The organism is Rhodococcus sp. WB9, assembly GCF_007558985.1.
Classification (GTDB): domain Bacteria; phylum Actinomycetota; class Actinomycetes; order Mycobacteriales; family Mycobacteriaceae; genus Rhodococcus_F; species Rhodococcus_F opacus.
On record NZ_CP041769.1, the window covers coordinates 1,575,146 to 1,805,831 of the forward strand.

Genomic DNA, 230,686 nt, shown 5'->3' on the forward strand with positions numbered 1-230,686 from the left:
GCTGTACGGGTCGGCGGAGGCCGTTCCGCCGCCGACGAGGACGAACGCCAGCGGCAGGATCACCACGGCAACCATGAGCCGGACGACGCCTCGTAACCAACCATGTGACGGCTTCGTTGCTGTGCAAATCACGGTTCTGCCTCCTGGTAGTCGTCCCCGGCCAGGTACATACCAGCATCACGGTATTGCGCGCCCCGGAATTCCTGGGCGTTTGCGCAGAATCGTTATCTGACCCGTGAGTACTTGTTAACCGCCCGTGGTTGACAAGTACTCACGGGTCAGACGATGCGGGCGACGGACGTGATGCGGTGGAGGGTGAATCGCCGGACCGCGCCGCTCGCCGGATCGAACGCGTCGAGCTGACCGCCGCCGACACTCACGGGATCGACGATGCGTTGCGTCGCCACGCCCTGCGCGTCGACGTAACCGATCGTTACGCTCGTGCGTTCCCGCGCCGCGGCGTTGAGCAGGGCGATGGTCGCGGCGCTGCTGGCCCGCGACCCGTCGGACCGGACGCCGCCGGAACCCTTGGCCGACGCCGCCAGGTCACCGGCGCGGAGGGTCCGGACGACCGCGTCGAGCTGGGCGTCCGTGGCGACAGCCGGGGTGCGGCCCGCGGGAGCCTTGCGCCGGGTCAGGACCCGGGCGCCGCGGGGGCGCAGGTCGACCAGGGCGCCGGACGAGTCCTCGCCTGCGGGCGCGAAACCGGCCGCCCGCAGTTCGCCCAGCACTTCCCGCAGCGGTGCCTGCGACACCGCCACCGTCGGTGCCAACGCGCGCAGGGCCAGAGATGAAGCCACCGGCGACGCCAGGACCTCCGCGAGCAGCGTGGGATCCTCGCAGCGGACGAACGACGCCGCGACGCCCGCCCGGAGCCGGCCGTGCCGTCTCGCGACGTCGTCGATCAGATACGACAGCGACTGCGGGACGGGTGTGCGTGACCGGGTCGCGAAGAGGCTGTGCAGTTCGGCTGCCGTCATCCCGACGTCGAGGGCGCGGCGGACGCTGTCTTCGCTGATCCGGTACATCGACGCCGCCCCGGCGGACTCGATGTCCGCGACCAGGGTGATCTGCTCCAGAAGATCGGGGGTCAGCGGGCCGGGGGCGACGACCGTCAGGTCGGCCTGGACGAGGACGTGGTCGACGGGTTCGGGCAGCGACGCGTGCATCTCGGCCTCGGCATCGCCGCCGTGGAGCAGTGCGCGTCCGGGGGAACTGAGCGCTCCGCGGGCGACGAGTCCGAGCGTCGCGGCCTCGTCGAGGGTGCGTTCCACCGCGTGGACCCGCAGCCGGGCACCCCAGCGGGGGCGACGCCACGCCAGCAGCCGGCTGACCTCCGCGGGATCTGCCGAGTGGCCGCTGCCCAACTCCGCCAGCAGCCCGAGGATCGCCTGCCGGTCGCGCGGCGCGGACGGCGCGCGCACTTCCTCGGACAGGGCGGCGACCGGTTTGTCGTTGGCATCGCGCATGCCGATGAACCACGCCATGCGCGGCAGTTCCAGCCACGCCGCGGCCAGGACGTGCCACCGCCGGGCGACCGGCGCAGTGAGCCAGTTGTCGACCGCGGTGGTCGGAGCCCAGTAGTTCTCCCCGCTGTCGGACGTCGGGGCCGGGTCCGGGGTGCCGCTCGCGATCAGTCCCGCGGCCGAGAGCAGCTCGACGAGCAGGCTCAGCCGGTTCTCGTCGATGCCGGACGTCTTGGCGATCCGCCGCAGTTCGCGGACACCGAGACCACCGGCCCGCAGCGCAGGCGCCGGGACCTCGCCGAGAGCCTTGACGACGTCCTCGCAGTGACGAACCAGTTCGAGCGCCTCGCCTGCCGCGGCGGCGTTGATGTCGGCCGGCTTGTGCTTGCGGCCCGTCATGGTGGGAGCGGCCAGCGACGTGGGGTCGAAGACGGCCTCCCCGCGCAGGACCTGCCGCACCTGGTAGGGCAGTTCGACGGTTTCCTCGTCGATCCACCGCAGCAGTCCGGCGGCGAGGAGCCGCTGCACGGGACGGTCGGGGGGTGTTCCGGGCGCTGCGTCCCGCGTGCGTCCGATCGAACTCGACTTCGACAGGGTCTCGAGGATGTCCCGCTCGACGCTCTGCAGTCCGGCCAGCGCGGCCGTGATCCCCGGCTCGTCGAGCGTCTCGAAGGGTTCGGCGCTGCGCCCGACCCGCCACGGGATGGTGGCCACGACGGCGGGAACGATGCGCAGCGACGTCTTGTCACCCCAGACGATCCCGACGGACCGCAGGCCGTCCAGCGTGGCGTCGACGGTCTTCTTCGTCGCCCGCGAGCCCACCGCGTCCTGCAGCGTGGCCCGCGGCACGGCGATCTCGTCGGCCCGTTCCAGCGCCAGGAGTTCGAGGATGCCGAAGTCCAGCGACGTCAGGTTGTCGGCCGCGCGGGCCACCGATGCCCGCTGTTCGGCGCGACCGGCGAGGACGACGATCGTGGCGGGCGGAGGAACCGCCAGGTCGGGGCGCTTGCGGAGCAGATCCGTCAGTTCGGCGTCGCTGCGCGCGGCCAGCCAGTCCGCGAGGGTCGCGGCGCCGCGGGACGAGGCTGCGGTGCCGTTGGTGCTCGCGATGGTGTCGTCGGTGTCGGTCATCGACTATCAGATTAGAGACCTGGGCTGTACGTCGCCGAATGCTCCTGTCAAAATGGCACCGTGGCTAACAATTCGAAGAAGCAGTACGTGGATCCAGGGTGGCCCGAAACCGCCGATGGAGATCACGCCGTGACCGAACTGTCGTCGACCCGTGCGGGCGGATTGTCCCCGTTCGGCGAGGACACCGAGTTCCCGCTGCCGGCGGAGTCGTTGCCGTACGCGCACCCGCACACGGTGATCAACCGCTGACCATGCGACAGAAGAGGGGCCCTGCACCGGATCGGTGCAGGGCCCCTCTTCTGTGAATCGCGGGGGATTACTGCGGGAGCAGTCCCTTGTTCGCGTCGATGAGCTGCAGGATCTGCGGATCGATCGCGATGCCCTGAGCCTTGACGGCCTCGATCGCGCTGTCGACGACACCGGCGTACTGCGAGGTGCCGTTGGTGCTGGGGACGCCGCCCGTGAGGTCGGGGAGTGCCGGCGCCGCGGGGGCCTCGGGCACGGTTGCGGGGGCGGTGCGCTGGGTGGGTGCGCTGCTCAGGCCGAGGCTCGAGGAGCAGGACGGCCATGCGCCCCAGCCCTGGGAGTCGAGGACCTTCTCGGCGACGACGATCTGCTCTTCACGCGAGGCCTGGTTGGCGGTGGCTGCGTACTGGGTTCCACCGTGTGCGTTCCAGGTGCTCGGGGAGAACTGGAGTCCGCCCTGGAAGCCGTTTCCGGTGTTGATTCCCCAGTTTCCGCCGGACTCGCACTGCGCGAGGCGGTCCCAGTCGGAGTCGGGTGCCGCGTTCGCGGTGCCCGAGAAGGCTGCTCCGGCGACGCCCATGATGGCGCCGGTGACGGCGACCTTGGCGACGGTGCGGCCGGTGGTGGTGGGCTTGCGATGGCGTCCGCTCATAGTGGTCGAGATCCTCTCCACACGCGCCTGCGAGGTCAGCTGTCGGGTTCGGGCTGAGAGGTCGCCCGGCCTCGCCTCTCCTGGCTGGAGAGGGTCTGGCTTCACCCCAAGATCCGAGTGTGCGAGGCACATTCGGACCGGTGTCCGTCTGAGAACTTGCGTTCCCTGGAGGACTTTGGGTCCCCCGTCCTCGTCCCTGGAATGCTTCGTCGGGACTCCGGTACCCGCGGGACGAGGCTTGGCGCGGCGGGCCGGATGTGGCCGATGTTTCCTCGGCCGGTGACGACGGTAACGGGCCGAGGCCGCAGTGTCACCATTTGATAACGCGGAGTGTCTTCGCCTGTTGCGGGGCCTCATTGGGCGCCCGGGAACTCTTCCCAGCTAGTGGCGACAAGACGCGTGTATCGCCGAGCCGTTGCCCTTCCGTTACCGGGCCGTTATGTGAGGAAGCTCACATCACTGGGGCGCGTCGACGATGTCCTTGCCGAGAGGCATGAGCGAGATGGGAATCATCTTGAGATTCGCGACCGCGAGCGGGATACCGATGATCGTGATCGCCATGGCGATTGCCGTGACGACGTGCCCGATCGCGAGCCACAGACCAGCGATGACGAACCAGATGACGTTGCCGATCAGCGAGGCCACACCGGCCGTCGGCTTGTCGACCACCGTCTTGCCGAACGGCCACAGTGCGTAGACGCCGACCCGGAACGACGCGATGCCGAACGGGATCGTGATGATCAGGATGCAGCAGAGGATTCCGGCGACGAAGTACCCCAGCGCCAGCCACAGACCGCCGAAGATCAGCCAGATGATGTTGAGCAGAATTCTCATGATCGTCCCATCGGTCGGTGGTCGGATGTGTCAGCGCGAGCGTCGGCCCTGCCTCAGTGCCGCGACGATTCCGAGAAGGAAGCCGATCGGGCACGCCAGGGCGATGAGATAGAGAACGAGACCCGGTTCGGAATCGGAGAGCACCGGGGTCAGGAAGATCGCCACGATCGCGACGAAGCCGATCGCGAAGAGGGCGAGTGCGACGCGCAGGAGTCCGTCGCCCCTCCGGGGTGTCTGAGGAGTGCTCGAAGGAGTCGGTTCGTGGGCCACACCAGCAACGATAGTGCCTGGAAACCCGGATGCCGGAGGGGGTCTGTGCAAGGTAGACTGTGGGCACTGCGCGTCCCGCACCAGAGGTGGGGCGCGCTGTTTTGCATACCAAGTGCAACCAACTGCACTCCAAGTGATGAGCGGGTGAACGCGGTGCCGACCGGCAAGGTGAAGTGGTACGACGTCGAAAAGGGCTTCGGCTTTCTGTCGCAGGAAGAAGGGGAGGACGTCTATGTGCGTTCGTCCGCGCTTCCCGAGGGCGTCGAGGGCCTCAAGGCCGGCCAGCGTGTCGAGTTCGGCATGGCCGCCGGTCGACGCGGCCCCCAGGCTCTGAGCCTGAAGGTGCTCGACCCGGCGCCGTCGCTGCGTCAGAATGCCGCGCGTAAGGAGCCGTCCGCCAAGAAGCACACGCCGGACGAACTCCACGGCATGGTCGAGGACATGATCACGCTGCTCGAGGCGAAGGTCCAGCCCGACCTGCGCAAGGGCAAGTACCCGGACCGCAAGACCGCCCAGCGCATCTCCGAGGTGGTCCGCGCCGTCGCGCGCGAGCTCGACAGCTGATTCGAAGAACGACGAGAAGGCCCCTGCGCTTCGGCGCGGGGGCCTTCGTCGTGAGCAGGTCGTTCTAGGCGGTCTTGATCGACCAGGCGGCCCGGGCCTGCGTGAGCCCCTGCTCGTCGATGACGGCGGACGGGAGCTGGATCTCGACGCCGGCCAGCTGCAGGTCCTCCGAGGAGGGCACGGTCACGGCGCGGGTCTCGCCGGCGCGGTGGGCCTGTTCCTGGACGACGACCTGTCCCGACGCGTCCTGGTAGACGACGAGCATGCGCCACGGTGCATCGACGATCTCCTGCGGCAGCGACAGCTGCAGCGACGAACCGGGTGGCACGTCGAGTTCGGCGAGGTCGCCGGTTGTGCAGTCCTCGAGATACAGGTTGCAGTACGCCAGCGGGGGGATCTGCTCGGCCCGGTTGTGCGCGAAGGCGGTGATCTCGGGCAGGCGGGGCGAGGAATTGCGGATGAGCGCGTACAGGACTCCGACGAAGGCCACCAGGACCACCATCAGGCCCACCGCAATCAGTGCCAGGATCTTCTTGGTTCGCGCCTGCATTCTCACTTACGTCACATTTCCTGTCGATCGGTCGGCCCGGTGGGTCGAGTGGGGCTCGGTCAATTCTTGTTCGGCCAGGTCGGGACGTTTTCCGCCGAGCCCGGGCAGGAGGGTGCTCCCGCGGTAAGTGAGGACGGTCTGGACGAGCCCGATGGTCATGACGGCCGAGACGACGGAGAACCCGATCCAGTATTCGGTGGGCAGCAGGACGCCCAGCGCGCCACCCACGACCCAGCTCAGCTGTAGAACCGTCTCCGATCTACCGAATCCGGACGCGATCGATTCCTCGGGCAGGTCGTGCTGCAACGACGCGTCCAGCGACACCTTTGCCAGGGCGCTGGCCGCCGACGCGACGAGGGTGGCCAGGGCGGCGGTCAGCAGGTTGTCGGTGATCGCGGCGAGGACGGCGATGATCCACACGGCACCTGTGCAGCGCAGCACGATGAGGGCGGGACGGCCGAGCTTGATCCGGGCGCCCGCGGCGTTGCCGGCGAAGTTGCCGATGCCGGCGGCGGCGCCGACCAGGCCGAGCATCGCGGCCTGCACCAGCGGCTCGTGGTCGGTCCTCGACTTCGCGACGAACGCGATGTACAGCGTGAGGAACCCGGTGAGCACGCGGATGGTGCTGTTGCCCCACAACCCGGTGATGACCGCGCGGCCCAGCGGTTGCCTGCGTTTACCGGATTTCGCCGTGGCAGAGGCCTCGGGTTGCAGCACGCGGGTGCGTCCCAGCACCTCGGTCGGGTGCTCGTCGCCGTGGTACGTGAGGGTGGCGGGGACCTCGCCCTCGGTGACCTCCACCCACGACGGGATCCGCATGCTGAGGTACGCGCCGAGGGCGGTGATGACCGCCGCCAGCCACAGCGCGCCGACGGATCCGGTGGCCATGGCGAGACCACCCGCAAGGGCGCCGGCACCGATGGTTCCGCCGAGCAGTCCGAACACGGTGAGCCGGGAGTTGACTCGCACCAGGTCGATCTCCGGTGGCAGCACACGTGGTGTGACCGCGCTCTTGAGCACCGAGAAGGACTTGCTGAGCACCATCATTCCGAGCGCGGCCGGATACAGCACCCAGCTGTCGAAGTTGAAGACGAGGACGATCGCCAGGATCGTCCGGAGACCGAACGACGTGGCCAGTGCGACGCGACGGCCGTGCTGAAGCCGGTCGAGCATCGGACCGATCAGCGGAGCGATGACGGCGAACGGGGCGATGGTGATCAGAAGGTACAGCGCGACCTTCGTCTTGTCCTCGCCCGTCGCGGCGGAGAAGAACAGTGTGTTCGCCAGGGCGACGGCAATCGCCGCGTCGGTCGCGTTGTTGGCCATCACCGCGTAGGTGAGCGCGGTGAGCCCCGACTTGTCCGCACCGTCCGCCTTGGCCGCGCGATGGAACGTCGCGATGCCCTTGTTGGTGAGTTCCCGGCTGCGCATCGCCGCGACCCGGGTGACGGTGAGTTTGCGCGGCATCGGCGGCGCCTTGGGGGCGTCGGCCCGCTCCTCGTCGGAACGGGGACGCTGCCCGCCGCCGACCGGATGGAGGGGTGGGAGCGGTGTGCGTCGACCTCCCGAGCGTGCGGCCGGCGGGTATTTGTCGTAGCCGGGATGAACGGGGGGCCCGGAATTCTCGTGAGGAGCCCGACCGCCGTCAGGCTCGTAGGGTTCGCGCGGTCCGGTCACTCCCTAATTCTGTCCTAGTCGGGAGACATGCGACCACAGCAACCCCGGCCAATGCTGGTCAGATCGGCCTGTCAGGGAACGAACCGCACCTCGAACATGCGCGGCCAGTACTTTCCGGTGACGAGGAAACGGTCCGTTCCCGGGATCTGGGCGATGCCGTTGAGGACGTCGACGTCCCGCGGGCCGGGCGGAAGGGCGTCGCGGACGGCGGCGGCGTCGATCTCCGCGGTGACCCGCCCGTCCGAGGGATCGATGCGGACGAGGGTGTCGGTGGTCCAGACGTTCGCGTAGATCGCACCGTCGTCCGCGCATTCGAGTTCGTTGAGGCCGGCCAGCGGGCGTCCGTCCTGCACCGCCTGCACGGTGCGCCGGGGTTCGAACGTGACCGGGTCGCGGAACGTGAGGGTGGGTGAGCCGTCACTGGTGACGAGCGCGTCGGGCACTGCGCAGATGCCCCACCCTTCGCCGTCGAACGGGACCCGCCGCTGTTCGGCGAGCGTCGCGCGATCCCGGGCGACGGCCACCCCGTCACGCCACGTCAGCTGCCAGATCGTGTCGCCGCTCACCGTGATGCCCTCGCCGAACAGGGGAGACGGCAATTCGGCACGCATCCGGACGGTGCCGCTGTCGAGGTCGGTGGCCTGCACCCAGGACTCGCCGGGGCGGCCGGTGCCCTCGAGCAACTCGGTGCCGTCGATCTCGAGTCCCTGGGTGAACGCATTCGGGTCGTGGTCGAGGGTGCGGACGATCTCCACGCGAAGATCCGCGTCGGACGCGCCCGCCGCCACGGGACTCTCCGGGGAGCACGCGGTGACCATCCACGCCACCGCGAGCAGGGCTGGGACGAGGTGCCTCCGGCCGGTCATCGGACCAGCATGACAGCCCAGGTGGGCACGCACTTGCGGTGGTGCGGCAAACTGGTGGTGTGAGTGTTGCTTCTTCCGACGAGCGCGCAGTGGCGCGTTCCGTACTGACCGACGCCGTCGAGCTCGCCCGAACCGCCTTGGTCGAACTGCAGGAAGGGGGAGTCGGCGACTACCTGGGCGTCACGTCCGAGGACGCGTGCGCCGCGACTCACCGTTTCGTTGCGGACCTTCCGGGCTACCGGGGCTGGCAGTGGGCGGTGGTGGTGGCTGCCGATCCCGAAGCGGACCATGCCACCGTCAGCGAACTCGCCCTCCTCCCCGGACCCGATGCGCTGGTTGCACCCGAATGGATCCCGTGGGACCAGCGCATCCGCCCCGGCGACCTGTCCGCGGGCGATCTGCTGGCACCGCCGGCCGGTGACCCCCGCCTGGTCCCGGGCTATATGGCGACGGGTGACCCCGAGATCGACGAGACCGCCCTCGAACTCGGCCTGGGCCGCAAGCAGGTGATGAGCCTCGAAGGTCGCGTCGAAGCTGCCGAACGCTGGCACGACGGCGACTACGGCCCCGATTCCGAGATGGCCAAGGCCGCGCCGTCGACGTGCGGGTTGTGCGGCTTCTACCTCCCGCTCGCCGGTTCGCTGCACGCGTCGTTCGGGGTGTGCGGCAACGAGATGGCCGCCGACGGGCACGTGGTCGACGCGACCTACGGTTGCGGTGCCCACTCCGACACCCTGCTGCCTTCGGGTGCCGGTTCGCCGCAATTCGACGCTTACGACGACGGCGCCGTCGAGGTCGTCGAGCGGGCCGTCGCCGAGACGGACACCGAGGCCGAATCCGAGTCGGGGCCCGAGCCCGAAGCCGTTGCCGAGGTCACCGAGGCCGAGGAATCCGCATCGACCAGTTAGCCGATCCTTTCGGCACCGCCGCCCTGAGGGATTCGACGCTTCTGGCGTGGCGAACGTCCCCGACCCGTCTGCGGGAGGACGCGGCGGCCGAATCCGATCTGGCGCGCGCCGGCTACCGCGACCGGCTCCTCACCGAGCTCGCGCAGAACGCCGCCGACGCCGCCGCCCGCGCCGAAGTACCCGGTGAGCTGTCCGTGCAACTCGACGGCCGCGTCCTGAGCGTGTCCAACACGGGCACCCCGCTGGACGAGCCCGGAGTCCAGGCGCTCGTCGCGTTGCGCGCGTCGAACAAGTCCGGGACGACCGTCGGCCGCTACGGCGTCGGCTTCACGGCGGTGCTGTCGGTGAGCGACGAGGTCGAACTGCGGTCGACGTCCGGTTCGGTGCTGTTCTCCGGGGAACGGACGAGGTCGGAACTCCGGGAACTCGACGGTGCGGACCCGGGAGCGGACGTGCCCGCCCTGCGGCTGGCGTGGCCGACGGAGAACCGCCCGGCCGCAGGCGCGGCGTCGGAAGTCGTATTGACGTTGCGCGAGGACGTGGACGGTGAGTCGCTGCTCGCCTACATGGCCCGCGAGGCACCCGACCTCCTGCTCGAACTCCCGGCGCTCGTCTCGATCACCGTGGGCGACAGGCAGTTCCGTAGACGCGAACGACCACTCGATTCCGGGTTGACCGAGGTCGCGATCGGCGACGACCGCTGGTGGCAGTACGAGTCCGGGCGGGCACGCTGGCTCGTCCCGGTGCGCGACGGCGTCGTCTCACCCGTGACGGAGGACGTCCTGCGCGCCCCCACACGGTCGGACGAGGAACTGTCGATACCCGCGATCCTCGTCGCGGACATCGCCATGCAACCCGACCGCAGGCGCATCCTGCCCGGCGCGTCGACCGCCGAGCTGGCGTCCGGATACGCCGAGTTCGTGGCCGCGGTGCCGCCCGAGCAGCGACTGTCGCTGGTTCCCGTTCCCGCGTTCGCACGCAGCGAGGTGGACTCGGCGTTGCGGGACCATCTCGTCACCGAACTGCGGGAGCAGCCCTGGCTGCCGACTGTCGGCGGTACGAACAAGGCCCCGGTTCGGGCGTCGGTGGTCCCCGGGCTCACCGAGGAACTCGCCGAACTCCTCACCGAGATCGTCGACGGGCTCGTCGTCCCGGATCTGTCCGGGCCCCGCTGGGCGCCCGCGCTGGCCGCCGTCGACGCCCACCGCCTCGGCCTGGCGCGCCTCACCGAACTTCTCAGTGGCATCGAGCGGACACCATCCTGGTGGCAGCGCCTGTACGCGGCGCTCGAACCGCTGGCCGTCGACGCCCTCGCGGCGGAGGAACTGGCGTCGATCCCGGTTCCGCTGTCCGACGGCCGCACGGTGACCGGTCCGCGAACGGTGTTGCTGGGGCACGACATCGACGGAGTCCTGGGGGTCGACTGGACGCGGCTCGTCCACCCGGATGCAGCGCACCCGCTGCTGTCGCGGCTCGGCGCTAAGACCGCCACGGCCGTCGACCTGCTCTCGGATCCGGCGTTGCGGGCCGAGATCGAGGACCTCGACCCCAACGAGGCGGCGGCGGCAGAAGAACTGTCGGCCGCGGTGCTCGCGCTCGCCGGGCGCGTCGACCCCGGCACCCTGCCGTCGTGGCTCGGCCAGCTGCCCCTCCCGGATGTCGACGGGGAGTTGCGCGGTGCGGACGAATTGCTGTTGCCCGGTGCGCCTCTCGCCGACGTCCTGGTGGACGACTCACCGTTCACGTGCGTCGACGCCGCGTTCGCCGAGCGGGTTGGGGAGGACGCCCTCCGCGCCGTGGGTGTCGGCTGGGGTTTCACCGTGCTGCGCACCGAACTCCCCACCGGTCCCGATCACGACCTCGACGACGAGGACCGCTGGTGGGACACGCTCGACGACGACCCCGACGAGATCGGGGCGGTGCGCGACCTGGACCTGGTGGACGAGGACCGCTGGCCGCAGGCGCTGACGATGCTCGCCCGGGACCCGTCGACGCGTCCGCTGCTCGCCGACCGCGCCGGGTACACGGCCTGGTGGCTGCGTCACAACGCCGAGTTGGACGGTCAGGTGCTCGGTCTGCTCCGCGATCCCACCGACGAGACGTTCGCCGGACTGCTCGACCCCGTCGAGCACCCGGAATCCGCTGTGTTCGCCGCGGCCCTGGCGCCGTCGACGGTCGACTCTCCCGAACTCGCGCAGCTCCTCCTGGATCGACTGGCCGATCCGGACCGCGAACCGAGCCCGGCGGTGATCGCGCGGGCGCACAGTCTGCTCGCGGCCGCCGCGGCCGCCCATCTTCTCGACCTCGAGGAACTTCACCTGCCCGAACACGTGCGCGGCCTGACGGGCGCACTCGTCGACCCCGGCGACGCCCTGGTGCTGGACGCACCGTGGCTGGCCGCCGCGGTGCCGCGCGAGCGCCTGGTGGTGGGAAGCCTGGACACCGCCGAGGCTCTCGCCGATCTGCTGGACCTCCCCCTCGCGTCCGCGGCGATCCGCGGCACCGTCACCGGTTCCGGCCGTGAATCCTCATGGGACCGCGAACCCGCCGCCGTGCTCGCCTTCGCCGCACTCGGCCGCGACCTGCCGCACGGTCCCGTCGTCGTCCATCCCCGGCTCACGGTGAAGCTCACAGGCGCGGTCGACACCGAGATCGCGGTCCCGTGGTGGGTGGACGAGCAGGGAACCACCCATTGCTCCGAGTCGTGGGCCGAAGGCACGTGGGGCGCCGCCGGTGTTGTTTGACCAGAGCGTGCTCGACAGTGCGGTCGAAGACCGCGCACCGTGGTTGATCGACGTCGTCACCGTCGTCACGCACAGCGGCGGAACGGTCGCGGCCTGGATCGTGTCCACCGTCCTGACGATCGCCCTCCTGCTCCGGGACCGTCGGCGCGAAGCCGTCCTCGTGGCCGGCGCGATGCTGTCGGGCCTGGCCGTGATGACCACGCTCAAGAACCTGTTCGAGCGGCACCGCCCGCCACTGCCGGATCGGCTGGTGGAGATCTCGACGTTCTCGTTCCCGTCCGGGCACGCGATGATGACCGCGATCCTCGCGAGCGTTCTCGTCGCCGTGACCCTCCGGGTCGTGCTGGTGGGGTACGTCCGAATCGCGCTGGTCGTGCTGCTGGTGCTGTACACGCTGGCGGTGGGGCTGTCGCGCGTCTACCTCGCCGCGCACTGGATGACCGACGTCCTCGCCGGGTGGGCGTTCGGCGCGTTGTGGGCGGCCTTCTGGATCCTGCTGACCCGCACCCGGCCCCGCCCAACCCTGACCTCGAGCGAGATCTAGAGCAGTCCCTGCTGTGTCACTAGAGCAGTCCCTGCTGTGACACTAGAGCAGTCCCTGCTGTGACACTAGAGCAGTCCCTGCTGTGACACTAGAGCAGTCCCTGCTGTGACACTAGAGCAGTCCCTGCTGTGCCCCGCGGCTGCCGCGCCGGGCCGCCCGCCGCTGCAACGCGAACAATCCGTAGCCGAGGAAGCCGACGACGACCCCCGCTATACACGTCGGAAGCGCATCCGACCACCGGTCGCCCGTGACGATCACCACGACGGCCGCGACCGCCCACGCCAGCGTTCCCAGTATCAGCGCAGGTCGTGGGTCGGCGAGGCGCTGAGTGAGGGGTGGGCGATCTGCGGATTCGTTCACCGAATGAACGCTACCCTCGCCGTGGTGCCCTAATCTCCAAGGGCGACGCGCGACTTCTGGCGATGGGGACTGAACAATGGGTGCTGCTCCGAAACTGCTCGACAACTACTTCAAGATCACCGAGCGTGGTTCGACGGTAGGCGCGGAGGTCCGCGGCGGAGTGGTGACGTTCGTCGCGATGGCATACATCGTGGTGCTGAACCCGCTCATCCTCGGTAGTTTCTCGGCCGACGACGCCGTCGCCAAGACCGACGTCCTCGGCAACATCCTCCCCGTCAACCAGGTGGCCGCGGTCACGGCCCTGGTGGCGGGACTGATGAGCATCGTGTTCGGGGTCGTCGCGAACTATCCCTTCGCGATCGCGGCGGGCCTCGGCATCAACAGTCTTCTCGCCGTCACCATCGCACCGCAGGTCACCTGGCCCGAGGCGATGGGCCTCGTGGTGATCGACGGTGTCATCATCGTCGTGTTGGCGCTCACCGGGTTCCGGACGGCCGTCTTCAATGCCATTCCGGCCGAGCTCAAATCCGCCATCGCCGCCGGTATCGGCATGTTCATCGCGTTCATCGGTCTCGTCGACGCCGGGTTCGTGCGGCGCATCCCGGACGCCGCCGGCACCACAGTCCCCGTCGGCCTGGGCATCAACGGATCGATCTCCTCCTGGCCGACCGTGACGTTCGTGTTCGGTGTGCTGCTGATGGGTGTCCTGGTGGTGCGCAAGGTGCGCGGCGGTCTGCTGATCGGCATCGTCGTCACCACCGTGCTGGCCGCGATCATCGAGGCCGTCGCCGGTGTCGGACCGTCGCTGGGCGTGAACCCTTACGGCTGGAACCTCAGTGTCCCGGCCGCACCCGATGTGCTGGCGGAACTTCCGGATCTCAGCCTCGTCGGCGACGTCAGCATCTTCGGCGCGTTCACCCGCATCGGCGTACTCGCGGCCAGCCTTCTGGTGTTCACGCTCGTGCTCGCCAACTTCTTCGACGCCATGGGCACGATGACCGGGCTCGGCAAGGAGGCGGGCCTCACCGACGAGGACGGCAACCTGCCCAACATCGGACGGGCCCTGGTCGTCGAGGGCACCGGTGCCATCGTCGGTGGCGGCGCGTCGGCGTCGTCCAACACCGTGTTCGTGGAATCCGCCTCGGGTATCGCCGAGGGCGCCCGCACCGGACTCGCGAATGTGGTGACGGGACTGCTGTTCCTGGCCGCGATGTTCCTGACCCCGCTGTATTCGGTGGTGCCGATCGAGGCCGCCGCGCCGGCACTGGTCGTGGTGGGCGCGATGATGATCGGTCAGGTCCGCGACATCGATTTCACCCAGTTCTCGATCGCGTTGCCCGCGTTCCTCACCATCGCCGTCATGCCGTTCACGTACTCGATCGCCAACGGCATCGGCGTCGGATTCGTGTCGTGGGTCGTGCTCAATGCTGCGAGCGGTGGTATCAAGAAGATTCACCCGTTGATGTGGGTGGTGGCGCTTCTCTTCGTGGCCTACTTCGCGGTCGGTCCGATCACCGACGCAGTAACGTAAACGGCGGCCGATCGGTCCCGTATTGTCATTCCCGTGACCACGGATACGCGAGCACTCGCCAGCGACCTCTCCCTGGCTGTCGTGCGCCTCACGCGTCACCTGCGTGGGCGCCGCGTGGACGCCCAGGTATCGCTGACCCAGCTGTCGGCTCTGGCCACCCTTGCCCGCGACGGCGCCATGACGCCGGGCAATCTCGCGGCTCGTGAGAAGGTGCAGCCGCCGTCGATGACCCGGGTCATCGCGTCGCTGGTCGAACTGGGGCTGGTCGAGCGGGCACCGCATCCCACCGACGGACGGCAGATCATCGTCACGCTGTCGGATGCCGGTCACGCGCTGATCGCCGACGAGACCCACGCCCGCGAGGCATGGATGAACGAGCGGCTGTCCGGGCTCGACGAGGCTCAGCTGAAGACCCTCCGCGACGCCGTCGGCATCATCACGTCCATCGTCGCCGACTCGGAGTAGTCCGAACGGCCGCCTGCAGTCCCCACCCCTGCAACGGCATTCGCCTGCCCGAACCCCTGCGGCGCGGGGAAACCCCTTGCCGGAGAACGTTGCCGGCATCCGGAGTGATCCGGCCGCCGATGTCCCCCAGGGCCGGTCGATGGCGCGCGGGGCCCGGGAGCAAGATGGATGTGTGCCGCCCGAATCCGAGTCCACTGCCTCAGCCCAGCCGAAGACCGGCATGTTCGTCGCTCTCCGCACCCGGAACTACCGGCTGTGGGCGTCGGGGCAGATCGTCTCCCTCGTCGGAACCTGGATGCAGCGGGTGGCGCAGGACTGGCTCGTCCTGACGTTGTCGAACGGCAATGCACTCGCGGTCGGCATCGTGATGGCACTGCAGTTCGGTCCGACCCTGTTCCTGTCCGTCTGGGGTGGCGTGCTCGCCGACCGGTACGACAAGCGGCGCATCCTGATCGCGACGCAGTTGTCGATGGCGTTGTGCGCACTGGTGCTCGGGTTGCTGGACGTCGGCGGGCTGGTGGCCCTGTGGCACGTCTACCTCATCGCGTTTCTGCTGGGTTGCGCGTCGGCGATCGACGCGCCGGCGCGGCAGTCGTTCACCATCGAGATGGTCGGCAAGGAGTCGCTGCCCAATGCCATCGCCCTGAACTCGATGACGTTCAACACCGCTCGCATCATCGGCCCGGCGATCTCCGGTGTGCTGATCACCCTCATCGGCACGGGGTGGGTGTTCCTGCTCAACGTGGGCACGTTCACCGGTGTGCTGATCGCCCTGTTGATGATGAACGCCCGCGAACTGTTCACGGCACCCCAGGCGGAACGCGGAAAAGGGCAGGTCCGCGAGGGTTTCCGTTACGTGTGGAGTCGCACCGACCTGCGGGTGCTGATGGTGGCGGTGTTCATGGTGTCGACGTTCGGGCTGAACTTCCCGATCAGTCTCGCCGTGCTCGCCCGCAACACGTTCGAGCGCGGCGCGGACGCCTACGGACTGCTGTCGACCACCCTCGCCGTGGGCACGCTGGCCGGCGCCACGATCGCCGCGAAACGCAAGACCCCGCCGCGGCTGCGCACGTTCCTCGGCGCCGCGGCCGCATTCGGGGCGTTCGAGATCCTGGTGGGACTCATGCCCACCTACGTGCTGGTCGCGATCATGCTCGTCCCGACCGGCGCGCTGACGCTGACGTTCACGACGGCGGCGATGAACATCCTGCAGATGTCCGTGCCGTCCGAGATGCGCGGCCGGGTGATGGGCATCTACATGCTGTGTTTCCTCGGCGGCACCCCGCTGGGCAGTCCGGTTCTGGGCTGGCTGGCCGACGTCCTCGACCCCCGCGCCCCGCTCGTGATCGGAGGTGCCATCTCCCTGGTGAGCGGCATCGGCGCAGCGCTCTACCTGATGCGGCACCAACGAGTGCGACTGAAAGTACGCAGACCGGATGCGGGCCGCTACCTTCCGGTGTTCGAACTGCACAACGTTCTCGAGCCACACCCCGTGGTGGTCTGCGACGCCACCGAGCAGGCCGTGGAAGCGAGCCGCGACCCGCGGTCCTGACGGCTGCCGCAACCGTTCAGACGCCGACCGCCGTCGCCACCGCCCTCCGGGTCAGCACTCTCGCGAGGTGGCTGCGGTACTCGGCGTCGGCGTTGCCGTCGGTGATCGGGTCGGTGCCCTCGGCGGCGTGTTCGGCCGCCGCCCGGATCAGTTCCGGATCGGCGGCATTGCCGACGAGCGCGTCCTCGACACCGCGAGCCCGCACCGGCACGGCCCCCATGTTGGTCAGCGCCACCCGGGCCTGCCGGATCGTGCCGCCGTCGACCTGGATCGTCGCGGCCACCGCCACGATCGACCAGGCCTCCGCGACCGTGTTGAACTTCTCGTACCGCGCCTCCCAACCGGTGTGCTTGGGAACCCGCACGTCCACGAGGATCTCGTCCGGTCGCAGCGTGGTGGTGTAGTAGCCCTCGAAGAAGTCCGCGACCGGGATGCTCCGCCTGCCCGCGGTACCCACGGCGGTCAGGGTGGCGTCGAGTGCCAGTGCGGGGGCGCAGAGGTCGCCCGCCGGATCGGCATGCGCCAGAGCGCCACCCAGCGTGCCGCGATGCCGGATCTGCGGATCGGCGACGGTGCGGGTGGCCTCGACGAGCAGCAGTGCGTGCTCGTGAACGAGCGGGTCGCGGATCAGGTCGTAGTACGTGGTCATCGCACCGATCACGAGGCTGTCTCCGTCGTCGCGGACGCCGCGCAACTCACCGATCCGGCCCAGGTCGACGAGGGTGCTCGGCGAAGACAACCGCAGCCGCAGCACCGGAAGCAGGCTCTGGCCGCCCGCGAGGATCTTGGCGTCCTCCCCGGCCTCGGCGAGCGCGGCCACCGCCTGTTCGACGGAGGTCGGGGACACGTAGTCGAAGCTTGACGGAATCATCGGGCACCTCCCTGAGCGGTGTGGATGGCGTTCCAGACCCGCATCGGCGTACACGGCATCTCGACGTCGCGCACCCCGAACTGGCGGACGGCGTCGAGGACGGCATTGACGACGGCCGGGGTGGACGCGATCGTCCCCGCTTCACCGACCCCCTTGACGCCGAGCGGATTACCGGTGGCGGGTGTCTCGGTGCGGCCCGTGGTGAACGTCGGCAGATCCGCCGCCGACGGCACGTGATATTCGGCGAACGAACCCGACAGGAGGGTGCCGGACTCGTCGTACACCGCCTCCTCGTACAGAGCCTGCGCGATGCCCTGGGCGAGTCCGCCGTGCACCTGACCCTCCACGATCAGCGGGTTGACCACGTGCCCGATGTCGTCGACGCACACGTAGGAGCGGATGCCGACCTTCCCGGTCTCGGTGTCCACCTCCACCGCGCACAGGTGCGTGCCGTGCGGGAACGAGAAGTTCTCCGGGTCGTACGCGGCCTCGGAATCCAGATTCGGTTCCACACCCTCGGGCAGGTCGTGCGCGGCGAACACGGCGAGCGCGACATCGGCGATGCCGACAGCTTTCTCGGTGCCCTTCACCCGGAACCGGCCCTCGGTGAACTCGAGATCGTCCTCGGCGCACTCCATCAGGTGCGCCGCGATGGGCCTGGCCTTCGCGATCACCTTCTCGGCGGCCTTCACGACGGCGATCGCGCCGACCGCCAAAGACCGGGAACCGTACGTGTCCATGCCACGCGGCGAGGTCTGGGTGTCGCCGTGCAGCACCTCGACGTCCTCGAACGGAACCCCCAGCTGATCCGCGACCACCTGGCTCCACGCGGTCTCGTGACCCTGGCCGTGCGCCGACGAACCGGTGACCACCTCGACCTTGCCGGTGGGCAGCATCCGGATCGCCGCGTGCTCCCACCCACCGGCCCCGTAGGCCAGCGCGCCGAGGGTCCGCGACGGTGCCAGCCCGCACATTTCGGTGAACGTGGACACCCCGATGCCGAGTTGCACCGGATCCTTCCGCTCGCGGCGCTCAGCCTGTTCGCGCCGGAGCCCGTCGTAGTCGAACAACTCCCGCGCGTGCGCGGTCGCGGCCTCGTAGTTGCCGGAGTCGTACGTCAGGCCCGCGACGGTGTCGAACGGGAACTCCTCGTGGGTGATCCAGTTCTTCGCCCGCAATTCCAGCGGATCCATCGACAACTCGGTCGCGAGTTCGTCCATCATCCGCTCGATCGCGAACGTCGCCTCCGGGCGGCCCGCCCCGCGGTACGCGTCGGTGGGCACCTTGTTGGTGAAGACGTTGGTGCACGTGAAGTGATACGCCGGGAACTTGTAGATGCCGTTGAACATGAACGCGCCCAGGATCGGCACCCCCGAGGTGACCAGGCGCAGGTACGCGCCCATGTCGGCGAGCAGTTCCACCTTCATTCCGGTGACGGTGCCGTCGCGGCGGGCGGCCAGTGTCAGTTTCTGGATCTGGTCGCGCCCGTGATGCGCCGCGACCATCGATTCGCTACGCGACTCGGTGTATTTGACGGGCTTGCCGAGTCGCCGCGCGACGAGCAGCGCGATGACTTCCTCCGGCGTCACCTGAAGCTTGCCGCCGAAACCGCCGCCGACGTCCGGGGCGACCACGCGCAGTTTGTGCTCCGGTATGTCGAGCGTCATGGACAGCATCAGCCGCAGGATGTGGGGGATCTGCGTGGCCGACCACATGGTGATCTGGGCGCCGGTCGGGTCGACCACCACCGAGCGGGGTTCCATGAACGCCGGGATCAGCCGCTGCTGCCGGAACGTGCGCTCGACGAGTACCTCCGCGTCGCGGATGGCCTGCTCGACGTCGCCGCCCGTGCCGGCCTCCGCGGAGTCGAAGGTCCAGGTGGCGCTGACGTTCGTCCCGAGATCCGGGTGCACGAGGTCGGCGCCGTCGGCGGCCGCGCCCGCGAGATCGAGCACGACCGACAGTTCGTCGTACTCGACGTCGATCACCTCGAGTGCGTCGTGCGCCTCGTACGCGCTGCGCGCCACCACGACCGCGACGGCCTCGCCGGCGAAGTTGACGCCGTGGACCGCGAGGGACGGGGCGGGCGGCGACTTCATGTCCGGTGTGATCGGCCAGGCACACGGCAGGCTGCCCTGCTCGTCGGCGAGATCGGCGCCGGTGAGGACCGCGACGACCCCGGGCATTTCGCGGGCGGCGGAGGCGTCGACACCGGTGATGCGGGCGTGCGCGAACGGGCTGCGCAGGATCGCCAGGTGCTGCATGCCCGGCAGGACGAGGTTGTCGGTCCAGCGGGTGCGGCCCGTGACCAGATGTTCGTCTTCCTTGCGTGTGCGGGCCTTCCCGATCTCCGGTTCCGCGGTGGCGGTCATCGCACAACTCCCTGCGCGGTGTCGGTCTTCGGTGCATCCGCCGTCGGTGCGTCGGGGGTGCCGCCGCCGCGCAACCGCTGCGCCGCATCCTGCACCGCGCTGACGATGTTCTGATACCCGGTGCAGCGGCACAGGTTGCCTTCCAACCCCAGCCGCACCGTCCGCTCGTCCGGGTCGGGTTCCTCGGCGAGCAGGTCGAGGGTCTGCATGATCATGCCGGGGGTGCAGTAGCCGCACTGCAGGGCATGATTGTCGCGGAACGCCTGCTGCACGGGGTGCAACGTCCCGTTCGGGGACAGGCCTTCGACGGTGAGGACGTCGCCGCCGTCGGCCTGCACGGTGAGCACCGAGCAGGACTTGACGCTGTGACCGTTCAGATGAACGGTGCACGCCCCGCAGTTTCCGGTGTCGCAGCCGATGACGGTGCCGACTTTGCCGAGCCGATCCCGTAGATAGTGGACGAGGAGTAGTCGCGGTTCCACCTCGTCCGTGTATGTAGTTCCGTCGACGGTGACAGTGATGCGCATCGCGCCTCCAAAGCCGGGAGCCTCAGGTGATACGTCCTACTCTGCGCCGACGGAGCGCGACCAACACCCGAAATCGTGGAACCGGTTCCGGATCGGTCACGTTCGGCGCGCGACCTCGAGCAGTTCCTGCAATGTCGCGAGACTGTGGCCGGCGAGCAGACGATCGACGTACGGCAGCGCCGCCGCGATCCCGGACTGCACCGGCTCGTACCCGTCCGCGCCTGCGTGCGGATTCACCCACAGCACGGTGCGGGCGAGCCGGCGCAGCTGAGCCATCTGCTCCGCGAGCAGGGTCGGGTCACCGCGCTCCCAGCCGTCGGAGAAGATCACCACGACGGCGCCGCGCGCCACGCCCCGCCTGCCCCAGCGGTCCAGGAACGCGCGCAGCGTCTCGCCGAGACGGGTGCCGCCCGCCCAGTCGGGCACGGCCCGGCCCGCGGCGGCGAGCGCCACTTCCGGGTCGCGGACCCGCAGCGCCCGCGAGAGCCGCGTCAGCCGAGTGCCCAGCGAGAACACCTCGGTTCCTGCGGGGTTGCCGCGGGCGACGACGTGCGCGAAGCGCAGCAGCGCATCGGCGTACGGGCTCATCGATCCGGACACGTCGATCAGCAGCACCATCCGGCGTGGCCGGGTTGCCTTGCGGTGGTGGCTCGGCCGCACAGGTTCGCCGCCCGCCGCGAGCATGCCCCGCACGGTGCGCCGCGGGTCCACGGTGCCCCGGCGGGCCGGGCGCATCCGGATGGCCGGGCGGGTCGGGGGCCGCGGGCGCAGGGCGGCGATCAGCTCGGCGAGGTGCGCGCGCTCGGCGGCGGTGAGGTCGGCGATGTCGCGGTGGCGCAACACCTCGGTGTCGTCCGCGGCGACCCGCAGATGCGGCGCGTCGCCACCGGTGTCGCCGCCCTCCGTCGTGGTCAGAGCCGCGGTATTGGCGAGGCGAGGCTGCTCCCCGGACCGCGGCGTGCGAGCCGGGACGGTACCGCCGAACCAGGCCGAGAACGCCGAGTCGTACCGCGGGATGTCGTCGGGACCGCGGCACAGCGTCGCGCGACCCGCCCAGTACACCTGGCTCGGATCGCCCACATCCACCTGGCGGAGGGCTCGCGTGAACGCGGCGACGGCGTCCGACGCGACCGACAGTCCCGCCGCCGCGAGGGCGTGCGCGAACCCGGCGATGCCCACCAGCGGGTCGCCGCTGTCCGGGGTCGTGGACACGCCTCTCACCCCGCCAGGAGCCGGTCCAGTCCAACCCGGGCCACCCGTTCGAGGTCCTCGCGGTACTTGAGGACCGCGCCGAGCGTCGCGGCGGCGGTCTCCGCGTCCAGCACGTCCCGATCGAGTTCCCGCAGTGCGCGCGCCCAGTCCAGCGACTCGGCCACCCCCGGCGGCTTGAGCAGTTCCATCTCGCGCAGGGAGTGGACGGCCCGGGCGACCTGGCCGGCGAGTTCGGCCCCGATGCCGGGGATGCGGCGGCGCAGGATCGCGACCTCCCGCGCCAGATCGGGGTGTTCGAGCCAGTGGTAGAGGCAGCGGCGTTTGAGGGCGTCGTGCACCTCGCGGGTGCGGTTGGAGGTGAGCACCACCAGCGGTGGTGTCGCCGCCCGCACCTCGCCCAGTTCGGGGATGGTGACGGCATTCTCGTCGAGCACCTGCAGCAGGAATGCCTCGAACTCGTCGTCGGCGCGGTCGATCTCGTCGACGAGCAGCACGCACGGCGCTTCGGTGAGGGCCCGCAGCAAGGGGCGCGCCAGCAGGAACCGCTCGGTGTACAGCGAGCGTTCGACCGTGTCGGCCTCGAGCGTGCCGTCGCTCGCCGCCTCCAGCGTCCGCAGGTGCAGCAACTGCCGCGGGAAGTCCCAGTCGTAGAGCGCCTGCGCGGCGTCGATGCCCTCATGGCATTGCAGGCGGATCAGCGGCAGACCGAACGCCTCCGACAACGCGGCCGCGAGCGACGTCTTGCCGGTGCCGGGTTCGCCCTCGCAAAAGAGCGGACGCCCCATACGGATGGCGAGGAACGCGGCCATCGCGACGCCGTCGTCGGCGAGGTAGCCGGTGGCGTCGAGCGCCCGCGCCAGTTCCTCTGGCGAACCGATCGTCGGCGTGGAATCACTCACGCCCGCGAGCCTAGGTGAGTGCCGGCCCCCGGATACGCGACTCGGACAACCCCGTCGGCGGTCAACCGTCCGGCTCCACCCTGCCGCGGTCCTCGCTCAACCGCCGGAACATCGCGGTGGCGCCGAACCTCGCGGCCGCCCGTTCGACCAGTCCCGGCGCGATCTGTGACAGGGCGAGCAGCGGGCGGATCGGCGCTCCGCTCTCGACGATCTCGGGCCGGTCACGCCGAATCGCCCGGATCACGGCGGCGGCGACCTTGTCGGTGCTGGTCTCGCCCGTGATCCGGCCGGCCCTGATTCCGCGTTCCGTCATCCGCTGGTACATGCCGTCGCCGGCGATGAAGCCGGGGCACACGACGGAGAAACCGACGGGCGAGCCTGCGTACTCCGCGCGCAGCGACTGGGTGAGACCGATCAATCCGGCCTTCGTCGCGGCGTACGGCGCGCAGTACGCCGGACCGATCTTCGCGGCCAGCGACGAGATGAACACCACGTGACCGCGACCGCGGCCCAGCATCCCGGGCACCACTCGGCGCGTGAGAAGTAGTGGCGCGGTGAGATTCACGTCGACCATGGCGGTGAGCTCGCCGGGGTCGAGTCGGGTGAAGGCCGAGACGTTCTCCACGCCGGCGTTGTTCACCAGCAGGTCGACGGGGCCGACCGCCGCCTCGGCGCGGTCGATCAGCGAATCGAGCTGACCGAGCCGGTCCAGGTTCGCGGGCACGGCCTCGGCACGCACACCCAGCGCACGCAGATCTCCGACGATGTCCGCGAGTCGGTCCGCACGGCGGCCGGATACCGCGACGGCGACGCCCTCCCTCGCGAGGGCCCGGGCGACGACGCGGCCGAGACCGCCGGAGGCGCCGGTCACCAGAGCCGTGCGTCCCTGCAGTTGCTTCATTCCTCCGAGCTTTCGCGCTCGGTGGAGGGGAGTCAACGCTGTGACGCCCCGCATACGGCACGATGGACCGGTGGTTCACGTCATCGACATAACAGATCCGGCCGACACCAGGCTGGACGACTTCCGCGATCTCAACTCCTCGGACCGCCGTCCCGACCTCCCCGAGGGCAAGGGTCTGGTGATCGCGGAAGGCGTGCTGGTGGCGCAGCGCCTGCTCACGTCCCGGTTCGACCCGATCGCGCTGCTCGGCGTCGATCGGCGGCTGGAGGAACTCACGGACGACCTCGCGGGCGTGGACGTGCCGTTCTATCGGACGACGACGGATGTCATGGCTGAGGTCGTCGGGTTCCACCTCAACCGGGGTGTGCTCGCGGCGGCGCGCCGCCCCGCGCCGCTCGAACTGCCGGACGTGCTCGAGCACGCCCGGACGGTCGCGGTGCTCGAGGGCGTCAACGATCACGAGAACCTGGGCTCGATGTTCCGTAACGCGGCAGGGCTCGGCGTCGACGCCGTGGTGTTCGGCAAGGGCTGCGCCGACCCGCTGTACCGCCGGTCGGTCCGGGTGTCGATGGGGCACGTTCTCCGGGTTCCGTTCGCGCACGTGACGAAGTGGCCGCACGACCTGGACGCGTTGCGGGAGCGGGGTTTCCAGCTGATCTCGTTGACCCCGAACCCCGAGGCGGTAACGTTGGCCGAGGCGATGACGGGGGAGAAGGTGGCGTTGCTGCTCGGAGCGGAAGGTCCCGGCCTCACCGAACACGCCATGCGGGCCACGGACATTCGTGCCCGCATTCCGATGGCCCCCGGCACGGACTCGCTCAATGTCGCGACGGCGGCGGCGATGGCGTTCTACGAGCGCGTCCGCACGGGCCGGTGACAATGCTGCACCCTCATTCCCCGTGTCCGCCGCCGACGGGAACACCGTGGTGCACCGGTCTCCTCGTGGCGGGCTTCGCCGCGGTCGTGGTGGCGGTCGCGGTCATGGCCTTCGGCTCGCAGCTCGCGCGGATCAACCCCGCCCTGGCGGTGTTCCTCGAACTCGTCGTGGTGGCCGGGGTCGCACCTTCGGTGTGGCGACTACGCCGGGCGCCGGTCTGGCGGTGGCTGGTGTACGGGGCCGCGGCCGGGGTTGTCGCCGGTTGGACGGCGCTGCTCGTCGGCGCCGCCTGACTCCGGCCGGAGTCGTCAGAAACCGAAGTATCGGCGGAGGAGTCCGCCCTTGCGAGCCGGCGGCGGAGCGGGTGCCGGCACCGGGCCGGGGGCGGGAGCGGGTTGTTTCGCCTCGGCGGCAGGCTCGACCTCGGGACTCTGGCCGGGCGGGTGCACGGTGAAACCGAGCACGGTGAGCGTCTTCGGGTCGATCTCGGTGCCCTCGGGGGCGCCCGTGTACCGGAAGCCCAGCCATTCCCGGTTGGCGCCCTCGGCGAACTGCTGCGGGTGGAACGGCAGCGACTGCGGGTCGGGCAGGACGCCCGCCGGGTGTTTCAGCGGAAAGTCGCCCGCCCAGAACGGCCTCTCCCACACCAGGGGGATGCCGAGGTCCTCGTGGATGTGGACCGGTGTCGCGCTGAACGACCGCGTCAGGTGCCCGTCCTCCCACATCGCGAACGAGCCCCACGCGATGTCGGGCTTGGACGCCACGTAGTACGTCTTCGCGAATTCTGTGGGCCGGATGCGTGTTTCGGGCAGAGTCGACGGTCGGGGGACGGCCAGGTCGGGCCCGCACACGACGGTGACACCGGGGTAGGAACCGATGTGCACGGTCCCGGCGGCATCGAGCCGCGCGGCCTCCACCAGCGGAACCGGACCGGTGGGGGTGGCCACCAGATCGGGATAGAGGCGGGAGGCGAGCTGCTGCGCCGCGCCCGGATCAGGATCCGGGCGGCCGCGCAGCACAGCCGCAGGGTCGGGGACGTCGACGTACCAGATCGTTGATACCTTGGCCCCCACGGTCATCCCTCTCTTTCGGTGTCTTCCTGAAAGAGTACGACCCCGACCGTGTTTCCGGCCTGCTCACCGCGCAGACGGTCAGCGTCCGCTGCTGCGGACACCGAGCAGGACGTCGTCCCAGGACGGGAGGGCGGGTTTGCCACGCTTGTCCTTGTTGTTCGTCTGGTGCGGGGCGATCTTGGGTGCGGCGGGTTCCTCGGACGGGGCGGGCTCGTCCGAGGGCTCCTCGGTGACGTCGGCCTCGATGATCACCTCGGGCTCGATCGTCGGCACCTCCACCTCGGTGGGGAACTCGGCGAGTTCGAGCTGCTCCGGCTCGTCGGACGCCACCGGCGCCAATCCGCGGAGCGGACGGCCGAAGTCGGGATCGATCAGGTCGAACGCGGTGTCGTCGAGCGCGACGATGGTGCCACCGTGCGCGTCCGGCTGGTACCGCCAGTGCGCCGCGTTGGTGGTCCGACCGGCCTGCCACTGCAGCTGGGCGACCCAGTGATTGTCCTCGTCGCGCCACGCGTCCCACGTGGCGTCGTCGATGTTGTGTCCCCGAGCGCGGAACGCCTGCGTGACGATCTCGGCGAGAGTGGGAACGGCGGGGCCGTTGTCGCGGACCGGGTGTCCGCCCTGCGCCATCTCGGCCGCACGGGAACGTTCGAGCAGGACCGGATAGGCGAACCGCTCCACCTTCGCCAGGGGGATACCGGCCTCGTCGGCCACCTGTTCGACGGAGGCGCCGGCACGGATGCGGGCCTGGATTTCGCGGGGCCTGAGCTGACTGTCCATTTCGATCTCAATCTGGCCGAGTCGAGCGATGTCCCCGCGGGATGCGGCGCGGAGTTTGTCATCGGCGGGAAGCCGGAATTTTTCGCCGGTACTGGCATCTGCGCACACGACGTGCGATCCATCTGGCTCGAGACCGATCACTCGAAGCTCTCGCACGTTGACCTCCTTATCGCGCCGGCTCGCGACTTTGCACCTGGGCAACTGTAATTCATTCGTGACAGCCCGCGCGGCAGGACACGCGCGGGTAAATCCCGTCCCGGCGTGGCGTGCGCGCTAGGCTTCGTCGTTTCGTGATCGGTCCTTCCTTCGGGGTGTGCGCTGCCTCGTGCGGGTGGCCTCGACCGGGTCGATCGCCGGCACAGACCAGTGTTCGGCCAGCTCGAGGCTGGGTTCGCGGCCCGAGGCGACGTGCCGGTACGCGATGTCCGCGGCGCGGTCGGCGTCGCCCGCCGCGATCGCGTCGTACAACTCGGCGTGCTCGTCACACTGCTGTCCGGGATCGCGTTCCTTGGTGAGGTGGAACAACCACTGCACGCGCGTCGCGAGGGGTTGCAGCATCGACTGCAGCAGGGGACTGCCGGACATCTCCACGATGACGGCGTGGAATGCGGCGTTCGCGGCGGCGATCGCGGGCTTGTCGTCGCGGACGGTGGCCGTACGTGCCGCGGTGAGTTGGTCGCGCAGTGCCGTGAGGTGGGAGTCGTCCGCTCGCTGGGCGGCGAGCCGGGCCGCGAGCACCTCGAGGCTTTCGCGGACGTCGAAGAGGTCACGGACCTCGTCGACGCCGAACGGGGCGACGATCGCTCCGCGTCGCGGGACGATCACGACGAGTCCGTCGGTCTGGAGCTGTTGCAGGGCCTCGCGCAGCGGGATCCGGGACACCTGCAGTTCCGCGGCGAGGTCGCGTTCGATCAGGCGCTGGCCCGGCGCGAGCTGCAGGTTGACGATGCGCCTACGCAGTTCTTCGTACGCGGTCTCGCGCAGCGACTTCGGCGCCGACGCGTCGGTTGCACCGTTCACCCGGTCTCCTGTCGTCGTGGTGGCCACGTCAGCCACCGTAGAACGCACTCCCGCGCCGCCCTCGGGTGGATGCGGGTCCTTACGTCTGCGTAACACGGCGGAAATGCCGCGCCCCCAAGATTCAAATAACGGTATACCGCTAACTGTGGCGGTTCCTGAGTCAAGGAGTCCAGCGCGTGAACACGACCCTCTCCGCCCGAGCCCGAATCCTCGTCCCCGCGCTGTGCGCGGCCGCGACTCTCGCGGCGACCCTGACGGCCTGCGGGTCGTCGGACGCAGGCACCGGCTCCGGCGACACCCTCCGCGTCGGGGTGTTCTTCCCCGGCTCCGTCTCCGACACCGGATTCATGGAATCGGGGTATCTCGGCTACCAGCGTCTCGAGGAAACCCTCGGTGACCGGGTGGAGCTGAGTTACGTCGAGCAGGTCGCCGCCGCCGACTACCAGCAGGCCCTGGTACGGTTCGCGACCGCGAACGACCTCGTCGTCTCGCTCGGCGGCCAGACGGACGCCGACGTCCGCAAGGTCGCACCCCAGTTCCCCGACGTGAAGTTCGTCGAGATCGGCGGACCCGCCGACGCGTCCCCGCTGCCGAATGTCGCCTATTACGACCCGCAGCAGGCGGAGGCCGAGTTCCTCAGTGGAGCGGTCGCGGCGACGGCGTCCGAGACCCCGTCCGTGTCGTTCGTCGGCGGTGTCGAACTGCCCGCCATCGTGAACGCCGCGAAGGCCTTCGGCAACGGCGCCGAGTTCGCGCGGCCCGGCACCCAGGTGCTCACCCCGCAGTACCTGGGCGACTTCAACGACCCGGCCAAGGCGAAGCAGGCCGCGCTCGCCAACTACGGCGCCGGCGCGGGCGCGGTGGGGCAGATCGTGAACCTCGGCAAGTCCGGTCTGGAACAGGCCGCCACACAGTCGGGCGCCCTGATGGTGGGCGGCCCGATTCCCGGCGACTGCTCGAACCCCGCCTACATCGGGTACGTGCACACCGACATCGGTAAGGAAGTGGAGTACGCCGTCCGGTCCACCCTGGACGGGACGTGGAAGGCCGAGAACGTGGCCTTCGGCCTCACGTCACCGAACGGCGGCACCGACTTCCTGCTCTGCGGCGCCGACCCCGCCGTCGCCGACGCACTCGACAAGGCGAAGACCGCCCTGGCCACCGGCGCCGTCGAGCCCTACCGAGCAGGCTGACATGAGCACACCAGCACTCCAACTCACGGGAATCGGGAAGAGCTTCGGCGACGTCCGGGCCCTCCACGGTGTCGACCTGTCGGTGCAACCCGGAACGGTGCACTGCATCCTCGGGGAGAACGGGGCCGGGAAGTCGACGCTCTGCAACGTCGTCTACGGCGGTCTGCGACCGGACACCGGAACGATGACCCTCTCCGGTCGCAGGTACGCGCCCGCTTCGCCCGCGGCTGCGATGGCGGACGGCGTGGCGATGGTGCATCAGCACTTCAGCCTCATCGGCACGATGACCGTGGCCGAGAACCTGCTGCTCACCGGACGGGGGCTGCGACTGCGCCGCGCGGAACTGCGGACCCGCCTCGATCGGCTCGCCGACGACTATCACCTGCGGATCGATTCGGACGCGCTGGTCTCGGCCATGCCGATCGGTGCGCGGCAGAAGGTCGAGATCGTGAAGGCCCTCCTCACCGACCCCTCGTTGATCCTGCTGGACGAGCCGACCGGGGTGCTCGACCCCGGCGAGATCGACGCCCTGATCGAGACGTGCCAGGCCGTCGCGGCGGCGGGCAAGGCGGTAGTCCTCGTCACCCACAAACTCGGCGAGGTGGCCCGCGTCGCGGACGCCGCGACCGTATTGCGGGGAGGCGAGGTGGCAGGCGGGGGCCGCATGTCGGAGTTGACGATCCCCCAGCTGACGACGGCGATGGTCGGAAGACCGGTGTCGGAACTCAGTCCGGTGCTCGCGGCGGGAGTCGGCGCGGAGAGCGATGTCGGCGCGACGCCCGAACGGTGGGCGACCGGCCCCGTCGTCCTCGGGATCCGCGGCGTCCGCGCCACCCGGGCGGACGGCAGCGTCGCCCTGTCCGGCGTGGGGCTCGAAGTGCGGGCCGGTGAGATCGTCGGGATCGCGGGCGTCGAGGGGAACGGGCAGAGCGAACTGGTGGCCGTGCTGTCCGGGGCGAGCCGACCCGAGTCCGGCACGGTCACGCTCGGCGACGCCGACATCACGTCGGCGTCCCCGGCCCAACGCACCCGGCTCGGTCTCGGGGTGGTGCCGGAGGACCGCCACCGAGAGGCGATGGTGGCGGAACTGTCCCTGTCGGAGAACCTCTTCCTCGGCCGCCTGCACCGCTTCCGCAGGATGGGTCTGCTCGACCGCCGCCGGATGGACGCCGCGGCCGGGGACCTGATCGAGCAGTTCTCTGTGCGGACACCCGGGCCGGGAACATCCATGGGTTCGCTGTCGGGCGGCAATCAGCAGAAGGTCGTCCTGGCCCGCGAACTGTCGACGGAGAACCTGCAGTGTCTGGTCGCGGCGCAGCCCACCCGCGGACTCGACGTCGGGGCGGTCGAATTCGTTCTGAACCAACTCCGCGGCTGCGCGTCCGCGGGAAACGGAGTCCTGGTCGTGTCCAGCGAGATCCCCGAACTGCTCGCGCTCTGCGACCGCATCTTCGTCAGCTACCGCGGGGCCCTGCTCGGGCCCGTCGACACGTCGGCGGCCACTGCGGGGCAGCGCATCGGTGAACTGATGACGGGAACGGCGGCATGACTCGACTTCGAATCCGGGTGCACCACCCACTTCCCGTGGCGGTCGCCGCGATCGCGGTCGCGGGACTCGTCGGACTGCTCCTCGCCGCGGCCGCGGGTGCCACCGTGCCCGAGACCGTCGAGGCTCTGTCCGAGGGAATGTTCGGCAGCAGCTACGCGATCGGAGTCTCGCTCAACACAGCCGCGGTGCTGGCTCTCGTCGCGGCCGGGTTCACCGTCGCACACCGGGCCGGACTGGTGAACGTCGGTGGCGAGGGCCAGCTGTGTGCCGGCGGCATCGCCGCGACCGCGGTCGGCACCGCTCTCGGGGAGGACACCCCCGCCCCGATCGCCGTCACCGCGGTACTCCTCGCCGCGGCCGGTGCCGGGTGGTCGTGGGCCGCGATCGCCGCGTACCTGCGGGTCCGCCGGGGCACGAGCGAGATCATCACGACGCTGCTGCTGAACTTCGTCGGCCTCGCGCTGGTGCTGCTGATGGTGCACGAGCCCAGCCTCCTCCGCCAGCCCGTCACGTCGTCGGAGACGCTGCCGCAGTCCGCGCCGCTGATCGAGACCGCGCACCTACCGCTGCTGGGGATCGAACGCTCGCCGGGGACGATCGCGCTGTGGATCGCGCTGGTCGCGGCGCTGATCGTCGGCGTTGTCCTGCGCCGGACGGCGGTCGGCGTCCGGCTGCGCTCCGTCGGCCTGAACCCGGATGCGTCGGCGCGGCTGGGACTGCCGGTCGGAGAGCTGCGATTTCTCAGCCTGTCCTGCGCCGGCGCGTTTTCCGGGCTCGCGGGCGGGATCCTCGTCGCGACGGCACCGTTCGTGCTTGTCGAAGGATTCTCCTCCGGCTATGGGTTCTCCGGGCTGGTCGTCGGACTCCTGGCGCGCGGTTCCATGCTCGCCGTCGGCGCCGTGTCGCTGCTGCTCGGCTTCCTCGTGTCCGGCGGAATCAATCTTCAACTCGCAGCCGGTGTTCCGGCATCGACCGTGTCGATCGTGGAATCGGTCATGATCATCCTGATCGCGGGAGCGGTGCTGTGGACCGCGACCGGCCGGAGATCGAGATCCGCGGCCGCGACGACGGCGAAGACCCACGACGTCCCCGACCTGGCTGGAGCGAAGCAATGATGAACACGGTGTCGGACATCGCCGTCAGCGGCGTGGGATTCGCACTCCCGATCCTGGTGGCCGCGAGCGGGGAACTGGTGAGCGAGCGGGCGGGCGTACTGAACCTCAGCCTCGAGGGCATGATGCTGACCGGGGCATTCGCCAGCGTGCTCGGCGCCGTCACCACCGGATCCGCGGTGGGCGGCCTCACGGCCGGATTGGTGGCCGGGGTGCTGTTCGGACTGCTGCAGGCACTGCTGAGCGTCACGCTGCGCGCCGACCAGATCGTGGTGGGCATCGCGAGCAACGCCCTCGCCCTCGGCGCCACCACCTACGGCGCCCGGCTGCTCCTCGCGGACGGCAAGGGGCAGAATGCCCCGGGTTTCGCGGTCGTCGAGATCCCGCTGCTGCACCGGATCCCGATCCTCGGACCGGCACTCTTCTCGCAGACGGCCCTCGGCTACTTCTGCTTCGCGGTGGTCGGGCTGCTGGCCGTCACCCTGTCCCGCCGGACCCGGGCAGGTCTCGTCGTCGACGCGGTCGGGGAGGACGCGAAGGCGGCAGACTGGAGCGGACTGCCGGTGCGGAAGATCCGTTACCTGTGCGTGCTCGTCGCGGGACTGACGGCGGGACTGGCCGGCGCGCAGCTCGCGCTGTCCGAGGTGCGCTCGTTCAGCGACAACATGACCGCCGGAATCGGGTATCTCGCCGTCGTGGCGGTGATCGCGGGCAGGTGGCGCGCGCTCGGCGTGATCTGGGCGTCCGTGTTCTTCGGGATCGCGCAGGCGCTCCAGTTCGCGTTGCCCGCGCTCGGTGTCAGCGTCCCGTTCGCCCTGCTCGTCATGCTGCCCTACGTGATCGCGATCGTCGCGGTCAGTGGATTCATCCGCAACAGCCGCTCACCCGCAAACCTGACCGTCGCGTTCGCGCGCGCGTCCTGATCGATCTCAGCGAGGAAACTCTTGTGACACTGATCCTTTCCCATTCCGACGTGGCCGGCCTCATCGACCGCGCCGAGGTGTTCGCCGCGGTGGAACGGGCGCACGCCGACCTGGCCGCCGGGACGGCATCCGCACCCGCCCCACCCGCCATGACCCTGCAGTCCGCGGCCTTCGTCCCGATGGTCGCGGCGGCTCAGTCGGCCGGCGCGGCCGCGGTGAAGATGCTGGTCGATCTTCCCGGCAACGCCTCCCGCGGTCTGCCCGTCCAACGCTCGGCCGTACTGGTCGCGTCCGCGGACACCGGTGAGTGCGAGGCCCTGCTCGACGGCCGCCTGATCACTGCCGTGCGCACCGCCGCCGCCAGCGCCGTGGCCACGAAACACCTCGCCCACCGAGGCAGCCGGGTGCTGGGGCTGGTGGGCGCCGGGACCCTCGCCGTCGAACACGCCCGGGCGATCACCCGGGTGTCGGACGTCGAGACGGTGCTGGTGTGGTCGCGCTCGGACGCGACGGTCGAGGAATTCCGCAGCCGAACAGAGGATCTCGGCATCTCGGTCAAGCCGATGGACTCGCCCGAGGCGGTCACCCGGTCTTCCGACGTCCTCTGCACGCTCACGCCGTCGAGGGACCCGATCGTGCGGGGCGCCTGGTTCGGCGAAGGCTTGCACGTCAACGCCGTCGGTGCGCCCCCGCGCGCGGACCACCGGGAGATCGACGGCGAGGGAATGCGACGGGCCCGGGTGGTCGTCGACTCGGTGGCCACCACCATGACCAAATCGGGAGAGACGCTGCTGGCGCTCGCCGAGGGAGCGATCAGCGAGGGCGACGTCGCCGTGGAGTTGGGCGACGTGATCGTGGGCCGCACCGTCGCCCGCACCTCCGATCGGGACATCACGCTGTACAACTCCGTCGGGATCGGCCTCCAGGACCTCGCCGCGGCGCGCATACTGATCGACAGAGCCCGGGAACGGGGCGTCGGAACAGAAGTGGATCTGAGTCGATGAGCCAGAGCGATGTCGACGACGTGGACCTTGCGCACCTGCGGCGAGCCATCGAACTCGCCGACGAGACGGGCGACGCGGGCAACAGACCGTTCGGTGCGGTGGCGGTGGGGGCGGACGGTCATGTGATCAGCGAGGGCGCCAACTCCGTCGCGACGTCCGCCGATGTCACCGAGCACGCGGAACTCGACGCGATCACCACCGCCTGCGGTGAGGGACGCACCGCCGACCTCGTCGGCGCCACCATGTATGCCAGCGGTGAGCCGTGCCCGATGTGCAGTGCGGCGATGGTGTGGGCCGGCATCACGCGGGTTGTCTACGCGGCGTCGTCCGCGGACTTCTCCCGGATTCTCCCGGACGGCCCCCGGTTCACGCTGGGCTGCTCCGACGTACTCGAGTCCGCGAGCGTCGAGATCGAGGTCAGCGGACCGCATCTCGGCGACGAGGCGCTCGCACCATTCCACCGTTTCCTCGACACGGACTGACCCCCGAACGCCGTCAGCCCCCGGCACCGAGGTGCCGAGGGCTGACGGACGTGGGTGCCGGGACTCAGCCGAGCTGCGAGACGACCCAGTCGATGCTCTTCGTGAGCTGCGAGACGTCCTCGGGATCGATCGCCGGGAACATGCCGACACGCAGCTGGTTGCGGCCCAGCTTGCGGTACGGCTCCGTGTCGACGACGCCGTTGGCGCGCAGGATCTTCGCCACCTGAGCCGCGTCGATCTTGTCGTCGAAGTCGATGGTGCCGACCACCTGCGAGCGGTGAGCGGGATCGGTGACGAACGGGGTGGCGTATTCACTGGCCTCGGCCCACTGGTACAGGCGCGAGGACGAATCGGCGGTACGCGAGGTGGCCCAGTCGAGGCCACCCTTGCCGTTCAGCCAGTCGATCTGGTTGGCGAGGAGCAGCAGCGTCGCGACCGCCGGGGTGTTGTACGTCTGGTCCTTGGAGCTGTTGTCCACGGCGATGGGCAGCGACAGGAAGTCGGGGGTCCAGCGACCCGACTCCTTGATCTCCGCGACGCGCTCGAGCGCCTTCGGGCTCATCAGCGCGATCCACAGTCCGCCGTCGGCGGCGAAGCACTTCTGCGGGGCGAAGTAGTACACGTCGGCGTCGGCGACGTTCACCGGCAGGCCGCCGGCGCCGGACGTGGCGTCGATGGCGATGAGCGCATTCTCCGAGCCCGCGGGACGCGAGACGGGAATCGCGACACCGGTGGACGTCTCGTTGTGCGCCCAGCCGATGAGGTCTACGGACGGATCCGAGACCGGCTCGGGAGCACTGCCCGGGTCGGCGGAGACGACGATCGGGTCGCCGATGAACGGATTGTTTTTGGCGACCGACGCGAACTTGGAGCTGAACTCACCGTTCGTGAGGTGCAGCGACTTCTCCCGGATCAGGCCGAACGCGGCCGCATCCCAGAACGCGGTGGTGCCACCGTTGCCGAGCACCACCTCGTAGCCCTCGGGCAGGGAGAACAGATCGGCGAGGCCGGACCGCACGCTGGCGACGACGTCCTTGACAGGCTTCTGGCGGTGGCTGGTGCCGAACACCGAGGAGCCCACCTCGACCAGCGACTGCAGCTGTTCGGGGCGAACCTTGGAGGGTCCGCAGCCGAAACGTCCATCGGCGGGCAGGAGGTCTGCGGGGATGATCGGTGTGGAGGTCATCGCTACTTTCTGTTCCTTACTGGTTCTGACGGGGGAGAGGGTCAGCTGGTGTGGGCGATCTGGTCCCAGCCCTCGACGGATTCGGGGGTGCGGGGTGCGGGTCCGGTGTAGATGGCGGCCGGGCGGACGAGTTTGCCGAGCCGTTTCTGTTCGAGGATGTGGGCGCACCAGCCGGCGGTGCGGCCGCAGGTGAACATCGCGGGCATCATGTGCGCGGGGACCTCGGCGAAGTCGAGGATGACCGCGGCCCAGAATTCGACGTTGGTTTCGATGGCCCGGTCGGGGCGGCGTTCACGCAGTTCGGCGAGGGCGGCCTGCTCGAGGGCGGCGGCCGCCTCGTAGCGGGGGGCGTTCAGGCGTTTCGCGGTGGCGCGCAGCACCCGGGCGCGGGGGTCCTCGGCGCGGTAGACGCGGTGCCCGAAGCCCATCAACTTTTCCTTGCGGTCGAGGATGCCCTTGACCAGGGCGCGGGCGTCGCCGGACTTCTCGGTGTCTTCGATCATCGGCAGGACGCGGGCGGGGGCGCCGCCGTGCAGGGGGCCGGACATCGCGCCGATCGCCCCGGACAGCGAGGCGGCGACGTCGGCGCCGGTGGAGGCGATGACGCGGGCGGTGAAGGTGGAGGCGTTCATGCCGTGTTCGGCGGCGGAGACCCAGTAGGCGTCGATGGCGGCGACGTGGGCGGGGTCGGGGTCGCCCTTCCAGCGGACCATGAACCGTTCGGTGACGGTTGCGGCTTCGTCGATGCGTCTCTGCGGGACGGCGGGCTGGTAGATGCCGCGGGCGGACTGGGCGACGTAGGACAGGGCCATGACGGAGGCGCGGGCGAGTTGTTCGCGGGCGGTGTCGTCGTCGATGTCGAGGAGGGGCTGGTATCCCCAGATGGGGGCGAGCATGGCGAGGCCGGCCTGGACGTCGACGCGGACGTCGCCGGTGTGCACGGGCAGGGGGAACGGTTCGGCCGGGGGTAGTCCGGGGCCGAAGCGGCCGTCGACGAGCAGGGCCCACACGTTGCCGAACGTGACGTGCTTGGAGACGAGTTCTTCGATGTCGACGCCGCGGTAGCGCAGGGCGCCGCCGTCTTTGTCGGGTTCGGCGATGTCGCTGGTGAACGCGACCACGCCTTCCAGTCCGCTGACGAAATCGTCCGGTATTGCCGCGCTAGCTGACATAGCTCGTGGACTCTCCTCGTTCGAGTGCCCCCGGTCAGAGCGGCACTGTCTCGGCGTTCGACAATTGCGCTGGGCGTGCATGCGGGATGGGCAGGCACCCTCGTCCGCGCAATCGACTTCCCTTCCCCGGGCATCGCACGATCGCGGCTGCAATCCGAGGGGACGGGTTCGGTCCCCAAAACTTTAGCCGGTGTCACCGGAGAGTTGATCAGTGCATACCCGGGAGTAGCGTTCTCGGCTGTGTCTCCAGATGCAGAACAGCCGAAACCGGTGAACAAGGACCTCGCGGCCATGCGCGTCGGTTACGCGCACCAGGGCGCTGACGGACGGTACGTCGACTCCGATCTGGACGCCGACCAGCTGAGCGACGGCTGGCTTCCCTTGATGCGCCTGTGGCTCGAGGACGCCGTGGAGGCCGGGGTTCCCGAACCCAACGCGATGACACTCGGAACCGTCGACGAGCACGGACATCCGTGCACCCGCACCGTCCTCTGCAAGGGATTGAGTGCCGACGGTGTGCTGTTCTTCACCAACTACGACTCGGACAAGGGCCGCCAGCTGGAGGCGGTGCCCTACGCGTCGGTGACGTTCACCTGGGTGCCCGTCGCCCGGCAGATCACCGTCCGCGGTCCCGTCGAGCGCGTGAGCGCCGAGGTCACGGATGAGTACTGGCACAGCAGGCCCCGCGGATCCCGGCTGGGGGCGTGGGCGTCCGAACAGTCGAAGCCGATCGGTTCGCGGGCCGAACTGGACGCCGCGCTGCTGCACGCGGCGGAGCGCTTTCCCGTCGACGTCGACATCCCGGTCCGGCCGGACTGGGGCGGAATCCTGATCCGCCCCGCGGTCGTGGAGTTCTGGCAGGGCCGCGCCAACCGGATGCACAACCGCATCCGGACGTCGCTGGTCGACGGCTCGTGGACGGTGGAGCGACTACAGCCGTGACGGCCGGGGAATAGTGAGCATGGGAAACGAGCTAAGGGAAGAATGACCGAGACCGTCACCGAGAGGAAGAAGCGGCGGCTGCTCGCCGACACGGCGCCGCTGCAGAACCGGGACTACCGCCGCCTGTGGGCGGCCGGGATCGTGACGGTGATCGGCGGGCAGCTCAGTGTCGTCGCCGTGCCGCAGCAGGTGTACGAGATCACCCGCAGCTCGGCGTACGTGGGTCTGACCGGCGTGTTCGCGCTGGTACCGCTGATCGTGTTCGGGTTGTGGGGCGGCGCGCTGGCCGACGTCATGGACCGGCGGAAACTGCTGACGATCACCACCGTCGGACTCGGTGTGACGTCGGTGCTGTTCTGGGTGCAGGCGGCGCTGGGACTGGACAACGTGTGGCTGGTACTCGGACTGCTGGGGTTGCAGCAGGCGTTCTTCGCGGTCAATCAGCCCACCCGCAGCGCGATCATCCCGCGGCTCATCCCCGCGGAACAGCTGGCCGCCGCCAACTCGCTCAACATGACGGTCATGCAGTTCGGCGCCATCGCCGGACCGCTGCTTGCCGGTGTGATGATTCCGACGGTCGGGCTGTCGACGCTGTATCTCGTCGATTCGATCGCCCTCCTGGCCACGCTGTGGGCGGTGCTCCGGCTGCCCGCCATCCCGCCGACGGGGGAGTCGCGCCGGGCCGGGCTGCGCGAGGTGTTCGACGGGTTCGCCTACCTCGCGACACAGAAGGTGCTGCTCGCGTCGTTCGTCGTCGACATCATCGCCATGGTGTTCGGCATGCCGCGGGCGTTGTTCCCGCAGATCGCGCACGACACGTTCGGCGACCCGGCGTCGGGCGGTGTGGCGCTCGGACTGCTGTTCGCGGCGATGTCCTTCGGCGCGGTGGCCGGTGGGGTGTTCTCCGGTTGGCTGCCGAGGGTCCGGCGCCAGGGCCTCGCCGTGATCGTGTGCATCGTGCTGTGGGGTCTCGCGATGGTCGGCTTCGGCGTGGTGGTGGGGATCGCGTCACCCGGCGACAGTCCGGTCCTGTTGTGGATTGCTCTCGCGTTCCTCGCATTCGGCGGCGCCGTCGACATGGTCTCTGCCGCGTTCCGCAGCACCATGCTCCAGCAGGTCGCCACGGACGAGATGCGCGGACGACTCCAGGGCGTCTTCATCGTCGTCGTGGCCGGGGGCCCGCGGATCGGTGACGTCGTGCACGGCGCGGCCGCCGCGGCGGTCGGGACGAGCGTGGCGGCCGCGGGCGGTGGCGTCCTCGTCGTCGTCGGTGTGGTGATCGCCGCGCTCGTGTTCCCGGCACTGGTGCGTTACAAGGTCACCCGCTAGGTTCCTGTGCGCCATCACATATCTCGCGCCCATCTCGGGCACACTGAAGTGCATGGGTGAACCGCAGTCTTCGAAGACGGACAGGCCTGCCACGGCCGGATTCGAGATCCGGGGAGGCGGCTACCGGGCCGGCATCGCGGCTACCGGCGCCGGACTACGGCTACTCGAATGGGACGGTCCGGACGGGCCGATGGCGCTCACCGAGACGTGGGACATCGGAACCCGGCCACCATTGTCGGCGGGGTTGATCCTCGCGCCGTGGCCGAACCGGATCCGCGACGGCCAGTTCGTCTTCGACGGCATCGACCATCAACTCGAGATCACGGAGCCGACATTCGGCAATGCCAGTCACGGATTCGTCCGCCGCCGGGACTGGCGTGTCGTGAATCACGCCGACGACCGCATCGAGTTGTCGATCGACGTCGGCCTCCACAAGGGGTGGCCGTACCCGTTGCGGCTCACCGTCGCCTACGTCGTGGACGACGACGGCCTGACCGTGACGCACACCGCCACCAACACGGGAGCCATCCCGGCACCGTTCGGGATGGGCTTCCACTCCTACGTCCGCGCCGGCGACTTCCCGCTCGACGAGTGCACGCTGCGACTGTCCGCCGGCACCCGGCTGCCTCTCGACGAGCGCATGCTGCCGAGTGGGGGTTCGCGGCCCGTGGCAGGCACCGAATACGACTTCACCAGCCCGCGCATGCTGGCGGGCGTCGCGCTCGACACCCCGTTCAGCGCACTGGACGTCGACGCGGACGGCAGGTCGCGGCACGAATTGCGGGCGCCGGACGGCACCGGAACGATCCTGTGGGCGGCTCGTGAGTTCGGCTGGCTGCAGGCGTTCGTCGCGGATCCCGACGCCGGGAAGTCGTATCCGGGACGCGGGCGGGCGCTGGCGCTCGAACCGATGACGTGCCCGCCGGACGCGTTCAACTCCGGGATCGATCAGTTGGTGCTCGCTCCGGGGCAGCGGTGGACGGGTGTGTGGGGCATGTCCGCGGTGGCGTAGCGGTTCAACTTTCGAGCATCGAGTGCCCACTTGGTGAGACGGTGTAACACCGGTCGCGGTCCGGCCGATACGTCGGGCGGGGGTTCGTCTGTCGCGGCTGCGGCGCTTTGTGTCACGCTTTGTCCTTCCCTCACCGCGTCGGGCGTCGCGGTGTGCGTTCTCCGCCGTCTTCGGCATCTGTGCAGGTAACGCGGCCAGTCCAGTCTCGGGTAACTGGCCCTCACCGATTCCACTCCCGTGCCGTGCGGGCAAATCGGACACTCGCCGATCCCGTTCGACGACCCTTCTCAGTGGTCGCCGCGCATCCCGCGGCGGACCCGGATCACGGGCTCTGAGCGGACCCGCCTTCGGCACGCAGGCCAGAGTGGGACTAGTTTCTACCTGAATGAAGTTGTTACTCATTGGTTTGAGCTTGAGAGGGATGCTTCGTGCCTGACAATGACACAAAGCCCACGCTTACCTACCCTGGTGGTGAGCACACGATGTCCATTGCCAGGGCAACCGAGGGCAATGACGGTATCGAACTGGGCAAGCTGCTCGCCAGCACCGGGTACACCACCCTGGACCCGGGTTTCGTCAATACCGCCTCCACCAGCTCCGCGATCACCTACATCGACGGTGAGCACGGGATTCTCCGCTACCGCGGGTACCCGATCGAACAGCTGGCCGAGAAGTCGACTTTCATCGAGGTCAGCTATCTGCTGATCTACGGTGAGCTGCCCACCACGGCGCAGCTCGAGTCGTTCACCGACCGGATCCGGCGCCACACCCTGCTGCACGAGGACCTCAAGAGGTTCTTCGACGGATTCCCGCGGAACGCACACCCGATGCCGGTCCTGTCCAGCGCCGTCAACGCGCTGTCCGCGTACTACCAGGACTCCCTGGACCCGGCCGACCCGGAACAGGTCGAGCTCTCGACCATCCGCCTTCTCGCGAAGCTGCCGACCATCGCGGCCTACGCGTACAAGAAGTCCGTCGGGCAGCCGTTCCTGTACCCGGACAACTCCCTGAACCTGGTCGAGAACTTCCTCCGGATGACGTTCGGCTTCCCCGCGGAGCCCTACGAGATCGATCCCGAGATCGCCAAGGCTCTCGACATGCTGCTGATCCTGCACGCCGACCACGAGCAGAACTGCTCGACGTCGACGGTGCGGCTGGTCGGCTCGTCCGACGCCAACCTGTTCACCTCGATCTCCGGTGGCATCAACGCACTCTGGGGCCCGCTGCACGGCGGCGCCAACCAGGCCGTGCTGGAGATGCTCGACGAGATCAAGGCCAGCGGCAGCAACGCGGACGACTTCGTCCGCAAGGTCAAGAACAAGGAAGACGGTGTGAAGCTCATGGGCTTCGGGCACCGCGTCTACCGCAACTACGACCCGCGCGCGGCGATCGTCAAGAAGACGGCGCACACCATCCTCGAGAAGCTCGGCGGCGACGACGAGCTGCTCGACATCGCGATGGCGCTCGAAGAGGCGGCGCTCACCGACGACTACTTCGTCGAGCGCAAGCTGTACCCGAACGTCGACTTCTACACGGGTCTGATCTACCGCGCGATGGGCTTCCCCACGCGCATGTTCACCGTTCTGTTCGCCATGGGCCGCTTGCCCGGGTGGATTGCACACTGGCGCGAGATGCACGAAGATCCCGCTACGAAGATCGGCCGTCCGCGCCAGATCTACACCGGTTACACCGAGCGTGACTACAAGGACGTCACAGGTCGCTGATCGCGAATACCTGTGCCGAACCATAGAGCCCTCACCGAGGAGGACATATGACCAAGCCCGAGATCGAGTTCCAAGACGGACCCGCCCCGACCGACCTGGTCATCAAGGACGTGGTGGTCGGAGACGGCGCAGAGGCCGTCCCCGGGGGCACCGTCGAGGTGCACTACGTCGGCGTCGAGTTCGAGTCCGGCGAGGAGTTCGACTCCTCCTGGAGCCGCGGCGAGTCCATCCAGTTCCCGCTGCGCGGTCTCATCAAGGGCTGGCAGGACGGCATCCCCGGCATGAAGGTGGGCGGACGTCGTCAGCTCACGATCCCGCCGGAGCTGGCCTACGGTCCCGCCGGCGCCGGACACCAGCTGTCCGGCAAGACGCTGGTCTTCATGATCGACCTGCTGGACGTGAAGGAATAGTCTCCGCGGCACGAAAAGCCCCGCATCACCTCAAGGTGAGGCGGGGCTTTCTGCTCTCCGTGTCTCCGGTCTCGGTGGCTCGTGTGTCGTGTCCGTGTGGAGTTCGACGACGAGCCGTGCGCCGCCGAGCGGACTGACCTCGAAACGTGCGCTGCCGTTGTGCAGTGCCGCCTGCTGCGCGACGAGCGCGAGGCCGAGGCCCGACCCGCTCTTCGTCGCGTTGGACCCGCGGTGGAACCGTTCGAAGACCACGGCCCGTTCGGCCTCGGGCACCCCCGAGCCGTTGTCGTCGACGACGACGGTGGTGATGCCGTCGGCCGCTCTCAGCGTGATCGTCACCGCGGTCGCGCCGCCGTGCCGGACCGCGTTCTTGATGGCGTTGTCCAAAGTGAGGCGCAGTCCACCGGGCATGCCCCGGACCGTCACCGGGGTTGCGTCGACGGTCACCTGCAGCCCCGGATTGTGGCGCATCGCCTCCTCGGCGGCGAGGTCGCTGATGTCGACGAGGTCGCAGTCCACGAAGTCCTTGTCGGTGGACAGTTCGCCGCGGGCGAGGCGCTCGAGGTCGGACAGCGTCGATTCCACCCGGTCCTGTGAGCGGGCGACGTCGCGGAGGATCTCGTGCTGCTGTTCCGGCGTCAGGTCGAGTGTGGTGAGGACCTCGAGGTCGGTGCGCATCGCGGTGAGCGGGGTCCGGAGTTCGTGTGCCGAGACGGCGGCGAAGTCGCGTGCGGTGGCGAGCGCGGCGGTGGTCGCGTCCTGCGCCTCCGCGACGTCGCGCAGCATCGACTCCGCGGCGGAGGCCAGTTCGTCCGCCTCCCGGACACCGGATGTCGTGGGCGTCAGCTTCGGTTCGCGGCGCACGATGCGGCCGGTCAAGTCGACCAGCGGGCGCACGGCACGACCGCCGAACAACCAGCCGAGACCGCTGGCCGCGGCGATGGCGAGCACTCCGACGAGGGCCACCTGACGTTGCTGCTCCGACGTCACGTCCTGGGCTTCGGCGTACGGCACGGCCAGGGAGATCCGGGTGCCGAGGAGCGGCACGGTCGCGGTGTACGCCCGGTACTTCGTGTCACCCACCTCGACGGTCTGCTGGCCTGGGTCGAGTTCGGGCAGCTGGGTGGGGGTACTGACGAGCACGGTGTCGCCGTCGGCCGAACGGATCGTGATGGCGAACGCACCCTTGTCGCCGAGTGCCCCGAGGAACAGTCCGGCGGTCGCGGCGTTGGGAACCAGCACATCCGACGCCGTCTCCAGCCGCCGGTCGAGTTGCGACAGGTTGTTCCGGTTGATCGCCAGCGACACCAGGATGCCGAGCGCCACGACGATGATCGTCGCCCCCAGCGCGGTCGCAGCGGCCACGCGGGTTCGGAGGGAGAACGACCGTTTCACGACGGTTCCCGGAGCACGAATCCGACTCCGCGCACCGTGTGCAGGAGGCGCGGCTGACCACCGACTTCGAACTTGCGACGCAGGTAGCCGACGAACACGTCCACCACGTTGGTGTCGGCGACGAAGTCGTACCCCCACACCAGTTCGAGGAGCCGCTCACGGCTCAGGACGATGCCGACGTTGCGGGCGAGCACCTCGAGGAGTTCGAATTCCCGTTTGGTCAGCGTGATCTCCTCGCCCGCCATGAAGACCCTGCGTGCGGACGTCCGGATCTCCAGCGCACCGACGCGGATCGGTGGGGTCGCGGGTGAGTCGGCGGGCGCGGCGGCCGTCGTTCCGTGCCGCCGCAGCATCGCCCGGATCCGGGCGATCAGTTCGGCGAGGACGAACGGCTTGACCAGGTAGTCGTCGGCGCCCGACTCGAGGCCGGAGATGCGGTCATCGACGGTGTCGCGTGCGCTGAGCACGCAGATCGGGATGTCGTTGTTCATCGCGCGGAGCGCGGTCACGACGCCGGTGCCGTCGATGACCGGCATGTTCATGTCGAGCACCATCGCGTCCGGACGTCGTTCGCTGACCACCCGGAGCGCGTCGGCTCCGTCGACGGCCGTGAGGACGGTGAATCCGGACAGGCGCAGGCCGCGTTCGAGGGACGTCCGCACGTCCTCGTCGTCGTCGACCACGAGGACACTGGCTGAGTCGGTGACGGTCACTCCTGCATTGTGCCGTGGGCGCGACCACTGAGCGTGCGGATGGCAGTTGTGGGAGCGTGTCTCGTCCGTACACTCGTTGGAGATGTTTTCTTCGCTGCAGGCATTCGAACTGACCGAAACCAACCGTGACTGGCTGATTCACCGCCCGGCCGAGATCGCGACCTACGTCGTCCTGGCGCTCGTGCTGCGTTTCGCGTTGCACCGCATGATCGACCGGATGACGCGGCCCCGGGAGCCTTCCGACAAACCGGCCATGCTCCGTCCCCTCCGGGAACGCGCCCCGCGGGGCGTCAAGGAGGCGATGGTCAACGAGCGTCGCGCGCAACGCGCCCGGACGATCGGGTCGGTGCTCAAATCGACGGTGTCGATCGTGGTGCTCATCTGGGTGGTGCTCCAGGTTCTCGCGGTCCTCGGCGTCAATGTGGCGCCGTTCATCGCGTCCGCGGGTGTGATCGGTGTCGCACTCGGTTTCGGTGCGCAGAACCTCGTCCGGGACTTCCTGTCGGGCATCTTCATGCTGCTCGAGGATCAGTACGGTGTCGGGGACGTCGTGGACCTCGGCGAGGCCGTGGGAACGGTCGAGACGGTGGGTCTGCGGGTCACCACGATCCGCGACGTCAACGGCACCCTCTGGTACTGCCGCAACGGTGAGATCGTCCGTGTCGGCAACATGAGCCAGGGTTACGCGGTCGCGGTGGTCGATCTGCCGATCGCGCACGCCGCCAACGTGCAACGGGCGTGCGAGGTGGCACTCGAGGCAGTCACCGAGGCGGCCAAGAGCGACGCGATCGCGGTCGACGTACTCGAACCCCCGGAACTGCTGGGCGTCAACTCGGTGACCGCGGAATCGGTCACGCTGCGGATCACCGCGCGGACCAAGCCGGGCAGGCAGTGGGCGGTGCAGCGGACGTTCGCCCGCGCGGCGCTGTCGGCGTTCGAGCACTACGACATCGACGCGCCGTACCTGTCGGTGCTGTCCTCTGCTCGCTCCACGAACTGACTCGCTCCACCAACTGATCGGCCCGCGCTTCGTTACCGTGGCAGGTATGGACACCGCACTCGTCTGGTTCCGGCGCGACCTCCGGCTCGGTGATCTGCCGACGCTCCACACGGTGGCGGAGTCGGGGGCGCGTGCACTGGGGCTGTTCGTCCTCGACGATCGGCTGCTGAAAACATCGGGCGGTGCTCGCCGGGACTTCCTGTTCCGCAGTCTCGCCGCACTGGACGACCAACTCGACGGCCGGTTGCTGGTGGTGAAGGGCGATCCCGTCGACGTGGTTCCGACGGTCGCGAAGAAGGTATCGGCCGAAGAAGTCCACGTGAGCGCCGATTACGGGCCGTACGGTCGCGAGCGTGATGCCGCCGTCGCCGAGCATGTCGATCTGGTGGCCACCGGTTCGCCGTACGCTGTGGCGCCCGGCCGGGTGACGAAGACGGACGGGGAGCCGTACCGGGTGTTCACCCCGTATTTCCGGCAGTGGCTCGAACACGGGTGGCGCGCGCCGATCGATACCGGGCGTGCGACGGTGGAGTGGCTGGACCCGGACGACGTGAAGGCGCGGCGGGTGCAGATCCCCGAACCGGAATCCGACGGGTGCCCCGCCGGCGAGGCGGCGGCGCTGCAGCGGTGGGCGGAGTTCTGCGAGGACGACCTCGCCGGGTACGAGGACGCGCGGGATCGTCCCGGTCTCGACGCGACCAGCCGGATGTCGGTGTACCTGAAATACGGCAACATTCATCCGCGGACGATGCTCCGCGATCTCGCGCGCCGTCGCAGCAAGAGCGCCGAACAGTACCGGCGGCAGCTCGCGTGGCGGGACTTCTACGCCGACATCCTCTTCCAGCGTCCCGACAGCGCGCGGGAAAACTACGACCGTCGCTTCGACCGCATCCGCTACGACAGCGGGCCTGACGCCGAGGAGGCGTACTCGGCGTGGTGCGAGGGCCGGACGGGGTTCCCGATCGTCGACGCCGGGATGCGTCAGCTGAAAGCCGAAGCCTGGATGCACAATCGGGTGCGGATGATCGTCGCGTCGTTCTTCGTCAAGGATCTGCACCTGCCGTGGTGGTGGGGTGCCCGCTACTTCATGAACCAGCTCGTCGACGGGGATCTGGCGAACAATCAGCACGGCTGGCAGTGGACGGCGGGATCGGGGACGGACGCGTCGCCGTACTTCCGGGTGTTCAACCCGACGACGCAGGGGGAGAAGTTCGACCCCGACGGCGAGTACGTGCGGCGGTGGGTGCCTGAACTGCGTGGCATCTCCGGCAAGGCCGTTCACGCTCTGAAAGACGGTCGCCCCGAGGACTATCCGCCGCCGATCGTCGACCATGCCCACGAGCGGCAGGAGGCACTCGCCCGCTACGGCGAGATCAAGGCCCCGTGAGTACTTATTAGCCGCGGGCGGTTAAGAAGTACTCACGGGCGCTTTGCGCATGAGGAGCCCGAGGAACGCCGCCGCGGCGAGGACGATGACGAGTCCGCCGTAGACGCGGGTGGTGTCGACGAGCCCGACCTTTCCGACGAGGTATCCGGCGATCAGCGCGGGAACGCTGTTGGCGAGGTAGGCGATCACGTAGATGCTCGACAGCAGTCCCGCGCGCTCGTGCGGTTCGGCGAGCGGCATGACGGTGCGGATGGTGCCCTGGAAGCCGGCGCCGAACCCGATGCCGGCCACCGCGGTTCCTGCGAGAATCCACAGCGCCGACGACGTTTCGGCGCCGACCAGGGTGATGGCGACTCCGACGACGAGGGCGGACGCTCCGACGTACAGGATGCGCCGTGCCGCCACGTTGCGCAGCAGGAACACCGCGAATGCGCCGGTCCCGGTGAGCGTCGCGACCATGATGGCGCCGATCAGCGACGTGTGGACGTCGAGCGCGTTACGGGCGAGCGAAGGTCCGAGGGACAGGTAGAAGCCGCCCAGCGCCCACACTGCCACCAGGCAGGGTCCGGTGAGGACGAGCATTCCCAGTGCGGTGGACGGGACCGCCAGCGTCGGACGCATCGATGCCAGAGCCCCCTTCTGCCGGACCGCTGTCTCGGGTGCGGCCCAGATGCCGAGGATCTCGACGACGAACAGCGCGCAGAACACCAGGAACACGGTGCTGGTGGGCCGGGGAAGGTGCTCGCTGATCAGGCTCGATCCGATGGCGCCGAGTGCGAGGCCGACGGTGGGCGCGATGCTGTTGACGGTGGCGCCGCGTCCGGGTGTGCGTTCGAGGTCGAGGAGGGTGGAACCGAGCGCGCTGATCGCGGCGCCGGTGGCGAAACCCTGCACGACTCGGGCGATCAGCAGGAGGCCGATGCCCTCGGCTGTCGCGAACATGATCATCGAGGCGGCTTCGAACACGAGTGCCGTGATCAGCACGGGCCGGCGGCCGACGTAGTCCGAGAGCGAACCGACGGTGAGCAGCGCCAGCAGCAGGCTCACGGCGTAGATGCCGAAGATCAGCGTCGATTGCAGCGACGAGAAGCCCCAGTTCGACTGGTACACCTCGTACAGCGGAGTGGGTGCGGCAGACGCGCCGAGCAGGGTGGCGATCACGACCGCGACGAGCGTGAAGGCGGCTCCTCGGCGCAGTGCGGGTCGAGACGTCGGTGGTGCTTCGGGCGCGGCAAGCGTCGTCATGGCGTACTCCCCGGAGAACATTAATGCAAAGGGTTTGCGTTAATGGACGCTACGCCGCCACCGTTCTTAATGCAACGTCTTTGCGTTAGCATGGGGGCATGAGTCCGGCTCCAGGCCCGCGCCCCGGTGGTCGCAGCGCCCGCATCCAGCAGGCGGTGCATGCGTCCACGCGCAAACTTCTCGACGAGCGCGACCGAGCGGACATCACCGTCCCCATGATCGCCGCCGACGCCGGGGTCACCCCGTCGACCATCTACCGGCGCTGGGGGGACATCACCGAATTGTTCGCGGACGTCGCGCTCGAGCGTCTGCATCCCGACGCGCCCCCGCGTGAAACCGGCAGTGTGCGAGGCGACCTCGTTGCCTGGGCGCAGGACTACCTCGAGGAGATGTCCTCACCGGTGGGGCGGGCGGCACTGCGCGACGTCGTGATGAGTGCCGACACCGTCAGGTCGGAGGACGGCACCAATCAGTTCAGGTGCGCGACGTTCTGCCGCACCCAGATCGAAACGATCCTCGGACGGGGCGAACCCGTGCAGGGCGTGGTCGAGCACGTGATCGACCACGTCGTGGCGCCGATCATCTACCGCATCCTGTTCGACCTCGACCCTCTCGAAGCGGACCGCGTCGGGGAACTGGTGGATCACGCACTCGACGCGGCCGTCCGGGTCTGAGAGGTCAGCCGCCCAGCTGATTCTTCAGCGCGTCGAGGACGGCGACGTCCTCGATGGTGGAGGGCACCGTGTACTCCTCGTGGTCGGCGATCTGCCGCATCGTCTTACGCAGGATCTTGCCCGAGCGGGTCTTGGGCAGCGCCTGCACGACCGTCACGTCACGGAACGTGGCGACGGCGCCGATCTGCTCGCGCACCATCGCGACCAGTTCGTTGCGGAGGGTGTCCGGGTCGATCTCGACCCCGGCCTTGAGCACGACATAGCCGCTGGGCTTCTGGCCCTTGAGTTCGTCGCGGATGCCGACCACCGCGCACTCGGCCACCGCGGGGTGTCCCGCGACCACCGCCTCCATGCTGCCCGTCGAAAGCCGATGTCCGGCAACGTTGATGACGTCGTCGCTGCGGCCGAGGACGTACACGTACCCGTCCTCGTCGATGTAACCGGAGTCGCCGGTCAGGTAGTAGCCCTCGAACGTGGCGAGGTACGACCGCACGTACCGCTCCGGGTCGCGCCACAACCCGGCCAGGGTGCCCGGAGGCAGCGGCAACCCGATCACGATGTTGCCCTCGGCCCCGGCGGGAACCGTGTTCCCTTCGGCGTCGACCACCTCGACCCGGTACCCGGGCACCGGAACAGTGGGGGAGCCCGCCTTCAGCGGCATCGGTTCGAGCCCGCGCAGGTTGGCGCAGATCGCCCAGCCGGTCTCGGTCTGCCACCAGTGGTCGACGACGGGACGGCCGAGGACGCGGGTCGCCCACGCGTACGTGTCGGGGTCGAGGCGCTCGCCCGCCGCGAACAGCGTCTTCAGGGAGGAGATGTCGTACTTCTCGATCTCCTTCGCGTCGGGATCGGCCTTGCGGACGGCGCGGATCGCGGTCGGGGCGGTGAACAGTGCCGACACACCGTGATCGGAGATCACCCGCCAGAATGCGCCCGCATCCGGGGTCCCGACGGGCTTGCCCTCGTAGAGGACGGACGTGGCACCGGCCAGGAGCGGCCCGTAGACGATGTACGAGTGCCCGACCACCCAGCCCACGTCGGACGCAGTCCACCACACGTCGCCCGGGCCGATGTCGTAGATGTTGCGCATCGACCACGTGAGCGCGACGGCGTGCCCACCGTTGTCGCGGATCACGCCCTTCGGCTTCCCGGTGGTGCCGGACGTGTAGAGGATGTACAGCGGGTCCGTCGCGACCACCGGAACCGGCTCCGCGGGTGCCGCATCCGCCATCAGCGCATCCCAGTCGAACCACGCCGCCCCGGCGCCCTGGTACTCGGCGGCCGAACCGGGGATCTGCTCCCGGTCCTTGACGATCACCGTGTGCGGCGGGGTTCCGGACAGCTCCAGCGCCTTCGCCACCATCGGAAGGTAGTCGACGGTGCGTCCCGGCTCGAGGCCCCCCGACGCCGTCACCAGCACCACCGGTCCGGCGTCGTCGATGCGGGTCGCGAGTTCCTTCGCGGCGAAGCCGCCGAACACCACCGAGTGCACGGCACCGATGCGGGCGCAGGCCAGCATCGCGATCGCCGCTTCGGGGATCATCGGCATGTAGACGATCACCCGGTCACCGGCCACCACACCCTGGTCCTTCAGGACGCCGGCGAACCGGGACACCTCGTCGAGAAGTTCTGCGTAGGTGTAGGTGCGGGATGCAGCGGGGGCCATCGCCGAGTCGTAGATCAACGCCGCCCGATCCCCGTTGCCGTCCCGCACGTGCCGGTCGAGAGCGTTGAAGCAGGTGTTCAGCGACGCATCCGGGAACCACCGGTACATCGGGGCGGCGGAATCGTCCAGCGCCTGCGTCGGCGGCGTCACCCACTCCACGGCCTCGGCGGCGGCGAGCCAGAAGTCCTCGGGACTGTCGGTGCTCCGTAAGTACACCTCGGCGTAGCTCTGGCCATGGTTGTCGCTCGGAGGCGGAGTCCCCGGGGAGCTCATCGATGCACGTCCTCTCGTCGTCGTGTGACCCGCAATACCCTATGCGACGTCGGCGCGTGATGAGGCGGTCAGAGGCCGAGGGAACCGGCGATCATCGGCCAGGAGTTGTGCAGGTCGTCCTGCCAGTAACCCCACGAGTGGGTGCCGGCGGGCCGGAAGTCGTACGTGGCCGGGATCCCCAGGGCGTTCAGCCGGTCGGCCAGCCGATGGGTGCACTCGTTGGTTCCCGCCTCGATGATGCCGCCGACGATCACCTGGTTGGCCAGCGTGCCCACATCTCCGTTGATATCCGGGCCGTTGAGGTTCTCGTGGACGCCGGGCAGCCCGGTGGCATTGCTGATGTACAAGTCGATGCCACGGAGCTTCTCGGCGTTGACGACGGGGTCGTTGGCCACCCACGCGGGGTCGTCGGGCGGTCCCCACATGTTCTCGACGTCGCCGCCTCGGAAGCTGACGACGAAGGTGACGTAGTCCCGGCCCGGTTTGGTGCTCGTCTCGGCGCATCCGCTGAACGCGCCGACGGCGCGATACAGCGACGGGGCCGCCTCGGCCAGGCTGAGGACGGATGTGCCCGACATCGACAGACCCGCGATGGCATTCGCACCGTCTGTTCCGAGTGTGGCGTCGACGATCGGGGGAAGTTCCTCGGTGAGGAAGGTGGTCCACTTGTTCACGCCGAGGACGGGATCGGGCTTTTCCCAGTCGGTGTAGTAGCTGTACGCGCCGCCGACGGGAGTGACGACGTTGACGTTCTTGTCGGCGAAGAAGTCGACGACGTCGGTCCTCGCCTGCCAGGTTGCCGAATCCTCGCCGCCACCCGCGCCGTTGAGCAGGTACAGGGTCGGCCGCGGCACGCTCGTGTCGGCGGGGCGGATCACTTCGAGGAGAATCACCTTCTCCATCGCCGCCGAGTAGACGTACATGTTCAGTTGGCGGGCGTCGATCTCCTCGATGTGGTCGAGGACGGATCCGTCTGCCGATGCCGGCTTGTCGGCGGGAAGGGCTCGCCACTCGTCCGCCGACGCCGCTGCCACCTGACCGAACATGGCCGACGACGCAACGACGGCGACCGCCAGGAGTGCCCGACAGTGTCCGATCGCGCTCATAGCCGCTCCTCGTGCTTTGACTGCGGTGCCCGACAACCGTCTGGTGAATACTCAGAACATTGCCCCTTCACGGTAACCGGCAAACATTCCCCGGGGCGGCTGAACGGACACCGGACTTCGCCGCGACGTCGCCCTATCGTGGAAGTATGACGCTGCTCGCCGAAGATCTGCTGTTGCTGCTGCTCGACGACACATCGGGGAAGCCCGTCGTCGACGGGACCCGGATGCCGCGCGTCCTCGCCGGCGCCGTTCTTCTGGAACTGGCCCTGGGTGACGTCGTCACCCCGGCCGAACCCGGCGAAGACGTGAAGAAGGGGCGTCTGGTCGTCCGGGACGGAGCGCGACCGCAGGATCCGCTGCTCGCGCGGGCCGTCGACCTCATCGGTACGTCCAAGCCGATGAAACCGGAAGCGGCCATCGAGAAGCTCGCCAAGAACCTGCGCGACGAACTCGCGAAACGCATCGTCGGTGCGGGCTGGGTCCGCGAGGAGAAGGGCAAGGTGCTGGGCATCTTCCCGACCACGCGGTGGCCGGAGGTCGACGGCAGCCACGAACGCGCGCTACGGTCCGAGCTGAGCGCCGCGCTCCTCGACGGGGTCACCCCCACTCCGCGCACCGCCGCGCTCGTCTCGCTCCTGTCCGCGGTCGACGCGGCGCCGAAGCTGTTCCCGGACGCGGATCGTCGCGCCGTGAAGAAACGGGCGAAGGAGATCTCCGAAGGCGACTGGGCGGGCAAGGCCGTGCGCACATCCGTCGAGGCCGTCAACGCCGCGATCGTCGTCGCCGCCACCGTGCCCACCATCGTGGCAGGGAGTGGCTAGGCGGCGAGCGGTTCTGCGCGGCGTAGCGGGTTGTGGGGTCTTTTGGAGCGCAACAGCTTTCGCTACTGTGGAACGCATTTTCGATACGGGGGTATTCGATCGGGGCGTTCGGGAGACCATCTGCTGTCTCGTCGATGGGGAATCCGATGTGGGTCTGGTCGAGTTGATGACCGACCTCCATCGCAGTGAGTCGGTGGTGGCCGAACGGAAGCTGGCGGTGATCGCCGAGCTCTTCGTGCGCCGCACTGCCGAGGTCGAGTCCGGCGGGGCGTGGACGTCGACCGCGCACGAAGTGGTCGAGGCCGAGATCGGTGCCGCGCTCACCATGGGGCGAGCGGCGGCGGGTCGGCTGATCGGTCTGGGCATGTCGCTGCGTACCCGGTTGCACGCCACGCGCGAGGCCATGGCACGTGGTGATCTCGACATGTACCGGGTTCGGCTGATCGAGGACGCGACGGCAAACGTGAGCGACGACTGGATCGGCGAGGTCGAACATCAACTCCTCGAACAGGTTCTGGCCCCGCCGCGCTCCGGTGGAACCGGGTTGACCGGCCGCAGGCTCACGAACGCCGCCAACCGCATCATCGCGAGGCTCGACCCGGCAGGGGTGCGCGCCAAGCGGGAGAAGGCTCAGGCGGACAGGTTCGTCGGAGTCTGTGCTGCAGAGGACGGCATGTGCCGAATCCTCGGTTCCGTTCCCGCGGCGCAGGGCCGTGCATTCGACGCGCGATTGCGCGAACTGGCAAACACCGTGTGTGCGAAAGACCTTCGAACATACGAACAGAGGCGGGCCGACGGAGTGTCCGCGCTCATCGACGGGGCCGGGTTCGTGCAGTGTGAATGCGGGCGGGTCGATTGCGGCCGGCGCTCCCGCATCGCGACGACCGCGCGCAAGCCTCTCGTGCACCTCATCATGCTCGACGCCACACTCGCGGGCGGCGACGAACCGGCCTACCTCGACGGCTACGGAATCGTCGACGCGGCGCACGCACGCGAGATCGCCGCCGACGCGGATGTCGAACCGGTGCGGGCACCGAGTTCTGTCGTCCCGACCACGTACCGTCCCGGCACCGTGCTCGACACCTGGATGCGGGTGCTGGTCGGCGGGTGCGAGTGGTTGCACTGCGATGTGGCGGCCTGGAACACGGACCTCGATCATCATCGGCCGTTCGACCATTCCGATCCCGCGGCCGGAGGTCCGACGGTGGCCGGGAACATGACCGCCTACTGTCGAAATCACCACCGGCTCAAACATTCCGGTCACTGGAGGGCGACCGCTGACGGTGGAATCGAGTTGATCGCGCCCACCGGTCACCGATACCGACCGCGGTCGTCGGGGCTCCTGGGTGCCGGACGGAGCGATGCTGGCGGAGGTGGCCACGATGCCGGAAGCGACCACGCCGCGGCCCGTCGCCGCACCCGTGTGCAGAACACCGCTGCGCGGATCCGGGCGGAGCGCCGCCGACGGCGGGCGCACCTGGATGCGGTGCGGCACCGGTCGCCCGGCGCGCGCGAATCCGAAGCCTACGCAGCCGACGAACCCTCGCCATTCTGACAGGCGGCTTTCCCTGGCCCACCGCCTGCGCGCCGAAAAGGGTTACCGTGGAATATAGGTGGTTAGCAAGAGTAAAGAACTGTCAATGTGATTGCGACGGTTCGGACTCGGTTTGCCGCCTCGCAACTGACCACGCGCTGAAGGAAGAGCGCCAGCGACAGCGGGAGGAACACATGTGCGGAATCGCCGGATGGATCTCGTTCGAACGCGATCTGCGCGTCGAGCAGTCCACCGTGGATGCCATGGCCGAGACGATGAACTGCCGGGGGCCGGACGATCGCGGTACGTGGGTCGTCGAACACGCCGCGCTCGGGCATCGTAGGCTCGCGATCATCGATCTGCCGGGTGGGCACCAGCCGATGAGCGTGGACACCCCCGGCGGGGCCGTTGCGATGGTCTACTCCGGCGAGGTGTACAACTTCGGTGAACTGCGCGAGGAGCTGTACGGGCGCGGTCACCGGTTCGCCACGGACTCCGACACCGAGGTGGTGCTCCACGGATATCTGGAGTGGGGAGAGGCCGTCGCGGAGCGGCTCAACGGAATGTACGCGTTCGCCATCTGGGATTCGCGGATCGACGCACTCGTGATGATCCGCGACCGGATGGGCATCAAGCCGTTCTACTACCACGAGACCCGGGACGGCGTCCTGTTCGGTTCGGAACCTAAAGCGATCCTCGCCAATCCGATCGCCGAGTCGACTGTCGCGATGGACGGAATCCGGGAGCTGTTCGCGTTCGTCAAGACACCGGGACACGCGGTGTGGGACGGCATGCGTGAGGTGGAGCCGGGCACAGTGGTCACCGTCTCGCGCACCGGACTGCGGAGGCACCGGTACTGGACCCTACAGACCCGTCCGCACACCGACGACCGGGACACCTCCGTCGCCCATGTCCGCGAACTCCTCGACGACATCGTGCGCAGGCAACTGGTCGCCGACGTGCCGCGCTGCACCCTGCTGTCCGGTGGTCTCGACTCGTCCGCGATGACCGGCATCGCCGCCGAGCAGCTCGCCGAGGTGGGGGAGACGGTCCGCACGTTCGCCGTCGACTTCGTTGGTCAGACCGAACATTTCGTCGCGGACGAATTGCGGGGCACCCCGGATGCTCCGTACGTGCACGACGTGGCCCGGCGATCCGGGACCGCGCACCAGGACATCGTCCTCGACTCCGACGCACTGGCCGACCCCGCCGTGCGCGCGAAGGTCATCCGGGCACGGGACATTCCCATGGGCCTCGGCGACATGGACGCGTCGCTGTATCTGCTGTTCAAGGCGATCCGTCAGCACTCCACGGTGGCGCTGTCCGGTGAGTCGGCCGACGAGGTGTTCGGCGGGTACAAGCAGTTCTTCGACCCGAAGGCGCAGCAGGCGAACACCTTCCCGTGGCTCGTGCAGTTCGCCGAGCACTTCGGCGACGAGAGCAACATCTTCACCCCGGAGGTGACGGCGGGGCTGAACATGGACGACTACGTGCAGGACTCCTACGACGCAGCGGTGTCCGGGATCGATCGGCTGGACGGCGAATCCGACTTCGAATGGCGGATGCGGAAGATCTGCTACCTGCATCTGACGCGTTTCGTCCGCGTCCTGCTCGACCGCAAGGACCGCGCGAGCATGGCCGTCGGACTCGAGGTCCGGGTGCCGTTCTGCGATCACCGACTGGTCGAGTACGTCTACAACACGCCGTGGTCGCTGAAGACGTTCGACGGCAAGGAGAAATCGTTGCTGCGGGCGGCGACCAGGGATGTGCTGCCGCAGTCGGTGATCGACCGGGTCAAGTCGCCGTACCCGTCCACCCAGGACCCGAAGTACGCGGTGGCGTTGCAGGAGCACGGCAAGGACCTGCTCGGCGACCCTTCGCACCCGGTGTTCGGCCTGGTCAGCGCGGACTGGTTGTCCCGGGCGGTGTCCGTCGACACCCCGCAGATCAGTCAGCTGTCGCGTCGCGGACTCGAGCGCACGCTCGACCTCGCGCTGTGGATGGACATGTACAACCCGACGATCAAACTGTCTTAGTCCAGGCCGAGGTTCCGGTAGCGGGCGAGCCGGGCCGCGAAGCGCTCGCTCTCGGGAACCCCGGTCAGGGCACGGAGTTCCCGGGAGATGGCCTCGCCGACCCGCTTGGAGAAATCGACGGCCTCGTCGGCGGCGTCCGGATGCTCGGGGATGATGGCGTCGATGACGCCGTCACGCAGCAGGTCGAGCGAACGGATGCCCTGCGCGGCCGCCATCTCGGGGGCGTGCGAGGTGTCGCGGTGGACGATGGCGCTGGCGCCCTCGGGGGGAAGCGGGGCGAGCCACCCGTTCTGCGCGGCGAGCACGCGGTCGGCGGGGAGGAAGGCGAGCGCCCCGCCGCCCGTGCCCTGACCGAGCAGTACGGACACGGTCGGCGTCTTCAACGTCACGAGGTCGGAGATGCAGCGTGCGATCTCGGGGGCCAGGCCGCGTTCCTCCGCCTCCTGAGACAGTGCTGCACCGAGGGTGTCGATCACCAGGACCAGGGGGATCTGCAACTCCTCGGCCAACCGCATGCCGCGGCGTGCCTCGCGGAGGGCGGCGGGACCCATCGTGTTCAGCGCCGACTGTCCGGCGCGGTCCTGGCCCAGCAACACGCACGGTGCGCCGCGGAAACGTGCCAGCGACAGCAGCACCGTCCCCTCGGTTTCACCCTGGCCGGTGCCGCTGAGGGGCACCTGCTCGGTTGCTGCGTGCCGCAGGAGGTGGCGGATTCCGGGCCGGTCGGCGCGCCGCGACAACATCACCGACTGCCACGCGGGCACGTCGGGGATGTCGACGGCCGGCGGTTCCGGTTCGGTGAGGGCGGTCGACGTCGGCGGATCGATCAGCACCCGCAACGCCCGATGGACGAGCCGGCGGAGGCGCGTGGCAGGGACGACGCCGTCGATGACACCGTTGCGGTACAGGTTCTCGGATGTCTGCACGCCCTCGGGGAATTTCTCGCCGTACAGCGCCTCGTAGACGCGGGGCCCGAGGAACCCGACGAGTGCACCGGGTTCGGCCACCGTGATGTGCCCGAGCGAACCCCAGGACGCGAACACGCCGCCGGTGGTCGGGTTCCGCAGATAAACCAGGTAGGGAAGATGGGCGGCCTTGTGGGTGGCGACGGCCGCCGCGATCTTCACCATCTGCACGAAGGCGACGGTGCCCTCCTGCATGCGTGTGCCCCCCGACGTGGGCGAGGCGAGCAGGGGGAGACCCTCACGGGTGGCGCGTTCGATGGCGGAGACGATCCGCTCGGCCGCGGCAACACCGATCGAACCGGCCAGGAACGCGAACTCGCACGCGATCACCGCGACCGGGCGCCCGCGGACGGTGCCGACGCCGGTGATCACCGATTCGTCGACACCCGACTTCTCGGCGGCCTTCCGCAGGTCGGCGCGGTACTTCTCGTTCGGCCGCACATCGACGGGCGCGGTGTCCCAGGAGACGAAGCTGCCTGCGTCCAGTACGAGTTCGAGCACGTCGTGGGCGGAGATCTTGGCGGCCATGGCCCTGAGAGTAGCGGTCGGTCCGGGGCGGCGAATGTCTGCTACGGCGGGTGACGGGCGCCCACACGGTCGCCCGCGCGGCCGGAACACGGCAAACAGCGCCCGGGTGGAACCCGGCAATTGACACCGAGACCGCCGTCGCGGTGTCTAAAGTCAGATGGGTTGACGCAGGCCGGGTACGAGAACGACGACACATTTCCCGAGTGGAGCAGTCATATGGACCTCACCACCATCACCGATGTCGTTCGGCGTCCACCCGACCGGCCGGGTGCGGCGTGGCGGGAAGGCGACGCGTGGCTGGCCGGCGGAACGTGGCTGTTCTCCGAGCAGCAGCCCGACCTGCGCCGTCTCGTCGATCTCACGACGCTCGGCTGGGATACCCTCGTGCCGAGCGACGCGGGCCTCGAGATCGGAGCGACGTGCACGATCCGAGAGCTGTATGCGCTTGCGCCACCGGATGACTGGAGAGCCGCCTCGCTGTTCGGGACGAGTTGCGAGGCCTTTCTGGCATCGTTCAAGGTCTGGAATTCGGCGACGGTGGGCGGCAATATCTGCATGTCGCTTCCCGCGGGTCCGATGATCACGATGGCGGTCGCGCTCGAGGCGACGTACACGCTGTGGTCCACCGATGGGTCCGAGCGCGCCGTCGACGCCGCCGACTTCGTGACGGGCAACCGCGAGAACGTGCTCACACCGGGTGAGATCCTGCGCCGCATCGACATCCCGGTCCGTGCCCTCCGCAAGCGTCACACGCATCGCCGCTTCACCCTCACACGCCTCGGCCGTTCGACGGTGTTCATGATCGGCACCCAGGCGCCCGGCGGCGACGACCTGTTGCTCACGATCACGGCGGGCACCACCCGTCCGATCCGTCTGGCCTTCGACGCCGTACCTGACGCCGACTCGCTCCGGCAGAGCATCGACGCGATACCCGACGACGTCTGGTTCGACGATCCCAACGGCACCCCTGACCACCGTCGCCACCTGACGAAGCACTTCGCCGAGGAGATCCGGACCGAGTTCACCGCAGGAGACCGGCAATGACGTACACCGTGAACGGCAGGACGTTCGACGAGGAACCGAATCCCGGGCAGTGTCTGCGCACGTTCGTGCGGTCGCTCGGTCATCACGGCGTCAAGAAGGGTTGCGACGCAGGCGATTGCGGAGCCTGCACGGTGTGGCTCGACGGCGATCCCGTGCACAGTTGCATCACACCGGCGTTCCGTGCGGAGGGGCGGGAGGTGACCACGATCGAGGGCCTCGGTTCGCCGGACGACCTGCATCCGCTGCAGCGGCAGTTCCGTGACGCCCCCGGGTTCCAGTGCGGATTCTGCACCGCGGGCATGATCATGACGTCGGCGACGTTCACAGACGCCCAGAAGGATGACCTGCCACGCGCGCTGAAAGGTAATCTCTGCCGCTGCACCGGCTATCGAGCGATCGAGGACGCCGTCAACGGTGTCGCCGCGGTGGAGGTCGCCGAGCCGGGTCGCGCGGTCGGCACCAGCGTCGGGGCACCCGCGGCCACCGATGTGGTCACCGGCCGCGCCGAGTTCACCATGGACACCGAGATCGAGGGCATGCTGCACCTCGTGGTGCTGCATTCCCCGCACGCCCACGCCCGCATCGTCTCGATCGACACGACGGCGGCGCTCGCCGTCCCCGGTGTGCACCGCGTGTACACATGGAAGGACGTGCCCCGGAAGCTGTTCACGACCGCGATCCACACCGATCATCTCGTCGACCCCGACGACACGTACATCCTCGACGACACGGTCCGCTTCGCCGGTCAGCGGGTGGTCGCGGTGCTGGCCGACACGGTCGGCGCCGCAGAGGAGGGTTGTCGCAGGGTGGTCGTCGAATACGACGTGCTGCCCGCGGTGTTCGACCCGGAGGAGGCGATGGCCGACGGTGCACCGCAGTTGCACGGATCGGACGACCCGTTCGTGCGGGATCCTGTGCACAACATCCTGCTCGAGCTTCACGGGGAGGTGGGCGACGTCGAGGCGGGGTTCGCCGAGGCCGACGTGATCCACGAGGGCACCTACTTCACCCCGCGCGTGCAGCACGCGCATCTCGAGACGCACGGGTCGATCGCCTGGATGGAGGACGGCCGGCTACACGTGCGCACGAGTTCGCAGTCGCCGTCGATCGCGAAGGTCAAGCTGGCTCACCTGTTCGACCTGCGCCCCGACCAGTTGCGCGTGTTCTGTATGCGCGTCGGGGGCGGTTTCGGCGGCAAACAGGAGGTGATCTCGGAGGATCTGGTCGCGCTCGCCACCCTCGACACGGGCCGGCCCGTCTGCTTCGAGTTCACCCGGGAGGAAGAGTTCACGACGGCGTCGCCGCGGCACCCGATGAAGCTGACGATCAAGCTCGGCGCCCGGGCCGACGGCACACTCACGGCGTTCCAGGTGCGCAACGTGTCGAACACGGGCGCGTACGGCAACCACGGCGGCGAGACGTTGTTCGCCGCCGGTGCCGCCATCTCGGCGTACCGGTGTCCCAACAAGAAATTCGATGGGTACTCCGTCTACACGAACAGCGTGCCCAGCGGAGCGCTGCGCGGGTACGGCATGACCCAGCCCGCCTTTGCGGTGGAGTCCGCCATGCACGAGCTGGCGGTCGCGCTCGACATCGACCCGCTCGAGTTGCGGCGCCGCAACATCGTCCGCCCCGGTGACTCGCTCGTCGCGATCGACGACGGTCCCGACGACGTCGTGTTCGCGGAGGACGGGCTCGGGCAGTGCATCGACCTCGTTGACGCCGCACTGAGGCGGACCGCGAACGGGCAGGTGCTGGGCCACGACTGGCTCGTCGGCGAGGGCACCGCGAGCTCGCTGCACGAGACGGCGCCCCCGACCGAACACATCTCCGAGGCGTGGGCGACGCTCGGCGACGACGGCGTGTACGAACTCGCCGTCGGCACCGTCGAATTCGGTGAGGGAACGTCGACCGCGCACGTGCAGATCGCGGCCACCCACCTCGGCACCACCCCGTCGCGGGTGCGTCTCGTGCAATCCGACACCGACCGGACGGGATTCGACACGGGGGCGTTCGCCAGCGCCGGCCTCTTCGTCGCGGGCAACGCCGTGTCGCGGGCGTCGGAGGCCCTGCGCGACCGCATCCTGGCGTTCGCCGCCGCGCACACCGGGGTCGACGTCGCGTCCTGCTCGATGGACGACGACGGGGTGCTCTGCGACGGCACGCGCGTGCCGCTGACCGAACTCCTCGACGCCGCCCGTCGGCGCGGCATCCGGTTCACCGAGGCGCGCAAGGCGTACGGGTCGCCGCGCAGCGTCGTCTCCAACACCCACGGTTTCCGCATCGCCGTCCACCGCGTGACGGGCGAGATCCGCATCCTCTACAGCGTCCACGCCACGGACGCCGGGGTAATCATCAACCCGGTGCAGGTCCGCGGCCAGATCGAGGGCGGCGTCGCCCAGGGCATCGGATTCGCGCTGACCGAGAACTTTCACGTCGACGACAACGGTGTGATGATCAACCCCAACCTGCGCAACTACCGCATCCCCACCTACGCCGACATTCCCCGTACCGAAGTGCTGCTGGTCGATTCGACGGATTCCGTCGGACCGATGCGTGCGAAGGGAATGGCGGAGTGCTGCATCAACCCGGTGGCACCTGCGCTGGCCAACGCGCTGGAGAACGCGACGGGTGTGCGTTTTCGTGAGTTGCCGTTCACCCCCGAGCGGATCTACCACCGAATCGGCGAGAACCGATCGGTTCCGACGACCTGAGCCGTGAGGAGAGGGCGATGGACACCGAGAAGCCCACCGAGAAGTCCACCGGCAACGCCGCGACGGTCATCATCGGCCAGAAGGTACGTGCCGGATCCGAGGAGGCCTTCGAAGCCTGGCAGCAGGACATGAACACCGCCGCGTCCCACTATCCGGGGTTTCTGGGCGCCGAGATCTCGGCACCCACCGCCGTGCAATCCGACTGGGTCGTGGTCTACCGCTTCGATTCCGTGGCCCACGTGCAGGCCTGGATCAACAGCGCCACCCGGCAGCACCGGCTGGACGAGGGGCAGCAGTACTTCGACGGCCCCGCCACCCAGCAGGTCATCAGCGGGGGTACACGCGAGTCGGATCCGCTCGTGACGGTCGTCGTGACGCACCGTGTCGGCCCGGAGCACGTCGACGATTTCCTCGCCTGGCAGGATCGACTGCGATTGGAAGAGAGCAAGTTCGACGGCTTCCGCGGGAGCGAACTCTTCCGGCCCATCGAGGGAGTTCAGGACGAGTGGACCGCGCTGTACCGCTACGACAACGCCGCCGACCTCGACAGGTGGCTCACCTCGGCGAAGCGTCAGGAGCTTCTCGCGGAGGGGGAGAAGTTCCACGACTTCGAATTGCGCACCATCGACAACTCCTTCGGGAGTTGGTTCGCGTTCGACGAGAACGGCAACGAGGCGCCGCCGCCGTCCGAAACCAAGACGTCGATCGCGGTGTGGGTCGGTCTGTATCCCACCGTCGTGATTCTCACCCTCGCGCTGTCGCCGCTGAAGATGCCGCTGTGGCTCGGACTGCTCGTTGGAAACCTGCTGTCCAGCTTCATCATGAGCTTCGTGACGATGCCGTACTACGTGAACCGGGTGCTGGGGCGCTGGCTGCGGCCGCCCCCCGACGTTCCGGAAGCGACAACGAACCGTCGAGGGATTGCGATCGTCGTGGGGGTTATGGTGTTCTGGGTCATCGTCTTCTACCTGCTGACCCGCCAGTTCTGGACCCTGCCCTGAGAAGAAAGAAATGGGTGCCGCATGTCCGCCTCGGAAATCCGCGTGAGCCGAACGATCGATGCGCCCGTCGGCGCGGTCTGGGCGGTCGTCACCGATCTGGACAACGCGGAATCGGTGCTGAGCGGTGTGGAGAAGCTCGAGAGGCTGGACTCGACGAAATACGAAGTCGGCACGCGGTGGCGCGAGACCCGGGTGCTGTTCGGCAAGTCGTCGACCGAGGAAATGTGGGTCACGGAGATCGACCCGGAGAAGCGCACCGTCGTGAAGGCGTCGTCCCACGGCGCGGACTACACGACGGTGTTCACCCTGGAGCCTGCCGGTGACGGCACCACCCTGACCTTCCACTTCTCAGCGGAAGCAACTGGGCTCGGCGCAGTATCGAAGTTCATGATGAAGGTGTTCGGCTCCTTCGCCCTGAAGGCCACCACCAAGGCGATCCGGCGCGATCTCGACGACATCGCCGACGCCGCCGAGAAGCGGGCCGGCTGACCCCCTGCACCTACCGCCCGCCGAGAGGCACGGACCCTTGCGCCGCGGGGAGCGCGGGGAGGGCGCCCAACGGCAGCGGCACCAGCGTGGTGGATTGGGGTTCGGCGCGGCTGAGCCCGAACTTGAGATCTCCGTCTGGCCCGGCTTCAGTTTCAGCTCCGGCTGGAACTGCCCGTTGACCGTGTACTGCACGTCGCGTTCGTTGTCCGGCAGCGACGGGTCGGCGGGAATGTTCGTCGAATCATTGCTGACACTCTGGAGATTGCCCGGCACGAACTGGTTCTGCCCGCGATGGTTCGCCGGCGACAGCGGCCCGGAGTACCAGTTGGTGGCGTACTGGGAGCCCTCCGTGGTTTCCGAGAAGTTCACGGGCGCCAGGCTCGGCTCGTTACGTTCCGTCGGCGAGCTGCGTCCCCTCCGGCGGCGTCAGGGTGCTCACGAACTGTGGCCAGTTCGGGTCGTTCAGCTGGTGGCCGTTGCCTTTACGGTCGAAGACGAAGTTGTACTGCAGCGCCATGTCGCGGATGGGTACGTCGTTCTGCGTCACCAGGGGAAGGTTGCCGTCGGGCCTGCCGATCTCCAGCAGTCCCGCGAGCCCCGTGTACGTCTGCTGCGCGGTCGTCGTGTGACGGTGGCTGTGGTACCAGTACAGGCCGTTCGGCATGTCCTTCGGTACCGCGTAGTCGTAGACGTTGCCCATCCCGGCGGGAATGTCGAGCAGCACGTTGTCGGCGTTGCCGTCCGGGCTCACGTGCACACCGTGGGTGTGCAGGTTCAGCGGCGCCGATTCGAGGGCCGGGGGATAGATCGGGACCTCCCCGCTCGCCCGCGGGCGTGAACGCGGGGTCGTAGAAGTCCTCGATCGTCAGGTTCCGGAGATCGTTGTCGTAGTGGATGATCAGGCGCTCACCCGGATCGACGCGCAACGTCGGTGCCGGTAGACGTGGTCGCCCGTGGTCGAGCCGTCCGAACTCGTGCCCTGCAGAACCTCGTAACCGAAGACCAGGAAGCCCGACACCGGTTCCGAGACGGTGTCGAGGTCGACCGTGCCTTGATGGGCCGACAGTCGAACCTCGAGCACCCCGTTCTCGCTCGACAGCGTGAGCGGCTCCTGGTAGGCGACCGGGGTGCCCTCGGGGCCCGGCATTGCCACCGCCCGCAGTGGTCGACTCGTCGGACGTGCATGCCGTCAGCATCAACGTCATCGACGCGACCACTGCGATGGCGAGGGCGACGATCGGCTTCCCTCGACGGACGACCATGGGTGTTCCCCGTTCCACGACGGCAGCTGAGCAGCATCGAAGACTACACAGGGAACTTGGCCGTGCGCTGGGAATTCGCTACCTGCCGAGCGCCTCCTTCCACGACACGACCTTGCCGATCCGCAGGATCGAGCGCTGGTAGATCTTCGCGGCCAGCATGCTGAGTGCGGCGGTCACCGCGAGCATCAGAGCGACCGTGACGACCACCTGGACCGGGGACGCCACGCCGGCGGCGATGCGCAGCGGCATCAGGATCGCCGAGAACGGCGGAATCCAGCTGAGGACGTTGCTGAGGGTGCCGTCCGGGTTGCTCACCGAGGAGAAGGCGCTGAAGAACATGATGACGATCAGCACCATCAGCGGTGACGCGGTGGCGTTGACGTCCTCCTGCCGCGACACCATCGACCCGGCCGCGGCGTAGAGGACCGCGAAGAACGCGAATCCGAGCACGAACCAGCCGAGCGTTCCGGCCAGCACCCCGATCGCCGTCCCCGTCACGGTGAGCACGCCCGTCGCGAGTCCGGCGGCGACACCCACCACACCGTAGGCGGTCAACTGGACGAGACCGACCGCGCCGATGCCGATCACCTTGCCCCAGAGCAGCTGCAGCGGACGAAGGGTCGACAGGAGCAGTTCCACGACGCGGCTCGACTTCTCCTCGACCACACCCATCGCCACGTACATGCCGAACATCATGATCTGCATGTACAGCAGGACGACCACGGCGATGGAGAGGGCCACGCGCTGGCCCTTCTCCGGGTCGGGCGGATCGAGTGCGTCGACGGTGACGACTGCCCGGCCGGTCGCTTCGGCAAGTTGCGCGGGGTCCACGCCCTGTGCGGCGAGCGCGCCGGCCTGAGCCTGCTGCACCACGGCGGCGTCGATCACGGTGCGAAGCCCGGAGCCGATCTCGGATTCGGTGACGGCCGTCACGGATCCGTCGGTGCCGGGAATCAGGGCGACGTCGAGGTCGCCGTTCCCCACCTCGTCGCGCGCGGCCTGTTCGTCCGTGGCCGGGACGACGTCGACCGGCGTCCCGACCGCGTCACCGGTAGCGACGAGAGCCGGCGCGAGCGACCGGTCGCCGACGAGTCCGATGGTGGCGCGTTCGTCGTCACCGCCCGAGAACAGTGAGTACGCGACGATGCCGCCCACGATGGCCAGCAGGATGATCACGTTGCTGATGACGAAGCTCTTCTTCGCCACCTGTGTCAGGAATTCGCGGCGGGCCACGAGGCCGATCGCGCGGGCGGGGCTCAGTGGGGCGCTCATGCCGTGACCACCTCTCGGAACAGATCGGTCAGGGTGGGCCGGTGCAGCGAGAATTCGTGCACCGGCCCGGTCTTCAGGGCGGTGTGCAGGATGAGCTGGTCGTCCACCCCGGTGTCGAGCGACAGCAGGGTCCGGCCGTCGAGGTGACTGATCGTGGTGACGCCCTCGAGATGGTGCGCCCAGCCGACCGGCGCTTCCGGCGCGTGGACTTCGAGTTGGGCGTTGCCGCGGCCGCGCAGTTCGTCGACGGTGCCGACGGCACGCATCCGGCCGTGGCTGATGATGCCGACGCGGTGGCACAGGAGCTGGACGAGTTCGAGCTGATGGCTCGAGAAGATCACCGGCACTCCGGTGTTCGCCTTCTCCACCAGCACGGCGCTCATGACGTCCACCGCGACGGGGTCGAGCCCGGAGAAGGGTTCGTCGAGAACCAGCACCGCCGGATCGTGGACGAGCGCAGCGGCCAGCTGGACGCGTTGCTGATTGCCGAGCGAGAGTGCGTCGACGGTGTCGCCGACACGGTCCGCGATGCCGAGGCGTTCGGTCCAGCGGGCGACCGCCTCCCGCGCCGCCGAGCGGGAAATGCCGTGCAGCTCGGCGAGGTATTCGAGTTGCTTGCCCACCTTCATCTTCGGGTACAGCCCGCGTTCCTCCGGCATGTACCCGATGGTGCGCCGCACATCCAGGTCCACCGGATTGCCGCCGAGCCGGACCTCGCCGGAATCGGCGGACAGGACGCCCAGAGCGATGCGCATGGTGGTGGTCTTGCCGGCGCCGTTGCTGCCGACGAAACCGAAGATCTCACCGGGGCGGACCTCGAAGGACAGGTCGTCGAGTGCGACGACCTCGCCGTACCGTTTGGAGATGCCGTCGATCGTGAGGGTGTGAGACATGGGTCCTTCCCGTTCTGGAGTGCGGGTTCCTACGAAGCGAGGTCGTCGGCGTCGGCATCGGGTTGCGTCCAGCCGAGGATCATGGCGGGCGTGCACCCCCCGACCATCAGTGCGGTGACGACGAGCAGTCCCGCGGCGTACGGCACGTTGCCGTGATCGCCGTCCAGCGCGCCGACGAAGATCAGGTACAGCGCGGGAACGAGCGTCAGTAGCTGGGTGACCGTGAGTCCGATCGACCGGGCACTGTTGCGTTGCTGGATCTCCCACTCGTCGAGCGCGTCGCGCGGAGCGTCCCCCTGCCGCCCGGACACGATCTGGAGCATCGTCCACAGCGGGAAGAACAACAGGCACGCGGGCAGCCACAGCAGCGGCCCGACGACCATGTCGAAATGGCACACGATGCCGACGGCGGTCATGAACACGAACGTGACCGCGAGGGCGACCACCAGGATTCGTCTGCGGCTGCGTGTCCGCCACGCCGGTAGCCACGTCCGGTAACGGCGTTCGTTCTGGAGGAATCTGCGCGTCCGGAACCCCTGGTACCGCTCGATCAGATTGGTCTCAGGCATGGGAACTCTCCCCGTTTCCTGTCGTGGACGGCGGTCGGTCGGTGCGGTACAGCTCGGTGGACAGGGGTCCGAACTCGGTGCGGGAGAAGATGGCTTCCACCGGCAGTTCGAACACCCACGAGATACGGAACGCCAGGTCGAGGCTGGGGTAGTGGTCGCCCCGTTCGAGCGCGCCGACGGTCTGGGGATTGACGTCGATGAGCCCCGCCAGCTGAGCCCGGCTCATCCCACGCTCGGCGCGAAGAACGCCGATGCGGTTGTAGATGGGGAGGGCGTCCCCACGCCGTACTGGGCTCATACAACAAAGTATTGTGAAAACCCAACAGTTTGTCAATGGTGCACAACGGCGACGGGCGTCGAAATGACAGGTTGACCCAGGGAAATTGCGTGGCAGAGTGGAGGCGATTCGCGCGGGACGGCAGGAAAGGACAGGATTACTGACGTGACCTACACCATCGCTGAGCCCTGTGTCGACGTTCTGGACAAGGCATGCATCGAAGAATGTCCCGTCGACTGCATTTACGAGGGCGGTCGGATGCTCTACATCCACCCCGACGAATGCGTCGACTGCGGCGCCTGTGAGCCGGTCTGCCCCGTCGAGGCGATCTTCTACGAGGACGACGTCCCGGACCAATGGGTGGAGTACACCAAGGCGAACGCCGACTTCTTCGACGACCTCGGTTCCCCCGGCGGCGCGGCGAAGCTGGGCAAGGTCGACTACGACCCGCCGTTCGTGAAGGCGTTGCCGCCCATGGCCGAGGGCGACTGACTACTCCTCGGACAGCCGGCCGCCGTCCATTCGCCACCGGCGGGTGCTGCGCGTCGAATCCAGCATCCGCCGGTCGTGGGTGACCAGCAGCAGCGTGCCGTCGAAGTTCTCCATGGCCTGCTCGAGCTGTTCGATCGCGGGGAGGTCCAGGTGGTTGGTGGGCTCGTCGAGCACCAGCAGGTTGACCCCCCGCGCCTGCAGCAGGGCGAGGGCGGCGCGGGTGCGTTCGCCGGGTGACAGCGACGCCGCCGGCCGCAGTACGTGGTGTCCCTTGAGCCCGAACTTCGCGAGCAGTGTCCGCACGTCGGCGTCCGGCCAGTCCGGGATCTGCGCCGCGAACGCGTCTGCCACCTTCTCGCCGCCCTCGAACAGGCCGCGGGCCTGATCGATCTCGCCGACCGCCACACCCGAACCGAGTGACGCGGTGCCCGCGTCCAGGGCGATCTTGCCCAGCAGTACCTTCAGCAGGGTCGTCTTGCCGGAACCGTTGGCGCCGGTGATGAGGATCCGGTCACCCCAGTCCACCTGAGTGGTGACCGGACCGAACGTGAACTCGCGGCCCCCGTCCCACGCGACGGTGGCGCCGTTCGCCGTCGCCACGACCGATCCGCTGCGGGGGGCGGCGGCGATCTCCATCCGCAGTTCCCACTCCTTGCGCGGTTCCTCGACCACCTCGAGCCGCTCGATCCGGCGTTGCGTCTGCCGGGCCTTCGCGGCCTGCTTCTCGGTGGACTCGGTGCGCAGACCCTTGCCGATCTTGTCGTTGTCCTTCGCCTTGCGACGCGCGTTCCGGACACCGTGCTCCATCCAGTTCCGCTGCATCTGTGCGCGGTCCTCGAGGTCCGAACGGGTCCCGGCGTACTCCTCGTACGCCTCCCGGGCGTGCCTGCGCGCGATCTCCCGTTCGGCGAGATACGAGTCGTAGCTGCCGTCGTAGACCGCGATCTGCTGCTGTACGAGGTCGAGTTCCACGATGCCGGTCACGGTGCGCGCCAAAAATTCTCGATCGTGGCTCACCACCACCACGGCCGCCCGGCTCTCGGCGACGAAACGTTCGAGCTGCTCGAGCCCCACGAGGTCGAGGTCGTTGGTCGGCTCGTCGAGCAGCAGTACGTCGAACCGGGACAGCAGAAGCGACGCCAATCCGGCGCGCGCGGCCTGTCCGCCGGAAAGCGACGTCATGTGCGCGTCGAGCGACACTCCCAGCCCGAGTTCGCTCACGACCTTCTCCGCGCGCTCGGCGAGGTCGGCGCCGCCCAGCGCCAGCCACCGTTCGAGGGCGGGGGAGTAGAGATCCTCCTCCGACTCGCCGAGCGTTTCGGCGGCCGCGTTCATGGTGTGCTCGGCCTCGGTGACGCCGGTCCTGCGGCCGAGGAAGTCGAGCACCGTCTCGCCGACGATGCGGTCGGGTTCCTGGGCGAGGTAGCCGACGGCGGCGTCGGGTGGGCTCAGCACGATACTGCCCTCGACGTCCGCCGAGCCGACCCCGGCCAGGGCCGTCAGCAGCGTCGACTTGCCGGCACCGTTCGCCCCCACGAGGCCGGTCACGTCGCCCGGGGCGACGGTCAGGTCGAGGCCGGAGAAGAGGCTGCGCTCACCGCGCGAAGCCGACAGTCCGCTGATGCGCAGTGTTGCAGTCACCCGGCGATTATCCACTCAGCGCTTGACGAGGCGGAACCAGCGGGGGTCGGCCTTCTTGAGCGGCCCCGGCATACCGGTCGTGTCCGCGTCGACGTCCGACACGAGTTTCCACTTCTCGAACGTCCGCTCCACGTCGGAGCGGGAGACCCCACGCGGCAGCGGGCCGCGATGCCCCGGCCCGAACGCGAACATCAGCAGGGTGGCGTGCGGTTCGCTCACGGTCGTGACGTTCTCGGCGTACGCGACCCGGGCGTGGTCGCTGAGCCCGTGGTAGCACCCCACATCCAGGATCAGGTGATACCCCCGGCCGACGGCGTGCTCGAGGTCGGTGGCGTCCGCGTGCATGAAACGCACGTCGACGCCCGCCTTCCGCGCCTTCGACCGCGCTTTGTCGAGGGCCAGCTGGACGGTGTCGATCCCCGTCACCTGCCACCCCCGCCGGGCCATCTCGATGGCATGGTCACCGGTGCCGCATCCGATGTCGAGGACCTCTCCCGGTGGTGCGTCGAAGGGATCGAGCAACGTCTCGATCTGGCTTCCGAAGACCCGGCCCGCTTTCACCCAGGGCGTGATCTTGAACCGATAGGCCAATGTGTATCCGAGGCCCATGTCCGCCCCTTCCACCGGGCGCGTCACCACCTGACGCCGATGCCGTCGGATTACCCGGTCGTACCGAAACGACACGCGAAAGTCCACATTCTGAGACGGCGGGAACATCTGGTCCGGGTGCCCGGTTGGACAGTCCCATGGGTTTCAACAATGCACAGAGTCCTGTACCTACGGTCACGCTCAACGACGGGAACAGCATTCCTGCCCTCGGCTTCGGCGTGTGGCAGGTGCCGGACGACGAGAGCCACGCCGCGGTCACCGAAGCGCTGAAGGCCGGGTACCGCAGCATCGACACCGCCAAGATCTACGAGAACGAAACCGGAGTGGGCCGCGCGCTCGCGGACTCCGGAATTGCCCGTGACGAACTGTTCGTCACCACCAAGCTGTGGAACGACGACCAGGGGTACGACTCCACGCTCCGCGCGTTCGACGACAGCCTGAACCGCCTCGGGCTCGACTACGTCGACCTCTACCTCATCCACTGGCCGGTCCCGTCCGCGGACCGCTACGTGGACACGTTCAAGGCCTTCCAGAAGATCAAGGCCGACGGGCGTGCGCGGTCGATCGGTGTCTCCAACTTCACCCCGGAGACCCTCGACCGTCTGATCGCCGAGACGGGCGAGGTGCCCGCGATCAACCAGGTCGAGCTGCACCCGCGGTTCAACCAGGCCGACCTGCGCGCCTTCCACACCGGCAAGGGCATCGCGACCGAGGCATGGAGCCCGCTCGGGCAGGGCACCGTCCTCGAGGACGAGTCCATCGCGAAGATCGCTGCAGCGCACGGTAAGACGACCGCGCAGGTGATCATCCGCTGGCACCTGCAGATCGGCAACGTGGTCATCCCCAAGTCGGTGACGCCGGAGCGCATCGCCGCCAACTTCGACGTCTTCGACTTCGAGCTGACCCCCGACGAGATCAACACCGTCGGTTCGCTGACCCGGGCCGACGGGCGCATCGGCCCCGACCCGGCAACGCTGGGCGCGTAGGCGGCTCCGCCGCCCGTGCGCCTTTCTGGTTGCTGCAGCTACCAGAAAGGCGCACGGGCCCGGAGGGCCTAGAGCCGGAAGTCCGCGAAGTCGAAGCCCGGGGTGACGACGCAACTGACGAGAGTCGGTTCGTCGCCCTCGGGCTTCGCTCGCTGCCAATGTCGCGGCGGGACCAGCAGCTGTGGTTGCTGGCCCGCCGCGACGTCTGCGCCGAGGATCTGCGCGTCCGGAGCCGCGGGTTCGCTCCCGTCCCCGCCGAGTTCGAGCCGCAGGGGGCTGCCCCGGTGGTACAGCCAGATCTCGGCGCTGCGCACGCTGTGCCATTCCGACTGCTGTCCGGGCATGAGGAGGAACAGGATTGCGGTACCGGCTGCCCTGGGCCCGGGGTAGTCGCCGGGCAGGCTTTCCTCCGGGATCGTGACGTCGCTGCGCCACGTCTCGCGGTACCAGCCCCCTTCGGGGTGCGGGGCGAGGTCGAGCGTTCGGGCCCATTCCGGTAATTCCGTCATGGCCGCCATTCTGCCGCCCGGCACCGCGCCCTGGGGTGTGCTCTCACCACCCCTGGGGTGTCTTATCTCGGTGGGCCGGAGCCGCGAGAGTCGTAGGTGTTCAGAAAGCGGGGGCACGAAATCCCGCACACCAGCGACGAACAGGAGACACCATGCTCGGAATCATGCTCGGACTCGGCGGAGCCGCAATCGGACTCGGAATCGGCGTCATGGCCCTCGGGGTCGGACTCCTTCTCAGTGACGCGACGATCAAGCACGATGTCGGCGAACTCCCCGACTGACTCCATGTGGGTCGACACCCGTCGGGGGCGGGTCCGGGCGCGAACAGCGGCCCGTACCCGCCACCCGCTGGCGTGGTTTCACTCGATCCTGACCCGCAAACGCGGTGTTGCCGTCCAGACGCCGCCCGCCAGTGCCGGTGAGGTGCTCGAACGTCTCGTCGACATGCCGCTCAGCGTCTGGACCTACGGTTTCGATCACGAATCGGTGCGGCACCTGGGCCCGATGGCACAGGATTTCGCCACCGCATTCGGTCTCGGTTCCAACGACCGCCGCATCGCGATGGTCGACGCGAACGGGGTGTGCATGGCGAGCGTCCAGGCCCTGTACCGGCGGGTCATCGCGCTCGAAGCGGAAGTGGAACGCCTGCGGAGGTAGCGTCCGAGCCCGGTTTTGCGTCCCGGCGTCCGCCCGGCCGCCACCAGTTGGCGTTGCCCAGCAGGTACATCGTGGCAGGCACCAGCACCATCCGCACGATCGTCGCGTCGATGAGGACCGCGGTCGCGAGGCCGACGCCCATCATCTTCACGGTCACGTCCCCGTCGAGCGCGAACCCGGCGAACACCGCCACCATGATTGCCGCGGCGCTCGTGATCACCCGGCCCGTCGACGCCAGTCCCTCGACGACGCTCCGATGCGAGTCGCCCGTGTCGAGCCAGCGCTCACGTATCCGGGAGAGCAGGAACACCTCGTAGTCCATCGACAGTCCGAACAGGATGGTGAACATCAGGATCGGCACCCAACTCGACACGGGAAGCGCATGCGGAAGTCCGAGTAGCTGCGCGCCCCAACCCCATTGGAACACCATCACCATCACGCCGTAGGCGGCGGCCACCGACAGCAGGTTCATCACGGCCGCCTTCACCGCGACCACCGGCGCGCGGAACACGAACGTGAGCAGCACCACCGACAGTGCGACGACGAACGCGATCACCAGCCACAGCCGTTCGGCGAGGCGGGCGGAGATGTCGGCGAACGTCGCGGTGAGTCCGGTGACGTGGACGCCGTCGACCGCGTCGGACCGGATCCGCTCCAGCAGTTCGGTGCTGCGGGGGTCGCTGGGGCCGGTGGTCGGCTGCACCGAGATGAGCGCGGCCGTCGAGTCGGCGTTCATCAGTACGGGCATCACCGAGGCCACCCCGGGTTCGGCTGCCAGTTCACGCGAGAGGGCCGGAAGCTCTGCTGCCGGAACCTTGTTCAGGTCGACCGCCACCATCAGGGGTCCGTTGGCGCCGGGCCCGAACTCGGAGTCGATCAGGTCGTACGCCTGACGGACCGTGTTGGCGGCCGGCGCGCTGCCCGCGTCCTGCGGCCACGTCCGCATGCCCAGAACCGGCGCGGCCAGGAGGATCAGCACCCCGAGCGCCGTCAGGGCCCACAGCCACGGGCGGCGGCTCACCCGGATCGCCCACCGTTCCGTCAGCGGCGACGTCGTGCGACGTTCGGCCCGGGCACGGGACCGCTTGCCCAGCACCCGCGTGCCCGCCAGCCCGCACAGTGCGGGAACCAGCGTGACCGAGGTGAGCATCACGACGCCGACCATCGCGAACGTGGCGTAGCCGAACGACGCGTACATCGGCAGCCCGGACAGTCGCAGCCCGAACAGGGAGACGAGGACGGTGGTGCCGGCGAAGATCACCGACGTCCCGGCCGTGGAATTGGCCGCGGCGACGGCGTCCCGCACCGACATGCCGGCCCGCAGTCCCTCCGTGTACCGGGTGACGAGCAGCAGCGCGTAGTCGATCCCGACGCCGATGCCGACCATCGTGGCGATGGTCGGGGCGATGGTGCTGATGCTGGTGAATCCGGCCATGATCGTGATGAGCCCCGACCCGATGCCGACGCCGACGAGTGCGACGGCCAGGGGCAGTCCGGCTGCCACCACGGAACCGAACGCGAACACCAGGATGATCAGCGCCAGGATTATGCCGACCGCCTCGGCGGTGCCCGACGGCGTGGAGATGTTCTCCGGCACCTGCCCACCCAGTTCCACCTGCAGCCCCTGCGCCTGAGTGTCGGCCACCGCGGCGTCGAGGGCGTCGACTCCCTCGCTGCCGTGGAAGTCGGTGACCGGGATGCGGTAGTTGAGGCTGATCACGGCCGTGTCGGAATCCTGGGACAGGCGGGGCGGCGACACGGAGCTCACACCGTTCACGTCGGCCAGCCTGGTGCCGAGATCGGTGAGGACCGCGGGGTCGAGTGGACCGCTGTCGGAGTGCACGACCACCCGGGCGTCTGCTCCCGACATCTCCGGGAATCGTTCACTCAGCAGATTCGTCCCCTGCTGCGACGGCAGACCGGGCACGTTGTAGTCGTCGTGGTTGGTGCCACCGAACGCGGACGCGGCGGCGAACACCAGGACGAGCAGCGTCAGCCACGTGGCGATCACCCGCCAGGGGTGGGCAGCGGCGGCCGAGCCGAGGCGCGCGAGCAGGGAACTCATGGGGGAGCCTCCAGGAAAGCCGGTTGGTTCTGTCTCCTCCGACTGTGCGCCCGGCGGCTAGTGGCCCACTTGGAACTCGCTTGGGTGGGTGGTCACCCGGGTGCGCGCGGCCTCCACCCAGGCCGGGCAGCCGCAACGTTCGGCCAGTTCGCGCGCCGCCGCGTAGTGGGCGCGGGCGTCCTCGGGCCGGTCGAGGAGCACCTCGAGGTCGCCGAGGATCGTGTCGACGGGGCCGACCGCGAACGCCGCCGTGTCGCCGCCGCCGATCTGGCCGCTGTACGGGCTCAGCTCCGCGTGCACGGCGGCCGCCTCGTCCCGGTCACCCAGCTGCGCGACGACGATGCCCCGCAGCGACATCATCAGGGAGTGGAAGAAGTCGCGGCGGACCGGGCGCAGATGACGCCGGACCTCACGCGCCCGGTCCGGTTTGCCGTTGCCGAGTAGCGCGAGGGCGTGCAGATCGGCGATCACGTCCGGCGCGGCACTGTCGACGGTCTCGATCACCGCCTCCAGTTCCCCGGCGCGTCCCTCGGTGAGCCGGAGCGTGAACTGTGCGAGGGCGAAGACGCTGTCGGCGTCGAGACCCGCCCGGGTCATCAACTCGTGGCCGCGCCCGTAGTGTCGTTCCGCTGCGGCCAGATCGCCGGTGAGGTGAGCGACCATCGCGCGGCTCATCTCCCGGGTCGCCTGCGCCTGCTGGAACTGATACCGGTCCGCCAGCTCCGACTGGATGCCCATGTGGTGTTCGATCGCCGGGATGTCACCGTTGCCGGAGGCGATCTCGGCCAACAGGTGGTGGCCCAGCATGGTGAACACGGGAAGCTGCGTCCGGTCGCCGATCCGGAGCAGCTCGTCGCCGATGACGTGGTCGCCGAGCGTGCTCGTCGGGGAGCCGGTGCCGGCGTGGACGGCGCAGAGCACCAGCCCGAGCAGCACCGGGTCGTCCAGGTCGCGGGCGAGAGTCTCGGCCTCCCGGACCGCGGAACCGGTGCGCTCGTGATCCTCCGCCCCGATCTCGTGGGCGAGTGTCACCAGCAGCCGGCACCGCACCGCCGGTTCCAGTTGCTCGTGCCGCAGCAACGCCTCGATCTGATCGACGACGGCCGTGTCCACTTCGCCGTATCGCCGATTGATCCACGGCGTCGGGGTGTCGACGAACGCGAGCACCCGGATCGCCAGGTCGGTGCGGCCCGCGTCCCGGGCGTGCGCGAGAGCCCTTCTCCGCGAACGGGATCCCGCCAGTCCGCTGCCGGCGGCGAGTTGCGTGCGGCTCAGTTCGGTGAGGAGTTCGATGCGCTCGTCCACGGACGCCGCTGCGTCCGGCGGCAACCGGTCGGCCGCTCGAAGGGCGTTGTCGAGGAAGCCGATCTCCGCGTCGTGGGCGTAGCGATCGGCGGCCTGCGCCGCGGCCGCGACATTGTGGTCGAGGGCCTGCCGCGCGGTGGCCGCAGACAGCGCCTCCGTGAAATGGTGGGCGAGAGCCGCGACGTCGTGCGGCCGTAGCTCCTCGAGTGCCGTCCCGACCCGCGCGTGCCAGCGGCTTCTGCGCAGCCGGGTGAGGTCGGAGTAGAGCGTGTCGCGGACGAGGGCGTGCGTGAACCGGACGGTCCCGGCGCGCGGCTCGCCGAGAAGTCCGGCGATCACGCCCGATTCGAGTGCGTCGAACACGGCGTCCTCGTCGATTTCGGCGGCACGGGTGAGGACGTCGATGTCGGATTCGCGGCCCACGACCGCGGCCAGCCGGAGAACGGACACGGTGAGTTCGGGGAGACGGGCGATCCGCCGGCGCAGGACGTCCCGCACCCCCTCAGGCACCTCCGACGTGGCCACCAGTTCACCCTCACTGGCCAGGAGCCGGGCGCTCTCCTGCAAGTAGAACGGGTTTCCGCCGGTGCGGTCGGCGAGTGCGCGGAGGGTGTCGGGATCGGGGTCGCGACCCGCCACGTGCCGGATCAGCTCGGCCGAATCCTCGGGTCCGAGTCCGCCCAGGCGGATGCGTGTCGGCTGCAGTGACGCGAGATCGGCGAAGCAGTTCTCCAGGTTCGGGTCCACCTCGTCCGGGCGGAACGCGAGGATCAGCAGGATCGGCGACCGCTGCTGCGCGAGCCGCACGAGGATCGCCAGGGTGTCCTCGTCGGCGCGGTGGACGTCGTCGAGGACGACGGCGAGAGGACCGTGCTCGCGGACGGTCCGGATGTAGTCGGCGACGGCACGGTGCAGCAGGAACCGTCCGCTCGGAGCGTCCGGCCGCGCCGCGTGCGAACGGTCGTCGGAGAGCAGGGGTGCCAGCGCGGCCGTCTCGGTGCCGGGGTCGACCTTCTCGGCCAGTGCGCGCAGGATCTCCACCCACGCCCACGCGGGCGGGGCGCCGTCCACTTCGGGGCAGCGACCCACCGCCACCTGCCACCCGGCGGAGTGCAACGTTCGACGGAACCGGCGCAGCAGCGACGACTTCCCGGATCCGGCGTCGCCGCCCAGGAGGACCACGGGGGTGCCGGGGTCGGCCATCAGATCGGTCAGGGTCGCCAATTCCTCGCTGCGGCCGAGGAACCAGGGGGCCGGGGTGGTGTCGACGGGCCCGGCGGCGAGGGCGGGTGCGGGTGCGGCCGGGACGGTGCCGGTGAGGATCTGGCGTTCGAGTTCCGTCAGGGCGGGACCGGGGTCGAGGCCGAGTTCGTTCGCCAGCCGGCCGCGGGCCTCGCGTAACGCGGCGAGGGCGTCCGCCTGTCTCCCGCTGCGGTGCAGGGCCAGAGCGAGCAACCGCCATCCCTCCTCCCGGAGCGGGTGTTCCCGGGTGAGGGTCTGCGCGTCGAGCACGGCGCCGGCCGCATCGCCGCTCGCGAGGGCGGCCGCCACCAGACGTTCGCGCGCGACCACCCGCAGTTCCTCGAGCCGGGCGATCTCGGTGAGAGCCCAGTGCTCACCGGCCACCTCGGCGAACGCAGGCCCCCGCCACAGGCTCAGTGCGCGCTCGAGATCGGCTCGCCCGGTGTCGGCGGTAGACCGGACCAGGTTCTCGAACTCCCACGCGTCGACACCGGACGGGGGCAGGGTGAGCGCGTAACCCGGGGCCCGGCTCACCAGGACGGTGGAGTCCGCTCGGGGCGCGCGGTGCGGCTCCAGCGCCCGGCGCAGATTCGAAATGTAGGCCTGAAGCGCGCCGACAGCCCGCGGTGGGGGAGCGCCGTGCCAGAGATCGTCGATCAGCCGATCCACCGGCACCACCTCGCCGCGCGCGACGAGCAGCAACGCGAGCACGGCGCGCTGGCGGGGGCCGCCGAGGTCCACCGCCCCCGATTCGTCCTCCGCCTCGAGCGTCCCGAGTACTCGAATACGCAGCATCGTTCAGCAAGCGTAAGCACTAGTGGCCTCCAAGTGCTCTCCAAGGCGCCGAGCCGACCCTGATCCCATGACTACGTCAACTGCCCACACCGTCCGCCCCGACACCCGCGAGATGGTGGTGGTCCACGACTGCTTCCGTCGCCAGTTCGCCGCGCTGCCCGCACTCGTCCGGGGTGTTCCCGCCGGAGACACCGCCCGGGCCGGGGAGGTGGTGACGTTCTTCGCGGAACTCGCCACCGCCCTGCACCACCATCACACGAGTGAGGACGACCTGCTGTGGCCGAAGCTGCTCGACCGCGCGCCCACCGACGCGGCGCTGGTGCTGCGGATGGAGGAACAGCACGAACGCATCTCCGAACTGCTGTCGCGGGCGCAGTCGCAGGGTGCCGCGTTCACGGCGGACGCGATTGACGGCGAGCCGCTGGCGAAGACGCTGACCGCGCTGTCCGCCGCGCTCGACGAGCACCTCGGCGAGGAGGAGCAGCGGATCCTCCCGATGGCGGAGCAGTTCATGACGCTCGCCGAATGGCAGGAGATGGGCGATCGTGGCCGCGCGTCGATCCCCAAGGACCGGCTGCTGGTGTTCCTCGGCTTCATCCTTCATGGGGCGACCCCCGAGGAGCGTCGAATGTTCCTGTCGGAGATGCCCTTCGCAGCCAGGATGGCGTGGTCGATCCTGGGGCGGCGGGCATTCCGCAAGGACTACCGGCGGATCTACGGCACCGAACCGGCCGCCTTCTGACGCCGGATCACCCTGCGCCGCAGCCGGCCCCGGCTGGTGCGCTCCCAGAGGCTGGGTGGTGTGCGCTCGGGATCCATCAGTTCGTTCTCGGCCAGCGGACTGTCTTCGTCCTCGACCGTCTCCGGCTCGAACTTCTCGAGGGTCCGGCCGCCGCCGCGCAGTGCCTCCACGGTGCCCAGGAACGACGTCTCGGTCAGCGTGTCCTCGAACAGCCCGGCCGGGACACCGAGGTGCTCGCAGACGAGCTGACGGCGAATTCCGAGAATGGTCTGCCGCAGCTCCTCACCGTTCGCCGTGTCCGCGGTGACCTCGACCGCCAGATCACACTCGGTGTCGAAGCCCATCGACCGGTTGTTGAGGTTCGACGAACCCACGCGCAGGAGCCGGTCGTCCATCACCAGCACCTTGGCGTGGACGTAGATCGGCTCACCGCCCGCCGTGACGGGGTAGTAGACACCCAGCCGGTTCCCGGTATCGGCCTGCCAGAGCAGGTGCAGCAACCGGCGGCGGGCGCCGTCCATGGCCTTCTGCTCGAGCCAGCCGTCGGCATTGCGCGGCAGCACCAGCACGATCTCCGGTCCGTCCGGTTCCTGTAGTCGCGCGGCGATCGCCTCGGCGAGGGTGCGGGAAGCCAGGTACTGACTCTCGATGTACAGCGTCCGCTCGGCGCCCGCGATCGCAGCCAGATACAGGGCCTCGATCTCCCGGACCTCGTCCCGAGCGGCGAGCTCCGGCAACGTGCGCGCGATGCCCACGTCGACGGAGCGCATCGCCGGCTTCAGCCCCTCCGGCCACGGCGTCCTCCCCGCGATCTCGTCGACGGGCGCCAGATCCTGCCCCGTTGCCGCCTTCCACCGGGTGCGGGCGAGCTCGCCGATGGCCTTCGCCGCGTCCCCGTCGACGGCGGTCGTCGCGTCGTGCCACGGCCCGTACCGCTTGCCGTTCGGCTGCGTCCGGTAATGGTTGCGGTCCCGATGTTCCGGGGTGTCCCACCGGTCCACGGTCATGTCGATGCCGCCGCAGAACGCGAGCGCGTCGTCGATGACGACGATCTTCTGGTGGTGCGCCGAGCCGACGGGGTGGGCGGCGTCGAGTTCGAAGTGCAGGCGGCGGTCGGTCACCCAGTTGACCACGAAGATCGGCGTCATGCCGCGCCCGATCGCGGTAAAGGCTCCGATGTTCCATTTGAGCAGGTAGATGTCGAGATCGGGGCGTTCCCGCGTCAGCCAGGCCAGGAACCGGCCGAGCTGGTTGGGGCCGTCGAGCGTCTTCTCGTCCGGCTCGAACTTGATCCTCGTGTCGAAGTCCCAGCCGATGAGGATGATGCGCCTGCGAGCCTGCAGCATCGCGGACTTGGCATGGCGGAAGTAGTCCGCCGCATCGATGATGCACGCGAGACGATCGGCGTGGGCAACCTGCCAGCACGTGTCACCGGGAGTCAGGATCGTGCCGTCGTCGCTCATGTGTTTTCCGCTCTCCCGATCTCGTTCGTCCGCCCGTCCCCTGCGGGTGGACGATTCACAGTACTGCGCCACCCCCGCGCAGCTACCGTTGAGAGGTGCGGAGGTGGTGGCGCATCGTGGCGTTGCTCGCACTGGTCAGCGTGCTGTGGGCACCAACTGTCGGTGCGGTTCCGTTGCGGGCCGGTTTGAGCCCCGGCACGGTCGTCGCCTCGTCCGAATTGCCGGCGGAACTCTGGCTCCGCGGAACCGGCAGTGCCTACCGAATGACATACCTGACCACCGACCGGCACGGCATCACCCCGTGCACCGGGATGGTATTCGTGCCGCCCGGTTCACCGCCCGCCGGGGGCTGGCCCGTCATCGCGTGGGCGCACGGAACGGTCGGGGACTCCGACGCCGACGCACCGTCCGTGACCGGGGTCGACAGGGAATCCTCCGACTACGTGAGCAGCTGGCTGCAACTCGGTTACGCCGTGGCCGCCACCGACTACGTGGGCCTGGGCACCCCCGGGGTGCCGCCCTACCTCGACGGGAAGGTCGCCGGGCGCAGCGTCGTGGACTCCGTGCGCGCCGCCAGGGCGATCGATGCCGATCTCTCCGCCAGATGGATGGCGGTCGGACTGTCCCAGGGCGGGCAGGCCGCGGTGTTCGCCGCACACGCTGCCACGACGTACGCGCCGGAACTGGACTACCGCGGGGCAGTCGCGAACGGGGTGCCGTCGAACATCGAGACGGTGGCGAACTGGAGTGGTCCGTTGTTTCCGCCGCAGGGCCTCGCCGGTCTCACCGTGTACATCTCGTACCTGATCGCCGGGGTCCGTGACGCGTATCCCGAACTGGACATCGACAGCTACCTGACCCCGGTCGGGAAGCAGTTCGTGGACGCCGCTCCCGAAGTGCCGTTCCGGCAGTTCGCGGCCATGACCCGCAACGTGTCGGTGGCGCAGATGCTGTCGCGGGCACTCGACGTCCCGGCGCTGCAGGACGCGTTGCGCGAGTATCTCGAGGTCCCGGTCGCGGGTTACGACCGCCCGCTGCTGCTCGTCCAGGGGGTCACCGACGCGTCGGTGCCGATCCCGCTGACGGAGAAGCTTGTCGCCGAGATGCACAGTGCAGGAACCGATCTCGACTACCGGGTGTATTCGGGCGGTCACTTCGGCAGCATGTACCAGGCCGGCCCCGACCAGGCGGCGTTCGTCGCCTCGCTGATCAGGTAGGGCGTTCGGATCCGGCCGGCACGCCGAGGTGCCGGGTGAGTTCGCGGGCCGCGGCCTGCCCGGCCCGGTTCGCGCCGATCGTCGACGACGACGGGCCGTAGCCCACGAGGTGAATCCGCGGATCCGACGCCACTTGGGTGGCCAGGCGTCCTGTCATCGTGATCCCGCCGCCCGGCCCGCGCAACCGCAGCGGGGCAAGGTGATCGAGGGAACTGCGAAAACCGGTGCACCACAGGATCACATCGACCTTCAGCTCGCGGCCGTCGGACCACCGGACGCCGTCCGCGGTGATCTCGCTGAACATCGGTTGCCGCGCCAGCACCCCGCGTTCGCGGGCGGCGCGGATCGCAGGCGTCACGGGCAGTCCCGTCACCGACACCACCGAACCCGGCGGCAGCCCGCGCCGGACCCGGTCCTCGACGAGAGCGACGGCGGCACGGCCGATCTCGGGCGTGAACGGCTCGTCCCGGAACTCCGGTGGGCGGCGCGTCACCCACGTGGTGGTCGTGACGCGGGAGATCTCGTCCAGCAACTGCACCGCCGAGATGCCACCGCCCACGACGAGCACGTGCTGTCCCGCGAAGTCCTGCGCCGAGGCGTAGTCCTTGGTGTGCACCTGGCGGCCGGTGAACGACTCGGCGCCGGGGTAGCGGGGTATGAACGGGCGTTCCCACGTACCCGTCGCGTTGATCAGACCGCGGGCCGACACGACGCCGCGGTCGGTCTCGATCCGCAGACGCTCGCCGCGCGCACACACCACCCGCGTGTGCACGGGACGGTGCACCGGCAGTTCGAACTGTTTCTCGTATGTCGCGAAGTACTGGGGGACCGCGGACGCCGCATGCACCAGCGCGGCCTCCGGGTCGTTCGGGTCCACGCCGATCGTGTCGGCGAAGCCGAGCCCGGGAAGGTCGTGGACACCGTTGACGGTGCTCAGTGTCAATGACGGCCACCGGAACTGCCACGCGCCGCCGGGCCCCGGGGCGTGATCGAGCACCACGAAACCGGACTCCGGTTCCACCCCGAACCTGCGCAGATAGTAGGCGGCAGACAGCCCCGCCTGCCCCGCGCCGATCACGGCCACGTCCACATCGCTGTTCATGTCGGTCCTCACCTCCACCCTCACAACTACCGGAGAGCCTCGTGTGTTCCGGCCGATTCGGCTGTGGTTGGCTACAGACGTCCAGTCGGGTGGGCAGCGGAGAATCGTCAATGGACAGCAATCACGAAGAAAGCGAGTGGACATGATCGGGACGAGTCGTGACGGCGACGTCTTCACCCTCGAACTGCAACGCCCCGACCGTCGCAATGCGTTGAACACCGAGATCTGCGAACACCTGCGGGAGGAGACGGAGAAGTCCGTCACCGACGGCGCACGGGTGATCGTCCTCACAGGGCAGGGCAGCGCGTTCTGTGCCGGCGCCGACCTGTCGGGCGACGTGTACGCCGACGGATTCACGGACACGCTGCTCGAGATGCTGCACACCATCGACTCGGTGCCCGTCCCCGTCATCGCCGCAATCAACGGCCCCGCGATCGGCGCGGGCAGCCAGCTGGCGCTCGCCGCGGACCTGCGTGTGGTCGCTCCCGAGGCGCGCTTCGCCATCCCGGCCGCCAAACTCGGGATCTCCGTGGACCGGTGGACGGTGCACCGTCTGGCGGCCCTGATCGGCGGCGGACCGGCACGAACGATCCTGCTCGGTGCGGAGGAGGTCGGTGCGGACGAGGCACTCGCGCACGGCCTCGCCAACAAGCGCGGCGACCTCGCCGTCGCACAGCAGTGGGCGCACTCGATCGCGCGCCTGGCGCCGCTGTCGCTGCAGCACCTCAAGATGGTGCTCAACGACGACGGCACCCAGAGCCCGCCGCCGCCCGAGCAGCTCGCGGCGTTGCATGCGGCGTGGAAGAGCTACGACGCGCAGGAAGCGCGCGCGGCACGCGCCGAGAAGCGTCCGCCGGTCTTCCGGGGTCAGTAGCCGCTCGCCGCACCTTTCCCGCACGCGTGGTTACAGTTGTCGGGGTGAAAGCGAAGAACGCTGTGACGACTGTTCTGGCCACCGCCGCCCTCGGGTGGCTGACGCGGGCCGCGTGGGGGCTTCCCTCTCAGATCGGTGCGTCGCGTGCCAAGGTGCGCCCATACGCCGCGACGTCGCCGCGGTACCGCGACCGGCAGTTCCACAACACCGATCCGAGCAGCATGATGCTGCCCGGATCGGAGACCGGGATCGTCAAGGCACTGATCACGCGGGGCAGCGCGGGACGCCCGCGCAGGCCGATCCCGCTCGCGACACCCCTCGCGCCCGTCGAGGCCGCCGACGCAGCGGTCACCTGGTACGGCCATTCGAGCGTGCTCGTCGAGGTCGACGGGTTCCGGGTGCTGGCCGACCCGGTGTGGAGTCATCGGGTGTCGCCGTCCGCGATTCTCGGTCCGTCCCGCATGCACCCGACCCCGGTCCCGCTCGCCGACCTGCCCGTTCTGGACGCGATCGTCGTCTCGCACGATCACTACGACCACCTCGACATGGCCACCGTGCAGCAACTCGCCGCCACGCAGAAGGCGCCGTTCGTCGTTCCGGTCGGGCTCGGTGCGCACCTGCGGCAGTGGCGGGTGCCGGAGGAGCGGATCGTGGAACTCGACTGGGACGAGTCGACCACGTTCGGCGCACTCACGCTCACGTGCACCGAGGCCCGGCACTTCTCCGGGCGCGGGCTGGTACGCAACACCACCCAGTGGGCGTCGTGGGTGCTCGCCGGACCGAACCGGAAGGTGTTCTTCGGCGGCGACAGCGGGTACACGCCGCGGTTCGCCGACCTGGGCCGCCGGTACGGGCCGTTCGATCTCACGCTGCTGCCCGTCGGCGCCTACGACACGCGGTGGGCCGACATCCACATGAACCCGGAGGAGGCGGTGCAGACCCACGCCGACCTCAACGGCGACGACGGCACCCGCGGTCTGCTGGTGCCGGTGCACTGGGCCACGTTCAACCTCGCGTTCCACTCGTGGTCCGAGCCGATCGTCCGGCTGCTCGCGGCCGCGCAGGAGAAGGGCACCCCGGTGGCCGTACCGATGCCCGGACAGCGCATCGACGCGTTGAAGCCGGCGGCCCAGACACCGTGGTGGTCCGCGCTCGGCTGAGTCCGGCGCGCATCCCCTCCGAGCGAAGCGTGTGTGCGTAGCCTTTGACCATGGCATACGACGAAACGGGCACCGACAGCGTTGCAGTCGTCGCAGTGGAGGGGTTGACGGCCGCCCAGGTGGCGGAGCGGGTGGCGGCAGGCAAGACCAACGACGTGCCCGATCGGGCCGGCCGATCGGTCCGCGACATCGTCCGCGCCAACGTGTTCACCCGGATCAACGCGATCCTCGGTGTCCTCCTGATCATCGTGCTGGCCTCCGGTTCGATCATCGACGGCATGTTCGGCCTGCTGATCATCGCCAACAGCGGGATCGGCATCATCCAGGAAGTGCGGGCCAAGCGGACCCTCGACAAACTCGCGATCGTCAGCCAGACCAAACCGGTGGTGCGCCGCGACGGTGCCGCCGTCGCGATGGCACCCCGGGAGGTCGTGCTCGACGACATCATCGAGCTCGGCGCCGGCGACCAGATCGTCGTCGACGGTGTCGTGGTGGAGGCGATGTCCCTCGACATCGACGAATCCCTCCTCACCGGTGAGGCCGACCCCGTGCACAAGGACGCCGGCCAGCAGGTGCTGTCGGGAAGCTTCGTCGCGTCCGGCAGCGGCTGTTACCGCGCCACGAAGGTCGGAAGCGACGCGTACGCCGCCAAACTCGCGGACGAGGCCAGCAAGTTCACGCTCGTGCACTCGGAGTTGCGCAGCGGCATCGACAAGATCCTGAAATTCATCACGTATCTGATGGTTCCGGCCGGTCTGCTGATCATCTACAACCAGTTGTTCTCCAGCGGCGAGTCGATCCGGCCGGCGCTGAGCGGGATGGTGGCCGCGCTGGTCCCGATGGTGCCGGAGGGACTGGTGCTGATGACGTCGATCGCGTTCGCGGTCGGGGTGGTCCGGCTCGGTCAGCGGCAGTGCCTCGTGCAGGAGTTGCCCGCCATCGAAGGTCTCGCACGCGTAGACGTGGTGTGCGCCGACAAGACCGGAACGCTCACCGAGAACGGCATGCGGCTGTCCGAACTGCGATGCGCCGACACCGCCGACACCGAACCGTCCCGTGCGGCACTCGCCGCGATGGCGGCGTCCGACCCGCGGCCGAACGCCAGCATCCTCGCGATCAAGGAGGCGTTCCCCGACGACCCCGGATGGGGTGACGCCACGGCGGAGGCGCCGTTCTCCTCGGCCGAGAAGTGGAGCGGACAGTCGTACGGCACCCACGGCAACTGGGTCCTCGGTGCGCCGGACGTGCTCCTCGACCCCGGCAGCGACATGGCCAGGCAGGCCGAGGACGTGGGGTCCTCGGGACTGCGGGTGCTCCTGCTCGGCAGTTGCGACGTTCCGGTCGACCACCCCGCGGCGCCGGGCGCGATCACACCCCGGGCACTGGTGATCCTGGAGCAGCGGGTGCGTCCCGACGCCCGCGGCACCCTCGAGTACTTCGCGAGCCAGAACGTCACGGTGAAGGTCATCTCGGGTGACAACGCCGTGTCGGTCGGCGCGGTGGCCGGATCGCTCGGACTGCCCGGCGGCGACCGTCCCGTCGACGCCCGCGAACTGCCCGACGACCGCGACGCTCTCGCCGAGACCCTGGAAACGTCCACCACGTTCGGCCGCGTGCGCCCCGATCAGAAGCGGGAGATGGTGGGGGCTTTACAGTCTCGCGGTCACACCGTCGCGATGACCGGCGACGGCGTCAACGACGTGCTGGCCCTCAAGGACGCCGACATCGGGGTGTCGATGGGCTCGGGCAGCCCCGCCACCCGCGCGGTGGCGCAGATCGTGTTGCTGGACAACAAGTTCGCCACCCTGCCCTACGTGGTGGGTGAGGGCCGCCGGGTGATCGGCAACATCGAACGCGTCTCGAACCTGTTCCTCACCAAGACCGTGTACTCGGTGCTTCTGGCGTTCCTCATCGGCATTACCGGTGTGCTGTCGCAGATCTTCCATTTCGAGCCCGTGCCGTATCCGTTCCTGCCGCGGCACGTGACGATCGCTGCCTGGTTCACCATCGGCATTCCTGCGTTCATCCTGTCGCTGGCTCCCAACAACGAGCGGGCGCGCTCCGGCTTCGTGCCGCGCGTGATGCGTCTCGCCGTGCCGTCGGGGGTGATCATCGGTGTCACGACGTTCATTTCGTATCTCCTCGTCTACGCCGGCCCGGATCAGACGGAGACGCAGAAGATCCAGGCGGGCACGTCGGCACTGATCACCCTCATCATGATCGCGCTGTGGGTGCTGGCCGTGGTCGCGCGGCCGTACGTGTGGTGGAAACTGGTGCTGATCTTCGGATCCGTAGCGGGATATCTCATCCTGTTCGCGTTGCCGTTCACGCGGGAGTTCTTCAAACTCGATCCGACCGACGTCGGCGCCACGACCTCCGCTCTCGTGTGCGGGCTCGTGGGAGTGGTTCTCGTCGAAATCGGATGGTGGGTGACGGGCCGCCTGCACGGTGAGCATCGCAGCCTCTTCGCGGTGCCGGAAGACCTGCCGGGCGTGCACTGACGCGACTACCGCTCGCGACGATTCGAACGGTTGGCGTCGCCGAGCCAATGCTGTGAGACTGGGTGCACGGCGAGTGATCGAACTCGGTCGGAATGCGTGCGCATGCACCGGAGGAGGAAGAACGATGAGTTTCGTCGACACACTGAAGGGCCTGCTGGGCAAGGGGAGGGAAGCCGCTTCGCAGAACGCGGACAAGGTTCACGGCGCCATCGACAAGGCCGCCGACGTCGCGGACAGCAAGACCGGCGGCAAGTACAGCGACAAGATCGACAAGGCCGCCGACGCGGCGAAGAAGGCGGTTCCTCCGAAGGAGTGAACACTTCTCACACAGACGCGCGTGGGCCCCGGTTCTCGGACCGGGGCCCACGCGCGTCTTCGGAGATGACCCGCGCACGGCGGGCAGGCGCGGCAGAATCGGTGTCGTGAACGGCGTCCTCGTGCTCCTCGTCATCATCGCGGCCATCGCCGTGACGAGTTTCGCGAAGCGCCGGGACCTGCAGGCGCCGCTGGTGCTCGTGACGATCGGGTCGGCGGCGTCGTTCATCCCCGGGATGCCACGCCTCGAACTGGACCCGGAGGCCATCCTCGGTGTGGTGCTGCCGCCGCTGCTGTACTCCGCGGCGCTCAAGTTCTCGGTGGCCACGTTCCGGCGCCACCTCGCACCGATTCTCCGGCTGGGGATCTTCACCGTCCTGGCGACCGCCGTCGGGGTGGCCTTCTTCTCCAACTGGCTGGTCCCCGAATTCACGCTCGGCGCGGCCCTGGTCCTCGGCGCCGTGGTGGCGCCGACGGACGCGGTCAGTGCCGTCGCGGTCGGCCGCAGGCTCGGCCTGCCGAACCGGGTGATCGCGATCCTCACCGGTGAGGGACTCGTCAACGACGCCACCGCGCTGACCCTGTTCACCGTCGCCGTCTCCGCCGTCGTCGGAGCGAAGATCCCGGTCCATCCCATGGTGTTCTTCGGCTACGAGGTGGTCGGCGGGGTCCTGATCGGACTGGTGCTCGCCAAGATCGTCGAGTGGGTGCGTCACCGCATGTACGACTCCCCGCTGGAAACGGTGCTGGGGCTGATGCTCCCGTTTGCCGCGTACCTCGCCGCCGAGGAGGTGCACGCCTCTGGTGTGCTGTCGGTGGTCGCCGCGGGGTTCCTGATGGGGCACAAGGCCACCGACGCTTCCGTGGCCACCCGCATCCAGGAGCGGTCGCTGTGGGAGAGCGTCGACCTCCTGCTCGAGATGTTCGTGTTCGCCTACATGGGACTGCAACTGAAGTTCGTCATCGACGACGTCCGAGACCAGGGCCTACCGGTGCACCACGTCTTCTTCTACGGCTTCGCGGTCCTCTTCGTGGTCATGGCGATACGGCCGGCGTGGATCCTGCTGCACTGGCTCCGCCGCCGGGTCGGGCTGGCGATCGAGGCGCCGGGCGGCTCGGTGGAACTCGGATGGCGGGAGAGCCTCGTCGTGTCCTGGGCGGGAATGCGCGGGGTCGTCACGCTCGCCGCCGCGTCCGGTGTGCCCGTGGTCATCGCGAGCGGGCAGCCGTTCCCGGGGCGCGAGGTGATCCAGGCGATCGCGTTCGTCGTGGCCGTCGGCACGCTGCTGATCCAGGGCGCCACCATGCCGCTGCTGATCCGAAGACTCGATCTGGCGGATCCCGGCGAACGCGAGCGCGAGGAGGAACAGGTGAAGCTGGCCCGCGCGATCTCCCGCGACGCAGGCGAACGGGCCCTCGTCGAGTTCGCCACACACCCGCCGGAGGGAATCGACCGAGCCGACCTGACCGACATCCTCGACCGGGTGCGTCGGTCGATGCGGGCGCGACTCCAGGCCGAGGAAGCGGAAGACGCCGCGGAGAAGCAGCGGGCCGGCGCACTGTTCGACCACTACCGTCGCGCGGCCCTGCGCGCGCAACGCGAGGCGATCATCGCCGCCCGCGACGCGGGCACGCTCGACGACGAGGTGATGCGTAGCGTGTTGGAAGGCCTCGATGTGGAGGAGGCAGCAGCCGAGGAGCGGGTGCGGAGACGGCGCGAATGAGGTGCGAGGTGGGTGTGCGTCCGGTGCGAACCGCCGTGGTCGCCCTTGCCGGTGTCGTGGCGCTGACCGCCTGCGCCACGGACGAGGCGTCCCCGGGCCCGTCTCCCACCACCTCGCTGGCCGCGCCCTCCGCCCCTTCCGGTCCGCAGGCGCCGACAGGGGATCAGCGTGGCGCTCTGATGAGCCAGGAGCCGGTGCCCGACATCGATCCGGCGATCACCGCACTCGGCGCTACGGCCACCCGGGTCGTCTACCGGTCGACGTCCGGTGTCGACGGCGGCGGCTCGGAGGTCGTGGGCACGGTCTTCACTCCCGCAGGCCCCGCACCGGACGGCGGCCGGCCTGTCGTCACGGTCGGGCACGGCACCACCGGCGTCACCGACGAGTGCGCCCCCTCGTCGTCGCCGACCCTGCTGGGCACGACGAACCTCGTCCGCCCGCTGCTGCAGCGAGGGTACGTCGTGACCGTCACCGACTACCAAGGACTCGGCACCGACGGCCCGCATCCCTATCTCGAACCCGACACCGCCGCCTACGACCTGATCGACGCGGTCCGGGCGGCGCGCAACGTGGTGCCGGACGCGTCGACGCGCTGGGCGGCGATCGGGGTCTCGCAGGGCGGTCAGGCGTCGTGGTCCGCGGCCGAGCACGCCGACGACTACGGCGACGGGCTCGAGTTCGTCGGCTCGGCGAACCTGTCACCCGCGGCCGATCTGTCGGGGATCGTCGCCGACGGGACCGTCGAACCTCTGTCGTGGCCGCAGAAGATGTTCCTTCCCTACCTCCTCGAGGGACTGAAGGTGGTGCACCCCGAGCTGAATCCGGACGACTACATGCGCGGCGCGCTCGCCGCCACTCCCGATGTCACGCTGTCGTGCGTCGCCGCGAAACTCCCCGAGAAGTGGACGGTGGCAACCCAACTCACCCCGGCCGACACGGGTCCGCGGACGGAGGCCGACGCCGAGCGCATGCGAGGGTGGCTCGAGGACATCGCCCTGCCGAAGAACGGGGCGGGCGGGCCGATGCTCGTCGTCGTGGGGGAGCGGGACAACCTCATTCTGCCGCAATGGACTTCGCAGGCCGTCGACCACGCGTGCGCACTCGGCGACGTCGTCGAGTTCGACTCCCGGCCCGGCGAAGGGCACGCCGACGGGCGCTCCGTCCCCGGCGCGGTGCAGTGGATCGCCGACCGCTTCGCCGGCGTGCCCGCACCCGACACGTGTCCCGAGGGAGGAACACCGTGAAAAACGGCGATCTCGAACGGCTGCGGACGCTGTGCCTCGCCCTGCCCGAGGCGACGGAACGGGTCAGTCACGGCGAACCGGCGTGGTTCGTCCGCAAGGGGCCGCAGTTCGCGTCACTCGCCGACCGTCACCACGACGACCGGGTGTCGTTCTGGGCGGCGGCTCCGCCGGGGGCGCAGCAGGATTGGGTGCAGCGTGATCCCGGCAGGTTCTTCGTCCCGCCGTACGTCGGGGGACGCGGGTGGATCGGCGTCTTTCTCGACGTCCCGCAGGATTGGGACGACGTCGCCGACATCGTCGAGGACGCCTACCGCACCGTCGCCCCGAAGACCCTGATCGCCCGACTGGACGCCGGCGAATGACGGGAACCGTCGTCGCCGTCGTCGCGTTGCTCGTCCTCATTCCCGTCGTCGCGTTCACCGCGGTGTGGCTGCGCGCCCGGCGCGAGCTGACCACCCCCACCGAACGGGCCGTTCACACCACCCTGCACACGGCGTCGCTGGCGGCGCGGCCGTTGCGGCGGGGACTCGACGAGACGTCGGCGGAGGAGGCCGCGCCGCACCTGCGCCAGCTGACCGGCGCGCAGGCGCTGGGCGTCTTCGACGCCGCCGGTGACCTGCTCGCATGGAGCGGACCGCACGAGGCCATGACCGAACAACTGCACGATGCGGCCGCCCGCGCCGTCGACGGGGAGCGCCGGGTGCTCGTCGCCTACGGGGGCCTCGTCCGGGGCGCGGGCGACAACGCGGTGCGGGCGTTGATCGCCCAGCCCCTGCTCATCGAGGCCACCGGCGTGGTCGGGGTGCTCGGCATCGTCACCACGGAAGACCCCGGCCCGGGCATGCTCGGCGCCGTCACAGAGGTCGCCCGGTATGCGTGCAGCCAGATCGAACTCGCCGACCTCGACGCGTCCCGCGCCCGACTCGACCGCGCCGAGGTCCGGGCGCTGCGCGCGCAGATCAGCCCCCATTTCATCTACAACGCGCTGAACACGGTGGCGTCGTTCGTCCGCACCGATCCCGATCGCGCCCGGGAACTGATTCTCGAGTTCGCCGACTTCACGCGGTACTCGTTCCGTACGGCGGGGGAGTTCACCGTGCTGGCCGACGAACTGCGCAACATCGACCGTTACCTCACCCTCGAGCGCGCCCGGTTCGGCGACGCACTCGCGGTGAAATTGCAGGTGGCGCCGGAGGTGCTGAACGTGGTGCTGCCGTTCCTTGCATTGCAACCGCTGGTCGAGAACGCGGTGCGGCACGGAATCGCCGCCAAACCGGACGGTGGCACCGTCAGCATCGTCGCCGCCGACGAGGGCACCGACTGCGTGATCAGCGTCGAGGACGACGGGGTCGGCATGGATCCCGACCTGCTGCGGTCGGGGTCGCTGGACTCGGTGGCCGAGACGTCGGGGGTGAAGGAGGCGGCGCACGTCGGGCTCGCCAATGTCGACGACCGCCTGCGCGCCGCGTTCGGCAACGACTACGGACTCGTGGTGGAGACCGCGCCCGGTGCGGGCACCAAGGTGAGCATGCGCGTCCCGAAGTTCCGGCGGGGGATCTCGACGTGAACGGGAAGAGTCCGTGCGACGATTGCTGTCGTTGTGAACCACACTGACGACAAGTCTCCGGACGCACCCCTGACCGTGCTGGCCGTCGACGACGAGAAACCCGCCCTCGACGAGCTGGCGTTCCTGCTGCGCGCCCAGGACGCGGTCGGGGACATCCGGACCGCGGGAGATGCCACCACGGCGCTGCGCATACTCCGCGACGGCGAGATCGACGCCGTCTTTCTCGACATCAACATGCCCGGACTCGACGGTCTCGAGCTGGCCGGGATCCTCGCGAACTTCGCGTCCCCACCGCAGGTGGTGTTCGTGACCGCCCACGACGACCGGGCCGTCGCCGCATTCGACCTCGGAGCCGTCGACTATCTCCTCAAACCCCTGCGCGAGGAGCGGCTGGCGGAGTCCGTGCGCCGCATCGTCGAGGGGCGCCGCAGGCGGGTCGACGCGGGACCGGCCGCCCCCACCGACGAGGTGATCCCGGTCGAACTCGGCGGCATCACCACGCTCGTGCACCGGTCCTCCGTCGAGTGGGTCGAAGCGGAAGGCGACTACGCCCGACTGCACACCGCGGACGGCTCCCACCTCGTCCGCATCCCCATCTCGGCACTGGAGACACGCTGGGCGGACGCCGGGTTCCTGCGAGTCCACCGCTCGTATCTCGTCGCGTTGCCGCGGGTCACCGGAATCCGGACGGTCGGCAACGGTCTCGTCGTGTGCCTCCGCGCGCACGGCGACCACCCGCCCGTCGAACTGCCGGTCAGCCGCAGGCACACCCGGATGCTCAAGGACCGGCTGGTCCGGGCGCCGAAACAAACGTGGACCGCGCGATGAGTTCGCCCGAGCGGGTTCGGGTCGTGCTCGCCCAGCGCCGCGGTGCGCGGATCGTCCGCACCCGGGTCGAGGTGCAGGAACAGACCGCGGTCGGGGACGCGATGATCCGGGGGCTGGTGCGCACCCAGCTCGTGCTGGCCATCCGGCTCGCGCTCCTCGCGGCGTGCCTGCTGTGCGCGGTGCCGCTCGTGATGTTCCTGTTCCCGGCGTTGTCCGACGTGGCCGTGCTGGGGATCCGGTTGCCGTGGGTGGTGCTCGGGGCGCTCGTGTACCCGGTGCTCCTGACCACCGGCTGGATCTATGTGCGGCAGGCCGAGCGCAACGAACAGGAATTCGCCGACCTGGTGGACGACTGAGCATCCCGTGACCACCGACCAACCCATTCCCTGGCTGACCCTGGCCGGTCTCGCCGCGGCCGCGGTCGCGACGGTGGCCATCGGCATCTACGGAGTGCGGTTGGCGCGCACCACCTCCGACTTCCTCGTCGCGTCCCGCAGCGTCGGGCCGCGGTGGAACGCCGCCGCCATCTCCGGCGAGTACCTTTCGGCCGCATCCTTTCTCGGTGTCGCCGGCCTGATCGCGAAATACGGTGCCGACGCCCTCTGGTACCCGATCGGGTTCACGGCCGGCTACCTCGGGCTGCTGCTGTTCGTCGCCGCACCGCTGCGACGCTCCGGCGCGTACACGGTGCCCGACTTCGCCGAGTTCCGGCTCGGCTCCCGCCGGCTCCGCACCCTCGCGATGCTCGTCGTCGCCGCCGTCTGCGCGCTGTACCTCGTCCCGCAACTCCAGGGCGCAGGGCTGACTCTGAATATTTTGCTCGGGGTGCCGACCTGGGTCGGGGCCGTCGTCGTCGGGCTCATCGTCATCGCCAACGTGGTGGGCGGCGGCATGCGGTCCATCACATTCGTCCAGGCCTTCCAATACTGGCTGAAACTCACCGCGGTCGCGATCCCGGCGTTGGTGCTGTCGGTGTACTTCTTCGGCGACCACCACGAGCTGGGCGCCGCCGCACCACCCTCCGTGAGCGAGCAGACCACGGTCGACATCACCACCGACGTCGTCGTGCAGGTGTCCGAACCGGTGACCGTCGGCGGGTCGGGGACGATCGACGGGGCCCCGGCGAGCGGTGACGTTCTCCTCGAGCCGGGCGAGCACCACCTCGGCGAGGGCACGTCGATGACCCTCGAGGCGGGCGCCCCGGTGCCCGTGGTCGCGGGCGCTCCCGCCGACAACTCCGACTGGATCGCCCCCGGCTGGGGATTCGGCGGCGACCACCCGATGTACCAGGTGTACTCGCTGATCCTCGCCACGTTCCTCGGCACGCTCGGGCTGCCACACGTGCTCGTCCGGTTCTACACCAACCCCGACGGGCGGGCCGCGCGGCTGACGTCGCTGGCCGTGGTCGGGCTGCTCGGAGTTTTCTACCTGTTCCCGACGCTGCTCGGGGTGTTCGCGCGGCTGTACGTGCCGCAACTGCTCATCACGGGCACGTCCGACGCCGCGGTCCTGCTGCTGCCCGGCTCCGTGATCTCCGGGTGGGCCGGGCAACTCCTCGCCGCGCTGGTCGCGTCCGGGGCGATCGCGGCGTTCCTGTCCACGTCGTCCGGTCTGCTGGTCAGCATCGCCGGGGTGCTCAGCACCGACGTCCTGCGCGGGCGGATCCGGGACTTCCGGATCGCCGCCGTCCTCGCCGGGGCGGTGCCGCTGGTGCTGTCGCTGGCGGTGACGTCGCTGGACCTGTCGCGCACGGTCGGGCTGGTATTCGCGGTCGCGGCGTCGACCCTCTGCCCGCTGCTCGTGCTCGGCATCTGGTGGCGTGGACTGACCGCCGCCGGGGCGGGTGCCGGGATGGTCGCGGGCGGGCTCGTCGCCGGCTGCGCGGCCGGGGTCTCGGTGCTCGGCGGCTTCATCACCGTCGACGTCTGGAACGGCTGGCCCGCGGCGATGGTCGCCTACCCCGCGGCGGTCAGCGTCCCCCTGGCCTTCGTCACGATGGTGCTGGTCAGCAAGGCGACGAAGCGTCAGATTCCCGCCGACCTCAGTCGGATCTTCACCCGCATGCACGCCCCCGAGCGGCTCGGGGTGGGCTCCGACCGCGAGAGGGAGCTCCGCTCCCCGTGAGCCTTTTTGGTAGCTCCCGCAACCAGAAAGGCGCACGGGCGGCGGAGCCGCTCGTCGCGATCGGGTGACCGTTCGACGCACAGTCCGGCAGCTCACCGTGTGACAGCCGCCACAACCTATTTCTGTGACTCAACTCTCACTAACGTCGGTAGCCAGTTCACTTCACACGACCAAGGAGTCTGCAGTGACCACAGCCGATCTCAGTGAGGGCGCACCGCAGAAGCGGCGCGCCCCTGATGCGCAAGCCTTCGTAGACATGCAGGCGAGCCCGGAGTTCCAGGAGTTGCGACACCGCCTGCGTAGTTTCGTCTTCCCGATGACGGCGTTCTTCCTCGCCTGGTACGCGGCGTACGTCCTACTGGCCACGTATGCGCCCGAGTTCATGGCCACCAAGGTGATCGGCAACATCAACCTGGGCATCATCCTCGGTCTCGGCCAGTTCGTGACCACGTTCGTGATCACCGCGCTGTACGTGAAGTTCGCCAACCGGGAACTCGACCCGCGCTCCGCCGCGATCCGCGACGAGCTGGAAGGACCGCTCAAGTGATCACCACGCTCGCCGCAGGCACCGACGTCGGCAACCCGATCCTCAACATCGCCATCTTCGTGGCGTTCGTCGTGATCACGATGACCATCGTGATCCGCGCGAGCCGCACCACCAAGAAGGCCTCGGACTTCTACACCGGCGGCGGCCAGTTCTCCGGACCGCAGAACGGCTTCGCCATCGCCGGCGACTACCTGTCGGCCGCGTCGTTCCTCGGTATCGCCGGCGCCATCGCGGTGTACGGCTACGACGGCTTCCTGTACTCGGTCGGCTTCCTCGTCGCCTGGCTGGTGGCCCTGCTGCTGGTCGCGGAACTGCTACGCAACACCGGCCGGTTCACGATGGCGGACGTGCTGAGCTTCCGGCTCAAGCAGCGTCCCGTGCGGATGGCCGCGGCGCTGTCCACGCTGGTGGTCTCGCTGTTCTATCTGCTCGCGCAGATGGCGGGCGCCGGCGGACTCGTCGCGCTGCTGCTGAACATCGACGGCAAGGTCGGTCAGGGCGTCGTCGTCGCGGTCGTCGGTGTGCTGATGATCGTGTACGTGCTCGTCGGCGGCATGAAGGGCACCACCTACGTCCAGATGGTCAAGGCGGTGCTGCTGGTCGCCGGTGCGGGCATCATGTTCTTCCTCGTGCTGTTCGCGGTGCGCGGCAACTTCTCCCAACTGCTCGCCGACGCCCAGGCGACGGTCGCCGGTTCGACGAACGAGGCGATCGCGGGCCGCGACATCCTCGCTCCCGGCGCCAAGTACGGCATCAGCTCGATGAGCAAGCTCGACTTCATCTCGCTCGGCATCGCCCTGGTCCTCGGTACCGCGGGCCTGCCGCACGTGCTGATGCGGTTCTACACCGTCCCCACCGCCAAGGAAGCCCGCCGCTCGGTCACCTGGGCGATCGGACTGATCGGCGCGTTCTACCTGTTCACGCTCGTCCTCGGCTACGGTGCCGCCAAGATGGTCGGCCCCGACGTCATCCTCGCAGCGCCCGGCAAGGAGAACGCGGCGGCGCCGCTGCTCGCGTTCGAACTGGGCGGCACCATCTTCCTGGCGATCATCTCCGCGGTCGCGTTCGCAACGATCCTCGCGGTCGTGGCGGGGCTGGCGATCACGGCGTCCGCGTCGTTCGCCCACGACATCTACGCCAGCGTCATCAAGCGCGGACACGCGTCGGAAGAGTCGCAGGTGCGGGTTTCCCGGATCACGGTCGTCGTGATCGGTCTCGTGTCGATCGTCCTGGGCATCATGGCCATGGGCCAGAACATCGCGTTCCTGGTGGCGCTCGCCTTCGCGGTGGCCGCCTCGGCCAACCTGCCGACGCTGCTGTACTCGCTGTTCTGGAAGAAGTTCAACACGACCGGTGCCCTGTTCAGCATCTACGGCGGCCTGGTCAGCTGCCTCCTGCTGATCGCGTTCTCCCCGGCCGTGTCCGGTAAGCCGTCGTCGATGTTCCCCAACGCCGACTTCGACTACTTCCCGCTCGCCAACCCGGGCATCGTCTCCATCCCGCTGGCGTTCGTGCTCGGCGTCGTCGGCACCTACATCGGCCGCGGCAAGGCGGAAGATCCCGCCAAGCAGGCCGAGATGGAGGTCCGCTCCCTCACCGGTGTCGGTGTGGAGAAGGCCGTCTCCCACTAATGCCTTCGCCCTGTGAGTACTTATTAACCGCCCGCGGTTAATAAGTACTCACAGGCCGTTAGGCTGCACCAATGGCGAAACTCACGGTCAAGACCGATGTTCCCCTCAGCCCCCAGGACACCTGGGAGAAGGCCTCGAATCTGCAGGACTTCGACAGGTGGTTCGTCGTCCACGACGGCTGGCGCGGCGAACTTCCCGAGACCCTCACGGCCGGAACCGAGATCAGTTCCGTCGTGACCGTCAAGGGACTCCGCAATCGCGTGAAGTGGACGATCAAGGAGTACGACGCACCGAACCGCATCGTCCTCAAGGGTGACGGCAAGGGTGGCGTGAAGCTCGGAATGGTGCTCGACGTCCAGGCGAAGGGCGACGCGTCCGAGGTGGCGTTCACCATCGAACTCGGTGGCGCACCGCTGTTCGGACCCATCGGCTCGGGTGTCGCGAAGGCACTGAAGGGCGACATCGAGAAGTCCCTGACGACGTTTGTCGAGCTGTACCGCTGATCAATCGAGGACGTGCGCGCCGCCGGTGTCGGTGATCCACTCGGCGGCAAGGGCGTCCAGCGTCCCGTCGGCGTAGAGCGAATCGACGGCCGCCGAGACGCACGCGGTGAGCGGACTGTTCTTCTCCAGCACGAGGCCGAAGAATTCGGTGACGGCGTTCGGGCGCGGGAACTGCCCGACGAGGACGCTGTCCTTCACCTCGTTGGCGGTGATCTGAAATCCGGTCGGGATGTCGACCACCAGCGCGTCGATGTCGCCCGCGGCCAGGGCGGCCTTGGCGTCGTCGGTAGTGGTGAAACTGACCGGTGCCTGGCGGGGCTGCACGGTCTGGGTGATGGCGTCGAAACTGGTGGACCCCACCTGCGCCCCGAGGCGGAACGGCGCGAGGTCGGCGAGCGATTTGGCTCTCGCCGCTGGCGAGTTCTTCAGCGCCAGCACCGACTGCGTGACGGCGTAGTAGGGCGAACTGAAATCGACCGTCTCGCGCCGGGTGTCGACGATCGTGAACTGGTCGATGGCGAAATCGAAGTTCTTCTCGCCGGGTGCCAGCGCGTCGTTGAATGCGACGGTCTCGAATTGCACCTGGTCCGGACCGTATCCCAGCTTCCCGACTACTTCCCGGGCGACGGCGCCCTCGTAGCCCTTGCCGTTGGACGGGTCACCGTCGACGAACCACGGCTGGTACGACGGACTGTCGGTGGCGATGGTGACCACGCCGTCCTGCGCGGTGACGCCGCTGCCGGGGGCGCAGTCGCCGACCGCGCGGGTGGACGGAAGTTTGGTGAACGCTTCGGGAATCGTCGAGGCTTCGGCCTGGGTGTCGACCTCCGACGCTGTGTCGGTGGAGCAGGATCCGGCGAGGAATGTCAGTGCAGCGGATATGGCGGCGACGGCTGTCTTGGGTCCTCGGTGCACCCCGCCATCTTGCCTGGCGGGTAGCGATCCGGCCAGCGAAGCGGCCGCGCGGCGCACAATATGTATGTATTGGCGGAGGGAGGTGCGCGTGGCCACGGCGGGAACTCGGCAACTGACGGTCGACGGACATCGCCTGTCCCTGACCAATCTCGGCAAGGTCCTCTACCCGGAATCGGAAACGACGAAGGGCGAGGTCATCGACTACTACACGCGGATCGCACCCGCCATGCTCCCGCACGTCGTCGACCGTCCCGCCACCCGCAAACGCTGGCCCAACGGGGTGGACAGCGAGCCGTTCTTCGAGAAGAACCTCGCGGCCTCCGCACCGGCGTGGTTGGAGCGTCGTTCACTCGAGCACTCGGATCGGTCGGTGCACTATCCGCTCCTGAACTCGGTCGCGGCGCTTGCGTGGGCGGGACAGCAGGCCGCACTCGAACTGCACGTGCCGCAGTGGCGGTTCGACGGCCCGCATCGGGGGCCCGCCACCCGGATCGTCTTCGACCTCGATCCCGGTCCCGGTGTGGGCCTGACCGAATGCGCGGAGGTGGCACGGGCCGTGCGCGACCTGGTCGCGAACCTCGGCTGGACCGCGTACCCGGTCACCAGCGGCAGCAAGGGTATTCACCTGTACGTGCCGCTCGACCGGAAGCTGGACGGTTCGGGCGCGTCGACCGTCGCGAAACAGGTGGCGACGGGTCTCGAGAAGCTGCGGCCCGAACTCGTCACCGCCACCATGGCCAAGGCGATGCGCGCGGGAAAGGTGTTCGTCGACTGGAGCCAGAACAACCCGTCCAAGACCACCATCGCACCGTATTCGTTGCGGGGACGCTCCGAGCCGTATGTCGCGGCGCCGCGGAGCTGGGACGAACTCGACGACCCCGACCTACGGCAGCTGCGGTTCGAGGAAGTGCTCGAACGGTGGGAGTCGGATGGCGACCTGCTCGCCGGACTCGACCCACCGATCGAGGACGACGCCGCCCTCGCCGAGTACCGCCGAAAGCGTGATCCCGGACGGACACCCGAGCCGATGCCGGACACTGTGCGGCCGGGGGAGGGGAACAGCTTCGTCATCCAGGAACACCACGCCCGGCGCCTCCACTACGACCTGCGACTCGAACGCGACGGGGTGCTCGTGTCGTGGGCGGTGCCGAAGAACGTGCCGACGACGACGGGGGAGAACCGGCTTGCCGTGCACACCGAGGATCACCCGCTCGAATACCTCACGTTCTCCGGGACCATCCCGAGGGGCGAATACGGCGGCGGCGAGATGACCATCTGGGACACGGGAACCTACGACACCGAGAAGTGGCGCGACGACGAGGTGATCGTCCAGTTGCACGGCGGGCAGGTGGACGGCCGGTTCGCGCTGATCCGCACGAAGGGCGACCAGTGGCTGATGCATCTGATGAAGGATCAGTCGCCGGGTGGGTCGCACACGTCCGAACTGCCGCGGGGACTGTCCCCGATGCTCGCGAGCCCCGGCACCCTCGACGGACTGGACGCCGACGAGTGGGCGTTCGAAGGGAAGTGGGACGGGATCAGGGTGATTGCCGAGATCAGTGGCGGCGAGCTGAAGCTGACGAGCCGGGCGGGCAACGACAAGACCCGCGACTACGCCCGATTGGGTTGGCTGGCAGAGTCTCTCGGCGACCATGAGGTGGTCCTCGACGGTGAAGTCGTCGCGTTCGACGAGCGTGGTGTCGCGAACTTCGGCCTGCTGCAGCAGGGCAACGAGCCGCACTTCCTCGCGTTCGATGTGCTGTATCTCGACGGAGTGTCGTTGTTACGCAAGAAGTACACCGACCGGCGCCGCGTCCTCGAGGCGCTGGCGGCCAAGGTGGACGACCTGGTCGTTCCGCCGCAACTGCACGGGTCCGCGCAGGACGCTCTGGACGAGAGCCGCGGCAAGGGCTGGGAAGGTGTCGTGGCCAAACGCCGCGAGTCCGTGTACTTGCCGGGCAAGCGGGGGTCGAGCTGGATCAAGGTGAAGAACTGGCGCACCCAGGAAGCGGTGATCGGCGGGTGGCGCCGGGGTAAGGGCGGGCGGTCCACGGGCATCGGGTCGGTCCTGCTCGGCGTCCCCGAGGACGGTGGGCTGCGCTACATCGGGCGCGTCGGAACCGGCTTCACCGAACGGGATCTGCAGGAACTCGCGTCCACCCTGGGACCGCTCGAAACCGACACCAGCCCGTTCGTCGAAGACCTGCCCACCGCCGACCGCAAGGGCGCCGTGTGGGTGACCCCCACGCTGGTCGCGGAGGTGCGATTCATGGATTGGACCGGCTCGAAGAGACTGCGGCACCCCAGCTGGCGTGGGCTCAGGGACGACAAGACACCCGAGGACGTCGATGTGGAGGTCTCGTGATGACCGGTATCCGATTCCAATCGACCCCGGAGAACGAGATCCCCGTCTCCGTGCCGGTCGACACCGTGCTGGCCCGCACCGAGTCGCTCGTGCTGTGGCTGACCGACGTTCACGTGTACAGCTGTGGTGTCGAATTCACGATCCAGGCACGCAGACCCGAGTCCACGGTGCTGCTCGACATGTTCGGCTTCGGCAAACCCGCGTCGTCGAACAGCAGCGGGCCGTTTCTGTTCGGCGTCGAGTACGCGGACGGCAGTGTGTTCACCAACCTTCCCGGCGCCCGCATGACCGACGGCCTGCACGGCGGAGCGGGGCGCGGCGGGCCCCTCACCGGTGACAAGACGTACTTTCTGCAGCCCCTCCCGCCGCCGAAACGCTGGTCGATGATCACGGCGTGGCCGTACTTCGGTGTCGGGGAGTCTCGCACCGACCTCGATTCCGCCGTGTTCGCCGAAGCCGCGGAGCGGGTGGAGACGTTGTGGCCGGAACCGGTTCACGCACTCGTCGAGGCATCGGACGGTCGACAGCAGCCGCCGGCGCTCGAATTACCCCCAGGGGGCTGGTTCGAATGGGCCGGCCGACGCCGTGTCGAATGATCCGGGCGGTTCCTGTGTCGGGGTGCGCAGCGCCGGGGGTGTGAAGACCGGCAGGGGTGCGGACGTCGGGTCCTCGTCCGGGTGCTGCTCGGAGACACTCACGTCTGCGTTCGGTGATGACGCCGTGCCGCTGGCGACGGCGATCCCGGCGGCGCCGACGACCGAGAGGACGAAGGCCGCGCCCCCGCCGATCGCGATGCGGGTCTTGGTGTGGGACATGGTGTGGATTTCCTCTGGTGATCAGGGACCGACGACGGTTCCGCCGTCGACGGGGCCGACTCCGCCGGGCGACTGCGGGGCTGCGGGCGGGGCAGGCTTCGGGCCGCCGCCGACGGGGAAGGGATTGGTTTCGGGTTCGAGAACGCCCGGCTCGACCTGGCCCGGTCCTTCGAACGGACCCTTCGGGGGGCGAACGGGGTCGACGACGACGGGCGGATCGACGACGACGGGCGGGTCCGCCACGACGGGCGGCTGGGCGATGGGCGGTTGCGCAACCGGCGGCTGGGCGATGGGCTCCTGGACAATCGGCGGCTGGGCGATCGGTGCTCGGACGATGGGCGGTGCTGCCACGATGGGCGGAACGACACCCGGTCCCGGCGCCACCGTTTCGGTGTCGGCCGAATAGCCTGGCGTCGAATACTCGGGATTCACCGAGTAGCCGGGGTCTGCGACGACGATTCGACTCGGGGCCGGCGCGATCGCCGGAGCGGGCTGCTGCTGCGACACGGCCCCCTCCGAGCTCGGGGTCGGAGCCCCCTCGGTATGTCCACCGGCAAGAACGATCACTGCGGCTCCTGCGAGGGAGAACGTGAGGGCGGCGGTTGCGCCGATCGCGATGCGGGTTGCGGTGTGGACGATGGGGTGCCTCCGGTGGATTGGGTGGTCTAGCTGGGCTGTCAGACCAAGCTTGCGCCGGACGCGAGCCTTTCGACAGGCACCCCGGGGTGCGCATCCCCTACCCCTCGGCGGAACCGCGGGCAGCGGCTCTCGCGCTGTTTGCCGACGGATGTGCCGGAATCACAGGCAATTGCGTAGGAATCCGGCCAATGTCCCTGCGGCTGTGGCGCGCCGAGCGCTACCCACTCACGACAGGTCGCGGAACGTCATGACGAAGCCGGCCATGGCGGCGAGCACGGCCAGGACGTAGACCGGCACCTGCACCCAGACGGGTGCGGTGCGGTTGACGATCATCGCCGCCGCCAGTGCGACGACGATGAGCACCACACCGTAGAACGGGGTGCGCTGAGGGTGGTCGCCTCGTGCCATAACCACCAGTGTGCACCGCGTCGGCGGCTATCCGACCGCCTCGGGCACCCGCGTCTGCGCGACCCACCGGCCGCGTTGCCGGGTGATCTCGATCGGGTGGTCGAAGCATTCGCTGATGTTGTCCGTGGTGAGGACGTCCACGACGGGGCCCTGCGCGATCACCCGGCCGTCGCGGATGAGGACGGCGTGGGTGGTGGTGGTCGGGATTTCCTCGAGGTGGTGGGTGACGAGGATGCTGGCGAGGCTCGGGTACGTGTCGCGCAGTTCGTCCAGTGCGGTGAGAAGTTGTTCTCGCGCAGCCAGATCCAGGCCGGTGGCGGGCTCGTCCAGCAGGAGGAGTTGCGGCTCGGCCATGAGGGCTCGCGCGATCAGGGCCCGTCCGCGTTCGCCCTGGGACAGGTTGGGCCACAGGGCATCCGCGTGCTTCTGCATGCCGAGGGAGGCGATGAGTTCGTCGGCTCGGGCGACCTGGCCGGCGGTCGGTGACCACCTCGGCACGAACTCGGGTGTGTTGGTGAGACCGGTGAGCACGACGTCGCGCACCGTCAGTGGCGCGTCGATCCGGTGTCGCGGGTTCACGTGCCCGATGTGGGCGCGCAATTCCCGCATGTCGACCCGGCCGAGTTGATGGCCGAGGACGTGGACGGTGCCGTGGGTGGGGTGCGCGAAGGCGCCGAGCATGCTCAGCAGCGTGCTCTTGCCCGCACCGTTCGCGCCGAGCAGCACCCAGTGCTGTCCACGTTCGATGTGGAGGGTGATGTCGCTGAGCAGATACCGCCCGCTCCGCACGAGGTCGACGTGGTCGGTGCTGACGACCGAATTCGGGGTGGTCACTGATGTTCGCCTTTCCGCAGAATCGACATGGTCGGATCGAGGTTGGCGGCGGTGGCGGCGACGGCCGCCTCGGCATCGCCTGCTTCCAGCGCACGAACCAGGTCGTCGTGTGCGCAGCTCGTGTCGGGTCGGCCCGGTTCGTGGTCGACGAGTTCGGCGAGCGCGTCGACGAGGAGCGGCCGGATCGAATCGAACAGGGCGGACAGGATCGAGTTCCCTGCGATCTCCAGGATCGCGGCGTGGAAGTCGAGGTCGGCCGCGACGAAGACGGCGGTCGGCTCGGTGGTGCTGTCGTGCCGGGCCGACAGCTGCTCTAGCAGTCGCCGAAGATCCTCGGGGCGTGCGCGTTCCGCGGCGAGCCGGGCGGCCTCGATCTCGAGGGCGCGCCGCACCTCGTACACCTCGAGCAGGCGGGCGCGGCGCAGCAGCTTCTCGAGTCCCGCACCGCCCGTGGGTGGTTTCGCGACGAACGTGCCGACCCCGTGCCGCACGTCGAGCAGGCCGTCGCGGGCGAGCAGCCGGACTGCCTCGCGGACGGAGGAACGGCCGACGCCGAGTTCGGTGGCCAGTTCGGCCTCGCTGGGGATGCGACTGCCGAGTGTCCACTTGCCGTCGCGGATCCACGCGGTGAGGAGTTCCTCGAGCTGGGGAACCAGTGGTCCGCTGCGGAGGGTGTGACGTCCGGCCATTGGGCGACGCTAACATAGTCCTCAGACGTCTGAGGACTGTGGTGGAGCCTATGGTGAACCGAAGAGAACCACCGCAGCAGAGGAGAGGTGCACCATGGCCATCGCCACCGCAGACCGTGTCACACGGGAAGAGTTGCTCGACTTCGTCCGTCCGCGCCATCGCAGCGTGCTGATCACCCGGAAGCGCTCCGGCGGCCTGCAGATCTCCCCGGTCACGTCGGGACTCGACTCGGAAGGCCGGATCGTCGTCGCCACGTACCCGCAGCGCGCCAAGGCCGCGAATGTGCGACACGACCCCGCCGTGAGCGTGTGCGTGCTCTCCGACGAGTTCAACGGAGCCTACGTGCAGATCGACGGCACGGCCGAGGTACTGGACCTGCCCGACGCACTCGAGCCGCTGGTGGAGTACTTCCGCGGCATCTCCGGCGAACATCCCGACTGGGACGAGTACCGGGACGCCATGCGGAAGCAGAACAAGAGCCTGATCCGGATCACCATCGACGAGTGGGGACCCATCGCGACCGGTGGCTTCCCGCCGGACACCGATCGCGGATAGGTCCCCGTCACCTACTCGACGGCACCCGCCGAGCGCAGCTGCTCGATGCCCGCCGCGTCGTACCCGGCCTGCGCGAGGATCGCATCGGTGTCCTGCCCGGGCCGCGGGGCCGGCCGGGGAACGGGCGCCGGGGTGCGGCCGAAGCGCGGTGCCGGAGCGGGCTGGCGGATGCCACCCACCTCGACGAACGTTTCCCGTTCCTTGTTGTGGGGGTGCTCGTACGCCTCCCACGGCGACAGGACGGGCGACACGCACGCGTCGGAATCGGCGAACAGTGCCGCCCATTCGTCCCGCGGTCGGGTCGCGAACACCTCGGCGAGGCGCTTCTTCAGTTCCGGCGCCGCATCGAGGTCGTACTGCGACGGCAGATCCTCGCCCGACAGCCCGAGCACGTCGAGGAGTTCACCGTAGAAATGCCGTTCGACGCACCCGACCGCCACGTGCAGACCGTCGGCGCACTCGTAGGTGTCGTAGAACGCGGCGGCCCCGTCGAGGACGTTCCGCCCCCGACCCTCCTGCCACAGGCCGGCGGCGTTCATGCCGTGGACGAACGCCGTCAGCAGCGCCGCGCCGTCGACCATCGACGCGTCCACCACCTGCCCGCGGCCCGACCGGGAGCGCTCGTGCAGCGCGGCCAGGATTCCCATCGTCAACATCAGGCCGCCACCGCCGAAGTCGCCCAACAGGTTCAGCGGCGGCACCGGCCGCTCGCCGGCGCGCCCGATGGGCTCGAGCGCGCCTGCGAGCGCGATGTAGTTGATGTCGTGCCCGGCCCGACGTGCGAGGGGACCGTCCTGGCCCCAGCCGGTCATGCGCCCGTAGATCAGACCGGGATTGCGGGACAGGCAGTCGTCGGGGCCGATGCCCAGGCGTTCCGCGACGCCGGGACGGAAACCCTCGACGAGGATGTCGGCTGTTTCGACGAGCGTCCGAACGGCCTCCAGCCCCTCCGGAGTCCGCAGGTTCACGGCGATCGACCGTCGTCCGCGGTCGAGCACACCCGACGGCGCCATCAGCCCGCTGCCGCCGTCACCTGCCCGCTCGACGCGGATCACGTCCGCGCCGAGGTCGGCGAGGATCATGCAGCCGAACGGGGCGGGCGCGAGGCTCGCGAGCTCGACGACGGTCAGCCCGCTGAGCGGCCCGCCGGTCACGACACCCCCTGCGCGTCGCGGGGCAGCCCGAGCATGCGTTCCCCGATCACGTTGAGCTGCACCTCGGTGGTGCCGCCGTAGATGGTGGTGGCGCGGCCGGCGATCAACTGCTCCATCGCCTTGTCGCTCGGCTCCCCGGGAATGCTCACGGCGCCCGCCGCCCCCAGTTCGGCGACGACGAATTCGGCGATCGACTGTCCGAGCCCCATGCCCAGCAGCTTCCCGACGCTGGACGTGATGCTCACGTCCGCACCCGACAGCTGCTTCAGCACGATCCGTGAACCGATCAGATCGATTGCCTGGCTCTCGGCCACCAGTTCGCCGACGCGGAAGCGTGCCAGCGGGCCGAGATCGCGGCCGCGGGCGAACTGCAGCAGATCCTTGTCGGTGGCGTAGGCCTCCATCTTCTGGCTCAGGGCCACCCGCTCGCCCGCGAGGGTCGTGCGGGCCACGTTCCAGCCGTCGTTCACGTTCCCGACCACGTTCTCGTCCGGGATGAACGCGTCGTCGAGGAAGACCTCGTTGAACAGGGCAGACCCGGTCATCTCGCGCAGCGGCCGGACGGTGACGCCCGGCGTCGACATGTCCAGCACGAAGTACGTGATGCCCTCGTGTTTCGGTTTGGCCGGGTCGGTGCGGGCGATCAGCATCGCCCAGTCGGAGAACTGTGCCACCGTGGTCCAGATCTTCTGCCCGGTCACCGTCCAGCCGCCGTCGACCTTCTCGGCCTTGGTGGTCAGCGAGGCCAGGTCGGAACCGGCCCCCGGTTCGCTGAACAGCTGGCACCACACCAGATCCCCGCGCAGGGTGGGGACGGCGAGATCCCGCTTCTGCGCGTCCGTGCCGTGGGCGACGACGGCCTGCACCGCCCAGCCGCCCATGAGCAGCTGCGGCATCGGGATTCCGGCTGCCGTGATCTCCTGGGCGATGACGATCTGTTCGAGCGGGGACGCGCTGCGTCCGTACGGTTTCGGCAGGTGCGGCTGCACCCAGCCGCCGTCGCCGAGCGCGATCAACTGGTCGTCCTCGTCGAGGCCCACCAGTTGGTCGAGTTCCGCCCGCACCTCGGTGCGGATCGTGTCGGCTTCGCCCGGCAGTTCCAGTTCGGACGTGCGGGCGGTGCCTGCGAGGGACTGGTCGGCCACCCGACTGGCCCGCTCCTCGCGGGTGCCGAGGAGCCCCCGGATGGCCAGCGCCCGGCGGTAGTACAGGTGCGCGTCGTGCTCCCAGGTGAATCCGATGCCGCCGTGGACCTGGATGCAGTCCTGTGCGCACTGCACCGCGGCGTCGGGAACGACGACGGCGGCGATGTCCGCGGCGAAATCGGCGGTGTCGTCACCGTTGTCGAGGGCCGAGGCGGCATCCCACAGCACCGCGCGCGCCTTCTCCAGCGCGATGCCCATGTGGGCGCACTTGTGCTTGACGCCCTGGAACTGGCCGATCGGACGCCCGAACTGCACCCGCGTCTTCGCGTACTCGGATGCGGTGGACACGCACCAGGACATCACGCCGATCGCCTCCGCACCGAGGACGACGGTGGCGACGGACCGGACGCGCTGCTCGCTGAGCCCGTCGAGGATCCGGTCGGCGCCCACCCGAACGGCGTCGGCGGTGATCCGTGCGGAACCGCGGACCACGTCGATGCTGTCCTGCACTGTGACGGTGACGTCCGCGGAATCGACGACGGCCCAGTGGACGTCGTCGCCGACGGTGATCGGGAGAAGCACGGTGTCGGCGTGTTCGCCGCCGAGGACGGCGTCCGCGACCCCGGTGACGCGGTATCCGCCCTCGTGCGCAGAGGCATCGAGTGGGCGGCCCAACGCGACCGCGGCGGTGTGTGATCCGTCGAGGAGTCCCGGCATCAGCTCGATGCCGACCTTGGAATCGGCGGCCGCCACGAGGGCGGCGGACAGCGCGGTCGGGACGAACGGGCCCGGAGCGGCGGTCCGCCCCAGCGCTTCGAGAGCCACCGCCAACGTGAGGAGCCCGGCACCGTGGCCGCCCTTGTCCTCGGGGATGTGCAGTCCCAGCAGGTCCTGACCGACGAGAGCATCCCAGAACGGTGGGAACTTGTCCTCTCTCGTGGACTCGACCGCGGACCGGACACGATCGGAGGTGATGGTGCGTTCGGCGAATGCGCGCACCGAGTCGGCGAGGGCCCGGTGTTCCTCGGTGAGTCCGAGCCCGAGCTCGTACGTGTTCTTGGCCATGTCGGGGCCCTTCAGCCGAGCCGGTCGGCGAGGTCGGCGACGGTCCACGGGCCGTCGCTCTCGATGGTCGTGACGTCGTGCCAGCCGGCGAGCTCGGAGATGGCCCCGCCCTGCACGGCGAACACCTTGCCGGTGATCTTGCAGTTCGTGTCGGCGAGACGCGCGACGAGCGGAGAGATGTTGGCGGGGCTGAACGCATCGAACTCGCCCTCCGGCACCTCCTCGGCGAACAGCGCTCCCATACCCGGGGTGGCCAGCGTGAGCCGGGTGCGGGCGATCGGCGCGATCGCGTTGACCCGGACGCCGTAGCGCTCGAGCTCGTCCGCTGCGACCAGGGTGAGTGCGGCGATGCCCGCCTTCGCGGCGCCGTAGTTGGCCTGGCCCGCGTTGGGCATGAACGTGCCCGACGCCGACGCGGTGTTGATCACGGACGCGTTCACGGTTTCGCCCGCCTTGGTCTGCGCCTTCCAGTACGCCGCCGCGTGGTGCAGGGTGGCGGCGTGGCCCTTGAGATGCACGGCGACGACGGCGTCCCACTGGCTTTCGGTCATGCCCGCGATGAAGGCGTCCCGCAGGATGCCCGCGTTGTTGACGAGGACGTCGAGTCGGCCGAACTCCCTCACCGCTAGATTGACGAGTCCTTCGGCGCCGTCCCAGGACGCGACGTTGTCGGTGTTCGCGACTGCCCTGCCGCCCGCGGCGACGATCTCGTCGACGACCTGCTGCGCCGGGCCCGCGTCCTCGCCGGTGCCGTCGTTCGCACCGCCGAGGTCGTTGACGACCACGGCAGCGCCCTCACGGGCGAAGAGCAGTGCGTGCTCCCGGCCGATTCCGCGTCCGGCGCCGGTGACGATGGCCACCCGTCCGTCGAGTGTTCCCATGTGCGTACTCCTAGGTTTCTGTGTCCGCGATGACGGCGAGGCCGTCCTTGATGACGAGTTCGTCGCCGACGGTCGTCTCGTAGGCGTACGACGTGGTCCCGCCCGGGGACTCGGCGACCTGCCGGAACTGCGTGGCGATGTCCTGGCCGGGCAGGACGGGTTTCGCGAACCGCACCGCGAGCCTGCGGAGGCGTTCGACCCGGCCGTCGGCGAGTTCGGTGAGCGCCGCCCACGACGTGAATGCCATGGTGCACAGGCCGTGGTTGATGATTCCGGGAAGTCCGGACATCCGGGCGATCTCGTCGTCCAGGTGGATCGGCATCGGATCACCGGAGGCGGGCGAGTACCGAAACGTCTGGTCCTCGTCGATGTGCTGGGTGATCGACGAGACCGGGGCCTGTCCGCGCAGGGACTCGTCGAACCGGTGCGCGGGTGCCTGCTCGCCGAGTCCGGCTCCCGCATCTACCTTCCGGAAGAACGCGGTCATCCACTGCTCGTTGACCAGTTCACCGTCGTCCGTGGTGGTTTCGACGTAGACGACGACGGTGGAGCCGTTCTCCCGACCCTCGAATCCGATCGGTTTCGCACGGACCACGAGGTTGTCGCCGGGACGGATCGGACGGTGGAAGTGGAAATCCTGCTCCCCGTGCACGAGTTTCATGAGCAGTTCGACCGGGGCGACGGACAGTGCCGCCGGTGCCATCGACGTGAACGCGGGGACCACGGCGAACACCGGTGGCGCGACGTCGCCGGCGAGATGGCGTTCGATGGGATCGTTGGTGGCCGCGGCGTATTCGGCGATGCGCTCGGCGGTGACCTCGAACCGTTGCGGATCGGTCCACTCGCCGAGGCCGCTCGTGTCGAATTCGACTGTGGGGGTGGTCATGCGGATCAGCCCACCATGTCGGCGAACCCGGCCAGGGACGCCTCCAGATCCGCCTTGGCGTTCTTGGCGACGGCCTTGCCGATGGGTCCGACGATCATCGTGCCGGTGAAGCTCGCGTCGATGATCGCCGTGGATCCGGCGCCGTCCGGCTCGACCTTCAACGTGAATTCGACGGTCACCCCCGCCATGCCGGTGCCGGAGATCTTCACCATCTCGGGCACCTGCACCTCGGTGACGGTCCACTCGATCTTGTTGGCCATGCCCATCACGGAGACGACCTCGGTGAACTTCGATCCGAGTGCCACCTCGGCGGGGATCTCGCTCTTCCACGACTGGTGGATGGTGAGCCACTCCTCCCAGCGGGACAGGTTGGAGAGCGCGTCCCACGCCTTGTCGGGGGAGGCGGGCAAGGACGCTGCGACGGAAACGGAAGCCATGGTGTACTCCTGGTGTTCGAGGTGAAAGGAATTGTGAGAGAGACGGATCAGAGTGCGCGGTAGGCGGTGACGACGACGGCACCGCCGAGGCCGATGTTGTGCTGGAGGGCGACCGCGGCGCCGTCGACCTGGCGCTTGTCGGCCGTGCCGCGGAGTTGCCAGGTGAGTTCGCTGCACTGGGCGAGGCCGGTGGCGCCGAGGGGATGCCCCTTGGAGATGAGACCGCCGGACGGGTTGACCACCCAGCGCCCGCCGTACGTGGTGTCGTCATTGTCGACGAGTTTGCCGCCCTCGCCCTCGCCGCACAGGCCGAGCGCCTCGTAGGTCAGCAGTTCGTTGGTGGAGAAGCAGTCGTGGAGTTCGATGACGTCGATGTCGTCCGGTCCGATGCCTGCCTGTTCGTACACGCGGGCCGCGGCCGTGCGGGTCATGTCCGCGCCGACCAGACTGATCGCACTCCGGTCCTCGAACGTGCTCGGGAGGTCGGTGACCATGGACTGGCCGACGATCTCCACGGCCTGCCCGGCGAGGTCGTGCTTGTCGACGAACTCCTCGCTCACGACGACGACGGCACCGGAGCCGTCCGAGGTGGGGGAGCACTGCAGTTTGGTGAGGGGCCCGTAGATCGGCTTCGAGCCGAGGATCTCGTCGAGCGTGTACTCGACCTGGAACTGGGCGTACGGGTTGTTCTGTGAGTGGCGGTGGTTCTTCACGCCGATCTCGGCGAACTGTTCCGCCGTGGTCCCGAACCGTTCCATGTGTTCCTTGCCGGCGGCGCCGAACATGTAGGGGGCCGGCGGCATCGCGAACTCCTGAAGTTCGGCGAGCGCGAGGAGGTGGCGCATCATCGGCTGTTCCCGGTCGTCGTACGTGGACCCGAGCGAACCGGCCTGCATCTTCTCGAAGCCCAGCGCGAGTGCGCAGTCCACCTGCCCGCTCAGGACCGCCTGCGTGGCGAGGAAGAGCGCGGTCGACCCCGTCGAACAGTTGTTGTTGACGTTCACGATGGGAATGCCGGTGAGGCCGAGTTCGTAGACCGCCCGCTGTCCCGACGTCGACTCGCCGTACACGTATCCGACGTACGCCTGCTCCACGAGCCGGTACTCGATCCCGGCGTCCTCGAGTGCCCTGCCACCGGCCTCACGCGCCATGTCGGGGTAGTCCCACTCGCGTGCACCCGGCTTCTCGAACTTCGTCATCCCGACGCCGACGACGAACACTCTGTTACCCATTGCGGCTCCCTGAGTCCGGAGAAATGTGTGTGTGACACCCTGTCTCACCAAAGTATGTGAGACAAGGTGTCCAGTCAACAGTCGGGTGGGTAACGTATGCGTGATGCCGGACAAAGTGGAAACCGCCGCGTCGCCCCAGGGGGACGGCCGTGCCACGCGCTGGGAGGACCACAAGGCGGAACGCCGCAGCCGGATTCTCGAAGCCGCGATGGACGCCATCAACGAGGACGGTCCCGACGTGGGCGTCCAGCAGATCGCGAACCGCGCCGACGTCCCGCGATCGGTGGTCTACCGGATCTTCACCGATCGCGGTGACCTCGACGAGCAGCTACGCGCGCGCATCATCGAACGACTGATGGCGGACCTCGCGCCCACGTTGACACCGGAGGGGACCGTGGGCGAGGCAATCGCCCGCGCCGTCGAGACGTACCTTCGGTGGATCGTGGAATATCCACGGCTCCACCAATTCCTCGGCACCGGATCGCCGAGCAGGCGAACGACCGGCTCACGTGTGGTCACCGGAACGAAGACCGCGATCGCGCTCCAGCTGTCGGGTCTGCTCGCGACGGTCCTCGACACGGTGGCCGGCAACTCTGACCTGGCCGAGTCGCTGGCCTTCGGGTTGGTGGGACTCGTGGATGCCAGCGTCAATCGATGGCTGAGCAACCCGCAGTCGGCGCTCGGCAGCGACGAGCTGGCGGAGTTCCTCGAGGTGTCGATCTGGCAAGTGCTGCACGGCAATCTGGCGCGGATCGGCGTCACCATCGACCCGTCGACCCCGGTGTCGGAACTGCAGTAGTCGGCCGGGTATGGCCAGCTACCATGGCTTTCATGCCCTCCCGGCGAGGTTCACCGGCCGCTTCCGAGCAGGCCTGGGTGTCGGACACGGCGGTCGGTGACGCCGTCGCGCGCTTCGCCAGTGCCTGGGAATCCTCGTCGTCCGCGCCCGATCTGGTTGCCTACCTGCCCGCGTCTCCCGCGCTCCGCCGGGTCACGCTCATCGAACTCGTCAAGGTCGACCTGGAGAACCGCTGGCTGCGCGGCGACCACCCGAAACGGCTCGGCCAATACTGTGAGGAGCTGCCGGAACTGCGGCGGTGGCCGTTGCCGCCGGATCTGCTGTACGAGGAGTTTCACATCCGGCGGCGCAGCGGGGAGTCGGTCGAGGCGAGCGAGTACACGCAGAATTTTCCGGGTCAGGCCGGTGAGCTCGACGAACTGTTCGGCACCGGGGAGTACCACAGCACGGCGCTCCATCGCGGGGAGACGACGCTGTCGGTGTCTCCGGGGAGCGGCGGAACGCTCGACGATCTGGAGGTGGGCCAGCGGATCGACGATTTCGATCTCGTGACCGGTCTCGGCAGGGGCGCGTTCGCGCGGGTGTTCCTGGCCCGGCAGCGGTCGCTGCAACGGATGGTCGCCGTCAAGATTTCCCTGGACCACGGCACCGAGCCGCAGACTCTGGCCCAGTTCGACCACGACTACATCGTCCGGGTCTTCGATCAACGCCTCCTCGCGGGCCGTGACCTGAGGCTGCTGTACATGCAGTACGTCCCGGGCGGCACCCTGCTCGACGTGGTCGCCCGGGTTCGTGAGACGCCACCGGATTCGCGCAGCGGCGCCGTGCTGCTGGACGCGATCGACCGGGCCCTGGTCGGTCGAGGCGAGATCCGGCCCAGCGAATCCGGGGCGCGCCGGGAGGTCGCGACGCTGACCTGGCCCGAGACGGTCGCCTGGCTCGGCCGGCGGCTGGCGGAGGCGCTCGACTACGCCGGACGCCACGGCGTCCTGCACCGCGACGTCAAACCGGCGAACGTGCTGCTGACGGCTGAGGGCGTCCCCAAGCTCGCCGACTTCAACATCAGTTTCAGCCGCAACGTCGCCGGGTCGAGTCCGGTCGCGTACTTCGGCGGTTCGCTGGCCTACATGTCACCCGAACAGCTCGAGGCGATCCACCCGGACCGGCCGGGCGCACCCGGCGATCTCGACACCCGCAGCGACCTGTATTCGCTCGCGGTCGTCCTGTGGGAGTTGCTGACCGGCAGAAGGCCTTTCGACGACAGCGACGCCGAACTGCGCTCCCACCCGCCCGGCGACCGCACCACTCTCGACGCGATGCTCGCGCGGCGGCGCGGACCGGACGAACCGGCCGCCGACGCGCTGCCCGCCGACTGTCCGAACGCGCTGCGGCGCGTGTTGCTGAAATCGCTGGCGCCGGCACCGAAGGATCGGTTCTCCTCCGGTGCCGAACTCGCCCAGCAGCTCGACGTCTGCCTCGACGCGCACGCCCGAGATCTGGTCGATCCGCCGCCGGGAAGCTGGCGGCTGCGGATGCGGCGGTGGACGCACCCGATCATGTTCCTGGCCATTGCAGTTCCCAATCTGCTGGCGATCCTCTACAGCTACCAGCACAACAGCACCCTGATCATCAGCAAGCTGCCGCCCGCCGCGCAGGAGAATTTCGAGCGGATCACCCGGATCGACTACACGGTCGCGTTCCTCATCGGAGCCGTGGGCACGGTGTCGATGGTGATCTACCTGACGATGGTGGCCGGCGGGCTGCGCCGGGGGCGGGTCTACACCGGCGCCCAGCTCGCCAGGGCGCGCCGGGACACCCTGCTGCTCGGCCAGCGGTGTGCACTGCTCTGCCTCGGTCTGTGGATCGTCAGCGGCCTCGTCGTGCCGATCACGTTGGAGGTGAGCGGCAGTCAGGTTCCGTGGAACACGATCGTCCACTTCACTGCATCTCAGCTCGTGTGCGGAGCGATCGCGGTGGTCTACCCATTCTTCTTCGTGAACTTCTACGCCGTCCGCTGCCTCTACCCGGTGTTTCTGCGGCACGGCGAGATCAGTGCGTCCGACGCCCGGATGTTGAAGCGGTTGGGGCGCCGCAGCACGTTCTTCCTCGCCGCGGCCGCCGCCGTGCCGCTGCTCGGGATCGCGGGAGCCACGTTCATTCCCCCGGAGGACCTGCCCCGGGTGATCGTCGCGCTCCGCGTCCTGTGCGTCGGCAGCGTCATCGCTTTCGTGGCGGCCTACTGGATGTTCCGGATGCTGTCCGAGGACCTGCACGCGCTGGAGCGCGTCGTGTCCGGTGCGCCGCGGCACGAGTGATCAGGCCGAACCCACGAACGTCAGCCACAGCAGCGAGACATTGAGCACGACGATCAACGACGCCGCCACCCAGGCGGCGACCGTGGTGGCCGTCGCGTTGCGGTGGACGCCCATCAGGTCGCGGCTCGACGTCATCCGCACGAGTGGAATCACCGCGAACGGGATGCACAGGCTGAGAACCACCTGACTGAGGACGAGCGCGAACGTGGGATCGACGCCGATCGCCAGCACGACCAGTGCCGGAATCAAGGTGACCACCCGGCGCAGCAACAGCGGGATGCGCATCGACAGCAGGCCGTACATGATCTCGGAGCCGGCGGCGCAGCCGATCGACGTGGACGCCAGGCCGGACGCCAGCAGTCCGACGGCGAAGACGACGGCGACGGTGGGGCCGAGCGAACTCTGGATGGCGGCGTGCGCGCCGTCGATCGAATCGGTGCCCGGAATGCCGCGCAGGGCCGAGGCGGCGAGCAGCAGCATTCCGATGTTCACCGCGCCCGCCACGATCAGCGCACCGACCACGTCCCACTTCGTCACCCGCAGCAGTCGCGCGAGGCGGGGGCCTTCCAGGTCGTTCCCGTGCCGGTCGCGGGCGAGGGCGGAATGGAGGTAGATCGCGTGCGGCATCACGGTGGCGCCGAGCATGCTCGCGGCGAGCAGGACCGTCTCGGTGCCCTCGAAACGCGGCACGAGTCCGGCAAGCGCGTCCGTACCCGACACGTCGGTGAACGCGAGTCCGGTGAGGAACCCGACGGTGATGATTGTCAGGAGTCCCATCACGACGAACTCGAACGTCCGCTGTCCGCGGCGGCTCTGGATCGACAGGATGCCCATCGACACGACGCCGGTGATCAGGCCACCGACGAAGAGGGGAACGCCGAACAGGAGATGGAGTGCGATCGCGCCGCCGATCACCTCGGCGAGGTCGGTGGCGATCGCCATCGCCTCCGCCTGCAGCCAGAACGCGCGGCGGTTCCCGGTCCGCAGGCGGGTCCCCAGCATCTCGGGCAGTGATTTGCCGGTGACCAGCCCGAGTTTCGCGGACAGGTACTGCACCAGCACCGCCATGGCATTGGCGAGCACGAGCACCCAGACGAGCAGGTACCCGTACTTCGCGCCCGCGGTGAGGTTGGCGGCCACGTTTCCGGGGTCGACGTACGCGATGGCAGCCACGAACGCGGGCCCGAGGAGCGCGACAGTTCGGATACTGCCCTTGCGGGGCGAGCGGCGCGGGAGGAGAGGGCGGGGTGCCTCGATGCTCACGGTGCTCCTGGTCGTGGTCTGCGGATCTACCTGCTGATTCGTCTCTCCGCACTATAGATTTAGGGATTGCGAACTTACAAGCGCGGGGGCCGGATCGGCTCGGAACTGCCACCTCGGCGCTATATTGACTAGAACGTGTTCTATTCGCGGTGGAAGGGAGTCCCTATGGGACAGGTTCTCGACAGAATCGACGGCATCGCCGAGGAGATTCGCGGGCAGGCCGTCCAGTCGGAGGCGGATTGCCGGCTCACCGACACCGCCGCAGCCCTCCTGCGCGACTCCGGCGCGATCCGGTTGCTGCAGCCCAAGCTCTACGGCGGCTACGAGGTCCACCCCCGCGAGTTCGCCGAGACCGTCATGGGAGTCGCCGCACTCGACGGTGCCAGCGGATGGGTCACCGGGATCGTCGGCGTGCACCCGTGGGAACTGGCTTTCGCCGACCCGCAGGTGCAGGAGGAGATCTGGGGCGAGGACAACGACACGTGGATGGCGTCCCCGTATGCGCCGATGGGGGTCGCGACACCGGTCGACGGCGGATACGTCCTGAAGGGACGGTGGTCGTTCTCGTCCGGCACCGACCACTGTCAGTGGGCCTTTCTCGGGGCAATGGTCGGCGACGGCGAAGGTGGCATCGCGATCCCGCCCTCGTCGCTGCATGTGATTCTGCCGCGCACCGACTATCAGATCGTCGAGGACACGTGGGACGTCATCGGATTGCGCGGAACGGGAAGCAAGGACCTGATCGTCGACGGTGCCTTCGTCCCGGCCTACCGGACGTTGAACGCGTCGAAGGTGATGGACGGACGTGCGCAGAAGGAGGCGGGCAGGCCGGAGCCTGTGTACAACATGCCGTACTCGTGCATGTTCCCGCTCGGCATCACGGCCGCCGTCATCGGCATCACCGAGGGCGCGCTGGCCTGTCACATCGCGGTGCAGAAGGACCGCGTCGCCATCACGGGCCAGAAGATCAAGGAGGATCCCTACGTGCTCAGTGCGATAGGAGAGTCCGCCGCCGAAATCAATGCGTCGCGGGTCTCCCTCATCGAGACCGCGGACCGGTTCTACGACAAGGTCGACGCGGGTAAGGAGATCACATTCGAGGAGCGTGCGATCGGCCGCCGCACCCAGATCGCCGCGGCCTGGCGTGCAGTGCGTGCCGTGGACGAGATCTTCGCGCGCGCCGGCGGTGGCGCGTTGCACTACAAGACGCCGATGCAACGGTTCTGGCGCGACGCGCACGCCGGCCTGGCGCACGCGGTCCACGTGCCCGGACCCACCAACCACGCGAGCGCGCTCACCCAGCTCGGCGGCGAACCGCAGGGGATGATGCGCGCCATGATCTGAAAGCGCCGGGAGGCCGAGGCGCGCGCCCCGGCCTCCCGGCATCGGATCAGACTGCGGCTGCGGTGAATCCGGTCTCGATGTCGGCGAGGATGTCGTCGATACCCTCGATGCCGACGGCGAGCCGGACCAGTCCGGGAGTCACACCGGCGGCGAGCTGCTCCTCCGGGGTCAGCTGCGAGTGCGTGGTGGACGCCGGGTGGATCACCAGCGAGCGCACGTCGCCGATGTTCGCGACGTGGCTGTGCAGGGTGAGCGCGTTGACGAACTTCTTGCCCGCGTCGATGCCGCCGGCCAGTTCGAACGTCACGATCGCGCCCGGACCCTTCGGGGTGAGCTGCCGTGCGCGCTCGTGCCACTGCGAGGACGGCAGACCCGCGTACGCCACGGACGTGACCTCCGGGCGGGCCTCGAGGAACTCCGCCACCTTCTGGGCGTTGGCGACGTGCCGCTCCACGCGCAGGCTGAGGGTCTCGATGCCCTGCGCGATGAGGAACGCGTTGAACGGGGCGACCGCCGAACCGAGGTCGCGGAGCAGCTGCACGCGCGCCTTCAGCGCGTAGGCCGGGGCGCCGAGGTCCGCGAAGACGACACCGTGGTAGCTCGGGTCCGGGGTGGTGAAGTTGCCGTGGCGGCCCCGGGTCCAGTCGAACGTGCCGCCGTCGACGATGACACCGGCGATCGCCGTGCCGTGACCGCCGAGGTACTTGGTGGCCGAATGCACCACGATGTCCGCGCCGTGCTTCAACGGTTGCAGCAGGTACGGCGTGGCTACCGTGTTGTCGACGATCAGCGGGATCCCGTTGTCGTGGCCGACCTTCGAGATTCCCGGGATATCCAGGATGTGGTTCTTCGGATTGGCGATCGTCTCGCCGTAGAACGCCTTGGTGTTCGGGCGGACGGCGCCGCGCCACTGCTCGAGGTCGTCCGGGTCCTCGACGAACGACACCTCGATGCCGAGCTTGGGCAGCGTGTAGTGGAAGAGGTTGTAGGTGCCGCCGTACAGGTACGGGCTGGAGACGATGTGGTCGCCTGCCTCCGCGAGGTTCAGCACCGCAAAGGTTTCCGCGGCCTGTCCGGAGGACAGCAGCAGGGCGGCGACGCCGCCCTCGAGCGCAGCGATGCGCTGCTCGACCGCGTCCTGCGTGGGGTTCATGATGCGGGTGTAGATGTTGCCCGGCTCGGCCAGACCGAACAGCGCGGCAGCGTGATCGGTGCTGTCGAACGTGTACGAGGTGGTCTGGTAGATCGGCAGCGCCCGCGCCTTGGTGGTCGTGTCGGACGTCTGCCCGGCGTGGATTTGCTTGGTCTCGAACGACCAGTTGACGGTGGGATCGATGCTCTCGGTCACGAGTGGGGTACTCCAGATTCGGTGAGGTGGATGTGGTGAATCAGTTGTCGTTGCTGTGTGTTTCGACCACGGTGCTGACCGGGGTCTGATTGCGGGTCAGGTCGAGGACGGGGCAGTGCGCATCCACCGCCTCCTGCAGTTCGAGGTAGCGCTCCCGCGATTCCGGCCCGGTCAGCGTCACGACGACGCGCACTTCGCCGAACCCGGCACGGACGGCGTCGTCGAAGCCGAAGAACCCGCGCACGTCGAGGTCACCCTCCGCGCGCGCCGAGATGTCGTCGACGCGGACACCGAGCTTCTCGGCCCAGAAGCGGTACGTCACCACCTGGCAGGAGAGCAGTGAAGCGAGGTAGTACTCCACGGGATTTGCGGCCGAATTGTCGCCGCCGAGCGCCGGCGGCTCGTCCACCTCGACGCTGTACTTGCCGAGCGTGACGGTGCTCGCGACGGCGTCGCGCGCCTGCGCGGAGGCGCGGAAGACGACGTGAGCGTTCGCGGAATCCTGGGAAACGGCGTCGCGGGTGGCGTCGATGACGGACGTGAGGTGCGAAACGGATGCAGTGGTCATGACAGTGCGAATCCTTCGAAAACGAGGGTGTGCAGGAAGAACCCGGCGTGGAGAAACGTCACGCCGGGGCGGGTCCGATCAGGAGATCGGACACCCCGAGGTACACACCAGTGCGAAATCGACGTGGCGACGCCGCGTCAGCAGCTCACCTGAGTCGATCACGCCGGATTCGGTCACGGATCAGACTGTAACCGCACGACACGCATTCCGACCAGTCCCGTAGGAAATTCTGCTCACGGAGTGGGCAGCGCGCGGCACAGGGCGTCGAGCGTGGCCGGGAAACGCGCGGACGACGGCGTGCTGTAGCCGACGACGAGTCCGTCGGGCCGGTCAGCGGGACCGTCCGGATGACGGAACGTGCGCAGACCCGCCACCGCGAGGCCGAGGGTCGCGGCCCGGTCGACGGTGGCCGCCTCGGTTCCGTCGGGAAGTTCGAGGACGGCGTGCAAACCGGCCGCGATGCCGGTGACGTGCACGTGTGGTGCGCGGGCGGCGAGGGTGTCGGCGAGGGTGTCGCGCCGGCGGCGGTAGAGGGTGCGCATCCTGCGGACGTGCCGGTCGAATGCGCCCCTCTCGATGAAGTCGGCCAGGGTGAGCTGGTCCGTCGCGCTGACCCATCTCTCGTATCCGCCCTTGACTGCCAGGACGTCGTCGATCAGGCGTTCCGGCAGCACCATCCATCCCACGCGGATCGCGGGGGAGAGGGTCTTGCTCACGGTGCCCAGGTAGGCCACCTCGTCCGGGGCCAGACCCTGCAGGGCGCCGACGGGCTGGCGGTCGTACCGGAACTCCCCGTCGTAATCGTCCTCGATCACGATCGCCCCCGTCGCACGTGCCCATTCCACGAAAGCTGTTCTCCTGCCAGGATGGAGCGGCCCACCGGTGGGGAATTGATGAGCCGGGGTGAGCAACGCCGCCGACAGTTGCCGGCCCCTCGTATCCGGGGGCTGTGCTCCGCGGGTATCGAGCTGCAGGGGAATGGTGGAGACGCCGGCGTCGCCGAGAAGTTCGCGATGCAGATGCAGCCCGTACCCCTCGACGGCGATCGGTCCCTTCACGGCGCGGGCGAGCAACCACAGTCCGTGCCCCGAGCTCGCACTGACCACGATGCGCTCGGGATCGGTGCGCACTCCTCGTGCGCGAGAAAGATATTCGGCGAGGGCGTGACGAAGTTCGGGGCGTCCGCGCGGATCACCCGGTCCGAACGCGTCGTTGGGCGCCGCGGTGAGCGCCCGACGGGCCGACGCCGTCCAGGCGGCACGCGGAAACTCCCCGACGTCGGGTGAACCGGGCATCAGGCTCAACGCCGGTCGGGGCGCGGCCGTGGAGCGGGTGTGCGGACGCCGGGCCGGCTCGCCTGCCCGATCGGCAACCCGGGTCCCCGACCCCTGCCGGGCGGTGAGCCAGCCCTCGGCCACGAGTTCGGAGTACGCCTCGGCGACGGTGTTGCGGGCGATGCCGAGGTCGAGGGCCAGGGTGCGGGACGGCGGGAGGGTGGTGCCGGCGACGAGCCGTCCCGATCGAATCGACTCGCGCAGAGCGGAAACCAGGTTCGCGCGCACCCCCGGCGCCCGTCCGCCGCCGGACGCGGTGAGGTCGAGATGGAGGTCGCGGCCCAGACCTGAATTGGCCCAAGATTCCATGCAGGAAGTGAACCATACAGATGGGCTATTTCGCGCTTACTGTTCTCGTATGACCACAACAGAGCGCAAGACCCGCGTCGACCTCGCACGCAAGGCCCCCGCCGTCTACAAGGCGATGATCGCCCTCGACGCCGCGGCACGGCAGGGCCTCGACCCGGAGCTGGTCGAGCTGGTGCTCACCCGTTGCTCCCAGATCAATCACTGTGCGTGGTGCATCGACATGCACACCGCCGATGCCCGCAAGATCGGTATCAGCGAACAGAAGCTGTACCTGCTGGGCGCGTGGGAGGAGGCGCACGGGCTGTACACCGACAAGGAGCGTGCCGCGTTCGCGCTCGCCGAGGCGATCACCGTGCTGACCGACGGCTTCGTCCCCGACTCGGTGTACGAGGAGGCGGAGGAGTACTTCGAGGAGACGGAACTGGCGCAGCTCATCTCGCTGGTGCTCACGATCAACGCGTGGAATCGCATCGCCGTGAGCACGCGGAAGACCCCGCGGGTGCGCTGACCCCGGGTAACGGACCCGCCACCTCTCGCCCGCTGCACTGCCGCCCGCTCAGAAGTTTCCGCGGGCGGCTTGTTCGCGTTCGATGGCTTCGAAGAGGGCTTTGAAGTTGCCGATGCCGAAGCCGAGGGAGCCGTGGCGTTCGATGAGTTCGAAGAACACGGTGGGGCGGTCGACGAGGGGTTTGGTGAAGATCTGCAGCAGGTAGCCGTCTTCGTCGCGGTCGACGAGGATGCCGCGTTTCTGCAGTTCGGCGATGGGGGCGCGGACGTTGCCGATCCGGGCCCGCAGTTCGGGGTCCTCGTAGTAGGAGTCGGGGGTGGCCAGGAATTCGACGCCCTCGGCGGTGAGCTGGTCGACGGCGGTGAGGATGTCATTGGTGGCCAGCGCCAGGTGCTGGGCGCCGGGTCCGCGGTAGAAGTCGAGGTATTCGTCGATCTGCGACCGTTTCTTGGCGATGGCGGGTTCGTTGAGCGGGAACTTGACCCGGTGGTTGCCGTTGGAGACGACTTTGCTCATCAGCGCGGAGTAGTCGGTGGCGATGTCCTCGCCGACGAATTCGGCCATGTTGGTAAACCCCATGACCCGGTTGTAGAAGTCGACCCAGTGGTCCATCTTGCCGAGTTCGACGTTGCCGACGACGTGGTCGAGGGCCTGGAACAGGCGTTTGGGGCGCCGTCGCGTTTGGTGTGCGACGACGTGCGGGCGATGTAGCCGGGCAGGTAGGGGCCGGTGTAGTTGCTGCGGTCGACGAGGGTGTGGCGGGTGTCGCCGTAGGTGGCGATCGCGGCGAGGCGGACGGTGCCGTGCTCGTCGGTCACCTCGTGGGGTTCGTCGAGGACGGTGGCGCCCTGGGCGCGGGCGTGGACGATGCATTTGTCGACGTCGGGGACGGCGAGGGCGATGTCGACGACGCCGTCGCCGTGGGTGCGGTGCTGCTCGATCAGGGGGCTGTCCGGGTTCACGGCGCCTTTGATGACGAAGCGGACGGCCCCGGATTCGAGGACGAAACTGTGGTGGTCGCGGTTGCCGGTGGTGGGTCCGGAGTAGGCGACGAGGGTCATCCCGAACGCGGACTGGAAGTAGTGGGCGGTCTGGGTGGCGTTGCCGACCACCCAGACGACGGCGTCCCAGCCGCTGACCGGGAACGGGTCGCGGGTGCCGTCGTACTCGACGAGCCCGACCAGCTGCTCGAGCTGGCCGAGGTCGAGACCTGCCAGGCGTTCCTTGTCGGTGAGAGTCTGCTCGATCGTCATGATGGTGCCTTTCCTTGCAAGGGTTTTCGGATACCCGGGATGTGCGTGCGACTGCGCACCGGGGGAGTGGCGAATGCCTGGCACAGAGGTAACCGGCCCCCGATCCCGCCGTCAACCGGCACCCGGGTAACTAGCCGCATCGACGGGATGCGGACGGTCGCGCGCCGCTTTCCTATACAATCTGAATACTTCAATGGGGCAATAGAAATGGACTGCGATGGTTGCGCGGAGTGAGATCGGCGTCGGAGTGCTCGCCCGCGCGGTGGCGATCCTCGACGTCGTCGAGTCGAGCCCGATGGGCGCGAGCGACCTCGCCCGTGAACTCGACCTGTCCCTGTCGACCACGTACCGGCTGGCGACCGACATGGTCAAGCACGGCCTCCTGCGCAAGGATCAGGAAGGCCGCTTCTACCTGGGTCAGCGATTCGTCACCACGGCGTTGAGCGACCTGGCGATTCCGGCGCTGCGGGAATTGAGCGAGGCGACAGGGGAATCCGCGCAGTTGTGGGTTCGCCGGGGCGAATCGCGTCTCTGCGCCGCGAGCGTCGATTCCCAGCACGAACTGCGGGTGGCGTTGCCCGTCGGAACGTTGGTACCGCTACCGCAGGGGTCGAGCGGCCACGTGCTGTCCGGAGACTGGGAGGCAGACCCCGAAGCCGTGAAATCGGGTTGGTGGGTGTCGGTTTCGGAACGCACACCGGGATCCGCGTCCATCAGTGCGCCGGTCCGCAGGCACGGCGAGATCGTGGCTGCCGTGTGCGTGTCGGGTCCCGAGGGGCGGATGGGGGAGAACCTGGGTGCGTCGATGGGCCGCGCAGTCGTCGCTGCCGCGCGGCAGATCGAGAAATCCGTTCCGGGCGACTGACTCGCTCAGGCGATGTCGAACGTGGTGACGTCCGCCGACCGATGTTGCTGCGCCAGTTGACGGTAGACCGCGGCGTTGGCGGCGTTGTGGGCTACCTCGTCGGCGGTCAGTTCGCGACGCACCTTGGCGGGCACGCCGGCGACGAGTGAGCGCGGCGGAATTCGAGTGCCCTCGAGTACCAGCGCGCCGGCGGCGACCAGCGACTGCTCGCCGATCACCGCTCCGTTGAGGACGGTGGCTCCCATGCCCACGAGGGCGCCGTCCCCCACGGTGCAGCCGTGCAGGACGGCGTTGTGCCCCACACTGACGTCCCGGCCGACGACGACGGGGAAACCCGGATCGACGTGAACGGCCACTCCGTCCTGAATGTTGCTGCCCTCGCCGAGGGTGATGGAATCGCAATCGGCACGCAGCACAGCGCCGTACCAGACGCTGGTCTCCGCGCCGAGTGTTGCGGCGCCGATCACCGCGGCGGTCGGCGCGACCCACGTGGTCTTCTCCGCGCGCGGCGAACGTCCATCGATCGCAACGACGTGTGGTTCTCTCACCGTGTTCTCCTCCTGTCGAGCAGCGGATTCCTGCTGCATTCCGCAACGTCCCGTCGTCCATTGTCGTGTGGCGCGGACTTCGGGCATTGCCAATTGTGACTGCTACCACTACCGTCATTCTTATCAGACGGGAATCTAACTGCCAAATAATGAGAATTAGCAGGTAGGAGCCCAGTCGTCATCCAGTACAGATCGACGAGGGAGAACTCTCACATGCAGGTCCCAGAGAACGGCCCACTGCACGGCATCCGTGTGCTGGAGCTCGGCAACTTCATCGCAGCCCCCATGGCGAGCCGCATATTCGCCGACTTCGGCGCCGAGGTCGTCAAGATCGAGCGCCCGGGCGTCGGCGACGAACTGCGGGGCTGGCGACGCCGCCGCGGCGCGACGTCGATGATGTTCCGCACCATCGCGCGCAACAAGCGGTCGGTCACTCTCGACCTCCGGACCGACGTGGGTCGCGCGATCATTCTCGACCTCGCCCGGAAGTCGGATGTCGTCATCGAGAACTTCCGTCCCGGAACGCTCGAGCGGTGGGGGATCGGGCCCGACCAGCTGACGGCCGCCAACCCTGACATCGTGCTCGTCCGGATCTCCGGCTACGGGCAGACCGGCCCGTACCGGGAGCGCACCGGATTCGGGGGCGTCGCCGAGGCCTTCGGCGGATTGCGGCACGTCACCGGCTATCCGGACCGTCAATCGGTCCGGGCCGCCGCCCCCATCGCCGACACGCTCGCCGGACTGCACGGCGCGATCGGCGCCCTGATGATGTTGCTGGCCAAGGCGAGGCAGGGCGATCACTCGACCCCGCGCGTCGCGGACGTGGCCCTGTACGAATCGGTGTTCATGGCGATGGAATCCCTCGTTCCCGACTACGACGCGTACGGCATGGTCCGAGAACGGACCGCGGGCAATCTGCCCGGCGTGGTGCCCAGTGGCGTCTATCCGTGTGACGGTGGCTCCGTCATGATCGCCGGAAACTCGAGTGGCGTGTTCGGCCGGTTGATGCAGGCCGTGGGTCGCGGCGATCTCGCTGACGACCCGGAACTGGCCGACGGGGATCAGCGATTCCGTCGTGAAGCCGAACTCGACGAGGCCATCTCGTCGTGGACGTCGGTGCGTCACCCCCGCGACGTCGTCGCCGAACTCGGCGCCGCCGGTGTGCCCGTCGGCGAGGTCTACGACGCCGTGCAGATCGCCGACGACGAGCACTACAACGCTCGCGGCATGCTGCAGAGCCTGAAAGTGTCCGTAGACGGGGAACCCGAAGAGGTGCGCTTCCCGGGAGTGGTCCCGCAGCTCGACGGCGAACCCACGCAGATCCGCTGGGCCGGCCCCGAACTGGGTGAGCACACCGACGAGATCCTCGGCGGATTGCTGAATCTGTCGGGTGATCAGCTCGACGACTACCGCTCTCGCAACGTCATCTGAATCGGAGGAGATTGAAATGTCAGTCACTATAACGGATGTCGTGCTGCGAGACGGACTGCAGGACGAGGATGTCGTCGTCTCCATCGACCACAAGATCGCGGTCGCGGACGCCCTCGTCGCCGCCGGTGTGAAGCACATCGAAGCGGCATCGTTCGTCTCGCCCACGCGTGTCCCGCAGATGGCGGACGCCGACGACGTCATCGCCCGTCTGCCCCGCACCGACCCGTCCGTCACGTACAGCGCTCTGGCACTCAACCCGCGCGGAGTACACCGTGCGATCGCGACCGCCATCGACGAGATCCAGGTCGTGACGTCCGCCAGTGCCGGGCACAGCACGGCGAACACGGGCCGGAACCCGGACGAGGCGCTGCACGGACTCGCCGAGGCATTGCAGAAGTACCCGGACCGGAGTTTCCTCGGAGGTGTGTCGACCGCGTTCGTCTGTCCGTTCGAGGGCATCATCGCCCCCGCCACGCTGGTGCGGGTGGCGAGCGCGATGGCCGCGATGGGTGTGCGCCGGCTCGGGCTGGCCGACACGCTCGGAACGGCCACCACCGAGCAGGTGCTCGCATCGGCCGGGGCGGTACGCGACGCCCTCCCCGACATCGAACTGAGCCTGCACCTCCACAATGCGCACGGTCAGGCCCTGGGCACCGTGATCGCCGCGCACCGGCAGCTCGGCATCAGGCACTTCGACAGCGCCATCGGCGGGTACGGAGGCTGCCCGTTCGCGCCCGGCGCCCACGGCAACCTCGCCACCGAGGAACTGGTCGCGCACCTGCACGCGCACGACATCGACACGGGGATCGATCAGCAGGCCCTCGGCCTCGCCGTCGACACCGTCAAACACGCTCTGGCACAAGCTCGGCCCCTCACCGCAGTGTGATCTGCGAACTCACCCCGAAAGGCCGACCATGGTCTACACAATCTCCATCGTCGCTCTGATCGCGATCTTCACAGTGGCGACACTCACCCCGATCAACATGGGCATCCTCGCGTTCGCCGGAGCGTTCGTCATCGGCGGCTGGGTGTCCGGGATCCCGGTCGAGGACATCATCGACGCCTTCCCCGGCAGCACGTTCATCATTGTCGGCGGCATCACGCTGCTGTTCGCCATAGCCAAGACGAACGGGACCATCGACCTCGTCATCGAAGCCTCGCTCCGACTCGTGCGCGGCAGGCGGTGGGCGATCCTGTGGATGATGTTCCTGCTGTCGGGACTGCTGATGGCCCTCGGGTCCGTCCTCGCGGTCGGGATGCTCGCCCCCATCGCGATGCCCCTCGCGGCCAAGAACAAGATCAACCCGTTCCTGATGGGTATGGTCATCAGCCACGGCGCCCTGGCCTGCGCGTTCTCGCCCATCAATCTCTACGGCGCGTTCATCAACGGGCTGATGGACTCGAGCGGCGTCGGAGCGAATCCGCTGGTCCTGTTCGCTCTGCCGTTCGTTCTCAACCTGGCCATCGCGATAGTGCTGTTCCTGATCTACGGCCTCGACCTGATCGGTCGCCGTACTCCCCGCCCCGTCGAGGAGACACCCGACGGCGGAGGATTCGGCGGTTCCTCGCGCCGGCCGTCCGGGGGAGTGGCGTCGGGCAACGGCCCGGGCGGGAACACCGCGACTCTCACCGATCGCGAGGTCATCGAGGAAGCGCTGATCCACGAAGGCGTGAAGCCGGTGACGATGAACCGGTGCCGGTTCGCGACGCTCGCCGGCATCGGGTTCCTCGTCGTCGGGTCGGTCGCGTTCGGAATCGACGTCGGTGTCAGCTCGATCTGCATCAGCGCGGTGCTGCTGCTGATGGCGCCCAAGTCGCACCCCAAGGTCATCGACAACGTGGCGTGGCCTGCCGTGGTACTCGTGTGCGGGATGCTCACCTACATGGCGGTCATGACGCAGAACGGCACGCTCGACTTCCTCGGCGATGCGGCGTCGGCGCTCGGATCGCCGTTGCTGACCGCGCTGATCCTCTGCTACGCGGTCGCGATCATCTCCGCGTTCGGATCGTCGATCGGTACACTCGGCATCGCGTTGCCCCTCGCCGCGCCGATGCTCGCGATGGGTGAGGTGGGGGCCGTGGGATTCGTCGCGGCCCTGGCATTCTCCGCGACGGTGGTCGACGTCAGCCCGTTCTCGACGAACGGCGTGATGGTGCTCGCCAACGCACAGGTCGAGGACAAGGGCCGCTTCCAGCGCAAGATGCTCGCCTACTGCGGTCTGATCGTGTTGTCGGCCCCCATGTTCGTCTGGGCACTGGTCGTCGTGCCCACGTCCGTCTAGGTCCGACCGGCCGTGCCGGTCACCGTTTTCCTCGGTGACCGGCACGTCTCACGGTGCGAGGATGGATGTGGTGAACTTTGTGTACTTTAAGTTTCATGTAATGGACTGTTGTCCACTAGGTTTCGATTCACCTGGGCGAAAAGTGCTGCCGCAGTGACACATGCCACAAGATCACGTCCGTTTCGGGCGTTTCGTCGTTCTCCGCCCGTAAGGTGACGACATGTCGATCCTCGAGAACGAGAAAGCACCCCCATCCGGTGCACCCGCCCCCGGACCGACCCTCGGCGAAAGGTTGCGAGATAACGCGCGATACGACCTGCCCGCGTCGCTCGTCGTCTTCCTCGTCGCACTGCCACTGTCGCTCGGTATCGCGATCGCGTCCGACGCCCCGATCATGGCGGGGCTCATCGCGGCGATCGTCGGCGGTGTGGTGGCGGGTTCCATCGGTGGCTCACCACTCCAGGTCAGCGGTCCTGCCGCCGGATTGACCGTGGTGGTAGCAGAATTGGTCGCCACATTCGGCTGGAAGGCCACATGCGCGATCACCGTCGCAGCCGGATTCCTTCAAATCATCTTCGGGCTCAGTAGAATTGCCCGTGCGGCCCTGGCCATCGCGCCGGTCGTGGTCCACGCCATGCTGGCCGGCATCGGAATCACGATCGCCCTCCAGCAGATTCACGTCCTACTCGGTGGCAGCTCGCACAGCTCGACCGTCGAGAACATCACTCAGCTCCCCGGCCAGCTGACGTCCGCCCGCTACGGCGACGTGCTCGTGGGATCGGTGGTCATCGCCGTCCTGCTGTTCTGGAAGAAGATCCCCGGCAAGCTGCAGGTGCTCCCCGGCCCGCTGGTCGCCGTCGTCGCCGCCACCGTTCTGTCCCTTGTCCTCCCACTCGACATCGATCGAATCACGTTGGACGGCTCCCTGTTCGACGCCGTGGCACTGCCTTCGATGCCGGACGGCCCGTGGCTCGCAGTGGCCACCGGCGTACTCACGGTCGCGCTGATCGCGAGCGTCGAGAGCCTGTTGTCCGCGGTCTCCGTCGACAAGATGCACGGCGGCACGCGTTCGGAGTTCAACCGTGAACTCGTCGGTCAGGGCTCGGCCAACATGCTCTCGGGTCTCATCGGCGGTCTGCCGGTCACCGGTGTGATCGTGCGCAGTTCCACCAACGTGGCCGCCGGGGCGCGCACCCGGGCGTCCGCCGTGCTGCACGGCGTGTGGATCCTCGTCTTCGCCGCGCTGCTCACCGGACTCGTCGAGCAGATCCCGATGGCAGCACTGGCCGGCCTCCTCATCGTGATCGGCATCCAGCTCGTCAAAATGGCTCATCTGCGGACGGCCCGGCGCACCGGCGACCTGTGGGTGTACGGCGTGACCGTGGCCGGCGTGGTCTTCCTGAACCTGCTCGAGGGTGTGATCATCGGCCTTGCACTCGCGGTGGTCCTGCTGTTGTGGCGGGTCATCCACCCCAAGATGCGGGCCGAACCTGTCGGCTCCGAGGATTCCGGGCGGTGGCGCGTGACCGTCGAGGGGTCGTGCAGCTTCCTGTCCATGCCGGCGTTGACGGGGATCCTCGCGAAGGTGCCCGAGGGCGCGCACGTCACCGTGGAACTGGCGGTCGACTTCCTCGACCACGCCATGTTCGAGGCGATCGACGACTGGAAGCGTCACCACGAGCGGAACGGTGGAACGGTCGTGATCGACGCGCTCGGTCCCGTCGACATGGACGCCGTCGGCGCGTCGCCGCCCAGGCGCGGCATCGGCGTGGTGAGCTCCCGCGGGTTCGCCCCGTGGAAGAGTTGGCAGCCGCGGCACACCGACGCCGAGAACTCCACCACCACACCGGCGGCACTTCGACCGGTCCTCGCGGGAGTGTCGGAGTATCACCGGCGGAACGCGGCTCAGCTGCTCCCGCACCTCGACGAACTGCGGGACGGGCAGCGCCCCGACTCGTTGTTCCTCACCTGCTCCGATTCACGCATCGTGCCGAACGTGATCACCAGCAGCGGTCCGGGGGACCTGTTCACGGTGCGCAACGTGGGCAATCTCGTCCCCACCGGAAAGCAGGACGTGTCGGTCGAGGCGGGACTGGCCTTCGCCCTCGACGAACTCGAGGTCAGCTCGGTGATCGTGTGCGGCCACTCCGGCTGCGGCGCGATGAAGGCCGTGCTCGCGAGTGCACCGACCGACACCGACGGGTCCGATCGCGACGCCGTCGAACAGTGGCTGACGTTCGCGCAGCCGAGCCGGAACGCGTTCCTCAGCGGTCATCCGGTGGCACGGGCAGCGGCCGAACTCGGATTCGACGAGGTCGACCAGCTGGGCATGGTGAATGTGGCGGTCCAGGTGCAAACCCTCGGGCGCCATCCCCTCGTCGGCGCTGCGGCGGCCGAGGGTCGAGTACGCGTCGCGGGAATGTTCTTCGACATTCCGTCCGCCCGCGTACTCGAGATCACCTCGACCGGTGTGTCCTACCTGGACCACGTCCCCACATGATTCAGAGGAGGTGGACCCTCTTGTAGAGGCGCTTGGACGGGCCGCCGACGAGGCCGACGCCATCGAGGAACTGCATCAACTTGGAACCGGACGTGCGAACGGTGTCCTTGTAGTGCTGGTTGTTCTTGGCCTCGGCGGCGGCCCGCTCCGGGTCGAGTCCGGCATTCGCATACACGTCCTTGCGGATCATGCTCTTCATCACGAAGTACACGACCACCGCGGTGTTGAGCCGCTCGAACTGCAGCCGAGCCCAGCTGGCGCCCTCGATGCGGCGGCCGACCTCTTCGCGGGCGAAGCGGATGTGGCGGGCCTCTTCGAGGACGTGGATCTTGCTGACCGTGCGGGTGACGGGCTGCACGCGCTCGTCCTTCATGAAGTCGCGCTGCATCATGTCGAGGATCTCCTCGGCGGCCATCACGCTGGCGTACGCGTTCGCGCCCCGGAAGAAGCCACCCCAGATGCGTCCGAGCTTGTGGATCGCGGGGTGCGGTCCGTAGCTCGGCATGTTGAGGCGTTCACCGGCGCGGGCGAACATCACCGAGTGGCGGCATTCGTCGGCCACCTCGGTGAGCGCGAACTGGACGTGGCGCGAGTGCTTGTCGCGGCCGTACACGTCGCGCAGGAGCATCTGCATGAGCAGGATCTCGAACCACAGTCCGACGCTGGACACGCTGGCGGCCTCGTGCTTGGTGAGCTCGATCTTCTGTTCTTCGGTCATTTCGTCCCAGAGGGCGGTGCCGTAGAGCGTGCTCCACTCGGGGGTGAGACCGAACTTGTCGTCGGGGATCGGTGCTTCCCAGTCGACCTCGACCATCGGGTCGTAGGACTTGCGTGCCGACGACGCCAGCAAGCGCTGGGCGGTCTCTTCGCGGTCGGAGACGACGATCGATGCGGTCATCACTACCCCTTGTTCTGTGACTAGGCGGTCAACTAACTGTGACATTCAGTAACTGATACTGAACGATACAATGACGGCGGTCACAAGGGCAACGTCCGCTCAGTCGACGTCGGCCAGTTCCTCGTCCTTCCGCGGCGCCGGAGACGACCCTTTCCGGCCCGGCGCCCACACCGCGAGCACGACCGCGGACGCAAAGCACACGCAGGCCAGGGCGATGGACGCCTCGTCCATTCCCTCGAGGAACGCTTTCCGGGCGAAGCTCGCCAGCTGCTCGCCCTGCGGGCCCGCCGACTGGGCGACGTGCAGCGCGGCGGCCAGGGAACTCGACACGGGCTCCTTCGCGAGGTCGGGGACGGCATCGACGGCCGGCTGGACGTGCCTGCCGTACCCCGCGGCCAGGATGCTGCCTGCCAGTGCGACGCCGATCGCCGCCCCGATCTCGCGTGCCGTGTCGTTGACCGCGGACGCCACTCCCTGTTTCTCATCGGGAGTGTTCTGCACGATTGCGGTGGTGGCGGGTGCCGTGCACAGGCCGATGCCGAACGCGGCCACGACCAGCGGCAGAGCCACCTGGGGGTAACTCGAGTACTCGTCGAGCCGGACCATCAGAAGGATTCCGACACCGAGAATCGCGGCGCCGACGGACAGCAACGGGCGGAGGCCGACATAGGGGAGGACGAACGGCATCCCCGCGGACAGCATCATCACGGGTACCGCGATGGGGGCGAGCGCGAGCGCCGACTCCAGCGGCGAGTAGCTCAGGACCAGTTGCAGGTACTGCACCGCGAAGAAGAAGAGCCCGAGGATGGCGAGGAACTGCATCAGCAACGACATCGACCCCGACCCGAAGGCGCGGTTGGCGAAGAGTCGGACGTCGAGGAGCGGATGCTCGCGGCGCAACTCGACGAGCGCGAACGCCACCGCGGCGGCGACGCCACCCGCCATGAGTCCGACGACGGCAGGGTCCAGCCAGCCGCGGTGCGGCGCCTCGATCGTGCCGAGCACGAACAGGCCCACCGCCGCCGCGATCGTCACGGTGCCGGGAAGGTCGAGCGGCGCCTGGTCGGTCTGGCGTGAGGAGGTGATGGTGAATCCGGTGAGGAAGAGGAGGCCGGACACCACGGCGAGGCTCACGAAGATCGCCTTCCACGACCACTGTTCGAGCAGCAGTCCCGAGACCAGCAGTCCGGCGATCGCGCCCGACCCGGCGACACCCGACCAGATGCCGACGGCCCGGCCGCGCTGGGACAGTGGAAAACCGGCGGTGAGCAGCGACAGCGTCGCCGGCATCACGAAGGCCGCGCCGATGCCGGCGACCGCGCGGGACCCGATGATCCACTCCGGGCTGTCGTTCAGGATCGGAATGGCGGCACCCAGGCCGAAGATCAGCAGTCCGAACATGAGGAGACCGCGGCGGCCGTAGCGGTCGCCGAGTGCGCCGGCGGGAAGCAGGAGTGCGGCGAGGGTGAGGGTGTAGCCGTCGACGATCCAGGTGAGCTGGCTCTGGCTGGCGCCGGTGTCGCGGGCGAGGTCGGGCAGGGCGGTGTTCAGTGCGGCCATCGCCGCAACGACGAGTGCGACCGCGCAGCACGCGACGGTCAGCATCCAGATCTGCCGAAGGGTCCAGCCGGTGGTGTTGCTCTGTTCGGTGTCCTGCGGTGGTGCGGAGTCCCGAGAGCGCACGATGTAATCCCTCCGTGGAAGTAACGAGACTGTCAGTATCGTTGGTAGACTGGTAGTTCACAAGAGGTGCGGCAGTGGCAGGAACGGGCGGTGCAGATGACCGAGCAGGATCCCCGCAGGCAGCGCTCTCGCGCGAGACTTCTCGACGCCGCGACAACTCTTCTCGCAAAGGGTGGCACCGACGCCGTGACGATCGACGCCGTCACCAAGCTGGCGAACGTGGCTCGGGCCACGCTCTACCGGCATTTCGGCAATGGCACCGAACTGGTCGCCGCGGCGTTCGGGCGGTTGCTCCCACCCGCGCCGACCGTGTCCGCCGACGGCGACCTCCGCGACCGGCTGGTCGAGCTGATGGTCAGTCAGGCGAAACTCATCGAGAGTGCGCCCATGAACGTGACGGCCATGTGCTGGCTCGGTATGGGCCCCGCGTTGGACGACTACTCGAGCGCGGCCGCTGTCGAGTCGGACAAACCGGAACTGCGGACGCTGAGGCAGACCATCGTCGAGCAGTACCGGGCGGCGTTCGACCAGGTCTTCGGCACACCCGAGGCGGCCGAACGCCTCGGCGAATTCGACTACGACCTCGCTCTCGCCCAACTCATCGGACCACTCGTCTTCACCCGGCTCGCGACCCTGACCCCGCTGGGACGGACCGCGTGTGAGCAGATCGTCGACGACTTCCTCGCCGCACGCGCCGCCCAGGTCGGCGCCGGTCCCGCGAAGCCGACGCTCCTCGAGATACCGCCTGCTCAGGCATTGTGACGTCGACAGCTCCGCGCGTCGTCTTTATCGTGGCACGTGCGCGCGGCACCGGATGCCGCGCGTATCGAATGAATGGTGTGGGAAGGTTTCTCGATGATCACTGATGCACTCAACTGGCTCCTCGGTGCTTGGGGCGGCGTCGCCGCCGGCAGCAGCGGATACTCCATCCCGCCCGGAACCCTTCCCTTCGGAAGCTGACGGTCGCTAGGCGTCCCGGTCTCGACGCAGCACGAACTGTTCGAGTCGTCGAATCCCTCGAACACGTCGTGGACGTAGCTGCTTGAGGTAGTAACCGGGAGCGTCGGCGAGTTCGTGGGCGAGCGCCTCGTCGATCAGCACCGTGCCGGGACGCGCCGAACCGGTGAGTCGCGCCGCGGTGTTGACGACGGAGCCGTAGAGGTCGCCGAACCGGACGAGCACCGGACCCATCGCGAGTCCTACCCGCAGTTCGGGGTCCGCCTCGTCCGGCAGAACCTGCTCCTGCAGCTGCAGGGCGATCTCAGCCGCATCGGACGGCGACTCGACGGCGAACATCACCTCGTCGCCGACCGTCTTCACCACCCACCCCCGATGGCGGCCGATGACCGACGTCGACGCCGACTCGAAACGTTCCAGAAGGTCGCTCAGTTCCCGCGCGCCGAGCTGACGGGTCAACGACGTGTACCCGACGATGTCCGCAAAGCCGACCACCAGTTTCCGGCTCGCGACCTCCTCGCCGGGATTCCCGACGTTGCGACCGGTGGTCGAGGCGATGTGCCTGCGCCACACGTACGCCTGCAACGACTCGACCGCCGGAAGGATCTCGGCGGTGAGTTCGCGCACCTGCTCCCGGATTGCCTGCTCGTCGCTGCCCGCGGACCCGGCGAGTTGATCGACGATGTGGGTGCTGATCAACGAGACCTGCCATTCGGCGAGCCGCGACATCGACTGGCCGAGAGCACGAGCCGCCGCCACTTCGCGTTCCGGTGAGATGATCCCCTGGTCGACGAGCGACGCGATGGTGCGCAACGCGGCGGCGTCCCCCTCGGTGAACATGACGCCGTCCGGATCGGTGTCGACCGCGAAACCCATCGACACCCACAGGCGGTCCGCCCGTTCGAGGGATACCCCCGCGAAATCGGCAATCTCGGTCCGCGTGTAGCGGCGGGGCCCGCCCAGAAGCGACTCCTCGAGATCGGCCTGGACGTCGCGGAGCAGGGTCGGTGAGATCTCCGTCGTCGTTGCGGTCTCGTCGCCGTTCTCCGGTGCTTCCGAGGTCACGTCGTTCCTCTCGATACGGTCGATGCGCACGCATGGTCGCGGTGCGTCCATTCCCCTCAATCTGCCACTGTGCGAGCCCGTCCGATGCGGAACCGTCGGTGGGGTGTGCGAGAGTTGCGGTGCTCACGAGCGTAACCAGGAGACAGACCAGAAAGGACAGCGCATGCCGCCCCGTAGACGTTCCGGTGCCGCCGCACCGGATCACCTGACCGCGGAGAATCTCGAGACCCTCGCTGCCGCGATCGCGGAAGGTAAGCGGGCCACCGTGTATCTGCGCGAGGCGATGCCCAGCCTCGGGCTCGAGGCCGGAGCCTCGGCGAAAGTTATCTCCGTGCAAGGCAATACGCTCTTGATCCGCCCCAAAGGCGTCGACGACGAGCTCCCCTTCGAAGCGGAGGAGCTTCTGATGAGACGAATTCCGGCCGCCAAGTCTGCGCCCGCGCCCGCCGCTCCCGCGACGCCGGTCGTGCACCAGGAGATCGAACCCGGTCCGCCCCCCGCCCCCAAGACCCCAGCCCCCAAGACTCCGGCCGCCAAGACCGTCGCGTCGCCTGCGCCCGCCGCCACCGCGGTCCCGAAACCCGCCGCGGTACCGGCCAAACGCACCAGCAAGAAGGTGCCCGCGGGAGTCAGCGTCACCATCCACGCCGGCGCCGACAACGACTGGAGTGTCACCGTCGCGCACGGAGCCAAGCGTCCCGGCAAGGCCGTCCCCGTCTCGCCGGACGCCGTCGAGCGCGCCGTCCGGGAACTCGGGGAGGAGACGGCGATCGAGGCCGTCGAGTCGATCATCGTGGCGGCGCGCAACCTCGCGGCGGCCCGGGTGGACGAGCTGAGCCGGCAACTCGAGGACGCCCGCAAAGCACTGGAGGCGCTCGGCGCCGTCGAGTAGCGCCCGGGTCGGCAACGGTCGCGGTCTCTACATCGGCATTCCCCCACGCAGGTCTTGTGCGGGGTGGGATTCTTATGGGGAGACACGCGGCCGTCGGGGCTCATCCGGGAAGGTTCGAAAAATGTTGAAACGATTCGCGGCGGTTGTTGCGGCGACAGCGGGAATTCTGGGATTCGTTGCGGCGGGGTCCGCGACAGCAGCTCCGGCCGCCGTCTTGGGGGGCGGTTCGGGGATCGTAGTGAACGACGAACTCGTCTGCTCACTCACCACCATCGGACACGACAACGCCGGCCGGCTCGTCGGCCTGACAGCGGGCCACTGCGGTGAATCGGGCTCCTACGTGGTGCCCGAAGCCAGCCAGGACAGCGGAATCGTCGGAACGTTCGTCGTCTCCAACCCCGTTCTCGACTACGCAGTGATCCAGTTCGACCCGGCGAAGGTCGTCCCGGTCAACAGGGTGGGCGGCGTCACCATCACCAACATCGGCGCACCGGCAGCCTTCCCACAGGTGGCGTGCAAGGAAGGTCGCACCACGGGCAACACCTGTGGCATCGTCTACGGCGACCTCATGCAGACGGGGGAGACGTGGACCCAGGCCTGCGTGATCGAGGGTGACTCGGGCGCACCGATGGTCGTCGGCACCACCCTGGTGGCCATGGTCAACGCCTACCTCGCGGCACCGTGCATCGGCCCGGAGATCGGCACCAACCTCAACTCGATCATCGCCGACATGAACGCGAGCGGCGGTCCCGGCGCCGGGTTCCGGCCCATCTAGGCCCTTCGGGCTCGTGCGCCTTTTTGGTAGCCAGGACAACCAGAAAGGCGCACGGGCGCGAAGCGCCTACCCGCAGACGGCGCCGCCCGAGGCGGAGCCGACGAGCTTCGTGTACTTGGCCAGGACCCCGCGGGTGTAGCGCGGGGGCAGAGGCTCCCACCCGTTCTTACGGCCGGCGAGTTCCTCCTCGTCGACGAGCAGTTCGAGGGTGCCCGTCCCGACGTCCAGTCGGATCTGGTCGCCGTCGCGGACGAACGCGATGGGACCGCCGTCGACGGCCTCCGGTGCCACATGGCCGACGCACAGGCCCGTGGTGCCGCCGGAGAATCGGCCGTCCGTGAGCAGGAGGACGTCCTTGCCCAGTCCGGCACCCTTGATCGCGCCGGTGATCGCGAGCATCTCGCGCATGCCGGGTCCGCCCTTGGGGCCCTCGTAGCGGATGACCACGACGTCGCCGTTCGTGATGGTGCCGTCCTCGAGGGCGTCCATCGCGGCGCGTTCCCGTTCGAAGACGCGGGCGGTGCCGGTGAAGACGTCGGAGTCGAACCCGGCCGACTTCACCACCGCGCCGCCCGGGGCGAGTGAACCCTTGAGGATCGTGATTCCCCCGGTCGGGTGGATGGGCGAGCTCATCGCGCGGAGCACCTTGCCGTCCGGGTCGGGAGGGGCGATGGCCGACAGGTTCTCGGCCATGGTCCTGCCGGTGACGGTGAGGCAGTCGCCGTGCAGCATCCCGGCGTCGAGCAGGGCCTTCATGATGACGGGGACGCCGCCGATGTGGTCGACGTCCTTCATCACGTGCTTGCCGAACGGTTTGACGTCCGCCAGGTGCGGGACGCGGGCGCCGACGCGGGAGAAATCGTCGAGGGTCAGTTCCACATCCGCTTCGCTCGCGATCGCCAGCAGGTGCAGGACGGCGTTGGTGGAGCCGCCGAACGCCATGACCACGGCGATGGCGTTCTCGAACGCCTCCTTGGTGAGGATGTCCCTGGCGGTGATGCCGCGGCGGAGCAGTTCGACGACGGCTTCACCGCTGCGCCTCGCGAATCCGTCGCGACGACGGTCGGTGGCGGGCGGGGAGGCGCTGCCGGGCAGCGACATGCCGAGTGCCTCGGCGGCACTGGCCATGGTGTTCGCGGTGTACATTCCGCCGCACGCGCCCTCGCCGGGACAGATGGCTCGTTCGATGGCGTCGACGTCCTCACGGCTCATCAGTCCGCGCGAGCAGGCGCCGACCGCCTCGAACGCGTCGATGATGGTGACGTCGCGTTCGGTGCCGTCCGACATTTTGGCGACACCCGGCAGGATCGAACCGGCGTAGAGGAACACGCTCGCGAGGTCGAGGCGGGCCGCGGCCATCAGCATGCCGGGCAGCGACTTGTCGCAACCGGCGAGCAGCACCGATCCGTCGAGGCGTTCGGCCTGCATCACCGTTTCCACACTGTCGGCGATCACCTCACGGGAGACGAGGGAGAAGTGCATGCCCTCGTGTCCCATCGAGATGCCGTCGGACACGGAGATGGTGCCGAACTCGAGGGGGTACCCGCCCGCGGCGTGGACGCCGTCCTTGACGGCCTTCGCGAGCCGGTCGAGCGACAGGTTGCAGGGGGTGATCTCGTTCCACGACGACGCCACGCCGATCTGGGACTTTCCCCAGTCGTCGTCGCCCATGCCCACCGCACGGAGCATTCCGCGCGCTGCGGTCTTCTCCAATCCGTCGGTGACGTCGCGGCTGCGGGGTTTGGGATCCGGGGTACTCATGTCTCCCAGCGTAGGCGGGACCCTCGGCGGCGGTTGGTTAAATGCGTTGCCGGGGATCGCGGCCGGTGAGGGCGATCAGGCGATCCTGGAGCGGCGCGTCGTCGGGAAGGTCGACGGGGTCGGCGAACAGCCCGCTCTCGGAGAGCATCTCGCGTTGGCCGTCGAGATCCGACCAGACGCCGGCGACGAGTTGCGGGTCGAGGGTGTCGTCGGATCCGGTGGCCTTGGCGAGGTCCCATGCGTGGATGGTGACGTCGGCGATCTGCTGCCGCAGATACGGCTCGAGCGGCACCGTGCCGTAGGACAGGTGCACCTGCGTCCGCGGGTCGGTCGACGACCACGCGTGGATGGCCGCGTCCGAGTACCGCTGCCATTCCGACCGCATGTCGCCGTGCAGGGGCTCGATGTCCGGGGTCGCTTCGCCGACCGTCTTCCCGGCGAGCAGCGGGGGAACCCACTGCTGTTCCTCGATGACGTGCCGCACCAGCTGGGTGACGTCCCAGTCGCGGTCCGGTGTCGGCGCCGACCAGTCGGTGATCGCGGCGACCCGTGCACCGAACTCGCGGTGGGCGATGCGGGCGAGTTCGAACCAGTCGAATGCCATGCCTTCAGGGTAGAGGCAGCCGGGTCACGATCAGCGCGATTCCAAACGATGCACCTGTCGGGGTGCTCGGGAAGGATGGGGCGCATGACCAACATCCCCACCGTGCAGTTGTCCGAAGGCTTCACCGTCAGCGCGCAGGGCTACGGCGCCATGTCCGTCGCCCCCGTGTACGGCCCCGTCGACGCCGCGGAGGCGCTCGCGACCCTCCACCACGCCATCGACATCGGAGTGACGTTCATCGACACGGCCAACGTGTACGGCGACGGCGCGAGTGAGATCGCGGTGGGCACGGTGCTGAAGGAACGGCGCGACGAGGTGCAGCTGGCCACCAAGTTCGGTCTCGTCGGCAACATCGCGAACGGCCGGCGCAGCATCAACGGCAAGCCCGAATACGTGGCGCAGGCCCTCGACGAATCCCTGTCCCGGCTCGGCGTCGACACCGTCGATCTCTACTACCTGCACCGCGTCGACCCCGAGGTGCCCATCGAGGACACCGTCGGTGCGATCGCGGAACAGGTGAAGGCCGGGAAGGTCCGCAACATCGGACTGTCGGAGGCGACCGGCGACGAGTTGCGTCGCGCCTCGCGCGTGCACCCCATCGCCGCGATCCAGAGCGAGTGGAGCATCTGGAGTCGCGACGTCGAGAAGCACGTGGTTCCCGCGGCGGCGGAACTCGGCATCGGCTTCGTGCCGTACTCGCCGGTGGGCCGGGGATTCCTCACCGGAACGTACGACCCGGCCACGCTGGGCGACAAGGATCTGCGTCGCCGGTTCCCGCGTTTCGGCGACGATGCGCTGCCGGCGAACCTGAAGGTGCTCGACGTCGTCCGCGAGGTCGCTGCCGAACTCGACGCGACGCCCGCCCAGGTGTCGCTGGCGTGGCTGGACGCGAAAGCCCGCGAGTTCGGGTTGCCGTCCGTGTCGATTCCCGGTACCCGGTTCGCGGCCCGTGTCACGGAGAACGCCGGCGCGCTCGCGCTCACGCTGACCGAAGGGCAGATCGCGCGTCTGGACCTGCTCGCGGATCTCACCGTCGGCGAGCGCACAGCCGATCCGACCTGGGTGTCGCTGGGCCGCGAGTGACTTCGACCGGCGGGTAATACCTGCTGGGGGGTAGTTTGATCTGCGATGAGCAGAGTGTGGTTGGTGTGGGGCGTCGGGGTTGTCGCTTATATCGTCGCCGTCCTGCATCGAACCTCGTTCGGTGTGTCGGGCCTCGCGGCGACGGAACGATTTTCGATCAGTCCGAGTGTGTTGTCGGGTTTCGTCGTACTCCAGATCGTGGTGTACGCGGGGATGCAGATCCCCGCCGGTGTGCTCCTCGACCGGTACGGATCGCGAGTCATGATTTCCGCGGGCGCCCTCATCATGGCGTCGGCGCAGATGCTCCTCGCGCTCACCGAATCGCTGCCGCTGGCGGTCGCCGCGCGCGTTCTCGTCGGCGTCGGCGACGCGATGACGTTCATCTCCGTGCTGCGCCTGGTGCCGCAGTGGTTCGCGCCGCGGCGGGTCCCGCTCGTGTCGCAGCTCACCGGCATCTTCGGTCAGATCGGTCAGATCCTGTCGGCGCTGCCGTTGATGCTGTTGCTGAACGGGCCGGGCTGGAGTTTCGCGTACGGCAGCGCGGCGTCGCTCGGTTTGCTGTCGTTCGTGCTGGCCGTCTCCGTCATTCGCAATGCGCCTCCCGGTCTGGAGGTGGTAGCCGCGCCTGCCGGACTGCGGGAGGTGGGCAGGCAGATCCGCACCGTGTGGGGGCGTCCCGGCACCCGGCTCGGGTTCTTCACCCACATGGGCACGCAGTTCTCGATGACCACGTTCGCCCTGCTGTGGGGTGTGCCGTACCTGAGGTCGGCGCAGGGATTGTCGCCGGCGGAGGCCGGTTCGCTGCTGACCCTGTCGGTGATCTCGGCGATTGTGGCCGGCCCGATCATCGGCATCCTCAGCGGCCGTTTCCCGATGCGCCGCTCCTATCTGGTGCTGGCGATCATGATCAGCAATGCGGCGATCTGGACCGTTGTCCTGTCGCTGCCGGGTCCGGCGCCGATCTGGTTGCTGATCGTGCTCGTGATGGTGATCTCGGTGGGCGGCCCCGGTTCGATGATCGGTTTCGACTACGCCCGCATGTTCAACCCCAGCACCAGCATGGGAACGGCGCAGGGAATGGTCAACATCGGCGGCTTCCTGGCGTCGTTGCTGGTCATCCAGGCGATGGGTCTCATCCTCGATGCGATGGGCGGGTACTCGTTCGACGCGTTCCGAGTGGCCTGGCTCGTGCAGTACCCGGTCTGGATCGTGGCGATCACGGGTGTTCTGGTGACGCGTGGGAAGACACGGAAACAGATGGGATTGGTGCTGCGGCCCATCCGGCAGGTGTGGCGGGAGCGGGGCGGTCGCTGAAGAGGGCTAGTTACACTCTTACATGATGTGTAACACTATAACGCATGAGCAATGAGCGATCGGAAGATCACGCCGTCCTGACGGCACCCCCGATGCGGTGGGACGCCTGGGGCGCGCCGGAGAAGCACAAGATCCTCTCGGACGGCATCAAGGGGCTGCTGCAACAGGCCCTCGGCGTCACGATCAGGGAGCCCTCCGACCGGGCGGCCGACGACGTCGTCCTGACTCCGAGCGCACTGTCCGACCAGCAGGTCGCCGCTCTCGCGGGCATCGTCGGAGAACAGTTCTGCAGCACCGCGCACTCCGACCGGCTGCTGCGTTCCGGCGGCAAGAGCACGCTCGACCTGCTGCGCCGCCGCAGCACCGAACCGCAGAACGCGCCCGACGCCGTCGTCACCCCCGGTACGGACGACGAGGTCGCCGACGTGCTCCGATACTGCGCCGACCACGGCATCGCCGTGGTGCCGTTCGGTGGCGGAACGAGCGTGGTCGGCGGGCTCGACCCCGTGCGCGACCGATTCGACGCCGTCGTCTCGCTGGACCTGCGCCGGTTCGACGCGCTCATCGACCTCGACACCGACTCCGGAATCGCGACGCTGGGAGCGGGTGTGACGGGTCCGCTCGCCGAGGAACTGCTCGGCGCGCACGGCTTCTCGCTCGGGCACTTCCCGCAGAGCTTCATGTTCGCGACCATCGGCGGCTTCGCAGCCACCCGGTCGTCGGGGCAGGCGTCCGCGGGGTACGGGCGGTTCGAGGACATGGTGCAGGGACTGAGGGTGGTGACCCCCACCGGGACCCTCGACACGGGGCGCGCCCCGGCCTCCGCGGCGGGTCCGGACCTCGGCGAACTGTTCGTCGGGTCGGAGGGAACGCTCGGCGTCATCACCCGGGTGCGGGTGCGGGTGCACGCGGTCCCCGACACGACCGTCCGGGAAGGGTGGAGTTTCCCCGACTTCGAGACGGGCGCGGCGGCTCTGCGGGCGTTGCGGCAGGAAGGTGCGGTCCCGACCGTGCTGCGACTATCCGACGAGGCGGAGACGGCGGTGAACCTCGCGACCACCGACAAGATCGGTGAGGAGACCGTCACCGGCGGCTGCCTGGCGATCACGACGTTCGAGGGCACCGCCGAGCACACCGCGGAGCGGACGGCGGAGGCTCGCGCCGTACTGGTGGCGCACGGCGGCACGTCCCTGGGCGAGGCGCCTGGAAGCGGCTGGGAGCACGGCCGTTTCGACGCACCGTACCTGCGCGACTCGCTGCTCGACGCGGGAGCGCTGTGCGAGACGCTGGAAACCGCGACCACCTGGGGCAACCTCGCTGCGCTCCGCACCGCCGTGACCACCGCGCTGACGGAATCGCTGGCCGGGCAGGGCACCCCGCCGCTCGTCCTGTGCCACATCTCGCACACGTACCCGACCGGCGCCTCGCTGTACTTCACCGTCGTATCCGCGCAAGCGGAAGACCCGATCGAACAGTGGCGGAAGGCCAAAACCGCCGCCGGTGATGCGATCATCGCCGCCGGCGGAACCATCACGCATCACCACGCGGTCGGAGTCGACCACCGCCCGTGGATGCGGGACGAGATCGGCGACCTGGGCGTCGCGATTCTGCGGGCGGTCAAGGACGCGGTCGATCCTGCGGGAATCCTCAACCCCGGCAAGTTGATTCCGTGAGCACGCAGCAGGTGATCGAGAAGGTCACCGTCCTCGTCAACCCCCTCGCCGGACACGGTCACGCACCCGTCGCCGGCCGCAAGGGGGTGGCGCGCCTGCGGGAGCGCGGGGTCGCCGTCACCGAGATCATCGGCACGGATGCCGATCACGCGCGCATGCTGGCGCGCCGGGCGATCGACGACGGCACCGACGCGCTCGTCGTCGTCGGCGGGGACGGCGCCATCAGCATCGGGCTGCAGGCGGCCGCGCAATCCGGGACACCGGTCGGGCTGATCCCGGCCGGCACCGGCAACGACCATGCGCGCGAATTCGGTATCCCCGTCGGCGATCCCGTCGCCGCGGCCGACGTGATCGCCGACGGGGAGGTGCAGGAATCCGACCTCGCCCGCATCACGCTCGCGGACGGCGCGGTGGTGTGGGCGGGCACCATCGTCGCGAGCGGATTCGACTCGCTCGTCACGGACCGCGCCAATCGGATGTCGTGGCCCAAAGGCCCGATGCGGTACAACCTCGCGATGCTCGCCGAGCTGACGCAGCTCCGCCCGCTGCACTACACCATCGAACTGGACGAGGAGACGTTCCAGGTGGACGCCACCCTCGTGGCGGTGGGCAACGGACGCTCGTACGGCGGCGGCATGCAGATCTGCCCGGGCGCGGACAAGACCGACGGCCTGCTCGACGTCACGGTCGTCGACTACGGTCGCCGGTCGAGGCTGGTCCGGTTGTTCCCCCGCGTCTACAAGGGCACTCACGTGGATCTCCCTGACGTGCAGACCTACCGTTCGCGGAGGGTGCGATTGCAGTGCGACGGCATCACGGCGTACGCCGACGGCGACCGGGTCGGTCCGCTGCCGGTCACCATCGAGGCGGTGCCGGCCGCCCTGCGCATCCTCAGCCACACCCCGGCCTGAGCGGTCACAACCCGCGCAACCGGTCCATCTCGCGGCGTTCGCGTTTGGTGGGCCGGCCCGCACCGCGGTCGCGTTGCGGTATCGATGCGAGGACTTCGCGCGGTGGGGGCGGGGGTGTGTTGTCGGTGTAGCACTCGACCGCCACCACCGCGCCGACCCGTTTGGTGATGGGCCGGACGACCTCGACGATGCGTTCGACACCCGCCGCGCGAATGCGGACCTCGTCACCGGCCTTGACCGGCTGCGCGGGTTTGGCGGTGGTGCCGTTGACCCGCACGTGCCCCGACCTGCAGGCGGCCGCCGCCGCGGAGCGCGTCTTGAACAGCCGGATCGCCCAGGTCCAGCTGTCGACCCGGACGCTCGCGGGATCGGTACCGGAAATCGCCACCCGACCAGGATACGAAAGGGTGCGACTCGATTGCTGATCGCGGGTGCCGCCTCGAGGTATCGGGCGCGGTCGTCCAGAACGCCGGGCGTGGGCTGACACGATAAACGGAGTGTGCTTTCCACTTCGGGTAGCATCGAGTTCATGGTGAAGCCGGGGTCGAAAGAGGCACGAGATGCGTGCAGGCAGGCGTTGCGCACCGACGCCGAGCGCAACCGCTCGCGCGTCGTCGATGCGGCGCAGGAGGTGTTCGCCGAGCAAGGGTTGACGGCCTCCATGGCCGAGGTCGCCCGGCGAGCCGGGGTCGGCATCGCGACGTTGTATCGCCGTTTCCCCACCAGGGAGGATCTGATCACCGATGTCTTCGCCGACAAGATGAGCGCCTACGTCGACGCCATCGACGAGGCCGCGGCCGACCCCGATCCGTGGAACGGTTTCTGCGCGTACGTCGAGCGGGTGTGCGCCATGCAGGCGGAAGATCGCGGCTTCACTCACGTGCTCACCATGACGTTCCCCACCGCAAGCGAATTCGAGGCGAAGCGGGCCGAGGCCTACCGCGGCTTCGAGCGGCTGATCGAACGCGCCAAGGAGACGGGTCGGCTGCGCGCGGACTTCTCCTCCCAGGACCTGGTGTTGCTTCTGATGGCGAACGCGGGGGTGGTCGAGGCGACAGGCGCCGCGGCCCCTGATGCCTGGCGTCGTCTCATGGGCTACATGCTCCAGGCGTTCTCGGCTGACGGCGCCGCACCGCTGCCGCCTGCACCCACTCCGTCGGCGATGCACGAGGCAATGGTGGGGGTGACGTGTGGAGCAGCGAACGGCCGATGACGTGACCGGACTGCTGAGTCTCCGAAGCTCCGACGGGGGACGGGATCTCACCCGATTCCTGATGTCGTACAAATTCGGCATCGACGAGATGATGACCAAGATCAACATCTTGAAGGACGAGTTCACCTACATTCACGAGTACACCCCGATCGAGCACGTGAAGTCGAGGCTGAAGTCGGCCGACAGCGTGCTGGGCAAGGCTGCCCGCAAAGGTATTCCGCTCACTCTCGACTCCATCCGCGACAACATCCACGACATCGCCGGAATCCGGATCACCTGCAGCTTCATTCAGGACGCGTACCGGATCAGCGACCTGTTGACGGGCCAGCAGGACATCACCCTCATCGAGGTCAAGGATTACATCGCCGAACCCAAACCCAACGGATACCGGAGCCTGCATCTGATCGTCGAGGTTCCGGTGTTCATGTCCGACCGCGTCGAATCGGTGCGGGTGGAGATCCAGATCCGTACGGTGGCCATGGATTTCTGGGCAAGCCTCGAGCACAAGATCTTCTACAAGTACGACAAGGCGGTCCCGGCCGCGCTGCTGGACGAGTTGAAGGATGCTGCCGACGTGGCCCGCAATCTCGACGTCAAGATGGAGGCCCTCCACGACGAGGTGCGCGAACACGGGGCAGCAGCGCTACACGTCATCGCTTCGGTGGAGTAGGGCTCGACCGGGCGATTGCCGGTTGCACTGCCGGACCGGTGACGTCGCAATGTGGTTTGCATGCAACCGAATCCGGGACGGGACCAAGCGGGGTGGGAGCGGGCGGGGCGGGCGCCCGGATCAGGGCTGCGGCGATGGTCGCCCCGACCAGGAGCAGTGCGATGCAGATGTACATCGCGATGCGGAAGCCGTGCGAGAAGCTGGTGGGGTCGATCATGCTCTCGGCGTCGATCCCGGCGATCCCGGGGAGCGCAGCCACCGCCAGTAGCTGGCTGGTGCGCGCGACGGCGTTGTTCACTCCGGAGGCGATGCCGGACTGGTCCACCGGGACGGACCCGAGCACGGCGGCGGTCAGCGGCGCGACCATGGCGGACAGTCCGAGGCCGAAGACGACGACGCCGGGGAGCACGACCGTCCAATAGTTCGCACCCGGCCCGATCCGGGTCATCAACAGCAGGCCGACCGCTGCGAGTGCGGGCCCGACGGTCATCGGCAACCTGGGGCCGTGGGTCTGGGCGTAGCTGCCGGCGCGGGAGGAGAACGCCAGCATCGCCAGCGTGATCGGGATGGTGGCGACTCCGGCTTCGATCGGCGAGTATCCGGCCACCAACTGCAATTGCAGGACCAGCAGGAAGAAGACGCCGCCGAGTGCGGCGTACACGGCGAGCGTCACCAGGTTCGCCGCCACGAACATGCGCGACGCGAACAGGCTCGGCGGCACCAGGGCGTTCGGTGAGCGCCGTTCCACCACGACGAACGCGATCAGCGCGACGGTCCCGACCACCCCGGCGATCAGGTTCATCTCGATCAGACCGTAGGTGAGCGCGCCGAGGCCGATCACTGCGCACACCGACCCGACCACGTCGAGATGATCGGGAGGATGCGGGTCGCGGCTCTCGGGGACGTGCCGCATCGACGCCCACACCACGACGACGGCGAGCGGAAGATTGATCAGGAACACCGACCGCCAGCCGGCCACCTCGACCAGCCAGCCGCCCAGTAGGGGTCCGATCGCCCCGGCCACCCCGCCGAGCCCCGACCACAGACCGATCGCGGCGCCCCGGTCGTCTTCGTGGATCGACGCCGAGATCAGCGCGAGGCTGCCGGGGGTCAGCATCGCGGCCCCGACACCCTGCAGGATCCGCGCGATCACGAGCATCGTGATGTCGGGTGCGATGCCGCACAGGAGTGACGCCGCCGCGAACCAGACCGTCCCCCAGACGAAGACGCGGCGCCTGCCCCAGCGATCCCCGAGCGCCCCGCCCAGCAGGATCAGCGACGCCAGGGTGAGGGTGTAGCCGCTCAAGACCCACTGCATTCCCGCGACATCCGACCCGAGGTCCTCGCCGATGTGCGGCAGGGCGATGTTCACCACCGTGCCGTCCAGTAGCGCGAGGCTCGAGCCGAGAACGGTGGCGGTGACCACCCACCGTCCCTGGCGGGTGCTCAGGCGCAGCACTGTCTCGGTCATCTCCCCATGGTGCGCCGTCGGCCAGGTAGCGGGGTGCTCGTTGCGATTTCTCGCGCCGGCTTCGGCATACTCGAGCACGTGTACATCGAAGTCGACGACCTGTCCCGCGAGGCTGTGCACGGACTGCTGGCCGAGCACCTGGCGGACATGCGCGCCACGTCGCCGCCCGACAGTGTTCACGCCCTCGATCTGCCCGGTTTGCGGGACCCGTCGGTCACCGTGTGGACGCTGTGGGACGAGGAGACCGTGCTGGGAACCGTGGCTCTGCGTGAGCTCTCGCCGGCCGAAGGCGAGATCAAGTCGATGCGGACGGCCACCGAGGCGCGCGGGCGGGGTGTGGCCACCCGGCTCCTCGCACATCTGGTCGACTAGGCACGGGCACGCGGGTACGTCCGGCTCAACCTCGAGACCGGCACCGAGGATTTCTTCGCCCGGCCCGGCGTGTGTACACGCAGCACGGTTTCACCGGATTAATCAGAGAAAGCCTGGCCCTTCAGGGCCGGGAGGAAGCTGATTCTGTCTGCGCGATCGCGCGTAGCGGGGTCGCTTTCTTTCGTGGGTGCTGGTTGTTTTTGGTTGGTGATGTACTCGGCGATGATGGTGAGTGGGGCTCCACCTGCGGAGGCGGCGAAGTAGGACGGTGACCAGAAGTGATTGCGCCACAGGTATGCCGGATGTGGTCGGGGAATTCTTGGCGCAGGTATCGAGCGGAGACGCCCTCGATGCTAGTGACCAGGGTGGAGAGTTGCACGGTAGGTGGGTAGTGGATCAATGGGTGACGTGGTCGGTTTCTCCGTTGAACTCGGTCAACGTGGCGCCGAACTTGTCACACGCCTCTGCCATGATCTGCCGCATCGGGTCGGTGAACGCACCGCGACGATACTTCGTGACGAAGACCAACGGGTCTCAGCAGGGAAAGGCGCAGGGTGTGAAGCGGATTGTTGTCGTGAAGCTGGCTCCCACCCCGGGGCAGTATGTGGCGCTGAAATCGACGCTGGAGTTGTGCAATGCGGGGGCGAACATGGTTTCGCAGTTCGCGCACACCGCCACTGATCGACGCCCGTTCGCGCTGCAGAAACAGGTCTATGCCCAGGTCAAAGCGCGCGGGTTGTCGGCGCAACCGGCGATCCGGGTCATCAAGAAGGTCGCGGATGCGTACGCGACCCGGAAGGCGAACCTGCTTAACGGGAATTACGGCACGCCGGAATCGAAACGGTATGCGAAGGTTGCAGGTAAGGCGATCGTGTTCCGCGAGGACGCGGGCCAACCGTTCGACGATCGGTGTTTGTCGTGGCAGATCGATCGATCGACGGTGTCGATCTGGACGACCGAGGGCCGGATGCGCAACGTCGGATTCGTGTGCGCGCCGTGGCAGCTGAAAATGCTCGCCGACCGCAAAGGCGAGTCGGATCTGATTTTCCGCGACGGATCTTTCTATCTGCACGCAACCGTCGACACCGACGCACCGGATCAGCTGGTCCCCGCCGACGACCCCACCGGGTGGCTGGGCGTGGACTTGGGGATCGTGAACCTGGCGGTGACCACCGCAGACGACCCGGCCGAACTCGACGTCCGGTGGTCCGGTGGTGCGGTCACCGCCCGCCGGAAAAAGAACGAATCCATGCGGTCTGCGCTGCAGAAGGTGGGGACCAAGTCCGCGAAAAGGAAACTGAAGAAGCGGTCTAGGAAGGAGACTCGGTACGCCACCGACATCAATCACCAACTCTCGAAAACGATTGTTGCCCAAGCGCAACGCACCGGTCGAGGAATCGCGGTAGAAGACCTGTCGGGAATCCGGGACCGGGTACGGCTCGCACGCAATCAACGGCAACAACTGCACTCCTGGGCATACGCGCAACTGCGCGATCAGATCACCTACAAGGCGCAAGCCGCAGGACTGCCGGTGCAGGTTATCAACCCGCGCAACACCAGTAAAACATGCCACCAGTGCGGGCACTGCGACACCGCGAACAGGCACAGTCAAGCACTATTCCGGTGCCGCGGCTGCGGATGGACCGGCCACGCCGACCATAACGCCGCCGCCAACATTGCCGCACTCGGACACACCAACTACCGGGCCGCCCAATCAACCGTGCCTATAGCAGCCACCCCTCTAACAGCCAGTTAGAACGTGAGCAGCAAACCCGCGTCCTTCGGGACCGGGTAGTTGATACTCGCCCTGTGACAGCCCGGTCCGTGCGACACTTTCCGCCACGCACCTCGATATACGGAGAACTCATGGACATCATGCGCAAGGTCGCAGTCGGGGCCGTCGCGGTGGCCGGCCTGTCTTTCTTCGCCGCGGGGACGGCCGCGGCAGACCCGGTGCCGGCCCCCATGCCGCCGCCGCTACCCGCGCCGATGCCGGTCCCGTTGCCTGCCGGGACATACCTCGGCACCACCAACGTTCTCGGTGGCGACCTGATCTGGAAGGGCAAGACGTTCGGGCCCGGGTGGGTCATGGACAACTTCGGTGTGTTCTTTCCGTACATCTTCGGCATGACCACCCCGGAAGCGAGCGGTTCCCTCGTCACCGACTACAGCCCCTCCGGGCTTCCTTTCCTGACCGACCGGATCACGCCGAGGCCCGACGGGACCTACGAGGGCACCGTCTACATCAATGGCAATCCGGTGGCGGGGTACGCCCTCCACAAGTAGGCAACCGGCAAGGGGCTACACCTTCGACGGCGCGAGCGGTTCGGGAATCGAGTTCGGCGCCGCGAGGGTGGCGCGACGGGTGGGAATGGCCAGCGTGATGGCCGCGGCGACGAGTGCGACACCGCAACCGATCAACAGGCCGGTTCGGAAGCCGCCCTCGGTCGGCAGGGTGTGGCCGGCGACCTGGACGCTCATCTGGGCGAGGACCACTCCGACGACGGCCGCGGACACCGCGGTGCCGACCGAGCGCATCAGGGAGTTGACACTGTTGGCGGAGGCGGTCGCGGACTGCGGCACGGCGCTCATCACCAGAGCGGGCATCGCGCCGTAGGCGAGGCCGACGCCCGAGCCGCAGATGCAGGTCACCACGACCAGGCCCCACGTCGACCCCATCAGGAACATCGACGACCCGTAGCCGAGCGCGATGACGAGGCTGCCGACGAGCAGGGTGACCTTCGGTCCGCGGGTGGACGACAAGCGTGCCCCGAAGGGGGAGACCGCCATCATCATCAGGCCCGAGGGGGCCATCCACAGGCCCATGGCCAGCATCGACTGTCCCAGGCCGTACCCCGTCGACGCCGGCAACTGCAGGAGCTGCGGAACGATCAGGGACTGGGCGTACATGGCGAAGCCGACGACGACGGACGCGGCGTTGGTCAGCAGCACCTGACGGCCGGCGATCACCCGCAGGTCGACCAGCGGTTCGGGAGTGCGGAGTTCCCACCAGCCCCAGGCCGTCAACGCGATGACCGTGGTCGCGAACAGACCGAGGGTGGTGCTGCTCGCCCAGCCCCAGTCGGCGCCCTTGGACACCGCCAGCAGCAGGGACACCAGTCCGACACCCAGTCCGACCGCGCCGATGGGATCGAAGCGGGCCTTGGGCCCGTGGACGGGCGTGGCAGGCACGAAGAACCAGAGCAGCACGGCGATCAGCGCGCTGAGCCCGGCGGCGCCCCAGAACAGCACGCGCCAGCTCGCATTCTCCGCGACCGTTGCGGCGAGCGGCAGACCGAGGGCGCCGCCGATGCCCATGGACGAGCTCATCAAGGCGATGGAGGAGTGCAGGCGCTCGGGCGGCAGCAGGTCCCGCAGTGCGCTGATTCCCAGCGGAATCATGCCCACACCGATGCCCTGCAGCCCTCGGCCGATCACCATCGGGGCCAGGGACGTCGCGAGCGCACAGACCACCGAGCCCAGGACGAGCGGCACCGTGCAGATCAGCATCATCCGCCGCTTGCCGTACAGGTCGCCGAGACGTCCGGTGACCGGTGTCGCCACGGCGCCGGCGAGCAGCGTCGCGGTGATCACCCAGGACGCGTTGGAGGCGGTCGTGTCGAGCAGTCGGGGGAGGTCGCCGATCAGCGGCACCACGAGGGTCTGCATGAGCGCGGCGACGATGCCGGTGAATGCCAGCACGGCGATGAGGCCGCCTGGCCGGACGGCGGGCGTCGGACTGTCCACACGAATCTCCTCAACTCTGCGAAACACAATTTGTGCACCATACACAGCGTATGCATGGTGCACAACGTATGTATCGTGCAATGAGCTCAGGAGGGGCGTTTTCCGAGGTGAGCGGCAGCGAGACCGCACGCGACCACGGCAGCCACGGACAGTCCGGTCGATGTCCACGCCCACGAGTCCGGCCCGAGCGTTCTCTCGGATTCGACGAGCGGCGCATACGCCGTCCACCCGTAGTCGGCGATCAGCGGGACGGCCAGCGCGGCAGGCACCGCCAGTGATGTCGCGGTGACCGGCTCGCTCGACGCCAGACTCGACGCGACCGTGTACGAGGCCGCGAGCGGAAGGAGGAGCCACGTCGCCCCGACGTGCAGGTTGTCCCACGGCGGGTGCTCGAACAACGCCGACGCGGCCACGACTGCGAGCGCCGCGATGCCGAGCACCGGCTGCGGGAAGCGCCGGCCGAGCACGGCGCCCGTCAGCACGAGCGCCGCGGGCACCAGCAGCCACGGCCAGGAATCCGGGAACGCCGCCACACCGATGTCCCCCGCGGCGACGAACGCCATCGCGGCGAGCAACACGATCCCGGTGCGGCTCTCCAACCACAGCGAGGCGGCGATCACCGCCACGACCAGGACGAGTCCGAACATCCACCTGCCCTGCATCGCGCCGTAGGTGCCCACGTTCCAGACACGTCGAACGAACCACCAGTACAGCACCAGCCCGATCAGCGGCAGGACGATCCCGACGACGAGGGCGCGCGCGCTCACCGCGACGTCCGTCCGCTCACCGAAGTCGCCGGACGCCAGCGTGACGGCCAGAACTACGCACGTGAGCGCGAGGACGGTCAGCGCCACCGGATCGACTGCAGGTTCCGGAAGGTAATCGGCGTAGCGCCGGGGAAAAGACGTCCGGAAGTGGTCGATCGGTCCGGCGAGGAGAAGTCCGGCGAGAACCCCCGCCGCGAGTGCGGTCTGCAACCATGCCCGGTCGGCGGTGGCGCACAGTCCGACGAGGCCGCCGAGCAGCAGGCCCGCACCGACTCCGCCGAGGTACACCTCGAAATCCCACGGCCCCGTCGACGGAGCGATACCCAGCAGCGCGAGACCGGCGAACGACAGCGTCGACAGGACCCGGCGGGCACGAACCAGCGCTGCCACCAGGACGGCGACGACCGCAGCCAGGAAGGCACCGGCGGACGGCCCGGCATACAACGCGTCCAGGCGGTCGCCGCCGACCACGAACGCGAACTCCCTGGACGTGGTGGACGTCAACGCAATTCCCGCGACGAACCCGCCCAGCAGCAGGCACACGTGCGAGACCCTGAATGTCATCCTCTGAGCATCGCGTAAGGGCACCGGCCTTGAAGTGACCGACGCGCAGGAGAAGGCTGGAGGTCGTGCTGTGCCCGCGGCAGAGAAGGGGTGGTCCGCTTGGTCATCGACAACGACGTCTACAACCGTGTGGGGGAGTCGTGGTGGGAGGAAGACAACCCACTCAACCTGCTGCACGGAAGCCTCACGCCGGGACGATTCGCCTACTTCCGTAAGGTGCTCGGCGAAACGGTCGGTCGTGACCATCACGGGCTCCCCGCCCTCGACGTCGGGTCGGGCGGTGGGTTCCTCGCGGAAGAGTTCACCCGCATCGGTTTCCGGGTGACGGGCATCGATCCGTCCCCCGTGTCGGTCGACACCGCACGGCGTCACGCAGCCGGTTCGGCCCTCGACATCGAGTACCGCATCGGGTCGGGCGAACAGCTGCCGGTACCGGATGCCGCGTTCGACGTCGTCTACTGCTGCGACGTCCTCGAGCACGTGTCGGATCTCGACGGAGTGATCGCCGAAACGTCCCGTGCGCTGAAACCCGGCGGCCTGTACCTGTTCGACACCATCAACCGCACATTCGCCAGCAAGCTCGTCGCGATCAAGATCATGCAGGAGTGGCGGATGACCCGGATGTTCGACACTCCCATCCACGACTGGTCGATGTGTATCCGCCCCGCGGAGCTGGAGCCGATCATGGAACGGCACGGACTGCGGCTCGACGAGATCGTCGGGCTCGGGCCGCGGTCGAAGAATCCGCTCCGGCTCCTCGACCTCGCCCGGGCCGGCGGAACACGGCTCAGTTACGGGGAGTTGAGCCGCCGGCTCGACTTCGGGCAGATCCGGAGCACGGCCATCTCCTACATGGGATTTGCGGTCAAGAACGGCGAAAACCCGCCGCGACGACGCGACGGGCTTCCAGAGAGGCGAGACTAGCTGTAGTCGTAGAAGCCCTTACCGCTCTTCTTGCCGAGCTGTCCGGCGTCCACCTTGCGCTTGAGCAGCGTCGGGGGAGCGTAGTGCGGCTCGGCGAACTCCGCGTACAGCGACTCCGCCGCGGCGAGGGTGATGTCGAGACCGACGGTGTCGATCAGGGTCAGCGGGCCCATCGGGTAACCGCAGCCGCCCTTCATGGCCTCGTCGATGTCCTCGGCGGTGGCGTAACCCGACTCGAGCATCCGGACCGCCGACGTGAGGTACGGGATGAGCAGCGCGTTCACGATGAAACCCGCACGGTCCCCGGCCCGCACCGTCTTCTTGCGCAGCGTGTTCTTCGCGTAGTCGGTGACCGCGAGGACGGTCTCCTCCGACGTGACCAGGCTGACCACGATCTCCACCAGCGGCATCACCGGCACCGGGTTGAAGAAGTGGACACCCACGACCTGCCCGGGACGCTGCGTGGCGTTGGCCATCTTGATCAGCGGGATGGACGACGTGTTGGACGCCAGGATGCCCGACGGCTTCACGATCTTGTCGAGCTTCTGGAAGATGTCGACCTTGAGCGACTCGATCTCCGGCGCCGCCTCGATCACGAGGTCGCGGTCCGCGAACTCCTCGATGTCGAGGGTGACCCGCACGCGGGCGAGCGCGGCATCCGCGGCGTCCTGGTCGAGCTTGCCCGCCTTGACCCCGCGAGCCAGGGACTTCTCGATCCGGGCCTGCGCGGCCTCGGCGAATTCCGGCTTGGTCTCGAGGATGAGGACCGAGCTACCGGCCTTGATGCATACCTCGGCGATGCCGGCACCCATGGTGCCGCCGCCGATCACGCCTACTAGTTCCACAAATTCTCCTCACGTAGCCGTGCGCCTTTTTGGTAGCGGGAGCTACCAAAAAGGCGCACGGGCGGCGTAGCCGCCTACTTCAACAGTGCACGCGACATCACGACGCGCTGGATCTGGTTGGTGCCTTCGTAGATCTGAGTGATCTTCGCATCACGCATCATCCGCTCGACAGGGAAGTCGGTGGTGTAGCCGGCGCCACCGAACAGCTGGACGGCGTCGGTGGTGACCTCCATTGCGACGTCGGAGGCGAAGCACTTGGCGGCCGCGGAGATGAAACCGAGGTTCTTCTCGCCGCGCTCGGCACGGGCCGCGGAGGTGTAGACCATGAGGCGTGCGGCCTCGACCTTCATCGCCATGTCGGCGAGCATGAACTGCACGGCCTGGAAGTCGCTGATCGACTTGCCGAACTGCTTGCGGTCCTTGGTGTAGGCGAGAGCGGCGTCGAGGGCGCCCTGCGCGAGGCCGACTGCCTGCGCGCCGATGGTGGGACGGGTGTGGTCGAGGGTCTGCAGCGCCGTCTTGAAACCGGTGCCGGGCTCGCCGATGATGCGGTCGCCGGGGACCTTGCAATTCTCGAAGTAGAGCTCCGCGGTGGGCGAGCCCTTGATGCCGAGCTTCTTCTCCTTCGGTCCGACGACGAAGCCCTCGTCGTTCTCGTGGACCATGAACGCGGAGATGCCGTTGGCGCCCTTGTCGGCGTCGGTGACAGCCATGACGGTGTACCAGCTGGACTTGCCGCCGTTGGTGATCCAGCACTTGGAGCCGTTGAGGATCCAGTCGTCGCCGTCGGCCTTGGCACGGGTGCGCATGCCGGCCGCGTCCGAACCGGCCTCACGCTCGGACAGCGCGTAGGACGCCATGGCCTCGCCGGACGCGAGCTGCGGCAGGACCTGCTGCTTGAGTTCTTCGGACCCGTTGAGGATGAGGCCCATGGTGCCGAGCTTGTTGACGGCGGGGATCAGGGACGAGGAGCCGCAGACGCGGGCGACCTCTTCGATGACGATGCAGGTGGCGACGGAGTCGGCGCCCTGGCCGTCGTACTCCTCGGGGACGTGGATGGCGTTGAACCCGGAGTTCACGAGGGCGACGCGGGCCTCTTCGGGGAAGCGTGCGTCCTCGTCGACTTCCTTCGCGTAGGGTGCGATCTCCTTCTCGGAGAGCGCGCGGATCGCGGACCGCAGTTCGTCGTGCTCTTCACCGAGCTTGAACAGATCGAAGTCCGGATTTCCGGCCATGGGGCGCTCCTTGCTGAGTCTCGACGGCACCGAGTCTGAATAGGCACTCCGTGCCAAGGTCTTTGTCGTTCAGGTGGGCCGCAACGTTCGTGGTTGGCAAACTACTGCCACTACAGTGCAGTCAACCACGGCACTGAGTGCCAGTCAAGGGTGGTTGTCGTCACCCGGCCACTCAGCCCCGGCGCCGGGACAGCTGGGCCTGGATACGCCCGGTGATCTCCTCCACCGGCGTTCCCGGCGGGTACGACACCACCAGCACGGCGTCCTGTTCCTGCGTCGATGCCCCCGGAGCGACGCCGAACGTCCGGCGCACGTCGAGGAGGGCCCGCTCGAGTTCCTCGGCGGTGGCGTCGGGGTCGCCCTTGATCATGTTCCGGAGCAGGAAGTTGTGGCACGCGGTGACGGCGGCCGCGAATCCGATGACCTTCAGGACCGGCTCGGTGGGTACCACCCCGCGCAGGTAGTCGACGAACAACCGCTCGTAGCGGAAGCCGGTGACGATCTCCCGGTCGCGCAGGGCGGGAACCCGCTGGACCACCTGGTACCGGCGAGCCGACAGCTCCCGGTTCTCGCGAAACCTGTCGAAGACCAGGCCCGCCGTCCTGCAGACCGCCGCCCACGGGTCGTCGGAATTCGTGGACAGATAATCGCCTGCCTGCTGCAACAGCGATTCGTGATCGGCGAAGATCACGTCCTCCTTGGAGCGGAACTGGCGGAAGAACGTCCGCCGGGACACGCCCGCGGCGGATGCGATCTGCTCGACGGTCGTCGCCTCGTACCCGTTCTCGGAGAACAGCCGGATGGCCTGCGCCACCACGTGGACGCGGAAGTCCGCGGGATCGATGCCGGGTGTGTCGACGCGCTCGGTCATGGGGCCCAGTATCCATTGGCGGCTTTTGTCCCGCAGTGCCCTGGACCCGGCGCGTCCGAGGGGCGGATACTCGAAACAGTGCGTCCGTCCTGGTAGGGCGGGGCGAGGTCGAGTTCGAGTGTGCCCAGGACAAGGTGAAGGACCCGTTCCGGGGGCGGGAGAAACGCGCCGCCCCGCGGACCTCCGTGTTCCGGGCGGCGGCGAACCGATTCCGCTCTCGGCGGCGCAGCGGGCCACGTGGTTCGCGCAGCAACTCGAACCGCAGGTCCCGATCTCCATCGCCCAGTACGTGGAGTTCCACGGTGTGCTCGACATCGACCTGCTCCGGCAGGAGACGGTGATAGCGGCCCGCGAGTTCGAATCACCTTTCCTCAAGGTGTACGACGTCGAGGGCCGGCCGCTGCAGTACGTGGACCATCGGACGGACACGTCGATCGCGTACGTCGACTTCCGTGCGGAAGACGACCCGGTGGCGGCGGCACACGAATGGATGGAACGCGATTACGTCACGCCGCTCGACCTGAGCGCCGACCGGCTGGTCGAGACGTCGATCCTGCAGACCGGTGACACGCACTTCCTGTGGTACAGCAGGATTCACCACGTCGCGCTCGACGGCTACGGCGCCATGACGATGCTGCGCCGCATCGCACACCGCTATTCCGCGAAAATCGCGGGCCGCGAACCGGATCCGAACCGGGCGGTGAGCCTGCGGCAGTTGTACGACATCGACAGCCGGTACCGCGCCTCCGAGCGTTTCGCAACCGATCGAGAGTACTGGGCCGCGCGGGTCGCCGGGCTCGAGGGCACCACGCTGGCGCGGACGGCGGGGCAGGTGTCGGCCACCAGCACGGTGGAGAGTGCCATCCTCTCGGACGACGTCGTGGCGGTTCTCGATTCCCGCGACAGCCTGTCTGCGGCGACCATCATCGCGGCCGCGGCGTGCTACCTGGCGCGACGTACCGGCAGAACCGATGTACTGGTGACGATTCCGGTGTCGGCACGCACCACGGCGGTGCTGCGCAATTCCGGTGGCATGCTCGTCAACGTGGCCCCGATGCCCGTCAGCGTCCGGGCCGACGACACCGTCGCGGAACTGATCGAGAAGGTCCAGCGTGAGCTGGTCGCCGCACTGCGACACCAGCGGTGCAGCCTCGACGACATCCGCCGCGACGCCGGCGACACCGCGACGACGGCACTGTACGGGCCGATGGTGAACGTCATGTTGTTCCGCCAGGAGGTCGCGCTGGGTTCGCTTCTCGGCGATTTCCACATCGTCACGTCGGGTCCGGTCGAGGACCTGCTGATCAACGTGTATCAGAGCGGCACCCCCACCAGGATCTACGTGGACTTCCGCGCGAACCCCAGCCGCTACGAGGACGCGGAACTGCGGGAGCACCATCAGCAGTTCGTCGAGTTGCTCGAGGAACTGGCCACCGCAGATCCGGCGTCCAGGGTGGGCAGCATTCACGAGACCAGTGCCCGCACCGGCGAACGACTTCTGCGCGAGGCCGAGGAAATCGAGTATTGGCGCCGGCAGCTGGACGGGTTGCCCGACTTCCTGCCGTTGCCCACCGACCGCCGCCGGCCGGCGAGGTTGTCGCCGGCGGGCGACCGGGTCACCGTGGTGGTGCCGGGGGAGTTGCACCGCCGCGTGGCCGCACTGGCCGACGCCGCCTGCACCACCGGCCGCACGGTGTTCCTGACGGCCCTGTCGATCCTGCTGGGCAGGGTGACCGGAAGCAGCGACATCGCCGTCGGAATCGCCGTGGACGTGGGCGATCGCACGGATACCGTGGTGGTGCGATCGCGGTACGCGAGCGAGGTGTCGTGCCGCGACTATCTGTCGCACGTCCGGGACGTCGCCACCGAGGCGGTGGCGCACACCGCTGTTCCGTTCGACCGGCTGGTGCGGGAGCTCGACGTGTCGGTGTCGGACGCGTACGCACCGATCGTCCAGGTGCTGCTCGACACCCGCGCGCCCGGCTCCCCGGGTTGCACCGTCTCCGGCCTCGACCTGTGCGTAACCGTGACCGAAGCGGTCGACGAGTCGGGGGCTCCGGCGGGTGTGACCGTCGAATTCGGTTTCGCCGCAGACCTGTTCGACGCCCACACGATCCGGGTGGCCGCCGAGCGGTACCTCCGCATACTCGGCGCGATGGCGGCCGACCCCGAGGTTCCGGTCGGAGACATCGAGATCCTGTCCGCGGACGAACGTTCCGCGCTGACACCGGTACGAGGACGCCCGGGTCGGTCCGAGCGCACTCTGCCCGATCTCTTCGCGGACGCCGCCTCGCTGGATCCGGTCTCGACGGCCCTGTCGCGGCAGGGCCAGGAGTTGTCGTACCGCGAGCTGGACCGGTGGTCGACGCAGGTCGCGCGAATGCTGATCGACCGCGGGGTGGGGCCGGAATCGTTCGTCGCGCTGGCACTGCCGCGCTCGTTCCGGTCGGTGGCGTCCGTGTGGGCCGTTGCGAAGACGGGGGCGGCATTCGTTCCGGTGGACCCGAACTACCCGCCCGATCGGATCGACTACATGCTCGCCGATTCCGGTGCGGTGCTGGGCCTGACGGAGGAGTCGCTGCGGGGACGCCTCCACGATTCTATTCCCTGGTGCGTGCTCGACGACCCGGACTTCCAGGCCGCCTGCGCGGCCCGGCCCGACAACCCGGTGACCGACTCCGACCGCATCCGGCCCCTGCACCTCGACAATTCCGCGTACCTGATCTACACGTCCGGCTCGACGGGGCAGCCGAAGGGCGTCACCATCACGCACCGCGGGCTCGACAACTTCGCGGCCGACCAGCAGGAACGTTTCGGCGCCACGAGATCGTCCCGGACGCTGCACTTCTCGACGCCGAGTTTCGACGCGTCCGTCTTCGAGTACCTGCAGGCGTTCGGGGTGGGCGCCACGATGGTGGTCGTGCCGCCGTCCGCGTACGGTGGCCCGGAACTGGCCGACCTCCTGCGGTCGGAACGTGTCACGCACGGCTTCGTCACCACGGCCGCGCTGGGCACGATCCCGCCGGATGCGCTGGGCGACTTCCTCGACGTGGCCGTGGGCGGTGAGGTCTGCCCGCCCGAACTGGTGGCCCGGTGGGCGCCGGAGCGCAGGCTGCACAACGCGTACGGTCCCACCGAAACGACCGTCATGGCGAACATCAGCGCACCGATGACCCCCGGTGACCCCATCACACTCGGCGGGCCGATCAGAGGCGCCGAGGAGGTGGTACTCGATGCCCGGCTCCATCCGGTACCCGTCGGGGTACCCGGTGAGCTGTACATCGCCGGTGCCGGTGTGGCGCGGGGCTATCACCGCCGTCCCGGTCTCACCGCGGCGCGCTTCGTCGCCGACCCCTACGGCCGCGGCCGGATGTACCGCACGGGTGACGTGGTGCGGTGGCGGCCCGACCACACGCTCGAGTACTTGCGGCGCAGCGATTTCCAGGTGAAGGTGCGGGGTTTCCGCATCGAGCTCGGCGAGATCGACGCGATTCTGCAGACACATCCGGACGTGCGGCTGGCCGTCACCATCGGCAGGCCGGGGCCGTCCGGGGACACGGTCCTGGTCTCGTACGTCGTCCCGGCCCCAGGCAGGCCGATCGAGACGACGGAACTGCTGCGACAGGTGCGGAACCGGTTGCCGGCGTACATGGTTCCCTCGGTCGTCGTGGTGCTGGACGAGATCCCGTTGACCCCGGTCGGCAAGCTGGACCGCGCAGCACTGCCGGAACCGCGGTTCCTGTCCGCGGCCGCCGAATTCAAGGCGCCTACCGACCCGGTCGAGGAATCGATCGCCGAGGTCTTCACCGAGGTCCTCGGCGTCGAACGGATCAGTGTCGACGACAGCTTCTTCGACCTCGGCGGCAATTCTCTCGTGGCGACGCGGGTGATCGCGCGCGTCAACGCGGCACTCGGATCGGACGTGGGTGTGCGAGCGTTGTTCGAGGCGCCCACCGTCGAACTGCTGGCCGCGTACGTTCGCCGTTCCGGTACGGAACTCGTGGACCGACCGCCCCTGGCCGTCGGGGAGCGGCCCGAACGGATCCCGTTGTCGCTGGCGCAGCAACGGATGTGGTTCCTCAACCAGTTCGACACGTCGTCGGTGGCGTACAACATCCCGATGGCCGTGCGCCTACTCGGACCTCTGGACTCCGACACGCTGCGGGCCGCGGTGGGCGACGTCATCGAGCGGCACGAGTCGTTGCGCACCGTGTACCCCGCGTCGGCGGACGGGCCGTACCAGGTGGTGGTCGACACCGCGGACGTCGTCCCCGACCTCACCCCGCACGTCGACGGCGACGAGTCGCTGCACGAGAGGATCGCGACCCTCCTCGCGGGCGGATTCGACGTGAGCGCGAAGGTCCCGCTGCGGGCGGCGCTGTTGTGGATCGGCCCCGACGAACACGTGCTGGTGATCGTGGTGCATCACATCGCCGCCGACGGGGCGTCGCTGGCGCCGCTGGCCCGCGACCTGATGGTCGCATACGCGGCACGCCGGTCCGGGACACCGCCGAGCTGGGAGCCGCTGCCCGTGCAGTACGCCGACTTCAGCGTGTGGCAGCGTCGCCTCCTCGGCAGTGCCGACGACGCGGACAGCCTCATGTCCCGGCAGTTGCAGTACTGGCGCGGTGTGCTGGCCGATCTCCCGGAGGTCAGCGCCCTGCCGCTGGACCGGAACAGGCCGGTGACCCGCTCGCTCGAGGGTGCGACCGCGGCGTTTGCGATCGACGCGGGCCTGCACCGGCAACTGCTCCTCCTCGCGCGCGAGCACCACGCAACCCTGTTCATGGTGATGCACGCGGCGCTGGCCGTGCTGCTGTCGAGGATGTCCGGATCGGGCGACGTCGCCATCGGCACCCCGATCGCGGGTCGTGGCGAGGCGGCGCTGGACGACCTCGTGGGGATGTTCGTGAACACGCTGGTGCTGCGGACTCCGGTGGAGTCCGGTGAGGTGTTCACCGACGTGCTGGCCCGGGCCCGCGACACGGATCTGGGCGCGTTCGGGCACACGGACGTTCCCTTCGAGAGCGTCGTCGACGAGCTGGCGCCTGGCCGGTCGACGTCCCACTCGCCGCTGTTCCAGGTGCTGCTCGAATTCCAGAACACCGTGCGCGCCCACCTCGAACTGCCGGGCCTGACCGTCGAGGCGGTCGACGTCGACCCGGGGGTCGCCAAATTCGACCTGCAGCTGTCGCTCGCCGAATACCACGACGAGAAGGGCACCGCCGCAGGTATGGCCGCCGCATTCCTGTACGCGACGGACGTGTTCGACCGGACGTCGGTGGAGGGGTTCGGGGAACGCTTCGTCCGGGTGCTGCGGGCGGTGGTCGACGACCCGGCGGCGGTGGTGGGGGACATCCCGGTTCTCGGTGCGGTCGAGCGCGACCTGGTGCTGGACCGGTGGAACCGTGCGGGTGTCCCGGCCGACGCACAGACCGTGGTCGAGTTGCTCGCGCGGGTGACCGCGTCGACCCCGGACGCCACTGCGGTCGTGTGCGGTGACGAGACGCTGACCTACGGCGAACTGGACGAGCAGGCGAACCGGTTGGCACGGTTGCTGATCGCCGAGGGGGTGGGAACCGAGTCGCTGGTCGCGGTGATGGTGGAGCGCACGCCTGCCCTCGTGGTGACGTTGCTGGCGGTGCTCGCCGCCGGCGGCGGGTACGTCCCGGTCGACACCAGCTATCCCGCCGAGCGGGTGGCAGCGATGTTCGAGGACGCGCGACCCGTCTGCGCCGTGGTGAGCGCGGAATTCGCGTCGCTGACGCCGACCGGGATTCCGGTGGTGGCGATCGACGATCCGGCGACGGCGCGTGCGGTGGCCGAACTGTCCGGGCTGCCGGTCACCGACTCGGACCGGTTGCGGCCGCTGTGGGCCGACACCGTCGCGTACGTCATCTTCACGTCGGGGTCGACCGGGCGGCCGAAGGGCGTCCAGGTATCACATCGGTGCGTTGTCACGCTGCTCGCCAACACCCGGGAGCTGTTCGGGTTCGACTCGTCCGACGTGTGGACGCTGTTCCACTCGTACGCGTTCGACTTCTCCGTCTGGGAACTGTGGGGTGCGCTCGTCCACGGTGGCCGGCTGGTGTTGGTCGACTACTTCACCGCACGATCGCCGGACGCGTTCCTCGAACTGCTGCGCCGGGAACGGGTGACGGTGCTGAACCAGACCCCCACGGCGTTCTACCAGCTGACGGAGGCCGATCGTGCGGCGAACGCCGTCGAGGAGATCGACCAGGCGCCACTGTCGTTGCGGCACGTGATCTTTGGCGGCGAAGCCCTCGACGTCGGGCAACTGGAGCGGTGGTACACCCGGCACGACGACCGGGACCCCGTGCTGGTGAACATGTACGGCATCACCGAGACCACGGTGCACGTCAGCTTCCTCGCCCTCGATCGTGCGCTGGTGGCGTCCGTGCCGGGCTCGGTGATCGGCGGCGGACTCCCCGGTCTGCGTGTCTACGTCCTCGACGGCCGGCTGCATCCGGTGCCGCCCGGGGTGGTGGGTGAGCTGTACGTGTCCGGCGACCAGGTGACCCGCGGCTATATCGGCAGGCAGGGTTTGACCGCGACGCGTTTCGTCGCCGACCCGTTCGGCCACCACCGGGCGGGGGCGCGCATGTACCGGTCGGGCGACGTCGTGAAGTGGGGTGCGGGCGGCCGGCTCGAGTACATGGGGCGCAGCGACTTCCAGGTGCAGCTGCGCGGGTTCCGGGTGGAACTCGGCGAAGTGGAGGCGGCTCTGGCCGCGTGCGCCGGGGTGGCGCAGTCGGTGGTCGTGGTGCGCGGCGACGACCGGGACGGCGACCGGCTGGTGGGCTACGTGGTCCCGGAGATGGGTGCGGATGTCGATGCGGCGGCGGTTCTCGACGCGGTCGGGGCGAGCGTTCCGTCGTACATGGTGCCGGCCGCGGTGGTGGTGATCGACGCCCTGCCCCTGACGGTCAACGGCAAACTCGACCGGAAAGCGCTGCCCGAAGCGGACTTCGGCACGTCGACGGTGGGGTTCGCCGCCCCGCGCAATCCGGTGGAGGAGATCGTCGCCGCCGTGTTCGCCGACCTGCTCGGCATCGTCCGGGTGGGGGCGAACGACAACTTCTTCGCGCTCGGCGGGAACTCGCTGACCGCGACCCGGCTCGTCGCCCGCCTCAACGCCGCGGTCGGCGACCGGCTGGGCGTGCGGGACGTGTTCGACGCCCCGACCGTCGCCGGGTTGGCCGCCCGCGCCGAGGCCGGGGAAACCAACCTGGAATCCCGGCCGGCGCCGACCCCGCGGGATCCGTCGCGGGAGGTCCCCGTCTCGCTCGCACAACAGCGGATGTGGTTCATCAACCAGTTCGACACGGCCAGTGCGGCGTACAACGTCGCGATCGCGCTCCGCCTCACCGGCACGCTCGACACGCAGGCGCTGGAAGCGGCCGTCGCCGACGTCGTCGAGCGCCACGAATCCCTCCGCACCGTCTTCCCCCTCACCGACAGCGGTCCGCGGCAGGTGATCCTCCCGGCGGAGAAGGTGGCGCCCGCTCTCACACCGCACGCCGTCGAGTCGGCGGACCTCGGCGCGGAACTCCACCGCCTGCTCTCCGCAGGGTTCGACGTGACGACGGAGGCACCGGTGCGGGCCCGGCTGTTCGGGGTGAACGAGCACGAGCACGTGCTGGCCGTGGTCGTGCATCACATCGCGGCGGACGGCTTCTCGATGGTTCCGCTCGCCCGCGACGTCCTGTCGGCGTACACCGCGCGGCGCCGCGGCACCGCGCCGGACTGGACCCCGTTGCCCGTGCAGTACGCCGACTACACACTGTGGCAACGAGACTGGCTCGGCGACGAACACGCAGACGGTTCGCCGCTCGCCCGCCAACTCGACTACTGGACCGCGACACTGGCCGACCTCCCGGATGTGCTGGAACTGCCGACGGACCGGCCCCGCCCGGTCGCCCGCACCCTGGGCGCGGGCCGCGTCGAATTCGAGATCGACCCGGACCTCCACCGGAGCGTCGTGCAGCTCGCCCGCAGGCACGGATCGACCGTGTTCATGGCCCTGCACTGCGCGCTGGCCGTCCTGCTGTCGCGGCTGAGCGCGTCGGACGACATCGCCGTGGGCACCCCCATCGCGGGCCGCGGCGAGGCCGAGCTCGACGACCTGGTTGGCATGTTCGTGAACACCCTCGTGCTCCGGACCCCCGTCGACGGCGCCCGCACGTTCGCGGAGCTGCTCGCGCAGGTCCGCGAGGCCGATCTGGGGGCGTTCACGCACGCGGACGTCCCGTTCGAACGTGTCGTGGAAAGCCTGCGTCCCTCCCGTTCGACGGCGTACTCGCCGCTGTTCCAGGTGATGCTCGAATTCCAGAACACCGAGCGCCCCGAGCTGGAGCTGCCGGGCCTCCATGTCGAACCCCTCGACCTCGCGTTCGACACGATCAATTTCGACCTCCAGCTGACCCTGCGGGAGAACGCCGACGCCGACGGTCATCCCGGGGGCCTCAGTGCGGCGCTCGGGTATGCCACCGACATCTTCGACGCGGACACGGTGGCCGCGTTCGCCGAGCGCCTGGTCCGGATCCTGAGCGCCGTCACCGAGTCCCCGGACGCCCCGGTCGGCGACGTCGACGTCCTCGGCGCCGGCGAGTGGGTCGCACTGACGTCCGCGAGCGGGGGCCCCGGCGTGGCGGCTCGGACGCTGCCGCAGTTGCTGACGGCCGCCACCGCCGCGGACCCGGACGCCGCGGCGCTGTCCTTCGAAGGACGTGAGGTGTCCTACCGGGAACTCGACGAATGGTCGAACAGGCTCGCCCGGCTCCTGATCGAGCGCGGCGTCGGCCCGGAACAGGTGGTGGCTCTGGCGCTGCCGCGGTCGATCGAATCCGTGCTGGCGGTCTGGTCGGTGGCCAAGACCGGGGCCGCGTTCCTGCCGGTCGACCCGAATCATCCGGCCGAGCGCATCGAGTACATGCTCGGTGACTCGGGCGCCGTCGCCGGTCTCACCACGGCCGCGTTGCAGTCGGCCCTTCCCGCGTCGATCCCGTGGCTGGTGCCGGGCGACCCCGGAACCGAGGCCGAACTGGCGCTGCTCCCGGCAGCGGCGGTGACCGACACCGACCGCACGTCGGCGTTGCACGTGGACCACCCCGCGTACGTCATCTACACGTCGGGATCGACGGGCAGGCCGAAGGGTGTGGTGACCACGCACCGCGGTCTGGCGAATTTCGCTGCGACGGAGCAGAACACGTTCGACACGACCGCGGCGTCCCGCACCCTGCACTTCGCGTCGCCGAGCTTCGACGCCTCCGTACTGGAGCTGATGCTGGCGGTCGGGCCGGGCGCGACGATGGTGATCGCGTCCCCGTCCGTCTACGGCGGCGAGGAGCTCGCGGATCTGCTGCTGCGCGAGCGGGTCACGCATTGCTTCGTCACCCCGGCAGCGCTCGCCTCGGTCGATCCCGCCGGCCTCGAGAGCGTGCGATGCGTGGTGACCGGCGGCGAGGCCTGCCCGCCGGAACTGGTGGCCCGCTGGGCGCCGGGCCGGGCCATGTTCGACGCGTACGGCCCGACCGAGTCGACCGTCGTGTCGAGCATCAGCACCCCGCTGGCGCCGGGCGAACCGGTCACGATCGGCGCGCCGACGCTCGGGTTCACCGAGGCGGTCCTCGACGCGCGGCTGCATCCCGTACCGGCGGGGGTCGCGGGGGAGCTGTATCTTGCCGGCCCCGCGCTCGCACGCGGCTATCACGGGCGACACCCGCTGACTGCGGAACGCTTCGTGGCCAACCCCTTCGGGCCGGCGGGCAGCCGGATGTACCGGACCGGCGACCTCGTGCGCTGGACGGTGGACGGGCAACTCGACTACCTGGGGCGCACCGACTTCCAGGTGAAGATCCGCGGATTCCGGATCGAGCTCGGCGAGGTCGAATCGGCGCTGCTCGCGCACGGCGACGTGGCGGCGGCGGTCGCCGACGTGCGCCGGGACGAACGGTCCGGCGACCGGCTGATCGGGTATGTGGTCCCCGAACCCGGAGCGGACATCGATCCGGGCGAGGTGCTGCAGTTCGCGGGCACGCGGCTCGCGGCGTACATGGTGCCCGCCGCCGTCGTGGTGATCGCGGCGCTCCCGGTGACGGTCCACGGCAAGCTCGACCGGAAGGCGCTGCCGGAACCGGACTTCGGTATCGCCGTCACCGACAGTCGTCCGCCGCGCACCGAGACGGAGGCGCTGCTCGCCGGTCTGTTCCGGGACGTGCTGGGACTCGAGTGGGTGGGTGTGGACGATTCGTTCTTCGCGCTGGGCGGCGACAGCATCATGTCGATCCAGCTGGTGGCCCGCGCGAAGGCAGCCGGCCTGATTCTCTCCCCGCGGGACGTGTTCGAGCGCAGGACCGTCGCCGGTCTCGCCGAGGTGGCACACTACGAGCGCGCGGATACCGTGGTGCTGGAGGAACTTCCCGGCGCCGGCGTCGGCCCGGTTCCGCTGACACCCGTCGTCGCGTGGATGCTGGGGCGCAGCGGCGGCCGGCTGGACCGGTTCTCCCAGGCCGTGCTGGTCACCGCGCCGCCCCGGCTCACCCGCGACGATCTCGCCGCCGCCGTCGACGCCGTGCTGGACCGCCACGACATGCTCCGCGCGCGGCTCGCCGTCGACGAGGCGGGGCAGTGGGCCATGACGGTGCTGCCGGCCGGATCGGTGCCTGCCGACGCGCTGATCCATCACGTGCCCGTGACGTCGTTCGACCCCGGTGACTTCGATGCGGTGGCGAGGGCGGAACTGAACGCGGCGGCGGACCGCCTGGACCCCGCCTCGGCCAGCATGGTGCAGGTGCTCTGGTTCGACGGTCCCGGCGGGCAGGGGCGGTTGCTGCTGGTCGCGCATCATCTCGTGGTCGACGGCGTGTCGTGGCGGATCCTGATCTCGGATCTGGCGGCGGCCCACACCCGCGTCGCCGAGGGTTTGCCCGCCGCGCTGGCTGCCGTGGGAACGTCGATGCGGCGGTGGTCGCACGGACTCACCGAGGCCGTGGGGTCCCGGCGCGCCGAAGCTGTCCTGTGGCAGTCGATCCTGGACGGCCCCGATCCGCTCGTCGGCTCCCGGCCGCTGGATCCCGCAGTCGACGTCGATGCCACGACGGGCCGCGTCACGGTGGAAGTACCCGCACACGTCACCGAGGCACTCCTCACCACGCTGCCCGCCGCCTTTCACGGCACCGTCGGCGACGGCCTCCTCACGGCGCTCACGCTGGCGATGATTCGGTGGCGGCGCCGTCGTGGGGTCGAGTCGGCCGACGTGCTGATCAACCTCGAGGGTCACGGACGCGAAGACCACGTCGTGCCCGGCGCCGACCTGTCCCGCACCGTCGGGTGGTTCACCACACTGTTCCCGGCGCGACTCGACCTCACCGGCATCGGCGTCGACGCCGCCCTCGCCGGCGACGACGCGGCCGGGTCCGCGATCAAGGCGATCAAGGAACAACTCCTCGCCACCCCCGATCACGGCATCGGCTACGGGATGCTGCGGTACCTGGATCCGGTCGGCTCGGAGGCACTGCGCCGATTCCGGCCACCGCAGGTGAGTTTCAACTATCTCGGCCGGGTGGCGACGAGCGGCGGCGACGTGCCCTGGCTGCCCGTCGCCGGCAACGGGGACCTCGGCGGAACCCAGAACTACGACATGCCCGCCGCCTGGGTCGTGGACGTCAACGCCGCCACCACCGCCCGGGACGGCGCCCCGGTACTCACCGCGACGTGGTCGTACCCCACGGGTGTGCTGGCCGCCGAGGACGTGGAAGAGCTGTCCGCACTGTGGGTTCGGGCACTCACCGCCCTGGCCGACCACGCGAGCCGTCCGGGCGCAGGCGGGCTGACGCCGTCCGATCTCGATCTGGTGTCGGTCGGGCAGACAGACATCGACCGGTTCGAGAGCACCTACTCGGACGTCGCCGACATCTGGCCGTTGTCACCGCTGCAGGCCGGTCTGCTGTTCCACGCGCAGCTGTCCGAGCATCGCCTCGACGCGTACCAGGTGCAGCTGGTCCTCGACCTGCGCGGCACCGTCGACTCCGCCAGACTCCGCCGCGCCGCACAGGGCCTGCTCGACCGGCACGCGAACCTCCGGGTGGCGTTCGCCGACACCGGTGGCGGACCGGTCCAGGTGGTACTCGCGAGGGCGACAGCGCCGTGGACCGACGTCGACCTGTCGGATCTCGACGACACCCGGATCGCGACGGAGGCGGCGGCACTCGTCGCGGCCGACCGCGCCGTCCCGTTCGAGATGTCCGAGGCGCCGCTGCTCCGATTCACGTTGCTGCGCACCGCCCCCGACCGGTACCGGCTGGTCGTGACCCATCACCACATCCTCCTCGACGGATGGTCGACGCCGCTGGTGATCAAGGACCTGCTCGTCCTCTACGCCACCGACGGCGACACGACCGACCTTCCCCGCGTCACGTCCTACCGCGACTACCTGCAGTGGATCGGCAGGCAGGACCACGAACGGTCCACGGCCGCCTGGGTATCCGCCCTCGCCGGCTCGGACGAGCCGACGTTCGTGGCGTCCGCGGCGCGCGGCGAGCAGAGCTTCGCCGAACCCGAGGACGTGCGACTCGACGTGGGCGAGGAGAAGACCCGGGCGCTCGAGGCTCTCGCACGGGAGCACGGGCTGACGATGAACACCCTCGTCCAGGTGGCGTGGGGGCTCGTGCTGACCACGCTCGGCACCCGCGAGGACGTGGTTTTCGGAGCCACGGTGTCCGGCCGCCCACCGGGAGTAGCAGGCATCGAGTCGATGGTGGGGCTGTTCATCAACACGGTGCCCGTCCGGTTGCGCCTGCGCCGCGAGGAGACGCTCGCCGAACTGCTGCAGCGTTTCCAGCGTGAACAGTCCGCCCTCCTCGATCACCACTACGTGGGACTCACCGAGATCCAGCGCGCCGTGGGCGTGGGCGCCGTGTTCGACACGCTGACCGTGTTCGAGTCGTATCCGGTGGACCGCATGGGGTTGTCGGAAGACACCGACATCGACGGCATGCACGTCGCCGGGATCGAGGGGATCGACTCCACCCACTACCCGTTCACCCTGATGGCGCACGTCGACACCGGACTGCACCTGCGACTGCGGTACCAGCCGAACGTCTTCCAGAGCGAGTTCGCGGAGTCGGTGGCGGCCCGCGTCGCGCGCGTCGTGCAGATCCTGCTGTCGGACATCGACACACCCATCGCCCACCTCACCCTGCTGTCGGAGGCCGAACTCCGGGAGTACACCGCGGTGTCCGGGGCCCCCGCCGGCCCGCCGAAGACCCTGCCCGAGATCCTCACCGCCTCGGCCGGGAACCGGCCGGAGACGCCCGCGCTCGTCTTCGACGGACGCGAGACGAGCTACCGGGAACTCGACGAGCGGTCGAGCGCGCTGGCCCGCGTCCTCGTCGAACGCGGTGCCGGGCCGGAGACGTTCGTGGCGCTCGGGCTACCCCGCTCACGGGAATCGGTGCTGGCCGTGTGGGCGGTCGCGAAAGCGGGCGCGGCGTTCGTGCCCGTCGACCCGAATTATCCCGCCGACCGCATCGAGCACATGCTGGCCGATTCCGGTGCGGCACTGGGTGTGACGACATCGGCACACCGGCACCGATTGCCCGGTTCCGTGCCGTGGCTGGTGCTGGACGATCCGGCCTTCGACCGCACGTGGGCCGCCGCATCGTCGGTCCGCGTCACCGACCTGGACCGCCGGTCGGTGCTCGACGTCGACAACGCCGCATACGCCATCTATACGTCCGGGTCCACCGGCAGGCCGAAGGGCGTCGTCGTCACCCACCGCGGTCTGGCGAACCTGCTCACCGAACAGACCGAGCACTACACCGTGTCGCCCGACTCCCGGTGCCTGCACATCTGTTCACCCAGCTTCGACGTGGCGATACTCGAACTCGTCCAGTCGTGTGCGGCCGGGGCGACGCTCGTCGTCGCTCCTCCCGACGTCTACGGCGGGGCGGAACTGGCCGCGCTGCTGCGGCGCGAACGCGTCACCCACGCCTGCATCACCCCGGCCGTCCTGGCCACCGTGGAGCGCGATCGCATCGAGCACCTCGAGGCGCTCGTCGTGGCCGGCGACGCCGTCGGTGACGAACTGGTCGCCGCGTGGGGTGCGGATCGGGCGATGTTCAACGGGTACGGCCCCACCGAGGCCACCATCCTCACCACGTTCAGCCGGCCGATGAGACCGGGCGAGCCGGTCACCATCGGGAGCCCCGTCCGGGGCATCGCGCTGTCGGTCCTCGACGCGCGGCTGCAGCCCGTTCCGGCCGGGGTGCCCGGCGAGCTGTACATCGCGGGACCGGCGCTGGCCCGCGGATACCACCGCCGGCCGGCGCTCACCGCGGAGCGGTTCGTCGCCGACCCCTACGGCGGCGGCCGGATGTACCGCACGGGCGACGTCGTGCGGTGGCGTCGCGACCACACCCTCGAATACCTCGGGCGCAGCGACTTCCAGGTGAAGATCCGCGGTCAGCGCGTCGAACTGGGGGAGATCGATTCCGTTCTCACCACCCACCCGCACCTCGACTTCGCCGCGACCCTCGGCAGGCCGGGCCCGCTGGGGGACACCGCACTGGTGTCGTACGTGCTGCCGCACGACGGCGAGGAGGTGACGGCGCCGGACGTGCTCGCGTTCGCGGGCCGGATCCTGCCCAAATACATGGTGCCCGCCGCGGTGGTGGTCCTCGACGAGATTCCGCTGACCCCCGTCGGCAAGCTCGACCGGAAGGCGCTGCCCGCACCGGAATTCACGTCGGCGACCATCGGGTACCGGGCGCCCACCACTCCGGTCGAGGAGGCCGTCGCGCAGGTGTTCGCCGACGTGCTCGGTGCCCCGCGTGTCGGTGCGGACGACAGCTTCTTCGAACTCGGCGGCGACTCGCTCAGCGCCACCCGGGCGGTGGCGCGCATCAACTCCGCCCTCGACGCCGGGATCGGCGTGGCCGCACTGTTCGACGCGCCCGTCGTGGCCGATCTGGCGGTCCGGATCGACTCGGCGGCGGCGGCGACCGCCCCGTCGGTGGCACTCGCCGCACGACCGCGCCCCGACCGGATCCCGTTGTCGCTGGCGCAGCAACGCATGTGGTTCGTCAACCAGTTCGACACGTCTTCGCCTGCCTACAACATCCCGATCGCTCTGCGACTGACCGGAGTCCTCGATCACGCCGCTCTGCTCGCGGCGGTCGGCGACGTCGTCGAACGGCACGAATCGCTGCGCACCGTGTTTCCCGGGTCGGTGGACGGACCGCACCAGGTGATCGTCGATCCCGGGCGGGCCACCCCCCACCTCGATCCGGTGGCCGTCGCCGGTGACCGTGCACTGCGGGACGCCCTCGCAGCCCTGATCGGCACCGGTTTCGACGTGAGCGACGAGATCCCTTTCCGCACAAGTCTGTTCGAGCTGGAGCCCGAGCAGCACGTCCTGGCCATCGTGGTGCACCACATCGCCGCCGACGGGTTCTCCATGATGCCGCTCGCCCGCGACGTCATGCTCGCGTACACCGCCCGGACCGTGGGGGACACCCCCGGCTGGACTCCGCTGACGGTGCAGTACGCCGACTACAGCGTGTGGCAGCGGAACTTCCTCGGCGCGGTCGACGACCCGGACTCGGTGCTGTCGAGGCAGCTGGGCTACTGGACGGACACCCTGTCCGGTGCGCCCGAGGTGCTGCAGATCCCGGTCGACCGGCCGCGCCCCGCCCAGCGGTCGTACCGCGGGGACGTCGTCGAGTTCGAGGTGCCGGCCCGGCTGCACCGGGCGTTGAACACGATCGCGGCCCGACATAATTCGACGCTGTTCATGGCGGTCCATGCGGCGTTCGCCGTCCTGCTGTCCCGGTTGTCGGGCACGGACGACGTCACGATGGGAACGCCCGTCGCCGGTCGCGGGCAGGCGGTGCTCGACGACGTGGTGGGCATGTTCGTCAACACGCTCGTGCTGCGAACGGTGGTGGATCCGCGGGCGTCGTTCGGTGAGGTACTGACCGAGGTCCGGGCCGCGGACCTCGGTGCGTTCGAGCATGCGGACATCCCGTTCGAGCGGCTTGTCGACCACCTCGCCCCCGAACGATCCACGTCGCACACCCCACTGTTCCAGGTGCTCATCGAGTTCCGGAACGCGGAGGGCACCCACCTCGAACTGCCCGGACTCACCGTCGACTCGCTCGATGTGGACCTCGGCGTCGCGAAGTTCGACCTGGAACTGAGCGTCGCCGAACAGATCGACACGGACGGCGCACCGGCCGGACTCGCTGCCGGACTGCGGTTCGCGACGGACGTGCTCGATCGCGGCACCGTGGCGCGGTTCGGGGACCGGTTCCTGCGGGTGCTGGAATCGGTCGCCGCTGCCGAGGGGCTCCCGGTGGGCGATATCGAGATCCTGGACAGGGTGGAGCGGGATCTGGTGCTGCCGGCGCTCGCCGAGCCCGCCGCGCCGGACGCGACCCTGGCGGAACTGTTCGAGCGGGCCGCGCAGCGATCCCGCCACGCGACGGCCGTCGTGTGCGAAGGCGTCTCGCTCACCTACGACGAGCTGGACAGCCGGGCGAATCGTCTGGCGCGGTTGCTGATCGCGCGGGGCGCCGGCCCCGAGACCCTGGTGGCCGTCGCCGCGGCGCGGTCGGTGGATCTGGTGGTGGCGCTGCTCGCGGTGGTGAAGTCGGGCGCCGGCTATGTGCCCGTGGACGTCACGTACCCGGCAGAGCGGCTCGCGTTCGTGTTCGCCGACGCCCGGCCCGTGTGTGTGCTGACCACCGAGGCCGAATCCGGCGCGGTCCGGGCGAGCGGGGGCCCGCTCCTCCTCGTGGACAGCGCGGAGACGGTGGCCGAACTCGACCGTACGTCGCCGCTGCCGGTGACCGACGGCGACCGTACCGGACCGCTGCGCCCGGACTCGGTGGCGTATGTCATCTACACCTCCGGCTCGACGGGCCGGCCGAAAGGCGTTCAGGTGGCGCACCGCAACGTCGTCACCCTGTTCGCGAACACGCAGCCCCTGTTCCGGTTCGATGCCTCCGACGTGTGGACCATGTTCCATTCGGCGGCGTTCGACTTCTCCGTGTGGGAGTTGTGGGGCGCGCTGCTGCACGGCGGCCGGCTGGTGGTGGTCGACTACTTCACGACCCGCTCACCCGACATGTTCCTGCGACTGCTGCGGGACGAGAACGTCACCGTCCTGAATCAGACCCCCACCGCCTTCTACCAACTCGCCGAGGCGGACCGGGTCACCGGCGCCGCCGAACTCGCCCTCCGCGTCGTGGTGTTCGGCGGCGAAGCCCTCGACCTGGGGCAGCTCACCCGCTGGTACGCGCGGCGCGTCGACACCGCCCCGGCGCTGGTGAACATGTACGGCATCACGGAAACCACCGTGCACGTCAGTCATCTGCCGCTGGACGAGGAACTCGCCGCATCCGCCTCGGCCTCGGTGATCGGCTGGGCACTGCCCGGCCTGCGCGTCTACGTGCTCGACACCCGCCTGCACCCGGTGCCGCCGGGAGTGGTCGGGGAACTCTACGTGTCGGGCGCGCAGGTGTCCCGGGGTTATCTGGGCCGGTTCGCGCTCACGTCGACCCGGTTCGTGGCCGACCCGCACACACCCGGATCGCGGATGTACCGGTCCGGCGACCTCGGCCGGTGGAACACGGACGGCCAGCTGGAATATTTGGGCCGCAACGACTTCCAGGTGCAGGTCAAGGGTTTCCGCATCGAGCTCGGTGAGGTGGAGTCGGCGCTCCTCGACTGCGACGGTGTGGCGCAGTCGGTGGTGTCGGCGCGGCGCGAACGACTGGTGGGCTACGTGGTGCCCGAGGCGGGCCGGGTGCTGGACCCGGCCGGAATCGTCGACGCGGTCGCCGACAGGCTGGCGGCGCACATGGTGCCTGCGACCGTGGTGGTGCTCGACGCCCTGCCCCTCACGGTGAACGGCAAACTCGACCGACGAGCGCTGCCCGAACCGGACTTCGGACGGCAGGTGTCGCTCGGTCGTGCCCCCGCCACGGAGACGGAGCGGATCCTGGCCGCGCTGTTCGCCGAGGTGCTCGGCCTCGAATCGGTGGGTGTCGACGATTCGTTCTTCGCGGTGGGCGGCGACTCCATCATGTCGATTCAGCTCGTCACCCGGGCGAAGGCGTCCGGGGTGGTGATCACCCCGCGGGACGTGTTCAAGCGCAAGACGGTTGCCGCACTCGCGGAGGTCGCGACCGCGGGGGAGGAGACCGTCACGCTGGAGGAGTTGCCCGGCGGCGGCGTCGGCGAGTTGCCACTGACCCCGATCGTGCACTGGATGCTGGGCAGGGACGGCGATTTCCGGCGGTACTCCCAGGCCGCGCTGTTCACGACCCCCGCCGCACTGGACGAAGACACGCTGACGGCGGCGATGCAGGCCGTCCTGGACCGGCACGACATGCTGCGCGCCCGGCTGTACCGCAGCGACCGGGCCGAGCGGGGTGCGGCGATGGTGGTCGCACCGCCCGGCTGGGTGCGGGCGACCGCGGTGGTGCGCACGGTGCCGCTCGACGCCGCGGACTCGTTCATCGAGGCCGCGTCCCGCGAACTGGACGCCGCCGCGGGCCGGCTCGACCCGGAGTCGGGTGTGATGGTGCAGGCGGTGTGGTTCGCGAGCAGCGCGACACCGGCCGCCGCGGGACGGCTGCTGATCGTTGCCCATCACGTGGTGGTCGACGGGGTGTCGTGGCGCATCCTCGTCCCCGACCTCGCCCTCGCCTGCGCTCAGGTGCTGTCGGGTGAGCCGCCTACCCTGCCCGGCATCGGCACGTCGATGCGCCGGTGGGCGCACGCCCTCACGGATGTGGCGCAGAAGCCCTCTCGCACAGCCGAACTCGACCTGTGGCGGCGGATGCTCGACACCCCGGACCCGCCGCTCGGGTCGCGGCCCCTCACCGCAACCGACATTCAGACCTCCGACGTCGAGGTCCGGGTTCCCGTCGAGGTGACGGAGGCGCTGCTGACGACGCTTCCCCAGGCCTTCCACGGGAGTGTCGGCGACGGACTGCTGACGGCGCTGGCGTTGGCGCTCGTCCGCTGGCGCCGGGCGCGGGGCATCGAGTCGTCCGGCGCGCTGGTGAATCTCGAGGGGCACGGTCGTGAGGAGCAGGTGGTGCCGGGCGCCGATCTCGCCCGCACCGTCGGCTGGTTCACCACGATCTTCCCGGTGGGCCTCGACCTGGGCGGCGTGGACGTCGACGACGCGTTCGCGGCCGGCCCCGCCGCCGGTGCTGCGGTCAAGGCCGTGAAGGAGCGGTTGCAGTCGATCCCCGACCACGGCATCGGGTTCGGGCTGCTCCGTTACCTCGACGCCGAGACGGCGCCGGAGCTCGCGGCCCTGCCGAGCGCGCAGGTGAGTTTCAACTACCTCGGCAGGCTCGGTTCGGGTTCCGCGGCGGACGGCGACTGGACGCCGGTCTCCGACGCGGGGCTCGCCGCCGTCGCGCAGTCCGGGCTGCCCGCGGCGGCCGTCGTCGACGTGAACGCCAGGACCACCGACACCGCCGCCGGTCCTGCCCTCACCGCCACGTGGTCGTTCCCCGTCGGGGTGATCGCCGCCGACGACGTCGGCGAACTCGCTGGGCTGTGGGTCGGCGCGCTCGAGGCCCTCACCGCGCACGCCCGGTCCGGTGGCGGCGGCTTCACCCCGTCCGACCTGAGCCTCGTCCGGCTCGGCCAGAGCGCGATCGACGACCTCGAGCGCCGCTACCCGGCGATGACCGACGTCTGGCCGCTGTCGCCGCTGCAGGCGGGCATGCTGTTCCATGCCGAACTGGCCGACGAATCGGTGGACGCCTACCTCGTCCAGCTGATCCTCGACCTCGGCGGCGACGTCGATGCGGAACGACTGCGCCGGGCCGCCGGCGCCCTCCTCGACCGTCACCCGAACCTGCGCAGCGCGTTCTGTCACGACACCGAGGGCGGGGCCGTGCAGGTGGTTGCGGGCAGGGTTGCCGTGCCCTGGCGGGAGATCGACCTGAGCGGACTGGACGAGGACGCGGCGACCGCCGAGGTCGAGCGACTGCTGGCCGCCGACCGGACCACCCCGTTCGACATGACCACCGCACCGCTGATCCGGTTCCTGCTGGTGCGGACGGCCGCCGGCCGCTGCCGGCTGGTGTCGACGAACCACCACATCCTGCTCGACGGCTGGTCGATGCCGCTGATGATCCGGGAACTGCTCACGCTGTACGCCACGAATGCCGACCTGGCGCCGCTGCCCCGGGTGCGGGATTACCGCGACTACCTGGCGTGGATGAACAGGCGCGACACCGGTCTGTCCGCGCGGGCCTGGGCGGACGCACTCGCGGGGGTGGAGGAACCGACGCTGCTGGTCCCCGCCGACCGGGCTCGGCAACTGTCGACCGTGTCGCGGGAGTGGGTGTTCGACCTCGACAAGGACCGGACCGACCGGCTGCGCGAATCCGCGCGTGCTCGCGGGCTCACCCTCAACAGCATTCTGCAGACGGCATGGGGCATCGTGCTGGGGATGCTCACCGGACGCGACGACGTCGTGTTCGGCGCCACCGTCTCCGGCCGGCCGCCGGAACTCTCCGGCATCGAGACGATGGTCGGGCTGTTCATCAACACCGTGCCGGTGCGCGTCACGCTGCGTTCGGAGGAGACGCTCGGCGCGTTGCTGGAGCGGGTGCAGGCCGAGCAGGCGGCGATGCTCGATCACCACTACACGGGTCTCGCCGAGATCCAGGACGCCGCGGGTCCCGGCGTCGGGTTCGACACGCTCACCGTGTTCGAGTCGTACCCGGTGGACCGGGCTGGGCTGTCGGAGGACACCGACATCGCCGGGCTCCGCGTGACCGGCGTGGATGCCCGCGACGCCGCCCACTACCCGCTGAGCCTCGTCGCGTCGGCGGCGGCGAGCCTGCACCTGAAGTTCGAGTACGTTCCCGACCTGTTCGCCCCCGGCGCGATCGAGGACATCGCCGAGCGGGTGGTGCGGGTGCTCGACGCCTGCACCGGACCCGACGTGCCGCTCGCCCGGCTGTCGCTGCTCACCGAGCGCGAACGGGCGGAACTGGTACCGGTCCGCGGTGGTCCGGCCGGCTCCGTCCGCACGCTCCCGCAGATCTTCACGGACGCGGCCGCCGTCGACCCGGATGCGGTCGCCCTGTCGTCCGGCGACGTCGAGGTGTCGTACCGGGAGCTGGACGAGCGGTCCACCCGGCTCGCCCGTGCTCTGATCGACCGCGGGCTCGGCCCGGAAACGTCGGTGGCCGTGGGTATCCCACGCTCGATCGAGTCCGTGCTGTGTGTCTGGGCGGTGGCCAAGACCGGGGCCGTGTTCGTACCCGTCGACCCGAACTATCCCGACGAGCGCATCACGCACATGCTCACCGATTCGGAGTGCGCACTCGGGCTGACGACGTCCGAGCATCGCGCCCGCCTGCCCGAGACCACCGACTGGCTGGTGCTCGACGACCCCGCGTTCGTCGACGAGTGCGCGGCCGCATCCGCGGCACCGGTCGACGACGGCGACCGCAGGGGACCGGTCACCCTCGACACGGCCGCATACCTTGTCTACACGTCGGGGTCCACCGGCAGGCCGAAGGGCGTGACCGTGACGCACCGCGGTCTGGACAATTTCGCGCGCGACCAACTCGCCCGCTTCGGGGCGGACCCCGCATCCCGGACGCTGCACTTTTCGACACCGAGCTTCGACGGATCCGTATTCGAGTACCTGCAGGCGTTCGGCGCGGCAGCGACGATGGTGATCGCGCCGACCACGGTATTCGGCGGCGACGAACTCGCCCAACTGATCCGCGAGCGGCACGTCACCCACGCATTCGTCACCACGGCGGCGCTCGCGTCCCTCGACCCGGCGGGGCTGGATCACTTCACCGACGTCGTCGTCGGCGGCGAGGCCTGCCCACCCGAACTCGTGAACCGGTGGGCGCCGGGACGCCGGTTGTACAACGGGTACGGACCGACCGAGACCACGATCATGTCCAACATCAGCGATCCTCTGATCCCGGGGGAGCAGATCACCATCGGCGGACCGATCCGCGGTGTCACGGAGTTGGTGCTCGATTCCCGGTTGCAGCCCGTCCCGGTCGGGGTTCCCGGGGAGTTGTACCTCGCCGGTGCGGGACTGGCGCGCGGCTACCACCGGCGCCCCGGGCTGACGGCAGAACGGTTCGTCGCCGACCCCGCCGATCCCGGGAAGCGGATGTACCGCACCGGCGACATCGTGCGCTGGACGCCCGAGCACACCATCGAGTACCTCGGCCGCAGCGACTTCCAGGTGAAGGTGCGTGGGTTCCGCATCGAACTCGGCGAGATCGACACCACCCTCATGGCCGACTCCGACATCCGGTTCGCGGCCACGGTCGCCTACCGCGGACCGGCCGGGGACACACTCCTCGCGTCCTACGTCGTGCCCGCGCCCGAACGTGCTCTCGATACCGAGACGATCACCCGACGGCTCGCGGGCAGACTGCCCGCCCACATGGTTCCGTCCTCGATCACGGTGCTGGACCAGATCCCGCTGAACGCCGTCGGCAAATTCGACCGCAAAGCCCTGCCCGCACCCGAATACGACGTCGGCACGCGCGAATACCGGGCACCCGCCGATCCGGTCGAGGAGATGGTGGCCGAGGTCTTCGCGGAGGTCCTCGGACTCGACCGGGTGAGCGCGGATGCGGGATTCTTCGACCTCGGCGGCAATTCACTGAGCGCGACCCGCGCGGTGGCACGCCTGCGCGCCGCACTCGGCACCGACATCGGCGTGCGCGCGTTGTTCGAGGCGCCCACCGTCGAGGCGTTCGCCGCGCGCATCGAGCACGCGGGAGCGGGTCCGTCCGGCCGTCCCGCCCTCACCGCCGGGGACCGTCCCGACCGCATCCCGCTGTCCTTCGCTCAGCAACGCATGTGGTTCATCAACCAGTTCGACACGAGTTCGCCCGCCTACAACATCCCGATGGTGGTGCGGCTCACCGGCGACCTCGACGTGGATGCGCTGACCGCCGCCGTCACGGACGTCGTGACCCGGCACGAGTCGTTGCGCACCCGCTTCCCGCTCCGCGACGGCGAACCCGTCCAGGAGATCCGCGCGCCCGCCACCCCGATGCGCGCGCCGACCCCGGTCGCGGACGAAGGCCTCCTCCGGGAGGAGCTCACCCGGCTGGTGTCGGCCGGCTTCGACGTCGCCGCCGCCGTCCCGCTGCGCGTCGCCCTGTTCTCCCTCGACCCGACGGATCATGTGCTCGCCGTGGTGGTCCACCACATCTCGGCCGACGGCTTCTCCATGGCACCGCTGGTGCGGGATGTGATGATCGCGTACGAGTCCCGCGTCCACGGTCGCGCTCCCGCCTGGACGCCGCTGCCCGTGCAGTACGCCGACTACACACTGTGGCAACGCAGGCTGCTGGGGTCCGAGGACGACCCCGGATCGCTGGTCTCGCGGCAACTGGCCTACTGGGAGTCGGCGCTCGCCGGGCTGCCCGAACTCCTCGAACTGCCTGCCGACCGTCGGCGTCCCGCACAGCAGTCGTTCCGGGGCGACCGGGTGCGCTTCGCGATCGACCCCGGCCTGCACGAGCGGATCCGGACGGCGGCGCGAGAGTACCGGTCCACCGAATTCATGATCGTGCACGCCGCACTCGCCGTTCTGCTCGGCCGGCTCGGCGGCACCGGGGACGTGGCGATCGGCACCCCGATCGCCGGCCGCGGCGAGGCGGCGCTCGACGACCTCGTCGGCATGTTCGTCGGCACGCTGGCGCTGCGCACCCCGGTAGCGGCGGGACAGCCGTTCCGTGACCTGCTCGCTCGGGTCCGCGACGCCGACCTCGGTGCCTTCGCGCACGCCGACCTGCCCTTCGAACGGGTGGTGGACGCAGTCGGACCGGTGCGGTCGACCGCCCACTCGCCGCTCTTCCAGGTGTCCCTCGAATTCCAGAACACCGAGAATCCCGCCTTGCGGTTGCCGGGGCTGACCGTCGAGGGGCTCGATCCCGACCTCGCCGTCGTGAAGGTGGACCTCGAGGTGATCCTCGACGAGCGGTTCGCAGCGGATGGCAGCGCTGCGGGCATGGTGGGTGCGATCGACTACGCGACCGACCTGTTCGACGCCGGCACGGTGCGGGGGTTCGCAGAACGGTTCGTGCGCATCCTCGACACCGTCACCGCCGAACCCGGTGTTCCGGTCGGCGACATCGAGATCCTCGGCACCGACGAAGTCGCGGCGCTCACCCCGGCGCGCGGTGCGCCCGACGCCCCGAATGTCCTGCTGCCGGAACTGCTCTCGGCCGCGGTCGAACGAAACCGGAGTGCCGACGCGGTGTCGTACCGGGGCCGGACGATCAGCTACCGCGAACTCGACGAATCCTCCAACCGGTTGGCGCGCCGCCTGATCGAGGACGGTGCGGGTCCGGGAACGACCGTCGCTCTGAGCCTGCCGCGCTCGATCGAATCGGTGCTGTCGGTGTGGGCGGTCGCTCGAACGGGCGCGGCGTTCCTGCCGGTCGACCCCGGGTATCCACTCGACCGCATCGAGCACATGCTCACCGATTCCGGGGCGGTGTCCGGGGTGACCCTTCGGGCACACCGAGATCGGCTGCCCGGCACCGTGAACTGGATCGTTCTCGACGACGCCGAAGCCGAGGAGCGGATCCCGGTGCAGTCGCCTGCCCCCGTCACCGATGCGGACCGGACGGCGCCGCTGCACGAATCACATCCCGCGTACCTCATCTACACGTCCGGATCCACGGGTGTCCCCAAGGGAGTGGCCGTCACGCACCGCGGCCTGGCGAACCTCGCCGCGGAGGAGCGCGACCGTCTCGCCGTCACACCCGGCGCCCGGGTGCTGCACTTCGCGTCGCCGAGTTTCGACGCCTCCGTGTTCGAACTGGTCATGGCATTCTGCGCGGGCGCGACGCTGGTGATCGCCCCGCCGACGATCTACGGCGGCACCGAACTGGCCGGACTGCTGAGCGACGAGCGGGTGTCCCACGGATTCGTCACCCCGACCGCACTGGCGTCGATGGACCCCCTCGGCTTCGAGTCGCTGCAGACGCTGGTCGTGGCCGGCGAAGCCTGTCCACCCGAACTCGTCGCGCGGTGGGCGCCCGGCCGCAGGATGTTCAACGCCTACGGTCCGACCGAGACGACGATCATGTCGAACATCAGCGAGCCGCTGGTGCCGGGCGATCCGATCACGCTCGGCGCACCCACCCGCGGCGTCTCCGAGGTGGTGCTGGATTCGCGGCTGCGCCCGGTGCCGGTCGGTGTGGTCGGTGAGCTGTACGTGTCGGGACGCGCCCTGGCGTCCGGGTATCACCGTCGGCCTGGACTGACAGCGTCCCGTTTCGTGGCCGCCCCCTGGGGTGCGCCGGGCGAGCGGATGTACCGCACGGGAGACGTGGTGCGGTGGCGCCGGGACGGCACTCTCGAGTACGTCGGGCGCAGCGACTTCCAGGTGAAGATCCGCGGGTTCCGCATCGAACCCGGCGAGATCGACGCGGCACTCACCGATCATCCCGACGTCGGGTTCGCCGTCACGATCGGCCGTGCCGGGCCTGCCGGGGAACCGCTGCTCGTGTCCTATGTCCGTCCGATCGGCGGCGCGGACCTCGACACCGCGGAACTCACCCGTCTCGTCGGGGAGCGTCTGCCCGCCCACATGGTGCCCGCCGCGATCGTCGTGCTCGACCAGATTCCGCTGACCCCGGTGGGCAAGCTGGATCGCGCCGCACTGCCCGCACCCGAGTTCCTGTCGGGCGCTCGCTTCCGGTTGCCCGCGAACGACCTCGAGGCGGCAGTCGTGGACGTCTTCGCCGAGGTGCTCGGACTCGACCGGGTGGGGGCCGAGGACAATTTCTTCGAGAGGAGCGGCAACTCCCTGCTCGCCACGAAGGTGATCGCCGCTCTGCAGGAGAGACTCGGGCGGAAGATCCCGCTGCAATGGATGTTCCTCGACCCCACCCCGGCCGGCCTCGCCCGCAGGATCGCCCTGCCGTCGGCGGAGGGCGGTGTGACGGAGGCGCTGGGGGTCGTGATTCCGCTGCGCACCGAGGGCGCCGGACGACCGCTGTTCTGCGTCCACCCGGGAATCGGGCTCTCCTGGGGGTATGCGGGTCTCGTCCGGTATCTGCCCGCAGACCGGCGCGCGTACGGACTGCAGTTGCCCACGATCAGCGGGGACGGCGACTACCAGTCGATCGAACAACTCGCGCACCGGTACATCGAAGAGATGAGGGTCATCCAGCCGGAGGGACCGTACGACCTGCTCGGCTGGTCGCTGGGCGGGGTCATCGCGCACGCGATGGCCGTCGAACTGCAGAGGGCAGGCGAGGAGGTCGCCACCCTCACGGTCATGGACAGCTATCCCGACAACGGCGAGGATCCGCTGTTCGGGAAGCTCGACATGCGGGATCTGCTCCGCGGCCTGGGGCTCGTCGTCGCCACCGACGGCGAGCTCACGTACGAACGCGCGGCGCAACTGCTGAACGAATCGTGGGGCAGCGACTCCGGGCTGCGCGGCGAACACCTCGAGCGAATCAACGCCGGATACGAGAATTCGCGAAACCTCGTCCATCGGTTCGAGCCACAGGTCTACGATGGCGAGCTGCTGATCTTCCCCGCGACCGGCGACGACGACGGCACCACGCGCGCCCGGTCGGCGGACGAGTGGCGGCCGCTCGTGACGGGTCGAATCGTGGAGCATCCGGTGGGCTGCGGGCACAACGACATGATCGAGCCGCAGTCCCTCGCCGTCATCGGGCCGGTGCTGTCGAGGTATCTCGAGGCCGGTCGCACCCGTCGCCGCGAGAACCGAATCCGCTGAACGGAGCCGCGCCGCTGTGCGACGATGGGGTCTGTGCGCCCTGTTGACGGCGAACGAATTTTCTGGGGGGCGGGGAAAAGCTACCGCCTCCCGCATTCGCGAGCCAGGATCAGGACGCGGTCACGCTGTGAGCGGTCGGGGATACCTTATGGGGAGGAACCGCCGTGAAGCCCGTCGACACGCGGAAGCCGGCTACACACGATTCGGGCGCGGTGCCCTTCCCGCTGTCTGCGGCGCAGCGTGCCACCTGGTTCGCGCAGCAACTCGACCCCGCGGTGCCGATCTCGGTAGCGCACTACGTGGAACTGCGCGGCGACCTCGACATCGACCTGTTGCGACGGGAGACCATCGCGGTGGCCCGCGAGTTCCAGTCGCCGTTCCTCAAGGTCGTCGAGGTCGACGGCCGGCCGATGCAGTACGTGGACCACACCACCGACACGTCCATCGCCGTCATCGACTTTCGCGGTGAGGACGATCCGGTCGCTGCAGCGCACGAATGGATGGACCGGGACTACCAGGCCCCACTCGATCTCGACACGGATCGACTGTTCGAGACCTCGATCCTCTGCGTGGGAGAGTCGCACTACCTGTGGTACAGCCGCATTCACCACGTCGCGCTCGACGGTTACGGCGCCATGACACTGATCAACCGCATCGCGCACCGGTACTCGGCCTCGATGTCCGGTCGCGAACCGGATCCGAATCGAGCCGCGACCCTGCGCGAGCTGTACGACGTCGACGCCCGCTACCGGTCCTCCGACCGCTTCGTGGCCGATCGGGAGTACTGGGCGAAACGAGTCGAGGCAGTCGAAGGATCGACCCTGGCCGACGCGACCGCGCCCGCACTCGCCAGGAGCAAGGTCGAGAGTGCCCTGCTGTCCGAGGCGGCCGTTTCCGGAATCCACAACGCCGACAGTCAGGCAAACGCCACCGCGGCAGTCACGATCATCGCCGCCTTCGCCTGCTACCTGTCGCGGATCACGGCGAAAACCGATGTTCTCGTGAATGTTCCGATGTCCGGCCGGACCACGTCGGTGCTGCGCAACTCCGGCGGCATGATGGTCAACGTCGCACCGCTGCCGATCACGGTCGACGAGGACGAGACGGTCGCGGACCTCGTGTCGCGGGTCAGGCGAGAGCTGATGGGCGCGTTGCGGCATCAACGGTGCAGTATCGAGGACATCCGCCGCGACGTGGGCACGGGCACTGGCGCCGAACTCCACGGACCGATGGTCAACGTCATGCTGTTCCATCAGAACGTCCAGCTGGGCCCGCTGGTCGGCGAATACCACATCGTCACGTCGGGTCCGGTGGAAGATCTGCTGGTCAACGTGTACCCGAGCGGGACGCCGGCCGAGATCTTCGTCGATTTCCGGGCCAACCCGAACCGGTACGAGGATTCGGCACTGCGCCTGCATCACCGGCACTTCGTCGAACTGCTGGAAGAGTTCATCTCGGCCGACCTGCAGGCCCGGGTCGCGACGATTCACGAGGCCACGGCCCTCGACGGTGCGCGACGACGCCTCGCGGCGCACCAACTCGAGTACTGGAAGGATCGGCTGTCGGGGATGCCGGAAGTGCTGAATCTGCCGTCCGATCGGCCTCGCCCCGCCGCGCAAACCCGGGGGGAGGACCGCGTCGACGTTGCGATCGGTGCAGAGGCACATGCCGGAGTGGTGGCCCTGGCGCGGGAACACGACACCACCACGTTCTCGGTGCTGCACGCGGCCTTCACCGTTCTGCTGAGCCGGCTGTCGGGTGCCTCGGACGTGGCGATCGGAACGACGACCGTGGTGGACGACGGCCGGAGCCGGAACCTCGTGGTGCTCCGTAACCGCGTCGAACCGGACACCTCCTTCACGCATCTCCTCGGCCACGTCCGCGATGTCGACCAGGCGGCGTTCGAGCACCGCGACGTCCCTTTCGAACAGGTGGTCCGGACACTCGCGCTCAGCGATTCGCCCGCATACTCGCCGATCGTCCAAGTCCTGTTCGAGTGCCGCGAGGGGGCGGAGACCTCCGGGGTCGGCCGATTCGACCTGCGGGTGACCGCGACCGAGGCCGTCGACGCCGACGGCACCCCGTCCGGGATCACGGCGACAGTCGGGTTCGCCACCGATCTGTTCGACCCTGGGACGGTACGTGGCCTCGGCGAACGGTTCCGCCGAATCCTGCAGACGGTCACCGGCGACCCGGCGCTCGCCGTCGGCGACATCGACATCCTGTCCGATACCGAACACGCGACCCTCGTTCCGGTCTCCGGCGTGCCGGGACGTCCGGGTCGCACGCTTTCCGAATTGTTCTCAGCGGCAGCACGAACCAATCCCACCGGTGTCGCGCTCTCGTATCGCGGTGTCGAGGTGACGTACCGAGAATTGGACGAGCGCTCGAACCAGTTGGCACGCGTCCTCGCCGAACGCGGCATCGGGCCGGAGAACTTCGTGGCACTGGGCTTGACTCGCTCGATCGAGTCGGTTCTGTCGATGCTGGCGGTGGCCAAGTCTGGTGCGGCCTACGTGCCGGTGGACCCGAACTACCCGGCCGAACGCATCGAGCACATGCTCGACGATTCGGGCGCTGCGCTGGGGGTGACGGTGTCCGTCGTGCGTTCCCGGCTACCGGACGCCATTCCGTGGCTGGTGCTCGACGACGAAGAATTCCGGTCGCTCTGTGCGACGCAGCCGGAATCCGCCGTGACCGACGCGGAGCGGACGCGGCCTCTCCGCGTGGAGAATCCGTCGTACGTGATCTACACGTCCGGTTCCACGGGCCGGCCCAAAGGCGTCGTGGTCACACACGGTGGCCTGGACGACTTCGCGGCCGAGCAGCGCTCACGATCCGGGGCCACACAGACGTCCCGGATTCTGCACTTCTCCACACCGAGTTTCGACGCGTCCGTATCCGAGTACCTGCACGTGTTCGCCGCCGCCGCCACCATGGTGATCGTTCCGCCCACGATCTACGGCGGCGCCGAGTTGTCCCGCCTCCTGACGTCGGAACGGGTCACCCACGGATTCGTCACCACTGCCGCGCTCGGAACGGTCGAGCCGGACGGACTCGCCGACTTCCGGGACGTGGTGTTCGGTGGCGAGGCGTGCCCGCCGGAACTGGTGAAGCGGTGGGCGCCCGGTCGCAGATTGTGCAACGCGTACGGGCCCAGCGAGGCGACCGTCATGTCGAACATCAGTGCACCGTTGTCACCGGACGGAGCCATCACACTGGGCGGTCCGCTCCGCGGATTCCACGAGGTCGTCCTCGATGCGCGGTTGAACCCGGTGCCGGTAGGCGTGGCCGGGGAGCTGTACGTCTCGGGCGACGCCCTCGCTCGCGGATATCACGGTAAATCAGCGTTGACGGCGGAACGGTTCGTGGCCAACCCCTTCGGCGGCCCCGGCGACCGGATGTATCGCACCGGGGACGTGGTGCGGTGGCGAACCGACCGCACGCTGGAATACCAGGGCCGCAGCGATTTCCAGGTGAAGGTACACGGCTTCCGCATCGAGCTCGGTGAGATCGACACCGTCCTCCATACCCATCCGCGGGTGCGGACCGCAGTGACGATGCCGCGAACGGCACCGTCCGGCGACACGGTGCTCGTGTCGTACGTGCTGCCGGCAGCAGGGCAACAGCTGGCGACTGCCGAGTTGATCGACTATGCCGCAGAGCAATTGCCGACGTACATGGTGCCGGCAGCGATCGTGATTCTGGACGAGATCCCGATGACACCGGTGGGGAAGCTCGATCGTGCCGCATTGCCGGCGCCGGAATTCCTCTCCACGGCCACCGAGTTCCGTGCGCCCGTCACTCCGGTGGAACGGGCCGTCGCGCGAGTGTTCGCCGACGTGCTGGGTGTGGAACGAATCGGCCTCGACGACAGCTTCTTCGACCTCGGCGGAAATTCACTGGTCGCGACGAAAGTGGTCGCGCGGGTCAACGCCGCACTCGGCGCCGACCTCGTGGTGCGGACCCTGTTCGAGGCGCCGACGGTGGAGGCATTGGCGGGACGGATCGCGGGTGCCCACGCGAGGCGTCCCGACCGCCCGGACCTGATGGCGCAGACACGTCCCGACCGGATCCCGCTGTCGCTTGCCCAGCAACGTATGTGGTTCGTCAATCAGTACGACACCTCGTCGCCCGCCTACAACATTCCGATGGCGCTGCGACTGTCCGGAACTCTCGACGTGGAGGCGCTCCGGGCGACGGTGGCGGATGTTCTCGAACGACACGAATCGCTCCGCACGGTGTATCCGGCGTCGGTGGACGGACCGCATCAAGTGATCCTGTCACCGGCGGAGGTAATTCCGGATCTGGAGCCGACGGTCTGCGAAGACGAGGACGCAGTGCGCGCGCGGATCGCCGAGTCGACTGCTCAGGGCTTCGACGTGAGCACCGAGGTGCCCGTTCGTGGTGCCCTGTTCCGGACCGGTCACGACGAGCACGTCCTCATGCTGGTGGTGCACCACATTTCGGCGGACGGAGCGTCGCTGGCCCCGCTCGCCCACGACCTGATGGTGGCGTACTCGGCGCGGCTGCAGCAGCAGGCTCCCGACTGGCGGCCACTCCCGGTGCAGTACGCCGACTACAGCCTGTGGCAGCGGGCGGCCCTCGGCAGTGACGAGAATCCCGGCAGCGTGATGTCGGCGCAGTTGGAGTACTGGAAGCAGACGCTGTCCGGGCTCCCCGACGAGATAGCTCTTCCATTGGACCGACCGAGGCCCGCGGACAGAGCGCTCCGGGGTGGGATCGTCCGGTTCTCGGTGTCGGCGGAAGATCATCGGGAGCTTCTCCTCCTCGCGCGGCAACACAATTCCACGATGTTCATGGTGATGCATGCGGTGCTGGCGGTGTTGGCGGCGCGGCTGAGCGGTTCCGGCGACATCGCGATAGGGACGCCGATCGCCGGGCGGGGCGAGGAAGCACTCGACGACGTGGTGGGGATGCTCGTCAATACCCTGGTCCTGCGGACGACCGTCGAGCCTGCCGCAACGTTCGGCGAGGTGCTGTCTCGGGCGCGGGAAGCGGATCTGGCGGCGTTCGGTCATGCCGAGGTGCCCTTCGAGAGCGTGGTGGACGCGGTCGCACCGACCCGCTCGACCGCGTATTCACCGCTGTTCCAGGTTCTGCTGGAGTTCCAGAACACCGCCCCGGCGCACCTCGACCTGCCGGGACTGACGGTGGAGATCCTCGACGTCGATTCCGGTGTGTCCAAGTTCGATCTGCAGTTGACCCTCGCGGAGCGTTACGACGCGTCCGGGATGGCAGCAGGCATCGAGGCGTCGTTCACGTTCGCGTCGGATGTGTTCGATCCGGACACGGTCGTGGGATTCGGGGAGCGGTTCCTCCGGATTCTGGCGGGAGTGATTGCGGATCCGGATGCGCCGGTCGGTGATGTGGAGGTTCTGGGGCCGGGTGAGCGGGGGTTGGTGGTGGGTTCGTGGAATGCGACGGGTCACCCGGTGCCCCACACGACCCTCGCCGACCTGCTCGATGCGCAGGTGGGTCGGACTCCTGATGTGCCGGCGGTGGTGTGCGGTGCGGTGGTGTTGTCGTATGGGGAGTTCGGTGCGCGGGTGAATCGGCTGGCGCGGTTCCTGATCGGGGCGGGGGTGGGTCCGGAGTCGTCGGTGGGTGTGGCCGTGCGTCGTTCGGTGGAGATGCTGGTGGGGATGTACGCGGTGGTGAAGGCGGGTGGGGCGTATGTGCCGATAGATCCGGATCTGCCTGAGGAGCGGGTCGGATACGTGGTGGGGATTGCGGATCCGGTGTTGGTGCTGACGACGTCCTCGGATCGGGTGGTGGTGCCTGCGGGTGTGCGGGTGGTGGAACTCGACACCCTGGATGTGTCGGGGTTTTCGGCCGGTGTGGTGGGGGATGGGGAGCGGTTGTCGCGGTTGCGTCCTGCTCATCCGGTGTATGTGATGTTCACGTCGGGGTCGACGGGTCGGCCGAAGGGGGTGGCGGTGCCGCACGAGGGTGTGGTGAATCGGTTGTTGTGGATGCAGGATCGGTACCCGCTGACGTCGGAGGACGTGGTGTTGCAGAAGACGCCGGTGACGTTCGATGTGTCGGTGTGGGAGTTGTTCTGGCCGTTGATCGTCGGGGCGCGGTTGGTGATCGCGGAGCCGGACGGGCACCGCGACCCGGCCTATCTTGTGAACGTGATAGCCGAGAATGACGTCACGACAGTGCATTTCGTCCCCTCGATGTTGGCCGTATTCACCGCGGAACCGGCAGTGACGCGATGCACGAGCCTGCGGCGTGTGTTCGCCTCGGGTGAGGCGTTGCCCGCGCGGACGGCATCGAGGATGCGGGCACTGGTACCCGGTGCCCGGCTCCACAACTTGTACGGTCCGACGGAGGCGTCGGTGGATGTCACGTTCCACGAGGTGACGGAGGCGGATCGGGTTGTGGTGCCGATCGGGGCGCCGGTGTGGAATACGCAGACGTTGGTGCTGGACGGGCGGTTGCGGCCGGTGCCGGTGGGGGTGGCGGGGGAGTTGTATCTCGGGGGTGTGCAGTTGGCGCGGGGGTATCGGGGGCGGCCGGATTTGACGGCGGATCGGTTCGTGGCGAATCCGTTCGGTGCGGGTTCGCGGTTGTATCGGACGGGGGATCGGGTTCGGTGGTTGCCGGGTGGGGAGTTGGAGTATTTGGGGCGTACGGATTTTCAGGTAAAGTTGCGGGGTCAGCGGGTCGAGTTGGGGGAGATCGAGGCGGTGTTGTTGCGCCGGGAGGATGTGGCGCAGGCGGTGGTGGTGCTGCGCGGGGATGGGTCGTCGGGGGAGTATCTGGCGGGGTATGTGGTGCCGGTGGCCGGGGCGGTGGTGGACGAGCGGGTGGTGCGGGAGTGGGCTGCGGTGGCGTTGCCGGGGTTCATGGTGCCGTCGGTGGTGGTGGTGCTGGCGGAGTTGCCGGTGACGGTGAACGGCAAGCTCGACCGGAAAGCGCTGCCGAAGCCGGAATTCGGTAGCACGACTGTGGGTTTCATCGCTCCCCGAACCCCGATCGAGGGGATCGTGGCCGCCGTGTGCGCCGACCTGCTCGGTGTCCCGAGGGTAGGCGTGAACGACGACTTCTTCGCCCTCGGCGGAAACTCTCTGATCGCCACCAGGTTGGTCGCGCGGATCAATGCGGCCGTCGGAGACCGGATCGGTATTCGCGACGTATTCGACGCCCCCACCGTGGCCGGTCTGGCGGCACTGGCCGAGTCGCAGGAGGGGCTGGAGGCCCGACCACCGCTGAAGCCCAGGGAAGGTACCGCGGAAGTCCCCGTGTCGCCGGCCCAGCAGCGGATGTGGTTCATCAACCAGTTCGACACCTCCTCGTCCGCATACAACGTCGCGTTCGCGCTCCGGCTCGAGGGTCGGCTCGACCTGCATGCGCTCCAGGCAGCGGTGGCCGACGTCATCGAACGGCACGAGGCCGTGCGTACTCTGTTCCCGCTCACCGACGACGGTCCGCGCCAGGTGATCCTGCCCGCGGCGAGCGCGGTGCCCGATCTCGAACCGATCGCGGTGTCGGGGGAATCCGAGCTCCGCGAACAGTCGCGGCGAGTGCTGTCCGCCGGATTCGACGTGACGACGCAGGTGCCGTTGCGCGCACGACTGTTCAGCCTCGACGCGGACGTGTACGTGCTCGCCGTGGTGGTGCATCACATCGCGGCCGACGGCTTCTCGATGGCACCGTTGGCCCGCGACGTCATGGACGCGTACGTGTCCCGGGTGAACGGGTCGGCACCGGAGTGGGCACCGCTCGAGGTGCAGTACGCCGACTACGCGCTGTGGCAGCGCGAGTGGCTGGGATCGGAATCCGATGAGAATTCGCCCATTTCCCGACAGCTGACGTATTGGACCACCACGCTGTCGGATCTGCCCGAAGTGCTGGAGTTGCCCACGGATCGTCGCCGTCCCACCGTCCGGTCACTTCGCGGCGGCCACGTCGAGTTCGTGATCGGACCCGAGGTTCATGCCGGTGTGGTCAGACTGGCGCGGCAACACTCCACGACGGTGTTCATGACGTTGCATGCCGCGTTGGCGATCATGCTGGCACGCGTGAGCGGTGCGGACGACATCGCAGTCGGGACGCCGACCGCCGGTCGCGGCGAGCGCGAACTCGACGACGTGGTGGGCATGTTCGTCAACACCCTCGTCCTGCGCACTCACGTCGACGGCGGCGCCACCTTCTCCGAGTTCCTGGCCGGCGTTCGGGAAGCCGATCTGGGCGCCTTCACCCACGCGGAGGTCCCGTTCGAGCGGGTGGTGGAAGTCCTGAGTCCTTCCCGGGTGACGGCGTACGCGCCGCTCTTCCAAGTGATGCTGGAGTTCCAGGACATCGAGCGTCCCACTCTGGAATTGCCGGATCTGCAGGTGCGGAACATCGAACTCGAGATCGACACCGTCAACTTCGATCTGCAGTTGACGCTGGCCGAGAGCGTCGATGCCGACGGCAACCCGACCGGCATTGCCGCGGGACTGGGCTACGCGACCGATCTCTTCGACGAGGATACGGTGCTCGGCTTCGCGGAACGACTCGTGCGCATTCTCGAGGCGGTCACGTCCGACCCCGGTGCGCGGGTCGGAGACATCGACATTCTCGGACCGCTGGAGCGTGCCGTACTGTCCCCGGTGACGGGTGGTGCGGCGGTAGCGGCACGGACGCTGCCGGATCTGATGGCCGAGGCGGCCGCGAGCGATCCGGAGGCCCCCGCGTTGGTCTTCGACGGGCGTGTCGTGCGCTACGGGGACCTCGACAGGCGATCGAACCAGTTGGCCCGCATGTTGATCGAGCGCGGCGTCGGCCCGGAATCCGTCGTCGCCCTGTGTGTGCCGCGGTCCGTCGAATCCGTCCTGGCCGTCTGGGCGGTGGCCAAGTCGGGGGCCGCCTTCCTTCCGGTGGATCCGGACCATCCGGCCGCACGGATCGAATTCATGCTCACCGACTCCGGCGCCGTGTGGGGTGTGACGGGCTCGGCGCAACGCGGCGCACTTCCGGACGCGGTGCCGTGGCTGGTGCTGGGCGACCCGGGCCTCGAGGACAGGCTGTCGCACTATCCGTCGTCGCCGGTCACCGATGACGAGCGGACGTCGACGATTCGGATCGACAATCCCGCCTACCTCATCTACACCTCGGGGTCGACCGGCAGGCCCAAAGGTGTGGTCACCACGCACCGCGGTCTCGCCGCCTTCGCCGCCCAGGAGAGGGAGACGTTCGGTACGACACCCGAATCCAGAACGCTGCACTTTGCATCGCCGAGCTTCGACGCGTCCGTTCTCGAACTGCTGCTGGCGGTCGGCGCGGCAGCCACGATGGTGATCGCACCGCCGTCCGTCTACGGCGGTGCCGAATTGGCGCAGTTGCTGGAATCCGAGCGGGTCACGCACTGCTTCGTCACTCCGGCGGCGCTGGCGTCGGTCGACCCCGACGGTCTCACCGCCCTCGAGTGCGTGGTGACGGGCGGCGAGGCGTGTCCGCCGGAACTGGTCGCGCGGTGGGCGCCGGGCCGGCGCATGTTCGACGCGTACGGTCCGACCGAGTCGACCGTCGTGTCGAGCATCAGCGACGAACTGGTACCGGGGGCTCCGGTCACGATCGGCATGCCCACGCGTGGTTTCGCCGAGGTCGTGCTGGACTCGCGACTGCACCCGGTGCCTGCCGGTGTGGCGGGAGAGTTGTATCTCGCAGGTCCCGCCCTCGCACGCGGGTACCGCCGGCGGTTCCCCCTGACCGCCGAACGCTTCGTCGCCGACCCCTTCGGCCCGCCCGGAAGCCGGATGTATCGCACCGGCGACCGGGTACGCTGGCTTTCCGACGGCCAGTTGGAGTACCTCGGGCGCACCGATGCCCAGGTGAAGATCCGGGGCTTCCGCATCGAACTCGGTGAGGTCGAGTCGGCGCTGCTCGCGCACGACTCCGTGGCCCACGCGGTCGCGAGCGTGTGGAACGGGGACGGCGGCGGCGATCGGCTGATCGGGTACCTGGTGCCCGCACCGGATGCGACGGTCGATACGAGGGCTGTCCTCGACTTCGTCGGGGGCAGGTTGGCGTCGTACATGGTGCCGGCGGCGCTGGTGACACTCGAAACGCTTCCCCTGACGGTGCACGGAAAGCTCGACCGCACAGCGCTTCCGGCCCCGGATTTCGCGGGTTCCGGGAGTCGGCCGCCGCACACCGAGACCGAGGAGCTTCTCGCCGGACTGTTCGAGGAGGTGCTCGGACTGGACTCGGTGGGCGTGGACGACTCGTTCTTCGCCCTCGGCGGTGACAGCATCATGTCGATACAGCTGGTGGCCCGCGCACGGTCCGCCGGTGTGATCCTCTCTCCCCGAGACGTTTTCGACCACCGAACGGTCGCCGGTCTCGCCGCGGCGGCGCGATTCGACAGCGACGGCACAGTGACTCTCGACGAGCTGCCGGGCGGTGGCGTCGGCACCCTGCCGCTGACACCCGTCGCGCGCTGGACGTTCGAGCGCAGCGGCGGGCGGCTCGACAGGTTCTCGCAGGCGCTGTTGCTGGCCGCCCCCGCCGGTCTCACCCACGAGGTTCTCGTCCGCGCCGTCGAGGCGGTACTGGACCGGCACGACATGCTCCGCGCGCGTGCGTCCGCGGACGAGATGGACGTGCTGCCGCCGGGCTCGGTGCCTGCGGACGCACTGGTCCGTCGGGTGCCGGTCGACACGGTGACGGGAGACGACTTCACCGCGCTCGCGACCGCGGAACTCGATGCTGCGGCCGACCACCTGGACCCCGCGGCGGCCAGCATGGTGCGCGTGGTCTGGTTCGACGTCCCAGGCGACGTCGGGCGACTGCTCGTGGTGGTGCACCACCTTGTGGTCGACGGCGTCTCCTGGCGCATCCTCGTCGCGGATCTCGCGTCGGCGTGCAGCCGACTCCAGGCCGGTCTCACCCCGGACCTGCCGGCAGTCGGAACGTCGATGCGGCGGTGGTCGCACGGCCTGTCCGAAGCGGCGCGGCACCGGACCGGCGAACTGGCCTCGTGGGAGAAGATCCTCGACGGCCCGGACCCTCTGATCGGTTCGCGCCCACTGGATCCCGTGATCGACGTCGACGCGACCGTCGGCACCGTCAGGGTCGACGTGTCGTCGTCGGTGACCGGCGCCCTGCTCACCACGCTTCCGGACGCGTTCCACGGGAGCGTGGGCGACGGGTTGCTCGCCGCGGTCACGCTGGCACTGATCGCCTGGCGACGGGAACGGGACGCCCCCGTGTCGGACGCGCTGATCACCCTCGAGGGGCACGGCCGCGAAGAGCAGGTCGTCTCCGGCGCGGACCTGTCGCGTACCGTCGGCTGGTTCACCACCGTGTATCCGGCGCGGTTGGATCTCACCGGAATCGACGTCGACGACGCGATGGCAGGTGGTGTCGCGGCAGGGCAGGCGGTCAAGGCTGTCAAGGAGCAGTTGCTCGCGATCCCGGATCACGGGATCGGCTTCGGACTACTGCGCTACCGGGGCGACGAGACGGCGCAGTCCCTCAGCCGATTCCCGGCTCCGCAAGTGAGTTTCAACTATCTCGGTCGAGTGACCACCACGGACGGAGCCGAGGACTGGCTGCCGGTGGAGAGCACGCTCGGCGGCACCCGGAATCCCGACATGCCGGTCGCATCCGTGATCGACGTCAACGCCGTCGTCTCCGACAGTCCAGACGGACCCCGTCTGATGGCGTCGTTCGCATTTCCGACCGGGGTCCTCCGCGAGGCCGAGGTCGCGGCGTTCGCGGATCTGTGGCGCCGCGCCCTCGCCGGACTTGCCGCGCACGCGTCACGACCGGATGCGGGCGGGCTGACACCGTCCGACGTTCCGCTCGTGTCGGCGAACCAGCAGCAGATCGAGCGCTGGGAGGAGCGTTTCCCGGCACTGCGGGACGTGTGGTCGTTGTCTCCGCTGCAGTCCGGGTTGCTGTTCCATGCTTCCCTGGCCGCGGAGTCGATGGACGTCTACACCGCCCAACTGCGCATCGACCTCGAGGGTGCGGTCGACGCCGAACGTCTGCGCGCCGCCGCGGCAGGGCTGCTGGCCCGCCAACCCAGCCTCCGGACCGCGTTCGTCTACGACGACGGGGTGCCCGCGCAACTGGTGGTCGACGCGGTGGACGTGCCGTGGCGGGAAGTGGATCTCACCGTCGAGGGGTCGGCCCCCGACACGGAACTCGAGCGCCTGCTCGACGAGGACCGCAGTGCCAGGTTCGACGTCGCCCGGCCGCCCCTGCTCCGGCTGACCCTGTTCCGCACCGCACCGGGACGCTTCGTGCTGGCGGTCACGAATCATCACATCATCCTCGACGGCTGGTCGATGCCGTTGCTGGTGCGGGAACTGCTGGTTCGTTATGCCGCCGACGGCGACCCGGCCGGACTGCCGGACCCGCCCTCGTACCGCACGTATCTGGAATGGGTGGCGAGCCGGGACGCGGAGGCATCGGCGCGGGCCTGGGAACGAGCGCTCGACGGTGTCGAGGAGCCGACGCTGGTGGCGCCGCACGCGTCTGCGGCGCTCTACGGTGTGCCCCACGAACTCGACGTCGAGCTGCCCGCCCCGCTGCGCGACGGTCTCGCCACGGCGGCGGAATGCGCCGGCGTCACCATCAACACGGTGATCCAGGCGGCGTGGGGGATGCTGTTGTCCCGGTCGCTCTCCCGCGACGACGTGGTCTTCGGTGCCACCGTGTCCGGTCGTCCGCCGCAGCTGTCCGGTGTCGAGAACATGCTGGGACTGTTCATCAACACGGTGCCCGTGCGAGTACGGGTGGACCCGGACAAGAGTGTCGCGCGACTGCTCGCCCGCCTGCAGGACGAGCAGACGTCCCTGCTCGACCACCATCACCTCGGTCTCGGCGAAGTTCAGTCGCGGGTGGGTCTGGGCAATCTGTTCGACACGCTGTCGGTGTTCGAGTCGTTCCCGATCGACACGTCCGGGCTGGACGAGAACACCGACATCGGGGGCATGCGGGTGACCGGTCTCGATGCCCGCGACGCCACGCACTATCCGCTCACTGTGCTGTCGATCCTCGAACCACGGCTGCGATTGAGTCTGCGCTACCAGCCGGGAGCCGTCGACCGGGACGAAGCCGCAGCGCTCGCCGACCGCCTCGTCCGGATTCTGGTGACGATCGCCGGCGACGTGGACACCGCGGTCGGTGATGTGGAGGTTCTGGGGCCGGGTGAGCGGGGGTTGGTGGTGGGTTCGTGGAATGCGACGGGTCACCCGGTGCCCCACACGACCCTCGCCGACCTGCTCGATGCGCAGGTGGGTCGGACTCCTGATGTGCCGGCGGTGGTGTGCGGTGCGGTGGTGTTGTCGTATGGGGAGTTCGGTGCGCGGGTGAATCGGCTGGCGCGGTTCCTGATCGGGGCGGGGGTGGGTCCGGAGTCGTCGGTGGGTGTGGCCGTGCGTCGTTCGGTGGAGATGCTGGTGGGGATGTACGCGGTGGTGAAGGCGGGTGGGGCGTATGTGCCGATAGATCCGGATCTGCCTGAGGAGCGGGTCGGATACGTGGTGGGGATTGCGGATCCGGTGTTGGTGCTGACGACGTCCTCGGATCGGGTGGTGGTGCCTGTGGGTGTGCGGGTGGTGGAACTCGACACCCTGGATGTGTCGGGGTTTTCGGCCGGTGTGGTGGGGGATGGGGAGCGGTTGTCGCGGTTGCGTCCTGCTCATCCGGTGTATGTGATGTTCACGTCGGGGTCGACGGGTCGGCCGAAGGGGGTGGCGGTGCCGCACGAGGGTGTGGTGAATCGGTTGTTGTGGATGCAGGATCGGTACCCGCTGACGTCGGAGGACGTGGTGTTGCAGAAGACGCCGGTGACGTTCGATGTGTCGGTGTGGGAGTTGTTCTGGCCGTTGATCGTCGGGGCGCGGTTGGTGATCGCGGAGCCGGACGGGCACCGCGACCCGGCGTACCTCGAACGGGTGATCCGCGAGGAAGCGGTCACCACGGTGCATTTCGTGCCGTCGATGCTCGAGGTGTTCCTGGCGGGGGCGAACGTGGAGGGGTGCGGTGCGCTGCGCCGGGTGTTCGCCAGCGGTGAGGCGTTGCCGTCGGCAACGGCGGCACGTTTGCGCGGGGTGAGCGCGGCGGAGCTGCACAATCTGTACGGTCCGACGGAGGCGTCGGTGGATGTCACGTTCCACGAGGTGACGGAGGCGGATCGGGTTGTGGTGCCGATCGGGGCGCCGGTGTGGAATACGCAGACGTTGGTGCTGGACGGGCGGTTGCGGCCGGTGCCGGTGGGGGTGGCGGGGGAGTTGTATCTCGGGGGTGTGCAGTTGGCGCGGGGGTATCGGGGGCGGCCGGATTTGACGGCGGATCGGTTCGTGGCGAATCCGTTCGGTGCGGGTTCGCGGTTGTATCGGACGGGGGATCGGGTTCGGTGGTTGCCGGGTGGGGAGTTGGAGTATTTGGGGCGTACGGATTTTCAGGTGAAGTTGCGGGGTCAGCGGGTCGAGTTGGGGGAGATCGAGGCGGTGTTGTTGCGCCGGGAGGATGTGGCGCAGGCGGTGGTGGTGCTGCGCGGGGATGGGTCGTCGGGGGAGTATCTGGCGGGGTATGTGGTGCCGGTGGCCGGGGCGGTGGTGGACGAGCGGGTGGTGCGGGAGTGGGCTGCGGTGGCGTTGCCGGGGTTCATGGTGCCGTCGGTGGTGGTGGTGCTGGCGGAGTTGCCGGTGACGGTGAACGGCAAGCTCGACCGGAAAGCGCTGCCGAAACCGGAATTCGGCACGCGCACCGTCGGATACCGCGCCCCCACCACACCCGCGGAGGAAGCGATCGCCACCGCCTTCGCCGCCGTCCTCGATGTCGACCGCGTCGGGGCCGACGACAGCTTCTTCGACCTCGGGGGAGACTCGCTCAGTGCCACCCGGGTGGTGGGACGCATCAACAGCGCACTGGACACGACTCTGGGTGTCGCGGCGCTGTTCGACGCACCCGTGGTGTCCGATCTGGCCGTCCGGATCGACTCGGACGTGAGGACGAGTTCCGGCTCCCCGGCACTCACCGCGACGACGCGGCCCGAGCGGATTCCCCTTTCCGTCGCGCAACAGCGGATGTGGTTCGTCAACCAGTTCGACACCTCCTCACCGGCCTACAACATCCCGGTCGCCCTGCAGTTGGACGGCGTTGTGGACCTGGCTGCGCTACAAGCGGCACTCGGCGACGTCATGGAACGCCACGAGTCGCTGCGGACCGTGTTTCCCGGTTCCGCCGACGGCCCCCGGCAGGTGATCGTCGACTCCACGCTCGCGACGCCCGACCTCGATCCGATCCCCGTTGCCGAAGGAGCCCTTCACGACTCGCTCACCGCATTCTTCGGCGTGGGATTCGACGTCACCGAGGACCTTCCGATCCGGGTGAGGCTGTGGACACTCACTCCCGAGCGGCACGTTCTCGCCCTCGTCGTGCACCACATCGCGGCCGACGGCTTCTCGATGGCACCGTTGGCCCGCGACCTGATGCTCGCCTACACCGCCCGCGCACAGCAGCAGGCACCCGGCTGGGCGCCGCTGCCCGTGCAGTACGCCGACTACAGCCTGTGGCAGCGACAGGTACTGGGCACCGAAGACCAGCCCGATTCGATGATGTCCGGTCAGCTCGGCTACTGGGCCCGGACGTTGTCGGGCATCCCGGACGTGCTGCCATTGCCCCTGGACCGGCCACGACCCGTCCAGCGGTCCTTCCTCGGGGCCGTCGTCCCGTTCGACATCCCGCCATCTGTCCACGGAGCTCTGGCCGAGCTTGCACGACAGTACAATTCGACGCTGTTCATGGTGGTGCACGCCGCGCTGGCCGTGCTGCTGGAGAGGGTGTCGGGTTCGGACGACGTGGTGGTGGGAACCCCGATCGCGGGCCGGGGCCACGCGGCACTCGACGACGTCGTGGGGATGTTCGTCAACACGCTGGTGCTCCGCACACCGGTGGCGCCGGGATCGTCGTTCGCCGACCTGCTCACCGCCGTGCGGTCGGTGGACCTCGGCGCGTTCGAGCACGCAGACCTTCCCTTCGAGCGGCTGGTGGACGAACTCGCACCCGAGCGGTCGACCGCGCACTCACCCCTGTTCCAGGTGTTACTCGAATTCCAGAACGCCACCCGAACCCACCTGGAACTGCCCGGGTTGATCGCCCGGTCGCTCGACGTCGATCTGGACGTCGCGAAGTTCGATCTGCAGCTGAGCCTGGTGGAGCGGGTCGACGAGCAGGGCGTGCCTGCCGGGATCAGCGCCGGCCTCCGCTACGCGACCGACGTGTTCGATCGCGCGTCGGTGGAGAGTGTCGCGGAGCGTTTCGTGCGGGTGATCGCGGCCGTGACCACCGACCCGACCGCACCCGTCGGGGACGTCGACATCCTCCACGCCCCCGAACGCGAGCTCCTGCTCACCGCCGCGCATCGGCCGGGGACCGATGTCCCACCGCTGTCTCTCGCGGATGCGTTCGATCGCATGGTGGCATCCGCGGGCGATGCCGTCGCGGTGCGCTGCGACGACGCGTCGGTGACGTACCGCGAGCTCGACGACCGGGCCAACCGGCTCGCGAGACTGCTGGTGGAACAGGGGGCAGCCGCGGAAAACCTGGTGACGGTGGGGATGACGCGGTCGATCGACCTCGTCGTGGCACTGCTGGCGGTGGTGAAGTCGGGCGCCGGGTACCTTCCGGTGGACGTCGCCTCTCCTGCCGAGCGGTTGGCCTTCCTGCTCGGCGACGCCCGGCCGACGTGTGTGCTCACCACGACCGCGGACGCCGAGACCTTCCGCGGCGCCGGGGTTCCGGTGGTTGTGGTGGACGATCCCGAGACAGTGACTGCGCTGCAGCAGCTGTCGTCGCTGCCGGTCACCGACACCGACCGCCGTGCTCCGCTGCACCTGGACTCGGTGGCGTACGTGATCTACACGTCCGGTTCCACCGGGCAGCCGAAGGGCGTGCAGGTCTCGCACCGCAACGTGATCACGTTGCTGGCGAACACCCAGACGCTGTTCGGATTCGGACCGGCCGACGTGTGGACCATGTTCCATTCCGCCGCGTTCGACTTCTCGGTGTGGGAAATGTGGGGAGCGCTCGCGCACGGCGGCCGGCTGGTGCTGGTGGACTACTTCACGGCGCGCTCACCCGCGGAGTTCCTCGAACTACTGCGCGACGAAACAGTCACGGTCGTGAATCAAACCCCCACCGCCTTCTACCAATTGGCGGAGGCCGATCGTCTCGCCGGTGGTCCCGGCCTGTCGGTGCGGTACGTCATCTTCGGCGGAGAGGCCCTCGAGTTCGGCCAGTTGCGACGCTGGTACGCACGCCGGGGCGACACCGCGCCGGTCCTGGTCAACATGTATGGCATCACGGAAACGACCGTGCACGTCAGCCACCTGCCGATCGCCCGGGACGTCGTCGAGGAGGAGCCCGCATCGGTGATCGGCCGGGGACTGCCCGGACTGCGCGTGTACGTGCTCGACGGGCGACTGCATCCGGTGCCGCCGGGCGTGGTCGGGGAGATGTACGTCTCCGGGGCCCAGGTCGCACGTGGCTATCTCGGCCGGCAGGCCCTCACGTCCGGCCGATTCGTCGCCGACCCCTTCACTCCCGGGGTCCGGATGTACCGGTCCGGTGACCTGGGCAGGTGGAACGGGCACGGACAGCTGGAGTACCTCGGCCGCAACGACCTCCAGGTGCAGGTGAAGGGCTACCGGATCGAACTCGGTGAGGTGGAATCGGCGCTGCTCGCGTGCGAGGGGGTGGCGCAGTCGACGGTGACGGCACTCGGGGACCGGTTGGTGGGGTACGTGGTGCCGGAGATCGGTGTCGCGATCGACCCGGCGGCGATCATCGATACGGCCGCCGAGCGATTGGCGTCGCATATGGTGCCGGCCGCTGTGGTGGTTCTCGACGAGATGCCGCGGACGGTGAACGGCAAACTCGATCGGAAAGCGCTGCCCGAACCGGACTTCGGACAGCGAGTGACAGTGGGCCGCGGTCCGGTCACCGAGACGGAACGGACTCTCGTGGACCTGTTCGCGGAGGTCCTCGGCCTCGACTCGGTGGGGGTGGACGACTCGTTCTTCGCCCTCGGCGGGGATTCGATCATGTCCATCCAGCTGGTCACCCGCGCCAAGGCCGCCGGGATACTGATCTCGCCGCGCGAGGTGTTCGAGCGCAAAACCGTTGCCGGGCTGGCCGCGACGGCCGGAACGGATGACGGGACGGTGGTTCTCGACGAACTGCCCGGGGGCGGGATCGGCGAGGTTCCGCTGACTCCGATCGTGCGGTGGATGCTCGCCCGGGGTGGGGATTTCCGCCGCTACTCGCAGTCCGCACTGTTCACGCTGCCCGCCTCGGTGGACGACGACACCCTGACGGCGGCGCTGCAGGCCGTGCTGGATCGGCACGACCTGTTGCGGGCGCGGGTGTACCGCACGTCCCGCACCGAAGAGGGCTGGTCGATGGAGGTGCAGGCCGAAGGATCGGTGCGGGCGGCGAGCGTTCTCCGCCGGGGCCGGACGGACGATGTCGGCGCCGAACTCGACAGTGCCCTCGATCGGCTCGACCCGGAGTCGGGCGTGATGATGCAGGCGGTCTGGCTGGACGGGGGCGACCATCCGAGTCGCGTGTTGATCGCCGTCCATCATCTGGCGATGGACGGTGTGTCCTGGCGGATCCTGATCCCCGACCTCGCCGCGGTGTGCGCGCAACTGCAGTCCGGCGCGGCACCGGCGCTCGAGCCACCGGGGACGTCGATGCGCCGGTGGGCGCACGCCCTCGCCGACGCCGCGCGTGAACCCCAGCGCACCGCCGAGGTCGAACTGTGGCGGGGAATGCTGAACGCACCCGACCCGCTGCTGGGGTCGCGCCCGGTGACCGCATCGGATACCGCTGCGACCGCCGCGCACTTCGCGGTGCGCGTTTCTGCCCCGTTGACCGAGACGCTCCTGACAACGGTGCCGCGGGCCTTCCACGCCGGCGTGGGAGATGCGCTGCTGACGGCACTGACCATGGCACTGACGAGTTGGCGGCGCCGCCGCGGGATCGAACTCCCCGGCGCGCTGGTGGGTCTCGAGGGGCACGGTCGTGAGGAGCAGGTGGTGCCGGGCGCACATCTCGCGCGCACGATCGGCTGGTTCACCACCATCTTCCCGGTGCGACTCGATCTGAGCGGGGTGGACCTCGACGACGCGTTCGCCGCGGGCCCGTCCGTGGGGGTCGCAATGAAGACCGTGAAGGAGCAGCTCCTCGCCGTTCCCGACCACGGCATCGGTTTCGGACTTCTCCGGTACCTGAACGACGAGACGGCGCAGGTTCTTTCGCCGCTGCCGATGCCTCAGGTCAGCTTCAACTATCTCGGCAGAATGGGCCGGACCGCCACGGAGACCGACGAGGGGTGGGTGCCGGTCGAGGAACCAGGACTGCGCGAGAAGTCGGCGGTGCCCGTCGCGGCCGTCGTCGACGTCAACGCGATGACCGTCGACTCGGGCGACGGCCCCCAGCTGAACTCCACGTGGACCTTCCCTCCGGGCGTCCTCACCCGCGAGGAGGTCGAGGAACTCGCGCAGCTGTGGCTGCAGGCGCTCGCTGCTCTCGGCACGCATGTGGAGTCGGGTGGCGGCGGGTTCACGCCGTCGGATCTCGATCTCGTCGAGCTTCGACAGGATGCGATCGAGGACCTCGAACACATCTGTCCGGACCTGACGGACGTGTGGCCGCTGTCGCCCCTGCAGTCCGGCATGCTCTTCCACTCCGAACTCGCCGACGACTCCCTCGACGCCTACCTGGTGCAGGTGAGCCTCGAACTCGAGGGCGCCGTGGATCCGCATCGACTGCGCCGCGCGGCCGACGCCCTGCTGGACCGGCACGCGAATCTGCGCGCCTGCTTCCGGCACGACGCCGACGGCAACGCCGTTCAGGTGATCCGTCGAAGGGTGGAGGCGCCCTGGCGCGAGGTCGATCTCACGGCTCTCGACGAGGACGCGGCGGTGTCCGAGGTCGCGCGACTGCTGGCCGAGGACCGGGGCCGCCCGTTCGACCTGACGCGTGCCCCGCTGATCCGGTTCCTGCTGATCGCTACCGCGCCGAACCGCTACCGGCTGGTGTCGACCAACCACCACATCCTCCTCGACGGTTGGTCGATGCCGCTGCTGGTCCGGGAGTTGCTGACGCTGTACGCCACCGACGCGGACCCGTCGCCGCTGCCCCGCGTCCGCGGGTACCGCGACTACCTGGGGTGGATGAGCCGCCGAGATCAGGGCGCCTCCCGTGAGGTGTGGGCTCGGGCCCTCGCCGGGGTGGACGGACCGACGTTGCTTGCCCACTCGGACCGGGGACGGCGGTTGTCCACGATGTCCGACGAATTCGTCTTCGACCTGGACGAGGACCACACCACCCGCCTGCGCGACGTCGCGCGTTCGCGGGGACTGACCGTCAACACGCTCGTTCAGGTCTCGTGGGGGATTGTGCTGGGTACGTTGACCGCCCGAGACGACGTGCTGTTCGGCGCCACCGTCTCGGGGCGGCCCCCCGAGTTGACCGGCATCGAGACGATGGTCGGACTGTTCATCAACACACTGCCCGTCCGGGTGAGGCTGCGCCCCGACGACACGGTGGGCGCCCTGCTGGAACGGGTGCAGGCCGAGCAGGCGGCGTTGCTGGATCACCACTACCTCGGGCTGGCCGAAATCCAGAGTGCCGCCGGACCGGAGGTCGGATTCGACACGTTGACGGTGTTCGAGTCGTACCCCGTCGACCGCGCCGGGCTCTCCACCGAGACCGACATCGCCGGAATGCGCGTCGCCGGAGTGGACGCGCGAGATGCGGCCCACTATCCGCTGAGTCTTGTGGCATCCGTCGACGCTCGTCTGCGCCTGAAGTTCGAGTACCTCCCGGACGTTTTCGACACGGACACCATCGACGACATCGCCGGACGCGTGCTGCGTGTACTCGACGCGTGCGCTCGTCCGGACCAGCCGCTGGCCGCGCTGTCGCTGCTGACCGACCGGGAGCGCGCCGAGCTGGTGCCGGTCCGCGGCGGTCCGGGCGGGTCGACCCGCACGCTGCCGCAGATCCTCGAAGAGGGGGCCGCGCTCGATCCGGGGGCGATCGCACTGTCCTCCGAGGACGGCGACGTGAGCTACGGCGACCTGGACGAGCGGTCGAATCGTCTGGCGCGCGCACTCATCGCGCGGGGGGCGGGCCCGGAGACGTTCGTGGCCATCGGGATACCGCGGTCCCTCGATTCGGTGCTGTCGGTGTGGGCGGTGGCGAAGACCGGTGCGGCGTTCGTGCCGATCGATCCGAACTACCCCGACGAGCGCATCACTCACATGCTCGTCGATTCCGGAGTCACTCTCGGCGTGACCACGACCGAACACCGAGACCGGCTCCCGGGCACCGCACACTGGCTGGCCCTGGACGAACCCGGCTTCGCGACCGAGTGCGCCGAGCGCCCGGCGGCAGCCGTGACCGATGTCGACCGGAGCGGTCCGATCACGCTGGACACCGCGGTGTACGCCGTCTACACGTCGGGGTCCACGGGTGTGCCCAAGGGTGTGGTGGTCACCCATCGCGGACTGGACAACTTCGCTCTCGACCAGCTCGAACGTTTCGGTGCGACACCGCAGTCCCGGACTCTGCACTTCTCCACACCGAGTTTCGACGGATCGGTGTTCGAGTACCTGCAGGCCTTCGGTGCCGGCGCGACGATGGTGATCGCGCCGCCCACCGTGTTCGGCGGCGACGAACTCGCGCGGCTTCTGGCCGACCGGAGCGTGACCCACGCCTTCATCACCACCGCTGCGTTGGCGTCACTCGATCCGGCCGGGCTGGCGCAGCTCACGGACCTGGTGTTCGGCGGCGAGGCCTGCCCGCCCGAACTCGTCGCCCGTTGGGCGCCGGGCCGCCGGCTGTACAACGCGTACGGACCGACCGAGACGACGATCATGTCCAACATCAGCGAGCCGATGGTCCCCGGGCACCCGATCACCATCGGCGGGCCGATCCGCGGGGTGACGGAACTGGTGCTCGACTCCCGGCTGCAACCGGTCCCCGTGGGGGTTCCGGGCGAGTTGTATCTCGCCGGGGCCGGTCTGGCCCGCGGCTACCACCGCCGACCGGCACTCACCGCCGAGCGGTTCGTCGCCGACCCCGTCCGTCCCGGGGAGAGGATGTATCGCACCGGTGACATCGTGCGGTGGACGGCAGACCACAGCATCGAGTACGTGGGCCGCACCGACTTCCAGGTGAAGGTGCGCGGTTTCCGCATCGAACTCGGCGAGATCGACTCCACCCTGATGTCGGAACCGGACGTCGGATTCGCCGCCACTCTCGCGCATCGCGGTCCTGCGGGAGACACCCTGCTGATGTCGTACGTCGTTCCGACGTCGGGTCGCTCCCTCGACACGGCGATACTCACCCGGCACCTGGCGGACCGCCTGCCGTCCCACATGGTGCCCACCTCGATCACGGTTCTGGATCACATTCCACTGACGGCGGTCGGCAAGCTGGACCGCACGGCACTGCCCGAGCCCGATCTGCTCTCCGGGACGGGGCACGACCGGGTGCCGATCGGTCCGATCGAGGAAACGGTGGCCGGAGTCTTCGCGGACGTACTCGGACTGGGGCGTGTCGGCGCCGACGCCGGTTTCTTCGACATCGGCGGAAACTCCCTGAGCGCCACCCGGGTGATGGCGCGGCTGCGAGCGCTGCTCGGCACCGAGTGCGGGGTGCGTGATCTGTTCGAGGCGCCCACGGTCGCCGCGCTGGCGGCACGGATCGAGCACGCCGGTGCGGAGCCGTCCGGACCACCGGTGCTCGCGGCCCGCACCCGGCCCGAAGACATTCCGCTGTCGTTCGCGCAGCAGCGGATGTGGTTCGTCAACCAGCTCGACACCACCTCGGCCGCCTACAACATCCCGATCGTGGTGACACTCAGCGGGGACCTCGATGTGGGAGCACTGAATTCGGCGCTCACCGATGTCGTCGCCCGGCACGAGTCGCTGCGCACGATGTTCCCGGTCCGCGGCGACTGGCCGGTTCAGCAGATCCTGCCCGCTGCGGGTGCGGTGCCCGCGCTGATCCCCGTCACCGTCTCGGACGAGCAGCTGCGGGAGGAAGTGACCCGGCTGGTCTCGGCGGGTTTCGATGTCACCGTGAGGCTTCCGCTGCGGGTCGGGCTGTATTCACTGAGCGCCACCGAGCACGTACTCGCCGTGGTGGTGCACCACATCTCGGCAGACGGGTTCTCGATGGTCCCGCTGGTGCGCGACGTGATGACGGCGTACGGCGCCCGCGTCTCCGGCGGCGCGCCCGACTGGGCGCCCCTGCCGGTGCAGTACGCCGATTACGCCCTGTGGCAACGGGAATCGCTGGGTTCGGACGACGACCCCCGGTCGCTGATTTCGCGGCAACTCGACTACTGGACGACGGCGCTGGCCGGCGCCCCCGATCTCCTGGAACTCCCCACCGATCGGGATCGGCCGTCCCAGCAGTCCTTCCGCGGCGAGCGCATCCACTTCTCCGTCGACAGCGACCTTCACCGCCGCATCCGGGAGTTGTCGCGTCGTCTCGGCTCCACCGAATTCATGACCGTGCACGCCGCCCTCGCGGTGTTGCTCAGCCGCCTCGGTGGGACTCCGGACGTCGCCGTCGGCACCCCGATCGCCGGCCGGGGAGAGCCCGCACTCGACGATCTGGTGGGCATGTTCGTGGGCACGCTCGCCCTGCGCACGCATGTGGATGCGGCCGCGTCGTTCACCGCCCTGGCCGCGCACTGTCGTGACGTCGACCTCGGCGCCTTCGCGCATGCCGACGTTCCGTTCGAGCGGGTGGTGGAGGCGGTCGGGCCGACCCGATCGACGGCGTATGCGCCGCTCGTCCAGGTGTCGCTGGAATTCCAGAACAACGAGCGACCGGCCCTGACTCTGCCGGGACTGGAAGTCCGCGGAATCGATCCCGGGCTCGCCGTGGTCAAGGTGGATCTCGAATTCCTCCTGGCGGAGGAGTTCGACGCGAACGGTGCGCCCGCGGGGATGAACGGCGCCGTCGACTTCGCCGCCGATCTCTTCGACCCCGACACGGTCCGTGGCTTCGCCGACCGTTTCGTGCGGATTCTCGACGCCGTCACCGTGAATCCCGACCGGCCGATCGGCGACCTTCCCCTCCTCGGCGAGGCGGAGTTGCGGGCGATGGTCCCTGCCCGCGGCGCGCCGGAGGTGCGCCCCGAGCTGTGGCCCGACCTGCTGACTGCCGCCGCCGCGCTCGACCCGGACTCGGTGGCCCTGTCCTTCGAGGACCGGCGTGTGACCTACCGCCAACTCGACGAGTGGTCCAACCGGGTGGCCCGGGTTCTCCGCGACCGCGGGGTGGGACCGGAGACGTTCGTGGCTGTCGGCATGCCCCGGTCGATCGAGTCGGTGATCTCGATCTGGTCGATCACCAAGGCGGGCGCGGCGCTCGTACCCGTCGACCCCACCTACCCGCGCGACCGTATCGAATACATGCTCACCGATTGCCGGGCCGCGCTCGGCCTCACCGTGAGGAGTCGCCGGAGCACCCTGCCCGACACCGTTCCGTGGCTGGTCCTCGACGACGAGGACTTCGCCGCGCAGGCGGCGGACGTGTCGCCGGCACCGATCACCGACGAGGAGCGGACGAGGCCGTTGCACCTCGCCCACCCGGCCTATCTCATCTACACGTCGGGGTCGACCGGAAGACCGAAGGGCGTGACCGTCACCCACCGGGGCATGGCCGATTTCACCGCGGAGACCCACGAACGGTTCCAGGTCACGCACGAGTCCCGGGTCTCGCAGCTGGCGTCCCCGAGCTTCGACGCGTCGGTGTTCGAGCTGATGATGGCGTTCAGTGCGTCGGCGCGCGTCGTGATCGTGCCGCCTGCCGTCATCGGGGGCAGCGACCTGGCGGAGCTGTTCCGTCGTGAGCAGGTGACCCATGCGACCATCACGCCGACCGCACTGGCGGCCCTCGACAACGACGGACTCGATTCGCTCCGGGTCCTGGATCTGGTGGGCGAGGCGTGCCCGCCGGAAGTGGTGGCGCGGTGGGCGCCGGGGCGGAGCCTGCACAGCGGATACGGGCCCACGGAGACCACGATTCAGGCGAGCGTCAGCGCCGCGATGCGTCCCGGTGAGGTCGTGAACATCGGTTCTGCCGCAAGGGGTTTCGCGTTCCTGGTCCTCGACGAGAGATTGCAGCCGGTCCCGGTCGGCGTACCGGGCGAGTTGTACATCGCCGGACCGGGTATGGCACGCGGGTACCACAACCGGTCGGAGCTGACCGCGGAACGATTCGTCGCCTGCAATTTCGGTGAACCGGGCACTCGGATGTACCGGACCGGCGACGTGGTGCGCTGGCGGAAGTCGGCGAGCGCACTCGAGTACATCGGCCGCAGCGACTTCCAGGTGAAGGTCCGTGGTTTCCGCATCGAACTCGGGGAGATCGACGCCGTGCTCGCCCGTCACCCGGCGGTTGCCTTCGCCGCCACCATCGGTCACACCGGCCCGTCCGGTGACACCGTGCTCGCCTCGTACGTGCGGGTTCAGGACGGGCAGGAGGTGGAGCCCGCGGGGCTGCGCACCTACGCGTCCGAGCGCCTGCCCACCCACATGGTGCCGTCCGCGGTGGTCGTTCTCGATCGGATTCCGATGACCCCGGTGGGCAAGCTCGACCGGAAGGCGTTGCCCGCCCCGGAATTCGGCTCGACCGGTGCGGCGTTCCGGGCACCGGCCACGGACAACGAGCGCATCGTCGTGGACGCCTTCGCGGAGGTACTCGGAGTGGACCGGGTGGGCACCGCGGACAGCTTCTTCGATCTCGGTGGAAATTCGCTCCTCGCCACCAGGATCGTCAGCGCACTGCAGGCGGCGTTGGATCGGAAGGTTCCGCTGCAGTGGATGTTCCTCGACCCGACACCGGCGGGAATCGCCCGCCGCCTCGACCTTCCACACCGGAGCGCCGGTATGGAAGAGGCACTCGCCGTGGTGATTCCGCTGCGTGCGCAGGGAAGCGGGCGACCGCTGTTCTGCGTGCATCCGGGCATCGGTCTGTCCTGGGGGTACGCAGGTCTGGTGCAGTATCTCCCTCCCGACCGGCCGGCATACGGACTGCAGCTGCCCACGATCAGCGGTGACGGCGACTACCGGACGATCGAGCAACTGGCCCACCGATACGTCGAGGAGATGCAGGCCATCCAGCCCACCGGACCGTACGACCTGCTCGGCTGGTCCCTCGGCGGGGTCATCGCGCACGCCATGGCCGTCGAACTGCAGAGGGCCGGCGAAGAGGTAGCGACACTCGCCGTCATGGACAGCTACCCCGTGGGCGGCGAGGACCCGCTGGTCGGCAGGCTGGAGATCCGGGACCTCCTGCGCGGGCTGGGACTCCAGACCGAGGGCGACGGTGAGATGACCTACGAGCACGCGGCCCGGTTGATCGACGAGTCGTTCGGGACCGAGACCGGAGTGCGCGGGCACGATCTCGAACGGATCACCGCGGGATACGAGAATTCGCGGTGGCTCGCCCACCACTTCGTGCCGCGGGTCTACGACGGGGACCTGCTCATCTTCCTCGCCACGCACGACGGGAACGGCGCGACCCGTGCGCGGTCGGCGGACGAGTGGCGGCCGCTCGTGACCGGCCGGATCGACGAGCGGCCCGTGGACTGCGGGCACAACGAGATGATCGAGCCGCAGTCCCTCGCCGTCATCGGGCCGGTCCTGTCGCGCGCGCTCGCCGAACGGCCGTGAATCGGATCAGGCGATGCGGAACTGTGCGAGACCGCGAATCGGCCACTCACCGTTGACATCCGATGCGTCCCGGCCCTGCCGGACGAGGTAGTCGGCGAAGTCGCGTTGCCGTTCCGCGTGCCAGCCGGCCTGATGGCTCATGATGTCCAGGGCCCGCAGATTCGGGTACTCCTGCGCGAGCGTCCGGGCGAGGTGTGCGGCGGCGATCGCGTCGGCCTCGGCCTCGTGGGCGTCCTCCAGCGCGATGCCGTAGTGCTCGCACACCGCGCCCAGTGTGCGCCTGCCCTTCCGGTACCGATCCATCTCGCGGTCGATGACGTACGGGTCGACCACGATGCCGGTGACGAGTTCGGTCAGCCCGAGGCGCAGGCCCTCGGTGTGCATGACGGTCAGGTCGTAAGAGGCGTTGAACGCGACGACGGCATGGTCGCGGGTCCACGCGTCGTGCAGGGCCTCGCGGATCTCGCCGTACCCGGTGGCGTAGTCCTGTCCGTGAGCCCGGGCGTACTCCGTGGAGATTCCGTGCACGTCCGAGGCGCCCTGCGGGATGGGAACCTCCGGGTCGAGCAGCCAGGTTCGCGACTCGAAGTGGTGAGCGTCGACGACGGCGATGCACGCGGAGACGATGCGGGCGTCGGTGGGGTCGGGTCCCGTCGTCTCCAGGTCGAACGCGCAGATCGGTCTGTCCGACCAGCTGGTCATGAGGGCCTCTCGGTGGTGATTCGTTGCCCGCCCAGTATCTGCCGCGGCAGGCGCCGGATCCGGGACCGACACGGCGGGGGTCCCAGGTTGTCGTGGCCGGTCGGCGGGGGTATCGTGTCCCCCGGTCTGCAGTTCGCCGAGGTCGTGAACTGCCTATTCGAGAGAGCAAGGAGGTGTGGCATCCGATGAGAAGCCAACCTCCGAGTACCAACTGAAACCGTTCCACCGGTAGGTGCGCGGTTTCACGGTCCGTGTTCCTCAGCGCCGTTCCGCGCTGCCCACTTTCCCTCGAAAGCCCCGTGTCATGCCTCAGCTGCGTCCGATCCGTTCCCTCCTCCCCAGCCGCTCCGCCGGTCTGTCCGACGCCGACGCCGGTCACGCGGTGACCCGCCGGCCCGTCGAACCGACGCCTGCGGAGGAAACGGTGGTCAACAGCGCCGTCTACCGCGACGGCCGGAAGACGGCCACCCCGGCCACGCTGTCGGAGGCACTCGCGAGCCTGCCCGACGCGTCGTCGATGGCGTGGATCGGGATGTACCGGCCGAACGACGCCCAGTTGTACGCGGCAGCAAAGCAATTCGACCTGCACGAGCTGGCTGTCGAAGACGCGATCGTCGCCCACCAGCGGCCCAAGCTGGAGCGGTACGGCAAGACGCTGTTCGTGGTCCTGCGCGCCGCGCGCTACTGCGACGAAACCGAGCGCGTCGAATTCGGTGAGCTGCATGTCTTCTGCGGTCCGACGTTCGTGCTCACGGTCCGGCACAGCGAATCCCCCGACCTGTCGGCGGTCCGCCGGCGGATGGAGAGCAACCCGGACCTGCTCCGGCTCGGACCCGAGGCGGTTCTCTACGCCATCCTCGACGCCGTGGTCGACGGGTACGCGCCGGTGGTCGCCGGACTGCAGAACGACATCGACGAGATCGAGACCGAGGTGTTCAGCGGAGCGCCGGGCGTGTCGCGGCGCATCTACGAACTCACCCGCGAGGTCATCGAATTCCAGAGGGCCACAAGGCCGCTGCTCGGGATGCTCCGCGGGTTGTCGGCGGGATTCGAGAAGTACAACACCGACGAGGAACTGCAGCGTTATCTGCGTGACGTCACCGACCACGCGACGGTCGTCGTGGAGCGGGCCGACGGCTTCCGTCAGCTGCTCGGGAACATCCTCACCGTCAACGCCACCCTGGTGTCGCAGGAGCAGAACGAGGAGATGCGCAACCTGACCCAGGCCAGCTATGCGCAGAACGAGGAGATCAAGAAGGTGTCGGCGTGGGCGGCGATCCTGTTCGCGCCCACCCTGATCGGGACGGTCTACGGTATGAACTTCGACCACATGCCCGAACTGCACTGGGTCGGTGGGTATCCGTTCGCCCTGTCGCTGATGATGCTCACCTGCGCCGGGCTGTACACGATCTTCAAACGCCGCGGCTGGTTGTGAGCGAGGCCGGCTGCGGGCAGTGCCCGCAGCCGGCCGGCGCCGGCTGTCAGAGTTCGTCGACGCAGACGACGAACTTGCGCTCGGGGTATTCGTATCCGTTGGACGACGTGCTGCACGAGTCCACGGACGTTGCGCCCTGCACGATCTCCGTCACCTTGACGCCGTCGACGGCCGCGGTGTCGCCGCAGTCGATGCGCGCGGGATCCTCGCCGCCGACGTCCATGCAACCGCCGACGACCCAGTCGACGTCGAGGCAGATCGCGCCCTGCTCGATGCCGCCGAGGGTTTCGTAGTAGTACGAGTCGGCGTCGCTGATGCACTGGCTGTTCTTCGCGGCCTTGGCGATCACCTTGTAGTTCGAATCGGCGCTGCCGCACACCGCCTTGTCGATCTCGGCGTCGGAGACGGTGCCGCCGAGCTTCACGCATTCACCGATCGCGACCTCGAAGTCGATGTCGCCGCCGGCGTCCTCGCCTTCCTGCCCGTCGATCACGGTGGTCGATTCGCTGGACGAGGTGGCCGCGGAGGCACCCGACTCCGGCACCGCGGTGGGCGTCGTGTCCGAACCGCACCCGGCCACCAGAACTGCCGTCGCCGACACTGCGACGACTGCGGTACACACCCGCCGAACTAACCCTGTCATGTCTGACCCCTCCGTCAGGTGACCGTCCGCCACCCGTTCCTCCGAGATGACCGTTGCCACCTCGATCGTGTCCACCGCGATTGCCGTGTCGCGCATTATTTGATTACATCGCTGTCCGATTTGCCAATCGTGGTGACAGTATGGACGGGTGGATCTCCCCGTGATGCCTCCGTTACAGCCGATGCTCGCGAAGGCTGCGTCGTCCGTTCCGGCGCAACCGGAGTCCGGGCTCGCCTGGTCCTACGAACCGAAATGGGACGGTTTCCGCACCCTCGTCTTCCGCGACGGCGACGAGGTGGTGCTCGGGTCCCGCGGCGGAAAGGATCTGGCCAGGTACTTTCCCGAACTCGTCCGGGCGGTGAAGGACGAACTGCCCGAGCGGTGCGTGGTGGACGGCGAACTCGTCGTCCCGCGCAGCATCGACGGCCGCACCCGGCTCGACTGGGAGTCGTTGTCGGAGCGCATTCATCCGGCCGAGAGCCGGGTCACGATGCTGTCGGAGAAGACGCCGGCCCAGTTCGTCGCGTTCGATCTGCTCGCCCTGGGCGACCGCGACCTCAGCCGGGAGGACTTCTCCGTACGTCGCGCACAGCTCGTCGACACCATCGGCGGTGGACCCAGCTGCCACGTCACCGCGGCCACCGAATCCAGTGCGACGGCCATCGAGTGGTTCGAGGCGTTCGAGGGGGCCGGCCTCGATGGGGTGGTGGCGAAGAAGCTGGTGGGCCCGTACCTGCCCAACAAGCGGGAAATGGTGAAGGTGAAGCACGCCCGCACCGCCGACTGCGTCGTCATCGGCTACCGGCCGCACAAGAGCCAGCCGGGGATCGGGTCGATGCTGCTCGGACTGTACGACGGCGACCAGATGGCGATGGTCGGCGGTGCGTCGGCGTTCACGGCGGCGCGGCGGATCGAACTGCTCGCCGAACTCGACGAGCTGCGCGTCGGAGACGACGTAGTCGCGGACGGGGCGCCGACACGGTGGCAGTCGGGTAACGACCGAACCTGGGTGCCGCTGCGCCCCGAACGCGTCGTCGAGGTGGCGTACGACCAGATGGAGGGTGCCCGGTTCCGGCACGCCGCGCGGTTCCTGCGCTGGCGCCCGGACCGGACGCCCGACGAGTGCACGTTCCAACAATTGGAGGTCCCGGTGCGATACGACCTTGCCGACGTCCTGGCCGGAGGTTCCTAGATGGCGAGTCCTGCCGAAGAACTCGACGTCGACGGCATCGCCGTGCGGCTGTCGAATCCCGACAAGATCTACTACCCGAAACTCGGTGCCGAGGGCGGCACGAAACGGCACCTGGTGGAGTACTACCGGACCGTGGCGCTGAACGGTGCGCTGCTGACCGCCCTGTTCGATCGGCCGACGCATCTGCAGCGGTTCCCGGACGGGATCGAGGGCGAGGAGATCTACCAGAAGCGGGTTCCCGCGAAGCGCCCCGATCACGTCGACTCGTGCGAGGTCACGTTACCCTCCGGCCGCAAGGCCGACGTGCTCCGCGTGCGCAGCGCCGCGAACATCGTGTGGGCGGCGAACCTCGGCAACATCACGTTCCACCCGTGGGCGGTCCGGTGCCCCGACGTCGATCACCCCGACGAACTGCGCATCGACCTGGATCCGCAGCCGGGGACCGGATTCGACGACGCCCGGGCGGTCGCGCTGGACGTGCTCCGGCCGCTGCTGGACGAACTCGGTCTCGTCGGCTACCCCAAGACGTCGGGCGGCCGCGGGCTGCACGTGTATCTCCGCATCGAGCCGCGCTGGGATTTCATCGAGGTGCGGCGCGCGGGCATCGCCCTCGCACGGGAGATCGAGCGGCGCAGCGGCGACCGGGCCACCACGTCCTGGTGGAAGGAGGAACGCGGCGAACGCATCTTCCTCGACTTCAACCAGAACGCCAGGGACAAGACCATCGCGTCCGCCTACTCGGCCCGCAAGACGCCGATCGCGACCGTGTCGACGCCGGTCACCTGGGAGGAACTCGTCGACGTCGACCCCGACGACTTCACCATCGCGACCGTGCCCGCGCTGCTCGAGAAGCGCGGCGATCCCATGGCGACCATGGGCGACGTGGCGCAATCGCTGGACGTGCTGCTGGAGATGGCCGAACGGGACGCCGCGAACGGTCTCGGCGATCTGCCGTACCCACCCAATTACCCCAAGATGCCGGGGGAACCCAAGCGGGTACAACCGAGTCGGGACCGAGACCGCAAATAGCCGGCGCTCACGTAGGCTCGGGACGGTCGGGTCGGGAACAATGTGAGGTCGCCATGGAACGTACGACAGTCGGTACTGCCGGACTCGCCCTCGGTGTCGTCGCGACGGCACTCGGGGCCCTGATGATCGCGCCGGCCACCGCGTCGGCCGTCTCCCTCTCCTGTGTGTCACCACCCGGCCGGGGCGACACCACGATCGTCGACCGGAGCGCGTGCGGTGCCAATGCCGATATGAGCAGCAATTCGGCGGCGTTCGGCACGGACGGTGTCGGTTTCGCCGACGCAGCCCACGCGGGCGCGGCGCTCGGCGCGGGGCTGGGCGGTGGTGTGGGTGCGGCCGAGGCACGTCGTGGCGCCGTCGCCGCCGTGGCGGTCGGGCCCGAGAGCGTCGCCATCGGAACGGTCGACAGTGCCGGTCCCGCCCTGGTGCTGAGCGGTCCGGGCGGACAGGCGCTCGTCGCGGATCCGGCCAAGGGCGTGGTGTGCGCCGCTGGACCGTCGCTCGCGATCAATTTCCTTGCAGGTCAAGCGTGTCTGAGTGACGGCATAACAGTGTGGCGGCTTCCCTGAACGGCACCCCGGTCCGCGTCGTATGGTGACGGTAGTCACAATGGGCTGACGCAACTGCCGTAGGAGATACGGCAGCGAGATCGGAGGTGGTCGATGACGACCAGCGTTCGAGTTCCCCGGCCCGCGTCCGTGCCACGGACGGAGCTGCACGTCGATCCTCGGTTCCTGCCGCTCGCCGACCGGTTCTTCGCGATGTACCGGCAACCTCAGCACGGCGGCGGGGCGCTCACCGCGTACTTCCGGGGTGAGAAAGTCCTCGACATCTGGGCGGGCTGGGCCGACCGCGACCGCCGCTGGGACCGCGACACCGTCGCCCTGTCGTTCTCCACGGGAAAGGGCGTGGCCAGCACGGTCGTCCACCGGCTCGCCGAACGCCGGCTGATCGACTACGACGCGCCCGTCGCGCGCTACTGGCCCGAGTTCGGCGCGGCAGGCAAGGACGACATCACGGTCCGCGAACTCCTCACCCACCGGGCCGGACTGCACAAGGTCCGGGGTCTGATGCGGAGCCCGCTCGATCTCCTCGACTACGACGCCGTCGCCGGGGCCCTCGCGGCCACCCCGGCGGATCCGCGCAGGCTGCGCGGCCCCGGGTATCACGCCGTCACCTACGGGTGGCTGGTGGCCGAACTGATCGCCCGCGTCACCGGAAAGCCGTTCGTCCAGGTCGTGCAGGACGAAATCGCAGGCCCGCTCGGCGTCGACGACTTCTGGTATCAGGTTCCCGGACAGCACCGTCCGCGGATCGCGAAGCTGTTTCCGCACATCAACCCGGCCGGACTCAACTGGGAGCTCACGTCGAACGTGCTCTCGCTCGTCGGCCCCACCCGCGGACTCGCCGAGGCGGCGATGCCCCGGGGATTCGACGTGCTGGTCCGGAACCCCGCGGTGCACGACGCGGTGATGCCCGGCTGGAACGGCGTGTTCAGCGCGCGGGCGCTCGCGCGCATGTACGGCGCCATCGCCAACGGCGGCAGGCTGGACGGACACCGGTTCCTGCGCAAGTCCACCATCGCGCAGATGTCACAGGTGCAGACCTACGACCGGGACTACGTTCTCGGTATCCGGCCGCAGTGGTCCCTCGGCTACCACCGGCCGATCCTCGCGTCCCGGGAACAACCACGGAACGCGATCGGGCACTACGGCGTCGGCGGGTCCGGCGCCTACGCGGACCTCGACAGCGGACTGTCCCTGGGCTTCGTCACCAACCGGCTCGGAAGTTCCCTCACGGCTCTCGGTGATCTTCGTCTGGCCCGGCTCGGTGTCGAGGCGCAGGCGATCGTCCGGAACGGCAAGTAACCACGAAAGGAATCCTGATGAGTGATCACGTGTACCGAGTTGTCGAGGTCGTCGGTTCGTCGAGCGACAGCACCGACGCGGCCATCGAGAACGCCATCGCGCGGACCAACGAGACCGTGCGCAACGTCGAGTGGTTCGAGGTCGTCGAGACCCGGGGCCACGTCGAGAACGGCGCGATCGCGCACTACCAGGTCACGGTCAAGGTCGGATTCCGTGTGGAACCGGGCGACGCGGTCTGACAACGCACGGTTCTCGCGCAAAATTGGAACACGTTATAGTCTGGTGTCACATCCCGACGTCGGACTGCGCGTACTCAGGTAGGGGAGAACCGTGACTTATGTGATCACGCAGCCGTGCTGCAACGACGCCTCGTGCGTCGATGTCTGTCCGGTCAACTGCATCCATCCCACACCGGACGAGAAGCCGTTCGCTACCACGGAAATGCTGTACATCGACCCGGACACCTGCATAGACTGCGGGGCCTGCGTCGAGGAGTGCCCGGTGGAGGCCATCTACGCGGAGAACGACCTCGACGAGGTCGACGAGCCGTACCTCGACATCAACGCGCAGTACTACACCAAGCACCCCATCGGCCCCGACTGGCCCGAGCCGCTCGCGCTGCCGCAGATCGACGCAGCCCTCGGCACGCTCCACGTCGCGATCGTCGGGTCGGGTCCGGCCGCCTGCTACGCCGCGATGGAACTGACCGCGAAACCGCGCGTCGAGGTCGACATCTTCGACCGGCTTCCTACCCCGTACGGGCTGGTGCGCGCCGGGGTCGCGCCGGACCATCCGGGCACCAAGGGCGTCACGGACCAGTTCCGCTCGGTCGTCGGCAAGCGCACGGTGCACTGCCACTTCAACGTGGAAGTGGGCCGGGACGTGAGCCACGAGGAACTGCTCGCACACCACCACGCCGTCATCTACGCGGTCGGCGCGGCAGGCGACCGCACGCTGGGCATTCCCGGCGAGGATCTCGTCGGCAGCCACGCCGCCACCGAGTTCGTGGCCTGGTACAACGGTCACCCCGACTACGCCGACCACACGTTCGACCTGTCGGGGGAGCGGGCCGTCATCGTCGGCAACGGCAACGTGGCACTCGACGTGGCCCGCATCCTGGTCACCGATCCGGAGATCCTGGCCAAGACGGACCTCGCGGACCACGCCCTCGAGGCGCTGCGGGCGAGCAACATCCGCGAGGTCGTCATTCTCGGCCGCCGTGGCCCCGCTCAGGCCGCCTACACCAACCCCGAACTCCTCGCGCTCGGGCTGATGCCGGACGTGGACATCGTGGTCGACCCGGACGAAGCGGTCCTCGACCCGGCAAGCCGCGCGTTCGTCGACGGCGACGAGGCCGAGCCGTCGCAGCGACACAAGGTGCGGCAGGTCGAGGAATTCGCCCGGCGCACCGCCGATCCGGCGAAGAAGCGGATCGTATTGCGGTTCCTGACGTCCCCCGTGGAGATTCTCGGCACCGACGCCGTCGAATCGGTGCGCATCGCGAAGAACGAGATGGTTGCGGACGCGTCCGGACGGCTCAGTGCCAAACCGTCCGACGTCACCTCCACGCTGGACACCGGCCTGGTGCTGCGCTCGATCGGTTACCGCGGTCAACCCGTGGCCGGCATCCCCTTCGACGACCGGCGCGGTGTCATCCCCAACGAAAACGGCCGGGTGATCGATCCCGAGACCGGCACACCCGTGCCCGGCGTGTACGTGGCGGGCTGGATCAAGCGCGGGCCGACGGGTGTGATCGGCACCAACAAGTACTGCTCCGCGGAGACGGTCAAGATGCTGATCGACGATTTCTCCGCCGGTCGGCTCGACGCGCCCGCCGAACGTGAGGCTCTCGACCGCCTGATCGCCGAGCGTGCGCCCGACGCCGTCGACTACCAGGGCTGGCAGCGGATCGACAAGACCGAACGCGCCGGGGGCAAGGCTGCCGGCCGGACCCGCACCAAGCTGATCACCATCGAGAGCATGCTCGCCGCCGCCCGCGCCGATACCTGATCGTGAGCGCTTCTTGACCACTCGGTGACACCCCCGGCCCCGCAGGCCGCGGAGCGGCAACGATTGCGGGCAAATTGCTCGAGGCCGGATGATGTGTGTTAATGGCAGTGCGCGATTGGTAGGTCCGTCGGGGACGCGCGTTGCACACGTCGTCGAACGAGAGTGGTCATATGGGCAAGTCAGGAATCGGTTTTTCCAGGAACAAGCACTGGTCTTCGCGCGTCGCTGTCGCACTGACCGGGGCCGTCGTGTCCGGAACTGCGCTGGTCGGGGCCGCACAGGCCGCACCGCTCTTTCCCGGTGGACCGGAGATTCCGAGTCTTCCCACCCTGCCCGGTCTGCCCGGCGCGCCGCAGTTGCCGCTTCCCGAACCGGCACCCGCGCCCGCGAACTTCTCGGCCCCGTCCCTCAACCCGGGTGCGGGCGAGGTCGTCGGTGTCGCGCAACCGGTGATCATCCGCTTCAACGAGGCGATCGGCGACCGCGCCGCCGCCGAGCGTGCCATCAAGGTCACCACCAGCCAGCCGGTCGAGGGCGGTTTCTACTGGATCAACGACAGCCAGGTGCGGTGGAAGCCCACCGAGTTCTGGCCCGCGAACACCGAGGTCACCGTGGACGCCGGCGATTCGCACTCCACGTTCACCATCGGCGACGCGCTGGTGGCGACCGCGGACGACAACACCAAGCAGATCACCGTCACCCGGAACGGCGAAGTGGTCAAGACCATGCCGACGTCGATGGGTAAGACCGATCACGAGACGCCGAACGGCACCTACATCATCGGCGACAAGTTCCGTGACATGTACATGGACTCGTCCACGTACGGTGTCCCGGTCGACTCGGCCGAGGGGTACCGCACGTACGTCGAGTACGCCACCCGCATGTCGTACAGCGGCATCTTCGTCCACGCCGCACCGTGGTCGGTGGACGCCCAGGGCAACACCAACGTCAGCCACGGCTGCCTCAACGTGAGCACCGACGACGCCAAGTGGTTCTACGAGAACTCGAAGAAGGGCGACGCCGTGGTCGTGCAGAACACCGCAGGCGGCGTGCTGAGCGGCTCCGACGGTCTCGGCGACTGGAACCGCTGACCCTGATCTGACCAGTTGTCCCCGTAGCCCGCACAGTTCAATGTGCGGGCTACGGCAATTTACCGGCTATTCGTACCCGGTCGTCAGACTGCCGCAGTGAGATCGAGTCCGGAACGAACCCTGCCGTCGCCGGGAAAGCAGGGATTGCTCGAGCGTCCGTGGCGGGACTACGCGCTGTTCGCAGCGCTTGTGGGTCCCAATCTGGTTCTGCTCGTTCTGTTCACCTACCGGCCCCTGGTCGACAACATCCGGCTGTCGTTCTTCGACTGGAACATCGCCGACCCCGTGGCCACGTTCGTCGGCTGGGACAACTACCGCGAATGGTGGAGCAGGCCCGACACCTGGGAGATCGTCGGGAACACCGTCGTGTTCACTGTCGCGACCGTGGTCGGATCGATGGTCGCCGGTCTCGCACTCGCCGTGCTGCTGGACCGTAACCTGCACGGCCGCAACCTCGTCCGCTCGGCGATCTTCGCGCCGTTCGTCATCTCGGGTGCCGCGATCGGCGTGGCGTTCCAGTTCGTGTTCGATCCCCGTTTCGGGCTGATCCAGGATCTTCTGCATCGTGCCGGAGCCGACTCCGTCCCCGACTTCTATCAGGATCCGCACTGGGCGCTGTTCATGGTGACGGTCACCTACATGTGGAAGAACCTCGGCTACACGTTCGTGATCTACCTTGCGGCACTGCAGGGTACGCGGCGCGAGTTGACCGAGGCCGCGGAGATCGACGGGGCGGGCCGGTGGACGACGTTCCGCCGGGTCGTCCTCCCGCAGTTGCGTCCGACCACCTACTTCCTCTCGATCACGGTGATGCTGGGCTCCCTTCAGGTGTTCGACATCATCAACGTGATGACCCGGGGCGGTCCACTCGGTACCGGAACCACCACGATGGTCTACCAGGTCTACAACGAGTCGTTCCGCAACTTCCGTGCCGGCTACGGCGCCACCGTGGCCACGATCATGTTCCTGGTCCTGCTCGGGATCACCGTCTACCAGGTGCGGATCATGGATCGAGGTGAGGTCCGGTGACCGCGGACACCGTACGCGATCAGCGCGGCACGCAAGTGCCGGTGACGGCAGACGCGGCCCGTGACCATCGACGCCGGGAAACGCTCGTGACGGCCCTGGGGTACGCCGCGATGGTGGCGGTGCTGGTCGTGGTGGCCCTGCCGCTGTACTGGATCGTGATGACGTCCTTCAAGGATCGTCCGGACGTCTACACCCTGCCGGTGACCTGGTGGCCCGGCACCTTTCATCCCGAGAACTACTCCGAGGCCACCACCTCGGTGCCGTTCTGGACGTTCCTGCGGAACTCGGTGATCATCACCGGGGTGCTGGCCGTCGTGAAGTTCGCGCTCGGCGTGTTCAGCGCCTACGGGCTGGTGTTCCTGCGGTTCCCGGGCAAGAACCTCGTGTTCCTCGGCATCATCGCCGCATTGATGGTGCCCAACCAGATCACGGTCATCTCCAACTATGCACTCGTCGCCGAATGGGGCTGGCGGAACAGCTTTCACGGCATCATCGTTCCGCTCGCCGGGGTCGCGTTCGGAACGTTCCTGATGCGCAACCACTTCCTGTCGATACCCACCGAGATCATCGAGGCCGCCCGGATGGACGGCGCAGGCCACTTCCGGCTGCTGTGGCGGGTGGTCCTGCCGGTGTCGGGCCCCACCATGGTGGCGTTCGCGATCATCACCGTCGTCACCGAGTGGAACGAATACCTGTGGCCGTTCCTGATGGCCGACGACGCCTCCGTCGCGCCGCTGCCGATCGGGCTGACCCAACTCCAGAACAACGACGGGCTCACCAACTGGGGCCCGGTCATGGCGGGAACGGTACTCACGATGCTGCCGATTCTCGCGGTTTTCCTTGTGCTGCAACGGCACATGATCAAGGGCCTCACATCGGGTGCGGTCAAGGGATAGCGGAGAACGAGGAGAGACATGAATCGGATGAACCGTCGAGGATTCCTCGGGCTGGCGGGCGCGGTGGCCGCCGGTGCCGCGCTGACGGCCTGCGCCGGGTCGGGGTCGGGCTCGTCGGCGGCGTCCGGTGCGGCCGGCGACGCGAACACCATCACTTTCTGGTCCAACCACCCCGGCAAATCGCAGGACGTCGAACGTGAACTGATCAACCGGTTCCAGGCGAAACACCCCGACCTCACAGTGAACCTCGTCGACGGCGGAAAGAACTACGAGGAGGTGTCGCAGAAGTTCAACGCGGCCCTGTCGGGCGGCGAACTGCCCGACGTCGTGGTCCTGTCGGACGTCTGGTGGTTCAACTACGCGCTGACCGGTGCCATCGAACCGCTCGACGGACTGTTCGGCACGGTCGGCGTCGACTCCTCCGACTACGTCGACTCGCTGCTCGCCGACTACCTGTTCGAGGGCACGCACTACGCCCTCCCGTATGCGCGGTCGACGCCGCTCTTCTACTACAACAAGCAGGTGTGGGCGCAGGCCGGCCTGCCCGATCGTGGGCCCGCCACCTGGCAGGAGTTCGACGAGTGGGGTCCCGAACTGCAGCGGGTGATGGGCGGCGGCAAGCTGGCCCACGGCTGGGGTGACGCCAAGAACTACCTGGGCTGGACGTTCGAGGGACCGGTCTGGACGTTCGGCGGGGCGTACTCGGACCAGTGGGACCTGAAGTTCGGCGAGGAGACAACGCTCGCCGCGGGGACGTTCCTGAAGGACATGATCCACACGAAGAAGTACGCGGCGGTGTCGAGCGACATCGCCAACGAGTTCGGTGCGGGCATCCTCGCGTCGACCATCGCCTCGACCGGTGACCTGTCGGGAATCACCAAGTCGGCCGCGTTCGACTTCGGCACCGCTTTCCTCCCCGGGTCGGGCGCCCCGGGCTGCCCGACCGGCGGCGCGGGCCTCGCGATTCCGGCGCGGATCTCCGACGAGCGCAAGAAGAACGCGCTGACGTTCATCGACTTCGTGACGAACGGTGAGAACACCGCGTACTTCTCCCAGAACGTCGGGTACATGCCCGTCCGCAAGTCCGCTGTCGAGGACCCGAGTATGAAGGCATACCTCGACGCGAACCCCAACGCGCGCGGCGCCGTCGACCAGCTCGCGAAGACCCGGTCGCAGGATTACGCCCGTGTGTTCGTGCCCGGCGGCGACCAGATCATCGGCACCGGACTCGAACAGATCGCGCTGCAGAACGCGGACGTGGCGACGACGTTCGCCGGCGTCGGGACGCAACTCCAGCAGATCATCGACCGCCAGATCACACCCAAGCTGCCCCAGTAGGAGGAGAAGGAACATCCATGGCCCACGTGCAGTTCGCAGGTGTCACCCACCGCTATTCCGGAGCCGATCGACCCGCGGTCGATCGGCTGGACCTCGACATCGCGGACGGCGAGTTCCTCGTCCTGGTGGGTCCGTCCGGGTGCGGTAAGTCGACCAGCCTGCGGATGCTGGCCGGCCTCGAAGCCGTCGAGGCGGGCCGCATCGAGATCGGCGGTACCGACGTCACCGCGCTGCCACCGCGGGCGCGGGACGTGGCCATGGTGTTCCAGAGTTACGCGCTCTACCCGAACATGACCGTCGCCGACAACATGGGTTTCGCGCTCCGCAACGCCGGAGTCGGGAAGGTGGAACGCACCGCGCGGGTGCTGGAAGCGGCGCGGATGCTCGAACTCGAACCGCTGCTGGATCGCAAACCGGCGAAACTGTCCGGCGGGCAACGTCAACGGGTCGCGATGGGCCGGGCGATCGTGCGGCACCCGAAGGTGTTCTGCATGGACGAACCGCTGAGCAACCTCGACGCCAAGCTGCGGGTGAGCACCCGCTCGCAGATCGCGAGCCTGCAGCGCAGGCTCGGTACGACCACCGTGTACGTCACCCACGACCAGGTGGAGGCCATGACGATGGGCGACCGGGTTGCGGTGATGCAGGGCGGGCGCCTCCAGCAGGTCGCCCGGCCCCGCGATCTCTACGACAACCCGGTCAACACGTTCGTCGCCGGGTTCATCGGCTCGCCCGGGATGAACCTCATGGACACACCGATCCGCGACGGCGTCGCCGAACTGGGCGACCTGCGTATTCCCGTGCCGCGCTCGGCGATCGGGGACGGTTCCGTGATCGTCGGGGTGCGCCCGGAGTCGTGGACGCTGGTGGGGTCGTGGCGCAAGGACTCGTACACGGTCGAAACCGACCAGCTCGAGGAACTCGGGGCGGAGTCCTTCGTGTACGCGTCCGGCACATCCGGGAAGGTGGTGGTGCGGGTGGACCGCACGCGCACCGTCGCCGCGGGGGAGAGGGTGCACCTGCAGCCGAAACCCGGCGAGGTGTACTTCTTCTCCGCGGCGACGGGTGACCGTCTGCGGTAGTCGCTACCAGATCTTGACGCGCTCCTCCGGATCCAGATACAGGGCGTCACCCGGCTGGACGTCGAACGCGTCGTGGAACGTGTCGAGGTTGCGGACCACGCCGTTGCAGCGGAACTCCGGCGGCGAGTGCGGGTCGACGGCCAGCCGGCGGAGCGCCTCGGCGTCCCGGGCCTTGGTGCGCCACACCTGCGCCCAGCCGAAGAACACCCGCTGGAGACCGGTGAGGCCGTCGAGAACCTCGGGCTCGGACCCTTCCGTGGCGATCCGGTAGGCCGCGATGGCGATGGACAGGCCACCGAGGTCGCCGATGTTCTCACCGATGGTGAACTCACCGTTCACGGTGTGGCCGGGCAGCGCCTTCGGCTCGAACTCGTTGTACTGCTCGATCAACGCCTTCGTGCGCTTGCCGAACTCGGTCCGGTCGTCGTCGGTCCACCAGTCGACCATGTTGCCGTCGCCGTCGTACTTGGCGCCCTGATCGTCGAAGCCGTGGCCGATCTCGTGACCGATGACGGCACCGATCCCGCCGTAGTTGGCGGCGTCGTCGGCTGCGGCGTCGAAGAACGGCGGCTGCAGAATGGCTGCGGGAAAGACGATTTCGTTCATGCCCGGGTTGTAGTAGGCGTTGACCGTCTGCGGTGTCATGAACCACTCGTCGCGGTCGACGGGGCCACCGAGCTTCGCGAGGTCGCGGTCGTACTCCGCCGCGTAGCCGCTGCGGTAGTTGCCGACCAGGTCGTCGCGGGAGATGGTGACGGCCGAGTAGTCCCGCCACTTGTCGGGGTAGCCGATCTTGGGCGTGAACTTCTCCAGCTTGCGCAGCGCAGCCTGCCGCGTCTCGGGGCTCATCCAGTCCAGGTCGGAGATGTTGCGCCGGTACGCCTCCTGCAGGTTGGCGACCAGTTCCTGCATGCGGGCCTTCGCGTCGGCCGGGAAGTGGCGTTCGACGTAGAGCTTGCCGACGGCCTCGCCCAGCAGATCCTGCACCAGGGACACGCCGCGCTTCCAGCGCTCACGGATCTCCTCGGCGCCGGTCAGCGTCTTTCCGTAGAACGCGAAGTTCTCGTCGACCAGGGCCTGCGTGAGGTAGGGGGCGCGGGAGCGGATGACGTTCCACGTCGCCCACGCCTTCCAGTCGTCGAGGTCCTCGGACGTCCACAGCTCGGTCAGGGTGGTGAGGAAGTCGGGCTGGCGGACCACGATCTCGGCGAACTGCTCGGACGTGCCGCCGAGTGCTCCGATCCACGCCGACCAGTCCAACCCGGCGGGCAGCTGGTCGAGGGTGAGCAGGTTGTAGCTCAGCTCGGCGTCGCGACGCTTCACGACGTCCCAATGACCGGCCGCGATCTTGGTTTCCAGGTCGAACACGCGCTGCGCGTCGTAGCCGACGCCGGCGAGGGCGAACATCTTCGCGATGTGCTTCACATACGCCGCGCGGATCTCCGCGTAGTCGTCCTGGCGGTAGTACGACTCGTCGGGCAGGCCGATGCCCGACTGACTGAAGTGGACGAGGTAGCGCTCGGAGTTCTTCGCGTCCGTGTCGACGTAGTGACCGACGGCACCGCCGACCCCGGTGCGCTGCTGGCGGCCGATGACGGCGGCGAGCGCCGAGAGGTCGGCGGCCGAGGCCACGTCGGCGAGCTCACCGGCGATCGGTGCGAGCCCCGCGGCCTCGACCACGTCCGCGTCCATGAAGCTGCCGTACAGGTCGCCGATGCGCTGCGCGTCGGTCCCCGGCGCCGCGCCGGAGTCCGCCGCCTCCTCGATGATGGTCTGGACGTCGACCTCGGCCTTGTCGTACAGCGTGCGGAACGCGCCGTCGATCGCCCGGTCCGCGGGAATCTCGTAGTCGTCGATCCACTTGCCGTTCACGTGGACGAACAGGTCGTCCTGGGCGCGGGTGTCGTTGTCGAGGTGAGTGAGGTCGATGCCGGAGCGCTGAGCCGTGGTCATGCGTTCCATCCTTACACCGTTCCGCGCCGGGAGGTCCACCACTGCGCTCAGGGCGAAACAAACTGCTCGGCGACGGTCAGCAGGCCGGCGTTGTCGTCGATGCCGTCGGTGGAGTTGTTCACGTTGTTCTCGCGTCCGGTGTGGTCGGAGTACGGCGCGGTCGCGTACACGCCGTCGAGCAGGGCCTCGTCGAAGAACAGCTGGGTGGTGAGCACCGTCTTCTTGTCGATGTGCACCTCGAGGTGGATGTGGGTGGTCCGGCTGATGTACCAGCCGGGTAAGACCGTGGTGAACTGGGCGATGCCGTACGCGTCCGTGGTCTGGGCGCCGCGCAGGTAGGTGCCGTCGTCCGTGGTGGTGGCCTCGCTGTCGCCGACGCTGTAGGACCCGCCGGGCGTCACCCGAACCGCCGGACATGTCGCCACCGGGACCACCCGCTCCGGGACCACCCGCGCCACCGGGACCACCGGCATCGCTGACCACCGCGGCGGACCCGTCCGCGGAACAGTTCGTGAGGTCCTGCACCCGCAGTGCGAGCTCGGCGCTCGTCGTCGTGGCGTACGAACCTGCACGCAGCGTGCCGTCCGGCGGTGAACTTGCCGGGAACTCAGCCGCCGAGGCGGGCGTGCATCTCCCAGACGAGGACCTCGGCGCCGGAGTGTGAGGAGACCTGCTGGCCACCGGAGGCGCTCAGCCGGACGGCGTCGCCCTCGTACAGGGTGCCGACGCCCTCCATCTCCGCGGTGCCCCGGGCGACGAAGACGTGGAGGAACGGCGCCTCGGGAAGGGTCACCGGTGCGCCGGGGAAGAGTCGCGCGACATGCAGGGCCGCGTGCCTGTTGTGGATCCGGATCGCCGAATTGTCCTTGTATTCCGGCATTCCGGACGCAACAGGCACCAGCCCGCCCTCGAGGATCTCGTCCTCGATCTCGAGTTGTTCGTAACTCGGAGTGAGGCCGGCTTCGTCGGGTACCACCCACATCTGGACGAAGTGCACCGGCTCGTGGTGCTGCTCACCCTCGAGGCGCCAGCTGTCGTTCTTCTCGGAATGCATGATGCCCTTGCCTGCGCTCATGCGTTGCGCAAGGCCGGGATAGATGATGCCGGAGTGGCCGATCGAATCCTGATGCACGAGCGAGCCGCGCAGCACCCACGTGACGATCTCCATGTCCTTGTGCGGATGCGTGTCGAATCCCTGACCGGGGAGCACGGTGTCGTCGTTGTTCACGAGGAGCAGCCCGTGGTGCGTGTTGTCGGGGTCGTAGTGCTGGCCGAAGGAGAACGAATGTTTCGAATCCAACCAGGAAATCTTGGTTTTCAGCCGATCGCCGGCACGATGAACATAGACGTGAGGTGTGGTGACTGCTGGCATATCGGTCCTCCTTCGGGTGGTACCCGGTCCAGAGTACGAGGTGCCGGCTGCAGGTACTCGCAAGACGGTGTCGATTGTGCATCGAATTCATCGCCTGCCGACAGCGGTGGTGGGGCCGCATCGAAGGCGAAATAAGGTTGCGCAGTGCGACATTGGAGTACAGAGCGCTCGTAAGGCGGTGTTCGGCAACAGCTTTCGCCGACGGCGAGATAAACGTGAAAGACGGGCGTCCAGTTCGTGCCGCCGCGAATGCCCGCTTCGGCCGGGCCCGCGGCGTACAGTTCGAATTGTGCGTCCGGAAGTCGCAGGATTTGCGGCACGTCGCACACAGCGGAAGGAGCGTGATGAAGGCGAATTCGGATCGACACGATCAGCACCTCCCCGAGCACCAGCGGATCGCAGACCTCGTCGACGACATGGAAGACCGGCTGGTGGCCGAGCGCGAGGCGAAGGGAATCGCGGGCAACGCGTCCGAGCGGAAGCAGGCGGAACAGGTCGAGCCCGACGACCAGGCTCCCGAGTAACGCCCGTGAGTACTTGTCAACCGCGGGCGGTTGACAAGTACTCACGGGTGGGTCACTCGAAGAAGCGGTACACGGCCTCGACGACTACCGCGGGACGCTCGCTGCCCTCGAGTTCGATCTGCCCGGCGACGGTCACCTGGACGCCGCCCTTGGGCAGTTCCTCGACGGACTGCAGCGTCGCGTTCAGGCGGACGCGTCCTTCCGCGGGCACGGGGTTGGTGAATCGGACCTTGTTGAGACCGTAATTGACGGCCATGGTCACGCTGTCGACGGTCAGTACCTCGTCCCACATGGGGATGATCAGCGACAACGTGAGGTAACCGTGGGCGATGGGCCCGCCGAACGGGCTCTCCGCCGTGGCGCGCTCGGGGTCGACGTGAATCCACTGGTGATCGTCGGTGGCGTCGGCGAACGTGTTGATCCGCTGCTGGGGGATGTCGATCCACGAGCTGGTGCCCAGCGGCTGGCCCTCGAGCGCGGCGAGGTCGGCCAGGGTGGCGACGCGGGTGGTGGTTGCGGTGGTCACGATAAGTCTCCTGGTGGTTCGGTGAGGCCGGGTCAGTGCTTGATGCCGAGAACGCGCAGCGCGTTCTGCTTGAAGATCAGCGGCGCGACCTCGGGTTTGATGTCGAGGTTCTCGAAGTCCTTCATCCAGCGGTCGACCTGGATGACGGGGAAGTCGGAGCCGAAGAGCACCTTGCCGCGGAGCATGCTGTTGGCGGCCTTGACCAGCTGCGGCGGGAAGTACTTCGGTGACCACCCGGACAGGTCGATGAAGACGTTGGCCTTGTGGGTGGCGATGGAGATCTGCGAGTCGACCCACGGCACCGACGGGTGGGCCATGATCACGGTGAGGTCGGGGAAGTCGGCGGCGACGTCGTCGAGCAGCATCGGGTCGGAGTAGCGCAGTTTGATGCCGTGGCCGCCGGGCAGCCCGGCGCCGATCCCGGTCTGACCGGTGTGGAACAGGGCGGGGACCCCGGCCTCGGTGATGGCCTCGTAGAGCGGGTAGAACTGCCGGTCGTTCGGTTCGAATCCCTGCATGCTGGGGTGGAACTTGAACCCCTTCACACCGAACTCGTCGACGAGCCGGTGCACGCGCCGCACGGCGGCCTTGCCCTGCCAGGGATCGACGGATCCGAACGGGATCAGGACGTCGTTGTGGCGGGCCGCGCCCTCGGCGATCTCCTCGACCGAGTTGGCGGCGTGTCCGCTGGCCGAGGCCGCGTCGACGGTGAACACGACCGCGGCCATGTTGCGGGAGCGGTAGTGGTCGGCGATCGCGTCGATGGACGGGGTGCGTTCCTCGCCGGACTTGAAGTACTTCTCCGAGGCGGCCATCAGTTCGTCGTCGAGGGACCGGTGCCCGCAGCCGTCGATCTCGACGTGGGTGTGGATGTCGATGGCGTCGATCTTGTCGAAGTCGATGCCGTACTCGTAGCGGCTCATTTCGCCATCAGCTCCTCGGGGAACTCCTCGCCGACGGACTGGACGGCGTCGCCGAACGTGCCGGCCCACCGGGCAGCGATGTCGTCGGCCGACCAGCCACCGTCGTGGTACTCGACCGCGGTCAGGTCGGGGTGCGACCACAGCGCGAGGCGGTCGCCACCGACGGCGAAGGCCTGGCCGGTGATCTCGGCTGCCGCGTCGGACGCGAGGAACGAGATGATGCCTGCGGCGTCCTCGGGGGTGCCCAGGCCCACCTCGCGGCGGATGATGTCGGGGAGCGGCTCGCCGTTCTTCATGCCCTCGATGTAGGGGGCGAGGAACGGGACGGTCTCGGTCATCGCGGTCGCGGCGACAGGGCAGACGGCGTTGGCGGTGATCCCGGCCCGCTGCAGTTCCAGCGCCCAGGTACGGACCATGCCGACGATGCCCGATTTGGCACCGGAGTAGTTCGTCTGCCCGAAGTTGCCACGCTGCCCGGCGGGGGACCCGATGCAGATGATGCGACCGCCGCCGCCCTGCTCGCGGAACCGCAGGACCGCTTCGCGCACGCAGGTGAACGTGCCGCGCAGGTGCACACCGACCACCGCGTCGAAGTCGTCGTCGGTCATCTTCCACAGCACCTTGTCGCGAAGGATGCCGGCATTGGTAACCATGACGTCGAGGCGTCCGAATGCGTCGACCGCGCCGGCGACCAGCTTCTGGGCGGTTTCGGTGCTGCCGACCGGGGCGACGACGGCGACGGCCCGGCCGCCCGCGGCGGTGATCTCGGCGACGGCGGCGTCGGCGGTGGCCTGGTTGACGTCGTTGATCACAACCGCGGCGCCGTGCCGCACCAGGTCCTTGGCGTAGGCCAGTCCGAGGCCCTGTCCGCTGCCGGTGACTACGGCGACTTTGTTGCTGAGGTCCATGTCGTGATTCTCCTAAGGTCGTGTTCGCTGGATCACACGTAATCATTGATGATTGAGAATGTCAATGATTAAGATCTGCTACTCTACCGACAATCATCAGAAGGGGGTCGTCGCATGGCAGAGTCGCAGGCGTTATCGGACGACATCGGGTTCCTGCTCTCTCGCGTCGGCGGAATGGTGCTGGGCGCGGTCAACAAGGCCCTCGTTCCCACCGGGCTGCGGGTGCGTTCCTACTCGGTCCTGGTCCTCGCGTGTGAGCAGGCCGAGGGCGTCAACCAGCGCGGGGTGGCCGCCACCATGGGTCTCGACCCCAGTCAGATCGTGGGCCTGGTCGACGAACTCGAGGAACGCGGACTCGTCGTGCGCACCCTCGACCCCTCGGATCGCCGCAACAAACTGATCGCGGCCACCGACGAGGGGCGCCGGCTCCGCGACGACGCCAAGGCACGTGTCGACGCCGCGCACGGACGCTACTTCGAGGGCATCCCCGACACGGTGGTGAACCAGATGCGGGACACGTTGCAGAGCATCGCCTTTCCCGCCTTCGTCGAGTAGGGCGCGATGACCGAGCTCCTCGCCCCGGCCCCGCCCGGGATGTCGTTCCTCGCCACGTTCGTCGTGGAGGTTGCCGAGCCGGTGGAGATCGGATCCACGCCCGAGGGAACACGTCGCATCATCCCCATCCTCGGTGGCCGGGTCGAGGGCCCCGAGCTGCGGGGCACCGTGCTGCCGGTAGGGGCGGACTTCCAGCTGCTCAGCTCGTCCACGCTCACCGAACTCGAGGCCAAGTACGCCATCGAGACCGACGACGGCGACCGTATCTACGTCACCAACTTCGGGCTGCGCTCGGGTACCGCCGAAGACATTGCCCGACTGGTCGACGGCGAGGCCGTGCCGCCCGAGCGCATCTACTTCCGCTGCACCCCACGGCTCACCGCCGCCGAGGGCCGGTGGTCGTGGCTGCGCTCGCGGATCCTCGTCGGCACCGGCGAACGCCTCCCCGGCGAGGTGCGTCTCACGGTGTTCGTGGTGGACTGACCGGCCGTGGAGATCCGCTGGATGAAGTCGTTCGTCGCGGTCGCCGAGGAACTCAACTACGGCCGGGCGGCCGAGGTGCTGCCGTGGCCGGACGCCGTCCCCGACGAGCAATAACGATCGCTTATCAATCGGTGCCGATACTGCTCTTGGACGGTGATCGGTTTCTTCCGGCGAATCTGCCTACGAGTCATCGGAATTCGTGGTCGCCCACCAGTCCGTGCACACGGGGGAGCGTTATCCCAGCCGCGTGTCGCTCTCCGTGGTGCGCTGACGCGCCCGTGAGTACTTGTTAACCGCCCGCGGTTAAGAAGTACTCACAGGCCGCGAAGCGGCAAGCTTGCGCAGGTCAGGTTTGCGGATCTTGCCGGTGGCGGTGCGGGGGAGTGCCTCCGCGATCTGGATGAACGTGGGAATCTTGAAGCTCGCGAGCTTTTCTCGCAGCCGGACGCGCACCGTCTCCTCGTCGAGGGTCGTGCCGTCGGCGGCGACGACGAAGGCCATACCGGTCTCACCCCACTTCTCGTGGGGGACGCCGATCACCGCCGCCTCCCGGATGCCCTCCAGTCTCAGCAGTGCCGCCTCGACCTCGGCGGGGTAGACGTTCTCGCCGCCCGAGATGAACATGTCCTTGTAGCGGTCGCAGATGAAGAGGAAACCTTCGTCGTCGAAGTAGCCGGCGTCGCCGGTGTGCAGCCAGCCGTCGACGATCGTGCGGGCGGTGGCCTCGGGCTGATTCAGGTAGCCGAGCATCACGTTCGGGCCCTTGGCGACGATCTCGCCGATCTCGTGCGGTTCGGCGCTCGACCCGTCCGGACGCACGACGTCGACGTCGGTGAAGAACGTCCGTTTGCCGGCGGACCCGATCTTGGTGCGCACGTCCGCGCTCGACAGCATGGTGACCGACGGCGCGGTTTCAGTCAGGCCGTACGCCTGCGTGATCGCGACGTCACG

At 68.6% G+C, this 230,686-nt stretch carries 168 protein-coding genes, 4 pseudogenes and 1 riboswitch (2 of these 173 cut by a window edge); of the genes and pseudogenes, 94 read left to right on the forward strand and 78 right to left on the reverse strand.

Annotation, left to right across the window (positions count from 1 at the left end):
- Together FND50_RS07550 and FND50_RS07555 are read right to left on the reverse strand one after the other, a co-directional pair.
- A protein-coding gene (locus FND50_RS07550) for an alpha/beta hydrolase family protein (RefSeq protein ID WP_260850935.1) crosses the window boundary here: on the reverse strand, positions 1-132 show its 5' portion. It extends 852 nt beyond the left edge of the window; 132 of the gene's 984 nt are visible here — the first part of the coding sequence; it begins with the start codon at positions 130-132; its stop codon lies beyond the left edge, outside the window.
- 146 nt (positions 133-278) lie between these two features.
- A complete protein-coding gene (locus FND50_RS07555) occupies positions 279-2,597 on the reverse strand; it encodes a helicase-associated domain-containing protein (protein WP_144285320.1) in 2,319 nt (772 codons plus the stop codon).
- A 60-nt stretch (positions 2,598-2,657) separates the two neighbouring features.
- On the opposite strand from FND50_RS07555, the gene FND50_RS07560 reads away from it, so the two are divergent.
- Positions 2,658-2,846 (forward strand): hypothetical protein, encoded by a 189-nt coding sequence (locus FND50_RS07560; RefSeq protein WP_015888783.1) that lies wholly within the window; start codon positions 2,658-2,660, stop codon positions 2,844-2,846.
- A gap of 67 nt (positions 2,847-2,913) precedes the next feature.
- On the opposite strand, the gene FND50_RS07565 is transcribed toward FND50_RS07560, so the two are convergent.
- The 3 genes from FND50_RS07565 to FND50_RS07575 form a co-directional block, all read right to left on the reverse strand.
- Positions 2,914-3,495, reverse strand: coding sequence for a transglycosylase family protein (locus tag FND50_RS07565; RefSeq protein WP_005255273.1), 582 nt, complete (start codon positions 3,493-3,495; stop codon positions 2,914-2,916).
- Between the two features lie 8 nt (positions 3,496-3,503).
- Positions 3,504-3,717: riboswitch (cyclic di-AMP (ydaO/yuaA leader) on the reverse strand.
- 234 nt (positions 3,718-3,951) lie between these two features.
- Positions 3,952-4,329 (reverse strand): YccF domain-containing protein, encoded by a 378-nt coding sequence (locus FND50_RS07570; RefSeq protein WP_005244158.1) that lies wholly within the window; start codon positions 4,327-4,329, stop codon positions 3,952-3,954.
- Positions 4,330-4,359: 30 nt separating this feature from the next.
- Positions 4,360-4,599, reverse strand: a complete 240-nt coding sequence (locus FND50_RS07575; protein ID WP_005255274.1) for a hypothetical protein — start codon at positions 4,597-4,599, stop codon at positions 4,360-4,362.
- 153 nt (positions 4,600-4,752) lie between these two features.
- Here FND50_RS07575 and FND50_RS07580 point away from each other — a divergent pair, with 153 nt between their 5' ends.
- Positions 4,753-5,163 (forward strand): cold-shock protein, encoded by a 411-nt coding sequence (locus FND50_RS07580; RefSeq protein ID WP_005255275.1) that lies wholly within the window; start codon positions 4,753-4,755, stop codon positions 5,161-5,163.
- Positions 5,164-5,227: 64 nt separating this feature from the next.
- Here FND50_RS07580 and FND50_RS07585 read toward each other — a convergent pair whose 3' ends face one another.
- The 3 genes from FND50_RS07585 to FND50_RS07595 form a co-directional block, all read right to left on the reverse strand.
- Positions 5,228-5,713, reverse strand: coding sequence for a DUF2771 domain-containing protein (locus FND50_RS07585; RefSeq protein ID WP_144285321.1), 486 nt, complete (start codon positions 5,711-5,713; stop codon positions 5,228-5,230).
- Between the two features lie 6 nt (positions 5,714-5,719).
- Positions 5,720-7,390 (reverse strand): MFS transporter, encoded by a 1,671-nt coding sequence (locus tag FND50_RS07590; protein WP_144285322.1) that lies wholly within the window; start codon positions 7,388-7,390, stop codon positions 5,720-5,722.
- Between the two features lie 71 nt (positions 7,391-7,461).
- Positions 7,462-8,256: a glutaminyl-peptide cyclotransferase gene (locus FND50_RS07595; protein ID WP_144285323.1), complete on the reverse strand. Its 795-nt coding sequence runs from the start codon at positions 8,254-8,256 to the stop codon at positions 7,462-7,464.
- Positions 8,257-8,294: 38 nt separating this feature from the next.
- On the opposite strand from FND50_RS07595, the gene FND50_RS07600 reads away from it, so the two are divergent.
- Genes FND50_RS07600 through FND50_RS07615 form a run of 3 tightly spaced genes read left to right on the forward strand, consistent with a single transcriptional unit; the run spans position 8,295 to position 12,452 of the window.
- Entirely contained in the window at positions 8,295-9,164 is an 870-nt protein-coding gene (locus FND50_RS07600; protein ID WP_144285324.1) for a DUF3027 domain-containing protein, read from the forward strand.
- A 23-nt stretch (positions 9,165-9,187) separates the two neighbouring features.
- Positions 9,188-11,908, forward strand: a complete 2,721-nt coding sequence (locus FND50_RS07610) for a sacsin N-terminal ATP-binding-like domain-containing protein (RefSeq protein ID WP_397494147.1) — start codon at positions 9,188-9,190, stop codon at positions 11,906-11,908.
- A complete protein-coding gene (locus FND50_RS07615) occupies positions 11,898-12,452 on the forward strand; it encodes a phosphatase PAP2 family protein (protein ID WP_144285326.1) in 555 nt (184 codons plus the stop codon). The genes FND50_RS07610 and FND50_RS07615 overlap by 11 nt, the downstream gene beginning before the upstream one ends.
- Before the next feature lie 111 nt (positions 12,453-12,563).
- Here the strand turns inward: FND50_RS07615 and FND50_RS07620 are convergent, their stop codons facing one another.
- A complete protein-coding gene (locus tag FND50_RS07620; protein WP_005244138.1) occupies positions 12,564-12,812 on the reverse strand; it encodes a DUF2530 domain-containing protein in 249 nt (82 codons plus the stop codon).
- A 76-nt stretch (positions 12,813-12,888) separates the two neighbouring features.
- Here FND50_RS07620 and FND50_RS07625 point away from each other — a divergent pair, with 76 nt between their 5' ends.
- From FND50_RS07625 to FND50_RS07635, 3 genes are all read left to right on the forward strand, one after another.
- Entirely contained in the window at positions 12,889-14,343 is a 1,455-nt protein-coding gene (locus FND50_RS07625; RefSeq protein ID WP_005255290.1) for an NCS2 family permease, read from the forward strand.
- A gap of 33 nt (positions 14,344-14,376) precedes the next feature.
- A complete protein-coding gene (locus tag FND50_RS07630) occupies positions 14,377-14,808 on the forward strand; it encodes a MarR family winged helix-turn-helix transcriptional regulator (RefSeq protein WP_005244136.1) in 432 nt (143 codons plus the stop codon).
- Between the two features lie 220 nt (positions 14,809-15,028).
- Positions 15,029-16,360, forward strand: a complete 1,332-nt coding sequence (locus FND50_RS07635; protein ID WP_144288997.1) for an MFS transporter — start codon at positions 15,029-15,031, stop codon at positions 16,358-16,360.
- 16 nt (positions 16,361-16,376) lie between these two features.
- Here FND50_RS07635 and FND50_RS07640 read toward each other — a convergent pair whose 3' ends face one another.
- From FND50_RS07640 to FND50_RS07665, 6 genes are all read right to left on the reverse strand, one after another.
- Entirely contained in the window at positions 16,377-17,231 is an 855-nt protein-coding gene (locus FND50_RS07640) for a xanthine dehydrogenase family protein subunit M (protein ID WP_005244134.1), read from the reverse strand.
- Positions 17,228-19,603: a xanthine dehydrogenase family protein molybdopterin-binding subunit gene (locus FND50_RS07645; RefSeq protein ID WP_144285327.1), complete on the reverse strand. Its 2,376-nt coding sequence runs from the start codon at positions 19,601-19,603 to the stop codon at positions 17,228-17,230. Before FND50_RS07645 ends, FND50_RS07640 begins: the two co-directional genes overlap by 4 nt.
- Positions 19,600-20,130: a (2Fe-2S)-binding protein gene (locus FND50_RS07650; protein WP_144285328.1), complete on the reverse strand. Its 531-nt coding sequence runs from the start codon at positions 20,128-20,130 to the stop codon at positions 19,600-19,602. Before FND50_RS07650 ends, FND50_RS07645 begins: the two co-directional genes overlap by 4 nt.
- A 96-nt stretch (positions 20,131-20,226) precedes the next feature.
- Positions 20,227-21,342 (reverse strand): VWA domain-containing protein, encoded by a 1,116-nt coding sequence (locus FND50_RS07655; RefSeq protein ID WP_186301251.1) that lies wholly within the window; start codon positions 21,340-21,342, stop codon positions 20,227-20,229.
- 5 nt (positions 21,343-21,347) lie between these two features.
- Positions 21,348-22,241: a MoxR family ATPase gene (locus FND50_RS07660; protein WP_144285330.1), complete on the reverse strand. Its 894-nt coding sequence runs from the start codon at positions 22,239-22,241 to the stop codon at positions 21,348-21,350.
- A 61-nt stretch (positions 22,242-22,302) separates the two neighbouring features.
- Positions 22,303-23,142: an SDR family oxidoreductase gene (locus tag FND50_RS07665; RefSeq protein WP_144285331.1), complete on the reverse strand. Its 840-nt coding sequence runs from the start codon at positions 23,140-23,142 to the stop codon at positions 22,303-22,305.
- A 70-nt stretch (positions 23,143-23,212) separates the two neighbouring features.
- Here FND50_RS07665 and FND50_RS07670 point away from each other — a divergent pair, with 70 nt between their 5' ends.
- Entirely contained in the window at positions 23,213-24,019 is an 807-nt protein-coding gene (locus FND50_RS07670) for an RNA methyltransferase (protein WP_144285332.1), read from the forward strand.
- 2 nt (positions 24,020-24,021) lie between these two features.
- Positions 24,022-24,312, forward strand: a complete 291-nt coding sequence (locus tag FND50_RS07675; RefSeq protein ID WP_144288998.1) for a DUF2537 domain-containing protein — start codon at positions 24,022-24,024, stop codon at positions 24,310-24,312.
- Between the two features lie 15 nt (positions 24,313-24,327).
- On the opposite strand, the gene FND50_RS07680 is transcribed toward FND50_RS07675, so the two are convergent.
- From FND50_RS07680 to FND50_RS07690, 3 genes are all read right to left on the reverse strand, one after another.
- Positions 24,328-25,098: a DUF6928 family protein gene (locus FND50_RS07680; protein ID WP_144285333.1), complete on the reverse strand. Its 771-nt coding sequence runs from the start codon at positions 25,096-25,098 to the stop codon at positions 24,328-24,330.
- A 72-nt stretch (positions 25,099-25,170) separates the two neighbouring features.
- Positions 25,171-26,028 (reverse strand): septation protein SepH, encoded by an 858-nt coding sequence (sepH, locus tag FND50_RS07685; RefSeq protein WP_061043507.1) that lies wholly within the window; start codon positions 26,026-26,028, stop codon positions 25,171-25,173.
- Positions 26,029-26,145: 117 nt separating this feature from the next.
- The gene (locus tag FND50_RS07690) at positions 26,146-26,892 is read right to left on the reverse strand and encodes a GntR family transcriptional regulator (RefSeq protein ID WP_144288999.1); all 747 of its coding nucleotides are present in this window, start codon (positions 26,890-26,892) and stop codon (positions 26,146-26,148) included.
- 176 nt (positions 26,893-27,068) lie between these two features.
- Between FND50_RS07690 and FND50_RS07695 the strand changes: the two genes are divergently transcribed.
- From FND50_RS07695 to FND50_RS07720, 6 genes are read left to right on the forward strand one after another with little or no spacing between them, the layout of a single operon-like run.
- A complete protein-coding gene (locus FND50_RS07695) occupies positions 27,069-28,085 on the forward strand; it encodes a BMP family protein (RefSeq protein ID WP_144285334.1) in 1,017 nt (338 codons plus the stop codon).
- 1 nt (position 28,086) lies between these two features.
- Positions 28,087-29,634, forward strand: coding sequence for an ABC transporter ATP-binding protein (locus FND50_RS07700; RefSeq protein ID WP_144285335.1), 1,548 nt, complete (start codon positions 28,087-28,089; stop codon positions 29,632-29,634).
- Positions 29,631-30,749, forward strand: coding sequence for an ABC transporter permease (locus FND50_RS07705; RefSeq protein WP_144285336.1), 1,119 nt, complete (start codon positions 29,631-29,633; stop codon positions 30,747-30,749). The genes FND50_RS07700 and FND50_RS07705 overlap by 4 nt, the downstream gene beginning before the upstream one ends.
- Entirely contained in the window at positions 30,746-31,669 is a 924-nt protein-coding gene (locus FND50_RS07710) for an ABC transporter permease (protein WP_144285337.1), read from the forward strand. The genes FND50_RS07705 and FND50_RS07710 overlap by 4 nt, the downstream gene beginning before the upstream one ends.
- A gap of 23 nt (positions 31,670-31,692) precedes the next feature.
- Positions 31,693-32,673 carry an ornithine cyclodeaminase family protein gene (locus tag FND50_RS07715; RefSeq protein WP_064080925.1) on the forward strand — a complete coding sequence of 327 codons (981 nt, stop codon included), beginning with the start codon at positions 31,693-31,695 and terminating at the stop codon, positions 32,671-32,673.
- Entirely contained in the window at positions 32,670-33,155 is a 486-nt protein-coding gene (locus FND50_RS07720; protein ID WP_144285338.1) for a nucleoside deaminase, read from the forward strand. Before FND50_RS07715 ends, FND50_RS07720 begins: the two co-directional genes overlap by 4 nt.
- A gap of 64 nt (positions 33,156-33,219) precedes the next feature.
- On the opposite strand, the gene serC is transcribed toward FND50_RS07720, so the two are convergent.
- Both serC and FND50_RS07730 read right to left on the reverse strand, forming a co-directional pair.
- Positions 33,220-34,341, reverse strand: coding sequence for a phosphoserine transaminase (gene serC / locus FND50_RS07725; protein ID WP_007298216.1), 1,122 nt, complete (start codon positions 34,339-34,341; stop codon positions 33,220-33,222).
- 41 nt (positions 34,342-34,382) lie between these two features.
- Positions 34,383-35,513 (reverse strand): citrate synthase 2, encoded by a 1,131-nt coding sequence (locus FND50_RS07730; protein WP_144285339.1) that lies wholly within the window; start codon positions 35,511-35,513, stop codon positions 34,383-34,385.
- A 270-nt stretch (positions 35,514-35,783) separates the two neighbouring features.
- Here FND50_RS07730 and pdxH point away from each other — a divergent pair, with 270 nt between their 5' ends.
- From pdxH to FND50_RS07755, 5 genes are all read left to right on the forward strand, one after another.
- The gene (pdxH, locus tag FND50_RS07735) at positions 35,784-36,455 is read left to right on the forward strand and encodes a pyridoxamine 5'-phosphate oxidase (protein WP_037234511.1); all 672 of its coding nucleotides are present in this window, start codon (positions 35,784-35,786) and stop codon (positions 36,453-36,455) included.
- Between the two features lie 42 nt (positions 36,456-36,497).
- Positions 36,498-37,784 carry an MFS transporter gene (locus FND50_RS07740; RefSeq protein ID WP_144285340.1) on the forward strand — a complete coding sequence of 429 codons (1,287 nt, stop codon included), beginning with the start codon at positions 36,498-36,500 and terminating at the stop codon, positions 37,782-37,784.
- 52 nt (positions 37,785-37,836) lie between these two features.
- Positions 37,837-38,796, forward strand: a complete 960-nt coding sequence (locus FND50_RS07745; RefSeq protein WP_144285341.1) for an aldose 1-epimerase family protein — start codon at positions 37,837-37,839, stop codon at positions 38,794-38,796.
- A gap of 428 nt (positions 38,797-39,224) precedes the next feature.
- Entirely contained in the window at positions 39,225-40,520 is a 1,296-nt protein-coding gene (locus FND50_RS07750) for a citrate synthase (protein ID WP_005263314.1), read from the forward strand.
- Positions 40,521-40,567: 47 nt separating this feature from the next.
- Positions 40,568-40,930 (forward strand): FKBP-type peptidyl-prolyl cis-trans isomerase, encoded by a 363-nt coding sequence (locus FND50_RS07755; protein ID WP_005244090.1) that lies wholly within the window; start codon positions 40,568-40,570, stop codon positions 40,928-40,930.
- A gap of 30 nt (positions 40,931-40,960) precedes the next feature.
- Here the strand turns inward: FND50_RS07755 and FND50_RS07760 are convergent, their stop codons facing one another.
- Both FND50_RS07760 and FND50_RS07765 read right to left on the reverse strand, forming a co-directional pair.
- Positions 40,961-42,325 carry a HAMP domain-containing sensor histidine kinase gene (locus tag FND50_RS07760; protein ID WP_144285342.1) on the reverse strand — a complete coding sequence of 455 codons (1,365 nt, stop codon included), beginning with the start codon at positions 42,323-42,325 and terminating at the stop codon, positions 40,961-40,963.
- On the reverse strand, positions 42,322-43,038 hold the full coding sequence (locus FND50_RS07765; protein ID WP_144285343.1) for a response regulator transcription factor: 717 nt from the start codon (positions 43,036-43,038) through the stop codon (positions 42,322-42,324). The genes FND50_RS07760 and FND50_RS07765 overlap by 4 nt, the downstream gene beginning before the upstream one ends.
- 82 nt (positions 43,039-43,120) lie before the next feature.
- Here FND50_RS07765 and FND50_RS07770 point away from each other — a divergent pair, with 82 nt between their 5' ends.
- Together FND50_RS07770 and FND50_RS07775 are read left to right on the forward strand one after the other, a co-directional pair.
- Positions 43,121-44,038, forward strand: coding sequence for a mechanosensitive ion channel family protein (locus FND50_RS07770; protein WP_054248255.1), 918 nt, complete (start codon positions 43,121-43,123; stop codon positions 44,036-44,038).
- 46 nt (positions 44,039-44,084) lie between these two features.
- Positions 44,085-45,425: a deoxyribodipyrimidine photo-lyase gene (locus tag FND50_RS07775; RefSeq protein WP_144285344.1), complete on the forward strand. Its 1,341-nt coding sequence runs from the start codon at positions 44,085-44,087 to the stop codon at positions 45,423-45,425.
- A gap of 21 nt (positions 45,426-45,446) precedes the next feature.
- Here the strand turns inward: FND50_RS07775 and FND50_RS07780 are convergent, their stop codons facing one another.
- Positions 45,447-46,670: an MFS transporter gene (locus tag FND50_RS07780; protein ID WP_043788614.1), complete on the reverse strand. Its 1,224-nt coding sequence runs from the start codon at positions 46,668-46,670 to the stop codon at positions 45,447-45,449.
- A gap of 98 nt (positions 46,671-46,768) precedes the next feature.
- Between FND50_RS07780 and FND50_RS07785 the strand changes: the two genes are divergently transcribed.
- Positions 46,769-47,344, forward strand: a complete 576-nt coding sequence (locus FND50_RS07785) for a TetR/AcrR family transcriptional regulator (RefSeq protein ID WP_005244080.1) — start codon at positions 46,769-46,771, stop codon at positions 47,342-47,344.
- A gap of 4 nt (positions 47,345-47,348) precedes the next feature.
- Here the strand turns inward: FND50_RS07785 and FND50_RS07790 are convergent, their stop codons facing one another.
- Together FND50_RS07790 and FND50_RS07795 are read right to left on the reverse strand one after the other, a co-directional pair.
- Positions 47,349-49,283: a propionyl-CoA synthetase gene (locus tag FND50_RS07790; RefSeq protein ID WP_144285345.1), complete on the reverse strand. Its 1,935-nt coding sequence runs from the start codon at positions 49,281-49,283 to the stop codon at positions 47,349-47,351.
- A gap of 68 nt (positions 49,284-49,351) precedes the next feature.
- Positions 49,352-50,389 carry an alpha/beta hydrolase family protein gene (locus FND50_RS07795; protein WP_144285346.1) on the reverse strand — a complete coding sequence of 346 codons (1,038 nt, stop codon included), beginning with the start codon at positions 50,387-50,389 and terminating at the stop codon, positions 49,352-49,354.
- Between the two features lie 146 nt (positions 50,390-50,535).
- Between FND50_RS07795 and FND50_RS07800 the strand changes: the two genes are divergently transcribed.
- The 3 genes from FND50_RS07800 (at position 50,536) to asnB (ending at position 54,780) form a co-directional block, all read left to right on the forward strand.
- On the forward strand, positions 50,536-51,210 hold the full coding sequence (locus tag FND50_RS07800) for a GPP34 family phosphoprotein (RefSeq protein ID WP_144285347.1): 675 nt from the start codon (positions 50,536-50,538) through the stop codon (positions 51,208-51,210).
- Between the two features lie 166 nt (positions 51,211-51,376).
- Positions 51,377-52,765 carry an HNH endonuclease signature motif containing protein gene (locus FND50_RS07805; RefSeq protein ID WP_260850936.1) on the forward strand — a complete coding sequence of 463 codons (1,389 nt, stop codon included), beginning with the start codon at positions 51,377-51,379 and terminating at the stop codon, positions 52,763-52,765.
- A 173-nt stretch (positions 52,766-52,938) separates the two neighbouring features.
- A complete protein-coding gene (asnB, locus tag FND50_RS07810; protein ID WP_144285348.1) occupies positions 52,939-54,780 on the forward strand; it encodes an asparagine synthase (glutamine-hydrolyzing) in 1,842 nt (613 codons plus the stop codon).
- Here the strand turns inward: asnB and FND50_RS07815 are convergent.
- The gene (locus FND50_RS07815; protein ID WP_144285349.1) at positions 54,777-56,273 is read right to left on the reverse strand and encodes a carboxyl transferase domain-containing protein; all 1,497 of its coding nucleotides are present in this window, start codon (positions 56,271-56,273) and stop codon (positions 54,777-54,779) included. The two genes, asnB and FND50_RS07815, sit on opposite strands and share 4 nt — an antisense overlap.
- Positions 56,274-56,489: 216 nt before the next feature.
- Here FND50_RS07815 and FND50_RS07820 point away from each other — a divergent pair, with 216 nt between their 5' ends.
- From FND50_RS07820 to FND50_RS07835, 4 genes are read left to right on the forward strand one after another with little or no spacing between them, the layout of a single operon-like run.
- Positions 56,490-57,317: a xanthine dehydrogenase family protein subunit M gene (locus tag FND50_RS07820; RefSeq protein WP_144285350.1), complete on the forward strand. Its 828-nt coding sequence runs from the start codon at positions 56,490-56,492 to the stop codon at positions 57,315-57,317.
- Positions 57,314-60,031: a molybdopterin-dependent oxidoreductase gene (locus FND50_RS07825; RefSeq protein WP_144285351.1), complete on the forward strand. Its 2,718-nt coding sequence runs from the start codon at positions 57,314-57,316 to the stop codon at positions 60,029-60,031. The genes FND50_RS07820 and FND50_RS07825 overlap by 4 nt, the downstream gene beginning before the upstream one ends.
- 17 nt (positions 60,032-60,048) lie before the next feature.
- Entirely contained in the window at positions 60,049-61,032 is a 984-nt protein-coding gene (locus FND50_RS07830; RefSeq protein ID WP_144285352.1) for an antibiotic biosynthesis monooxygenase, read from the forward strand.
- A gap of 21 nt (positions 61,033-61,053) precedes the next feature.
- A complete protein-coding gene (locus FND50_RS07835; protein ID WP_144285353.1) occupies positions 61,054-61,521 on the forward strand; it encodes an SRPBCC family protein in 468 nt (155 codons plus the stop codon).
- A 120-nt stretch (positions 61,522-61,641) separates the two neighbouring features.
- On the opposite strand, the pseudogene FND50_RS07840 reads toward FND50_RS07835, so the two are convergent.
- From FND50_RS07840 to FND50_RS07860, 5 genes and pseudogenes are all read right to left on the reverse strand, one after another.
- Positions 61,642-62,783, reverse strand: a pseudogene (locus tag FND50_RS07840) (multicopper oxidase domain-containing protein); the annotation flags it as partial.
- A gap of 78 nt (positions 62,784-62,861) precedes the next feature.
- Positions 62,862-64,055, reverse strand: a complete 1,194-nt coding sequence (locus FND50_RS07845; RefSeq protein WP_144285354.1) for an ABC transporter permease — start codon at positions 64,053-64,055, stop codon at positions 62,862-62,864.
- Entirely contained in the window at positions 64,052-64,948 is an 897-nt protein-coding gene (locus FND50_RS07850) for an ABC transporter ATP-binding protein (protein WP_144285355.1), read from the reverse strand. The genes FND50_RS07845 and FND50_RS07850 overlap by 4 nt, the downstream gene beginning before the upstream one ends.
- Before the next feature lie 29 nt (positions 64,949-64,977).
- Complete coding sequence (locus FND50_RS07855; protein ID WP_144285356.1) at positions 64,978-65,517, reverse strand: hypothetical protein; 540 nt, start codon at positions 65,515-65,517, stop codon at positions 64,978-64,980.
- A complete protein-coding gene (locus FND50_RS07860; RefSeq protein WP_037205025.1) occupies positions 65,510-65,815 on the reverse strand; it encodes a helix-turn-helix transcriptional regulator in 306 nt (101 codons plus the stop codon). The genes FND50_RS07855 and FND50_RS07860 overlap by 8 nt, the downstream gene beginning before the upstream one ends.
- A gap of 144 nt (positions 65,816-65,959) precedes the next feature.
- Between FND50_RS07860 and fdxA the strand changes: the two genes are divergently transcribed.
- Positions 65,960-66,286: a ferredoxin gene (fdxA, locus tag FND50_RS07865; RefSeq protein ID WP_005244047.1), complete on the forward strand. Its 327-nt coding sequence runs from the start codon at positions 65,960-65,962 to the stop codon at positions 66,284-66,286.
- Here fdxA and FND50_RS07870 read toward each other — a convergent pair whose 3' ends face one another.
- Together FND50_RS07870 and FND50_RS07875 are read right to left on the reverse strand one after the other, a co-directional pair.
- A complete protein-coding gene (locus FND50_RS07870; protein ID WP_144285357.1) occupies positions 66,287-67,927 on the reverse strand; it encodes an ABC-F family ATP-binding cassette domain-containing protein in 1,641 nt (546 codons plus the stop codon).
- A 15-nt stretch (positions 67,928-67,942) separates the two neighbouring features.
- The gene (locus tag FND50_RS07875) at positions 67,943-68,536 is read right to left on the reverse strand and encodes a bifunctional 2-polyprenyl-6-hydroxyphenol methylase/3-demethylubiquinol 3-O-methyltransferase UbiG (protein WP_144285358.1); all 594 of its coding nucleotides are present in this window, start codon (positions 68,534-68,536) and stop codon (positions 67,943-67,945) included.
- A 137-nt stretch (positions 68,537-68,673) separates the two neighbouring features.
- Between FND50_RS07875 and FND50_RS07880 the strand changes: the two genes are divergently transcribed.
- The gene (locus FND50_RS07880; protein ID WP_007298193.1) at positions 68,674-69,522 is read left to right on the forward strand and encodes an aldo/keto reductase; all 849 of its coding nucleotides are present in this window, start codon (positions 68,674-68,676) and stop codon (positions 69,520-69,522) included.
- A gap of 68 nt (positions 69,523-69,590) precedes the next feature.
- On the opposite strand, the gene FND50_RS07885 is transcribed toward FND50_RS07880, so the two are convergent.
- Positions 69,591-70,031 (reverse strand): cupin domain-containing protein, encoded by a 441-nt coding sequence (locus FND50_RS07885; RefSeq protein ID WP_007298192.1) that lies wholly within the window; start codon positions 70,029-70,031, stop codon positions 69,591-69,593.
- 152 nt (positions 70,032-70,183) lie between these two features.
- On the opposite strand from FND50_RS07885, the gene FND50_RS36685 reads away from it, so the two are divergent.
- Both FND50_RS36685 and FND50_RS07890 read left to right on the forward strand, forming a co-directional pair.
- A complete protein-coding gene (locus tag FND50_RS36685; protein WP_009478066.1) occupies positions 70,184-70,312 on the forward strand; it encodes a hypothetical protein in 129 nt (42 codons plus the stop codon).
- A 4-nt stretch (positions 70,313-70,316) separates the two neighbouring features.
- Positions 70,317-70,688, forward strand: a complete 372-nt coding sequence (locus tag FND50_RS07890; protein WP_144285359.1) for a tail fiber domain-containing protein — start codon at positions 70,317-70,319, stop codon at positions 70,686-70,688.
- On the opposite strand, the gene FND50_RS07895 is transcribed toward FND50_RS07890, so the two are convergent.
- Together FND50_RS07895 and FND50_RS07900 are read right to left on the reverse strand one after the other, a co-directional pair.
- A complete protein-coding gene (locus tag FND50_RS07895; protein WP_144285360.1) occupies positions 70,648-72,753 on the reverse strand; it encodes an MMPL family transporter in 2,106 nt (701 codons plus the stop codon). The two genes, FND50_RS07890 and FND50_RS07895, sit on opposite strands and share 41 nt — an antisense overlap.
- A gap of 57 nt (positions 72,754-72,810) precedes the next feature.
- Positions 72,811-76,095 (reverse strand): BTAD domain-containing putative transcriptional regulator, encoded by a 3,285-nt coding sequence (locus FND50_RS07900; RefSeq protein WP_144285361.1) that lies wholly within the window; start codon positions 76,093-76,095, stop codon positions 72,811-72,813.
- Between the two features lie 67 nt (positions 76,096-76,162).
- Here FND50_RS07900 and FND50_RS07905 point away from each other — a divergent pair, with 67 nt between their 5' ends.
- Positions 76,163-76,837 carry a hemerythrin domain-containing protein gene (locus tag FND50_RS07905; protein WP_144285362.1) on the forward strand — a complete coding sequence of 225 codons (675 nt, stop codon included), beginning with the start codon at positions 76,163-76,165 and terminating at the stop codon, positions 76,835-76,837.
- Here the strand turns inward: FND50_RS07905 and FND50_RS07910 are convergent.
- Positions 76,810-78,300, reverse strand: a complete 1,491-nt coding sequence (locus FND50_RS07910) for a phospholipase D-like domain-containing protein (protein WP_144285363.1) — start codon at positions 78,298-78,300, stop codon at positions 76,810-76,812. The genes FND50_RS07905 and FND50_RS07910 overlap by 28 nt on opposite strands.
- Before the next feature lie 116 nt (positions 78,301-78,416).
- On the opposite strand from FND50_RS07910, the gene FND50_RS07915 reads away from it, so the two are divergent.
- A complete protein-coding gene (locus FND50_RS07915; protein ID WP_144285364.1) occupies positions 78,417-79,517 on the forward strand; it encodes a lipase family protein in 1,101 nt (366 codons plus the stop codon).
- Here the strand turns inward: FND50_RS07915 and FND50_RS07920 are convergent.
- The gene (locus FND50_RS07920) at positions 79,510-80,619 is read right to left on the reverse strand and encodes an NAD(P)-binding domain-containing protein (RefSeq protein WP_144285365.1); all 1,110 of its coding nucleotides are present in this window, start codon (positions 80,617-80,619) and stop codon (positions 79,510-79,512) included. The two genes, FND50_RS07915 and FND50_RS07920, sit on opposite strands and share 8 nt — an antisense overlap.
- 142 nt (positions 80,620-80,761) lie before the next feature.
- Here FND50_RS07920 and FND50_RS07925 point away from each other — a divergent pair, with 142 nt between their 5' ends.
- The 14 genes from FND50_RS07925 (at position 80,762) to FND50_RS07990 (ending at position 95,637) form a co-directional block, all read left to right on the forward strand.
- Entirely contained in the window at positions 80,762-81,493 is a 732-nt protein-coding gene (locus tag FND50_RS07925; protein ID WP_186301252.1) for an enoyl-CoA hydratase, read from the forward strand.
- Between the two features lie 44 nt (positions 81,494-81,537).
- Entirely contained in the window at positions 81,538-82,653 is a 1,116-nt protein-coding gene (locus tag FND50_RS07930; RefSeq protein ID WP_186301253.1) for an MBL fold metallo-hydrolase, read from the forward strand.
- Positions 82,654-82,703: 50 nt separating this feature from the next.
- A complete protein-coding gene (locus FND50_RS07935; RefSeq protein ID WP_144285367.1) occupies positions 82,704-85,154 on the forward strand; it encodes an HAD-IC family P-type ATPase in 2,451 nt (816 codons plus the stop codon).
- Between the two features lie 124 nt (positions 85,155-85,278).
- On the forward strand, positions 85,279-85,470 hold the full coding sequence (locus FND50_RS07940; RefSeq protein WP_005244012.1) for an antitoxin: 192 nt from the start codon (positions 85,279-85,281) through the stop codon (positions 85,468-85,470).
- 106 nt (positions 85,471-85,576) lie between these two features.
- Positions 85,577-87,193, forward strand: coding sequence for a Na+/H+ antiporter (locus tag FND50_RS07945; protein ID WP_144285368.1), 1,617 nt, complete (start codon positions 85,577-85,579; stop codon positions 87,191-87,193).
- Positions 87,190-88,437 (forward strand): lipase family protein, encoded by a 1,248-nt coding sequence (locus FND50_RS07950; RefSeq protein WP_144285369.1) that lies wholly within the window; start codon positions 87,190-87,192, stop codon positions 88,435-88,437. The genes FND50_RS07945 and FND50_RS07950 overlap by 4 nt, the downstream gene beginning before the upstream one ends.
- Positions 88,434-88,799 carry an MmcQ/YjbR family DNA-binding protein gene (locus tag FND50_RS07955; RefSeq protein WP_144285370.1) on the forward strand — a complete coding sequence of 122 codons (366 nt, stop codon included), beginning with the start codon at positions 88,434-88,436 and terminating at the stop codon, positions 88,797-88,799. Before FND50_RS07950 ends, FND50_RS07955 begins: the two co-directional genes overlap by 4 nt.
- Entirely contained in the window at positions 88,796-90,004 is a 1,209-nt protein-coding gene (locus FND50_RS07960) for a histidine kinase (protein ID WP_144285371.1), read from the forward strand. The genes FND50_RS07955 and FND50_RS07960 overlap by 4 nt, the downstream gene beginning before the upstream one ends.
- Before the next feature lie 33 nt (positions 90,005-90,037).
- Positions 90,038-90,832 carry a LytTR family DNA-binding domain-containing protein gene (locus FND50_RS07965; RefSeq protein ID WP_144285372.1) on the forward strand — a complete coding sequence of 265 codons (795 nt, stop codon included), beginning with the start codon at positions 90,038-90,040 and terminating at the stop codon, positions 90,830-90,832.
- Positions 90,829-91,188, forward strand: a complete 360-nt coding sequence (locus FND50_RS07970) for a hypothetical protein (RefSeq protein WP_011597296.1) — start codon at positions 90,829-90,831, stop codon at positions 91,186-91,188. Before FND50_RS07965 ends, FND50_RS07970 begins: the two co-directional genes overlap by 4 nt.
- 7 nt (positions 91,189-91,195) lie before the next feature.
- Complete coding sequence (locus FND50_RS07975; protein ID WP_144285373.1) at positions 91,196-92,956, forward strand: cation acetate symporter; 1,761 nt, start codon at positions 91,196-91,198, stop codon at positions 92,954-92,956.
- A 184-nt stretch (positions 92,957-93,140) separates the two neighbouring features.
- On the forward strand, positions 93,141-93,503 hold the full coding sequence (locus tag FND50_RS07980) for a DUF485 domain-containing protein (protein WP_005260521.1): 363 nt from the start codon (positions 93,141-93,143) through the stop codon (positions 93,501-93,503).
- On the forward strand, positions 93,500-95,134 hold the full coding sequence (locus FND50_RS07985) for a cation acetate symporter (protein WP_007298176.1): 1,635 nt from the start codon (positions 93,500-93,502) through the stop codon (positions 95,132-95,134). Before FND50_RS07980 ends, FND50_RS07985 begins: the two co-directional genes overlap by 4 nt.
- A 71-nt stretch (positions 95,135-95,205) precedes the next feature.
- Positions 95,206-95,637, forward strand: a complete 432-nt coding sequence (locus FND50_RS07990; protein WP_005260519.1) for an SRPBCC family protein — start codon at positions 95,206-95,208, stop codon at positions 95,635-95,637.
- Here the strand turns inward: FND50_RS07990 and FND50_RS07995 are convergent, their stop codons facing one another.
- Positions 95,638-96,552 carry a transporter substrate-binding domain-containing protein gene (locus FND50_RS07995; protein ID WP_144285374.1) on the reverse strand — a complete coding sequence of 305 codons (915 nt, stop codon included), beginning with the start codon at positions 96,550-96,552 and terminating at the stop codon, positions 95,638-95,640.
- A 64-nt stretch (positions 96,553-96,616) separates the two neighbouring features.
- Here FND50_RS07995 and FND50_RS08000 point away from each other — a divergent pair, with 64 nt between their 5' ends.
- The gene (locus FND50_RS08000) at positions 96,617-98,917 is read left to right on the forward strand and encodes an ATP-dependent DNA ligase (protein ID WP_144285375.1); all 2,301 of its coding nucleotides are present in this window, start codon (positions 96,617-96,619) and stop codon (positions 98,915-98,917) included.
- Entirely contained in the window at positions 98,917-99,513 is a 597-nt protein-coding gene (locus tag FND50_RS08005; protein ID WP_144285376.1) for a hypothetical protein, read from the forward strand. Before FND50_RS08000 ends, FND50_RS08005 begins: the two co-directional genes overlap by 1 nt.
- On the opposite strand, the gene FND50_RS08010 is transcribed toward FND50_RS08005, so the two are convergent.
- The 5 genes from FND50_RS08010 to FND50_RS08030 all read right to left on the reverse strand — a co-directional run bounded on the left by FND50_RS08010 (position 99,463) and on the right by FND50_RS08030 (position 102,302).
- Positions 99,463-99,732 (reverse strand): hypothetical protein, encoded by a 270-nt coding sequence (locus FND50_RS08010; protein WP_144285377.1) that lies wholly within the window; start codon positions 99,730-99,732, stop codon positions 99,463-99,465. The two genes, FND50_RS08005 and FND50_RS08010, sit on opposite strands and share 51 nt — an antisense overlap.
- A gap of 21 nt (positions 99,733-99,753) precedes the next feature.
- Positions 99,754-100,239 carry a hypothetical protein gene (locus FND50_RS08015; RefSeq protein WP_260850937.1) on the reverse strand — a complete coding sequence of 162 codons (486 nt, stop codon included), beginning with the start codon at positions 100,237-100,239 and terminating at the stop codon, positions 99,754-99,756.
- Between the two features lie 357 nt (positions 100,240-100,596).
- Positions 100,597-100,779: a hypothetical protein gene (locus FND50_RS08020; protein WP_005260513.1), complete on the reverse strand. Its 183-nt coding sequence runs from the start codon at positions 100,777-100,779 to the stop codon at positions 100,597-100,599.
- 27 nt (positions 100,780-100,806) lie between these two features.
- Positions 100,807-101,613, reverse strand: a complete 807-nt coding sequence (locus FND50_RS08025) for an ABC transporter ATP-binding protein (RefSeq protein WP_144285379.1) — start codon at positions 101,611-101,613, stop codon at positions 100,807-100,809.
- The gene (locus tag FND50_RS08030; RefSeq protein ID WP_144285380.1) at positions 101,610-102,302 is read right to left on the reverse strand and encodes a FadR/GntR family transcriptional regulator; all 693 of its coding nucleotides are present in this window, start codon (positions 102,300-102,302) and stop codon (positions 101,610-101,612) included. Before FND50_RS08030 ends, FND50_RS08025 begins: the two co-directional genes overlap by 4 nt.
- Before the next feature lie 94 nt (positions 102,303-102,396).
- Here FND50_RS08030 and FND50_RS08035 point away from each other — a divergent pair, with 94 nt between their 5' ends.
- Entirely contained in the window at positions 102,397-102,858 is a 462-nt protein-coding gene (locus tag FND50_RS08035) for a PPOX class F420-dependent oxidoreductase (protein ID WP_007298169.1), read from the forward strand.
- Positions 102,859-102,869: 11 nt separating this feature from the next.
- Here the strand turns inward: FND50_RS08035 and FND50_RS08040 are convergent, their stop codons facing one another.
- The 6 genes from FND50_RS08040 to FND50_RS08065 are packed head-to-tail and all read right to left on the reverse strand — an operon-like array spanning position 102,870 to position 109,658.
- On the reverse strand, positions 102,870-104,012 hold the full coding sequence (locus FND50_RS08040; RefSeq protein ID WP_144285381.1) for a CaiB/BaiF CoA-transferase family protein: 1,143 nt from the start codon (positions 104,010-104,012) through the stop codon (positions 102,870-102,872).
- Positions 104,009-106,222 (reverse strand): acyl-CoA dehydrogenase, encoded by a 2,214-nt coding sequence (locus tag FND50_RS08045; RefSeq protein WP_144285382.1) that lies wholly within the window; start codon positions 106,220-106,222, stop codon positions 104,009-104,011. The genes FND50_RS08040 and FND50_RS08045 overlap by 4 nt, the downstream gene beginning before the upstream one ends.
- Positions 106,223-106,233: 11 nt before the next feature.
- Positions 106,234-107,103 (reverse strand): SDR family oxidoreductase, encoded by an 870-nt coding sequence (locus tag FND50_RS08050; protein ID WP_144285383.1) that lies wholly within the window; start codon positions 107,101-107,103, stop codon positions 106,234-106,236.
- 10 nt (positions 107,104-107,113) lie between these two features.
- Positions 107,114-107,989, reverse strand: a complete 876-nt coding sequence (locus tag FND50_RS08055; protein ID WP_144285384.1) for a MaoC/PaaZ C-terminal domain-containing protein — start codon at positions 107,987-107,989, stop codon at positions 107,114-107,116.
- 5 nt (positions 107,990-107,994) lie between these two features.
- Positions 107,995-108,426 (reverse strand): SRPBCC family protein, encoded by a 432-nt coding sequence (locus FND50_RS08060; RefSeq protein WP_005243970.1) that lies wholly within the window; start codon positions 108,424-108,426, stop codon positions 107,995-107,997.
- A gap of 47 nt (positions 108,427-108,473) precedes the next feature.
- Positions 108,474-109,658, reverse strand: a complete 1,185-nt coding sequence (locus FND50_RS08065; RefSeq protein ID WP_144285385.1) for a lipid-transfer protein — start codon at positions 109,656-109,658, stop codon at positions 108,474-108,476.
- A 103-nt stretch (positions 109,659-109,761) separates the two neighbouring features.
- Between FND50_RS08065 and FND50_RS08070 the strand changes: the two genes are divergently transcribed.
- Together FND50_RS08070 and FND50_RS08075 are read left to right on the forward strand one after the other, a co-directional pair.
- Positions 109,762-110,457: a TetR/AcrR family transcriptional regulator gene (locus FND50_RS08070; RefSeq protein ID WP_144285386.1), complete on the forward strand. Its 696-nt coding sequence runs from the start codon at positions 109,762-109,764 to the stop codon at positions 110,455-110,457.
- A 23-nt stretch (positions 110,458-110,480) separates the two neighbouring features.
- Positions 110,481-112,772 (forward strand): serine/threonine-protein kinase, encoded by a 2,292-nt coding sequence (locus FND50_RS08075; protein WP_260850938.1) that lies wholly within the window; start codon positions 110,481-110,483, stop codon positions 112,770-112,772.
- Here FND50_RS08075 and FND50_RS08080 read toward each other — a convergent pair whose 3' ends face one another.
- Positions 112,773-114,035: an Nramp family divalent metal transporter gene (locus FND50_RS08080; RefSeq protein WP_144285387.1), complete on the reverse strand. Its 1,263-nt coding sequence runs from the start codon at positions 114,033-114,035 to the stop codon at positions 112,773-112,775.
- A gap of 165 nt (positions 114,036-114,200) precedes the next feature.
- On the opposite strand from FND50_RS08080, the gene FND50_RS08085 reads away from it, so the two are divergent.
- Entirely contained in the window at positions 114,201-115,379 is a 1,179-nt protein-coding gene (locus FND50_RS08085; protein ID WP_144285388.1) for a hydroxylase, read from the forward strand.
- A 46-nt stretch (positions 115,380-115,425) separates the two neighbouring features.
- Here FND50_RS08085 and FND50_RS08090 read toward each other — a convergent pair whose 3' ends face one another.
- The 3 genes from FND50_RS08090 to FND50_RS08100 form a co-directional block, all read right to left on the reverse strand.
- Complete coding sequence (locus FND50_RS08090) at positions 115,426-116,727, reverse strand: bifunctional o-acetylhomoserine/o-acetylserine sulfhydrylase (RefSeq protein ID WP_144285389.1); 1,302 nt, start codon at positions 116,725-116,727, stop codon at positions 115,426-115,428.
- Positions 116,728-116,767: 40 nt separating this feature from the next.
- Positions 116,768-117,295, reverse strand: a complete 528-nt coding sequence (locus tag FND50_RS08095) for an OsmC family protein (protein WP_144285390.1) — start codon at positions 117,293-117,295, stop codon at positions 116,768-116,770.
- A gap of 233 nt (positions 117,296-117,528) precedes the next feature.
- Positions 117,529-118,938, reverse strand: coding sequence for a PLP-dependent aminotransferase family protein (locus FND50_RS08100; protein WP_144285391.1), 1,410 nt, complete (start codon positions 118,936-118,938; stop codon positions 117,529-117,531).
- Between the two features lie 49 nt (positions 118,939-118,987).
- Between FND50_RS08100 and FND50_RS08105 the strand changes: the two genes are divergently transcribed.
- The gene (locus tag FND50_RS08105; RefSeq protein WP_007298154.1) at positions 118,988-119,446 is read left to right on the forward strand and encodes a carboxymuconolactone decarboxylase family protein; all 459 of its coding nucleotides are present in this window, start codon (positions 118,988-118,990) and stop codon (positions 119,444-119,446) included.
- Positions 119,447-119,494: 48 nt separating this feature from the next.
- Here the strand turns inward: FND50_RS08105 and hppD are convergent.
- Positions 119,495-120,699 (reverse strand): annotated as a pseudogene (gene hppD / locus FND50_RS08110) (4-hydroxyphenylpyruvate dioxygenase).
- A gap of 217 nt (positions 120,700-120,916) precedes the next feature.
- Between hppD and FND50_RS08115 the strand changes: the two are divergent.
- Positions 120,917-121,564: an IclR family transcriptional regulator gene (locus FND50_RS08115; protein ID WP_005243949.1), complete on the forward strand. Its 648-nt coding sequence runs from the start codon at positions 120,917-120,919 to the stop codon at positions 121,562-121,564.
- A gap of 5 nt (positions 121,565-121,569) precedes the next feature.
- On the opposite strand, the gene FND50_RS08120 is transcribed toward FND50_RS08115, so the two are convergent.
- Complete coding sequence (locus tag FND50_RS08120; protein ID WP_186301254.1) at positions 121,570-122,112, reverse strand: gamma carbonic anhydrase family protein; 543 nt, start codon at positions 122,110-122,112, stop codon at positions 121,570-121,572.
- A 213-nt stretch (positions 122,113-122,325) separates the two neighbouring features.
- Here FND50_RS08120 and FND50_RS08125 point away from each other — a divergent pair, with 213 nt between their 5' ends.
- The 4 genes from FND50_RS08125 (at position 122,326) to FND50_RS08140 (ending at position 128,325) form a co-directional block, all read left to right on the forward strand.
- Positions 122,326-123,543 carry a CaiB/BaiF CoA-transferase family protein gene (locus FND50_RS08125; RefSeq protein WP_144285393.1) on the forward strand — a complete coding sequence of 406 codons (1,218 nt, stop codon included), beginning with the start codon at positions 122,326-122,328 and terminating at the stop codon, positions 123,541-123,543.
- A gap of 16 nt (positions 123,544-123,559) precedes the next feature.
- A complete protein-coding gene (locus FND50_RS08130; RefSeq protein WP_144285394.1) occupies positions 123,560-124,429 on the forward strand; it encodes a hydroxymethylglutaryl-CoA lyase in 870 nt (289 codons plus the stop codon).
- Positions 124,430-124,457: 28 nt separating this feature from the next.
- Positions 124,458-125,825, forward strand: coding sequence for an SLC13 family permease (locus FND50_RS08135; RefSeq protein WP_144285395.1), 1,368 nt, complete (start codon positions 124,458-124,460; stop codon positions 125,823-125,825).
- A 220-nt stretch (positions 125,826-126,045) separates the two neighbouring features.
- The gene (locus tag FND50_RS08140; RefSeq protein WP_144285396.1) at positions 126,046-128,325 is read left to right on the forward strand and encodes a bifunctional SulP family inorganic anion transporter/carbonic anhydrase; all 2,280 of its coding nucleotides are present in this window, start codon (positions 126,046-126,048) and stop codon (positions 128,323-128,325) included.
- A 1-nt stretch (position 128,326) separates the two neighbouring features.
- On the opposite strand, the gene FND50_RS08145 is transcribed toward FND50_RS08140, so the two are convergent.
- Entirely contained in the window at positions 128,327-129,223 is an 897-nt protein-coding gene (locus FND50_RS08145) for a diiron oxygenase (RefSeq protein ID WP_005255915.1), read from the reverse strand.
- 99 nt (positions 129,224-129,322) lie between these two features.
- A complete protein-coding gene (locus tag FND50_RS08150; protein ID WP_144285397.1) occupies positions 129,323-130,906 on the reverse strand; it encodes an MFS transporter in 1,584 nt (527 codons plus the stop codon).
- 90 nt (positions 130,907-130,996) lie between these two features.
- Between FND50_RS08150 and FND50_RS08155 the strand changes: the two genes are divergently transcribed.
- A complete protein-coding gene (locus tag FND50_RS08155; protein WP_144285398.1) occupies positions 130,997-131,668 on the forward strand; it encodes a TetR/AcrR family transcriptional regulator in 672 nt (223 codons plus the stop codon).
- A gap of 204 nt (positions 131,669-131,872) precedes the next feature.
- Here the strand turns inward: FND50_RS08155 and FND50_RS08160 are convergent, their stop codons facing one another.
- Complete coding sequence (locus tag FND50_RS08160) at positions 131,873-132,928, reverse strand: adenylate/guanylate cyclase domain-containing protein (protein ID WP_144285399.1); 1,056 nt, start codon at positions 132,926-132,928, stop codon at positions 131,873-131,875.
- A gap of 163 nt (positions 132,929-133,091) precedes the next feature.
- Between FND50_RS08160 and FND50_RS08165 the strand changes: the two genes are divergently transcribed.
- Together FND50_RS08165 and FND50_RS08170 are read left to right on the forward strand one after the other, a co-directional pair.
- Positions 133,092-133,820 (forward strand): DUF6319 family protein, encoded by a 729-nt coding sequence (locus FND50_RS08165; protein WP_144285400.1) that lies wholly within the window; start codon positions 133,092-133,094, stop codon positions 133,818-133,820.
- Between the two features lie 121 nt (positions 133,821-133,941).
- A complete protein-coding gene (locus FND50_RS08170; RefSeq protein ID WP_005255921.1) occupies positions 133,942-134,595 on the forward strand; it encodes a S1 family peptidase in 654 nt (217 codons plus the stop codon).
- 66 nt (positions 134,596-134,661) lie between these two features.
- Here FND50_RS08170 and ilvD read toward each other — a convergent pair whose 3' ends face one another.
- Together ilvD and FND50_RS08180 are read right to left on the reverse strand one after the other, a co-directional pair.
- Positions 134,662-136,356 (reverse strand): dihydroxy-acid dehydratase, encoded by a 1,695-nt coding sequence (ilvD, locus tag FND50_RS08175; protein ID WP_005561902.1) that lies wholly within the window; start codon positions 136,354-136,356, stop codon positions 134,662-134,664.
- 37 nt (positions 136,357-136,393) lie between these two features.
- On the reverse strand, positions 136,394-136,960 hold the full coding sequence (locus tag FND50_RS08180; protein ID WP_144285401.1) for a TIGR03086 family metal-binding protein: 567 nt from the start codon (positions 136,958-136,960) through the stop codon (positions 136,394-136,396).
- Positions 136,961-137,044: 84 nt separating this feature from the next.
- Between FND50_RS08180 and FND50_RS08185 the strand changes: the two genes are divergently transcribed.
- From FND50_RS08185 to FND50_RS08200, 4 genes are all read left to right on the forward strand, one after another.
- The gene (locus tag FND50_RS08185; RefSeq protein ID WP_007297918.1) at positions 137,045-138,043 is read left to right on the forward strand and encodes an aldo/keto reductase; all 999 of its coding nucleotides are present in this window, start codon (positions 137,045-137,047) and stop codon (positions 138,041-138,043) included.
- Between the two features lie 45 nt (positions 138,044-138,088).
- Entirely contained in the window at positions 138,089-139,357 is a 1,269-nt protein-coding gene (locus tag FND50_RS08190; RefSeq protein WP_039951531.1) for a nitrate/nitrite transporter, read from the forward strand.
- A gap of 92 nt (positions 139,358-139,449) precedes the next feature.
- Positions 139,450-141,030: an FAD-binding oxidoreductase gene (locus FND50_RS08195; RefSeq protein ID WP_144289003.1), complete on the forward strand. Its 1,581-nt coding sequence runs from the start codon at positions 139,450-139,452 to the stop codon at positions 141,028-141,030.
- Positions 141,027-141,941 carry a diacylglycerol kinase gene (locus FND50_RS08200; RefSeq protein WP_144285402.1) on the forward strand — a complete coding sequence of 305 codons (915 nt, stop codon included), beginning with the start codon at positions 141,027-141,029 and terminating at the stop codon, positions 141,939-141,941. The genes FND50_RS08195 and FND50_RS08200 overlap by 4 nt, the downstream gene beginning before the upstream one ends.
- A gap of 4 nt (positions 141,942-141,945) precedes the next feature.
- On the opposite strand, the gene FND50_RS08205 is transcribed toward FND50_RS08200, so the two are convergent.
- Positions 141,946-142,329 carry an RNA-binding S4 domain-containing protein gene (locus tag FND50_RS08205; RefSeq protein ID WP_007297915.1) on the reverse strand — a complete coding sequence of 128 codons (384 nt, stop codon included), beginning with the start codon at positions 142,327-142,329 and terminating at the stop codon, positions 141,946-141,948.
- Between the two features lie 141 nt (positions 142,330-142,470).
- Here FND50_RS08205 and FND50_RS08210 point away from each other — a divergent pair, with 141 nt between their 5' ends.
- Together FND50_RS08210 and FND50_RS08215 are read left to right on the forward strand one after the other, a co-directional pair.
- Positions 142,471-143,154, forward strand: a complete 684-nt coding sequence (locus tag FND50_RS08210) for a TetR/AcrR family transcriptional regulator (RefSeq protein WP_144285403.1) — start codon at positions 142,471-142,473, stop codon at positions 143,152-143,154.
- Between the two features lies 1 nt (position 143,155).
- A complete protein-coding gene (locus tag FND50_RS08215; RefSeq protein WP_260851024.1) occupies positions 143,156-143,824 on the forward strand; it encodes a GTP pyrophosphokinase family protein in 669 nt (222 codons plus the stop codon).
- Here FND50_RS08215 and FND50_RS08220 read toward each other — a convergent pair.
- Complete coding sequence (locus tag FND50_RS08220; RefSeq protein WP_144285405.1) at positions 143,805-145,295, reverse strand: MFS transporter; 1,491 nt, start codon at positions 145,293-145,295, stop codon at positions 143,805-143,807. The genes FND50_RS08215 and FND50_RS08220 overlap by 20 nt on opposite strands.
- Before the next feature lie 78 nt (positions 145,296-145,373).
- On the opposite strand from FND50_RS08220, the gene FND50_RS36690 reads away from it, so the two are divergent.
- Positions 145,374-145,667 (forward strand): GNAT family N-acetyltransferase, encoded by a 294-nt coding sequence (locus FND50_RS36690; protein WP_260850939.1) that lies wholly within the window; start codon positions 145,374-145,376, stop codon positions 145,665-145,667.
- Between the two features lie 98 nt (positions 145,668-145,765).
- On the opposite strand, the pseudogene tnpA reads toward FND50_RS36690, so the two are convergent.
- Positions 145,766-146,195: pseudogene (gene tnpA, locus FND50_RS08230) on the reverse strand (IS200/IS605 family transposase).
- A 28-nt stretch (positions 146,196-146,223) separates the two neighbouring features.
- Between tnpA and FND50_RS08235 the strand changes: the two are divergent.
- The gene (locus FND50_RS08235) at positions 146,224-147,423 is read left to right on the forward strand and encodes an RNA-guided endonuclease TnpB family protein (RefSeq protein ID WP_144289004.1); all 1,200 of its coding nucleotides are present in this window, start codon (positions 146,224-146,226) and stop codon (positions 147,421-147,423) included.
- Positions 147,424-147,533: 110 nt separating this feature from the next.
- Positions 147,534-147,953: a hypothetical protein gene (locus FND50_RS08240; RefSeq protein WP_005561883.1), complete on the forward strand. Its 420-nt coding sequence runs from the start codon at positions 147,534-147,536 to the stop codon at positions 147,951-147,953.
- Positions 147,954-147,968: 15 nt separating this feature from the next.
- Here FND50_RS08240 and FND50_RS08245 read toward each other — a convergent pair whose 3' ends face one another.
- Positions 147,969-149,414 (reverse strand): MFS transporter, encoded by a 1,446-nt coding sequence (locus FND50_RS08245; RefSeq protein WP_144285406.1) that lies wholly within the window; start codon positions 149,412-149,414, stop codon positions 147,969-147,971.
- An 86-nt stretch (positions 149,415-149,500) separates the two neighbouring features.
- Positions 149,501-150,745, reverse strand: a complete 1,245-nt coding sequence (locus FND50_RS08250) for a hypothetical protein (RefSeq protein ID WP_144285407.1) — start codon at positions 150,743-150,745, stop codon at positions 149,501-149,503.
- A 90-nt stretch (positions 150,746-150,835) separates the two neighbouring features.
- Here FND50_RS08250 and ubiG point away from each other — a divergent pair, with 90 nt between their 5' ends.
- Positions 150,836-151,669 carry a bifunctional 2-polyprenyl-6-hydroxyphenol methylase/3-demethylubiquinol 3-O-methyltransferase UbiG gene (ubiG, locus tag FND50_RS08255; RefSeq protein WP_144285408.1) on the forward strand — a complete coding sequence of 278 codons (834 nt, stop codon included), beginning with the start codon at positions 150,836-150,838 and terminating at the stop codon, positions 151,667-151,669.
- Here the strand turns inward: ubiG and FND50_RS08260 are convergent.
- From FND50_RS08260 to FND50_RS08270, 3 genes are all read right to left on the reverse strand, one after another.
- The gene (locus tag FND50_RS08260) at positions 151,666-152,514 is read right to left on the reverse strand and encodes a 3-hydroxybutyryl-CoA dehydrogenase (RefSeq protein ID WP_005561875.1); all 849 of its coding nucleotides are present in this window, start codon (positions 152,512-152,514) and stop codon (positions 151,666-151,668) included. The genes ubiG and FND50_RS08260 overlap by 4 nt on opposite strands.
- Before the next feature lie 74 nt (positions 152,515-152,588).
- Positions 152,589-153,749, reverse strand: coding sequence for an acyl-CoA dehydrogenase (locus FND50_RS08265; RefSeq protein ID WP_005255941.1), 1,161 nt, complete (start codon positions 153,747-153,749; stop codon positions 152,589-152,591).
- 172 nt (positions 153,750-153,921) lie between these two features.
- A complete protein-coding gene (locus FND50_RS08270; RefSeq protein WP_144285409.1) occupies positions 153,922-154,620 on the reverse strand; it encodes a TetR family transcriptional regulator in 699 nt (232 codons plus the stop codon).
- Between the two features lie 118 nt (positions 154,621-154,738).
- Between FND50_RS08270 and FND50_RS08275 the strand changes: the two genes are divergently transcribed.
- Entirely contained in the window at positions 154,739-181,438 is a 26,700-nt protein-coding gene (locus tag FND50_RS08275; protein ID WP_144285410.1) for a non-ribosomal peptide synthase/polyketide synthase, read from the forward strand.
- A gap of 164 nt (positions 181,439-181,602) precedes the next feature.
- A complete protein-coding gene (locus tag FND50_RS08280; RefSeq protein ID WP_144285411.1) occupies positions 181,603-208,176 on the forward strand; it encodes a non-ribosomal peptide synthase/polyketide synthase in 26,574 nt (8,857 codons plus the stop codon).
- Positions 208,177-208,182: 6 nt separating this feature from the next.
- Here FND50_RS08280 and FND50_RS08285 read toward each other — a convergent pair whose 3' ends face one another.
- Positions 208,183-208,878, reverse strand: coding sequence for a 3'-5' exonuclease (locus FND50_RS08285; protein WP_133986176.1), 696 nt, complete (start codon positions 208,876-208,878; stop codon positions 208,183-208,185).
- Positions 208,879-209,182: 304 nt separating this feature from the next.
- On the opposite strand from FND50_RS08285, the gene FND50_RS08290 reads away from it, so the two are divergent.
- Positions 209,183-210,313: a magnesium and cobalt transport protein CorA gene (locus tag FND50_RS08290; RefSeq protein ID WP_005253068.1), complete on the forward strand. Its 1,131-nt coding sequence runs from the start codon at positions 209,183-209,185 to the stop codon at positions 210,311-210,313.
- 46 nt (positions 210,314-210,359) lie between these two features.
- Here the strand turns inward: FND50_RS08290 and FND50_RS08295 are convergent, their stop codons facing one another.
- A complete protein-coding gene (locus tag FND50_RS08295) occupies positions 210,360-211,052 on the reverse strand; it encodes a hypothetical protein (protein ID WP_144285412.1) in 693 nt (230 codons plus the stop codon).
- Between the two features lie 52 nt (positions 211,053-211,104).
- Between FND50_RS08295 and FND50_RS08300 the strand changes: the two genes are divergently transcribed.
- The 11 genes from FND50_RS08300 to FND50_RS08350 all read left to right on the forward strand — a co-directional run bounded on the left by FND50_RS08300 (position 211,105) and on the right by FND50_RS08350 (position 222,491).
- On the forward strand, positions 211,105-212,148 hold the full coding sequence (locus FND50_RS08300) for an ATP-dependent DNA ligase (RefSeq protein ID WP_039952193.1): 1,044 nt from the start codon (positions 211,105-211,107) through the stop codon (positions 212,146-212,148).
- Positions 212,149-213,177, forward strand: a complete 1,029-nt coding sequence (locus FND50_RS08305) for a DNA polymerase domain-containing protein (protein WP_144285413.1) — start codon at positions 212,149-212,151, stop codon at positions 213,175-213,177.
- A 53-nt stretch (positions 213,178-213,230) separates the two neighbouring features.
- Complete coding sequence (locus tag FND50_RS08310) at positions 213,231-213,746, forward strand: DUF6764 family protein (protein WP_144285414.1); 516 nt, start codon at positions 213,231-213,233, stop codon at positions 213,744-213,746.
- 93 nt (positions 213,747-213,839) lie between these two features.
- Positions 213,840-215,045, forward strand: a complete 1,206-nt coding sequence (locus tag FND50_RS08315; RefSeq protein WP_144285415.1) for a serine hydrolase — start codon at positions 213,840-213,842, stop codon at positions 215,043-215,045.
- Positions 215,046-215,062: 17 nt separating this feature from the next.
- Complete coding sequence (locus FND50_RS08320) at positions 215,063-215,284, forward strand: dodecin (protein ID WP_005253074.1); 222 nt, start codon at positions 215,063-215,065, stop codon at positions 215,282-215,284.
- A 91-nt stretch (positions 215,285-215,375) separates the two neighbouring features.
- A complete protein-coding gene (locus FND50_RS08325) occupies positions 215,376-217,055 on the forward strand; it encodes an FAD-dependent oxidoreductase (RefSeq protein ID WP_144285416.1) in 1,680 nt (559 codons plus the stop codon).
- Positions 217,056-217,225: 170 nt separating this feature from the next.
- A complete protein-coding gene (locus tag FND50_RS08330) occupies positions 217,226-218,146 on the forward strand; it encodes an Ig-like domain-containing protein (RefSeq protein WP_065489497.1) in 921 nt (306 codons plus the stop codon).
- Between the two features lie 57 nt (positions 218,147-218,203).
- Positions 218,204-219,175 carry a carbohydrate ABC transporter permease gene (locus FND50_RS08335; RefSeq protein WP_397494151.1) on the forward strand — a complete coding sequence of 324 codons (972 nt, stop codon included), beginning with the start codon at positions 218,204-218,206 and terminating at the stop codon, positions 219,173-219,175.
- Positions 219,172-220,071 carry a carbohydrate ABC transporter permease gene (locus tag FND50_RS08340; protein ID WP_144285417.1) on the forward strand — a complete coding sequence of 300 codons (900 nt, stop codon included), beginning with the start codon at positions 219,172-219,174 and terminating at the stop codon, positions 220,069-220,071. The genes FND50_RS08335 and FND50_RS08340 overlap by 4 nt, the downstream gene beginning before the upstream one ends.
- 18 nt (positions 220,072-220,089) lie before the next feature.
- Complete coding sequence (locus FND50_RS08345; protein WP_144285418.1) at positions 220,090-221,409, forward strand: ABC transporter substrate-binding protein; 1,320 nt, start codon at positions 220,090-220,092, stop codon at positions 221,407-221,409.
- 17 nt (positions 221,410-221,426) lie between these two features.
- The gene (locus FND50_RS08350; RefSeq protein ID WP_144285419.1) at positions 221,427-222,491 is read left to right on the forward strand and encodes an ABC transporter ATP-binding protein; all 1,065 of its coding nucleotides are present in this window, start codon (positions 221,427-221,429) and stop codon (positions 222,489-222,491) included.
- 3 nt (positions 222,492-222,494) lie between these two features.
- Here the strand turns inward: FND50_RS08350 and FND50_RS08355 are convergent, their stop codons facing one another.
- The 3 genes and pseudogenes from FND50_RS08355 to FND50_RS08365 all read right to left on the reverse strand — a co-directional run bounded on the left by FND50_RS08355 (position 222,495) and on the right by FND50_RS08365 (position 225,816).
- Entirely contained in the window at positions 222,495-224,444 is a 1,950-nt protein-coding gene (locus FND50_RS08355) for a M13 family metallopeptidase (protein WP_144285420.1), read from the reverse strand.
- A 47-nt stretch (positions 224,445-224,491) separates the two neighbouring features.
- Positions 224,492-224,993, reverse strand: a pseudogene (locus tag FND50_RS08360) (protocatechuate dioxygenase); the annotation flags it as partial.
- Between the two features lie 58 nt (positions 224,994-225,051).
- Positions 225,052-225,816, reverse strand: a complete 765-nt coding sequence (locus FND50_RS08365) for a pirin-like bicupin family protein (RefSeq protein WP_144285421.1) — start codon at positions 225,814-225,816, stop codon at positions 225,052-225,054.
- A 344-nt stretch (positions 225,817-226,160) separates the two neighbouring features.
- On the opposite strand from FND50_RS08365, the gene FND50_RS08370 reads away from it, so the two are divergent.
- Positions 226,161-226,340 (forward strand): hypothetical protein, encoded by a 180-nt coding sequence (locus FND50_RS08370; protein ID WP_005243850.1) that lies wholly within the window; start codon positions 226,161-226,163, stop codon positions 226,338-226,340.
- Positions 226,341-226,392: 52 nt separating this feature from the next.
- Here the strand turns inward: FND50_RS08370 and couM are convergent, their stop codons facing one another.
- The 3 genes from couM to couN are packed head-to-tail and all read right to left on the reverse strand — an operon-like array spanning position 226,393 to position 228,697.
- Positions 226,393-226,866 carry a p-hydroxycinnamoyl-CoA hydratase gene (gene couM / locus FND50_RS08375; RefSeq protein WP_144285422.1) on the reverse strand — a complete coding sequence of 158 codons (474 nt, stop codon included), beginning with the start codon at positions 226,864-226,866 and terminating at the stop codon, positions 226,393-226,395.
- A gap of 32 nt (positions 226,867-226,898) precedes the next feature.
- The gene (gene couO / locus FND50_RS08380; protein ID WP_061043794.1) at positions 226,899-227,789 is read right to left on the reverse strand and encodes a 4-hydroxyphenyl-beta-ketoacyl-CoA hydrolase; all 891 of its coding nucleotides are present in this window, start codon (positions 227,787-227,789) and stop codon (positions 226,899-226,901) included.
- Complete coding sequence (gene couN / locus FND50_RS08385; protein ID WP_144285423.1) at positions 227,786-228,697, reverse strand: 4-hydroxyphenyl-beta-hydroxyacyl-CoA dehydrogenase; 912 nt, start codon at positions 228,695-228,697, stop codon at positions 227,786-227,788. Before couN ends, couO begins: the two co-directional genes overlap by 4 nt.
- Positions 228,698-228,811: 114 nt before the next feature.
- On the opposite strand from couN, the gene couR reads away from it, so the two are divergent.
- Genes couR through FND50_RS36025 form a run of 3 tightly spaced genes read left to right on the forward strand, consistent with a single transcriptional unit; the run spans position 228,812 to position 229,849 of the window.
- Positions 228,812-229,252 carry a MarR family transcriptional repressor CouR gene (gene couR, locus FND50_RS08390; protein WP_005263606.1) on the forward strand — a complete coding sequence of 147 codons (441 nt, stop codon included), beginning with the start codon at positions 228,812-228,814 and terminating at the stop codon, positions 229,250-229,252.
- 6 nt (positions 229,253-229,258) lie between these two features.
- Positions 229,259-229,735 carry a DUF3237 domain-containing protein gene (locus tag FND50_RS08395; protein WP_005571411.1) on the forward strand — a complete coding sequence of 159 codons (477 nt, stop codon included), beginning with the start codon at positions 229,259-229,261 and terminating at the stop codon, positions 229,733-229,735.
- Positions 229,736-229,756: 21 nt separating this feature from the next.
- Positions 229,757-229,849 (forward strand): LysR family transcriptional regulator, encoded by a 93-nt coding sequence (locus tag FND50_RS36025; protein WP_186301367.1) that lies wholly within the window; start codon positions 229,757-229,759, stop codon positions 229,847-229,849.
- A 189-nt stretch (positions 229,850-230,038) separates the two neighbouring features.
- Here the strand turns inward: FND50_RS36025 and couL are convergent, their stop codons facing one another.
- On the reverse strand, positions 230,039-230,686 hold the final stretch of the coding sequence (gene couL / locus FND50_RS08400) for a p-hydroxycinnamoyl-CoA synthetase (protein ID WP_144285424.1). 888 nt of this gene lie beyond the right edge of the window; 648 of the gene's 1,536 nt are visible here — the last part of the coding sequence; its start codon lies off the right edge, out of view — the gene reads right to left on this strand; the stop codon is at positions 230,039-230,041.

Excerpts from the sequence above, each read along its gene's own strand:
- FND50_RS07745 (WP_144285341.1), top strand. The coding sequence starts at position 37,837 with ATGGGTGAACCGCAGTCTTCGAAGACGGACAGGCCTGCCACGGCCGGA.
- FND50_RS08085 (WP_144285388.1), top strand. The coding sequence starts at position 114,201 with ATGGGACAGGTTCTCGACAGAATCGACGGCATCGCCGAGGAGATTCGC.
- FND50_RS07890 (WP_144285359.1), top strand. The coding sequence starts at position 70,317 with ATGTGGGTCGACACCCGTCGGGGGCGGGTCCGGGCGCGAACAGCGGCC.
- FND50_RS07650 (WP_144285328.1), bottom strand. The coding sequence starts at position 20,130 with ATGCGCATCACTGTCACCGTCGACGGAACTACATACACGGACGAGGTG.
- ilvD (WP_005561902.1), bottom strand. The coding sequence starts at position 136,356 with ATGAGTACCCCGGATCCCAAACCCCGCAGCCGCGACGTCACCGACGGA.
- FND50_RS07885 (WP_007298192.1), bottom strand. The coding sequence starts at position 70,031 with ATGACGGAATTACCGGAATGGGCCCGAACGCTCGACCTCGCCCCGCAC.
- FND50_RS08055 (WP_144285384.1), bottom strand. The coding sequence starts at position 107,989 with ATGACCACCCCCACAGTCGAATTCGACACGAGCGGCCTCGGCGAGTGG.
- serC (WP_007298216.1), bottom strand. The coding sequence starts at position 34,341 with ATGACCTCCACACCGATCATCCCCGCAGACCTCCTGCCCGCCGATGGA.
- couO (WP_061043794.1), bottom strand. The coding sequence starts at position 227,789 with ATGAGCCGCTACGAGTACGGCATCGACTTCGACAAGATCGACGCCATC.
- FND50_RS08045 (WP_144285382.1), bottom strand. The coding sequence starts at position 106,222 with ATGGCCAAGAACACGTACGAGCTCGGGCTCGGACTCACCGAGGAACAC.
- FND50_RS08365 (WP_144285421.1), bottom strand. The coding sequence starts at position 225,816 with ATGCCAGCAGTCACCACACCTCACGTCTATGTTCATCGTGCCGGCGAT.
- FND50_RS36025 (WP_186301367.1), top strand. The coding sequence starts at position 229,757 with ATGAAGTCGTTCGTCGCGGTCGCCGAGGAACTCAACTACGGCCGGGCG.
- FND50_RS07845 (WP_144285354.1), bottom strand. The coding sequence starts at position 64,055 with ATGAGCGCCCCACTGAGCCCCGCCCGCGCGATCGGCCTCGTGGCCCGC.
- FND50_RS07850 (WP_144285355.1), bottom strand. The coding sequence starts at position 64,948 with ATGTCTCACACCCTCACGATCGACGGCATCTCCAAACGGTACGGCGAG.
- FND50_RS07920 (WP_144285365.1), bottom strand. The coding sequence starts at position 80,619 with ATGAACAGCGATGTGGACGTGGCCGTGATCGGCGCGGGGCAGGCGGGG.
- FND50_RS07895 (WP_144285360.1), bottom strand. The coding sequence starts at position 72,753 with ATGAGTTCCCTGCTCGCGCGCCTCGGCTCGGCCGCCGCTGCCCACCCC.
- FND50_RS07710 (WP_144285337.1), top strand. The coding sequence starts at position 30,746 with ATGATGAACACGGTGTCGGACATCGCCGTCAGCGGCGTGGGATTCGCA.
- FND50_RS08140 (WP_144285396.1), top strand. The coding sequence starts at position 126,046 with ATGTCGATCCTCGAGAACGAGAAAGCACCCCCATCCGGTGCACCCGCC.
- FND50_RS07880 (WP_007298193.1), top strand. The coding sequence starts at position 68,674 with ATGGGTTTCAACAATGCACAGAGTCCTGTACCTACGGTCACGCTCAAC.
- FND50_RS07625 (WP_005255290.1), top strand. The coding sequence starts at position 12,889 with ATGGGTGCTGCTCCGAAACTGCTCGACAACTACTTCAAGATCACCGAG.
- FND50_RS07595 (WP_144285323.1), bottom strand. The coding sequence starts at position 8,256 with ATGACCGGCCGGAGGCACCTCGTCCCAGCCCTGCTCGCGGTGGCGTGG.
- FND50_RS07740 (WP_144285340.1), top strand. The coding sequence starts at position 36,498 with ATGACCGAGACCGTCACCGAGAGGAAGAAGCGGCGGCTGCTCGCCGAC.
- FND50_RS08220 (WP_144285405.1), bottom strand. The coding sequence starts at position 145,295 with ATGACCGAGACAGTGCTGCGCCTGAGCACCCGCCAGGGACGGTGGGTG.
- FND50_RS07720 (WP_144285338.1), top strand. The coding sequence starts at position 32,670 with ATGAGCCAGAGCGATGTCGACGACGTGGACCTTGCGCACCTGCGGCGA.
- FND50_RS07860 (WP_037205025.1), bottom strand. The coding sequence starts at position 65,815 with ATGAGCCCAGTACGGCGTGGGGACGCCCTCCCCATCTACAACCGCATC.
- FND50_RS07835 (WP_144285353.1), top strand. The coding sequence starts at position 61,054 with ATGTCCGCCTCGGAAATCCGCGTGAGCCGAACGATCGATGCGCCCGTC.
- FND50_RS08290 (WP_005253068.1), top strand. The coding sequence starts at position 209,183 with ATGCCTCAGCTGCGTCCGATCCGTTCCCTCCTCCCCAGCCGCTCCGCC.
- FND50_RS08030 (WP_144285380.1), bottom strand. The coding sequence starts at position 102,302 with ATGGCCGGACGTCACACCCTCCGCAGCGGACCACTGGTTCCCCAGCTC.
- FND50_RS07755 (WP_005244090.1), top strand. The coding sequence starts at position 40,568 with ATGACCAAGCCCGAGATCGAGTTCCAAGACGGACCCGCCCCGACCGAC.
- FND50_RS07805 (WP_260850936.1), top strand. The coding sequence starts at position 51,377 with ATGACCGACCTCCATCGCAGTGAGTCGGTGGTGGCCGAACGGAAGCTG.
- FND50_RS07680 (WP_144285333.1), bottom strand. The coding sequence starts at position 25,098 with ATGACCGTGGGGGCCAAGGTATCAACGATCTGGTACGTCGACGTCCCC.
- FND50_RS08370 (WP_005243850.1), top strand. The coding sequence starts at position 226,161 with ATGAAGGCGAATTCGGATCGACACGATCAGCACCTCCCCGAGCACCAG.
- FND50_RS08075 (WP_260850938.1), top strand. The coding sequence starts at position 110,481 with ATGGCTTTCATGCCCTCCCGGCGAGGTTCACCGGCCGCTTCCGAGCAG.
- FND50_RS08305 (WP_144285413.1), top strand. The coding sequence starts at position 212,149 with ATGGCGAGTCCTGCCGAAGAACTCGACGTCGACGGCATCGCCGTGCGG.
- FND50_RS08210 (WP_144285403.1), top strand. The coding sequence starts at position 142,471 with ATGGTGAAGCCGGGGTCGAAAGAGGCACGAGATGCGTGCAGGCAGGCG.
- couN (WP_144285423.1), bottom strand. The coding sequence starts at position 228,697 with ATGGACCTCAGCAACAAAGTCGCCGTAGTCACCGGCAGCGGACAGGGC.
- FND50_RS36685 (WP_009478066.1), top strand. The coding sequence starts at position 70,184 with ATGCTCGGAATCATGCTCGGACTCGGCGGAGCCGCAATCGGACTCGGA.
- FND50_RS08350 (WP_144285419.1), top strand. The coding sequence starts at position 221,427 with ATGGCCCACGTGCAGTTCGCAGGTGTCACCCACCGCTATTCCGGAGCC.
- FND50_RS08010 (WP_144285377.1), bottom strand. The coding sequence starts at position 99,732 with ATGTCCCACACCAAGACCCGCATCGCGATCGGCGGGGGCGCGGCCTTC.
- FND50_RS07875 (WP_144285358.1), bottom strand. The coding sequence starts at position 68,536 with ATGGGCCTCGGATACACATTGGCCTATCGGTTCAAGATCACGCCCTGG.
- FND50_RS07970 (WP_011597296.1), top strand. The coding sequence starts at position 90,829 with ATGAGTTCGCCCGAGCGGGTTCGGGTCGTGCTCGCCCAGCGCCGCGGT.
- FND50_RS08125 (WP_144285393.1), top strand. The coding sequence starts at position 122,326 with ATGCAGGTCCCAGAGAACGGCCCACTGCACGGCATCCGTGTGCTGGAG.
- FND50_RS08165 (WP_144285400.1), top strand. The coding sequence starts at position 133,092 with ATGCCGCCCCGTAGACGTTCCGGTGCCGCCGCACCGGATCACCTGACC.
- FND50_RS08185 (WP_007297918.1), top strand. The coding sequence starts at position 137,045 with ATGACCAACATCCCCACCGTGCAGTTGTCCGAAGGCTTCACCGTCAGC.
- FND50_RS07730 (WP_144285339.1), bottom strand. The coding sequence starts at position 35,513 with ATGTCAGCTAGCGCGGCAATACCGGACGATTTCGTCAGCGGACTGGAA.
- FND50_RS07705 (WP_144285336.1), top strand. The coding sequence starts at position 29,631 with ATGACTCGACTTCGAATCCGGGTGCACCACCCACTTCCCGTGGCGGTC.
- FND50_RS08065 (WP_144285385.1), bottom strand. The coding sequence starts at position 109,658 with ATGGGTAACAGAGTGTTCGTCGTCGGCGTCGGGATGACGAAGTTCGAG.
- FND50_RS07830 (WP_144285352.1), top strand. The coding sequence starts at position 60,049 with ATGGACACCGAGAAGCCCACCGAGAAGTCCACCGGCAACGCCGCGACG.
- FND50_RS07940 (WP_005244012.1), top strand. The coding sequence starts at position 85,279 with ATGAGTTTCGTCGACACACTGAAGGGCCTGCTGGGCAAGGGGAGGGAA.
- FND50_RS08135 (WP_144285395.1), top strand. The coding sequence starts at position 124,458 with ATGGTCTACACAATCTCCATCGTCGCTCTGATCGCGATCTTCACAGTG.
- FND50_RS08115 (WP_005243949.1), top strand. The coding sequence starts at position 120,917 with ATGGTTGCGCGGAGTGAGATCGGCGTCGGAGTGCTCGCCCGCGCGGTG.
- FND50_RS08145 (WP_005255915.1), bottom strand. The coding sequence starts at position 129,223 with ATGACCGCATCGATCGTCGTCTCCGACCGCGAAGAGACCGCCCAGCGC.
- FND50_RS08105 (WP_007298154.1), top strand. The coding sequence starts at position 118,988 with ATGACCACAACAGAGCGCAAGACCCGCGTCGACCTCGCACGCAAGGCC.
- FND50_RS07925 (WP_186301252.1), top strand. The coding sequence starts at position 80,762 with ATGATCGGGACGAGTCGTGACGGCGACGTCTTCACCCTCGAACTGCAA.
- FND50_RS07935 (WP_144285367.1), top strand. The coding sequence starts at position 82,704 with ATGGCATACGACGAAACGGGCACCGACAGCGTTGCAGTCGTCGCAGTG.
- FND50_RS07795 (WP_144285346.1), bottom strand. The coding sequence starts at position 50,389 with ATGAGCGCGATCGGACACTGTCGGGCACTCCTGGCGGTCGCCGTCGTT.
- FND50_RS07675 (WP_144288998.1), top strand. The coding sequence starts at position 24,022 with ATGCTGCACCCTCATTCCCCGTGTCCGCCGCCGACGGGAACACCGTGG.
- FND50_RS08285 (WP_133986176.1), bottom strand. The coding sequence starts at position 208,878 with ATGACCAGCTGGTCGGACAGACCGATCTGCGCGTTCGACCTGGAGACG.
- FND50_RS07775 (WP_144285344.1), top strand. The coding sequence starts at position 44,085 with ATGGACACCGCACTCGTCTGGTTCCGGCGCGACCTCCGGCTCGGTGAT.
- FND50_RS08195 (WP_144289003.1), top strand. The coding sequence starts at position 139,450 with ATGCGGTGGGACGCCTGGGGCGCGCCGGAGAAGCACAAGATCCTCTCG.
- FND50_RS08345 (WP_144285418.1), top strand. The coding sequence starts at position 220,090 with ATGAATCGGATGAACCGTCGAGGATTCCTCGGGCTGGCGGGCGCGGTG.
- FND50_RS08180 (WP_144285401.1), bottom strand. The coding sequence starts at position 136,960 with ATGGCATTCGACTGGTTCGAACTCGCCCGCATCGCCCACCGCGAGTTC.
- FND50_RS08295 (WP_144285412.1), bottom strand. The coding sequence starts at position 211,052 with ATGCGCGACACGGCAATCGCGGTGGACACGATCGAGGTGGCAACGGTC.
- FND50_RS07820 (WP_144285350.1), top strand. The coding sequence starts at position 56,490 with ATGGACCTCACCACCATCACCGATGTCGTTCGGCGTCCACCCGACCGG.
- FND50_RS08170 (WP_005255921.1), top strand. The coding sequence starts at position 133,942 with ATGTTGAAACGATTCGCGGCGGTTGTTGCGGCGACAGCGGGAATTCTG.
- FND50_RS08270 (WP_144285409.1), bottom strand. The coding sequence starts at position 154,620 with ATGACCGAGCGCGTCGACACACCCGGCATCGATCCCGCGGACTTCCGC.
- FND50_RS08240 (WP_005561883.1), top strand. The coding sequence starts at position 147,534 with ATGGACATCATGCGCAAGGTCGCAGTCGGGGCCGTCGCGGTGGCCGGC.
- FND50_RS07950 (WP_144285369.1), top strand. The coding sequence starts at position 87,190 with ATGAGGTGCGAGGTGGGTGTGCGTCCGGTGCGAACCGCCGTGGTCGCC.
- FND50_RS07960 (WP_144285371.1), top strand. The coding sequence starts at position 88,796 with ATGACGGGAACCGTCGTCGCCGTCGTCGCGTTGCTCGTCCTCATTCCC.
- FND50_RS07700 (WP_144285335.1), top strand. The coding sequence starts at position 28,087 with ATGAGCACACCAGCACTCCAACTCACGGGAATCGGGAAGAGCTTCGGC.
- FND50_RS07855 (WP_144285356.1), bottom strand. The coding sequence starts at position 65,517 with ATGCCTGAGACCAATCTGATCGAGCGGTACCAGGGGTTCCGGACGCGC.
- FND50_RS07585 (WP_144285321.1), bottom strand. The coding sequence starts at position 5,713 with ATGCAGGCGCGAACCAAGAAGATCCTGGCACTGATTGCGGTGGGCCTG.
- FND50_RS07910 (WP_144285363.1), bottom strand. The coding sequence starts at position 78,300 with ATGAGCGACGACGGCACGATCCTGACTCCCGGTGACACGTGCTGGCAG.
- FND50_RS08095 (WP_144285390.1), bottom strand. The coding sequence starts at position 117,295 with ATGACCACTGCATCCGTTTCGCACCTCACGTCCGTCATCGACGCCACC.
- FND50_RS08050 (WP_144285383.1), bottom strand. The coding sequence starts at position 107,103 with ATGGGAACACTCGACGGACGGGTGGCCATCGTCACCGGCGCCGGACGC.
- FND50_RS07905 (WP_144285362.1), top strand. The coding sequence starts at position 76,163 with ATGACTACGTCAACTGCCCACACCGTCCGCCCCGACACCCGCGAGATG.
- couR (WP_005263606.1), top strand. The coding sequence starts at position 228,812 with ATGGCAGAGTCGCAGGCGTTATCGGACGACATCGGGTTCCTGCTCTCT.
- FND50_RS08265 (WP_005255941.1), bottom strand. The coding sequence starts at position 153,749 with ATGGCCGGAAATCCGGACTTCGATCTGTTCAAGCTCGGTGAAGAGCAC.
- FND50_RS07815 (WP_144285349.1), bottom strand. The coding sequence starts at position 56,273 with ATGGCCGCCAAGATCTCCGCCCACGACGTGCTCGAACTCGTACTGGAC.
- FND50_RS08190 (WP_039951531.1), top strand. The coding sequence starts at position 138,089 with ATGAGCAGAGTGTGGTTGGTGTGGGGCGTCGGGGTTGTCGCTTATATC.
- FND50_RS08000 (WP_144285375.1), top strand. The coding sequence starts at position 96,617 with ATGTATTGGCGGAGGGAGGTGCGCGTGGCCACGGCGGGAACTCGGCAA.
- FND50_RS08310 (WP_144285414.1), top strand. The coding sequence starts at position 213,231 with ATGGAACGTACGACAGTCGGTACTGCCGGACTCGCCCTCGGTGTCGTC.
- FND50_RS07780 (WP_043788614.1), bottom strand. The coding sequence starts at position 46,670 with ATGACGACGCTTGCCGCGCCCGAAGCACCACCGACGTCTCGACCCGCA.
- FND50_RS08250 (WP_144285407.1), bottom strand. The coding sequence starts at position 150,745 with ATGACATTCAGGGTCTCGCACGTGTGCCTGCTGCTGGGCGGGTTCGTC.
- FND50_RS08315 (WP_144285415.1), top strand. The coding sequence starts at position 213,840 with ATGACGACCAGCGTTCGAGTTCCCCGGCCCGCGTCCGTGCCACGGACG.
- FND50_RS08060 (WP_005243970.1), bottom strand. The coding sequence starts at position 108,426 with ATGGCTTCCGTTTCCGTCGCAGCGTCCTTGCCCGCCTCCCCCGACAAG.
- FND50_RS07825 (WP_144285351.1), top strand. The coding sequence starts at position 57,314 with ATGACGTACACCGTGAACGGCAGGACGTTCGACGAGGAACCGAATCCC.
- FND50_RS07790 (WP_144285345.1), bottom strand. The coding sequence starts at position 49,283 with ATGAGCTCCCCGGGGACTCCGCCTCCGAGCGACAACCATGGCCAGAGC.
- FND50_RS08130 (WP_144285394.1), top strand. The coding sequence starts at position 123,560 with ATGTCAGTCACTATAACGGATGTCGTGCTGCGAGACGGACTGCAGGAC.
- FND50_RS08020 (WP_005260513.1), bottom strand. The coding sequence starts at position 100,779 with ATGGCACGAGGCGACCACCCTCAGCGCACCCCGTTCTACGGTGTGGTG.
- FND50_RS07785 (WP_005244080.1), top strand. The coding sequence starts at position 46,769 with ATGAGTCCGGCTCCAGGCCCGCGCCCCGGTGGTCGCAGCGCCCGCATC.
- FND50_RS07900 (WP_144285361.1), bottom strand. The coding sequence starts at position 76,095 with ATGCTGCGTATTCGAGTACTCGGGACGCTCGAGGCGGAGGACGAATCG.
- FND50_RS08395 (WP_005571411.1), top strand. The coding sequence starts at position 229,259 with ATGACCGAGCTCCTCGCCCCGGCCCCGCCCGGGATGTCGTTCCTCGCC.
- FND50_RS07570 (WP_005244158.1), bottom strand. The coding sequence starts at position 4,329 with ATGAGAATTCTGCTCAACATCATCTGGCTGATCTTCGGCGGTCTGTGG.
- FND50_RS07665 (WP_144285331.1), bottom strand. The coding sequence starts at position 23,142 with ATGAAGCAACTGCAGGGACGCACGGCTCTGGTGACCGGCGCCTCCGGC.
- FND50_RS08320 (WP_005253074.1), top strand. The coding sequence starts at position 215,063 with ATGAGTGATCACGTGTACCGAGTTGTCGAGGTCGTCGGTTCGTCGAGC.
- FND50_RS07800 (WP_144285347.1), top strand. The coding sequence starts at position 50,536 with ATGACGCTGCTCGCCGAAGATCTGCTGTTGCTGCTGCTCGACGACACA.
- FND50_RS07565 (WP_005255273.1), bottom strand. The coding sequence starts at position 3,495 with ATGAGCGGACGCCATCGCAAGCCCACCACCACCGGCCGCACCGTCGCC.
- FND50_RS08330 (WP_065489497.1), top strand. The coding sequence starts at position 217,226 with ATGGGCAAGTCAGGAATCGGTTTTTCCAGGAACAAGCACTGGTCTTCG.
- FND50_RS08070 (WP_144285386.1), top strand. The coding sequence starts at position 109,762 with ATGCCGGACAAAGTGGAAACCGCCGCGTCGCCCCAGGGGGACGGCCGT.
- FND50_RS07555 (WP_144285320.1), bottom strand. The coding sequence starts at position 2,597 with ATGACCGACACCGACGACACCATCGCGAGCACCAACGGCACCGCAGCC.
- FND50_RS07635 (WP_144288997.1), top strand. The coding sequence starts at position 15,029 with ATGTTCGTCGCTCTCCGCACCCGGAACTACCGGCTGTGGGCGTCGGGG.
- FND50_RS08005 (WP_144285376.1), top strand. The coding sequence starts at position 98,917 with ATGACCGGTATCCGATTCCAATCGACCCCGGAGAACGAGATCCCCGTC.
- FND50_RS07990 (WP_005260519.1), top strand. The coding sequence starts at position 95,206 with ATGGCGAAACTCACGGTCAAGACCGATGTTCCCCTCAGCCCCCAGGAC.
- FND50_RS08355 (WP_144285420.1), bottom strand. The coding sequence starts at position 224,444 with ATGACCACGGCTCAGCGCTCCGGCATCGACCTCACTCACCTCGACAAC.
- FND50_RS08100 (WP_144285391.1), bottom strand. The coding sequence starts at position 118,938 with ATGGAATCTTGGGCCAATTCAGGTCTGGGCCGCGACCTCCATCTCGAC.
- FND50_RS08035 (WP_007298169.1), top strand. The coding sequence starts at position 102,397 with ATGGCCATCGCCACCGCAGACCGTGTCACACGGGAAGAGTTGCTCGAC.
- FND50_RS07770 (WP_054248255.1), top strand. The coding sequence starts at position 43,121 with ATGTTTTCTTCGCTGCAGGCATTCGAACTGACCGAAACCAACCGTGAC.
- FND50_RS07645 (WP_144285327.1), bottom strand. The coding sequence starts at position 19,603 with ATGACCGCCACCGCGGAACCGGAGATCGGGAAGGCCCGCACACGCAAG.
- FND50_RS07640 (WP_005244134.1), bottom strand. The coding sequence starts at position 17,231 with ATGATTCCGTCAAGCTTCGACTACGTGTCCCCGACCTCCGTCGAACAG.
- asnB (WP_144285348.1), top strand. The coding sequence starts at position 52,939 with ATGTGCGGAATCGCCGGATGGATCTCGTTCGAACGCGATCTGCGCGTC.